The sequence below is a fragment of the Longispora fulva genome (genome assembly GCF_015751905.1).
GTDB lineage: Bacteria > Actinomycetota > Actinomycetes > Mycobacteriales > Micromonosporaceae > Longispora > Longispora fulva.
On record NZ_JADOUF010000001.1, the window covers coordinates 1,888,646 to 2,115,832 of the forward strand.

The following is a 227,187-nucleotide window of genomic DNA, read 5'->3' on the forward strand; positions in this document are numbered from 1 at the left end:
ACCCGCCGGCCGGCCCCGGGCCGTGGTCGGCTGGTGCTGGCCGGCGACGCGCTGTCCCTGATCAACCCGTTCACCGGCGAGGGCATCTACTACGCCGTCGTGTCGGGCACCCTGGCCGGGGCGGCGGCCGCCGGTGCGGTCTCGGCCACGGGCGGGGCGGACGTGGCGGACCGGTACCGCCGGGCCCTCACCCGCCGGCTCGGCGGCCATCTGCGGCACACGGCCGTCGCGGCCCGGCTCGGCCGCTGGCCCCGGCTGGCGGACGCGGCCGTGCGGGCCGCCAGGGACGACCAGCGGGTGTTCGACACGCTGCTCGCGGTGGGGCTGGCCGACGGCCGCCTGACCCCGGCGGCCCTGTGGCGGATCGCCCGCCGCCTCTGACCGACGGCTCGGCGCGGTGCGGCCCCGGGCGGGTGCCGACACGGTCCGGGCCGCCCGCCGGCCTCAGCCAGCCAACGGTGCGACCACCGCCCAGGTCCCAGCGATCCCGTTCGACCCCCACGGACCGCCCGCCGGCCTCAGCCAGCGAACGGTGCGACGACCGCCAGGGTCGCGGCGAGCGCTTCCAGCACCGCCTCGCGGTGCGCGACCCGCACCGGAGCCCCGTTCCGTTCGGCCCGCACCCCTCGGTCGACCAGCACGTACAACGCCCGCAGGGTGCGCATCGCGTTCGAGGCGTGGGCCGGCGGCGGGCCGGGCTTCCCCGCGCGGAAGTCGGCCGCGACCGGTTCCAGCCACGCCCCGGCCCCGTCGGCGGTGAGCTCCGGGTGGGTCAGCGTCACCGCGACGGCGTGCGCCAGCCGGTCGTCCTCCTGGTCGCGCCAGACCAGCGCCGCCGGCGCGATCAGGCGGCGGGCCGCCACGTCGAGCATCCGGGTCGGTTCGGTGCGGCCGTACACGCCGAGCAGGTCCGCGCCGTGCGCGACCGCGTGCAGCCAGCCGAGGTCGGGGTCGTGTCCGCGCAGGTCCTCCTCCGCCGGGTACCAGCGCTCGAACGCCGTCACCCACGCCGGGGCCGCGCCCCGCCGGTCGACGATCCAGGCCAGCACCAGGGGCGCGAAGGTCCTGGCCTGCACCTCCGGGTGGTCGAACCGGGCGGCCATCGCGTCGCCGAGTGCCGGGAGCTCCGCGTCGAGGACGCCCCGCCTGATCCAGGTGCCCAGCACCCGGTACGGCGCGCCGTCGCGGATCAGCGGGTCCGGATCGGCGAGCGCGGCGCTCAGCTCGGCGGTCAGTGCGGTGAGGTCCCGGTCCCCGGGGACGGCGTAGTCGGATTCGACGATCTTGTTCCAGTCGGTCACAGGGTCACGGTAGTGACGACCGCAAGTGGTTTACCCGACGAGATCGACCGGGGTGCCGACGAACGCCGCGTACCGGTAGACGGCGTCGCGGAGGGCCCGGTGCGCGGGGGCGGCCAGCGTGCGGCGCACCGTGGCCTCCACGGTCTTCCCCGCCGGCCGCCAGTACCCGACGAGCTGGCCGTCGAGCAGGATCGCGTGCGGCAGCGTCGGTGTGCCGTCCGCCTCGCCGCCGAGCACGTCGCGGCTCTCGCTGTAGGACATCACCACCTCGTCGTAGCACTGCACGAGGTCCACCCGCGGTGATGGCGGCGGCGTGCCCCGCGAGCCCGGTGCGTACCGGTAGATCCGCCCGTCGAGGGTTTCGTCGACCAGGGCCGACCCGACCATCTCCAGGCCGGCCCGGCACTCGGCGACGGTCAGGCTCGACCAGCGCGCGAAGTCCTTGACCGTCGCCGGGCCCCGGCTGGTGAAGTATCTCCGGGTCAGCTCGGCCAGTGCCGCGTCGCGGTCGACGGGCGGGCCGGGCGGCACCCGCTCGTCGAACAGCGCGTAGGTGTGCTGGCGGCCCCTGCGCGCGCCGCTGCAGATCACGGCGTCCAGCTCGGCGCGCATCAGGATGTACCCCATCCGCAGGCCGGCGGCGACGATCCCCTCCCCGGCCAGGAACGCGGCGAGTTCCTGGCGGGTCAGGTGGTTACCGCCGGCCAGCACGCCGGCCAGCAGCGCGTTCGTCCGCGCGAACACGGCGTCGTCGAGTTCGGTCCTGCGGTAGTAGTAGGCGTTGAGGGCGTGCACCCGGGGCGCGGTCAGGGCAAGGAGCCACCGCAGGTCCGCCGGAAGGGCGAAGTGCCAGGTCGGGCGGAGCAGATGGGTACGAAGGATCTCCCCTGCGTCGTACGCCGCGTCCATCGCCGCGGCCGTGACCCCCGTGCACCGTTGGGCCACCGACCAGCGCGCGACGGCGAACTCCTGGGCCTGCATCGCGGCCAGCCCGGCGACGACCTCGGCGGGGGTGGCCCGCGGGTCGCCCCAGAGCCGCTGGTTGTGCATCCGCCAGGCCGCGATCACGTGCACCGGACCTCCCAGATGTCCATGTCTCGTCCCACACCATTGACCCTACGGCCGCCACGGGCCGGTACCGGGAGAAACGGACGCGCACGTGTCCAACCGACGAATTCTGTCCGACCCGGCCGGATTCGGATAACACTTCCGCGCTGGCACCGATACACGAGAGTCCGAAGTAGACGCTCACGTATGGAGAGCCTTGTGACCGAAGACAACGCAGTACCCCGCAGAGGGTTCCTGGCCGGGGTCGGGGCCGGCGCCGCCGGCCTCGCCCTGTCCGGCCACGGCACCGCCTACGCCGCCCCGGCGTCCGGCGGCGCCCCCGACACCACGTTCAGCCGGATGTTCCCGTCCCTGCCGGCGTTCGGGGCCAACACGAACGCGATGCAGGCCGCGCTCCTCGACATCGGCAGGCGTGGAGGCCCGCTCGACGCCGCGGACGACCTGGCGGCCGGGCCGGTCGCGCTGATCACCGACCCCGCCAAGAGCCTGAACAACCCGGACAACCCCACGCACACGGCCGGGACGACGTTCCTCGGCCAGTTCCTCGACCACGACATGACCTTCGACGCCGCGTCCCGGCTCGGGGTCGCCACCGACCCGGCGACCAGCCCCAACGGCCGGGTGCCCCTGTTCGACCTCGACTCCGTGTACGGCGGCGGCCCCGTCACCACGCCGATGTTCTACGACCCGGCCGACCGGGCGAAGTTCCTCGTCGAGTCCGGCGGCCTGTTCGAGGACCTGCCCCGGGGCTCCGGCGGCGCGGCGATCATCGCGGAGCCCCGCAATGACGAGAACATGGTCATCTCGGGGCTGCACGCGGCGTTCCTGCTGTTCCACAACCGGGTCGTCGACTGGCTCCGCGACCGGCCCGAGCCGCCGGAGGAGGTGTTCGCCGCCGCGCGCCGGCTCGTCACCCGGCACTACCACTGGATCATCCTGAAGGAGTTCCTGCCCCAGATCGTGGGCCAGGCCGTCGTCGACCGGATCCTCACGGCCGGACGGCAGTTCTACAAGCCGAACCACGCGGGGATGCCGGTGGAGTTCCAGGGCGCGGCGTACCGGTTCGGGCACAGCATGGTCCGGCCGTCCTACCGGGCCAACCTCGCCGGCGACCAGGGGCAGCCGTTCTTCGGGTTCGTGTTCGACCCGGCCGGCGAGGGCCAGGCCGACCCGGTGGACCTGCGCGGCGGGACCCGGGCCGCGCGGCGGTTCATCGGCTGGCAGACGTTCTTCGACTTCAACGACGGCCAGGTCAAGCGGAACAAGCGGATCGACACCCGGATCTCCACCCCGCTGTTCACCCTGCCGCTCGGCATCATCCCCGGCCACACCTCGCCGACGTCCCTCGCCCAGCGCAACCTGCTGCGGCACCTGACCTGGTCCATGCCGTCCGGGCAGGCGATCGCCGCGTACATGGGCACGCCGGTCCTGGGTGACGCTGCCTTCCCGGAGCTGACGGCCTACAACCTGAAACTGCAGAAGAACACTCCCTTGTGGTACTACGTCCTCCGCGAGGCCCAGCTCCAGCAGGACGGCCTGCGCCTCGGCGCGGTCGGCGGCACGATCGTCGCCGAGGTGTTCCTCGGGCTCCTGGAGCTGGACCCGTCGTCGTGGCTGAACCAGCGGCCGGACTGGCGGCCCACGCTGCCCAGTCGGGTGGCCGGGGACTTCCGGATGGTGGACCTGCTGACCTTCGCCGGGGTCGACCCGGCCAGCCGGGGCCAGTAGCGCGGACCGGGGCGGTCGGCCCGCGGCCGCCCCTCCGCCGGACCCGCACCGCGTGTTAGCGTGAGTGGATCATGGACTGGGAGGTCGGATGGCCACGCCCCGCGTCACCCCGCAGCAGCGCCAGGCCCGCCTCGGACGCCGGCACCTGCTCGCCGCCCGCGCCGACACCCCCGAGGACGTCACGGCCGCGATCGTCGCCCTGCACGGCACCGACGCGGCCACCGTGCACCTGTCCGCGTGCGCCCGCCTCACCACCCCCGACCCGGCCCTCCTCGAGGACGCCCTGTACGAGCGGCGCAGCCTCGTCCGGATGACCGGCATGCGCCGCACCATGTTCGTCGTCGACGCCGGACTGGCCCCCGTCGTGCACGCCTCCACGACCGTGGCCCTCGCCGCCACCGAGCGCCGCCGCCTCCTCCAGACGCTGCACGAGGCGCGCGGCTGGGACGAGCAGTGGCTGGTCTCCGTCGAGAACGGGGTCCTGGCCTCCCTCGCGGCGCGCGGCCAGGCCACCGCCGCGGAACTCGCCGCCGACGAGCCCCGCCTACGGGAGAAGATCGTCGTCTCGCCCGGCAAGTCCTACGAGGCCACGGTCACGATCTCCAGCCGGATCCTGTACCACCTGGCGATGCGCGACAGAATCGTCCGGGGCCGCCCGACCGGCGCGTGGACCGCGAGCCAGTACCGGTGGCGGCTCGCCGGGCCGCTCCCCGAGCTGCCGGCCGCCGAGGCCCGCCGCGACCTGGTGCACCGCTGGCTGCGCGCGTTCGGGCCGGGCACGGAGGCGGACCTGAAGTGGTGGACCGGCTGGACGCTCGGCCATGTCCGCGCGGCGCTCGGCGCTGTCGGGGCCGTGCCGGTGACCCTGGACGAGGGCACCGGGTATGTGCTGCCCGACGACGTCGGACCCGACGCCGCACCCGCCCCGTGGGCCGCGCTGCTCCCCGCGCTGGACCCGACCCCGATGGGCTGGCAGCTCCGCGACTTCTACCTCGATCCGGACCACCGGCCGGCCCTGTTCGACCGGAGCGGCAACATCGGCCCGACCGTGTGGTGGAACGGCCGGATCGTCGGCGGTTGGGCGCAGCGCCCGGACGGCGAGCTGCGCTGGCGGCTGCTCGCCGACCCCGGGGCCGCGGCCCGGGCGGCGATCGAGGTGGAGGCCGCCCGGCTGAGCGGCTGGCTCGGCGACGTCCGGGTCACGCCGAGCTTCCGCACCCCGCTGGAACGCGAACTGTCCGCCTGACCGCCGCCAGCGGCGGGTCAGGCGAGGAACGAGGTCAGCGCCTCCGGGTCGTCCGGCAGGCCGTAGGACCGGACCAGGGTCGACACGTTGCCGAACGTGGCGTCCCCGATCCGCCACGGCCCGGCGTGCTCCGCCAGGATCCGCGCCAGGTGGCGCTGCCGGTCGTCGAGGTCGCCGGCCGGCGCGCCCTCGGGCAGCGGGCCGGCCGGGAACGCCAGCCGCAGCGCCTCGGCGAGCACCGGCAACGTCTCCGTCCCCGACACGTCCGGGATCCGGACGAGCAGCGCCTCGTACGCCACATCGGAGTGTTGCGGGCCGGCCTGGCACAGCGCCATCCCCGCGTACCCCGCGAGGTCGCCGTCCAGGAACGGGATCTCCTCCCGGGACCCTCCCCCGCCACGGGCCCAGGACAGCAACTCGGCCACGATGTCGGGCCCGGCGTCGTGGCCGAGCACGCACGCGCCGGCGACGGCCGCCGCCCAGCGGACCGCTGGCCGCTCGTCGGTCAGGAGGTCCGGGGCCGGCCCGCCGAGGAGCCCGATCGCGACCAGCGCGGTGGCGACGACGTCCTCGTTCTCCTCCGTGGCCGCGAGGGCCGCGAGCGCCGGCACGGAACCGGCGGCGTCCTCGGAGAACCACGCCAGCGTGTAGGCCGCCATCGTGCGCACCCCCTGCTCCGGCGCGCCCAGCAGGTCACGGAGCAGCGGCACGCCGGCCCGGACGGCGTCATACGCCTCGACCGCCACGTGGCCTTCGAGCTGGAGATCCTCCTCGGGGGTCAGCCGCTCCAGGTAGGTGTGGTCGCCGTCCTCGTCGTAGCCCGGGTCTCCCGGGTGCGGGGCCGCGGCCAGCAGCGCGGCGCCGCCGACCGCGTCGTCGCGGAACTGGGCGATCGGGATCGGGTCGGGCAGCCACGACTCGTCGTACCCCACGGTGATGGCGGCGAGCAGGCCCAGCAGCTCGGCGCGGTCGCGGGCCCCGGGCTCGGCGAGCACCTCGAGGAGGAACGGCACCGCGTACGCCGTCGCCTCGTAGCGGGTGCCCTGGTGGTAGATGTTGCCGTACAACTGGTCCAGGGCGGCGGCGCGGTCCTTCTCCTCGGGCGAGCGCAGGGCCCGGATCAGGGCGGGCACGTCGTCGGCGGGGCCGTAGGCGTGGCCCAGCCGGGCCCAGTTCACGGTGTCGAGTCCATCCAGCATCCGGCCATCCTGCCACCCGGGTACGACATCAGTGCGCGCTGCGCAGGTCCGCCCAGGCCCGGCCGGGCGCGGCCAGCAGCCACGCGTCGAGCAGCCCGTCGAGCGCGGCGGCCGGCCCGGCGAGCCAGACCAGCTGGGTGCCCGGCGCGACCACCCGTTCCTGGTCCACGGGGCCCTCGCTGCAACAGCGGCACAGCGCGCGGGTGTTGCTCGCCGGTTCCGCGCAGTACCCGCGGTCCTCGAACAGGTCGACGAGCGCGTCGAGGTCGGGTCCGTGCGGGGCGGTGACGGTCACGGTCCACGAGGGCAGGTCGGAGGTGCGCCACAGCAGGATCTCGTCGAACACCGGGAACGTCTGGTCGCCGACGACGCGTTCGCCGTTGGGGGCGCCGTCGTGCAGCACGATCTCGCCGAACCGGCGCTCGGAGCCGGTCGGGATGCTGACCACCCGGGCCCTGGTCGGGCAGATCCGCCGGGCCCAGACCACCTCGGAGCCGTCGGCCTCGTCGAGGCGCACGCAGGTCAGGCCGAAGTCCTCGACGATCTCGCCGTCGCCGGGGGCGAGGTCGACGCCGAAGCCCCGCCAGGCGTCGCGGGCCGTGGCCCACTCGCCGAGGACGGTGGCGGCGATGCCCAGGTTCCAGTACGCCGGCTCCTGCACCCCGCGCCGCACCAGCGCCGCCGCGCGCATCCCCATCGTGTAAGCCCGCGCCCAGTCCCGGCTGAACTTGTGCGCCAGGGCCGCGTCGAACAGCCACGCCGGGCGACCGGGGTGGTCGGGGAACTCGGCGGCGACTTCCTCCAACAGCTCTGCGGCGGTCTTCCAGTCCTGGGTCTCCCAGGCCGCGTACGCCTGCTCCAACCGCCCCACCGAGCCCACCCACTCCCCGTCGCAACAGACACAGGCGGCCCACCCTAGAGGATCAGGGTGGGCCGAAGCGACAGTGGACGTGGATGCGCTGTTCAGCACAGCGCGTCGGGAAAGTGGGGGTTCCGGGCCGGCCCGACCGGCCCGGAACCCCCGGTCTGTGGCTACCCGCAGGTGAACCGGGCCGCGGCCCAGTCGGCGTGGTCGCCGCCCTTGCCGTCGCCTCCGTCGGTCACCACGAGGTCGACGAGCCGGCCGCCGGTCACGTCGACGGAGACCGGCACCGGCGCGGAGACCCCGGTCATCAGAGGCGAGCGGTACTTCTCCACCCCGTCGACCCGCACGGCGAACACCACGGAGCCGTAGTCGGCGATCTCGTCGTCCACGCCGACGGTGGCCGTGAACCGGCCGCACCGCTTGTCGAGGTGGTAGGTGACGGTGGAGTCGGCGTGCGCGCCGAGGCCCTTCGGGTAGACGGTGCCGGCCAGGGTGATCGGCGCTCCGTCGCCGCCGTCGTCCTCGCCGTTGCTGTGGTCGCGTTCCACCGGGCCCCAGCCGTTGGACGACTCGACCCAGGTCAGGTCGCTCGCCCAGCTGTCACCGGTCGGGGCCGGCGGCAGCGGCACGGTGGTCACGGTCGCGGCGAACAGGTGCAGGGCCGGCGCGTCGGGCAGGGTGATCGCCTGCACCGTCTTCCCGGGGTCGACCCGGACCTGCTGGTAGAACACCCGGTAGGTCACCGTCGGATACTGGTGCGGCCCGGCCGCCGTGTTCTTCCCCTGGGTGGCCAGCGCGACGGACGCGCCGAATCCGCCCGGGTCCGCGCAGCACCAGTTCGGCACTCCGAGGTCGCGGGTCTCCGTGGAGCCGTCGGTGTAGCGGACGGTCACCGGCCCGTTGGCCTGGCCTGTGCCGGTGGCCAGGACCGCCAGGTGCGTGCCCTGCCCGGTCAACGAGATGGTCTGGCCCTTGGCTGTCACGTTGTCGGGCTGGCCGGCGGCCACGTTCGGCCACGTGAAGGACGTGCCCTTCGCCGTGACCGTGGCGCCCGGGGCCGCTCCGGCGGCGGCCAGGGACTGGGCGGAGAAGCTGGACCCGGAGCCGTCGATGTTGCCGGCCGTCGTCGCGCCGTCGTCGCTGGTGGCGACGTTGTTGCGGGCCGCTGCCAGGGACCCGTAGGGCACCTGGGTGGTGGCGTTGCCGGCGGCGGACTGCTGTCGGCCCCGTACCGTATAGGTGGCTTTTCCTGTGGTGGTCTTGTCGCCCGGTCCCTCGGCCGGGGTGACCCGGAAACGGACCTCGAACACCTTGCCGGGCAGCACCAGGTCGGACGTGGGCCGGCCCACCGGGGTCGCGGTCCAGCCGGCCGGCACCTGCAGGCTCAGCGCCACGTCCTTGACCGGCTGGCCGGTCAGGTTGCGGAACAGCACGCTCTCCTCGTGCACCTGGCCGGGCGGCGCGAAGCCGGGCGCGCCGACCTCGACCCGGCCGAGGCCGTCGGTCGGGAACAGGCCGCCCAGGGCGGTGCCGCCGACGAGCTCGACGGTCATGGAAGCCGTGACCGCGACAGACGCCGTCTTGACCCGCACGACGCCGGCGCGGTCGGCCGGGTCGTAGAACCATCCCACGGACGCGGCGTCGTAGGCGGCCCGGTCGGCCAGCTTCGGGAGGGCGTCGTGTTCCACCATCACCGCGGAAGGGGCGGACCCCGTGTGCAGGGTCAGCTCGTAGGGCCGGGCGGCGGGGCTGCCGGTGTAGGCGCCCACCGACGGGCCGATCCGCACGGACACGTTCCCCGCGCCGTCCTTCGGGGCGGTGACCGTGAACTCCTGCGACGCCGACGCCGTCGAGCGGGTCACGCCGTCGTCCTCGTGCAGGGTGAACGACGAGTTCCCGGCCGGGTACACGTCCAGTGTCAATCTGTCGGTCGGCGCGTGCTCGCGGTGGTTGTTGATGCCCTCGGTCCACATCGGCACGACCGCGCCGGCCTTGACGAACAGCGGCAGCTTGGCCAGCGGCGCCTGGTAGCTCTCGATGGTGGTCGGGCCCTGGTAGAGCCGGCCGGACCAGTAGTCGACCCAGGTGCCCTTCGGCAGGTAGATGCCGCTGCGGGACTCTCCGGTCGTGTAGACGGGCGCGACGAGGAAGTCCTCGCCGGCCAGGAACTCCTCGGCCGCCGCGCTCCCCCACGTCTTCGGGTCGTCGGGGTATTCCAGAACCAGGGACCGCGCGATCGGGGTACCGGTCCGGTGCGCCTCGGCCGCGTAGGTGTAGAAGTACGGCAGCAGCCGCTCGCGGAGCTTCAGGTAGTCCCGGTTGATGCTGGTGTAGGGCTCCCCGCGCGTCCACGGCTGCTTGTCGTACTCGGCCCAGCCCGACATGCTCATCAGGGCCGGGGTGAACGTCTTCCACTGCAGGTCGCGCACGTAGCTCTCGGCGGAACCGCCGAAGATGCCGTCCACGTCACCGGCCGCGTACGCCTGGCCCGACAGTCCGGAGCCGTGGATCGCCGGCACCTGCCAGCGGATCGCGTCGAGGGAACCGGCGTGGTCACCGGTCCACGTCACCGCGCAGCGCTGCGAGCCGGCCCAGCCCTCGACCATCCAGACGAAGCCGCGCGCGTCGGAGTGCCGTTCGATGCCGTCGTGGGCGTCCTCGCAGCCCGACAGCGCCTGCCGGTAGCCCTCGCCGACCCAGGCGACGTCGAGCTTGCGGACCCGGACGCCGGCCGTGCCGACCTCGTAGGGCTGATTGGTCAGGGCGCGCTCGGTCCACAGCCCCATGTCGATGTTCCGGTCCCGCAGGGCCGTGCCGACCGTGTCCAACGAGGTGTACTCGCACCCGTAGCCGTCGTTGACGAGCATCCAGCCGCGCGGCATGTCGTGGTCGACGAAGCCCTGGGCGACCCTGACCGCGTCGGGGGTGTGCAGCTTGTCGGGGTCGCGGGAGCCCTGGTAGGCCGGGTTGGACCGGTTGTAGCAGTCCGCGTCGCCGTACTCCAGGCCGTACACCGGGGGCATGAACGGCCGCCCGGTCAGCTCCGTGTACCGGTCCAGGGACGTCTTCAGGTCGCCCACGAAGAAGTACGCGTCGTAGCGGCGCTCCTCGTGCGTCGTCTTCACAGGGGCGGTGAACGCGTAGCTGCCGGGGGCGAAGGTGTTGCGGAAGACGCCGTAGCCGGCGGTGCTCATGTAGTACGGGACGGCGTTGGGGTTGCCGCCGTCCTCCCAGTTGTAGTCGGTGGACACCTGCACGGTCTGGTCGCGGTGCGAGAACCGGCCGTTCTGCATGCCGCCGCCGAAGAACTGCTCCTTGTCGCCCCGGCTCAGGCTCTGGGTGGCGCTGCCGGGCGTCCAGGACAGCGGCGCGGTCTCCTGCCACACCTTGGCGCCGTCGGCCTTGTAGAGCGTGAAGGTCAGCGGGTTCTTGCGCGCGACGAGCCGCGCCGAGGCGGTGCGCAGCTCGTAGGAGTCGCGGGTCTCCTTCCACGTGGTCGCCGGTACCGGATAATCGGTCTTCACCACCGTCTTCGCCCCCGCGCCGGTGTTGGCGGGGTCGGTGAACTCGCCGTCCGGGGCGAGCCAGAGCCGGAACACGTCGGCCTTCTGGAAGACGACCCGGACCTTAGCGGGACCGGAGGTGAACGTGTACGTCGCGCCGTCGGCCGTGAAGCCGGTGACCGCGCCGAGCTGGCCCGGGTCGGCCGCCACGGCGGGGGTTGCCGACAGTGCCGAGCTGGCGAGAACCAGCCCGACGACCGCCGTCCACAGGGGTTTCCTACGCATTGTCTTTCCGCCCGTCTCTGGAGGGATGAGGCAGTGCTACTTGGAACCGGTGAAAGCGATGCCCTGGATGAGGTGCTTCTGGGCGACAACGAAGATCACGATGACCGGAAGGGTGGCCATCAGGGACCCGGCCATCAGGACCGGGTACTCGGTGAGGTGCTCGCCCTGCAACGTCGCCAGCCCGGCCGACAGGGTCATCGACTCCGGCGACGTGTTGACGACCAGCGGCCACATCAGGTCGTTCCAGGACCACAGCACGGTGAGGATGCCCAGGGCGAGCAGCCCGGGGCGGGCCAGCGGCAGCATCACGTGCCAGAAGATCCGCAGCGGGTTCGCGCCGTCGATCCGGGCGGCCTCCTCGATGTCGTTGGGCAGCCCGAGGAAGAACTGCCGCAGCAGGAACGTCCCGAACGCGCTGAACATCCCGGGCACGATGAGCGCCGCGAGGGTGTTGAGCCACCCCAGTTCCGACACGATCTGGTACTGCGGGATCAGGAACAGCTGACTGGGCACCATCAGCACGGACAGGAACAGCACGAACAGGAAGCCCCGGCCAGGGAACTTGAGCCGTGCGAACGCGTAGCCGGCCAGGGCGCAGAAGATCAGCTGCGCGATGGTCCGGCCGGCGGTCATCAGCACCGTGTTGAGGAACTGCCGCCCGAACGGCAGCGAGTCGAAGACCCGGGTGTAGTTGGACCACTCCCACGACGGCACGAACGTCGGCGGGATCCGGGTGGACTCGCCGAACGACTGCACCGACGTGAGGAACTCCCAGAAGAACGGGGCCACCATCGCCGCCGCGCCGATCGCGAGCACCAGGTGCACCGGCCAGAGTCGGCTCCTACTCATAGTGCACCCACTTCTTCTGCAGCCGGAACTGCACCACGGTCAGGCTCAGGATCACGGCGAGCAGCACGACGGCGATGCAGGCCGCGTACCCGCGCTGGTTGTTGACGAACGCCGCCTCGTAGAACAGGTAGACGATGGTCCGGTTGTCGGTGAGGGCCGGATTGTTGCGGTCCATCATCATGTAGATCAGGTCGAACATCTGCAGCGAACCGATCACGGTCAGCACGGTCACGAAGAAGATGCTCGGACTGAGCAGCGGCAACGTGATCGAGAAGAACTGCCGGACCCTGCCCGCCCCGTCGATCGCCGCCGCCTCGTAGTAGTGCTGCGGGATGCACTGCAGGCCGGCGAGGAAGATGACGGCGTTGTAGCCGATCAGGGTCCACACGCCGACGACGGCCATCGCGTACAGCACGACCCGGCCGTCGGAGACCCAGTAGGGGCCGTCGACGCCGAACAGGGACAGCCCGTAGTTGAGCAGGCCGTAGTCCCCGTTGTAGATCCACCGCCAGAGCATCGCCACGGCCGCCGGCATGGTGACCACCGGCAGGAAGTAGAGCGTGCGGTAGACGCTGACGCCCCTCAGCTTGGGCGTGTTCAGCAGCACCGCGAGCACGATGGACAGCGGCACGCCGAGCAGCACGAGGCCGGAGTAGACGAACGTGTTCCTCAGCGCGTGCCCGACCGCCGGATCGTGGATCAGGGTCTGGTAGTTGGCCAGCCCGACCCAGGTGTGGCCGCCGAACGCGCCCCACTCGGTGAAGCTGAAGTACACGGTCTGCACGACCGGCCACAGGTAGAACACCGCCAGGCCGAGACCGGTCGGCGCGATCATCAGGTACGCCCAGGGCCAGTCGCCACGGGGACGGCGGCCCGGGGCCCGGGTGGCCGCGCGGGCCACCCGGGTCTCGGTGGTGGTCACTCTTTCGCCAGCGCCGCGTTCATGCCGGCGGCCAGCTCCTTGGACACGCCCGCCAGGTCACGGGAACCGTCCCACGCGGTCGGCAGCAGCTTGCGCTCCTGGTCGGCCCACGCCGCCGTGTTCTTCGAGATCGGGTAGGGCTTCGCGTAGGCGACCTCGTCGAGGAAGATCTTCAACTGGTACTGCGGCATCGAGCTCACCCAGGTCTGCTGGGTGCCCTCGAAGGCGGGGATCACGGTACCCGTCTCGGCCTGGATCTTGTGCGCCTGCTCGGAACCGAGGAAGGTCGCGAACTCCAGGGCCTCCTTCGGGTGCTTGCTCTTGGCGTACACCACGTTGCCGAGGCCGTGGATGACGACGGCGCGCTGGTCGCCCTTCGGCAGTACCGCGACGTCGATCTTGCCCTTGAGGGTGTCGTCCTTGGCGAAGCCGACGGCCTCCCACGAGCCGCCGTACATCATGGCGACCTTGCCCGAGGTGAACAGCTGGGTCGGCTCCGTGTCCGACATCTGCTGCACGGTCGGGGACACCTTCTGCTTGTTGATCAGGTCCACCCAGAACTGCAGGCCCTTGACCGTGGCAGCGTCGTCGTAGCCGGACTTCTTCTTGTCCGCCGACACGACGCTGCCGCCGGCCTGGAAGATCGTGTTGTAGTAGTTCTCCTGGCTGTAGGCCGGCGCCGCGATGCCGAACTGCCCCTTCGCCGGGTCGGTCAGCTTCTTCGCCGCCTCGGTCAGGGTGTCCCAGGTCCAACTGTCATCGGGGTACTTCACGCCCGCCGCGTCGAACAGCGCCTTGTTGTACCAGAGCCCGATGGTGTCGTAGTCCTTCGGCAGCGCGTACTGCTTGCCCTGCCAGTTGTAGGTGTCCACCAACGACTTCGGGTACTTGGACAGGTCCGCCTTCTTGTCCATCGGCGCGAGCACCCCGGAGGAGGCGTAGAGGCCGAAGCGGGGCGCGTTCATCCAGAACACGTCGGGGGCACTGCCACCGGTGACGGAGGTCTGCAACTTCGTCCAGTACTCCTTGGACGGCGTCAGCTCTACCTTCACCGTGACGGTCGGGTGCGCCTTGGTGAACTCCCCGGCGATCTTCTCCATCGCCGGGACCTGGTTCTTGTCCCACACCCCGTACGTCAGGGTGACGTCGCCGCCCTTGTCCGACGCCGACGAGCAGCCCGCCATCGCCAGCAAAGCGGCCGTGGCCAGGCCCGCCAGCACTCTTCTCCGCAACATTGTCCGTCCTTCCGCGGTGCGTGGCCCCCGATGAGGGAGGAGCCTAGCGCGCACTTATGCAAGAAGGAAGCATAATTCTTGCCGAACTTTGCAAGCGCCGTCAGACAGTGATCACCGTGACTCCCAGATCCTCGAACGCGCGCACCGCGTCGGCCGGCGCGTCGCGGTCCGTGATCAGCAGGTTCACCTCGCGGGTGTGACAGATCCGGGCGAACGACCGGCGCATCAACTTGGAGCTGTCGGTGACCACGACGACCTGCCGGGCCAACTCCGCCATCAGATGGTTGATGCTCGCCTCCCCGTCATGGTGCGCCGACGCCCCGAACGCCGGCTCGATCCCGTCCACGCCGAGGAACGCGATGTCGAAGGTCAGCTCGGAAATGATCCGGGTCGCCAGGGGCCCGATCAGCTCGTAGGACTGCGGCAGCGCCACGCCTCCGGTGGCGACCACCCGGACGTTCGGCCGCATGATCAGCTCGGAGGCGATGTTCAGCGCGTTGCTGACCACGGTCACGACCTGCCCGCCGCCCGGGTCGGCGAGGGCCGGACTGGTCGCGATGGCCCGCGCCACGGCCGTCGTGGTGGTACCACCGTTGAGGGCCACGACCATGTCCCGCTTGACCAGGGCGGCAGCCGCGGCCGCGATCCGCTCCTTCTCGGGCACGTGCCGGGCCGACTTGTACCGCATCGGCAGGTCGTAGGACACCTGGTTGGCCACGGCCCCGCCCCGGGTCCGGGTGACGAGCTGCTGGGCCGCGAGCTGGTCGAGGTCGCGGCGCACGGTCGCGGCGGACATCCCGAGCCGCTCGGCGGCCTCCTCGATCTCGACCTGGCCCTGGGTCGCCAGGATGTCCAGCAGGGCGCTCAGCCGTTCGTGACGGTTCACGGGGTCCTTTCGTGGTACGCGTTGTCGACAGACTCCACCATGAGTCCACACGAATCTACGCTCCACGCACCATTCTTGCAATAAGCTGCAAAGTCTGTCGGCAATATTGCAGTCTCACTGACGGATGGTTCCGGCTGACGAGACCTGGAGTGGAGCCGGGAAAAATTCTTCGAGCGGGGTGTCGAGAACCGGCGGGCGGCTCCGACCCACTCGGAAAGCGTCCGCTGGACGCGTCGGATCAAGGAGTCGTCATGCGTACCCTCAAGTACTTCGTCCACAGCTCCGTCGACGGCCACATCGAGGGTCCCAACGGCGAGTTCGACTGGCCGGAGCTCGGACCGGAGCTGTCGGCCTACTCGTTCGTGCTCGGCGACTCCGTCGACACCTTCCTCTACGGCCGCAAGGTCTGGGAGATGATGGCCGGCTTCTGGCCGCACGCCGAGTCGATGTCCGACGACCCGCACGACCTGCGGTTCGCGCCGATCTGGCGGCGGACCCCGAAGATCGTGTTCTCCCGGACCCTGGCCAGCGCCGAGCACGCCGCGCGGGTGATCGGCGGGGACCTCGCCGAGCAGGTCGGGGCGCTCAAGGCCGAGCCGGGTGGGGACCTGTTGCTGACCGGGGGCTCGGAACTGGCCGGGGCGCTGACGGCGTTGGGGCTGATCGACGAGTACCACGTGGTGGTGCACCCGGTGCTCCTCGGCGGCGGCAAGCCCCTGTTCGTGGAGCAGAAGGACCGCACGGCACTGGAGCTGGTGGAGTCCCGCCCGCTCGACGGCCGCACCGTGCTCCTCCGTTACCGCCGGGCCTGAGCCCGGGGAGGGCGGGTCCGCCGGCTGGTCCGACACGGGGCGGAACCAGCCGGCGGCCCGCCCCGTGTGCGGCGCCGGAACCCGGTGTCATCGGGTGGTCGGCGCGCGGAGGAGACTCCCAGCGTCAGGTGACCGAGACCGGGCGGGGGCCGACCACCGGCAGGCTGGCTCGCGCGCGGCGGGACCCGTCCTCAGGGGTACAGGCGCAGCTCCGTCACCACGGCCGTGACCAGCTCCGCCGGGGTCACGTCGAACGCCGGGTTGTACACCCGGGTCCCCGGCACCGTGGCCAGCTCCCCCGCCCAGTCGGTCACCTCGGCGGCGTCGCGCTGCTCGATCACGATCTGCGCGCCGGTCGGGGTGGCCGCGTCGATCGTCGACTCCGGCGCCACGACCAGGAACGGCACCCCGCTGCGGGCGGCGGCGCAGGCCAGGGCGTAGGTGCCGACCTTGTTGGCGACGTCGCCGTTGGCCGCGACCCGGTCGGCGCCCACGATCACGGCGTCGATCAGCCCGGCCCCGATCGCAGCCGGGCCGGCGGAGTCCACGCACAGCATGTGCGGGATGCCCTCGGCCGCCAGCTCCCACACGGTCAACCGGGCGCCCTGCCGCAGGGGGCGGGTCTCGGTGGCCAGCACCGACTCGACCCGGCCGGCCGCGGCGAGTTCGCGGACCGCGCCCAGGGCCGTGCCCCAGGCGACCGTGGCCAGCGCGCCGGCGTTGCAGTGCGTGAGTAGGCGCAGGGGCCGGTCGCCGTACCGCTCCGCGAGCAGGTCGGCGGTCCGCTTGCCGGCCGCCCGGTTGACCCGCTCGTCCTCGTCGACCATGACGAGGGCCTCGGCGAGCACCGCGTCGGGGCCCTCGGGGAGCCTGGCCAGGGCCCGGCGGACGCCCCAGTCCAGGTTCACTGCCGTGGGCCGGGCCGCGGCGAGCCGGGCGGCGTCGGCGCGCACGGCCGCCGCGTCGCCGGGGTGCGCAAACGCCGCCAGGGCGACACCGAGGCCGCCGGCCACGCCGATCGCCGGCGCGCCCCGGATCGCGAGGCGTTGCAGGGCCGCGATCAGGGCGTCGACGGTGTCGAGGCGGATCATGCGGTACTCGGCGGGCAGGGCGCACTGGTCGATGGCCACGATCGCGCCGTCGTTCCAGTCAAGGGTCCGGTCCATCCGTCCAGCCTAGGCGACGGCCCACGACACCGCCCCGGGTCAGGGTCCGGCACCCCGTAGCATCAGCGGCGAAGATCCACCGAGGCGAAGAGGGCACGATGCGCGACCGTTGGAACGACGCCGAGGCCCCCGCCGACCCCCTGGGCCAGTGCGTGTACGGCTCGCGGCTGCTCGGCGCCGAACCGGGCCTCGTCCTGCACGGCGGCGGCAACACCTCGGTGAAGACCACGACCACGGACCTCGACGGCTCCGAGGTCGAGGTGCTGCACGTCAAGGGCAGCGGCTGGAACCTGGCCACCATCGAACCGGCCGGATTCGCCCCACTGCGGATGGCGCGGCTCCGCGAGCTGCTGACCCTGCCGGCGCTGAGCGACCCGGACATGATGAACGCGCTGCGCTGCTCGTCCCTGGACGCCGGCGCGCCTGACCCGAGCGTCGAGTCGCTGCTGCACGCGCTGCTGCCGTACCCGGCGGTGCTGCACAGCCACGCCGACGCGCTGATCGCGTGGACGAACCAGCCGGACGGGGCGGCCCGGGTGCGCGAGCTGTTCGGGAAGGCCGTGGTGGTCGTGCCGTACGTGATGCCGGGGTTCGACCTGGCCCGGCGGTGCGCGGACACCGTCCTCGACGAGCTCACCGACGAGACCGTGGGCATCGTGCTACTCAACCACGGGCTGTTCACGTTCGGCGCGGACACCCGCGAGGCCTACCGGCGCCACGTGGACCTGATCAGCCGGATCGAGGCGGCGCTGCCCGTGCCCCCGGTGTCCGACTCCCCCGCGCCGGAGTTCCCGGCCCTGGAGCAGGCCCGGCTGCGGGCCGAGCTGTCCGGGCTGGTCGGCGCGCCGGTGATCCTCCGCCGGCACGAGGACCCGGCGGTGCGGGCGTTCGTCGAGCACCCGGAGCTGGCGGCGCTGGCCGGCCGGGGGCCGCTCACCCCCGACCACGTGATCCGGACCAAGCGGGTGCCGCTGGTGGGCCGCGACCTCGACGGCTACACCCGCGACTACCGGGCGTACTTCGCGGCGAACGCCGACCGGCGGGGCACGGAACTGACCATGCTCGACCCGGCGCCCCGGGTGCTCCTCGATCGCGCGTTCGGGCTGCTCACGGCTGGGCGGCGGGCGGCGGACGCGCAGATCGCCGCCGACATCTACCGGCACACCGTGGCCGTGATCGGCCAGGCCGAACAGCTCGACGGGTACCGGGCGCTGCCGGCCCCGGACATCTTCGACGTGGAGTACTGGGACCTGGAGCAGGCCAAGTTGCGCATGGCGGGCGCGCCGGCCGAGTTCACGGGCGAGGTCGCGCTGGTCACCGGGGCCGCGTCGGGCATCGGCCGGGCCTGTGCGGAGGCTCTGCTGGCCCGGGGTGCCGCCGTGCTGGCCGTGGACGTCGACCCGGGCGTGTCCGACCTGTTCGCCGGGTCCGACCGGCTCGGCGTCCTCGCCGACGTGACCGACGCCGACGCCCTGGCCGCGGCGGTCGCCGCCGGGGTCGACCGGTTCGGCGGGATCGACATGGTCGTCGCCTCGGCCGGGGTGTTCCCGGCCAGCCGGCCCCTGGCCGACTGGGACCAGGCGGAGTGGCGGCGCACGATGGCCGTCAACGCCGACGCGACCGCAGCACTGTTCGCGCTGGTCCATCCCTATCTGGCGCTCGCGCCCCGGGGCGGGCGGGTCGTGCTGGTCGCGTCGAAGAACGTGCCGGCGCCGGGGCCGGGTGCCGCGGCGTACTCGGCGTCGAAGGCCGCCGCGACCCAGCTCGCCCGGATCGCGGCCCTGGAGTGGGCAGCCGACGGGATCCGGGTCAACCTGGTGCACCCCGACGCGGTGTTCGACACCGGCCTGTGGAGCCCGGAGCTGCTGGCCCAGCGGGCGGCGCACTACGGGATGACCGTGCAGGCGTACCGGCGGCGCAACCTGCTGGGCACGGAACTGACCAGCGCCCGGGTCGGGGCGCTGGTCGCGACGATGTGTTCCGACGTCTTCTCCGGCACGACCGGGACGCAGGTGCCGATCGACGGCGGCAACGAGCGGGTGATCTGACGGGGCGGGGCGACCGGAGCCGCCCCGCCCCTCGTCACTAGCTGACGCCGCCGCCCGGCTCCAGGGCGAGGCCCAGGTACATCGCCGACGGGTACTTCGGGTTGAACGCGATCGCGTTGAGGCCGTGGTAACCGTTGTGCGTCTTGGTGAGCGACGCGGTGGTGCTGTCGTACCTGAACAGGTCGGTGCCGTAGTTCTGGTAGCTCGTGCCGTACACGAAGTACAGGACGTTGGCGTCCGACGCGCTCGGGTACAGCGGGGTGCCGTTGATCAGCGTGATCTGGCCCGGCACGTGGTGCACGATCGCCGGGTCGAAGGTGAGCCCGCCGTCGGTGGACCTGCGGATCTGCCGGCCCTCGTCACCGTCGGAGGTGGCCTGGCTGACGTCGATGCTCTGCACGTACACGACGTTGGAGTCGACCGGGGAGATCGCCACCGACATCGCGTTGACGCCGTACGCGCTGTTGGGGTGGGTGGTCTCGTCGTAGGCGACCTTGGTCCAGGTCACGCCGCCGTCGAAGGTGGTCTCCACGCCCTCGGACATGGTGCCGGCGACCGCGTGCAGCGGGTTCTTCTTGTCGAAGGCCATCTCGTAGACGTACACGCCCCAGGGCATGGTGCCGCCCGGGATCTTGACGCCGCTGGTGGCCCAGGTCGCGCCGCCGTCGGTGGACTCGAAGATCTGGCCGTCCTTGCGCGCGCCGTACACGTGCAGGCCGTTGTTCGGGTCGGTGCCGACGCCGACGAGGCCGGAGCCGCCCTCGATCGGCGGGTTGGCCACGGTCGGGTCGGTGTAGGACGTGACCGTGGTGCCGCTGACCTTGTAGAACGCGCCGTCGCCGCCCTGCGACCACAGGTAGGCCCGGCCGCCCTTGGCCGCCGTCGTCTTGTTCAGGTAGCCGTTGGGCAGCGTGGTCAGGGCCGTCCAGGTGCAGCCGGCGTTGGTGGACCGGTACAGGGTCCTGGTGGTGACGTGGGTGGTGTTGTTGAGGACCTCCTGCACGGACAGCAGGGTGTTCGCGGTGTCCAGGGCCACGAGCCCGTAGGTGTACGTCACCGGGGCGGGCGTCCCGGTCGTCGCGTGCAGGGTCGCGCCTTCGTCGGTGGTGTAGGTGAGGGCGCCGGGGCCGTTCACCGTGGCACACGTCGGGTTGATCGTCCAGGTGGTGGCCGCTGTGGCGGTCGCCCCCGTCATGGACAGGGTCGCCACGGTCGCGGTCAGCGCCGTGAACAGCCCGGTTGCGAGCTTGCGCATGATCTTCGTACTCCCAGGTGAGAGGGTGACTGAGAACCTCTCCATCCTTGATCAACTAGCGCCCGCGAAGATCCTTTAGGGACTGTGAGAGATCTCAAACATTTACCTGGACCTACAAGTAAACCGGATCCCTTCTTTCATGATCATCAATGGTCCGGGTCTCGGCGGCCCGGCGAAAGGGGCGGATCGGCGGCGCGCGGCCCAGCCCGCGTGTGATCCTGGTGCGGTGATCGTCGTGATGGCGCTGTCGTGGCTGCTCACAGCGGTACTGGCCGTGAGCGTGCTGGTGGTCGCCACCGCCCGGATCCCGGTCCGGCTGATCATCCTGAGCGCCCTGCTCGACCGGTACGGCCTGTACCTGATCCCCCTCGGCCTGCTGGCTCTGGTCCTCGCCGGGTGGGCGTACGCGGGCGGAGCCCGGATCACCGGCTCACTGGCCGCCCTGGTGGCCTGCGCGGCGGTGGTCGCCGGCGTGGTCCTGTTGGCTTCGGCGCTGCGGGCCGCCCGTCGCGCCGGGGCGCGGCTGTCGCTTCGGCGGTACGTCGCCGGCGGGCGTAACGAGGGCCGCCCCGTGCAGGAGCGCAGCGTCGAGTACCGCGAGGGCCTGCCGCTGGACGTGAAGCTGCCCGCTGGCCCGGCGGCCGGCCCGTACCCGGCCGTCATCTGGGTGCACGGCGGCGGCTGGAACGAGGGCGACCGCGGTGAGGCGCCCCTGTGGCACCGCTGGCTCAACGAGCGCGGCTACGCGGTCTTCGCGATCGAGTACCGACTGGCCCCGCCGCCCCGCTGGGACCAGGCTCCCGAGGACGTGCGCGCCGCGGTGGCCTGGGTCCGCGCGCACGCCGCCGAGTACGGGGTCGACCCCGGGCGGGTGATGCTCGCCGGCGGTTCGGCCGGCGGAAACCTGGCCCTGCTCGCCGCCTACACCACCCCCGACGTACGGGCCGTCGCCGCCTTCTACCCGCCGACCGACATCGCCGAGGCGTGGCGGGACACCGGGTTTCCGCCGGTGCGCGTCATGGCCGAGAACTACACCGGCGGCACACCCGTCGAGGTGCCCGACCGTTACCGGGCGGCGTCCCCCGTCACGCACGTGCGTCCCGGGCTGCCACCCACCCTGTTGATGCACGGCGATCGCGACCACGTCGCCCCGTACGCCGGCTCCCCGCGCCTCGCCCGCCTGCTCGGCGAGGCGGGAGTGCCACACCGCCTGGTCAGGCTGCCGTTCGCCGAGCACGTGTTCGACTTCTCCTGGGGCGCGTGGTCCACGCAGATCTGCCGGCACGTGTTCGCCGAGTTCCTGGACGAGCACTCTCCTCCCCACGCCGGTCCCGCCGGCCACTGATCAGGGCAGGTGCCGCCTGGCCTCTTGTCAGCCCGTGGTCAGGGTGACGTCGTCGAGGACGAAGCTGGTCTGCAGATCGTCGTCCTCGGTCCCGGTGAACGCCAGGGTCACGGTCGCGCCCGCCAGCGCCGACACGTCCACGGAGTGCCGGACGTAGCCGAACCGGGCGTCGAGGTCGCTGTGGCTGGCCACGGTCTGACCGCCCAGCGTGACCGTCAGGCGGTCATCGGCGGCGTGTCGCCACTCGAACGTGTCGACGTGCAGGAAGTACACCAACGTCGCCGTGCAGCCGGGCGCGATCCTGACCTGCTGGGACAGCTGTTCGGTACCGGCCTCGCCGGTCCCGTTCAGCCAGGCGACCCGGTGGCCGGCGTGCGGGCGTCGCAGGAGGAAGTGGCCGATCGCGTCGGTGTCCCCGGCCCAGGGCGCGGTGCCGTCCTCGAAGCCGGGGTTGCCGACGAGTTGCCGGGCGATGCAGCCACGGGTGGTCCAGGTGAACGTCGCCGCGCCCTGGTCTCCGCCGGGATCGGTGGCCGTCACGGTGACGGTCGAGGTGCCGGCCTCCGTCGGCGTGCCCGAGATCAGGCCGGTCGACGCGGCGATCGCCAGGCCGGCGGGCAGGCCGGTCGCGGCGTACGTGAGCGGGTCGCCCTGCGGATCCGACGCCTGAACCTGCAGGGACGTGGCCGTGCCGACCGGCGAATCCTGGTCGGCCGGCCGGGTCACGGTCGGGGTGGGTTCCGCCACGTACAGCAGCCGGTTGGGCGAGCCGGCGCCGACGTCGGTGAGCACGTCGCGGGTCGCGACGGCGACGAGCTGGTCGCGGGCCTGGGCCATGGTGAGCGCCGGGTTGTCGTGCAGGGCGAGCGCGACCTGGCCGGTGGCCAGCGGCGCGGCGAACGACGTGCCGTAGAAGTGCTCGACGGTGGCGGTGTCGCTGCCGGGCGCCGCACCGGTCACGTCGGCCCCGGGGGCGAACGCCGTCACGCACGGCCCGTAGCTCGACGCGTTGGCGATCGTGTTGCGCGCGTCGGTGCGGTCGGTGGCGGCCATGATGATCGCGCGCGGGTCCTTGGGCGAGTTCTGGCAGTCGCCCCTGTTGAAGTTGCCGGCGATCAGCACCAGGATCAGCCCGCCGTCGATCATGCCCTTGGCCGCGTCGTCCATCGCCTGGTCGCCGTTGCCGCCGCCGCTCTGGATGCTCAGGTTCACCACGGCCGGCCGCACGGCGTGCGCGGCGGTCCAGTCCATGCCGTCGACGATCTCGTCGGTGGAGGCGGAGTTGTCGCAGTGCAGGATGCGGACCGCGTGCAGGGTGGCCTTCTTCGCCACCCCGAAGGTCTTCCCGCCGACGTGGCTGGCGACGAACGTGCCGTGCCCGGCGCAGTCGTTCGTGCCGTTGCCGTCGTTGATCGCGGTGTACTCCCCCGTCGCCCGGCCCTCGAACTCCGCGTGGCTGGCCCGGATGCCGGAGTCCACCACGTACACGTCGGTGCCGGCCGCGTCGCCCGGGTAGGTGTAGCTCCCGTCGAGGGGCAGGTGGCGCTGGTCGACCCGGTCGAGGTGCCACGGGGGGTCAGGTTGAGCGCCCCGTTGGTAAGGCTGTTCCATCCGGTGCGTGCGGACCGACTGGACGTACGCGACCGTCGGGTCGGCCCGCAGCCGGGCGAGGGCGTCGGGCGGCAGGTCGGCGGAGAAGCCGCGCAGCGCGGACGTGTACCGCCGCAGGACCGTGCCGCCGGCCGCCCGGGTGGTGGCCAGCGGGCCGGCCAGCGCCTGTTGCGGGTCGGAGCGGGGGCCGCCCTTGTCGGGGCGGCGCAGGACGACGACGTAGCGGCCGGGGACCTCGCCGGACTCGGCCCGCAGGAGCGGCGCGATTCCGCCGGGGCGGGCCGTGTCCTCCGACGCGGTGGACGGCGGGGTGGTGTGGCCGGGTGCGGCTGAGGCCGGGGTCGCGGCGAGGCCGACGGACACGGCCAGGGCGGCGACGCCGGCGCGCAACAGGACAGTCATGTCTCCCCTATCAGGTCGATGCCTAGGAGACCGTATCTCATGGAATATTGGTAAATGCCCTAAATGGTGCTCGCGGCTCCTCGCGCCGGGTCGCCCACCCGTGACGCTCCGTCTCCTAGACTGCTGGGGACGCGCACCCGGCACCGAAGGGGTCACCGATGACCGATTCCGCCTACCGCGACGACCGCGCCCACGTCTTCCACTCCTGGTCGGCGCAACGCGCCCTCACTCCGACCGTGCTGGCCGGCGGCGAGGGCTCCTGGTTCTGGGACGGCGAGGGACGCCGCTATCTGGACTTCTCCTCGCAGCTGGTCAATCTGAACCTGGGCCACCAGCACCCCAGGGTGGTGGCCGCGATCCAGGAGCAGGCCGCGAAGCTGTGCACCGTCGCGCCGACGTTCGCCAACGACGCGCGCAGCGAGGCAGCCCGGCTGATCGCCGAGGTCGCGCCCGGGGACCTGTCGCACGTGTTCTTCACCAACGGCGGCACCGAGGCCGTCGAGCACGCGCTGCGGATGGCCCGGCTGACCACCGGCCGGCACAAGATCCTCTCGGCGTACCGGTCCTATCACGGGGCGACCGCCGGGGCGATCACGCTCACCGGGGATCCGCGCCGCTGGGGCAGCGAGCCGAGCATCCCGGGCGTGGTGAGGTTCTTCGGGCCGTACCCGTACCGGTCGGCGTTTCACGCCACCACCGTGCGGGAGGAGTGCGACCGGGCGCTGGAGCACCTCGAGCAGGTGTTCACCCTGGAGGGCCCGCACACGGTCGCCGCCGTGATCCTGGAGACCGTGGTCGGCACCAACGGCATCCTGGTGCCGCCGGACGGCTACCTGGCCGGCGTCCGCGACCTGTGCGACCGGTACGGGGCACTGCTGATCTGCGACGAGGTGATGAGCGGGTTCGGCAGGTGCGGCGAGTGGTTCGCGGCCGACCGGTGGGGCGTGGTCCCCGACCTGATCACGTTCGCCAAGGGCGTCAACTCCGGGTACGTGCCCCTCGGCGGCGTCGTCCTCGGCCCCCGCGTCTACGAGGCGTTCGCCGAGCGGCCCTACCCGGGCGGGCTCACCTACTCCGGGCATCCCCTGGCCTGTGCGGCGGCCGTGGCGACCATCGGGGCGATGCGCGACGAGGGCGTCCTGGAACGGGTCCGCGACCTGGGCTCCACGCTCATCGGGCCCCGGCTCGCGGAGATCGCCGCGCGGCACCCCAGCGTGGGCGACGTGCGCGGCCTCGGGTTCTTCTGGGCGATCGAGCTGGTCCGTGACCGCGACACCCGGGAGATGCTGGTGCCGTACAACGCCGCCGGGGCCGACGCCGCACCGATGGCGGAGCTGGTCGCGGCGTGCAAGGAGCGCGGGCTGTGGCCGTTCACGCACTTCAACCGGGTGCACGTGGTGCCGCCGTGCGTGACGTCGGAGGCGGATCTCGACACCGGGCTCGACATCCTCGACGAGGTGCTGACCCTGGCCGACCGGCACTACACCGGCAAGGAGGCGTAGCGCGGCCGGCCCGCAGCCGGTCAGCGGCAGGTCACCGACCCGGACAGCGAGTGGGTGGCGTGGTTGACGTCGACGACCGTGACCGTGGCGCCCACCCGGACGCCCTCGACGCAGTCGCCCCACACGTAGTCCCCGTCGGGATGGACCGAGGTGGCGCCGTTCACGGCCCAGGTGACCGACAGCGGGGCCCAGCGGTTGTTCTCGAACTCGCAGTCGTAGGTCTTCAGGGACGAGGTGCAGACCACCCGGGTGGGCAGGACCGCGGCGTCGGCCTGGCCGGCGAGGGCGAGCCCACCGGCGGCGAGGGCCAGGACCGTCGCGGCCCGAGCGATGTTCCACAGTGCACCGGACATGGACTGCCTCCGTTCACGCGCCGGGTCCACCACCTGGTCGGGGCCCGGTCGCGGCGCTGGACAGCCGGGCCCTGGCAGCCTAGGAGTCCACAGTGGCCGGAAACAGCCCGCCTGAACTGGCTACTGGTGCCGGCCCGCCGGGTCGCGTATAAGAGCGGGATGACCGGACGACAACGCGCTGAGGTGTTCATGGTGGTGGCCACCGGCTGCTACCGGCTGAGCCATGTCGTCGCAGGTCTGCTGCTGCTCGTCCAGGACGCGGTCGCCGGCCGGGCCACGCCCCGGGAGTACGTGATCTGCGCGGTCGGCGCGGTGTGGAGCGCGGCGCTGTTCGCGCACACCTGGCGGCGCGGCTGGTTCGCCACCGGCGCTGTGTGGACGGACGTGGCCCTGTGCGGACTGCTCGCGCCGGCCACCGCCGCGATCTGGCCGGCGGCGGTCAAGTTGCCGTGGGCGGTCCCGCTGGGCAACTCGGCCGCGGCGATCGTCGGGGTCCGCCTCCGGCCCGTACCGGCGGCACTCGTCGTGGCGGGGATCGCGGCCGTCGACTGTTTCGTGCTGTACCGCAGCGGGGTCGCCCCCGGCGGGGTGGCCGTGCACGCCAACTCCGTGATCTTCTCCGCCGTGCTGACCCGGGTCTTCTGGTGGTACCTGAGCCGCCAGGGCGAGCTCCTCGACGCCGCCACCCGCCGGGCCCTGGACGCCGAGGCGACCCGCAGCGCCGAGCGAGCCCGGTTCGCCGAGCGGGCGGCACAGTACCGCGCACTGCACGACACGGTGCTGTCCACGCTGACCGCGATCGCGCGGGGCGGGGTCGACGTCAACGCCGGCGCGGTGCGCGAACGCTGCGCCCGGGAGGCCGACTACCTGCGCCGCCTGCTGGTCCGGGGCGCGCAGGAGGACCCCGGCGGGCTCACCGAGCACCTGGAGCGAGTGATCCGGTCGGTGGAGTGCCTGGGTCTGCGGGTCGTCGCGCAGTACGGGGAGCTGCCAGGGGAGCTGCCCCCGGCCGTGGCCGCCGCGCTCGGCGAGGCCGCCGGGGAGGCGCTGAACAACGTGCTGCGGCACTCGGGTACCCCCGAGGCGTGGGTCAGCGCCAGCGGCGGCGCCGGCGGGGTCGTCGTGACGGTGACCGACCGGGGTCGGGGTTTCGCCGCCGACGCGACCCCCGGGCTGGGGCTGCGCGCCTCCGTGCACGACCGGGTCGCCGAGGTCGGCGGTGGGGTGCGGATCGACAGCGCGCCCGGGGACGGCACCTGGGTCGAACTGCGGTGGCCGGCGTGATCCGGGTGGCGGCCGTCGACGACGACCGGATGCTGCTGGAGGGGCTGCGGTCCTGGCTGGCCGACGTGCCCGGTCTGCGTCTGGTGGCGACGGTGGGCACCGTGGCGGAGTTGACGGCTCCGGCCGACGTGGTGCTGCTGGACCTGCGGCTGCGCGACGGCACCCTGCCGGCCGACAACATCCGCCGGCTGGTGGCCGACGGGAACCGGGTGCTGGTGATCAGCACGGTCCCGGACCGCGACCAGGTCATCGCCGCGATCCGGGCCGGTGCCGGCGGCTACCTGACGAAGGACAACGACCTGGCCACCCTCGTCGGGGCGCTGCACGCCGTGGCCGCCGGGGACACGGCGTACTCGCCGGAGCTCGCGCACGCCCTCGCCAACGACCCGGCCGGCCCGCCGCTGTCGGCACAGGAGCGGGCCGTGCTGGTCGCCTACGCGTCCGGCCTGACCCTGACGGCGGCGGCCCGCCGGGCCGGGGTGTCCCCGCACACGGCGAAGGCGTACCTGGACCGGGTCAAGGACAAGTACCGGCAGGCGGGCCGGCCCACCTGGACGAAGCTGGACCTGGCCAACCGGGCCCGCGAGGACGGGCTGCTCTAGTAGCTGCTGGCGTCCACCGGGCCGAAGATGGCGTGCGGATGCCCGAGTGCCGAGGTGTGCAGCTGGAGGAGGAACTTCGGCCCGGTCGGCGGGTGCACGTACACCGGGCTGATGCCGGTGCCGCCGCCGTCGATCTTCTCCAGGGTGAAGGTGTCCGGCCGGGTGTCGTGGGTGGTGATGTACGTCAGGGCGTCGCCCACTGACAGGGTGGCCATCCGGGGCTGGTTGCCGGCCTGCCACGCCTCGAGGAACGCCTTGGCGTACTCCCCGGCGTCAGTGGGCGTCCTGGTCGGGTCGAACGTGCCGCCGCGCAGGGCCTGCGGGTGGCCGAGCAGCTCGTTGCGCAACTGGAGGGTCAGTTCGTCGCCGTAGGTGTTGCGGAACACGCAGTAGGAGGAGCCGGCGGCCCCCTCGCAGCGCACGTGGCTGAAGTGCGTGTCGTAGCAGGCGCACAGGTCCATCGAGTGGAACAGCTCGCTGGTGTTGAGCTGGGCCAGGCGGGCGGTGTCGTGTCCGGTCCACGCGGCCAGCGCCGCCTCGGCGTACGCGCGCGCCTCGGTGGGGTATCCGGCGGGGGCTGCCGTGGCCGGTGGGGCCGCTGACCCGGTCGGCGCCGGGGCGGGGGCGGCGGTGACCGTCGTGGCGGCGGTCGGGGCGGGGGCCGGTGCGGGCGAAGGGGTGCACCCGGCCAGTGCGACCGACGCCAGGATCGCGAGCACGGTGAGTCGACGGCGCATGTTCCTACTCCTCGGTACAAGGGAGCCGAAGCTAGCACGCCGCCGCAATCGCCGCCGTGGATGTGTCGGAGAGCCGTCAGCTACGCCAGGGACGGGATGACCGTCTCCGCGTACGCGGCCAGGGTCTCCCCCTTCGCGTCGTGCTGCAGATACACCGCGAACTGGTCCACACCCAGGTCACGCAACTCTTTCAGCCGCCGGACGTGCTCAGAGGGCGGCCCGAGCACGCAGAACCGGTCGACGATCTCGTCGGGCACGAACGTGGTGTGGGTGTTGCCGGCCCGGCCGTGTTCGGCGTAGTCGTAGTCCTGCCGGCCCCGGATGTAGTCGGTGAGCGCCTTGGGGACGGCCCCGGTGTCGCCGTAGCGGGCCACGATGTCGGCCACGTGGTTGCCGACCATGCCGCCGAACCAGCGGGTCTGGTCGCGCTGGTGCGCCAGGTCGTCGCCGACGTAGGCGGGCGCTGCGACACAGATCTTCACGGCGTCCGGGTCGCGGCCGGCGCGCTCGGCGGCGGTGCGCACCGCGCCGATCATCCACGCGGCGATCTCGGGGTCGGCGAGTTGCAGGATGTACCCGTCGCCGACCTCGCCGGCCACCGCGAGGGCCTTGGGGCCGTAGGCGGCGACCCACACCTCCAGGCTGCCGCCGGTGTACCAGGGGAAGTGCAGGTCCTGGCCCCGGTAGCGGACGGTGCGGCCGTTGGCCAGGCCCCGGACGACCTCGACGCACTCCCGCAGCTCTTTCAGACTGGAGGGCTGCAGACCGAGGGTGCGCATCGCCGAGTCGCCCCGGCCCATGCCGCAGACGGTCCGGTTGCCGTACATCTCGTTGAGGGTCGCGAACAGCGACGCGGTGACCGTCCAGTCCCGGGTGCCGGGGCTGGTGACCATCGGGCCGACCATGACGCGTTCGGTGGTGGCGAGGATCTGGCTGTAGATGACGAACGGTTCCTGCCACAGCAGGTGCGAGTCGAAGGTCCACACGTGGCTGAACCCGGCCCGTTCGGCCCGCTGGGCCAGCGCGACGACGTCGCGGGCCGGCGGGTCGCACTGCAGGACGACGCCGATGTCCATCGTCACCTCACCTTCGGGAAGCCGAGGTCGACCGCGCTGGTCGCGGGGTCGGGCCACCGGGACGTGACGACCTTGGCCCGGGTGTAGAAGGCGATGCCCTCGGGGCCGTACATGTGCAGGTCGCCGAACAGGGAGGACTTCCAGCCGCCGAAGGAGTAGTAGGCGACGGGCACCGGGATGGGCACGTTGATCCCGACCATCCCGCACACCGCGTCGTACTGGAACTGCCGCGCCGCCCCGCCGTCGCGGGTGAACAACGCCGTCCCGTTGCCGTACGGGTTGGCGTTGACGAGCGCGAGGGCCTCCTCGTAGGTGTCGACCCGCACGACGGACAGCACGGGGCCGAAGATCTCGTCGGTGTAGAACACCGAGTCGGTGCCGACGTGGTCGACGAGGCACGGGCCGAGGAAGAACCCGGGCCCGTCGTGGGCGTCGCGGCCGTCGATGACGACCTGCCCGCCGGCGGCGTCGAGGTAGCCGGCGACCCGGTCGCGGTGCTCGCGGCTGATCAGGGGGCCCATCTCGGCGTCGGGGTCGCTGGCCGGGCCGACCCGGATCTGCCGGATCCGCTCGGCGATCGCGTCGACGAGGGTGTCGCCGACGGAACCGACGGCCACGACGACGGAGACGGCCATGCACCGCTCCCCCGCCGAGCCGAACCCGGCGGACACGGCCGCGTCGGCGGCGGCCGGCACGTCCGCGTCGGGCAGCACCACCATGTGGTTCTTCGCCCCGCCGAGCGCCTGGACGCGTTTGCCGGCCCGGGTGCCCGCCTCATAGACGTGCCGTGCGACGGGAGTGGAGCCGACGAAGCTCAGCGCGGCGATGTCGGGGTCGGCGATCAGCGCGTCGACCGCCTCCCTGTCGCCCTGCACGACGTTGAACGCGCCCGGCGGCAGCCCGGCCTGCATGAGCAGGTCGGCGAGCAGCAGCGACACCGACGGGTCCTTCTCGCTGGGCTTGAGGACGAACGTGTTGCCGCAGACCAGGGCGTTGCAGAACATCCACATCGGCACCATGGCCGGGAAGTTGAACGGGGTGACGCCGGCGACGACGCCGAGGGGCTGGCGGATGGAGTACACGTCGACGCCGGTGGCGGCCTGTTCACTGAACCCGCCCTTGAGCAGGTGCGGCGCGCCGGTGGCGAACTCGATGTTCTCCAGGCCGCGGGCGACCTCGCCGAGCGCGTCGGCGACGGTCTTGCCGTGCTCGGCCGACAGCAGGGACGCGATCTCCTTGCGTTGGGCGTCGACGAGCTCGCGGAACCGGAACATCACCTCCGCGCGCCGCGACAGCGACGCCGCCCGCCAGCCGGGCTGGGCCGCCAGGGCGCTCTCGACCGCCGCGCGGACCTCGGCGGGGGTGGCGGCGAGGACCTCCGCCTGCTGGGTCCCGGTCGCCGGGTCCCACACGGGCAGGCGCCGGGTCCCCGCGCCGGACACCGCCGCGTTGTCGATCCAGTGCTTGACCTGCTTCATCGCGGCTCCTCCTACATAAGGTACTGCGACAGGCCCCGCCGCAGGTAGCGACCGTGCCCCTTGCGCCCGTGGTACCCCGCGCCGTCGACGATCACGCTGCCCCGGGAGATGACGGTGTCGACCCGGCCGTCGATCCGGGTGCCCTCGTAGGCGGAGTGGTCCATGTTCATGTGGTGGGTCTCGACGCCGATCGTGGTGTGCCCGGCCGGGTCGTAGACGACGATGTCGGCGTCGGAACCGGGGGCCAGGACGCCCTTGCGCGGGTAGAGGCCGAACATCCGGGCCGGGGTGGTCGCCACCGTCTCGACCCAGCGCCGCAGGGACAGCTGTCCGTCGACGACGCCCTGGTAGATCAGGTCCATCCTGTGTTCGACGCCGCCGATCCCGTTGGGGATCTTGGAGAAGTCGCCGACGCCCAGTTCCTTCTGGTCCTTGAAGCAGAACGGGCAGTGGTCGGTGGACACCACGGCCAGGTCGTTGGTGCGCAGCCCGCGCCACAGGTCGCGGCCGTGCGGCTCGAACTTGCTGCGCAGCGGGGTCGAGCACACCCACTTGGCCCCTTCGAACCCGGGCGCGCCGAGCTGGTCCTCCAACGTCAGATACAGGTACTGCGGGCAGGTCTCCGCGAACACGTTGCGCCCGGCGTCGCGGGCGGCGGCGACCTGTTCGAGGGCCTCGCTGGCCGACAGGTGCACGATGTAGAGCGGGCAGTCCCTGGCGACCTCGGCGAGCCGGATGGCCCTGTGCACCGCCTCGGCCTCCAGGGCCGGGGGCCGGGTGAGGCCGTGGTAGATCGGGTCGGTCTCGCCCCGGGCCAGGGCCTGCTGGATCAGGACGTCGATGGCGATGCCGTTCTCTGCGTGCATCATGATCGTGGCGCCGTTGTCGCGGGCCCGCTGCATGGCGCGCAGGATCTGGCCGTCGTCGCTGTAGAACACGCCGGGGTAGGCCATGAACAGCTTGAAGCTGGTGATGCCCTCGGTCTCGACCAGTTGGTCCATGGCCGCCAGGGCCGCGTCGTCGACCCCGCCGAGGATCATGTGGAAGCCGTAGTCGATGTGGCATTCGCCGTCGGCCTTGGCGTGCCAGGCGGCGAGCCCGTCGGCGACCACCTCGCCGGTGCGCTGCACCGCGAAGTCGACGATCGTGGTGGTGCCCCCGAAGGCCGCGGCCCGGGTGCCGGTGTCGAACGTGTCGCTGGCGCTGGTGCCGCCGAACGGGAGCTGCATGTGGGTGTGCACGTCGACGCCGCCCGGGATGACGTACTTGCCGGTGGCGTCGATCTCGCGTCGGGCGGTGTCTTCGGGGGCGCGGCCGGGGGCGAACAGGGCCGCGATGGTCTCGCCCTCGACGAGGACGTCGGCGAACGTGGCCCCGGAGGGGCCGATGACCGTGCCGCCCTTGATCAGTAGGCCGGTCACGGCGTCACCAGCGGCCCGTAGGCGTCCGGGCGGCGGTCGCGGTAGAACTGCCAGCGGTCGCGCACCTCGGCCAGCAGGCCCATGTCCAGGTCGCGCACGATCAGCTCCGGGTCGTGGTCGTGCCCGACGTCGCCGACGAACTTGCCCTCGGGGTCCACGAAGTAGGAGGTGCCGTAGAAGTCGTTGTCGCCCAGGTCGCTCTCGACGCCGACCCGGTTGATCGCCCCGACGAAGAACTCGTTGGCCACGGCCGCCGCCGGCTGTTCGAGCTTCCACAGGTACGCCGACAGACCCCGGCTGGTCGCCGACGGGTTGAACACCAGCTGCGCGCCGGCCAGGCCCAGGGCGCGCCAGCCCTCGGGGAAGTGCCGGTCGTAGCAGATGTACACGCCGACCTTGCCGACGGCGGTGTCGAACACCGGGTACCCCAGATTGCCGGGTTTGAAGTAGAACTTCTCCCAGAAGCCCTTGACCTGGGGGATGTGGGTCTTGCGGAACTTGCCGAGGTAGCGGCCGTCGGCGTCGAGGACGGCCGCGGTGTTGTAGAGGACGCCGGGTTGTTCCTGCTCGTACACCGGGAGCACCATGACCATCCCGAGTTCGCGCGCGAGTGCCTGGAACCGCTCGACCGTCGGGCCGGGGACCGATTCGGCGTAGGAGTAGTAGGCGGCGTCCTGCACCTGGCAGAAGTACGGGCCGTAGAACAGTTCCTGGAAGCAGATGACCTTCGCGCCCCGCGCGGCGGCCTGCCGGGCGTACTCCTCGTGCGCCTTGATCATGGATTCCTTGTCGCCGGTCCACGTCGTCTGCACGAGTGCCGCGCGAATGATGTCCGCCATGCTCAGTCCCTCCGTCGTGCCGCGTGGGCGGTGTGGAGAACTCACCATCTGTATCAGGTTCGCGGCGCCCAGTCACGCATACCGGGCGCCGATTCCTGGAACGCGAAAACCCCGCCTTTCGGGTACCCGTGGCGGGGTCGCCCGAAGCTAGAATATTGTTGAACAATTCTGGGCTGGGGGTGACCATGGATCTGCCCGGCGACCTCCGGCTCCTCGACCGGTCGAGTACGGCCGACCGGGTGGCCCAGGTGCTGCGCGCCCGGATCGCGGCCGGCGAGCTGCCACCGGGCACCCGGCTGTCGGAGAGGGCGCTCACCGACGGGCTGGGCGTCTCCCGCAACACCCTGCGCGAGGCGTTCCGGCTGCTCGCCCACGAACACCTGCTGCGGTACGAGCTCCATCACGGCGTGCACGTCCGTCAGCTCTCGTCCGCCGACGTGACCGACATCTACCGGGTGCGGCGCGCGCTGGAGTGCGCCGGCGTCCGGGCCGCGGCCGGCTCGACCGGCGGGCAGGGCGAGGTTCTCGAGGCCGTCGGTGCCGGGGAGCTGGCCGCGGCGGCCGGGGACTGGGCCGCCGTGGGGACCGCCGACATCTCCTTCCACCGCGCCGTGGCCGGGCTGGCAGGCAGCGCGCGGATCGACCGGCACATGGACGTGGTGCTCGCCGAGCTGCGGTTGGCGTTCCTGGAGATGGCGGACCCGCGCGCGTTCCACGAGCCGTACCTGCGCCGCAACCGGGTCATCGCCGACCTGCTCACCGCCGGGGACCTCGCCGGGGCCGAGACCGAGCTGCTCGGCTACCTCGACGCCGCCGAACACCAGATCCTCAGCCGGATGTCCGGATGAGGATCCGATCCGTGGGCGCGCACGCACTGCTCCTGGAGGTGGACTCCACCGCGGCGGTGGCGGCCCTGCACACCGAGCTCGTCCGACGCCGCGCGGCCGGCCTGCTGGCGGGGGTGACCGAGATCGTGCCCGCGGCCCGTACCGTGCTGCTGGACGGGGTCAGCGCACCGGAGCCCCTGGCCCGCGACCTCGCCGGGCTCGTGGTGCCGCCGGTCGGCCCGGCCGAGGGGCCGCTGATCGAGGTGCCGGTCGTCTACGACGGGGCCGACATCGACGAGGTCACCGCGCTGTGGGGAGCACCGGTGGCGGCGGTGCACCCTTCGTTCGAGTACCGGGTCGCGTTCTGCGGGTTCTCCCCCGGATTCGGGTACCTGACCGGGCTGCCCGAGGGTCTGCACGTGCCCCGGCGGGCATCGCCCCGGACCGTCGTGCCGGCGGGAGCCGTGGCGGTCGGCGGCGAGTTCACCGGGGTGTACCCGCGCCCCTCGCCCGGAGGTTGGCAGCTGATCGGGCACACCTCGGCCGTGGCGTGGGACCCGGACCGGGAGCCGGCGGCACTGTTCACGCCCGGTACCCGCGTCCGATTCGTGGCGGTGTCCCCATGACCGGGACACGGATCCGGTGCCGTGCCGGTGCCCGGGTCGGGTTCCCGTGATCGCCGTGGTCCGGGCCGGGGCTCTGACCACCGTGCAGGACCTGGGCCGGCCGGGACTCGCACACCTCGGGGTGCCGCGCTCCGGGGCGCTGGACCTGCCGGCGCATCTCCTCGCCAACCGCCTCGTCGGGAACCCCGCGACGGCCGCGACCCTGGAAACCACCCTGACCGGTGTCGCGGTCCGGTGCGCGCGGGCCACACTCGTCGCCGTCACCGGAGCGCCGGCCGCCGTCCGGTGCGACGGCCGGCCCGTCGCGTGGGGCGCCGCGGTCCGGGTGCCCGCCGGGGCGGTACTCGACGTCGGCCCCGCCCGGCACGGCGTCCGCAGTTACGTCGCCTTCAGCGGCGGCGTCGACGTCGCCCCCGTGCTGGGGAGCCGCGCCACGGACCTGCTGTCCGGCCTCGGGCCGGCCAAGCTCGCCACCGGAGACACCCTCCCCCTCGGGCCGGCCGCAATCACAGCCGGGGCCGCACCGCCCCTCGGGCGGGCCGATTCCACGCCGGTCACCGTGGTCCCGACACTCGGCGCGTCCGACAGTCTCGTGTTGCGGGTCCGGCTGGGTCCCCGGGACGACTGGTTCCACGACGCGGCCGGGGCGCTGCGGCGGGGGGAGTACGTGGCCTCCACGGCCAGTAACCGGATCGCGCTGCGGACGCGGGGGGCGGCGCTGATGCGTACCGCTGAGGCCGCGGGGCGGGAGTTGCCCAGCGAGGGGATGGTGCTCGGCGCGGTACAGGTGCCGGCGGACGGGGCGCCGATCGTGTTCCTGGCGGACCATCCGACCACCGGCGGGTACCCGGTGATCGGGGTGGTCGTCGAGGAGGACCTGGCCGCAGCGGCCCAGGCCCGCCCCGGAACCCCGCTGCGCTTCGACCCGCTGACCACGTCCACCTGATCCGCGGGTCAGCCGGGGCGGCGCGGGCAAGGCCCGCCGTCGTCCGCACGACACCCGCCAGTGGCGTACTACACAGGAGGTGCCACCGATCACATGATCACCTGTCGCACCCCGCCCAGTGGCGGGAAACACACCTCCGGACGCAACCTGAGCCACCCCCTCCGCCGGACGGCTGACCTGCCCAGACCCCAAGTCTTGATCTTGTCGCCGAACGGTCCTACGCCCCGTCATTCGTAGTCTCCCGTAACAATCGGCTGCCACTGTCGAGGTATGAACGACGCCCCCGACCACTGGTGGAACCTGCTGTCCGGCCCCGATCAGGCACTGGTGCTGAAATACCGGCACCGGCCCCTCATCGAGCCCGTGATCGACAGGCTCGCCGCCGCGGGGCAGCTCGAGACAGGCGACCACCCGTACTGGATGCCCGAGGACCTGGCCGCCTTCCTCGACGAACAGGCCGCCCGCCAGATGGCGGCGTAACCCGCCGGGCCGGTCGTCACCGACCGACGGGCGGGCCGCCGGCTACAGCTCCAGGCGCCAGTCGTTGCAGCGCAGCGGGTTGCCCGGCGGATACTCGAAGTCGCACTCCCCCAGCAGCTCGAACCCGAGCCGGCGGCAGATCGCGTTCGACGGCGGATTGCCGACCGACGGGAACGCGTGCAGGTGCCGGTGGCGGCCGTCGGTCCGCGCCGCCTCGATGAGCGCCGGGTCGCCGCCGCGGCGATGCCCCGGCCCTGGAAGCCGGGCAGGACACTCCAGCCCGTCTCGTACACGTCCTGTCCGCGCCAGGTGCGGTCCCAGAAGCCGATGCTGCCCACAGCCACCTCCTCCGGGACGGCTACGATCCGGAACATCCGCGCGGTGCCGGTGGCGGCGACGTACCGCTCGTGCCGGGCCACGACCTGCTCGTCGGTCTCCGGGCCACCCAGGTGTTCGGTCATCTCGGGGGCGTTGATCCGACGTAACAGGTCGAGGTCACGCGCCGACCACGGCTCGATCCGGACCGGTGCGCTGTCGGTGACGTTATCCATGCCCCCACCCTGCACCAGGGGACCGACAGTTTCACTCGCCCACCCCGCGCGGAGCCACACGGAGCCGGATACGGACCACCCGGTGGGCGGGACGCGCGACGCCGCCCCGCCCACCGGCCCGCTCAGTACCCGCTCGGCGCGGTCACGGTGTGCGCGACGGACCCCGCACCGGAGTAAGTCAACGTCACGGTGATGGACGAACGCTGGCCGGACAGGCTCCGGGTCTTCCTCTCCCAGGAGCCGCTGCACGAGGAGAACACCGTCGACGAGCCGGTCGTCGACGCCTGGGCGCAGTGGCCGTCGCCGTCCACGGCGTCGTACAGCTCGAAGTCGACGACCTGCCAGTAGTCGCCGTCGGCGACGTTGCGGCTCCACGTGATGGCGCAGTTGCGGATCTTTCCCTTGCCGGTGCCGCTCACGGGCGTCTGCCACGCGGACGGGTTGCAGCCGGTCACGACGGACTGGTCGCCCGGCGAGGCCGCGGCGGGCAGCGGGGCGACCGCGACGGCCGCGGCGGTGGCGGCGAACGCGGCGGCGGCGAACAGGCGGGTCCTGGTCGGTGTGCGCATCAGATCTTCTCCTCAGTGGGAACGGTGACGACCCCGATTCCACCGGACCCCGGTTACCGTCCCCTTTCACTGTCCGATCCGGAGGTAAGGTCGGGCATGCCGATCCTGCTGCTGGGTGACGTCGCGGTCGAGACCGGCGGTCGACACCTGACCCCGGCGGCGCGGGCCACCCGGGCGATGCTCGCGGCACTGGCGCTCACGTCCGGCCGGCCGGTGTCCGCCGACCGGCTGTACGGGCTGGTGTGGGACTCGCGGCCCTCCGACGCGCCCCGGGGCGCCGTGCAGGTGACCGTGCACCGGCTGCGCCGCTGGCTCGCCGCCCACGGGCAGGGGGTCGCGCGGGTGGTGACCGGGCCGGGCGGGTACACCCTGGTCGCCGACGGGCCCACCGACCTGGACCGATTCCGGGAGCTGCGGGACCGGGCCGCCGCCGAGCCCGGACAGCGCCGGGTGCTGCTGGAGGCGGCGCTGGAGCTGTGGCGCGGTCCCGCGCTCGCCGACACGGGGCTGACCGCCGACGCCACAGCTCTCGACGCCGAACGGACGGCGACCACAGTGGCCTGCGCCGACGCCGCGCTGACCGACGGCGACCCGGGCCGGGCGCTGACCCTGGCGGTGCCCGTCGCCGAGGCCGACCCGCTGGCCGAGGAGGCGCACGCCGTGGTGGTGGCGGCGCTGGCCGCCACCGGTCAGCAGGGTGCCGCGCTGCGGGCCTTCGAACGGGTCCGGCGGTCACTCGCCCAGGAACTCGGTGCGGACCCCGGGCAGAAGCTGCGCGCCGCCCACGCCCGGGCACTGCGCCCGGACCCGGCGACGACCGACGGACAAGCACAACCAGGCGGCGACCCGGCAGCGCCCGGAGCCCGACCGGTGGTGCAACTGCCCGCCGACCCCGCCGACTTCACCGGACGGTCGAGGGAACTCTTGGCCCTGCGCCGTGTGCTGACGGGTACCGGCACCGCGCTGCCGGTCGCCGTGCTCGTCGGGCACGCCGGGGTCGGCAAGTCCGCCCTGGCGGTACGGGCGGCGCACGGGCTGGGGGGCCGGTACCCGGATGGCAGGTTGTTTCTCTCCGTGCGGGGGCTGGGGGCTGCCGAGGCGCTCGCCCGGCTACTGCGGGCGCTGGGCGTGCACGGTTCCGCGCTGCCGGCGGAGGTCACCGAACGCGCGGCGGTGTTCCGGGAACGCACCTCCGGGCGGCGACTGCTCGTGGTCCTCGACGACGCCGACTCCGCCGCGCAGGTCACGCCGATGCTCCCCGGCAGCGCGACCTGTGGCGTCCTGGTCACCAGCCGACAGCGGCTGACCGGCCTGCCCGGCGCGACGGTCACCACCCTGGACGTGCTGCGTCCGGCGGAGTCGGTGCGGCTGTTGTCGCGGATCATCGGCCACCCCGTCGACGACGACACCGACGCGCGCCGGGTGGCGGACCTGTGCGGGCACCTGCCGTTGGCGCTGCGGGTCGCCGGGGCGAAGCTGGCCGGGAGGCCCGGGCGGACCCTGGCGTGGCTCGCCGACCGGCTCGCCGACGAACGCCGCCGCCTCGACGAACTCGCGCACGACGACCTGGAGGTGCGGGCCAGCCTCGCACTCAGCTACCGGTCCCTCGGCCCGGGGCCGCGCCGGCTGCTGCGGCTCCTCGGGCTGCTGCAGGCGCCGACGTTCGCCGGCTGGGTCGCCGGCGCGGTGCTCGGCGCCCGTGCGCGCGAGGCCGAGGACCTGCTCGACGCGCTCACCGCCTGGCACCTGGTCGAGCCGGCCGGCCCGGACCGGTACCGTTTGCACGACCTGATCCGGCTGTACGCCGCGGAACGGGCCGCCGACGAGGACTCCCCTGCCGACCGGACCGGGGCCGTGACCCGGGCCTGCACCGGATGGCTCGCGCTGGCCCGCGCGGCGGAGTCCCGGCTGCAGGCCGGCCCCTGGCTGGTGCCCACCGACCACCCGGCCGAAGCCCCCGCCGTCGCGGACCGCGACCCGCTGGATTGGTTCGAAGGGGAACTCGACGGACTGTCCGCGGCCGTGCGGCAGGCCGCGGACCTGGGCGAGGCTGGCCTGGCCTGGTCACTGGCCTCGGCCGTGCAGGGCTTCTGTGACCAGCGCGGGCACCTCGACGCCTGGCACGACACGCATTCCGTGGCGCTGGCGGCCGCGACCGCCGCGAGCGACACGCGGGGCGTGGCGGTCACGGCGGTCGGCCTGTCCCGACTCGCGGTGCGCCGCGACGACTACCCGCTCGCCGAACGCCACCACTGGCAGGCCAGGAAGGCCTTCGAGGCCCTGGGCGACCGGCGGGGCGTGGCGCTCGCCGACCGCGGTGCCGCGGAGTTCCTCCGCTGGTCCGACGAACCGGCGGCGGCCGTCGAGCTCATCGAGGACACCATCGGGTACCTGCGGGCCGGCGACGACCACCTGGCCCTCCTCCACGCCCTCCTGATCCGGGGCATGCTGCACGCGGACGCGCGCGAACACGGGCCGGCCGAGGACCTGTTCACCGAGGGCCTGGCGCTGGCGACCGCGCACGGCTGCATCCGGTTCACAGCCCAGCACGGGCACTGGCTGGGCCGGGTGTGCGAGGCCACCGGCCGACCGGAACTGGCCGCCGCCCACCACGAGCGCGCCGAGGCCGGCTACCGAGCGGGCGGCGACGAGCTGCGGGCCACGTACGTGCGGCTGACCAGCGCCGGGGCCGCCCTGCGCCGGGCGGAGTACGGATCGGCGCTCGCCCTGCTCACCGGCTGCGTCGACACCTTCGGCCGGCTGGGCGAGACCCTGGGACTGGCCCAGGCGCTGACCGCGCTCGGGGCCGTGCACCTGGGCGCTGGTCGCCCCGATGCGGCGGTCGCCGCACTCACCGACGCCGGTGCCCGGTGGCTGACGCTGGCACCGGTGCACGCCGACGAGGCACAGGCGTGCGCGGACCTGCTGCGATCCGTCCCTGGCCAGGCGGCGCACACGTGACCGACTTCGGCCACCGTCCCGTGGCCGGCAGGTTCCACCCGGCGCGGAGGCCGAATGCGGAACTGACCAGGCGGAGACGGCGTGCGCCCCGCCACGTCGTCTCCGGCATCCTAGGTTGCTAGGTCCTGGTCATCGGGTCCAGCCGTGGTCGTACCGGCCGGCCAGCGTCTCGACGAAGTGGACGATGGCCGCCTCGTCCACGGTGTCGAGGGTCTGCAACCGGCACCAGGCGGTCAGGGCCACCCCGTGCCCGAGCCGCGGGTACGGGGCGGCCACCACGTCGCCCGGGTACCGCCGCGCGATGTCCTCCAGGAGCCGCACCTGCCCGGGCGGCGTGTCCGGCGCGTACTGCACCGCGACGTGCCCGTGTTCGAGCGAGTGCACCATCAGCTCGTCCGGTACCGACTCCCGGTACACACCCGACGCGGCCGGCCACGGCAGGTGCGGGCCCGACGTCGGGGGCAGTGAGTTGTAGGCGGCGTGGTCCGTGCCGAGATAGGCGATGTGCGGGCTGGGCAGCATCGGCACCTCCCGCCCCGGCAGGTCGGGCCGGTCGGCCGGCGCGGCGGCCACCGCCGAACCGACGAGCTGCGCCGTCCAGTTCCGCCTCGTCACGGCGACGCACGCCACGACCAGCGCCAGGACCAGGGCGAAGTACCCGATCCGGCCCCAAGGAACGCGAGACACGTCGGGTCCCTTCCCGAGGATGCGAGACATGACAGGTTCCTTCCCGGTCATCGGACGCCCCGGCGGGCGCGGCGGCGGTCCCGGACGGCGACGGCCGCCGGGGCGAGGAACTGCACAAGCATCACCAGCGCCGGGACCGCCGCCTCGGCGAAGGCGCGGGAACCCCACGGCGCCCCGGCGATCCCCCAGCCGATCCAGGCCCCGGAGATCGCCATCGCCGGCACCCAGTAGTTGACGAACAGCAGCGCGAGGAACGCGACCCCCGCCACCAGCAGGGGGCCGTACCAGGCGGCGACCCGGCGTTCGTGCGGCGGGGTGCCGGCGAGGGTGGCCGCCTGGGCCGGGGTGAGCCGGTAGAGGCGGGAGCGGACGTGCAGCTTCGCGGTGTCCAGCAGGTTGCGGCAGCCCAGGGCCGTGGAGATCAGCAGGTACCCGTCGGTGCGCACGCACACCAGCAGCTGCCAGCCGATCACAATGGTCTGCCGGAGCACGATCGCCGCCAGGAACCGGTCGAGCAGCGGCGCGATCCCCCACCGGGCTCCGGCGACCCGGACGGCGAGCGCCACGCCCAGGACCAGCGCGTCGAACGCGACCCCGGCGGCCAGCGGACCCAGCCGGCGGCGGCGCGGCAGGGACCACAACGCGGCCAGGTCCGTCTGCAACACGAAGAAGAACGCCCGCCGACCAGTACTGATCCGTGCGCCCACCCCCAGCGCCCGCGCCGCCAGCCAGTGCCACACCTCGTGCGCCATGGCCAGGCCCGTGGTGACCGGGAACAGCACGGCCATGCACACCAACGGGTCGGGGTAGAACAGCACGTCCTCCAGCGCCGGCCGGTACTGGCCGTCGACCAGCCACACCCCGGCGGACCAGCACAGGGCCGCCGCGTAGAGGGTCCACGCGACGGGTCCGAAGAGGATCCGGGCGTGCTCCGGGCGGATCCGGGCCAGCCAGCGCGACTCCCGGGCGGGTGCCGCCGGGCCGACCAGTACCCCGTCGAGGCTGCGGACCAGCCCGCACTCCAGCAGCGTCGCCACGAACTCGACGAGGTTGACGTCCTCCCCCGCCGCCGCGGACACGGGTACCGCCGCCTGCGCGATCGTCACGTCCGCCGACAGCGCGCGGATCGCGACGACGCCGATCTCGGGCAGCGACACGAACTGGCCGGTGGCGGGATCTCCGACGACGTACTCGTCGCCGTCGGGCACGATCGACAACTCCGGCAGCCCGACGCGGCTGTCGGCCCGGACCACGGGCCGGTCCGGGGGCGGCGCCGGAACCTGCGCCTGGGTCGAGGCCTCGGCAGGGGCCGATGCCGGGGGCGACGTCGGGGGCCGGGTCATCGGGGGGCCGCCGCGTTGCCGCAGGCCGGGCAGTCCTCCCGGCGGGTCCACTCGTCGAACACCGTCGTCTCCCCCGTGGCGAAGTCCACGGTCCACACCCGCCCCATCGACACCGGCGGGGCGAAGCCGGTGAGCACCCTCAGCGCCTCGACGCCGACCAGCCCGCCGACGACAGCGGCCATCGGGCCCATCGCCCGGTTGACCGGTGGCCGGACCCGGGCGTCGTCCAGGGGGCCGGCGTGCGCCTCCCAGCACTCCATGCAGCCGTCACGGCCGGGGGTGAAGCCGAAGTACACGCCCTTGGTGACGGTCATCCCGCCGGACAGGAACGGCACCCCGGCGGCCACGCACGCCCGGCTCACCCAGTGCCGCACCTGCCGGGGCCGGTCGATGCCGCACAGCACGAGGTCTGCGTCCTCCAGCAGCGGCGCGACGTCCTCGGGGCAGGTGACCAGGCGTTCGACGGTCCGGATGTCCAGGGTCGGGTTCACGGCCAGCGCCCGGGCCCCCGCCCGGTGCACCTTGGTCCGGCCCACGTCGGCCTCCGTGTACAGGAACTGGCGGGTCAGGTTGCGCAGTTCCACCCGGTCGACGTCCAGCAGGGTCAGGTGCCCGACGCCGGCCCCGGCCAGGCTGAGCAGCAGGGTCGAGCCCAGGCCGCCCACGCCGAGGAGGACGACGCGGGCGGCCCGCAGCCGGGCGTGCAGCGCGTACCGGCTCGTGGTCAGGGACGCGAACGTGCTCAGGAACGCGAGGTTGCTCGCGTAGCGTTCGTGGTCGTCGGCGGTCAGGGTGTGCGGGGCGTCGGCGTCCTCGAGCAGGCCGGCGTCGTCGAGGGCCGCGATCGCCGGGGCCGCGTCGATCGCCAGGCGCGCGCCGATCTCCTCGACGGTGCTGGTGCCGTCGAGCTGGCCGAGGAGCGCTGCCACGCCGCCGTCGGCGTCGTCCAGGTCGAACCACACGCCCAGTTCGCGGACAAGGCGGAGGGTGTCGCCCACCCGGTACTCGTCGACGGGTTTCAGGATCGGTCGCATCGCGGGCTCCTCGAGGGTCGGGGCGGCCGCCCGGCCTGGACCGGGCGGCCGGTGGATCAGCTGTCGCAGATCGCGGGATTGCGGCAACCGGAGCCGCAGCCGTCGACCGGGCACATGGTCGCGACCAGCGCCTCGACCTTCTTGACTGTGATCGTCATCTTGTTCACCCCCTCGCGTGTCGGTGCCGGCATCGTCACGCCGGCCGCTCAACATCCGCTCAAGGCCGCCGTTGCCGCACCGGGCGCCCGAGGTCGCCCGTGGTCACGGCGGCCCGAGGTCGCCTGGACGCGTTCCTGACGTTCAGTCGACGGACACCGACTCGTCGGCGGGCTGGTCGCGGTCCGCGCGGATCAGGACGCCGGTCTGCACCCCCAACCCCACGGCGGGTACCGCGATCGCCGCCACCGTCAGCAGCAGCAACGCGAGCGCCACGACCGGCGCGGCGACCCGCACGAGCCAGCCGCCCGGCCCGACGAACACCACGAGGAGTGCCGACGCCTCGCCCAGCACGAAGCAGACCGCGACCGCGACATACGCGAGGACCAGGTAGCCGGCCGAGCGGGTCCAGCTGCGGTGCAGGGCGGTGTGCCGGTCCCGGCGGGCGCCGACCGCGATCGTGCCGAGCGCGCCCCGGATCTCCAGGATCACCGCGATGAGCAATGCCGGCAGGACCTGGGCCGCGAGGGAGTAGAAGTTCTCGTTGCGCATGCGTCCACGGTGTCATCCCGGGGCGAAGGGGAGGAAACGACAAGCCGAGGCTCCCGGGATCTCCACACCGCGACCACGGACCGACCATCTCGGCCTGGTGGGATCGGTGGCATGACACGTGACACCCCCGCACAGGTGGCCTATCTCGACCAGGTGGCGGCGAGCGGACCCGGCCGGGAGTACAAGGGGCGGGTGGCGGCGGCGCTGGGCCTCGTACCCGGAATGGCGGTCGTGGATGTGGGGTGTGGGCCCGGGGCCGATCTGGGCGGGCTCGCCGCGGCGGTCGGTCCGGCGGGGTCGGTGCTCGGCGTGGACGCCGATCCGGCGATGGTGGCCGTGGCCCGGCACCGGTTCCCGGGTCCGGGGGTGCGGGTCCGGCTCGGGGACGCGCACGCGTTGCCGGTGCCCGACGCCGGTGTGGACCGGGCGGTGGTCGACCGGGTGTTGCAGCACGTGGCCGACCCGGCGGGGGTCGTGGCCGAACTGCGCCGGGTGCTGCGCCCGGGCGGGGTGGCGGTGCTGGCCGACAACGACTGGGACACCCTCGTCATCGACGACCCCGATGTGGACACCAGCCGCGCCTACGCCCGCTACGTCCGCCGGGAGGTGGTCCGCAACGCCACCGTCGGCCGGCAGGTGCCCCGGTTGTGCGCGGCGGCCGGGTTCGTGGTGCGCGACGTCGAGGCCGTCACGATCGTGTTCCGGGACGTGGCGGTGGCCGAGCGGATCCTGCGGATCACGGAGGTCACGTGGGGGGCGATCCGGGCCGGGGTGATGGACGAGCGGGCGGCGCTGGCCTGGTTGGGGCGGCTGACGGGGGGGCCGTTCCTGGCCAGCGCCACCGTGTTCGTCACCACGGCCGTGGTGCCGGGGTAGCGGGGCGGCCGGCCGGCGTGCGGGGGACGCCGGCCGGCCGCCCAGGAGGCCCGGGAAGCCGGCCCGGACGTCCGGGAGGCAGGCCCAGGGCGCCCGGGATGGGGGTCCGTCGCCATCGAGGACGGTCAGCGGATGTCCCCACCGGACAAAGATCGACTTCTGGGGGTCGGGCCGGTAGTTTCGGAGTTTGGATCCGGGAGCCGTCGCCGACCCGGTCGGCGGCGGCCCCGTCGTGTGGCGAGGAGGTCCACCATGGAGCCGCCGGACGACGACGCCGTCCCGCACGAGCTCGACGCGGAACTGGAGGCGGAGAGCTACTGGCACAAGTTCACCCAGGACCTGGTCGACACCCGGTTCCGGTCCGTGCTGTGGCGGCTGCCGGCGTTGGTCAGGATGGCGTTCGGGCTGGCCTGGTCGGCGAGCAGGCTGGACACGGCCGCAACCGTCGTGCTGCAGGTGACCGCCGGTCTGCTCACGGCCCTCGGCCTGCTCGCCACCAGGGGCGTGCTGGAGTCCCTGTTCGCCGCCGGCCCCACCCCCGACCGGGTGCGGGCCGCGATCCCCGCCCTGGCCTGGGTCACCCTCGCCACCGCCGGGCGCGCGGCGCTGACCACGGCGGCCGGCTGGGCGCAGGCCCGGCTCAGCCCGCGGGTCCGGGTCGCCGCCGAACTGGAACTGCTCAAGGTCACCAGCCGGGTCGAGTTGGCGGCGTTCGACGACGACGCGTACGCCGACGACATCGAGCGGGCCCGCAACCGGGGCACCCAGTCCAGCGTCGCGCTCGTCGACCACGGGATCGACCTGCTCACGGGCGTGGTCCGGTTCCTGGCTGTCGCCGGCACCCTGCTGGTGATCCACCCCCTGCTGCTGCCGGTGCTGATCGCCGCGGCGGTGCCCGAGTGCTGGGGCGCGGTGCACGCCGCCCGGGCCGCGTACCTCGCCCGGGCGCGCTGGGTGGCCCGGTCCCGGCGGAGCTGGACCCTCGGGCACCTGCTGGCCGACCGGCGGCACGCGCCGGAGGTCCGGGCGTTCAACCTGCGCGACTACCTGCTCAGCCGCTACCTGCGGTTGTTGCGGGGCACCCTGGCCACCGACCTGGACATCGCCCGCCAGCAGACCGCCGCCCGGGCCGTCGGCGGCGCCCTGTCCGGCGTCGGGAAGGCCGGGGTGTACGTGCTCCTCGGCGTCCTGCTGGTCGGCGGCGGCCTGCCCCTGGCCGCGGCCGGCACGGCCGTGTTCGCGCTGCAGGCCGGCGCCGGCGCGCTCACCCAGCTGATCTTCCACATCAACGGCCTCTACGAGGACGGCCTGTACGCCCGCGACTACGCCCAGGTCCGCGAGGCCACCGCCGGCCGGGCCGAGCGGTCCAGCACCCTGACCGCCCCGCCGCCGGCGGAGTTGCGCCTGGAGTCGGTGACGCTCACCTACCCCGGCGCCGACGGGCCGGCGCTGACCGACGTGTCGCTGGTGGTGCGTACCGGGGAGACGATCGCCCTGGTCGGCGCGAACGGCGGCGGCAAGTCCAGCATCTCCAAGCTGCTGGGCTGCACGTACGCGCCGAGCACCGGCCGGGTGCTGTGGGACGGGGTGGACATCGCCGGCTACGCGCCCGACCAGCTGCGCTCGCACATCTCCGTCGTGACCCAGGACTTCGCGCACTGGCCGTTCACGGCCCGCGAGGACATCCGGATCGGCGCGGAACACCGGCCGGCGACCAACGCCGGCATCGAGGCCGCCGCGCGGGCCGCCGAGGCGCACACGATGATCACCGAGCTGGCCCGGGGCTACGACACCCTGCTGGACAAGAACTTCAAGGGCGGCCAGGAACTGTCCCAGGGCCAGTGGCAGCGGCTGGCCGCCGCGCGCGGCTTCTACCGCGACGCCCCGGTGCTGATCTGCGACGAACCGTCGGCGGCACTGGACCCGCGCGCGGAGTTCGCGCTGTTCCAGCAGCTGCGGACCGGGGCCGCCGGGCGGATGACGGTACTGATCACGCACCGGCTGGCCAACGTGCGCCACGCCGACCGGATCTACGTCCTCGACCACGGCCGGGTCCTCGAGTCCGGCGACCACGAGGAGCTGATGGCGTTCGACGGGGTGTACGCGGAACTGTTCACCTTGCAGGCCGCCGGGTACCTCACGGAGGACCCGGCACACTAGGTCGTCCTGTGGCACCTTCATGCACCACGGCGGCCATGACTACCGAGGTGCATGAAGATCATGCCGGTGGAGGGCCACCGCGCGCCCCGTCCGGGCCGGCACCCCCGGGGCTCAGCCCGGCAGGGGCAGGCCCGTGCCGCCGCCCCGCCGGGACAGTCGGCGGAAGAACGCCAGGATCCCGGCCACGCCGAACGCCCACGAGGCGCTGTTGTCCTCCGGCGAGTCCTTCATGAACACCGGATGCCCAGGGGTACCGGCGCTCCGCAGCAGCATCTGCCGCGCCGCCACCCGGGCCGCCGCCCAGTGCTCCTCGCTGGACTCGCGTACCGCCACGTCGATCAGCAGGTTCCCGACCCCGGACATGCCGCAGCACTGGCTCGGCACGCTGACGTGCGGCAGGAACACCGTGGCCGCCCGGGCGATGTCGCGGGCCCCGGCGGTCAGGGCCGGATCGTCGAGGAGGCGGCCGGCGTGCAGCAGGGTCTGCCCGATCCCTGCCAGGCCCTGGCACCAGGAGGCGGCCAGCGGCGCGGAGTACGGCGTGCCGACCCGGTCGGCGAGGTCCCTGCCCCTCGCGAGGAGCAGTCGGGCGCGGTCGGCCGCGGCGTCGAGCAGCCGCTTGTCGCCCACGGCGTCGCCGACGAACAGCAGCACCTCGACGGTGCCGGCCAGCCCGTGCGCCCGGCCGGCGGAGGGCTCCACGGCGGCGCGGGGCGGCATCGGGCTGGGCGCGTCGGGTACCGGATGGGTCAGGACGTGTTCGGCGCACCGGACCGCGACCTCCCGGTGGGTCTCGCCGCCGAGCAGCAGGTGGCCGAGCCCGACCCCTGCGGCTCCGACGATCAGGTCCTCGCCCTCGGGCTTCCAGTCGGGGCCGGGGACGGCGGGCCCGGCGTACCCGTCGGCGGTGATGCCGTGCTCGGCCGCCCGGCGGAGGAACACGTCCACCCCGGTCCGGCCGACGAGCAGCCCCGGCGGCAGGTTGACCTTCTCCATCGCGCGGACCGTGAACGGCACGAGGTCGGCCAGCAGGTCGGCGACCCCGGGCCGGTCGAGGTGTTCGAGCAGTTCCAGGCCGATGCCGGCGCTGCCGGCGTAGACGCTCGCGTCGTGGGCGATGGACCGGCTCGTGGACGCGGTCAGCACCCGGCGGGTCTGGTCCAGCAGGTCGGCGAGGAGGTTGTCGACGATCTCGGCGACCAGGTCCTCTGTGGGTTCCGGCAGGGCCGGCAGCGTGGTCACGGACGGTGCCGGCCGGCGGTCGGCCGGTTCCGGCGACGTGGTCGCGGACGGGGCCGGCTGGCGACCGGCGAGCCGGTGGGCCGCGCGGGTCGCGGCCTCGGCGTCCCCGCTCAGCAGGTCGGCGACCGCACCGAGCACCCCGGTCGGTGCCGGTCCGGCCGTCGCGCGAATCACCTGCAGGGCGCGGATCCTGGCCAGGTCGTGATCGTCGCCGACGCTGATCGGGCTCAGGCCGTTGGCGGCGGTCAGCAGGGTCATACCCAACGCGTGCAGGTCGTCGTGCGGGAGGGGTGGTTCGTCGCGGCACTGCCGGGCCGGCGCGTAGCCGGGGGTGCCACCGGGGATGTGCAGGCCGTCGTAGGCGGCGAGGCCCAGGTCGATCAGCGTGACCCGCCCGGCGTCGATCACGACGTTCTTCGGGCTGAGGTCGCGGACGATCACGCCCCGGGCGTGCAGGTCGAGCACGATCCCGCTCAGTCGGGCCGCGAGGTCGGCGAGGTCGCGGCCGCCGGGGCCGTACCGGCCGTCGTGGGCGATGTCCTCGTCCAGGTTGTACGGACCGGCGTCGGCGGTCACCAGGAACTCGTCGTCGCCGTGCCGGAAGTGGTCGAGGAACCGCGACACCCCGTCGTACCCGGCCAGGCTCTCCAGGACCCGGCGCTCGTTGCGCAGCCGCATCCGCACGTCACCGGAGGCGTCGTGCTCGTCGACGAGAGCGCGGGCCTGCTTGACGATCACCCGGCCGCCGTCGCGCTCGTCGGTGGCCCGGTAGACGTTGCCGCGGCCGGACTCGAAGACGCCCTCCACGATCCGGTAGTGGTCGCCGACCAGCAGTGACGCGTCCTCCTCGTGGCCGGTCGCGCCGGTGAACGGGTCCACCACCCACGACGGCTGCCGGTACTGCAGGGTCGCCAGCGCGCCGAACTCCTCCCCCGCCGGCCCGTGGATCATCGTGATCAGACGGCCCTGGGCGTCGGTGGTCCAGGGGGCGACGAAGGGTCCGTACCGGTAGAACACGGGGGCGTCGGGGGTGACCCGCTGGTCGCTGAGCACCCGGGGTCCCTCCGTGCCCCGGAGCAGGTCGGCCAGGCGCAGCCCGAGCTCGCGGACCCGGCCCTGGTCCGGGTAGACGGTGAAGGCCTTGCCAACGGTGGCCGGCGAGCTGACCCCGTCGTTGAGTCCCTTGAGCACGGCGGCCGACCGGGCGAGCTTGAACACGCAGCCCTCGGCGAGCAGCACCGGCACGAGGCTGTCGACCAGCTCGGGGAACGTCGACACCCGGCAGGAGACGTGCAGTTTCCAGCCGTGGTCGGCCAGCGCGGCCCCGGCGGGGAAGACGGTCAGCCACGTCGCGTCGCCTCGGACGGTGACCGCCGGCCCGGAGTGCCCTGCGACCAGGCCGGCGACACGGCCCTCGATATCTGTGTCCACCATGTCCATGGCCCTTCGTGGTCGGTCCGGCACTCCGGGAACGCGGTGTTACTGGGTGACGGAGTGCGTCGCGATGTCGATCCGCGTGCTCTGCTTGCAGCAGCCGGCACACTTCATCCGGTCGGCGGCGTTGAAACCGTCGGCGAACGCGACGACGGGCTCCGCGACGTCCGTACCGGCGACGCGGGGCTCCAGTGCCATGAGAGTGTTCATCGGATTCTCCCTCCGGCCGGCGACGCCGACCAAGATCGAGTAGTGTTGATCATGTCTACCAGCGCCCTCCGGTAAAATCAATGCCTGCCGATAGCTTGACTTCAGCAAGTATCCATGAAGGACACTGCGAAACCCGATCACCCCGGACACCGGTGGGACGCCGGGGCGTCATCTCGGTCCGGTACCCATCAAGGCATGCGCCTGTTGCCCTGGTCCGTCGCCGTCCTCGTCACAGCCACCCTCGTCACGGTCCCCGCCGGCCCCGCCGCCGCAGCGCTCACCCGCGACCCGGTCACCGTCGTCTACACCCGCGACCACGCCCTGCACGTCCTCAACGGCGGCGCGACCGACGACGACCTCGCCGCCCGCACCGCGAAGCTCGCGTCCAGCGCGTGGGCGTTCTTCCGCGGCACGTCCCCGCTCTACTACCGCGACCTGGGCGAACTGGCCCCGTCGGCGTACGCGACCGGCGGCTCCGACGTGTGGATCACCGGCGACGCGCACCTGGAGAACACCGGGGCCGACCGCGGCGCCGACAACGTCGAGCAGTACCAGGTCACCGACACCGACGACGCCTGGCGCGGCTCGTGGACCTGGGAACTGCGCCGCGAGGCGGTGGCGATCGTGCTCGCCGGTCGCGCCAACGGCCGCAGCGCCACCGCGATCGCCGGGGACGTCGACACCCTGGTCGCCGAGTACGCGCAGTGGATCGACAAGTTCCACGGCACCGGCGACGAGCTCACCTGGCGGCTGACCGCCACGAACACCTCCGACCTCTCCGCCGCGCTCATCGCCGACTCCGCCGGCGACCACCGCTCGGACCTGCTTGCCCGGTGGACCACCGTCAGCGGCGGCACCCGCACGTTCGCCTCCGACCCGGAACTGCAGACGGTGCCGGCGGCGACCCGTACCAGTCTCATCAACGCCGTGGCCTCCTACCGCACCACGGCCGGCGAGCCGCTCAGCGCGGGCGAGGCCGTCGTGAAGGACGTGCGCCGCCGGCTTGGCGCCGGCACCGGCAGCCTCGGCCGGTTCCGCTGGTACGTCCTCATCGAGGGCGACACCACCTCCACCAGCGACGACCGCATCCTCGAACTCAAGCAGCAGGTCGACCCGGCGCCCAAGCAACTCGCCCCGACGGCGACCACCCTCACCGGCGGCCAGCGGCCGGCCCTGGCCCTGCGGTGGCTGGCCAACCAGTCCGACCCGCTCGCCGGCTGGGCCAGCGTCGGGACCGTGCCCGTGCTGGTCAAGGAGAAGTCCCCGTTCGCGGAGGACCTGGCGATTGCCGACCTGACCAGCTCGGCGAAGTGGGACGACACCGTCCGCGACATCGGCCGCCTGCTCGCGGCGGCGCACTCCCGCGCGGACCAGGACCTGACGGGTACCGGGCTGTCGTACTCCGCCGACGCGGCCATCGACAACGCGATCACGTCGGTGTCGGGGCTGCAGGCCGAGACCCGGGCGTTCGCCACTGGGTACGCCGATCAGGTGACGCTCGACTGGCAGTCGTACGTGGCGGCCCGAAACAGCGGCCGACCGCTCTACTGAGTACCCGTCCGGCGCGGTCTGTCCAGGCCGGCGTGGAAGCGCAGTTGCCGGACCCAGCTCGGATCGAGCGCGGTTGCGACCTGGCGGACGAGGGTGTCGAGCTCAGCGGCCAGGTCGGGGGCCGGCACGGCGTAGGTCGTGGCGGCCTCGCCGCTGAGGCAGGTGGCGATGTCGGCGCGCGCCAGGGCCCGCAGGTGATCGTCGGAGCCTGCGACGAGGCGGAGGCCCACGGCGAGGCGGCGCCAGACGTCGCCGGCCCGCAGCAGTCGGTACCCGGCGACGGTCTGATGGCGCGGTCCGCCCGGCACGAGGAGCGCGGTGATCGTGGACTCCTCCACCAGGGCGGTGTGATGGCGCAGCACGGCAGCGGCCTGGCGGCTGACGACGCCGGACACATCGTGGAGCATCGGGACCAGGTCAACGGGGTCGAGCGCGCCGAGCCGGCGGAGGGCACGGATCGCCTCCACCCGCCCTCGGGAGCTGGGATGGGCCAGCCACGGGATCAGCAGCGCGCCGTCGGCCGGGGTGCCCGTCTCGCCGAGTCCGGCGATCGCACCGGGTTTCGGCGGGTCTTCGGCGAGCATGGCCCGGTAGTGACCCGCCAGGTCGTGCGGGGTACCGCGAAGGGCCGCCTGGGCCGTGGCCCGGACGAGCGGGTGCCGGTCGCCCAGTGCGCTGACGGCCGCGTGTCGGTCCTCGCCGTGGACCGCGAGGTGGTGCAGTGCCTCGGCCCGCACGAGAGCCGTGCGGCTCGCGAGCAGTCCCCGCACGGCGGCCGGGTCCGGGCTGACGCCGATCGCCGCCCGGGCGCACAGCGTGCGGATCGGCAGGTCCTGGTCGCTCACGGCCGCGGCGATCAGCCGCTGCCGGTCGAGCAGACCGCGGGCCGTCGCCGCCCGGAACGCCGCGCGCCGGGTCCACCGGTCCCCCGCCGTCAGCAGCGGTTCGATGTCCGCGACCGGCAGGTGGCTCAGGTGGTGTTCGATCAGGCCGGGCAGCCAGGCTCCGTGGTGGCGGTTGCGGATGGCGAACCCGAGGACCGCCGCTGTGACCAGTGTGTCCGCGCCGGGTCGGGCGAGCCGGCTCCCGAGGATCCTCCGTGCCTGCTCGCGCACCTGCCTGGCCCAGTCGCCGGTCCGGATCGCCAGGACCGCCGTCGCCGCCGGATGCGGGTGGTCGGCGAGCCGGATGACGGCGGCCGCGCGGAGCCGGCCGTCGCGGTGGCAGCCGGCCATGGCCAGGTGCAGCAGGTCGGCGTCGGCGGCGATGACCTGGTCGGGCAGGGGCTGTTCCCATGGGGTGAGGTACGCCCAGCGCGCGCGTAGCGCCTCGTCGATGGCCAGCCACCACGACGCCCCACCGGCGGCGAACGCGTCGACCGCCGCGCGGCGCACCTCCGGGTCCGGGTCGTCGGCGGCGTCCCACAGGAAGTCGGCGGGCCCGGCCGGACGCGGCACGGGACCGACCTGCGGCAGAGGCGCCGGTTCAGGAGCGGGGCCGGAAGACCCGGCAGACTCGTCACCGTGCGGCCGGATTCCCAGCCTCCGGAACCATGACCGCCACACCATGACAGGCCCCCTGAGAGATCAATTTGAGGCCTCATTCTGTCGGCGGCGGCCGACGCCCGCCACCGTGATTCGGGGGCCAGGGCCGGGCCGGAGCGAATTTCCGGCGGAGTGTCGATCTGGGGGTGTGCCGTTCGTATAGGAGGTGAGGACCAACCGGAAGGGTGAGTGATATGAGTAGGGTCGTGGTTTTTGAGAGCATCACGCTCGACGGCGTGATTCAGGCCCCGGGCCGCCCCGACGAGGACCCCCGCGACGGATTCGCCCACAGCGGCTGGGCCACCCCCTACGCCGACGACGTCCTCGCCAAGGTCGCCGCCGAGGGCATGGCCACCACCCGCGCGCTGCTGTTCGGCCGCCGGACCTACGAGGACTTCGCCGGCTTCTGGCCGCACCAGACCGACAACCCGTTCGCACAGGTGCTCAACGACACCCCCAAGTACGTGGTGTCCACCACGCTCGCGGACCCGCTGGGCTGGCACACCGCCACTCTCGTCTCCGGGCTCGACGCCGTGGCCGGGCTCCGGGACCTACCGGGCGGGGACATCGTGGTGCTGGGCAGCGGGGAGCTGGTGCGGTCGATGGCCGCGCGCGGTCTGGTCGACGAGTACGTGCTGTTGCTGCATCCGGTGGTGCTCGGGTCCGGTCGTCGACTGTTCGCGGACGGGGCGGCCCCGACGGCGCTGCGGCTGGAGAACACCACCGTGACGGGTACCGGCGTCGTGGTCGCGACCTATCGTCCGGCTGCCTAGGGTGGAGACCATGAAGCGGTACCTGCTCAGCGTGTACCAGCCGGACGGCGACCCGCCGCCGCCAGCGGTCCTCGACACGATCATGGCCGATCTCGGCGTCCTGAACGGCGAGCTGCGCGCCGCGGGCGCCTGGGTGTTCTCCGTCGGCCTGCACCCGGCGGGCACGGCCACCGTGGTGCGCGACTCCGACGGGGACGCGCTGCTGACGGACGGCCCGTTCACCGAGGGCAAGGAGCATCTCGGCGGGTTCACGGTCATCGCGGCGCCCGACCTCGACGCCGCGCTCGGCTGGGCGGCGAGGATGGCCCGCGCCACGACGCTGCCGATCGAGGTCCGGCCGGTCCGGGACTGATGGGCGCGGGCGAGGTCGAGCGGGTGTTCCGCGCGGAGTACGGCCGCGCGGTGGCCGTCCTGACCCGCCTCCTCGGCGACATCGACCTCGCCGAGGAGGCCGTGCAGGACGCGTTCGCCGCGGCGGTGGCGCGCTGGCCGACCGCCGGAACGCCGCCGAGCCCGCAGGGCTGGATCATCACCACCGCCCGCAACGCCGCGATCGACCGGCTCCGGCGCGAGGCGTCCCGGGCGGATCGGCACGCCCGGGCCGCGGTGCTGCTGGCGGCCGACGAACCCGTCGAGGAGGGGCCCGTGCACGACGACCGGCTCCGGTTGATCTTCACCTGCTGCCATCCGGCGCTCGGCCCGGCCGTCCGGGTCGCGTTGACGTTGCGGCTGCTCGGCGGACTCAGCACGGCGGAGATCGCCCGCGCGTTCCTGGTGCCGGAGGCGACGATGGCCCAGCGGCTGGTGCGGGCCAAGGGGAAGATCCGGGACGCGCGGATCCCGTACCGGGTGCCGGCGGACGCCGATCTGCCCGACCGGCTCCGGGCGGTGCTCGCCGTCGTGTACCTCATCTTCAACGAGGGGTACACGGCCAGCTCCGGCGACCGGCTGGTCCGCGCGGAGCTGTGCGCCGAGGCGGTCCGGCTCGGCAGGCTGCTCGCCGACCTCATGCCCGACGAGCCGGAGGTGGCCGGGCTGCTGGCCCTCATGCTGCTGATCGAGGCGCGCCGGCCGGCCCGGACCACGGCGTCCGGGGACCTCGTCCGGCTCGCCGAGCAGGACCGGGGCCGGTGGGACCGCGGCCTGATCGGCGAGGGGCAGGAACTCGTGCGGCGGTGCCTGCGCCGCGGCCGGCCCGGCCCGTACCAGATCCAGGCCGCGATCAACGCCGTGCACAGTGACGCGCCGACCGCCGCGGACACCGACTGGGGGCAGATCGTGCGGCTCTACGACCAACTGCTGGCGGTCGCGCCGACCCCGGTGGTGGCCCTGCACCGGGCGGTCGCGGTGGCCGAGGTCGACGGGCCGCTGGCGGCGCTTGCCCTGGTCGACGCCCTCGACCTCGACCGGTACCACCTGCTGCACGCCGTCCGCGCCGACCTGCTCGGCCGACTCGGCCGCACCGGGGAGGCCGTGGCGGCGTACGACGCGGCGATCACCCGGACCGAGAACTCCGCCGAACGCGACCACCTCCGCCGCGCCCGCGACGCGCTGCCGACTATCTCGCCAGCAGGCCCGACGCCGCGAGGTACCCCATGATCCGGTCCAGGTAGGCGGTGTCCGCGACGGGGCAGGTCACCCCCAGGCGGCTGAGTTCGGCCCTGGTCCGCTCGGAGCGCACGACCGGCACCTGGTCACGCGGCGTCTCGGCGAGCAGGTACCTCCCCATCCGCCACAGCGCGAGCATGGTGAACGCCGAGGTCTCGGCCACTCGGTCCTGCAGGGTGGCGTGCCAGTCGGTCACGGGCTGCGAGCCCGGGGCGTATCCGCGTGCCCGGAGCCGGGCGAAGATCTCGGCCATCGACAGGTGCTCGGGCTGGGTGAGGTGGAACGTCCGCCCGACGGCGGCCGGCCGGGTCGACAGCGCGACGATGCCACGGGCGACGTAGTCGACCGGCGCGGTCGGCATCGCGGTGGCGCAGTCGGGGGCGACCCCGAGCACGGCGGACGCCCGGATCGCCCGGGTGATCAGGTCCGAGGCCGACGACTCGCCGGTCGCGTGGTCGCCGGTGATGAACGCCGGCCGGTAGATGACGGCCGGCACGCCGCTGGCCCGGACGATCTCCTCCCCGTCGAACTTGGTGCGGGTGTAGCCGACCTCGCCGGGCATGCCCGGCTCCAACACGGTGTCCTCGTCGACCTCCGGGTGTCCGACGTGCGGGGCGTCGATGAACACGCCGGCGGAGGAGATGTGGTGCAGGGTCACCTCCGCGCGCGCGGCCAGTTCGGTGACCGCCCGGGTGCCCTCGACATTGCACGACGCGAGCCGCTCGTAGTCGGCCGCCAGGTTGACCGTCGCGCCACAGTGGTAGATCGCGCCCGCGGTGCGGGCCAGCCGCTCGTGCGTGGCGTCGTCGAGCCCTAGCCGGGGTGCCCGCAGGTCCGCCCGGACGGTGGCGACCCGGGCGAGGTCGGCGCGCGGGATGCCCCGGTGGGCCAGGTAGGCGGCCAGGCGGCGGCGCGCGCCCTCGTCGGTCCGGCCCCGGACGAGGCAGTGGACGGTGGCGTCAGTCTGGGCGAGCAGCTCGGCGCACAGGTAGCCGCCCAGAAAACCGGTCGCCCCGGTTAGTAGGACAATCTTGGACATATCCCTTATTGTACGGGCATGACCACTGACTTCCAGAACACCAAACTCGACAAAGCCTTCGGGCACCTCGACGTCGACGGCAACGGCGTCGTCGAGCACGCCGACGTCCTCGCCCTCGGCAGCCGACTGTTCGCCGGCTTCGGCGAGGCCCCGACCAGCGCGAAGGGCCAGGACGTCCTCAACGGACTGGAGACCTTCTGGCAGTCCCTCCTGTCGGCGACCGATCTCGACGGCGACCGGCAGATCAGCCCGCACGAGTGGCGGACCGGCATGGCCGACGCGTTCATCCACGACCGGGCCGGCTTCGACGCCGGACTGCGGCCCGCGGCCGAGGCCGTGATGCGACTCGCCGACACCGACGGCGACGGCACGCTGGGGCTCGACGAGTTCCACACCCTGCAGCGCGCTTTCGGCACGCCGTCCGAGCAGGTCGCGGAGAGCTTCGCCCGGATGGACACCGACGGCGACGGCGCGTTGAGCGTGGACGAGCTCGTCGCGGCCACCCGGCAGTACTACACGGGCGCCGACGAGAACGCCCACGGGAACTGGTTCTTCGGCCGGCCCTGACCACGGGCATCTCACGGAGCCGACCGGCTCCGACCACGGGACCTCGCGGGCCGACCGGCCTGACCGCGGGGACCTCGCGGAGCCGACTGGGCCGGGTCGCCCGGTCGGCTTCCGGACTTCGGGGCGGGGCGGCGGAGGATTGACTGCTACAGCTGGAGGCGGACAGCTCCGCACACTCCAGTGAGGATCCCCGATGACCGGGTCCAGCGCGCTCCGCACTCTCGTGACCGCCCTCGCAGCGACCCTCACCGTCGCGCTCCACCCCGTCGCGGCCGTCGCCGATCCGGCGCCCCGCGTCCTGTCGGGCACCCTGACGGTGCGGACCGGGGAACCCGTCCCTGACGCGTCGCTGTCCCTGTCCGACGGGCACGGTTCCTCGGCCACGGTCCACACCGGCCCCGACGGCGCGTACTCGCTGTCGGTCACCGACACCGGCGCGCCGTTCACCCTGACCGGCGGTGGTGGCGCGACCGCGCCGGGCTTGTCCACCGGCTGGAACTTCCACACCGCCGGCTTCGCGCTGCCCGCCGACCGGACGGCCCGGCTGGTGCTGCCGACGGCGACGCTGACCGTGCGGGTGCGGGGAGGTTCCGGCCACGCTCCCCTGCCGGGGGCCCGGCTGACGATGCCGGAGGTGTACGGGCCGGCCGACCTGGGCGACATGAACGCCGTCTATCTGACCCCCGGCCGGGCCGACGGCGTCACCGGCGCGGACGGTGACGCCTCGTTCCCCGAGTTCAGGGGCGGGTTCGCCGACCACCGGTGGCTGGCGTACGTCCAGCCCCCGGCGGGCTCCGGCCTGTACCAGACCGCAATCGAGATCGGCGCGATGGACGCCGACGTGGTGTACCGCGACGTGTGGCTGCCCGACCCGGTGCACCTGACCGGCACGATTCGCGCCGCGGACGGCGCGCCGGTGCCGGGCGTGACACTGCGCAGCTGCGATCCGCTGGAGGTCGCCTGCCCGACGGGCACGTCCGGCCCCGACGGGCGGTACTCGCTGCCGGTCCTCCCGCCGCCGTACCAGTTCCAGTTGGACATCGGGGGCGGGGTCGGCATGCCGCCGTGGTCGACGATCAGCGGCGTCCACGAGCAGGCCGCCGACGCCGGCATGGACATCACCTTGCCGCCGACGGTGACCACCACGGTGGTGGTCCGCGACGCGGCCGGCGCGGCGCTGCCCGGAGCCGGGGTGTACCCGCCGCGCACCTACCGGAGCATGCCCGTGCCCGGTTTCGGCGACCTGACCGTGGCGACCGGCCACGCCCTGGTCAGCACCTCCGCCGCAGGGAGCGCGGCGTTCCCGCTGTTCGCCGGGGCCTCGGCCCAGGGCGTGCCCGGACAGGTGTGGCTGCCCGGGAACCACAGCCCGCAGCCCGACGTGTCCTTCGCCTTCCCCGACACCCAGTCGCCGAGCGATCCGGGCGACGTGGACTTCCAGGCCAGCCGGCCGCTCACCGTGATCGTCGGGGCCGGACCGGCGGCGACCCGGCCGCCGGTGCTGGTCCTGCCCACCGCAGTCGAGGTGGAGGCGGACAGCCCGCTGGGCACCTACCAGGTCGGGTACCCCGGTACGGCGATGGACGCAGCGGACGGCGCGCGGCCGGTGACGTGCGACGCGCCGGGCACCTTCCCGATCGGGGTGACCGCCGTGACCTGCCGCTCCACCGACACGGCCGGGAACACGGTCACCGGCTCGTTCCCGGTCACGGTGCGCGACACCCTGCTGCCGGTGCTGACCGTGCCGGCGGACGTGACGGTGGCGGCCACCCAGCGCACCGGCGCGCGGTTCAGCTACCAGGCGACCGCCAGGGACCACCACGGAAACCCCCTTTCCGTGTACTGCGAGACCGCCTCGGGCACCCTCTTCGCCCTGGGCTCCACCCCGGTGTACTGCGAGGCCGGCGACTCCGAGGGCCACGTGACCTGGCGGACGTTCACGGTGACCGTCGCGTTCGCCTGGTCGGGCGTGACCCAGCCGGTCAACCCGGACGGCAGTTCCGTGTTCGTTCTCGGCACCACGGTGCCCGTCCGGTTCCGGCTGACCGGGGACAGCGCACCGGTGACCAACGCGTTCGTGAAGATCTACCTGGTCCGGCTCGGCGCCGCGATCACGGGCACCGACGACGAACTGGTGTACACCGACACCCCGGACTCCGGCAAGACGTTCCGGTACAACCCGGCGACCGGCGGATACGAGTTCAACCTCAACCGGGCCACCACGATGTCGCGGACCGGCACGTACGAACTCACCGTGGACTTCGGCGACGGACAGCCGCAGGCCGGGGTGCGGTTCTCGCTGCGGTAGCCGGCTACTCGACCCGGTCGACCGCCGGGTCGGGCCGCTCGCCGAGGAACTCGATCCAGGCCCGCTTGGCGCACTGGTAGTGGCTGGCGGCCTCGGTCAGGTCGAGGAAGCCGTCCACGGTGCTGGCGAAGCGTTCCCGCAGCGTCGGGTCGGCGATCTCCCCCTCGGGGCCGAAGGCGGTGTGCGCCTGCGCGAGGCTGAACATGTCCGGGTACAGCCGGGCCCCGAGGTGTTCGAGGGGCACCCGCAGCGCCCACAGCCCCCGGTTGCCGCCGGACATCGACGGCGACGCGGACATCAGCATCCCGTGCCGCTCGGCGAACGGCTGCGGATGGAACCGCGACGTCCAGTCGATCAGGTTCTTCAGCACCCCGGACATGGACGCGTTGTACTCCGGGGCCGCGACGACGAAGCCCTGCGCCAGGGTGAGCCGGTCGCGGAAGCGCACCGCCCCGGCGGGGATGCCGTCGGCCTTCTCGACGTCGGTGTCGTACAGCGGGGTGTCGAACTCGCGGAAGTCGACGAGTTCGACGGAGGCGCCGGACGCCTCGGCCGTGCGGGCCGCGAGGGTCGCCAGTCGGGTGTTCAGCGAGCCCCGGCGCAGGGACGCCCCGAACACCAGCACGTGCACGGCCCGGTTCGACTCGGTTGGTCTCATCCACCCAAGCTAGCGAGAACTCCCGGGGTTCGCGGTGGATTGCCCAGAGCCGCCGGTCAGGGCCCCGCGCCCGCGCGGGATGATCAATTCGCTTGCGCGGCAGGTCATCATGGCGGGATGACCTGGACTGCACCCGACATCGAGCGGGTACCCCGAACGGACATGGCCGGCGGCGAACGCGAGATGCTGGACGACTGGTTGCGGCAGCGCCGCGCCCTCCTGCTGCGCAAGTGCGCGGGCCTCACGGCCGAACAGCTCAAGACCGCGGCCGTCGAGCCGTCGAACCTGACCCTGCTCGGGCTGGTCCGGCACATGGCGGAGGTGGAGCGTTGGTGGTTCCGGGAGAAGTACCTGCACGAGGAGCTGCCGGAGTTGTACCTCACCGAGGAGTATCCCGACGGGGACTTCGACCTGGTCGCCGACGCGGACGCGGAGGCCGACCACGCCACGTTCCTGGAGGTGACGGCCGCGTGCGACGCGGCGGTGGCCGGCTGCGACCTGGACGTCGCTGTCGATGACGCCAAGGCGCCGACCGGCAAACTCAACCTCCGTTGGGTGTACATCCACCTCCTCGAGGAGTACGCGCAGCACACCGGGCACGCCGACCTGATCCGGGAGCGGATAGACGGGGCGACCGGCTCGTAGCCACACCTGTTCCCCACCGCCCGTGCGACCCGGCGTCGCACGGGCTTCTTCGATCCGATTGCTAGCACCGCTAGACATGAGAGCACAGGCAAGGCTAGTGTCGTTCCTGGATCTAGCATTGCTACGAAACGAAGGGAGGGGCCGTGAAGCCCCTTGCCACCGGCCTTGCCGTCCTCGGCGGCCTGTTCATCGTCTACGTCGGCCTCGGCTTCCTGCTGGACCCGCAGGGGTCAGCCGCCGGTTTCGGCCTGCCGACCTGGCCCCGGCACGACGGCGCGGCCTTCCTCGCCGTCAAGGGCGTGCGCGACATCGCGTGCGGGCTGACCATCTTCGCGCTCCTGCTGACCGGACACCGCCGGGCGCTGGGCTGGGCGCTGCTGGCCGTCACCTTCGTGCCCGCCGGGGACATGGTGATCGTGCTCAGCTCGGGCGGTTCCCGGGCGGCGGCGTTCGCGATCCACGGCCTGACCGCCGTCCTCGTCCTGCTCAACGCCGTCCTGCTCCTGCGCGAGCGCCCGTCCGCCGCGACGACCCCGCCCCCAGTCGCCGCCGCGGCCGAATAGCACCCGCCCACCCCTCGAAGGAGCTCCACATGTTCGTCCTCAGCCACGTGTTCGCCGCCGTCGCGGTCCTGACCGCCGGGATCATCTACGGCACCGACGTCCTCGGGGCGCTCGTCGGGCGTCCGACCTGGGCGAAGGTCGACGACCGCGCCCTGGTCGCGGTGAACGGCCACATGCACCACTACGGCGACCGCCGGTTCCCGATCCCCGGCGCCCTCAGCGTCGTCGCCACGGTGCTCGCCGCCGGCGCGTCCGCCCTCAGTGGCCGGTGGCCGGCCACGGCGGCGGCGCTGGTCGCCACCGTGGCCCTGGTCGTGTGGCTGGTGATCTACAAGGTGGTCAACGCCCCGATCAACAAGGAACTCACCGCGGCGGCCCTCGAGGGCCGGGTGCCGGCGAACGCGCGGGCGTTGCAGACCCGGTGGGACAGCGTGATCACGGCCAGGGCCCTGTTGCAGGGGGTCGCGGTCGGCGCGCTGTGCGCCGTCCTCGCCCTGCCGTAGCGGTCGGCCCGGCGGCCATCCGCAGCGGGCCACACCGCGTCGGCCACCACCCGTCGCTCGGTCAGCGACCGGTCGTCAGTGGAACTGCCGGGATCCGGGTCGTCAGCGGGCGTGCCAGCTGGCCAGGAGTTCGGCCTCGCGTTCCGCCGACATCGCCTTCGCCGTCGCCGCCCCGCCGGCCAGCACGTCGCGGGCGGTCACCGCGACAGGGCGTACCCGCAGACCGGCCCGCAGGGACGCGGCCGGGTCGGCGGTGCTGGTCAGGTCCTCGGCGGGGTCGCCCTGCGACCACAGCGGGAGCGCCGCGGAGGTCACGCCGGCCTCGATCAGGAAGGCGTCGTCGACCCAGGTGAAGGTCGCGTCCGCGGCGCCGACGCCTGTGCGCACCTCCTCGAGCAGGTCCCGGAAGGTACCGGTCGCCGACGCGCCGACCAGGTGGTACGTCCCGCCCCGACCGTCGGCCACCGCGGCCAGGGTGAAGGCGGCGATGTCGCGGGCGTCGATCACCTGCATCGGCGCGTCGGGGTCGCCGGGCGCGAGGACCTCGCCGCCGCGGGCCACGCGGTGCGCCCAGTAGTCCAGTGTGCCGTGGTGGTCCCAGGGCCCGATCACGTAGGTGGGCCGGACGACCAGCGTGGACGGGCCGAACCTGTCGAATGCCACCCGCTCGCACAGCACCTTCAGGCCACCGTAGGCGGCGTCGGTCAGCTCGGTCGGGGCCGGGCCGTCGAACTCGTGCACCCGGCCGTCCTCGGTGAATCCGGGCGCCTCGGGGTCGTACACCGAGCTGGTCGAGATCAGCACGAACTGGCCGCCGCGGTCGCCGAGCGCGTCGGCGAGGGCGGTGACCTGGCCCGGGAGGTAGGCGCACACGTCGATCGTCGCGTCCCACTCCCCCTCGGCGAGGGCGGCGGTGAGCGCTTCCGGGTCGTCGCGGTCGGCCAGCAGGTGCCGGGCCTGCGATTCGAACAGGTCCGCGCCGGTGCGGCCCCGGTGCAGCAGGGTCAGCTCGTGGCCGGCCGCGAGGGCCGCGGTGGCGAGATGACGGCCGACGAACTTGGTACCACCGATCATCAGGATGCGCATCGCGCGATCGTATGTCGCGCCCCGGCCCGACCGTCAAGATCAATCTTTTCGCCCGAGCCAGCCGGTCGTCTCCTGCTCGGTCATGGGCTTGCTGAACAGGTAGCCCTGGCCGTGGGTGCACCCCATCGCGATGAGGATGTCGCGTTCGGCCGGGGTCTCGACGCCCTCGGCGACCACGGTCAGGCCCAGGGTCTCGGCGATCCCCACGATGCCGTCCACCAGGGCGCGTTGCGACGGGGACCGGTCGAGGCCGGTGATGAACGACCGGTCGATCTTCACCAGGTCCAGGGCCGTCTGCCGCAGGTAGCTCAGGGACGAGTACCCGGTGCCGAAGTCGTCGATGGCCACCCGCGCGCCGGCGGCCCGCAGCCGGGCCAGGTCGGTCCAGACCTGCTCGTTCTCGTCGAGGAGCAGGCTCTCGGTGATCTCCACGACCACCCGGTCCGGCGGCAGGCCGGCGGCGTGCATCTCGCGGAGGATCCCCGACACCATGCCCAGGCTGCGGAACTGGCGGACGGAGACGTTGATCCCGACGTAGGGTGCCGGGCCCGCGTCGCCGACCGGCCAGGACGCCGCGGCGGTGAGGGCGTGGCGCATCACCTGGATGCCGATCGGCACGATGAGTCCGGTCTCCTCGGCGACCGTGATGAACTCGGCGGGCGGCAGGGTGCCGCGCAGTGGGTGTTCCCAGCGGGCGAGCGCCTCCAGGCCGACCACCCGCGCGTCGACCAGGCGCACGATCGGCTGGTAGCGGACCGTGAACTCCCCGGCGGAGATCGCGCGGTCGAGGTCGGTGCGCAGGTTCATCCGCTCCACCATGGTGCTGTGCAGCTCGGGGTGGAAGCTGCGCCAGTGGCCCTTGCCGGCGTCCTTGGCCGCGTAGAGGGCGAGGTCGGCGTTGGACATCAGCTCGTCGGCGTCGGCGGCGAAGTCGGCGCTGGCGACCCCGACGCTGGCGTCGGCGCGGACGAGCTGTCCTCCGAGGCGGACCGGGACCGCCATCGCCGTGACCACCCGGCTGGCCACGTTCTCCACGGCCGTGCGGTCGGCGGCGTCCTCGATGAGGATCGCGAACTCGTCGCCGCCGAGCCGGGCGGCCAGGTCGTCGGGGCGCAGGACCTCCCGCAGCCGGGCGGCCACCTTGACCAGCAGTTCGTCGCCGACCGGGTGGCCGAGGGTGTCGTTGACCATCTTGAAGTCGTCGAGGTCGATGAGGATGACCCCCGCCTGGGTGCCGGTCAGGTGCGCCCGCAGCACGGCCTGGGTCACGCGCTCGGCGAACAGCGCCCGGTTGGCGAGGCCCGTGAGCGGGTCGTGGAACGCCCGGTGGGTCAGTTCCCGTTCGAGCTGGCGGCGTTCGGTGACGTCGTGCAGGGTGAGGACGAGCCCGCCGACCGTGGCGTCCCCGCTGAGGTCCCGGGCGGAGGCCTCGACCTCCACCGGGGCCGGGTCGCCGACCAGGGTCCACGACGCCTGGTGCTCGGCGGCCGTGGCGGACGGGTCACCGAGCCAGGCCAGCACGTCGGCCCGGTCCTCCTCCGCGAGGCGGTCGGGGAAGCTGGTCCCGAGGAACGCCGGGTCGCCGAACATCTCCGCGGCCGACGGGCTGCCGTAGCGGATGGTGCCGTCGCGGTTGAGGATCAGGATCACGTCCGAGGCGTTGTGCACGAGGGTGCGGAAGTACGCCTCGCTGTCGCGCCGGTGCACCTCGCCGGTCAGCTCGATCCGGGACAGCGCCATCGCAGCCTGCAGGGCCAGGACCTCCAGCGACGGCCGCAGTTCGGTCAGCGCGATCCGGTCGGCGTCGGCGGCGGCCACGTGCAGGGTGCCCTCGGCGGGTTCGCTGAGGCCGGTGGGCGCGAGTCGGCACCGCAGGACCAGCGGGAACCCCCGGAAGGCGCGCGCCAGGTCCGGCGGCAGCGCTGCGGGCTGGCACAGCGCCGCGTGTTCGGGCCACGCGCACCGGGCGTGGGCCGGTCCGCCCTGTCGCGGGCAGGTGGCGCAGTACTCCGGACCCGGCCCGGCGTCGCCGAGTTGGAGGAGCACCTTGTGCGGGGTCTGGGCCGGCAACAGGTCCGCCACAGCCCCCTCGACGACCCGGGCCACCTCGGCCCTGCTGGTGGCCGCGACGAACCGGACGCCGGCCGCCCGCACGCCGCGTTCGCGACCGAGGACCCGCAGGTTCTGGCGCATGGCGTCGATCAGCCGGGCCAGTACGAGGGCGGTGATGACGACCAGGGCGGTGGCGATCGGGATCCCGTTGTCCACCGGGCCGCGCACGGCTTCGGCGACCAGCAGTGCGGGCGGGATCAGGGCGCACACCGCGAGCAGGACGAGCCGTTGGACCGTCAGTTCGCTGGATCTGGCCAGGCCCGGTTCGGTCAGCCGGGTCATGCCCGGCCGCAGCGCCGCGAGGCCCCAGCTGGTCAGGAACACGAACCACACGGCGTCCACCGGGTGGCCGGGCACCCAGGCGCCCAGCTTCGTGGTGCTCTGGTAGACGACGTTGGCGGCGAAGAACGCGAGCCCGCCGGCGCCGAGCAGCAGAATGGTGGCCGTCCACCGGGCGCCGACGACCAGGCGCACCATGATGGAGAGCAGGAGCAGGTCGCCGAGCGGGTAGGCCACGGCGGCGATCTGTTGGATGGCGCCCAGGTAGCGGACGTTCGGGCTGCCGAGCCGGGGCGCGATCAGCAGGGTCCAGGAGATGGTGCCGGCGGCGGCGATCAGGGTCAGTCCGTCCAGGACGCTGGCCCGGCCGGTTCCCGCCGACCAGCGGGCGAATCCGGACAGGGCGGTGGCGAAGCTCACCAGTACCGAGAGATAGAAGATGTCGACGAGGAGGGACGTGGTTCCGAGCGACCGCCAGGGCCGGCCGAACAGCGGGGTGACGATGTCGGCCGCGACGAACAGGGCCATGCCGGCGGCGAGCAGCCACCACAGCCCGGGGTGCCTCGGCCGGTTGCGCCGGACGCCGACCAGGACGGCCGTGGCCGCACTGAAGCCGATCAGCACCCACAGCGGCCTGCGGACCGGTTCCGCCAGGTAGTAGGTGGCGGTCAGCAGGGTCACCCAGGCGACGAACACGCTCGACACGGCACGCGACGACACGGCATTCCTCCGACGTCGATGATACGCCCGGTTTGACCTGAATCAGGCGAATCCACGGATCGCGGGCCCCGCGAAGTTGATCTAGACTTCCCGGCGTGGAACTCCAGAATCTGGCCGACGAGGTGTGGGACGGCATCCTGGCCCGCGACCCGTGGGCCGCCGAGCGCGCCGGACGCGAGGTCACCGTCCTCCCCGACGGCGGGCCCGAGGCGGTGCACCGCCAGGCCGGGGCGGCCGCCGTGCTGCTCGACCGGCTCGACCGGCTCGCGGTGCCGGACGCCGACCGGCTGACCGCCGGCTACCTCCGCGACCATCTCGAGCACGAGGTGGCCGAGACGGAGCGGTTCTGGTACCGGTTCCCGGTCACCCCGTACAACGCGATGGTCCTCGGCGACCAGCGCGCCACCATGACCGGCGTCGACCTCGGCGCCCCCGACGGGCCCGAGCGGCTCCGGTCGCTGCTCGACTCGCACATCGGCGCGGTCGAGCAGATCCGGGCCACCCTCGCCGAGCAGCGCGCCCGGGGCGTGCACCTGCCGGGGTCGGCCGTCGGGGCCGCGCTGGAGTCGATGCGCGGCCACGCCACGGCCGCCGCGGCCCTCCCCGGGCCGGCCCCGGCGCTGGCCCGGCTCGGCGCGGCCTTCGACGCCCTGATCGCCGACATGACCGCCCACGCCGCCGCCGGCCCGGCCGAGGGCGGGATGCACCACTATCCGGGCGGGGCGGAGTGCTACGCCGGCCTGATCCGGCTGCACACCGGCCTGGACCTCACCGCAGAACACATTCACCGGATCGGCCTGTCCGAGGTCGACCGCCTGACGTCGCGGATCCGCGACGAACTGGGCATCGTCGACGAGGCGGCGCACCGGGCGAGGCTCAACGCCGACCCGGCGACGTTCGCCGCGGACCCGGCGGAGCTGGAGCGCCGGTTGCGGAGCCACCTGGACCGGGTGACGCCGATGCTGGCCGGACAGTTCGCGAGGCTGCCCGCCGCGCCGTTCCGGCTCACCCGGCTCGACCCGTCGCTGGAGGCCGGCCTGACCTGGGGGTACTACGACGTGCCCGGCGCCGACGGCTGCGGGTACTACCACTACAACGGCTCCGACCTGCCGAACCGGCCACTGGTGCAGGCCGCCAGCCTGATCCTGCACGAGGGGCTGCCCGGGCACCACCTGCAGATCGGCCGGCAGTTGGAGAACGACCGGCTGCACCCGGTGCGCCGCGAGTTCTCCACCCAGCGCACGTTCTCGATCGCCGGGTACTGCGAGGGCTGGGCCGAGTACGCCGCCGGCCTCGGCTACGAGTGGGGCCTCTACGAGGACCCGGTCGACCGGTACGGGCGGCTGTGCGCCGAGCGGTTCCACGCGGCGCGCCTGGTCGTCGACACCGGGCTGAACGCGCTGGGCTGGACGTTCGAGCGGGCCGGGAACTTCCTGCGCGGGACGGGCTTCCTCTCCGAGGTGGAGATCCGCACGGAACTGGTCCGGTACGCGGTGGACGATCCCGGGCAGGCCCTCGCCTACCACCTGGGGCACTGGTACCTGCGGGAGCTGCGCGGGACCGGCGACGCCCTGACGTTCCACGAGGCGGTGCTGGACGAGGGGCCGCTCCCACTGTGGCTGCTCGGCGAGCACCTCGCGCGGCAGGTGCCCTAAGGGGAGCCCGAACCGGGGTCAGCCCACGGGCCCCGGCCGCAACGACCGGCCAGGGCCCGTGGACCGGTGGCTACCCGGTCGCCGGTTCGAAGACGACCCGGGACCGCAGTTGCCGGAACCCGGTCCGTTCCAGCTCCGCCAGCACCGCCACCTTGTGGGCGTCCACGTCGGCGACCACCTCCCGGGCACCGTCGGCCGTCATGACCCGGACCGCCTCGGCGATCAGTTCACTGCGGACGGCCTCGTCGAGCACGCCCAGGTACGCCATCAGCGGGTAGCAGGCGACCCCGGCGGTGCCGACCAGGCCGACCGGCTCCCCGGCGTCCAGCGCGATCCGCCAGTCCCCGACCGGGCTCTTCAGCCAGGCCAGCGGGTCGGCGGCCAGGTCGACGCCGGCGACCGCGAGGGCCATCTCCGCGCCGGTGAGCACGTCCGGCTCGGCGACCCGGGCCACCAGGGCGTTGATCTCGGCGACGTCGACCGGCGCGCGGAAGGTGTACCGCCCGGACGACGCCGGCAGCGGGGTACCCGACCAGGTGGTTCTCAGCCGCTCACCCCGCTCGACCAGGCCGGCGAGCCGGGCCGCCGCCATCGGCGCCCGCATCACGGCGAGCACGTCCGGCTGGCGCCGCCAGTGCGCGGGCACGGCGGCGTAGTAGGACATCCGACCGCCGAGTGTCTCGTGGGCGGCGCGCAACAGCTCGGCCCCCACCTCCGGCTCGGCGTCGAGGTCGAACCGTTCCAGCCAGGGCGCGCCGATGGCGCCGGGCGGCAGGACCCAGGCCGCGCGGCCCACCACCCGGCCGGCCCGCAGGGCGACCCAGGTGCGTTCCGGGGTGTAGCCGCCGCCTGCGAGCCCGTCGGCGTAGCCGACCTTGCGCACCTGGGGCAGCGGGTCGGGCATGGAATCGAAGATGTTTTCCTCGCCCGCGACGAGCGGGCGGAAGACCAGATCGGTCATAGCGAACCTCCGGGCAGAGAGCGCCCCTGGTCAGATCCGCACGGACGCCGGAGCGCGGAAGGGGCGCAGAACATCGGACATTGTTCTGACCTCCCTTCCGGATCGTTGGCGTGCCGGGAAAACCTACTCGATGCCCGCGGTGGCCGCAAACCGGGGGTGTCAGGCGTCCAGCCACCGCCGGTAGGCGTCGAAGGTGAACTCCCGCCCCAGGAGGTCGCGGACCAGGTCGGCGGCCGGCGCGCTCGCCCCGGGCGCCAGCACCGCGGCGCGGTACCGGGCCGCCCGGGCTGGGTCCAGCAGGTTCGCGGGGTCGAACGCCGTCATCAGGTCCTTCGCGATGACCAGGCTCCACATGTACGTGTAGACGAACGCCGAGTAGCCGTCGAGGTGGCCGAACGACAGGTGCATCGTCGGGTCCTCGACATAGCGGTAGGGCAGGTGCCGCTCCGCGGAGGCCCGCTCGACGGCCACGGCGTCGACGTCGGGGCCGCCGTGCAGTTCGAGGCTGAGTGCCGCGTAGAACATCTGCTGGCGCACGTCCAGGCCCTTGCCGAACTCCTCGGCGGCCCGCATCCTGGCGACGGTCTCCGCGTCGATCGGCGCGCCGGTGTCCTGGTGGGTGGCGAACGTCGCCAGGGTGGCCGGGTCGCGCACCCACTCCTCGAGCAGCTGCGACGGGGCCTCGATGAAGTCGCGTTCGATGGCCATCCCCGAGTTGACCGACCATCGGACCTGGCCGCAGAACACGTGGTGCAGCAGGTGGCCGAACTCGTGGAAGAACGTGACCACGTCGGAGGGCTGCATCAGCGCCGGCTCGGCCGCGGGCCGCGGGAAGTTGCAGAGCAGAACACATTCGGGGGTACGCACGCCCCGCTTGCCGGTGACGATCCGGTACATCGCGGCGTGGCTGAACTTGTCGGCGCGCGGGAACATGTCCAGCCGGATCCGGCCGAGGAGCGCGCCGTCCTCGTACACGTCGAAGGTCTCGACGTCGGGGTGCCAGACCGGCACGTCCGGGCGGGCCCGGAACTCGATGCCGAACATCCGGCCGGCCACCGCCATCAGACCGGCCTTGACCCGCTCGTACTCGAAGAAGGGCCGCACCGTCCGGGAGTCGAACGCGAACCGCTCGGAGCGCACCCTGTCGGTGAGGTACCCGATGTCCCAGGGGCGGATCTCCCCGGCCGCCGGGTCGTCGACCCGTTTGCGTTCCAGCAGGGTCGCCACGTCGCGGTCCGCCCGGTCGGCGGCCATGGCGGACACGTCGGCGACGAACCCGGCGGCGGCCAGCTCCGAGCCGATCATCTTGTTCGCCGTGACGTAGTCGGCCCAGGTACCGAAGCCCAGGAGTGTGGCCAGCTCGTGCCGGCCGGCGAGCAGGTCGTCGAGCACGGCGACGTTGGCCGGGTGGCCGCGCCGCCGGTTGAGCCGCCACAGCGACTCGCGGGCGGCGCTGTCGGTGGCGTAGGTCAGGAAGGGCACCAGGTCCGGGTAGTTCGTCGTGACCGTGACCCGGCCGTCGGGGCCCGGCGGGTGGGCGGCGACATAGTCGGCGGGCAGGCCGGCCAGCGCCGCCGGGTCGAGGGCGGCCTCGCGGGTGTCGGCGGCGATGTTGCGGCCGAACGCCTGACCCAGTCCGACGAGGCGGCCGTGCAGCTCCCGGATCCGTTCCCGGGTCTCCTCGTCGCGGTCGACGCCGAGGAGCCGCATGTCGCGCAGTGCCCGGGTGACCAGGTGCCGGGTCGGGTCGTCCACGCCGGACAGGTCCAGGGCGGCCAGGGCCGCGTACACGGCCGGGTCCAGGGTGAACGCCGTGCCGGCCTGCACGATCAGCTGCTCGGTGGCCTCGGCGGCGGCCCGCAGCTCCGGGTCGGGGTGCGCCTGGCGGATGAGCGTCGAGACGTGCTGGGCGTTGTCGAGGGCGGCGCGGGCCTCGTCGTAGAGTTCCACGGCCTCGACGGCGGGCAGCCCGCCGGCCCGGGCGACGAACGCGGCCATGCCGGTACGGGCGGTGTCGATCGCCTGGGCCGCGGCGGTCCTCAGCTGGTCGGGGGTGCCGGTGAGCAAGGTGGTGGCGGCCGGAGTGTGAGACATGCCGGGCAGCCTACCGACGGGGGTCCACACCGCGCTGTCATTCCGCCGCCGGCCGACGCCGCCGGGCGCTGCCGCAGGACCGGCCCGATAGGATGATCATCTTCACAGAGTCCGTGGAATGACAGAGGAGCGACCGTGCGCATCGTGGTCATTGAGTTCATGAGCCTGGACGGCGTCGTACAGGCGCCCGGCGGCGCCGAGGAGGACACCGACGGCGGCTTCACCCAGGGCGGCTGGTCGCACCCGTTCTTCGACGCGGAGATCGGCGGCGCCTTCAATGACACCCTGACGGGGGCCGATGCGCTGCTGTTCGGGCGCCGCACCTGGCAGACGATGGCCGCCGCGTGGCCCGAGCGCGCCGGCGACCCGTTCGCCGACCGGATGAACTCCATCCACAAGTACGTCGTGTCCGCCACCCTGGGCGAGGACGACCTGACGTGGGACAACACCACGCGGATCGCCGGCGACGGGTTCGCTGCCGGAATCCGGGAGCTGCGCGGGACCGAGGGCGGCGACCTGGTCGTCATGGGGAGTCCCACACTGGTGCGGGGCCTGCTCGGCGAGGGCCTGGTCGACGAACTGCGGCTCGTGATCATGCCGGTGCTGGTCGGCGGCGGAAAGACGATCTTCCCGGCCGACGGCGGGCTGCGCACGCTGGAGCTGGTGTCCACGGTCACCAGCGGCACCGGGGTCAACGTGTGCACGTACCGACCGGTCGCCCAGGGGTAGCCCCCCATGTCCGGCGGCCGGGCGTGCCGGTCGCCGGTCGCCGGTTCAACCTGCCGCTGGCGGCGCGGAACCGGGCCGGGTCAGGCCTTCTTCACCACGTTCGACTTGAGCTGCATCGCACCGATCCCGTCGACCTTGCAGTCGATGTCGTGGTCGCCCACCCCGGCCACGAGCCGGATGTTGCGCACCTTCGTGCCCGCCTTGATCCCGGTCGGGCTGCCCTTGACCTTGAGGTTCTTGACCACCACGACCGTGTCGCCGTCGGCCAGCGCATTGCCGACCGAGTCGCGGATCACCCCGTCCTCGACGGGGGGCTCCGGGGTCCACTCGTGCGCGCACTCCGGGCAGACCAGCAGCGCGCCGCTCTCGTAGGTGTACTCGCTGGAACACTCGGGGCACGGCGGCAGGGTCTCGTCCATTGGATCACTGTATGGGTGCGTCCGGTGACCGCGCGCACCGGCTACGGCTCCCGTTTCGGCGCTCGGGGGTGGCCGACTCCGGTCGGCCACCCCCGCCCCGGCGCGTCAGGCGATCGGAACCCCGCCGTCGCCCTGGATGATCTGGTCCGGCTTGCCGTCCTGGTCGGCGTCCACGATGGTCACGTCGACCGTGCCGTCGCCGTCGGTGTCGAACTGGAACAGGTCGGCCTTGCCGTCCCCGTCCGTGTCGACCATCCAGATGTCCGGCCGGCCGTCGTCGTTGGTGTCGGACACGATCAGGTCGATGCGCTGGTCGCCCCGGGTGTTCGCGGTCTCGCTCATGCTTCCTCCTCGGTGAAGTACGAGGTCAACCTAGACCACCGGCGCGAACCCCACGCGCGGCGTGCCGACGTGGGACGCGGAACACTGGTCGCACCCTGGTGGGAAAGGAGTGGACCGGACGACGCCCGGGCTTGTAGTTTGCGGTGGACCGTGCGAACACCTGAGGAGGTGAGACCCATGAACGTAGTTTCGATGTGGGTGCTCCCTCCCGCCGTCACGGTCGGGCGATCGACGTAGGCGTCGCCGGGAGCGCCTCGCCCACCAGGCCCTCCCGAAAGGCACGACCTGTGCACTCTCCGCAGTTCACCGCCGAGCCGTCGTCGAACGACAGCGTCGAGCGACACGTCGCCGCGGGCGACGGCCCCGGACTCCCCGCCGACCGCGCGGCACCCATGTTCGACGTGATCATCGCCGGATGCGGGCCGACCGGTGCGATGCTGGCCGCCGAACTACGACTGCACGATGTGCGGGTACTCGTCCTGGAGCGGGAAACCGAGCCCGTGTCGTTCGTCCGCGTGGTCAGCCTGCACATCCGCAGTCTCGAGGTGATGGCGATGCGCGGGCTGCTGGACCGCCTCGTCGCACACGGACGACAGCGTCCGGTCGGCGGCATCTTCGCCGGCATCGCCACACCCGCGCCCGAGGGCCTGGACTCCGCGCACGCCTATCTGCTGGGCATCCCGCAGCCCGTCGTCGAACGTCTGCTCGCAGAACACGCCGTCGAACTGGGCGCGCAGGTCCGGCGCGGTCGCGCGGTGACCGGTTTCGCGCAGGACGACGAGGGTGTGACCGTCGAGCTGGCCGACGGGGAGCAGCTGCGTACCCGCTATCTCGTCGGCTGTGACGGCGCGCGCAGCGCGGTGCGCAAACAGCTCGGCGTCGCCTTCCCCGGCGAGCCCTCGCGAACCGAGACGCTGATGGGCGAGATGGAGGTCGGGGCGCCCCGGGAGGAGATCGCCGCCAGGATGGCCGAGGTCGTCGAGTCCACCCGGCGGTTCTGGCTCCGGCCCGCCGGCGTCGGGGTCTACAGCGTCGTGGTCCCCGCGGCGGGAGTCAGCGACCGCGCCGAGCCGCCCACCCTGGAGGATTTCCGGCACCAGTTGCGCGCGGTCGCCGGCACCGATTTCGGCGTGCACTCCCCGCGCTGGATGTCCCGCTTCGGGGACGCCACCCGGCTGGCCGAGCGTTACCGGGTCGGGCGGGTGCTCCTGGCCGGCGACGCGGCGCACATCCATCCGCCCGCCGGAGGTCAGGGCCTCAACCTGGGCGTGCAGGACGCGTTCAACCTCGGCTGGAAACTGGCCGCGCAGATCCGCGGCTGGGCGCTGGACACGCTGCTGGACACCTACCAGGCCGAACGTCACCCGGTCGCCGAGGACGTGTTGGACAACACCCGCGCCCAGATGGAACTGATGTCCGGCGAACCGGGCCCTCGGGCCGTGCGCAGGCTGCTCGCGGAACTGATGGACCTCGACCAGGTGAACCGCCGTCTGATCGAGAAGATCACCGCGATCGACATCCGCTATGACCTCGGCGAGGGCCCCGACCTGCTCGGCCGCCGCCTACCCGACATCGACCTGGCGCAGGGCCGCCTCTACGACCTGCTGCGTCGCGGCCGCGGTCTGCTGCTGGACCGCACCGGACGCCTGACCGTCGGCGGCTGGTCGGACCGGGTCGACCACCTCGCGGACCCCGGCGCGGCACTCGACGTCGCGTGCGTCCTGCTGCGCCCCGACGGCCACGTCGCCTGGATCGGCGACGATCAGCGGGACCTCGACGACCACCTCTCCCGCTGGTTCGGCGCGCCCGCCAGCTGACCTCACCCGTGCGGTGGTCCCGCCGCCACCCCGGAGCGGGTGGCGGCGGCGATCACAGCTGGACGCGGTACAGGATGAAGCCCCGGTTCTCCGCGACCTGGTCGTAGAGCCGGCGGGCGGTCGCGTTGGACTCCTGCGTGGACCAGTACACCCGGTCGCAGCCCCGGGCGCGCGCCCAGTCGGTCACGGCCCCGATCAGCGCCCGGGCGACCCCGCGCCCGCGGGCCTCGGCCGCGGTGAACAGGTCCTGCAGGTAGCACACGTCGTCGCCGGTGGTGTTGGCGTGCACCAGGAAGTGCGTGATCCCCACGAGCCGACCGTCGACCTTGGCCCCGAGTGCGTGCATCCTGGTGTCGGCCTGGAACTCCGCCCACGCCCGGTCGAAGCGCTCCGCCGGCAGGGTGCGGCCGTAGAAGGCGTTGTAGCCGCCGAAGAGGACCTCCCAGTCGGGACGGTCCGCCGGCTCGAGCCTCGCGATGTCGATCATGCCGACAGCCTATGCGACCGCCCACGGCCGGCCCCGGCCCGAGTCGTGACCGGTGCGCCCTGCGGGCGGGCCGCTCTGGGCGACCGCGGAGGGCTAGTGGCGGCGGGTGCTGGCCACGATGTTCGAGCGGACCGGCTCCGCACCGGCGATCCAGTCCGCGGTGGTCACCACGGCGGCGAACCCGGCGTGCAGGGCCACGAGCATCGCCCGGTGCAGTTCCTCCGCCGACACCTTGCCGGCCTCGTTGGCCAGGTCCAGGGTGCCGGTCGCGTCCGAGAGCAGCTCGACGGCCAGGCCGCGGTGGAACGCCTCGCGGGCCGTGGACTCGTCGCAGTGCTGCGTCATGTACCCGGCGATCGTCACCGTGTCCACGCCGTGCGCGACGAGCCAGTCGGCCAGGTCCGTACCCGTGAACGCCGAAGGCCAGGTCTTGTCGATCAGATGGTCGTACGGCCGGGCGGCCACCACGTCGACGAGTTCCCAGCCGGGGCTGCCGGTCGCGAAGATCGGCGCGCCGGCCTCCTCGGAGTGCCGGACGACCACGACCGGGACGCCAGCCGCGGTCGCGGCGTCCATCGCGGCGGCGATGTTGGGCAGGGACTCGGCCAGGGGCGGGTACGCGATGGGCAGCGCGCCGGTCACGTACTCGTTCTGGACGTCGATGATCAGGAGTGCCTTTGTCATGCGTCCAGCCTGCCCTCCCCGGCCGGGGGGCGGTGAGGGCCGTGCCGGCCCGCGACCGCAAGAATCCGGCCTCGGCCGGCCCGCCGCGACCGCGCGACGGGGTCAGGGCTGGCGGTAGTCGCGGGGCGGCACCCCGAACTCCGCCCGGAAATGCGGCCGCAGCGCCGTGGCCGAGGCGAACCCGCACCGCCGCGCGACCTCCTCCACCCCCAGGTCGGTGGTCTCCAGGAGGCGCTGGGCGCGCAGTACCCGCTGGTGCAGCAGCCACCGGGCCGGGGTCGTGCCGGTCACCTCCCGGAACCGCCGGTCGAACGCGCGCCGGGACATCGTGGCCCGCCGGGCCAGCTCGTCGACCGGGATGTCGTGGTCGAGGCGGTGCAGCGCCCAGTCCATGGCCAGGCCGACCGGGTCGCCGCGCAGCGGGGCCGGCACCGGCTCCTCGATGTACTGGGCCCGCTCCCCCGCCCGGTGCGGCGGCACGACCATCCGGCGGGCGATCCGGCCGGCCAGCTCCGCGCCCGACCGGTGCCGGATCAGGTGCAGGCACAGGTCGATCCCCGCGGCGCTGCCGGCGGAGGTGGCGATGTCGCCCTCGTCGACGTAGAGCTGGTCGGTGTCGACGAGAATCTTCGGGTACCGGGCCGCGAGCTCGGCGGCGTACCCCCAGTGCGTCACCGCCCGCCGGCCGTCGAGCAGCCCCGCCGCCGCCAGCACGAACGCGCCCACGCACAGCCCGACGACCGTCGCGCCCCGGGCGTGCGCCGCCCGCACCGCCTCGAGCACCGCCCCGGGCGGCGGCTCGAACGACGTCCGGTACGACGGGACGATCACCAGGTCGGCGTCGGCGAGCGCGTCGAGCCCGTACGGCGCCTCGACCACCAGCCCGCCGGTACTGGTCAGCCGGCCGGGTTCGCCGGCGACCATCCGCAGCTCGAATCCGGGCTCGCTGAACACGGAGGCGGGCACCGAGGTCTCGAACAGCCCGGCCCCGTCGAACACCAGCACCCCGACGATCATGGGCCCCACCTTAGGCGTCGTCCGGTCGCGGGCGTCGGGGGCACCTTGTCCGTACCGGTTAGATTCGCCGCTATGGATGAGAATCTGCAGGATCTCCCCCGTCCCCGGCGCGGCCGCCCACCGTCAGGGATGATCGTGCTCCTGGTCGTCGGCGCGCTGGTCGTCGTGGCGCTCCTGGTCACCGTTGTCGTCCTGGTGGCCAGGCCCGGTTCCGACGCGCCCTCCGCTACCGGTCACATCGCCCGGCCGGTCAGCCTGCTCCAGGTCACCGACGAGTACCCGGCGCCCTGCCGCACCGGGGACGTGCCGGCACCCCGGCCGGCCACGGACCGCTGCCTGACCCTGGGACCGGGCATGACGATCACCGAGGTCGCCCGGATCGAGGTGGCGTCGGGCGGCTCCGGCGACAGCGTGATCCGGATCAACCTGCGCCCCGACGACGGGCGGACGTTCACGGACCTCACCACCCGGGTGTCGCGGGAGTCCGATCCGCGCAACCGCCTCGCGATCGTGGTGGACGGCACGGTGGTGTCCGCGCCGACGGTGATGACACCGATCGTCGGCCCGGCGCTGGAGATCTCCGGCATGTTCACCCGGCAGGAGGCCCGCCGCCTGTTCGACGGCATCAGGGGCTGACCGGGCGGCACGGGCCGCGGCCTGCGGGCTCAGGACGTCAGCGGCGGCGGGCCACGGTCAGCGCCACCACGAACTGGCCCCCGCCGGGGTCGACGCTCGCGTCCACGGGCAGCCCGGGGGCCAGCCGGGAGAAGCGGTCCACGAGCCAGTCGGCCACCTGCTTCGCGTCGGCGCGGTCCACGCACCGGACCACGACCTCCCGGCCGCCCTTGCGGTCGAGCCGCTCGGCGACCGTGAGCAACGGCGCCGGGTCCATCAGGACGAGGTCCGCCGGCCAGGGGATCACGGGGGTGACCGCGCCCTTCTTCGTGTTGCAGCCCCGATGGGCCAGGCGTTCGGCGCCGGCGAAGTCGCGGGCGGCCTTCTTGCCGGACCGGGAACCCACCGACCTGCTGTCGACGCTGGCACCGCGCGGATCGTTCACCGAGATGTCCCGGTCGACGGGTTCGTCGCACACCCAGCAGCGCCAGCCGTCCTGGTCTGCCACGTCTTCGAGCTGGCTCATGCCGGACCGCCGATCGTCGGAAGGATTGTGGGCACCACAGGCTAGCGTTCCGCCACCGGGACGTCGCCCGCGACCTTGGTCCGCCGCGCGGCCCGGCTCAGGGCCATGGTCCGCGGCGCGGCCCTGATCAGGGCCGGGTAGGCCGCGCGGAGCCGGCGTCGGATCCGGCCGCGGCGTCGGGCCCGGATCGCCACGGGCACCCCGACCTGGGGATTAGGGTGGACGGGACCTGCATCGTGCGCACACGAGGAGCACCGTCATGGCTGCCACCGACAGGAGCCCCGGCCCGGGCGAATACGCCGAGGTCAACGGCATCAACCTGTACTTCGAGCGGCACGGGGCCGGGCGGCCGCTGATCCTGCTGCACGGCGGGCTGATGTCGGGCGAGACGTTCGGGCCGGTGCTGCCCGCGCTGGCCGAGCACCACCAGGTCATCGCCGTCGACCTGCAGGGGCACGGTCGCACCGCGGACATCGACCGGTCGCTCGACGTGCGGCTCATGGCCGACGACATCGGCGCCCTCATCGACCATCTCAGGCTGGACCGGCCGGACGTGGTGGGCTACTCACTCGGTGGCGGGGTGGCGCTGCACACCGCGGCGAAGTACCCGTCGAAGGTGGGTCGGCTCGTCACTGCCGCGGCGAACATCCGGCCCGACGCGGTCTATCCGGAGATCCGCGAGCAGCAGAAGCAGGTGAACGCGGCCGCGGCCGAGTTCATGAAGAGCACTCCGATGTACGAGTTGTACGCGCGGGTCGCGCCCCGCCCCGGGGACTTCCCCCGGCTGCTGGACAAGATCGGCGAGGCGATGGCGCGGGACTTCGACTTCACCGAGGACGTGCGCGGTCTGCGGGTGCCGACGCTCGTGGTCGCCGCCGACGCCGACATGGCACCGCCCAGCCACTACGTCGAGATCTTCGCCCTGCTCGGGGGCGGTCTCCGCGACGGCGGGTGGACGGGCGAGGGACGGCCGGAGGGTGGCCACGCGCTCGCGATCCTGCCGGGCCTGACGCACTACGACCTCGGGGACTCGCCGCTGTTCGCCACGGCCGTGCTGGCGTTCCTCGATCGGTAGCCGCGCTGAGGACACCGCGCGGCCGGAGGCCTCCCTGCACTCGGGCGGGCGGGACGCCTCACAGGCCCATGGCGATGGGCTCCGCCGGCGGGCCGTCAGCGAGCAGGGCCGCGAGGGCGTCCGGGAGCGCGCGCGGGGAGAAGACCCCGGGGCCCCGGTACCCGTCGAGTTCGGCTCTGGTCCACCACCGGAACTCCGTGACGTTCTCCGCGGCCAGTTCCGCCTCGGTCATCGAGCCCCTGGGCTCGAACTGGCCGGTGTGGACCAGGAAGTAGTCGTTGATCACGCCGTCGTATCCGGTGGCGTGGCCGGCGGCGACGACCTCCTGGTGCCAGACGTGCGGCGGGTCCGCGTCGAGGGCCAGGCCGATCTCCTCAACGAGTTCGCGCCGGAGGGCGTCGAGGGCTGACTCGCCCGGCTCCACGCCGCCGCCCGGGGTGGCCCACACCTCGACCGGCGCGTCGGGCTTGTCGAAGGTGAACCGGCACAGCAGGATCCGGCCGGAGTCGTCGAGGACGAGGGCGCGCGCGGCGGGGCGGAGTCGGGGCATGCCGTGGAGCGTAGCTACTCCGTCAGGCCCGCCAGGCGCAGGAGCAGCGCCTTCACCTCCGTCGCCGCGATCCGTTCGCGCGCCTCCGACGGGTCGGAGCACAGCAGCACCGGGGACTCCGCGGCGCTCGTCGGCAGCCGGCCGTGCGAGCCGCCGACCGCCTCGGCCCCGGCGTCGAGACCGACCACACTCATCAGGTACCGCATGCCGAGCTTCTTCCTCGCCAGCGCCACCCCGGCGCGCAGCTTCGCCGCCCCCGGCCCGGCCGGGTCGAACAGCAGTTCCGCCGGGTCGTAGCCGGGCTTGCGGTGGATCTCGACGAGTCTGGCGAAGTCCGGGGCGGCGGCCGGGTCGGTCCAGTAGTAGTAGGTGAACCAGGCGTCGGGTTCGGCGATCAGGACGAGTTCCCCGGAGCGTTCGTGGTCGAGGCCGTGGCGGGCCTTGCCGTCGGCGTCGAGCACCTCGGCGACGCCGGGGATCTCCGCGCACAGCTCGGCGACCTCCTTCACGTCGGCGGGGTCGGCGACGTACACGTGCGCGATCTGGTGGTCGGCGACGGCGAACGCCGGGGACGTCCACGGGTCCAGGTACTCCATCCCCGCCTGGGTGTGCACATTGAGCAGGCCGGCCTCGCGGAGCACCCGGTTGACGTGCACGGGCCGGCGGGCGGGCGTGATGCCGTACTCGGACAGGGCGACCACGGTGGCGCCCCGCGCGGCGGCGGCGTCGAGGAGCGGGCCGAGCACGCCGTCGAGTTGCGTCGCCGCGCGCACGGCCTCGGGGCCGGCGGGGCCGAAGCGTTGCAGGTCGTAGTCGAGGTGGGGCACGTAGACGAGGGTGAGGTCGGGGTCGCGGGTGTCCATCACGTACTCGGCGGCCCGGCAGATCCACGCCGACGACGCCATGCCGGCGCCCGGGCCCCAGAAGGAGAAAAGCGGGAAGACCCCGCAGTGCCGTTCCAGCTCGTCGTGCAGGTCTGGGGGGAACGTGTAGCAGTCGGGTTCCTTGCGGCCGTCGGCGCGGTAGACGGGCCGGGGGGTGACGGTCCAGTCGACGTCAGCGCCCATCGCGTACCACCAGCAGATGTTGGCGACGGTGTAGTCCGGGTACGCCCGGCGGGCCGCCTCCCAGATCTTGTCCCCGCCGACGAGTCGGTTGTGCTGGCGCCACAGCAGGACCTCGCCGAGGTCGCGGAAGTACCAGCCGTTGCCGACGATGCCGTGCTCGCTCGGCGGGGCGCCGGTGAGCAGGGTGGCCTGCACCGGGCAGGTCACTGCGGGCAGCACCGGGTCGAGGCGGGCCGTGAAGCCCTGATGGGTCGCCGCGCGCAGCCGGGGCATGTGGTCCAGCAGCGGCGGGGTCAGGCCGACGACGTCGATGACGACGAGGGGCGTCGGGCGGCTCACCGGGTCACCGCCACGGTGCCGGTACGGTCCGACGCGGCAGGCTCCGCGCCCGGATCAGGGCTGGCCGGAGCGGAACCCTCCGGGGTGAGGCCCAGGTCGAGGAGTTCGCGGTGCGCGAAGGCCACCTCGGCGGCGATGCCGGCCACCAGCGCAGCGTCGTCGCGGGGCCTGCGGTCGGCGGGCAGGACGTTCCAGGTGTACGTCTCCACCTCCAGGTGGTCGCACAGCGCTACCGGCCCCCCGACCAGGGCGGCCAGTCCGGCCCGCAGCACAGGTGTGGTGCCCGACAGTGGCGGCTCGGGGGCGGCGTGGATCGGCACGTGGAAGTGCACCCGCCACGGGCCGTCGGGGTCGGCGGCCAGTGCCTCGGGCAGGTCGTCGTAGGCGGCACCGGCGCGGGTGCGGGTCTGGTGCAGGAAGCGTGGCTCGGCGTACCCGGAGAGGATGTCCGCCGCGCCGCGCGGGTCTGTGACCTCCAGCGCGGCGGAGACCTGGGTCTTGACGACCGGGACGCCGGCGGCGGCGAGGCTGGCGACGGCCCTGGCCGGGTCCTCCCAGGCGCAGGCGAGGTGCGCGAGGTCCAGGCAGAGTCCGATCCGGTCGGGGTCGACGCCGGACAGGGCGGCGATCGCCTGGGGGGTGGTCTCCACGACGCAGCCGGGTTCCGGCTCGACGGCGACCCGGATGGCGCGGTGCTGCCGGGCGAGGCCCCGGGCGAGGTCGTCGAGCAGGCGCGCGGCCCCGTCGGCCTCGGCGGTCCCCCACGGGGTGCGCCAGCCGAACGGGAGGGTGGAGATCGAGCCCCGGGCCGCGTCGTCGGGCAGCAGGTCGGCGAGGATCAGGGCCAGGTCGAGGGTGTAGTCGAGGCGGCGGCGGTCAGTCCAGTCGGGCCGGTAGACGGCGTGTTTGACGACCGGGGCGTGGAACGTCTGGTACGGGAAGCCGTTGAAGGTGACGACCTCCAGGCCCCGGGCGTCGAGTTCGCGGCGCAGGAGAACGCGGAGGGCTCGATCCGCCGCGAGGGCGGCGGCGACCGGGGCGGCGAGCCACAGGCCCAGGCCGAGCACGTCGGCGTCGAGGGTCGCGCGGACCGGTGCGGCGAAGGTGTCGAGCTGGGCGAGAATGCCGGCCAAATCCTCGGCCGGATGGACGTTGGTGCAGTAGGCAAGGTGGACGACGGTGCCGTCGGGGTGGTTCAGCCGCATCAGGCACCGCCGCGCAGGATCGAGTTGCCCTCGAACGTGGGTTCCGTGCCGGCGGCGTCGAGTCGCAGCCTGCCGGACTGGCCGTAGAACTCGACGGGGTTGCGCCACAGCACCCGGTCGACGTCGTCGTCGGTGAACCCGGCGGCCAGCATCGCCTCGCCCGTGCGGAGCGTGAGCAGCGGATCGGAGCGGCCCCAGTCGGCCGCGGAGTTGATCAGGACCCGGTCCAGGCCGTGTTCGCGGAGGATGACGACCATCCGGTCCGGGGACATCTTCGTGTCGGGGTAGATGGAGAACCCCGTCCAGCAGCCGGCGTCGGCGACGGGCCGCACGGTCAGCTCGTTGAGGTGGTCGACGACGACCAGCCCCGGGTCGATGCCGGACTCCTTGACGACGTCGAGTGTGCGGGTCGTGCCGCGGGCCTTGTCGCGGTGCGGGGTGTGCACCAGGGCGGGGAGTTCGTGTTCGACCGCGAGGGCGAGTTGGGCGGCGAACACCTCGTCCTCGGCCGGGGTCATGGAGTCGTAGCCGATCTCGCCGACGGCGACGACCCGGTCCTTGGCCAGGTAGCGCGGCAGGATGTCGAGGACCTCCCGGCAGCGCGGGTCGTTGGCCTCCTTCGGGTTCAGCGCGATCGTGCAGTGGTGCGCGATCCCGAACTGGGCGGCCCGGAACGGCTCCCAGCCGATCAGGCCGTCGAAGTAGTCGGTGAACGAGCCCACCGACGTGCGCGGCTGCCCGAGCCAGAACGACGGCTCGACCAGGGCCTTCACCCCGGCGGCGGCCATGCGTTCGTAGTCGTCGGTGGTGCGCGACGTCATGTGGATGTGCGGGTCGAAGATACGCAACCTACCGGCTCCTCAGGATGTGCAGCAGTGCGAGGGCGTCGTCGGGGACGGACCGGCCGGCGGCGGCGCGCTCGTCGGCGAGCCCGCCGAGCATCTCGGCCAGTTCGGCGTCGGCGCGTTCCGTCAGGTCGTGCACCACCGACAGGGGCACGCCCATGAACACGCACTTGAGGACGCCGTGCCGCCAGGCCGCGGCCTCCAGGTGCGCCGCGTACGGGCCCAGGGCCGCGCCCACCAGGCGGGTGTCGTTGGTGCGCAGGGCGTCACCGAGCAGGTCGGCGCACCGGTCGCCGACCAGCAGTGCCGGCAACGCGAGGAGGACGGCGCGTTTCTCGTCGGCGTCGCCGTAGCGGTAGAGGGCTCTGACCTCGCCCACCACCGCGCGGGGCGGCAGGGCGGTGAGCAGCAGGGCCCGGGCCGCGTCGTCGGTGCGCCAGCCCTCGGTGAGCGGGTCGCGGCCGACGTGCCGGCCGACCGCCGGGAACAGGGTCGCGATGGACGCCGGCTCGACGGCGACCCGGTCGAGGGCCGCGTCGAGCCACGGGCTGGCCGGTGGCGCGGGGATCACACCAGGATCCCTTCGGCGGCGCGGAGGAAGTCCAGGGACCGGGCCGCGACCTGCGGGGCCGCGTGCGAGTGCCGGGGCAGCTCGACGGCGACCAGGCCGGCGTAGCCGACCTCGGACAGTGCCGCGAGGACCGGCGGGAAGTCGATCTCCCCGGCGCCGAACTCCAGGTGCTCGTGCACGCCTGCGCGCATGTCGTCGATCTGCACGTTGACCAGGTACGGACCGACCGCCCGGACGCAGTCGGCGACCGGTACGGGTTCGTTGCACCGGCAGTGCCCGATGTCGAGGGTCAGCCCGAAGGCCGCGGGCCGGCCCAGGTCGGCGCGCAGCGCATGCCACTGGGCGAGGTTCTCCACGAGCATGCCCGGCTCGGGTTCGAAGCCGAGGACGACCCCGGTGGCGTCGGCGTGCGCGACGATCTCGGCGCAGCCGGCGACGAGCCGGTCCCAGGCGTCCGCCGGTCCCAGGCCGTCGGGGCGGACGCCGGCCCAGAAGGACACGGCCTCCGCACCTAGATCCGCGCCGATGTCCACGGCCCGGCGGAGGAAGTCGACCCGCCGGCGGCGGTCGGCGTCGAGGAGGGTCGGCGCGTGCTTGCGGCGCGGGTCGAGCAGGTAGCGCGCCCCGGTCTCCACCACGACGCCGAGGCCGTGGCGGCCGAGTGCCGTGGCGACGGCCGCCGTGCGTTCGAACACCTTGGGCTGATACGGGTCCAGGTGCGCGTGGTCCAACGTCAGCGCCACCCCGGTGTAGCCGAGGTCGGCGATGACGGCGAGCGCGTCGTCGAGGCGGTGGTTGGCGAAGCCGTTCGTGCCGTACCCGAAGCGCAGGCTCATGTCGGGGACACCTTCCGGGCGAGGGCGCGGGCGAGCGGGGCGGCGGCCGCCAGGACCGCGCCGGTGACCGGGGCGCCGGCCGAGGCGGTCAGCGCGCCCTGCAACGCCGGGAGCGCCGTGATGCCCGCCCCGACGGAGGCGCGCACGTTGGCGGCGGACGGGTCGTCGAACGCCCTGCGTTGCGCGCCGCCGTAGCGGGCCGCGTACCAGCCGCCGAGGAGGGCTGACAGGCGGCGTTGCCGGCCCAGGACCGGCGCGGCGGCGATCGCGGCCGTGGCGACGAGGGTGCGGGCCGGCAGGTCCCGGTCAGCGCCGTGCACCTCGCGGCGGGACAGCGCGGTCACGGTGTAGGTGTGCGAGGCGACCACGAGCGCCGGCCACAGCGCGCGGGACACCTTGCCGGTGCTCGCGCCGAGCAGGACGTCCAGGCCCCGGCACAGGGCCATGCCGGCCGGTCCGGCGTCGGTGTTCTTCCAGGCCACGTCATACGCCCAGATGGCGCCGACCAGCGGCACGGCCACGGCCAGGGCCCGTCGGCCGCCGGTCAGCGCGGCGACGGCCAGGCCGGCGGCGGTGAGGCCGCCGGCCACCCCGAGCGCGGCGGCGGGGGTGATCCGGCCGGACGGGATGGGCCGTTCGGGGCGTTCGACGGCGTCGAGGTCGCGGTCGGCCCAGTCGTTGGCGGCCATCCCCGCCCAGTACAGGCAGACGGAGGCCGTGGCGAGGCCGGCGGTGCGCCCGCCCAGGGTGCCGGCGGCGGCGGCCCCGGCCACGGCGTCGCCCGGCACTGACAGCGCTGCGGGGGCCCGGACGAGTTCGACGAGGTCACGCAGTCGCATCGGACAGCCCCCTGACGAATTCGACGAGGAGCGTCCACTGCTCGGCGAGGCCGTGCGGGACGTCGCCGATCGGGTCCTTGAAGAAGAACGCCAGCTCCGGCACCGGCCCGACGACGCCGGCGGCGTGCGCGGCGGCGGTCAGCCGGGCCAGGTCCAGGACGAGGGGGGCCGCGAGCGCCGAGTCGCAGCCGTGCCAGGTGAACTCCATCCGCATCGCCGTGCCGAGGAACCCCTGGAAGGTGACCAGGTCCCAGGCGGTCTTGAAGTCGCCCAGTTCGGGCACGTGGTCGATGCGGGTGTGGCCTTCGGGCTGGTAGCCGAGGGTCTCGCCGAGGACGCGGTGCTTGCTGGCGGTCTTGGCGGCGTTGGCGGCCGGGTCGGCCAGGGTCGCGCCGTCTCCCCCGCCGAGCAGGTTGATCCCCGACCAGGAGGTCACCCGCAGGTGCCGCAGCGCGAACATCGGGGCGAGCACGGACTTGAGCAGCGTCTCGCCCGTCTTGCCGTCGCTGCCGGCGTGGGGCAGCCGGGCCTCGGCGGCCAGTTCGGCCAGCGCGGGCAGGCGCGCGCCGGTGGAGGGGGTGAAGTCCACGAAGGGGCAGCCGGCCGACAGTGCCGCGTACGCGTACAGCGCGCTGGCCGGCAGCACCGCCCCGGGCAGGTCGAGGGCGGCGCGGAGCGCGGCGAGGTCGGCGTGCGCGGGGTGGGGGGTCGCGACGGGCTCGGTGGAGGACACGTTGACGACCACGATCCGGGCCAGGTCGTGCCGGTCGCGGAAGGCGCGCAGGTCGGACACGATCCGCGCGGCGGTGTCTGCCTGGACGCGGCCGTCCGGGGAGCCTTCGCAGGGGACGCCACCGCCGGGGGCCGGCAGGACCTCGACCTCGATCATGTCCAGTTCCGCGGCGACCGCCTCGACCAGGGCCCCGGGCAGGACGCCGGAGGCGGCCAGGTCGCGGGCCTTCTTCACGAGGCCGACGGTGGACATGTCGTGGCCGCCGAAGACGAGGTCGCCCAGGGTCGGCACGGCGGCCGACCGCAACTCGGGCAGCTCCGTGACGCAGCCCAGCGGGGCGGCGAGGGAGGCGCGCACCGCCAGCGCGCCGACCATGCTGGTGACCGCGACCGAGCCCCGCGCGCCGATCAGCCAAACTCCCGTACGCAACGGGCCTCCCCGGGGTGGAACGCGAACAGTGATCACGCCGAGCCTATGTCCACTCCGGGAGAAGTTTCTACGGTTCGGCAGATCCGGATCGCCACCTGGCACAATCGCTTCATGTAAATAGCCGAATGGCCAAAAGCACTCATCCCCTTGGATGTGATCCCCGACACCTTCCCGCGTTTAGTGTGTGTCCTTTAAGGACGCCTAGCGTTGGAGGAACTCGCGTGCGACGAACACAGCGACGTGTCCGGTTGACCGCCTTGGCGGTGCTCCTCACCACCGCCGTGCTCCCCACCGGCCCGGCGGCCGCGGCTGGTTCCGCGACGGAGATCGCTGTCGTCGCCGTCGGACTCAACGCGCCGCGCGGCCTGGCCGTCGGGCTCGGAGACGTCGTGTACGTGACCAACAGGACGATGTCCGCCGGGGGCGCCGGACAACTGCTCAAGCTGACCCTGCACCAGTAGCACCCACCGGGCGAGCGGCCACCCGGCCGTCAGCCCAGACCGGGAGGTCCGACGATGAGCGGTTCCGCGGACGCTGGCATCCTCGTCACCTGGCGGCAGTCCCCGCTGGCGGCGAAGGCCCTGCTGGTCGGCATCCTGGTCAACCGGCTGGGAGCGTTCGTCCAGATCTTCCTGGTGCTGTTCCTGACGTTCCGGGGCTTCACCACGGTGCAGGCCGGCGTCGCCCTCGGGGTGTACTCCGTCGGCTCCGTCGCCGGCTCCCTCGTCGGCGGCGAACTGTCCGACCGGCTCGGCCCGCGCCGCACGATCCTGGTCAGCATGGCCGGTACCGCCGGCATGGTCCTGGCCGTGCTCTACCTGCACAGCTACCCGGCGATGCTCGCGGCCGTGGCCCTGGTCGGCGCGATGACCGCCACCTACCGGCCGGCCGCCAAGAGCCTGCTGTCGGAGCTCACCCCGGCGCACCGCCAGGTGATGATCTTCGCGATGTACCGGCTGGCCTACAACCTCAGCACCACCGCGGCCCCGCTGATCGGCGCGGCCCTCGTCGCGGTCAGCTACGACCTGCTGTTCTGGGCCGAGGCCGTCGCGTGCCTGGCGTTCGCCGTGATCGCCGGGATCGCGCTCCCCCGGCGCGGGGCGACGGCCACCGGCGCCCCGGCGACAGCCGCCGAGGGGAGCTACCTCGTCGTGCTCCGCGACGGCCGGTACGTGCTGTTCCTTCTCGCGCTGCTCACCAACGCCGCCGTGTACACCCAGTACCTCAGCGCGCTGCCGGTGGCGATGCGGTCGCAGGGGCTGAGCACCGCGTGGTTCAGCGCCATGCTCGCCCTCAACGGCTTCATCGTGATCACCTGCGAGCTGCTGGTCACCAAGGTCGTGCAGACCTGGCCGATGCGGATCACGGTGGCGGTCGGGTTCGTGCTGCTCGGCGGCGGCCTGGCCTGCTACACGCTGCCGATCGGGGCCGCGGCGTTCGTGCTCGGCACCCTGGTCTGGTCCCTCGCGGAGGTCGTCGCCGGGCCGACCATGTTCGCGTACTCGGCCGTGGCCAGCCCCGAACGGCACCGGGGCCGCTACATCGGCGCGGCCTCCGCCGTCTTCGGGGTCGGCTCGGCCATCGGCCCGGTCGTCGGACTCGCCCTGTGGGAGCGGGTGCACGCCGGCGTGTGGTGGTGGTACGCGGCGGCCACCCTCGGCGGGATCGCGGCCGGCTGGTTCGGGATGCGCGCCCCGGGCCCGACGGATCCGCCCGACCCGGCGCACGGCACGCCCGCCGACGCCCCGCTCGACGAGAGGACCCAGACGCCATGACCCGCAACGCGATCACCGGGCACTACCTCGCGGAGGTCGCCCGCAGGGGCGTCGGCCCGGCCGAGCTCACCGACGCCACCCAGCGGCACCTCGACCTGGAGGCGACCAGCTACCGGGGCAGGACCCTGCCCCGCCCGGCGTTCCTGGACAGGGCCGAGGTCGCCCGCCTCGACGAGGACCTGCGCAACCTCCAGGACGCGCTCTACGCGCTCCCCCACCGGCTGTTCGGCGGCGACATCGGCGCGTTCGCCCGCGCCGCCGGCATGAACCCCGACCAGGTCACCGCGGTGTTGCGCGGCCGGGGGCCGGCCCCGACCCGGATGGGGCGCGCCGACATCTACCACGACGGCGAGCACTTCCGGCTGATGGAGCTGAACCTGGGCAGCGCCCTGGGCGGGCTGGACAACGCGATGGTCAACCCGACGTTCCTCACCCACCCGTTCTTCGCGGAGTTCGTCGCCGAGCACGGCCTGGCGTACGTCGACACCATCGAGGAGCTGGTGCGCACGCTGCTGGTCGAGAGCGACGTGCCGGCCGGGCAGCGGCCCCTCGTGGCCGCCGTGGACTGGCCGGCGAGCTTCGACGGCCTGGAGGAGCGGCTGAAGGCGAGCGCCGCGGTGATGGCTCCGTTCGGGGTGGACGTGGTGCCGTGCCACCTGGGCATGCTGGAGTTCCACGACGGCCGGGTCTGGTTGCGCGGCCGCCCGGTGGACGTGGTCTACCGGCTGTTCCTGATCGAGGACCTGCTCGACCCGGCCGGTCCCGGGCTCGTCGAACCGGTGCTGCGGGCCGTGGAGCGCGGCGAGGTGCGGATCTTCGCCCCGATGGACGCAGAGTTGTACGGCAACAAGGCCGCCCTTGCCATGGTCGCCGACGAGGCCAACCGGCACCACTTCAGCCCAGCCCAGCGGGCCAGCCTCGACCGGCTGCTGCCGTGGACCCAGGTCGTCCGGGACGGCGACGTGACGGTCGACGGCGCCCGGGTGGACCTGCGCGGGTACGCCGTCGCGGAGCGGGAGAACCTGATCCTCAAGCCGACGCTGCTGCACGGCGGGCTGGGCGTCGTGCCCGGTTGGGAGACCGACGCCGGGGAGTGGCTGGCGCACCTCGACGGGGCGATGACCGGCCACCACGTGCTCCAGCGTCGGATCCGGGGCGTGCCGGAGCTGTTCCCGACCGCCGACGGCCTGGAGCGGCGGTTGCTCAACTGGGGCGTGTTCACCTCCAGCCAGGGCTACGCCGGGGCGTTCGTGCGCGGCACCACGGATCTGGAGGACGGCATCGTCAACGTCGCGGCCGGGGCGACCCTGGGGTGCACGTTCCACGAGGCCTGAGCCGGGGCGGGGCCCCTCATGAGGGGTGTGGGCCCCGCTCCACCTCCATCCGGCGTTCGAGGTCCTTGATCCGGTGGTAGTCGGCGTCGAGGGCCGCGCGGTCGGCGGAGGCCAGCACGACCCAGCCGACCATGCTGGACAGGCCGGCGGGGGCGGGCAGCAGGTCGCCGCCGCCGAAGTAGAAGTGGTGCAGCGCGTGGGTCGACAGGCCGGTGACGCCGTCGAACAGGTCGCCGTTGCGCCACGTGCCGGCGTGCGGCGCGGAGATCACCACGCTGCACACGTGCCGTACGAGGTCGTAGGTGGGGCTAAACGCGCCGCGCACCCGGTGGTCGACGGTGCGCAGGATGTGGTTGGTGCCCGTCGCCATCCTCGAGATCATCTGGTGGCCGCCGCCGGCGGGCCGGGCGCCGACCTCCAGCAGCCGGGGGCCGTCGGCGGTGAGGATCACCTCCGTGTGGCAGCAACCGTTGCGGATCCCGACCGCGTCGAGCACCCGCTTCGTGTACGGCCACACGGCCGCCACGTCCGCGTCCCCGGGCGCCAGGAAGTCCACGAGGTCGTAGACCCCGATCCGGTCCCCGCGCCGCACCTTGGTGTAGCGGCACACGTCGACGAGGCCGTGCGCGCCGTCGACGGAGTAGCTGTCGACGAGGAACTCCGGCCCCTCGGCGTACTCCTGGACGAGCACGGCGTCGTTGCGCAGCCCGAACTCGTTGGTGTGCCCGTAGATCTGGTCGAAGAAGCCCCGCCAGTCCGCGCCGGCGTCGACGAAGTGCACGTTGTCGGTGGCGGCGCTCTTGGGCGGTTTGACGACGAGTCGGACCCGGTCCAGGCCGGTGGCCTTCAGCCACCGGTCGATCTCCGCCGGGTCGGCGCTGCACAGTTGGCGCAGGTGCGGCAGGCCGGCGGCGTCGGCGGCCGTGGCCATCGCCCATTTGTCGCGGCGGGCGGCGGCCAGCTCCGGGACGTGACCGGTGCCGGGCAGCACGCGTTCGACGAGCGCGTCGGCGAGTTCGACCCCGGTCTCGGAGCCGGCGATCAGGCACAGGGGGTCATACCCCCGCAGGGTCCCGGCCAGGGCGGCGAGGTCGCCGTCGAACACGTGGACGGCTGCGAAGTTCTCCGGGTGCCAGGAGTCCGCGTACAGCGGAATGGGTTCGGGGGTGCTGAGCACCGCGACCGTGGCCACGCCGGCGTCGGCGAACGCCGCCGGATACTCCTGGCCCGTCCCCAGCGGGTCGACCACCACCGCGCACCTGTCCACGGCTACCTCACTCTCACGGTCAGGGCGGCCTCGGCCGCGTCCAGGGCCGCCGCGCACCCGGCGACGGTGCCGGACACGGCGGTGGCCAGCGCGATGCGGCCCCACAGGGTGCCGGCCGGCGGCGGGGACACCACGTCGCCGGGCCCGGCGAGGGCCGTGATCCGGTCGACGTCGGCGGGCAGGGCCGTGGTGTCGATGTCGATGCCGTCGATGGTCGTGTCGTCCTTGTCCGGGTACCGGAACCGCACCGCCCCGACGAGCCGCCGGTCGGCCGTCACCTCCGGCGGCAGGCCGCAGGCGACGGCCGCGGCGGCCAGCCCGGGGTCGATCCCGGTGGCCCGCAGCCCCAGGTACGGGATCAGGTCCCCGCCGAGCCGGCCGTTGACCTCGATCACCTTCGGGCCGGTCGGGGTGAGGCGCAGCTCGGTGTGCGTCATGGCGTCGGTGACGCCGAGCGCGGCGTGCGTGTCGGCGACGATCCGCAGGATCCCCGGATCGGTCAGCAGCGGGTCGCCGGCGTCGACGAGGTGCCCGACCTCCTCGAAGTAGGGCGGGTAGCCGATGTCCTTGCGGGCCAGGAACAGCGGCGACACGTGCCCGCCGTGCACCGCGGCGTCGACGCTCACCTCGGCCCCGGTCGCGTACTCCTCGACCAGCACCGTCTCGTACGTCCAGGCTCCGGGCACCGTGGTGTCGCGGGCGAACCCGAACCGGTCGGCGAGGTCGTGCGGGGTGCGCGCGAGGACGACGCCGAGGCTGGCCGCGAGGGCCCGGGGCTTGAGGACCACCGGGTAGCCGATCGCCTCGGCGGCCTCCAGCGCCTCCTTCAGCCCGTGGACCAGCACGGACGCGGGCTGGGGCACGCCGGCCGCCCGCAGCGCCACCCGGGTGAGGTGTTTGTCGCGGCACCGCATCGCGACGTCGGGGTCGCCGCCGGGCAGGCCCAGGGCATGGGCGACCTTCGCGGTCTGCAACACCCGGGCCTCGTCCCAGCTGAGCACGCCGCGCACCGGTCCGGCGACCGCCCGCGCGGCGGCGACCATCTCCGCGGCGTCGACCGTCTCGCCGGGGCTGTCCAGGACGGTCCAGCCGGCGATGTGCGCGCGCTCCCACGTGGGTTCCTCGCCGAGGAGCAGGTGCACCCGGTACCGGGAGCCGATCGAGGCCAGCAGGTACTCGCGGTACTCGCGGCCCCCGGTGCCGATCACCAACAGGGTCATGTGCCGAACTCCTCGATCTCGGAGACGCCCGACGAGCCGTCCGTGCGGCTCCACGCCTCGGTGAGCCGGATCCGGCCGTCGTCGAGCAGGGTGGGGGTGCCGACGAAGGTGCCGGACACGGTGTCGCCGGCTGCGGTGACGTAGCAGTAGGCGGCGTCGAGGACCCCGTCCGGGCCGCACGTGGCGACGACCCGGCCGGCCCGGACGGCGGTGCCGGAGAACTCGGCCCACACCAGGTCGCCGTCCTGGTGGTAGTGCCCGACGGAGCTGCCGGGCACCGCGTCCACCGGCCGGAACCTGCGGTTGTCGTACACGCCGCTCAGCCCCAGTCGACCGGGCAGAGTTCGTCGGCGACCGCGAAGACCTCCCGCTTGAACATCGAGTTCAGCACGATCGCCGCCCGCACCGGCAGCAGCGTCAGGTTCGCGTCGGTGAGGCCCATGCTCAGCCGGGCCCGGTTCAGGGCGTAGATCTGGTGGCCGTTCATGCCCTTCCACCGCACGGAGAAGTCCGACTCGACGATCACCTCGCCGTCCTCGCCCCAGTCGACCCGCTCGCGCAGGTCGTCGTCGAACGGGATCGGCGTGTTCTCCCGGCCGGTGGCGATCACGACGTACCGGACCCGGTGTTCCTCCTCGTGTTCGGCCGTGCGGCAGCGCAGGACGACGTCGGCCCCCTCCAGCACCGCCGACGTGACGTCCCTGCCCGGCATCAGCGTCACCGGGTACCTGCCGAGGTCCAGCAGGCCGTCGTAGTTGGCCTGATAGAGCGCGCGCATCGCCCCCGGGGTGAGCGCGTCCCCGGTCGGGTCGAGCCGTTTGATCACACTGCGCCGGGTCTCCGGGGACAGTTTCTGCAGGGACTCGATGTGCGCCGGCCGGTACACGTCGTTGGCGCACGGCGAGTCGTCGATGGTCTCCATCCACAGCCGCCTGCCGAACCACAGGATCCTGGTGAACCCCTGGCCGACCAGCCGCATCACGGCCTCGATCCCGGTCTGGCCGCCGCCGACCACCGCGACCGGCGCGTCCCGGTCGGCGCGCATCGCGTCGAGCCGGCCGGTGAGGTCGTCGGCGATGAAGCCCCGCTCGTGCGGCAGCCCCGCGAACCCGTCGGGGATCACCGGCCGGCTGCCGAGGCCGAGCACCAGGTGCTCGGCGTGCGCGAGTTCGCGGCCGTCGGAGTGCAGGGTGAAGCCCTGCTTGCCGAGGGAGATGCTGTCGACGGTCACGCCGTAGTGGATGTTCGGGATCCGCCGGGCAGCCCAGGTCAGGTACCGGACGTACTCCATCCGGGGCATCACGTCGAACTGCGCGTTGAGCAGCGCGAACATCCGGCCGGTCGTGACCAGGTAGTTGAGGAACGTCAGCTCGTGGCGCGGGTCGACCATCGACACCAGGTCCTTGAGCCAGGAGGTCTGCATCCGCACCCCGGAGTGCAGCAGCGTGTTGTGCCAGCCCGGTCCCGGTTGCCGGTCGAACAGCGCGATCGACTCGGCGGTGGCCGACCCGAACAGGGCCGCCAGGCTGAGGTTCGCCGGCCCGGCGCCGACGCCCACCGTGTGGAAGCGCGGCACTTGGGTCTGGTGTGTTTCGTCGTGGATCATCGTTGACCTCACCTGCGTTCGACGGGAGTGGGTTCGGCGGCCCGGCCCAGTTCGACGAGCCGGGCCGCCGCGCGCCGGCTGGCAGCCAACGCGGTCTTCGCGGAGCCGCCCGCTCCGCCGGAGAACGTGAACACCCCGCGATCCGGCGGACCCACCGGGCGCAGGGCCAGGCCCGGTGTGTCGCAGTAGCCGTCGGCCGAGCCGACCCGCAGTCGGGCCGGGCCGATCCGCAGGCCGGGGAACCGGTCCCCCGCCAGGCGCCGGGCCCGGTCGGCCAGCGCCGGTGTGGTCGGCGGCCGGTCGGGGTCGACGTCCCACAGGTCGGTGGGCAGGCCCAGGAGCAGCCCGTACGCGCCGTCCGGACGGCCGTACAGGCCGGTGGTCGCGTCCACGAACTGACCGGGTCGCCGGCCCTCGACCGGGTGCACGGCGTACTGGATCGACTTGGTGCGGTAGCCGTCCGCCGGCAGGCCGCTGGCGCGCAGCAGGGCCCCGGTCCAGGCCCCGGCGGCGACCACGGTCAGGTCGGCGTCGGCCGGCATATGGTCCAATGTGGACTCCGAACACCGCGCGCCGCTGTCGGCCAGGACCTCCTCGCGCAGCCGGCCGGGGGCGATCTGCCCCGCCCGGTGCTCCACGACCGCCACCGCTGCCGGGTCCAGCCCGGCCCAGCCCAGCGCCGCGGCGTCGAGCACCCGGGCGGACCCGGGCAGCGCGTACTCGATCTCGGCGACCGCGTCGTCCAACCCTGCCCGGTCCGCGACGAGGTAGGTCGCGCGGGTCGGCCGAAAGTCCGCCCACCGGCGCAGGGTCTCGCTGCCGAGGAGTTCGACGAGGCTGTCGAGGGCGAGGGACCGCTGTCCCGGGTCGGTCTCGTAGGCCCGGACAGCGCCGCCCGACGCGGCGGTCGCGTCGGTGCGGCCGGCGGGCCCGGTCAGCACCTCCAGTCGCCAGCCGGGGGCCAGCCGGGCGAGCCGCCAGGCCAGCAGCGCGCCGGCCAGGCCGCCTCCGATGATCCGCACCCGCACGTCCGCCTACCCTTCGCCCCGGGGCAGTGCGCCCCGGCCGGTCAGCGCGGCCATCGCGACCGAGTCCACGCCGACGCCGGCCCCCAACGCGCCGAGCAGCGCCCGCACGGCCAGGGCGGCGTCGAAGCCGTTGAGGTGCAGAGCCCGCTCGGCCCGTTCCACCTCGGCGGCGGCCAGTGCGGCGGGCAGCGCACCGTCCGCGCCCGGGGGCGTCGCGCCCGAACCGGCGGTGGACAGCAGCGGGCGGACCCACGCGCAGAACGCCCGGTACGCCTCGTGGGTGAAGTCGGTCTCGTAGCGGTCGGGCCGGTCCCAGGACAGGAACAGCCGGACCAGCTCCGGGTCCTCCGCCGCCAGGAACTCCTCCGCCCACAGCGCGTGATTGCGGCTGGTGGAGAACTTCTTGCCCTCCAGCAGGTACAGCTCGTTGACCACCGCCCCGCAGGCCTTGGCGGTGGGCACGCCGGCGGCGGCCAGGATCGCCGGGTACAGGATGGCGAAGTAGAAGGTGTTGTCCATGCCGTTGAAGTGCCAGACGCCCTCCACCTCCTCCCAGGCCCCGACCCACTCGGCCAGGCCGGCGGCCTCTGGGCGCAGCGCGTGCGCCGGGCCGTAGAGGTAGGAGAACCCGAGCTCGGAGGGGAAGTCGACCCGGAGCCCCTCGAGGGGGCCGTCGCACTCGATCCCCCAGTTCGTCGGGTACGCCAGCGGAATGTCGGGCAGCGGCGCATGCCGGTACTGCTCCAGCACGGTGCGCATCCGCATCGGCCACTCCGCGCGCAGCCACTCGGTGGTCAGCCGGTCGCGGTAGTCCTCCAGGGGCAGCACCGGGATGGTGGCGACGAACGGCCGGGGCGCTCCCCCGCAGCGCGCGCAGCTCGGATCGAGCAGGGTCTGCGCGGAGGTGAACCCGCCGCAGCCCTCACAGGAGGTGCCGTTCGCGCCGGTCGCGCACACCGGGCAGGTGCCCACGACGTAGGAGTGGTGCAGGGTGCGCTCGCAGTCGGTGCACCGCAGCAGGGTGTACTCGCGCATCGGCACCGTGCCGTTCTCGACCAGTTCGCGGAGGATCCGGGCGATCGCGCGCCGATAGTGGGGGGCCTGTGGGTCGAGGAAGGCGTCATAGCCGATCCGGGCGCCGTCGAAGGCCGCCATGATCTGCCCCCGGTACCGGGTGACCATCTCCTCGACGTCGACCCCCTGGAGTTCGGCCTTGGTGAGCACGTAGTTCGGGTGCACGTCGACGCCGGCGAGGGTCAGCACCCGCTCGCCCCGGGCCCTGGCCGCCCGCGAGGCGATGTCCGCGGCCAGGTACGGCCCGGACAGGTGCCCGATGTGCAGCGGCCCGTTGACCGTGGGCTGCGGGATGACGATGACCGTCACGCCAACGCCGGTCACAGCGCCTGCTCCCGGGTCGCGAGGGGCATCCAGTAGGCGCTGAACACGACCAGCGCGACGTCCGTCGACCGGTTGTGGATCACGTGCCCCTCCCCGCTGTCGAGGAGGAAGGCTGACCCGACCGCGACGTCGGCGACCTGGTCGGCGGTCTCCACGGTCGCGACGCCGGAGACCACGATGGACAGCTCCAGCTCGGGGTGGCCGTCGCGGGGCCCGCTGCCGCCCGGCGGGATCGTGTACCACATGGCCTGGAAGGGCATCCTGCCGTCGAGCCCGTACTGCTCCCACCGGGCGACGTCGACGACCCCGATCGCCGAGGACTCGGCGGAGTCGCTGCTGAACTGACGCATAACTACCTTCCCATCTCGCGGACGCGGATACGGAGAGTGAGTTGACGTGAAGGGGGCAGCGCGAATTTCCAAGGTGACGCGGCAGGAGGATATAACGCATGACTGCGCCCTGTCACGCGTTGATCTTCATCAATGATCAAACGTAAAAGTCCTCCGGAGAGATGGTGGCGGAACGGTCCGGTATCGACTGATTGACATTGACCTTGATCAACGCCATTGAAGCTTCTTCACTAATGATCACCGCTACATTGGACAGTGCTTCTCGTTTTGGCCGATTTGGTCCGGGCGGTCCCTCCGGCCATCAACAAAAGCCGGAATGCAGGGTTGCTTGTGGACAGTCGCCGACTTATTGTTCACTCAGCCCGGGGGCCGCGATCAACGTGATCTTTGGAGGGCATGGTGAACAAGGGAGTTCCGTCGCGCGACGCTGCCGCGATTCCGCTGTGGGACGGGGCGTACGACGCGACCCGGCTCGGCGGCCAGGCCAACCTGTGGGGCGACCCGCCGGTCCCGCACGCCGAGAAGGCCGCCCGGCTGTTCGCCCGCCACGGCGCCTCCGTCGTGCTCGACCTGCCCTGCGGCGACGGCCGCAACCTGCCGCCCCTGGCCGCCGGAGCCCCGGTCCTGCTGGCCGGCGACACCTCGGCGAACGCGATGGCCATCGCCGAACGGGTCGCCGCCGGGGCCGGCGTCCGCGACCGGGTGGTGTTCGTGCGCACCGACGCCTTCGACACCGGGCTGCTGCCCGACTCCGTGGACGGGATCTTCTCCTGGGACCTGCTCGGACACCTCACCGACCCCGGCGCCGCCCTGCGCGAGTTCCACCGGGTGCTGCGCCCCGGCGGCGCCATTGTCGCGAACATGTGGACCATGAACGACTGCCAGGTGAGTGACCCGAACATTCGCGAGGTGGCACCCAAGGAGTACATCGACCATTTCGATTTCTACTGCCGGTTCTACGACCGTTCCGACCTCGACGAGCTGCTCGAATCCGTCGGCATGATCACCGAATCCGTCGAGACGGCGAGTTGGTGGGAGCCACCGCACGCCGGCTATCGGGAATACGAACACGAGCACGAGAGTCTGATCTTCACGATCCGGAAAGCCGTCGCCTGAGAATTCACCGGAAGCGTTTCCCGGAAGAAGGGTTCTCATGACGCAACGCGCTCTCCACGAGCTTCGTTCGACAAAGGTGTCAGCGGAATTCGGGATCGGTAAGGGTTACGCGCCCGCGCATCACGGGGAACTACTCCAGGGCATGTTCCGCGACGCTTCCGGCGGACTCCGGCGCGCGCTCGTCACCCTGCCGCAGACCACCCGCGGCACCCGGGCGGTGTTCCGGCCAAGCCAGAACCACTGGGGGGTGGTCGGCTCCCCCGGGCTGACCAAGGTGCGCCGGGCCGCGGTCCTCGCGCTGCGCGAGTTCGCCGGTCGACCGGGCGCCGCCAAGGGCGGGCACATCGAGATCGTCAGCGACGTACCCGTCGGCATCGGCATGGGCTCCTCCACCAGCGACGTCACGGCGGCCATCCGGGCCGTCGCCGACTACCACGGGGTCACCCTGTCCCGGGAGGAGCTGGGCCGGCTCGCCGTGCTCGCCGAGTGCGCCTCGGACCCCGTCATGATCGACGACCGGGTGGTGCTGTTCGCGCACCGCGACGGCGTCGTGCTCGAGACCCTCGGGCACCGGCTGCCGCCGCTGCTCGTGGTCGGCTGCGACACCCGGCCCGGGGACAGTGTGGACACCGACCGGTTCCCGCCCGCCGAGTACGGCGACCGCGAGATCGGCTTCTTCGGGGTACTGCTCGCGGCACTGCGCCGCGCCCTGGCCACCGAGGACGTGGCTCTGCTCGGCCGGGTCGCCACCGCCAGCGCGCGGATCAACCAGCGGTTCCTCCCCAAGGACAACCTGGAAGCCCTCCTCGAGCTGTGTCTGGCCCACGGCGGCGCAGGAATCCAGATAGCCCACAGTGGGACGGTCGCCGGACTGATCTTCGACGCCCGCTCGCCCGACGCGCCCGACGCCGCGGTGCGGTGCTCGGCCCGGATCGAGGCCATGGGCCTGGTCCTCACGACCGTGATCGGTGCCCCGCCGGGCGGCACCGCCGAGGAGAGGACGGCCTGTTGAGCATCCGCACCGGGTACGAGGAGGCCACCGAGGCCTACCAGCTGCCCCGGCTCGTCCGGCTCGGCCCCAACCTGTACGGGGCGTGCTTCACGCTGATGAAGATGATCCCGGCCCGCTACATCCTCCGTCGGGCGCTCGCCGAGGGCCGGCTGCCCGCCGACGCGACGATCGTGGAGACCACGTCCGGCACATTCGGCCTGGCGCTGGCCATGCAGGCCGTGCACCTGGACCGGCGGTTGATCCTGGTCAGCGACCCGGTGGTCGACGAGCGGCTCTACCGCCGGCTCACCGACCTCGGTGCCGTCGTCGAACGGGTACCTGCCGCGGCGGGCGCCGCCCCGGGCGGCTACCAGGCGGCGCGCCTCGACCGGTTGCACGAGATCCGCGCCGGGCTCCCGGGGAGCTTCTGGCCCGAGCAGTACTCCAACCCGGACAACCCGCGGTCCTACGCCGCGGTGTCCGAGCTGGTCCTGGAGTCCCTCGGCCAGGTCGACTGCCTCGTCGGCCCGGTCGGCTCCGGCGGCTCGATGACCGGCACCGCCACGTACCTGCGCTCCGTCGTCCCGGAGTGCCGCGCGATCGCCGTCGACACCCACCACAGCATCCTGTTCGGGCACCCCGACGGCCACCGCGAGCTGCGCGGGCTCGGGATGGGCCTGATGCCGGCCAACCTCGACCACACCGTGTTCGACGACGTGCACTGGACCTCGGCCGGGGCCGCCTACCAGGCCACCCGGCGGCTGCACCGCCGGCACGGGCTGTTCATGGGGCCGACGAGCGGGGCGGCGTACCTGGTGGCGGACTGGTGGGCCCGTCGGAACCCGCGGGCGCTGACCGTCGTGATGTTCCCCGACGAGGGCTACCGCTACCAGGACACGGTCTACGACGACGCCTGGCTCGCCGCCGCCGGCCACACCGCCGGGCCCCCGACCGACCCGGAGCCCCTCGACGACCCGACCCGCGCCGACGGCGTCTGGACGAGCTACGCCTGGGGCCGGCGCACCCACGCGGAGGTCATGTCCGGGGTCCCGGCGTGACCGCCCCGACGCCACCCAGCACCGGTCGCAACCTGGGCCAGTTGCGCCCCCGCACCCGGCACGTCGTCTACGGCGACCTCTCCCCCGCCGACATCGCCGCCGAGATGCCCCCGATGATCCGGGTCGACCAGGCACACGTCGCGATGCTCGCCGCCCGGGGTCTGGTCCCGCCCGGCGCCGCGGGCGCGCTGCTGCGCTGCATGGCCGACCTGACCGCCGCCGGCTACGCCCCACTCCTGACCCGCCCGGCGCCCCGCGGCCTGTTCCTGATGTACGAGGGCTACCTGATCGAGCACCTCGGCCCGGACGTCGGCGGGGTACTGCACACCGGACGGTCCCGCAACGACCTGAAGGCCACGATCACGAGCCTGGCGCTGCGGGACTGGGTGCTCGACGTCGGCGAGCAGGCCGTCCGCCTCGAAGGGGTCCTGCTGAACCGGGCCAGGGCGCACCGGGCGGTCGTGATGCCGGTGTACACCCACTTCCAGGCCGCGATGCCCGTGACCTACGGGCACTACCTGCTCGGGGTCGCCCTCGCCGTCGGCCGCGAACTCGACGCGCTGTTCGCCGCCGCCGAGGGGTTGCGGACCTGCCCGCTGGGCGCCGGGGCCGTCGCCGGCACCGACCTGCCGATCGACCCCGCGCACACCGCCCGGCTGCTCGGCTTCTCCGCCGCCGCCCCGCACGCCCTGGACGCGGTGGCCAGCCGGGACGTGCCGCTGCGCCTCCTCGGAGCCGCCGCCGGGCTGGCCGTGGTGCTCAGCAGGCTCGCGACGGACCTGCAGCTGTGGAGTACCCAGGAATTCGGGTTCGTGGGTTTTCCCGACCGGCTCGTCGGGGGCAGCTCGGCCATGCCGCAGAAACGCAACGCGTTCCTCCTCGAACACGTGAAGGCTAAGCCCGGCCAGGCGATCGGCGCGTGGGCCGCGGCGGCGGCGACCATGGCCACGACGCCGTTCACCAACTCCATCGAGGTCGGCACCGAAGCCGTGGCCAGCGTATGGCACGGGCTACGGGCCGTCGAACAGTCGGTGCTGCTCAGCCAGGTCCTCGTCAGCGGGGCCCGGCCCGACGAGGCCCGGACCCGTTCCCGGGCGGAGGCCGGCTTCACGACGGCCACGTCGGTGGCCAACCGGCTCGTGCGGGCCGGGGTGCCGTTCCGGACCGCGCACCACCGGGTCGGCGACGCCGTCCGCCGGGCCGTCGACGCCGGCTCCACCGACCTGGCGGCGTACGGCCCACCCGGCTGGCTCGACGGCACCGGCCTGACCGGGCTGGACCTCGCCGACCTGGTCGCCGAGCACGCGCACGGCGGCGGCCCCGGCGACTTCACCGGACCGCACGCGACCGCGACCCTGGCCTGGAAGGCACACCGGCAGTGGCTGTGCGACCGGCGGGGCACCGCCCGCGCCGCCGAGGCGGAACTGGCCGCCGAGGTCCACCGACTGACCATGGAGGCCCCGTGACCGACTGGTTCGTGCTGGTGGAGAGCAACACGACGGGCACGGGCCGGCTGTTCGCCCACGCGGCCCGCGACCTGGGGACGCGCCCGGTCCTGCTCGCCCGCGACCCCGCCCGGTACCCCTACGTCGCCGCCGACGGGCTCGATCACCGGGTGGTGGACACCGCCGACCCGGCGGCCGTGCGCGCCGCCTGCCTGGCCCTCGGCGGCCGGATCATCGGCGTGACCAGCAGTTCGGAGTACTTCGTCGCGACCGCCGCCGAGGTGGCCCGCGACCTCGACCTGCCGCACCCGGACCCCGACGCCGTCCGGGACTGCCGCGACAAGCCCACCCAGCGCCGGACGCTGCGCGACAAGGGCGTCCCCGGCCCGCTGTTCGGCGACGCGCGCACCTCGGACGAGGCGGTGTCCGTGGCGGGTGCGATCGGCTGTCCCGTGGTGGTCAAGCCGGCCGCCGGCTCCGGCTCGATCGGGGTACGGCTGTGCGCCGACCCCGACGAGGTGCACGCCGCCGCCGAGGCCGTCCTCGGCGCCCTGCCCGGGCTGCCGCCCCAGGGGGCCGTGCTCGTGGAGGAGTATCTCGACGGGCCCGAGTACTCCGTGGAGACCCTCGACGAGCACGTCGTCGGCGTGACCCGCAAACACCTCGGCCCCCACCCGTACTTCGTCGAGACCGGCCACGACTTCCCAGCCCCCGTCGGCCAGCCGCTCACCACGTCCCTCGCCGACGCAGCGATCGCCGCGCTGCGCGCCCTGGGCCTGGGCTGGGGACCGGCGCACGTGGAGCTGCGGCACACCCGGCGTGGCCCGTGCGTCGTCGAGGTCAACCCCCGACTGGCCGGCGGCATGATCCCGCGCGTGGTCCAGGAGTCCTGCGGGGTCGACATGATCGCGCAGGTGGTCGCCCGGGTCGCCGGTCGCCGCCCCGACCCGGCCCCCTCCCGCGCCCGGCCCGCCTCGATCCGGTTCCTGGTCGCCGCGCGCGCGGGCACGCTCACCGGGATCGGGGGCGTCGACGCCGCCCGAGCCGTGCCCGGCGTGGTCGAGGTGGGGGTGCTCCGCGAACCCGGCGACCTGGTGCTGCGGCACTCCTTCCAGGACCGGCTCGGCTACGTGATCGCCACCGGGCCCGCCGCGGCGCTGGCGGCGGACGCGGGGCTGCGCGCCCTCGATCCCCGGATCACGCCGTGACCGCCGCGGTGACGGTCGCCGTCATCGGCCTCGGCTCGCGCGGCCTCGGAGTCCTCGAACGGATCGTCACCCTCGCCGATCCGGAGGCGGGCCCGGTGCGGGTCGAGGTGATCGATCCCCTGTGTACCGGCGCCGGCGTGCACGACGTCACCCAACCCGACTACCTGCTCCTCAACACCACCTGCGCCCAGGTGTCGCTGTTCCCGGACGCGTGCACGGTCGGCGACACCGCGCCGGCCCCCGGCCCGAACCTGTGGGAGTGGGTGACGGCGCGCGGTCTGCGGCTCGCCGACGACGGGTACACGGTCGGGGCGCACGGGCGGGCAATCCGGCCGACGGACTTCCTGCCCCGGCGGCTGCTGGGCGAGTACCTGTCGTGGTTCCTGACCGAGATCCTGCGTCGGGTCCCCGGGCACGTGACGGTCACCCCGCATCGGGCGACCGCCGTCGACCTGCGCTCCGAGACCGACGGCACCCTGGCCGTGGTGCTGTCGGACGGTTCGGCCGTGCGGGTGCGGCACGCGTTCGTCACCACCGGGTACACCGGCGACGAGGTCGCGGAGTCCGACCGGGCGGTGACCGAGCCGTATCCGCTGCCGGGCCGGCTCGCGGGGATCGGGGCCGGGGACAGTGTCGCGGTCGGCGGGTTCGGGCTGTCGGCGTTCGACGTGGTGTCTGGACTGACCGTGGGGCGCGGTGGGCGCTACACCGGCGACGGCGACTCCCTGACCTACGTCCCGAGCGGCGAGGAGCCCTTCCTCTTCATGTACTCGCGGTCCGGTGTCCCTTGCCGGGCCCGGCCCCGGGTCGTGGAGTTCGGCCCGGTGCGTGCGCCCCGCGTGTTCACTGCGGCGGCGGTCGACGCGGTCCGGGCCCGGCGCGGCGTTCTCGACTTCGACCGGGACGTGCTGCCGCTGATCCTCACGGAGATGCGGGTCGCCTACCGGCGGCGTGAGGCGGACCTGGCCGGCAGGGAACCACCGGCCGCCCTCCTCGGCGTGCCCGACACCGGACGCGGCGGCCCCGGCGCGGGCCTCCGTGCGCCCGACGCGGATGTCGGCTCGCCCGGCGCGGTGGTCCGCACCATCGACGCTCTGCTTGCGGTGCTCGACGACCTCGACGCCCGGCACGGCCCGTTCGACCCGCGCGCCCTGCTCGACGGCACCGAGGGCATGCTCCTCGACGACGCCGTCGCCTACCAGAAGTGGCTCACGGAGACCGTCCGCCGCGATCTCGCCGAAGGGGTGCTGGGCTTCGCCGGCAGCCCGGTGAAGGCTGCGCTCGACGTCCTGCGCCTCGGCCGGGACACCTTCCGGCACGCCGTGGACTTCGGTGGCCTCACCGCCGAATCCCTCGACACGTTCACCCGGCACACGGTGCCCGCCGTCAACCGGGCGGTCGTCGGCCCGCAGTACGAACGGCACACGGAACTCCTCGCCCTGATCGCGGCCGGGATCGCCGCCGTCCCATTCGGGCCCGCCCCTTCGGTGACCAGGTCGACCGATGGCTGGACGATCGCGTCGACCCGCCTCGCGGTGCCGCACGCGCGAACGGTGGACTGGCTGGTCTCCGCGCACGTCCGGCCGCCCGGGGTCGAGTCCACCACCAGTCCCCTGCTGCGGTCACTGCGGGAGAAGGGCTGGATCCGCCGGCACCGGCCGGCCAGCCGCGAGGTGCGCGGCATCGACCTCGACCGCGACATGCACCCGGTCGACGCGACGGGCCGGGTCGACCGGCGGCTGTGGTTCCTCGGGCCGCTGTGCGAGGGGGTGACGTTCTACAACAACCTCGTGCCGTCACCGGGCATGTGGTCGCGCCCGGTGGCCGACGCCCACCGCTGCGTCTCGCAGATGTACGCCCGCTCCGCCATGCGGGCCAGTCGGGACCGGAAAAACTCAGAGTGACGAACTCCGGGTCCATGGCTTTCTTTGGCCTCTATCACCGCGATGTCACAACCGGATCGCCTTTCCCGATGAATTGCGGACGCGTCCAGCCGCATTCTTCCGAACTCATCCAATGTCACGCCGCGGCACGGTTCACGCGAGCGCTGAGAGATGAATTGTCCTTAGTGCGAGCTCGGATACGCTGGGGTGTAGTATGGCCGGTCATCGGTTGATCTCCGCTGACCCACGACGCCGACCTGGGACTTCACGCCGGAAGGCCCGAGTTTCGCGCACCCGTCCGGCCAGTTCCCCCACCCGTCAGATGCGGTACGGGTCCCGTTAACAGATCAAGACCGTCAATATGAGGTCGCCTCCAATTCTTACCGTCCAGCCATTGCCGCCCGGGAGATTCACTGCCAGAGTTCTACTGTGGACAGCACAATCGAGTTCCAGGTTCTCGGTCCGGTGCGGGCGCACGTCGACGGCCATCCGTTGGAGCTCGGCGACAGTAAACAGCGCCTCGTGCTGGCCGTTCTCCTCCTGGAACCCAATCGACTCGTCCCACTCGAACGACTGGTGGATCTGCTATGGCCGCAGAGCCCGCCGACCAGCTCCCGCCGCATCGTGCAGGCCCACCTGAGCCGGCTGCGCACGACGCTGTCGCACGCCAGGCACAACGGGACGTCCCGGCCGGCCGAGGCCGCCGTGGTCCGGCACGGCCCCGGGTACATGCTCACCTGCGATCCCGAGCGCATCGACGAGCACCGGTTCTGGGTGCTGCTGGAGCGGGCCAGGCGGAGCACCGACGCGCAGGAGAAGGTGCGGCTGCTGCGCGAGGCGCTGGATCTGTGGCGCGGTCCGGCGCTGGCGGACGTCGCGACCGAGAACGTCCACGACGAGCTGTGCCGAGGCCTGGACGAGGCGCGGCTGTCCGCCTTCGAGGAGCGGTTCGTCGCCGAGTTGCAGCTCGGCCACGACGGCAGGCTGATCGCCGAGCTCATCGACATGGCGGCCCGGCACCCGTTCCGGCAGCGGTTCACGGAGCTGTTGATGTTCGCGCTGTACCGCGACGGGCAGGCCGTGGAGGCCCTGGCCGTCTACGCCCGGACCAGGCAGCGGCTCGACTCCGAGCTGGGCCTGGAGCCGTCGATCGAGCTGCGCCACCTACATCTGGCGATTCTGCGCGGGGATCCCCTCCTCCAGCATCGTCTGACCGTGCCCCCGCGGGCGGAGCCCGCCCCGGAGTGACCTAGAGGGCGGACAGTGCGGCACCGAGGGCCTCGCCGGGCGGCGGGAGCTGGGCGAGGCGGTGCCGCAGCGTGTCCTGGCGGTCGCGGAGGACACCGCGGCTCGTCGCGTCGTCCAGCAGGGCGCCGAGGGACTCCTGTACCCGGCGGCGTTCGAACATGCCGGCGGTGTGGAAGCAGTCCACGTAGGGGTTGTCGGTCAGTACCGGTGCGAGGAACTCGTACCAGCCCCACGGGAAGACCCGGAACGGGTAGGCGACGGACAGGGCCGGCGCGGCGTCGGCCAGCCACGCGGGGGCCGATCCGTCGCGGATCAGGCGTCCGACGTCGAGGGTCTTGGGGTTCTGCAGCACCAGGGACGGCACGCCGGAGTACACCGCCTGGGTCAGGGTCACCGACACCACGTTCCCGGTGAGGAACAGGTCGGCGCCGGCCAGCCGGGCGTGGAACTCCGGCGGGGACAACCGTTCCACGTGCCGGTAGTCGATGGACTCCGCGATCGGGAACGCCCAGCGGCGCGGCCCCACGTGCACCACCCGCACGGGTCGGCCCAGAGCCGCCAGATGGCTGTGGATGATCCGCGGCATCGCCGTCATCAGTTCCGACATCGGCGGGGACCGCACGACGTTGACGTCCTCCCAGCGGGAGTTCACCAGGAGGACCGTCGGCGGCTTGTCCGGCCGGGCCCGGCGCAGGGGCATCGGCGACCAGTCCCGGCACGCCATCGGGGTCACCAGGACCCCGGGTTCGCCGGGCGCCGGGCGGTTCAGCGGGCTGTTGCGGATCAGCAGGTCGCACTTCGTCAACAGCCGGGGGAACCGGGCCCGGTGGCCGGAGTAGAAGTCGACCATGTAGTCGGCCGCCGGATAGTCGTACTGGTCGAAACTCGCCAGCGGGGTGGCGTAGCGGTGCCGGAGCACGCTCATGCTCAGCCCCGACCATCCCGTCGAGTAGTCCAGGGTGAACGCGTCGGCGGCGACGAGCAGGTCGGGGCGGAAGTCCGCCACCAGCTGGTCGGTCAGCTCCAGGTTGTTTTCGGGGACATCCCCGAGGGGGTACGCGGTGAGCCCGAGTTCGCGCACGTACGTCGCGGCCGACGGCGCGGTGACGAACCCGACCTCGTACTCCCCCGCCGGCAGTTGCCGGGCGAAGTCCGCGGCGATGCTGATGTCCCCGTTGGACAGGTGGCCGAGCCCGAAGAAGAGGATCCGCTTCACGCCCCGGCCCCCACCCTGGCCACGGCGGGCTGGTCGCCGTAGAGCCCCCGCAACAGCTCGCCCACCTCCGGACCCACGCCGGCGGCGTGCAGGGTGACCAGCGGCTCGCACAGGATCGCGCCCAGCGCCGGCAGTCCGACGGGCACCGGTGCGCACGCGCGCAGCGCGGACAGGTCCGGCAGGCGGCCGGACAGCTGGTCGACGACCACCGCCAGGGCGTGACAGCTCGCGAAGTAGGGCTGGCTGGCCACGCCCGCCTGGTGTTCGCGGAGCAGGTCGAGGTCGCCGGCCGCGTGGGTCAGTTCGCTGGAGACCTGGACGGTGAAGGCGCCGTAGCTGCTCGGGATCAGGGCCCGCAGCCGGGCCCGCCCGTAACGGGCGAGCCAGTGCCGCGGTTCCCGGTCGAGTACCTGGCCGAACGCGTCGATCACCTCGGTGAACTCGGCATGGGCCTCGAAGCCGACCTGGATGCTCGGCAGCGTCGCCATCCGGGCCAGCGCGTGGGCGAAGGCGGCCTCCGGGTCGTCGGGGCTGGCCAGGCGGGCCTCGCCGAGCCGGTCAAGCACCTTGTCCGCCCGGCCCAGCTTCGCCGCCACGCTCACCAGGCCGTAGAGCTCGTCGTCGGCCCGCGTGATCAGACGCATCGGCTAGACCGCCGTGATCGGCAGGACCGGGTGGAACTCGTCCCAGCCGATCATCTCGGCGTACTCCTTGTACACCCCACCGCAGGTGTCGTTGTGCGCGCAGCCGCCGCAGCGCTCGTCCTTGACCCGGGTGTTGGCGTCCATGTAACCCTCGTAGTCGTCGAACAGCCAGGTGCGGTACAGCATCTTGAACTGGTTCTCACGCCAGTTGATCATGTACTTGTCGTAGCCGGGGATCGCGCAGAACGGGAAGCCCTCCAGCGTGATGACCTGGTCGCGGGCCACCGCCCGGTCGACGGCCTCGAACACGTACGGCTGGATCTCGTCGTAGCGCGGCGTCACCTCCCAGAAGTTCCGGAACGCGGTGCCGGCGGTGTGCAGCGCCGAGATGTTGACGTGGTCGGCGCCCAGGTCCATGCACAGCGTCGCGATGTCGGGGATCTCGGTGAAGTTGTCCTTGCACACCACCGAGTTCGTCCGGATCTTCGCGCCGGTCTCCTTGATGTTGCGCAGCCCCCGGACCGCCTGGTCGAACGAGCCCAGCGACTTGCTGATCCGGTCCTGGGTGAGCGAGGTCGCGCCGTGCATCGACACGATGAACAGGGCGACACCCTTGTCCACCAGCTCCTGGGTGTACTTCATGTGGGCCATCTTGCGGCCGTTGGTCTGCAGGTACACCGTCGGGTACCCGAGGTCGCGGATCTCGTCGAGGATCTCCATCAGGTCCTTGCGGATCGTGGCCTCGCCGCCGTGGATATTGACCGCCTCGTAGCCCTTGTCCGCGTTCTCCTTCAGGAACCGGGAGACCCGCTTGCGGGAGATCGAGTCCTCCTTCACGAACGGCGAGTCGACGATGCAGAACGAGCATTTGCTGTTGCAGATGTCGGTCAGGTGCACGCTCAGGGCTTTCATGTTCTTCCCTCCAGTCGATCGATCAGCTTGAGCAGCGTGATGAGGTCGGCCCGCACCGCGCCGATGTACCCGCTGAGCGCCTTGCGCCGCGGCTCGTCCTGCACACCGAGTCGGGTGGCCTCGTCCACGGCGATCTGCCCGAACGCGAGCAGTCCCTCCAGGTGGCGGCGGTGCTCCGCCAGGGCCACTCCGACCCGTCCCGCCGCTCCCTCCTCGCCGTCGGCCATGGCCTGCAGACCGGTGCGCAGCGCGCGCACCTGCCGGTAGACGCCGGCCGAGTCCGCCCCGACGGTGCTGCGGAACCCCATGACCGCCAGTTGGGCGGCGCCCTGGGGCAGCTTCTCCAACGAGGCGGTCTGCCAGCGGACGTACTCCGACACTCGTTCGGCCATCCGCACGGCCTCGGCCAGCGCGACCGGGTCGGCGTGCCCGGCCGTGCCCGCCGCGGCGTCGCCCGGGCCCGCCTGCGCCTCGATGCTCATCCGCACGCGGCGGCGCTTGGGCACCGGGACCTGCGCGCCGTCGGCGCCGGTCACCGTCGCCACGATCATCTCGGTCATCTCGGCGTGCAGCAGGTCCCCGGTCTCGACGTCGACGTGCGTCACCACCCAGTAGGAGGAGCGCCCGCGTTGGGCCACCGGGCCGGTCGTGACGGTCAGCTCGCAGTCCAGGCACTCCGCGGCGTGCACGGCCACCGGGCGGCCACCGATCTGGCCGTACCCCAGGTGCCGGGCCGTGAACGTGGCGTTGCGGAACACCCCGACCGCGCCCGGGTCGGAGAACTTCAGCTCCGCCCACGTGCCGGAGATCCCGTGCAGCTCGCCCGTGCCGCCGACCCGGCTCAGCGCCCGGTTCTTCATCAGATGGGTACACATCATCTCGAACGTGATCACGTCCCAGCTCAGGACGAGGAGCATGTCGACCGCCGGCGCCTTGGGCAGCGCCGGATAGCTGACGTCCACGTTCGCCGCGGCCGGGCCCCGCTGGGCCGGACGGCCGGCGACGTCGGTGTGCAGCAGCACCGAGTCGAACCCCTGGCCCCGGGCGAACGTCCACTCCCGAGGGGCCGTGGCCTCGGCGGGCGTGCCGGTCCGCGAGGACACCCGCTGCCACTCGTAGCGGACCGGGACCACGGTGGGGGTCGCGCTGCCGCGCACCGACCGGTGCACCTCCGCGGTCACCTCCTGCCACTTGTACGGTTTTCCGCGCGGGGTCAGGAAGTCGCTGCGCATGGTCATGTGGTAGCGGCGCGGCTCGTCCGGGTCGACCCGGCGGCGGGCCGGCAGCAGGGGCTCGGGTGCCGTCATCGCGCCACCGCCGCCCGCAACGCCTCCAGTGGCGGCGGCAGGTCGGCCAGGCTCTCGTGGAAGTCGGCCTGCCGCTGGCGTTGCCCGGCGCTGTCGTCGAGCAGGGCCGACATCCGCTGCAGGACGTCGTCGCGGTCGAAGATCTCGCCCGTGGCGAAGCAGCCCTGGTAGGGGCTGGTCGTCAGCAGCGGATCCAGCAGGTCGTACCAGCCCAGCGGCGCCACCCGGAACGGGTGCGCCGACTGCAACCGCGGCGCGGCCGTGGCCAGCCACTCGGGGGCGGCCTGTTCCTCGACCGTCGTCCGGTTCTGCAACACCAGTGCCGGCACCCCGGCCAGCACCGCGCGGCCCAGCGTCGCCGACAGCACGTTGGTGGTGACGAACAGGTCCGCGGCCGACAGCCGGGCGTGGAACATCGGGTAGGGCAGCCGGGTGAAGTGCCGGTACTCGATGTGTTCGGCGATCGGCATCTGCCACGCCTCGGGGCCCACGTGCACGACGTGCAGCGGGCGGCCCAGTGCGGCCAGGTGACTGTGCAGGATGCCCGGCAGGGCTTCGATCAGCTGCGCCACCCGCGCCGACTCCCGCGGGTTGCGGTACTCCCATTCGGAGTTGGCGATGAAGACGACCGGCTTGCGTTCGGCCCCGGTAGCCGGCACCTCGATGTCCACTGGCCGCAGCCCCCCTTCCTTGAGTCCGCCCCGGTGCAGTCCCGCGTACACGACCGTCGGCCGCCCCGCCTCGGCGTGTTCCCCAGTGGGCGCGTGCGGCGGGCAGGGCCGGATCACGAGGTCGACGCCGTCGAGCAGGCGGGGCATCTGCACCCGGTCCCCGCCGTACAGGTCGGCCGTGTAGTCGGTCGCCTGCCAGCCGACCCGGTCGATGCTCCCGACCGGGCAGTCGTAGCGCTCCCGCAGCCCGTCGAGTGTCAGCCCGGACCAGTCGCTGGACTGGTCGACGGCGAACGCGTCGGCCGCGATCAGGCAGTCCGGGCGGAAGCCGCGGACCACCCGGTCGAGGATGGCCTGGTTCTCCGCCGGGGTGGAGCCGTTCAACGGCAGGGTCGGCATCCCCAGGTCGTGCAGCTGTGGCATCGCCTCGGCGGCGGCCACGAACCCGACCTGGAGCCGCTTGCGGGGGATCTGCCGCGCGAGGTCGGCGGCGACGGCGGCGTCCCCCTTCGACAGCTGACTGGGGGCGAGGAACAGCAGTCTCATAACGCGGCCACCTGTCGCAGGATCGTGTCGACGCCGCCCAACTTGCGCAGCGCGGTGAGGTAGGTATGGCGGGACTCGGCCAGCCGGTCGCGTTCGGGACCGGCGGACAGCAGGGGGACGACCGTGGCGAGCGCGGCCTCCTCGTCGAACATCTCGACCTGGGAGACCATGTCGGCGAACGGGTTGCCGTCCAGCAGCGACGTGAGGAAATGGAACCAGCCGACCGGGAACATCCGGTACGGGTACAGCTCGGCGGTGTCGTCCACCACCCGCCGGGCGTACCCGGAAAGCGCCGGCGGGTCCGGCGTCTCCCAGCGCGCCTGGCCGTCGTGCTTGTGCAACGAGTTCATCAGGACGACCGACGGGATGCCGCCCAGCGCGAGGCGGTGCAGGCTGACCGACACGATGTTGTTGCCCAGGTGCACGTCGACGGCCTGGGTCAGTCGGCGGAACCGTTCCGGCTCGACCGGGCCGAGATGGTGGAAGCCCTCGGGGGAGGTGTCGGTGAACACCAGCCGCGGGCCGACCGCGACGACGTCGGCGTGCTCGAGCACCCGGGTCAGCAGCCGTTCCAGCATGGCGTGGCAGGCCTCGACGAACGGCGTCACCCGGGGGTAGGCGCCGTGCAGCCGTTGCCAGGAGGCGCCGGCCACCAGCACCACCGGGCGGTCCCCGCGCAGGCCGAGTTCGCCGCGCACGGCGTCGCGCTCGGTGGCGGGCGTGTCCTCGACGCTGTCGAGCAGCGAGTAGGGGTGCACGTCCGGGCCGGCGGTCTCGTCCAGGGGGTTGTTCAGCGGGCACGGCCGGAGCCGGAACGTCAGTCCGTCGAGGGTGATGTCGCCCTCGTACTTCGCCGTGAACCCGTAGGTGTCCAGCCACGCGCCGGGCCGACCCCAGGCGAAGTCGTCGAACGTGCCGAGCGGGCACTCGAAGATGTCCAGGTCGGCCCGGCGCAGGCCGTAGTGCCGGTCGCAGAAGTCGAAGTTCAGGAAGTCGGCGAGCACCACCATCGCCGGTGCGTGCAGGTGCTGGATCTCGTGCAGCAGAATCCGATTGATCTTGCCGGACCCGGGCACCAGCACCTGGTGTTCCAGGCCCTCGTGCGCGATCAGCTTCCGGTGGCTGGGCGGGATGAGGAACAGCGGCCGAAACTCGGTGCCGGCCATCCCGCGGGCGAACTCGATGGCGATCGCCAACTCGCCGTACGCCCAGAAGCTGGTGACGATGAACAGCACGGTCCGGCGCATCTGTCTCACGCCCCGGGGAACAGGTCGGCCATGATCCGGGCGACCTTGTCGTGGTCGGGCAGCCCCGGCTGGGCCAGGTACCAGAGGAACGGCTCGCGGAGCAGCCCGCCCAGAGCCCGGAACCCGATCGGGCCGCCCGGCCGGGCAGCCGCGGCGGCGACCAGTTCGCCGATCCGGCCGAGGTCGCGGTCGTCTGACTCCCACAGCAGCCGGGCGGCCAGCAGGTACGTGGCGGCGAACCACGGCTGCCAGTCGGCCTCGGCCTGCCGGGCGATCAGCTCGTCGGCGTCCTTGGCCGCGCGGCCCCGCTCCTCGACGACGAAGCGCGGGTACTCGGCGTGCTCCGGCGGCATCATCATGGTGCGCATCCGGATCCGCAGGTAGCGGCCCAGCCAGTGCTCGGGGACCCCGTAGAGCAGGTCGCCGAGCGACTCGATGATCTCGCTGTAGTTCGCGACCGCCTGCTGCTCGTCGAGGCCGGAGCTGGTCAGCTCGACCTGCATCAGGGCGACCATGGCCAGCGCGTACGGGTACCCGGCCAGTGGGTCGCCCCAGTCCTGCCCGTAGCGCTCGCTGAGCTTGGCGACGATCTTGTGGGCGCGACCGAGCCGGGCGGCGGCCATCACGGTGCTGAACAGCTCGTCGTCGGCGCGGGTGACGGGCAGCATGTCAGACCGCCGTCGTGGACGCGGTGACGGGCAGCTCGGTCACCGGGTGGAACTCGTCCCAGCCGATCCGCTCGGCGTACTCCTTGTACACCCCGCCGCAGACGTCGTTGAACACGCAGCCGCCGCACCGGTCGTCCTTGACCCGGGTGAAGTCGTCCATGTGATCCTCGTAGTCCTCCATGACGAAGGTGCGGTATAGGACCTTGAACTTGTTGTCCTCCCAGTCCACGAGGTACTTCTCGTAGCCGGGCACGGCGCAGTACGGGAAGCCCTCCATCAGGAGCCGGGCGTCGCGGCGGACGGCCCGCGCGCACGCCTCCAGCACGTACGGCTGGATCTCGTCGTAGCGCGGCGTGACCTCCCAGAAGTTGCGCAGCGCCGTGCCGTCGGTGTGCAGCGCCGAGATGTTGACCATGTCGGCGCCCAGGTCCAGGCACAGGTCCACGATCTCGGGCAGCTCGGCGAAGTTGTCCTTGCAGACCACCGAGTTGGTCCGGACCGTGGCGCCCAGCTCGACCACGTTCCGGATGCCCTGCACCGCCTGGTCGAAGGAGCCCTTGGCGAGACTGATCCCGTCCTGGGTCTCCGCGGTGGCACCGTGCATCGACACCACGAACAGGCTGACGCCCTTCTCCACCACCGTCCGGGCGTAGTCCATCCGGGCGAGCTTGCGCGCGTTGGTCTGCAGGAACACCGTCGGGTAGCCCAGGTCGCGGATCTCGTCGAGGATGTCCAGGAAGTCCTTGCGGATGGTGGCCTCGCCGCCGTGCAGGTTCACCGCCTCGTAGTCCTGGCCCGCGTTCTCGTTCAGGAACCGCGACACGCGCCGGCGCATGATCGAGTCCTGCTTGATGTGCGGCGAGTCGACGATGCAGAAGGTGCACTTGCTGTTGCACACGTCGGTGAGGTGGATACTGAGTGCCTTCATGGTGTGGCGACCTCGCTATCCTTCTAGATCGTCCGCGTCGTAGATTTCGTAGCCCTGCTGCACCATGGCCGCGTCCTCCGGCGTGTACACCGCCGAGTCCACCGCGAAGTACTCCTCCAGGTTCTCCGGCGTGAGTTTCGCCAGGTCCTCCTCGTCGAGGCTGCGTACGAGCAGCAGCTGCACCTCGCTGAGCTCGTACCCGTCGAGTGCCGTGTCCGGGTCGTCGAGCAGTTGCCGGCCGAACGCTGGGTCGGTGATCGCCCGCTCCAGCACGTCCTTGATCTGGTTCTGCCCGGTCTCGCTCGGGCTGCTTTCGGCGGTGGTCATCTATCGCTCCTTAGGAGACGGACATGGTCTCGTTGCTCATCCGGGCCGGGGCCGGCCCAGGACGGTTCTGGCGCATGCTCAGCACGTGCCAGGCGTCCTGGAAGTCGTTGCTCTGGATGCCGTTCAACTTGGCGATCTTCGGGCCGATGTCGTCGTACAGCTGCTCGGCGGTGCGCCCGTCGATCTCGTCGAACTCGTACACCCGGAAGTTCTGCGGCTTGTAGGACATGTCGAGATCCTTGACGAGCCAGCGGTAGTTGGCGTCGAGCAGGCGCTGGCTGGCGTCGGGGAACTTGCGCAGCTTCATCCCGTACGCCTCCGGCTTGGCCCCCATCAGGGACTTGGGCGCGACGAAGTACCGGTTGACGTTGAAGTAGTTGATGTACTCGGCGTTGCGCTCCAGGAAGGCCGTGGTCTCGGCGAAGTTCGCCTCGTCCTCGTGCGGCATGCCGGTGATGATCTCCAGGTCCGCCCAGATGCCGATCTCCTTGCACCAGCGCAGCACCCGCTCGGCCTCGTTGAGCTTCACCCGCTTGTCGATGATCTTCAGCATCTTGGTGCTGGCGGTCTCCAGGCCGAACGTCAGCTTGCGGCACCCGGACTCCGCGAGCATCTCCAGCCGCTCGTAGGTGAGGCTGTTGAACCGCGCGCAGTCCGACCAGTTCAGGTTGACCCCATTCAGGACCACCCGGCTGGAGAACTCCTCGACGAACCCGTTCACCAGGTTGAAGTAGTTGTTGAACAGGTACAGGTACGGGGTGTCGTACTTCTCCGTCAGCCCCACCATGTCGCTGATGATGTCGTCGACGGTGGCGTGCACCAGCTTGTTGCGGTCCAGGCTCTCGGTGCAGAACGCGCAGTTGTACGGGCAGTTGTAGTTGAAGACGTACGGCATGACGAGCTTGCCGACGGCCCCGTTGCCCACGTTCTGGGCGTTGGCGTCGTTGGCCATCCAGCTGAGGTAGGCGGGGAACTGGTAGAGCTGCATCCGGTTCCACTGCTCGTCGGTGGCCTGCTTGCGCGGGCTCGCCTCGGGCCGCGAGCGGACGAAGTTGTGGTAGTCGTCGAGCTTCAGCCCGTCGAAGTCCGGCGCGATGATCCGGTGCACGGCGTCGGGCGAGCGCAGCACCGAGTTGCCCATCAGCCGGGCGACGCCGGGCCGCACCACCGGCAGCAGCTGGCGCCGGTTGGCCAGCAGCCCCTCGATGATGTCGACGAACACGTCCTCGCCGGGACCGGTCACCGCGGTGAACTGCGAGATGCAGGTCGACCACCAGCCGTGGAAGGCGTCCTTGAACTGCATCAGGTAGTCCAGGTTGTTGCCGCCCAGCACCACCGGCTTGCCGTAGTGCCGCTTGATGTGCGCGGCCAGCACGAGCGCCGAGTTCATCTCCAGGAACGAGAAGTCTCCGCCGGCGGAGACGCCGACCACGTCGGCGGCGGCGATGTCCTTGCCCTCCAGCATCCGGCCGGCGAAGGTGTCCAGGAACTCGTTCTCGCCGCCGTTGGCGTAGTCGAGGAACGTCCGCTCATCGTAGAACGGCCGGAGGTCGGCCTTCGTGAACTCCTCGGCCCGCCACATCCGCAACAGGTCGGAGTTGAGGTCGTTGAGGTCCACCTCGTACCCGGCCTGACGCAGGCTGGCGGTGACGATCCCGGTACCGAACGGTGGCAGGTTCATCCGGGTGAACATCGGTTGTTCGCCGGGCGCGACGATGATGAGCACCCGGCCCGGGCTGCGCTCGTTGGCGGTCATAGTGATCAACCTTTCCGGACAGCGTCGAGTGCGTGTGTCGAACTGATCAGAGCGGCGGCGGTCGGCAGCGGTGCCAACGCCCGCGACTCCGCGGCGAATTCGGCCGCCGCGGCGCGGTAGCCCGGTTCCTCCAGCACCGCACGGACCGCCGCGCGCAGGTCCGCGGCGGTCACCCGGTCGGCGGGCAACGTGATGCCGAGGCCGAGTTCCGCGCAGCGGTCGGCGATGTGGTGCTGGTCGTTGGCGATCGGCACCAGCACCAGCGGCAGGCCGCGGACCAGGGCCCGCGATACGGTCCCCCAGCCGGCGTGGGTGACGACCGCCGCGGCCTGGTCGAAGAGCGGGTCGTGCGGCGTCGGTCCGAGGAACCGGACGTTGGCGGGGGCCTCGACTACACCGGCGGGGTGCGTGACGAGGCCGGTGACCTCCAGGCCGCCGAGGGCCTCGGCGACCGCAGCCAGGTACCGGTCCTGCGAGTAGGCCGCGCCGGCCAGCGTGGGCGCCGCGGCGGTGCTGGCGCTCACCACCACCGTCGGATTCTCCACCGGGGTACGCGGTCGGGGCGCGCTCGCCGTCGGCGCCAGCGGGCCGACGAGCCTCACCGGCGCGGGCAGCTCCGCGACACCGGCGAACCGGGGCGTGGTGGGGATCAGGTGCAGCCACGGCGAGAGGCGGCCGAGCAGGTTGTGCCCGTCGTCGGGCAGCCCGAGCGCTTTCAGGGTGGTCTGCGGCGCGAACGCGTCGACGGCGTGGGCGGGGATGAAGTGCCGGTAGGCGTCGGGCTCCGGCACCGGGCTGCAGCACAGTGACACCCACGGCAGCCCGAGCAGCTCCGCGGCGAGGCCGCCTCCGGGCATCATCACGTCGGCGACTATCAGGTCCGCGCGGTGCTCCCGGGCATGGTCGGCGATGTCGCGGGTCATGTCCTCGACGTCGCCGAGGAACAGGTGTCGGAACAGGGTCCCGCCGTCGGCGGAGAACACCAGCGCGGCCGGCAGGGGGCCGCCCAGCCGCCACCGGCCGGTCGGCGACCCGGCGAAGACGGCGACGTCGTGCCCCTGGGCGCGCAGCTGGGCCCCGAGCGCCGCCATCGGCTCGGTGTGGCCCGGCGGGTGGAATGGGACGAGCAGGATCCTGGTCATGACCGCCACGCGTCCTCGGTCTCCAGCCGCTCCCGGACCCGCAGGACACCTTCGGGGGTACCGATGTCGAAGAACTCGCCGTCCGTGAAGGGCAACGCGCGCACCGTCAGCCCTGCGGCCACGGCGGCGACGAACACGTCGGTGAGCACCAGCTCGCCCTGACCGGGGCGCGCGGATCCGACGACGTCGTGCAGCAGCCGGGTGAAGGCCGGCGACCAGACCGCGATGCCCCACGTGTTCTCGGCCGGCGGGTGTTCCGGTTTGTCCACGATCGCCAGCACCCGGTGGGTGCCGGGTTCGATGACGACCGGGGCCAGGGCCCGCGGGTTCTCCGTCGGGAACACCCCGAGGCTCAGGTCGGCGCGGTGCCGGTCGTGGAACTCCAGCAGCCGCGCGTAGCAGTCGTCCGGGGTGAAGACGGTGTCCGCCATGCCCATGCACACTGTGCCGTCGGCGACGAACGGGTACGCCAGGTCCAGCGCGTGCGGCAGGCCCAGCGGCTCCTCCTGGCACACGTAGCCGAGGTCGAGGCCGAGGTGGCGTCCCGAGCCGAGGTAACGCAGGAGTTCGGTCTTCTCCGGCGACAGGACGAGCACCGCGCTGTCGACCCCGGCCCGACCCATGGCGCCGAGCACGTGTTCCACGGCGGCCTTCGGCAGCGGTCTGCCGTCGACCGTGCGGTAGCCGACCTGGATGAGTTCCTTCGGCGCCCGGTAGGGGCGCAGTCGCGAGCCCGTGCCGGCGGCGGGTACGACGCCGAACCGCCTGCTGGTCATGCGCATCTCCCCTGGTGGTCGTCACGCGGCGAAGCGCCTGCTAACCCGGCGTTGACGGCAACGTATTGATGGGTTGCTGTGTTTTTGCTGCGGTGGCGTTGCGGTGCCGATCGAAGCTGCTGACATCGCCGTATCGACATGTCTAGGCTTCCTCTCGCCGGTCCAGGCGTAGTGGAGGGCGAGCCAGATGGCGGAAGTGGTACTGCGCTGCGACGGGTTGCGCAAAAGATTCGGTGACCTGGTCGCTGTGGACGACCTGAGCTTCACCATCACCGAGGGCGAGACGTACGGCCTGCTCGGCCCCAACGGGGCGGGGAAGACCACGAGCATCTCGATGATGGTGGGGGTACTCGCCCGCGACGCCGGCGCGGTGACGATCGACGGCGAACCCGTCGACGTGCACCGCACGGCCGTCAAGCGCCTGATCGGCTACGTGCCGCAGCAGATGGCGCTGTACCCCGACCTGACCGCCGCGGAGAACCTGCGCTTCTTCGGCCGGCTCTACGGGCTGTCCGGCGCCGCGCTGCGCCAACGGGTCGCGGAGGTGCTCGACGTCGTCGGCCTCGCCGACCGCGCGAAGGAACGGGTCTTCAAGTTCTCCGGCGGCATGGCGCGCCGGCTGCACATCGGCGCCGGCCTGCTCCACCGGCCCCGGCTCCTCGTTCTCGACGAGCCGACCGCCGGCGTCGACCCGCAGAGCCGCAACGCGATCCTGGACAGTGTCCAGCAGCTCGCCGGCACAGGGGTCGCCGTCCTCTACACCACGCACTACATCGAGGAAGCCGAGCGGCTGTGCGACCGGGTCGGCATCATCGACGGCGGCCGGCTGCGGGCCGAGGGCACCCGCCGCGAGCTGATCACCATGGTGGGCGGCCACGACGAGGTCCGCCTCGGGGTCGACGGCGACCTCGCCGCCATCACCAAGGCCCTGGCCATGCTGCCCGGGGTGTCGCACGTGGACGCGAAGGACTCGGGGATCCAACTGCTGGCCATCGAGGCCGGGTCGCTGCTGCCCGACATCCTCGGCGCCGCCGGCCGCGCCGGGGCCGTCATCCGGTCCGTCGAGGTCACCGAACCCAACCTGGAGGCCGTCTTCCTCCACCTCACCGGGAAGGCGTTGCGAGACTGATGCGGGCAGCGTTCATCATCGCCGGCAAGGACCTGCGCCAGCACCTGCGCAACACCACGATGCTGCTGTTCGCCCTCGTGCTGCCGTTGGGGCTGGCGTTCCTGTTCGGCAGCGTGCTCAACGACGCCGGCAGCGGGTTCCACGCCCGGTTCGTCGTGGCCGACGAGGACCACGGGCCGTCGGCCACCGCGTTCATCGACGGCACCCTCGTCGCGGTCGCAAAGGCCTCCACCGTCGACATCCAGCACGTCGACACCGCCACGGAGGCCGCCCGACGCGTCGGCAGCGGCAAGGTCGACGCCGCGTTCGTGATCCCGGCCGGATTCTCCGCCGACACCGCCGCCGGGCGCACAGCCACCCTGCGCGTGATCGGCGGGGCCGGCTCGGAGATCGCCTCCTACATGGCGCGCGAGGTCGCCCAGGCGTACGCCGCCGACGTGCGCAGCGGACAGCTCGCCGTGGCGGTGACCCGGGCGGGCGGCGTCGAGGTCGGCGACCCGCAACAGCTCGCCGGCCGGACGCAGGCCACCCAGCCGGAGCTGACGCTGCGCACGGAGGTCACGGCCTACCGCAAGGAACTGGGCACCAGCACCTACTACGCCGCGGGCTCCGCGGTGTTCTTCCTGTTCTTCGTGGCCATGCTCAGCATCAACGGCATCCTGCTCGAACGCGGCAACGCCACCATGACCCGGCTCGTGGTCGCACCGGTGCCGCGGCCGGCGATCCTGACCGGCAAGCTGCTCAGCGGCGTCATCATAGGCCTGATCGCGATGACGGTCCTGGTGGCCACCTCCACGCTGCTGCTCGGCGCCGACTGGGGCGACCCACTCGGGGTCGCCCTGCTGATCGTGTCGCTGGTGCTGGCGTCGACCGGCCTGATGGCGCTGATCGCCTCGGTCGCGCACTCCAGCGAGCACGGCACCAACTGGATGTCCGGCGTGACGGTGCTGCTGGGCATCTTCGGCGGCTCGTTCACACCGAAGGCGCACCTCGGGCCGCTGGCCTGGCTCGGCTACCTGACCCCGCACCGCTGGTTCCTCACCGGCCTGTCCGACCTCGCCGGCGACGGCCTGCGGGGCGCCGTCGTGCCGGTGCTCGTCCTCCTCGGCGTGGCCGCCGCGACCTTCGGGCTGACCCTGCTGCGCGTCGGAAAGGTGCTGAGCGCGTGATGACGGTGCTGACGATCGCCGGGGTGCAGCTCCGACGCCTGTTCCGCTACAAGTTCAACATCTTCTGGGTGGTCATCGCGCCGCTGCTGTTCGTCTTCATGCTCGGGATCATGCTCAATGGCGGCCACACCCCGAAGCTGGGCCTGGTCGTCACCGGCGACGGGCCGATGACCCAGCGGCTGACCGCCGCGCTGCGCACCGACGGGCGGTTCTCCGTCGAGCAACGCGACAGCACCGAGCAGCTGCGCTCCGACGTGGAACACGGCATCCTGCACGCCGGCCTCGTGATCCCCACCGGCCTCGACGACCAGCTGCGCTCCGGCAGCCCGGCCCAGGTGACCTTCGTGGCCCGCCCCAACGACCCGTTCGCCAGCGACCTGGCGGTGTGGGCGCAGTCCGTGGTCAACCAGCAGTCGGCGCTGGCCCGTGCCGCCCGGGTCGCCACCGCCGAGGGTGCCGCGACGTTCCCGCAGAACCTGGACCGCGCGATGACCATCGACGTCGCCGGCGTCACCGTGGCCACCAGCACCGCGGGGAAGGCCACGTTCCCGACCGGGCTCAACCCGTTCGCGTTGATGGCCCCGTCCATGCTGTTGATGTACATCTTCCTCACCTCACTCACCGCGGCGCTCCGCATGATCGAGGCCCGCCGGTTGGGCATCACCCGCCGGATGTACGCCACGCCCACCCCGGTCCGCGCCATCGTCGCCGGGGAGGCGCTGGGCCGGTTCGCGATCGCGCTCATCCAGGGCCTGATCGTGATGGTCGGATCCTCGCTGCTGTTCGGCGTCGACTGGGGCAGCCCGGTGGGCGCGGTGGCCCTGGTGGTGCTGTTCAGCATGGTGGGCAGCGGGGTGGCGATGCTGATCGGGGCGACACTGCGCGGCGAGAACCAGGCCCTCGCGGTCTCCCTCGCCCTCGGCCTCGGACTCGCCGCACTCGGCGGCACCATGGTGCCCCTCGAGGTGCTCAGCCCCACCCGGCAGCTGATCGCCCGGTTCACCCCGCACGCCTGGGCGTACGAGGGCTTCGCCGAGATCGTCCGCCGCGGCGGTGGCATCGCCGACATCCTCCCCCAACTCGGGGCACTCGCCGGATTCGCCGTGGTGCTGTTCACGCTCGGCGCGTGGCAGCTGCGACGAAGTATTGTGAGGTGACGATGTGAACCCCTTGTTTCCCGCGGCCACCGAGGCGCAGGACCACTTCCGCAAGCACGGCTGGGCCTTCTGCCTCATCGGCGGCATCACGGTCATGCGCTGGAGCGGACACCGCGTCACCAAGGACATCGACGTGGCCCTCTCCGCACCGTACGGCGGGGAGATGGCCGTCATCGAGGCCATCTACGCGCGATTCCCGCCCCGCTACGACGACTCGCGCGAGCTGTCGTTCCGCAACCGGGTTGTACAGTTCGACGCCACCAACGGGATCGGCATCGACATCGCACTCGGCAAGTCCCGCCGGCTGCTGCGCGTCGTGGCGCGCGCGTCCGAGTGGGAGGTCGAGGGTCACCGGCTGCTGACGTGCAGCGCCGAGGACCTCGTCATCAACAAGGCGCTCGCAGGCCGGGACAAGGACTGGGACGACGTCGAGGCGGTGATCGCCGCCCAGGGTGCCGCGCTGGACGCCGATCTGGTGATGCGGGAGTTCACGCCGGTGGTGCGGCAGGGCCACCACCTGACCGATCCGCTCGGGCAGTTGCAACGTGGCGACCATCTGGAGTCGGTGGCGCGGCTGGAGAGTCTCCTCGGCCTCACAGGAACCGTCGACCGCTGAGCGGCACGGGCCGCGCCGGCTCTCCGAGTCTTGTCCACGGGTCGATCGAGTCGGCATCCCCGGTCACGCCTCGGGGGTGCGTTCACCGGACCGTCAGCGTCCGGGCGACCCGGTGGACCGCAGGCCCCGGGACAGTGCCGCGCCCCCGCTGGCGAGCACGGCCCCGGCGATGCTGAAGAAGCACGTGAGGAAGGCCGCGGCCTGGAGCAGGCCGAGGTTGATGTAGGTCCGCATCGACGACGCGTCGCTGTGCGCGAATCCGTCGATCTTCGCCTGCTGCCGGCTGACCGTGTCCAGGAAGACGTTGTCGACGAAGGCGAACGTGCCGATCGTCAGCAGCCCGATCAGGGCGCCGGCGATCACGCCGGCCAACACCGGGCCGCGCCACGTCTCGGCCCGCCGCTGGGCGAGGAAGCCGACCAGGGCCAGGAGCAGGAACACCGACACGTACGCGGTCAGGACCGCCGGCCCGTCGTCGTCCGTCACCGACGGGTGCACGACGTTGGACCAGACGATCTCGACGGACAGCGCAGCCCACGCCAGCAGGCCGATCAGGATGCCGGGGCGACGGGCCGCCCGGTCGGAAGCATGCATCGGGTACTCCCCGGTCAGGCGGGCGTCCAGCGCCCCGCGCACGATGTCCACACATAGCAGCAGCCGGCCCACGGGGCCGGTCGCGGGCAGGTCCTCCAGCAGCAGGGCGAGGTCGGCGCCGTACCGCTCGCGCCACCACCTCGGGTACAGCCCGATCAGCCGGCTCACGCGAACGCCTCCAGCCGGCGCAGGCCCGAGCGGGACACCTCGGCGGTGTGCTCCAGGTATCCGCGCAGCGCGGCGGCCCCGGCGGCGGTCAGCCGGTACGGCCGGCGGCGGTCGCGCATCGGCAGGGTGACGACGAGCCCGCGCTGGTCGAGTCGGCTGAGCGCGCCGTAGAGCGTGCCCGGGCCGAGCCGGACGCCGGCGAGGTCCTCGATGTCCTTGATCAGGGCGTAGCCGTGCTTGTCGCCGCCGGCCAGGCTCGTGAGGATCAGCACGCCGGGATCGGCGAACCGGCCCAGTCCCTCGAGTCCCATCCCCGCCGCCCTCCGCCGCGCGTTATATCGTCCGACGTAATAGTAGGGGCGGCGCGACTGGGACGTCAACGGCCAAGACACCGGATCGCAGCCCCGTACGCGCCCTGACCCTCGGTTGCGGTACCCGGTTGCATTGAGTCGATTCATACGATTCGTCGTGGGCGTTGTGCGAGGCTTAGGGCGATGTTCGCGGCATGCGCACGACCCGGGACGTGGGACTGATGGCGCGCGAGGCGCGGGCCTTCTGGGTCCGGTCACCCGGCGTGGGCGAGATCCGTCCGGTGACATTGCCCCGGCCCGGTCCCGATGAGGTCCTGGTGCGCACCTCGTACTCGTGTGTGAGCCGGGGATCGGAGACCCTGGTGTTCCGGGGCGAGGTGCCGCAGGGTTCCCGGGAGGTGATGCGCGCGCCGTTCCAGGACGGAGTCTTCCCCTGCCCGGTGAAGTACGGCTACCTCAATGTCGGTGTCGTCGAGGCCGGCCCGCCGGCACTGCTCGGGCGGACCGTGTTCTGCCTGTACCCGCATCAGACGGCCTATGTGGTGCCGGCGGCGGCCGTGGTCGTCGTGCCCGACGATGTCCCCCCGGCGCGGGCCGTGCTCGCCGGGACCGTGGAGACGGCGGTGAACGCCGTGTGGGACGCCGTTCCGCTGTTGGGCGACCGGATCACCGTGGTGGGCGCGGGGATGGTCGGCTGTTGCGTGGCCCGTGTGCTGGCCCTGTTCCCCGGCGTCGCGGTGGAACTGGTCGACGTCGACCCGGAACGCGCCACGGTCGCCGCGGCGCTCGGTGTCGGGTTCGCGCCGCCGGCCGCGGCCGCCCGGGGTCGCGATCTCGTCGTGCACGCCAGCGCTACGTCGGCGGGGCTGGCCCTGTCCCTGGACCTGCTGGCGACGGAGGGCGTGGTCACGGAACTGAGCTGGTACGGCGACCGCGAGGTGCACCTGCCCCTCGGCGGACCGTTCCACTCCGGCCGGCTGACACTGCGGGGCAGTCAGGTCGGCACCCTGTCCCCGCTGCGACGCGCCGGCCGCACCTTCGCCGACCGGCTGGGGCTCGCACTGGACCTGCTGCGCGACCCGGCGTTCGACGCGCTGTTCACCGACGAGTCCCCGTTCGAGGAGCTACCCGGACTGCTGGCCGCGCTGGCCGCGGGCAGCCGCCCCGCACTGGCGCACCGCATCGTCTACGGCAGGGAGTGAACCGTGTTCAGCGTGACCGTGCGGGACCACATGATGATCGCGCACAGTTTCCGGGGCGCCGTCTTCGGACCGGCGCGCCACCTGCACGGCGCGACGTACATCGTCGACGCGACGTTCCGGCGGGCGGAACTCGACGCCGACGGCCTGGTGCTGGACATCGGCCGGGCGGCCGCGGAACTCAAGGCCGTGTGCGGGCTGTTCCACCTGCGCAACCTCGACGAGGAGCCGGAGTTCGCCGGCGTGAACACCTCGACGGAGGTACTCGCGAAGGCGATCGCCGACCGCCTCGCCGACCGGGCGGTGGCTGGCGCCCTGGGCGACGGCGCCCGCCAGCTCCTCGGCATCACCGTGACCCTGCACGAGTCGCACGTGGCCTGGGCCAGCTACGAACGCCAACTGTGACCGGTCCGGCCGTCGAGGGGTTCGCTCTGATCGTGGTGGCGGAGCTGGGCGCGGACGTTCGAGGGCGCGCCGGCGAAGGTCAGGTCCCTGCAGACGACACGGGCCGCGTGCCGGGCGGAGACGAGCACCTCGATGATCTCGTCGTCGAGGATGTGGGCGTCGGTCAGGTCCACGACGACGCGCCGGTCGCCGGAGCCCGCCACGGCCTGCAGGATCGCCCGCATCAACGGTGCGCCGTCCTCGGCGGTGACATCGCCGAAGACGCTCAGCCGGGTCACGTCGCCCAGGACCGGCCGTGCCACGCAGGTCATCGTCACCGCCCACCCACCTTCCCTCGTCAACCATGGTCAGTGATTGTTCGGAAACGGTCAACGAAACGTTACCGGCGAGACCAGCGCGATCCGGGGCGGTGCCGGGCGCCGGCCTGCCAACCTGTCGCTGACCAGGCGTTGAGCGGTTGGGGGGACCATCGGTGCGGATCGTCCAGCCGTCCCCGTCGCCCGCGCCCCGGGGAGGGAAATCAGTTCGGAGGACACCATGGCCAACGCTCGGACCACCCACGAACCGGTAGCCTTCATCCGCACCGGCGACACGCGGAACGTGCTGTCCCTTCTCGGGTACCAGCACATCCCGGCGAGCCACGTCCTGCACGAGCGGGACGTGTTCGGCGAGGCCGGACGGCTCCTGGCCGAGGAGGGTTTCCTGGTCGTCGGGACCTGGGAGCCGAACCTGACCGGTTGGGAGGTACGGATCACGCACGTCGAGGCGACCCTGCCGGCCGCCGGGTCCCCGGCGCCGAGGGCCCGGCGGAAGCCCGGCTCCGTCCCGTCCGTCCGCATGTCCCGCCGCGTCGGGAGCTAGCCGCCGAGGTACTCCGGCCCGGACTCCCGCCGCCGGCGGCGGGAGTCCCCCACCAGCGCCCCCAGTTCGCCGAGGAGGTAGACCACCACGAACAGCCCGGTGGCGGCCAGCCATCCGATCGGCGCGCGGTTCAGCTCCTCCGGCGGCCACCGGCTCGGGGTAAGGCGCAGCCCCGGATCGACGGTCAGAGTGATCCGCTCGCCGACCGGGGTGTCGCAGCCGTCGATCCGCTGCGGGACCGTGCGCCCGTCGGCCAGCCGGACCACGCACTGGCGGACCCGGATGGTCCTCGGTCCGGTGGACTCGTCGCCGGCGCCGTGGTTGAGGTACCAGTCGTCGACCACGGTCCCCTCGGTCCGGATCCCGGCCTCCCGCAGCACCTCGTCGTGCAGTGCCGGTGGGGCGAGGAGGAACGTCGGGACTAGCAGGAGGCCGGTCGCCACCATCCGCCCGGTCCCCGGGATCATCGCGCCGAACGTCTTGCCCAGGAAGACGAAGCCGCCGATGCCGACGACGATGCCCAGGATCTTCGAGACGTACAGGAACAGGCCGGCCTCGAACGCCGCGAACGCAAGGGCCCCCGACAACACCGAGAGCCGGGCCAGTAGCCACATCGACGTCACTCCCCCCGTCGGCACCGTTCACACCGGCCGCAATCTATACGCCGCCGGCAAGTGTCAGCGGCGGGTTCGATTCAGACCGGCGCCCGGCGACTGATGCCGCTCGGGCGCGACCGGATGCCCGACGAGGCCGTGTTCGTGCCCGCAGCCGGGCGCCACCGCCGAGGACGACGGACCGCCTGGCTGCGCACCCTCGGAGCCGTCGCCGAGCGTTAGGTGCCGTCGGGTGTGGCGTCCGACCTCCGGGACGCCGCACCCGGGTCAGTCGGTCCCCTCGTACGCCCGGCGGATGACGGCGAGGTCGAGCTTCTTCATCGGGAGGAACGCCTGGGTCACCCGGTCGATCTGCTCCCGGGTGCCGTCGCGCATCATGGCGTCGAGGTCCTTCGCCCGGACCTGCCACGACACGCCGAACCGGTCCTTGAGCCACCCGCACTGCTCGGCCTCCGGCACCGCGGACAACTTCTCCCAGTAGCCGTCCAGCTCCGCCTGGTCCTCGCAGCCGACCATGAAGGAGACGGCCTCGTTGAACGTGAAGTCATGGTCGTGTCCGCCGTCCATCGCGGCCAACCACCGGTCCAGGATCCTGAAGTCGGCGAACATCACCTTGCCTTCCCTGTCGGACTCCGCGCCCTGCGGGTAGCGCGCGAGGGTGCCCGGCTCGGAGTCGGCGAACACCGACCGGTAGAAGTCGATCGCCTCAGCCGCGTGGCCGTCGCGGTCGCCGACGAACATCAACGACGGCAGGATCGGCGGGCGCGGGTCGCCGTCCGGGCCCGTGAGCATCAGCTGCCAGGACAGGCCGTAGCAGTCCTGGATCCAGCCGTAGCGATCACTGAACGGGTACTTGTCCAGCGCCATCAGGACCGTGCCGCCCTCGGACAACCGGTCCCACGCGACGTCGATCCGCTCCCGAGCCTCGGTCTCGCTCACGTGGGGCGGGCCGAAGTTGACCATGAAGGACACCGACGGGTTGAACCGGAACACCGGCCCCGCGCTGATGGCCATGAAGTCCTGCCCCCACAGCCGGAACGAGACGACGTCGCAGTCACCGGACGGCGTGTCGTGCAGGGTAGTCACGTTGGTGACCTGGGAGTCGGGAAATACGGAGCAGTAGAACTCCGAGGCCTCTCTGGCCTCCGTGTCGTACCACAGATGTGGCGTGATCCTCTGCATGTCCATATCCCTGCCTACCACACGACGTGGTGATACGTCCGCGCACGTGCGTCTTTGCGCCGGGTAGGCGAACAGCCGGTGACTGGAAAGACAACTTTCAGTTGCACTTCCCGGGCCACCTGCTCCATGCTGTTCGGCAAAGGTCTATATCGAGCACCATTGAGCATCGCGTCGGACCGGGCGATCCCCTCCTCCGTGGACGGTGCTGTGCGGTCGCCCTTCGGCCCGTGGCCGTTCGGCCACATGTGCCCTCTCCCAAGGAGCCCCCTCATGCACGACAGAACTCTCTTCGGACCGCCGGTCCACCCGTCGCGGGGAAGCGGCGTCCCCGGTGCGCGCACCCGGTCCCTCCCGGCCGCCGGGGAGGTGGGCTGACGATGGATCGACGTGGATTTCTGCGCTCGGCCGCCGGAGTCACGGCCGCCGGCACGGCGTTCGCGCTGCTGCCCGACAGTCTGCGGCGCGCGATGGCGATGGCGGCCCCGACCGGCGGCCTGGAGATCATCGAGCACGTGGTGATCCTGACCCAGGAGAACCGGTCCTTCGACCACTACTACGGCTCGATGCGAGGGGTACGCGGATTCGCCGACCCCACCGCGGTCACGCTGCCCACCGGCCGGTCGGTGTTCCACCAGCCGGACGGCACGGGCTACGTGCTGCCGTACCCGGTGAACGACCAGTTCATGCAGGGCACCGACCACGGCTGGGCCACCGGTCACCAGGCGTGGAACCAGGGCCGCCACGACGCGTGGGTCGCGCGGAAGGGCAAGCGCACCATGACGACGCACCGCCGCGAGGCGTTGCCCTTCTACTACGCCCTCGCGGACGCGTTCACGATCTGCGACGCCTACCACTGCTCGGAGATGGGCCCCACGAACCCCAACCGCACCTTCCTGTGGACGGGCAAGGTGGGCTACGAGCCCGGCAGCACGACCGTCCGCGCGACCGGCAACGCCCCCTACGGCAACGCCGGCCACACCGGCTACACGTGGACGACGTACCCGGAACGGTTGCAGGCGGCCGGCAAGAGCTGGCGGGTGTACCAGGAGTGGGACAACTACACCGACAACCCGATCGAGTTCTTCAAGACCTTCGTCGACATCGCCGCCAAGGCGCTCGCCCAGACCACGTACACCAAGGTCGAGGCCTTCTACGGCGCGCTGCTCGCGGCGACCCCGTCGGTGCAGACCACGATGCTGGCGAACCTCGCCGCGGGCGTGGCCACCCTCAGCGCCGCCGAGCGCGTTCTCTACGACCGGGGGTTGCGGCGCGAACGGCCCGACCAGGTGCTGGCGGCGTTCGGCGCGGACGTCGCGGCCAACCAGCTGCCGGCCGTGTCGTGGATCGTCGCGCCGGAGACCCGGTGCGAGCACCCCGACTGGGGCCCCAACAGCGGCGCGGAGTTCACCAAGCAGCTCCTGGACAAACTGGCGTCGAACCCCACCGTGTGGAACAAGACCGTCGTGTTCCTCAACTACGACGAGAACGACGGCTTCTTCGACCACATCCCGCCGCCGGTGCCGCCCCTGGTCGGCGACGGCAGCGACGGCGTGACCTCGGTGCCGGTCGGGGACGAGATCGCCGACGACGACAACGAGCCGATCGGCCTGGGCAGCAGGGTGCCCATGATCGTGGTGTCGCCCTGGAGCAGGGGCGGCAACGTGTGCTCGCAGGTCTTCGACCACACCTCCGTCCTGCAGTTCCTGGAGAAGTGGACCCAGGTCGCCGAGCCGAACATCTCCGCGTGGCGGCGGGCCGTGTGCGGGGACCTCACTGCGACCCTGGATCTGACCACGGCCACGGTGGCGTACCCGTCCCTGCCCACCCCCGTGCCGACCTCCGGCCCGGCGCACACCGATCCCGCGCCGCCGCCGGCCCAGTCGCTGCCCGCGCAGGAGTCCGGCACCCGACCGGCCCGGCCGCTGCCCTACAGCCTGTTCGTCTCGGCGACGGTCCAGGCGGGCAGCCTCAAGCTCGACTTCTCCAGCACCGGCGGCGTCGGCGCGCACTTCTACGTCTACGCCAACGCGTACCGCACCGACGGCCCGTGGCGCTACACGGTCGGGGCCGGCGACGTGCTGTCGGACACGTGGGCGGCCGGCTCGCCGGCCGGGGCGTACGACTACACCGCGTACGGGCCGAACGGTTTCCTGCGCCGGTTCGCCGGCAACCGGGTCACGGCCACCACCACCGGGAACGCCAATCCGGAGGTGACGCTGCGGTACGCGCCCGCCGAGGGGAAGATCTATCTGAAGATGGTCAACTCCGGCACCAAGGCCTGCACCATCACGGTCAGGGCCAACCGGTACCTCACGACCGGCCCGTGGACCTATCCCCTGGCCGCCGGCGCCACCGACGAGAGGTCCTGGACCACGACGGCGTCGAGCAACTGGTATGACCTGACCGCCACCGCCGACACCGCCGACGGTTTCACCCGCCGCTTCGCCGGGCACATGGAGAACGGCCAGGCCTCCACCAGCGACCCGACCCTCGGCGGCGCCGGCAGCGGCACCCCCGGCCCGCTGCCCGCGACGGTGGCCGGCTTCGACAGCCAGGAGACCAGCGGCGAGGACGGCAGAGCCTCCAACGCCGTCGACGGCAACCCCGCCACCATCTGGCACACCGCGTGGTCCAGCGGTGACGCCGCCCTGCCCCACGAGATCCGCCTCGACCTCGGGGCCAACCACACCGTCTCCGGCCTGAACTACCTCCCCCGCCAGGACGGCGGAACCCACGGCCGGATCGGCAGCTACAAGGTCTACCTCAGCACCGACGGCACCACCTGGGGCACCGCCGTCACCAGCGGGACGTTCCCCAACTCCGCCACCCTCAAGAGCGTCACGTTCACACCCGCCACGGCCCGCTACGTCAGACTCCAGGCCCTCACCGAAGCCGGCGGCGGTCCCTGGACCTCCGCGGCGGAGATCACCGTCCTCGGGACATGACGTCCGCCGGGTAGCGGCGAGTCCGCCGCTACCCGGTGCCGACGTGTCACGGGCGGGCCTGGTCCGTCAGAGGGCGCGGGTCAGCCGACGGTGATGGTGCTCTGCCGGGAGCTCAGAATGCACTTTCTCCGGAGCGATGTGACGTCGTGAATCCGACTCGCTTTGCTGCCGCAGTTCGGTGCTGGCCCATCGTCACGGCCCGCCTCAACGACTACTGTTCGGGTCACTCCGGACCCGTCGCCGACCGATAGGTGCATCACCGGCCGGACGCCCGTGAGAAGGGGTTCCCCGTGTCGCAGCTTGCTCTCGCCCGCTCCATTTCCCTGGCCGCCGTGTCGGCACTTGTGCTCAGTGCGTGCGGCTCGCAGTCGAACGGCCCGGACGACCAGCCGGTGAGGCCCGGCCCGGTCGTGGTCGACGGTGCCGTCAACCTTCCGACGCTACAGCGGCTGATCGACTTCGAACGGGCGCGCTCGAAGGAGCAGCAGGAACTCGAACTTGCCAGGCTCGACAACGTCCTTGAGCGGTCGCTGTGGGCCGAGTCGGGCCTGGAGTCGGCGCTCGGCGGGGCTGCGGCCGCCGATGCCGCGTTCGCCGCGCACGGCAAGGCACTGACCAGCAAGGCGCGGGCGATCGGCGACCAGAAGTTCGTGATGAAGCCCGTGGCATACGTCGTGAACGCTCCGGAACCGAACATCGGTGAGGGCCTGTTCGGTGGCATTCTCGTCGTCACGCTCGGCTCCGACGCCGTCGTGTCCGCCTCCAACGATGCCAAGGACGGCGAGCACGGTTCGGCAGACTGGGGCACAGATGTCAAGGTCTCGGGCTCACGCGAGCATGTCGACCTGGCGGTGGACACCACTCACGAGTCGGGCGGCGTTACCACCAAGCTGGTCGTGAAGGTCGGGGTCAGCCCGTGCCCAGACCCGAGCGGCCGATTCGAGGCAAGCGCCAAGGTCGACATCTCGGCAACGAAGACCGGTGGCAGCACCGGCCAGCGGGGCACTCTGGATATCACGATCACCGGCCAGGTCAACGACGACGCCAAGCTGGAGTCCAGCGACGCCGACTACCGCATGCAGTGGGCCGACTTCGCCGACAGCAAGGGCAGCTTCGTGGATATCTCGGGCGCGATGGGCGGCACAAAGGCACGGTCGGCGACCCTCGACCGCAGCGGCGGCAAGCCGAACAGTTCCCTGCAGGAAGGCGCGGTCGCGCTCGCTTCGGTCTACACGATGCTCATCAAGAACGAGGTCGCCGCCGCAGCCGAGAAGGGCTGGCAGTCGGGCCGTTGCGTGATCCTCAAGCCGACCGCCTCGTCGGGGCCGAAGGGCTTGAAGCCCAGCGCGTCCTCCACGATCAACGCCGCGCCTCGTAGCCGGATCGACGGCGGGCCCGTCGGCGGAACCGTCAAGGCGACCCTCAGCGCAGGCGGTGCCGGGGTCAAACCCAGCGGCAGCAAGGTCAAGGCCGATGCGACCTTCAGCTACTCGGCCCCCGGTGCCCCCAACAAGAGCGGGACGGTGTCCCTCGAAGCGAGGTCGAAGCGCGGTGTCGCCAAGGCGAGCATCGACTTCGACACGAAGGAAGGTTCATACGTCGCCAGCGGCGGCAACCCTGTCACGGTGTCCGGCCCCGTCGCCGACCTCAACGCGCCGTTCACCCTGCCAGGACAGGGCCCCGGCTTCACGGTGCTCTACTCGTACACCCCCACCAGCAGCACCGGTGGCACCTACACCTATTCCGGCTCGGGACCCGACGTGACGATGAACGGGAATGGCACCTACCAGATCACGGGCAGCGACCCCGTGCTCACCCTGACTCAGAATGGCAACGGCTGCACAAAAGTCGTCGCGGGCGGGAGAGAGGCCGGCGACTGCAGAAAGACCACCAACGTGATCACCCTGACCAGAGCGGGTTCTGACTAGCTGCGGAGGCCTGGTCCCCAATTCGCAGCAAAGGTTTCGCTTTCCGGTGTAACGGACGTGCGAGGTGGGGGGATATAGGAGGAGTACACCGTCAGGATCCAGGAGAGGCCGCCCCTTGACCACCAGCGACTGGATCGCCGTCCCCCACGACGTTCACCCGTGGGCGAGACGGTCTCTGGGTACGACCAGCCGTCCGAAGCCTGAGGTGATCGCGCGTCCCTGGCGGCTGCGGCTCATCGCCCGAGCCATCGCCACCGTCATGCTCTGGGCCGTCCTGATCGTGGCGGCCACCACGGCCGTGTGGGCGGGCGACGGCCTGTCGTTCGAACAGGTCGCGATGCCGGTCGCCGGTGCCGGGGTCGCGGTCGTGATCGCTTACGTCGGCGGACGCCCGCGCGTGGAGGTCGACGACGCGGGCGTGCGCGTGGTCAACCTCGTCGGTCACACGACGGTGCCCTGGTCCCACGTCGCCGGGGTGCGCCACGGGACCGGGGCCCGGTACGCGACGTTGGAGACCGTCGCCGGGGACGTGCTGAGCGTGCACGCGATCCGGTCGGTGGACGGCCAGTACGCGGTCGAGGCCGTCGCGCGGCTCCGGAAGCTCAGCGCCGACGGGGTCAACCGGCCCTGACGGCCGCCGCCCGGCGCGCGTCGTAGCGGACGAAGGTCGGCTGGAGCACGCCCAGCGCCAGCACCACCAGCACGCACGCCACCCCGCCCCCGATGGCGGCCACGGTCTCGCCGCCCCACCGCGCCACCGCGCCCAGCAGCAACCCGCCGAGCTGCGGTCCGCCGGCCACCACCACGAGGAACACCCCCTGGAGCCGGCCGCGCAGGGCGTCGGGCGTCACCACCTGGAGGATGGTGGTGCGAAAGACCGCGCTGACCGCGTCCGCCGCGCCGGCGAGCGCGAGGAACCCGGCCGCCGACCACAGCGCCCAGCTGGCCTGGCCGTGCGGCCCGGGTCCGGGCGACACGGCCAGCATCAGGCCGAAGCCGGCCACGGCCAGCCCCCAGCCGACGACCGAGACCAGGACCGCCAGCCCCTGCCGGCGCACCCGGTGCAGCGGCCCCGACAGCACCCCGGCCACGATCGAGCCGACGGCGATCGCGGCGGCCAGCACCCCCACGGTCGCGGCGCCGCCCCCGATCAGGGTCACCCCGACGGCCGGGAACAGCACCTTGGGCATCGCCAGCACCATGGCCGCCAGGTCCACCTGGAACGTCATCCGCACGTCCGGCTGGGTACGCAGGAAGCGCAGGCCCTCCAGCACCGACCTCAGCCCGGCGCGGGGCGGCCTGCCCTCCGGCGGCAGCGGTGGCAGGGAGACCACCGACGCGAACGCGAAGAGCAGCAGCACGGCCTCGACGCTGTACGCGCCGCCGTACCCCCACCAGCTGACCAGCAGGCCGGCGAGCAGCGGGCCGACGGTCAGGCTGACGTTCCACGCCAGGCTGTTGAGCGCGTTGGCGGCGGACAGCAGGTCGGCGGGCAGCAGTCGGGGCACGGCCGAGCCGCGGGCCGGCTGGTTGACGGCGAAGAGTCCGTGCTGCACCGCGACGAGCGCGTACATCAGCCAGACGTTGCCGATCCCCAGCCACGCCTGGGCGGCGAACGCGCACGCGACCAGGAACAGCCCGCTGGAGGTGGTCATCATCACCCGGCGGCGGTCGTGGGCGTCGACGATCGAGCCGCCGTACAGCCCGAGGGCGATCAGCGGGACCAGGGCGAACAGCCCGACCAGGCCGACGTTGAACGTCGACCCGGTCAGGTCGTAGACCTGCAGTCCGACGGCCACGGTGGTCAGTGCCGTGCCGACGCCGGAGAGCACCGAGCCGAACCACATCCGGCGGTACGGGGCGCTCACCCGCAGCGGGGTAAGGTCCGCGAAGAGGTTGCGCACCTGACCCATACTGCCTCACCGCCCGGTGCCGGTCACTCTCGCGGCAGGCCGGCGTCGTGGGCGAACAGGGCGATCTGGGTGCGGTTGTCCACGCCCAGCTTGGTGAACACGTGCGTGAGGTGCGCCTTGACGGTCGCCACGCCCATGCCGAGGTCGGCGGCGATGTCGGCGTTGGACAGGCCCCGGGCCACGGCCTGTACGACCTCGCGTTCCCGGGGGCTGAGGGTGGCCAGCGCCTCGCGGGCCCGCTCGCGGGCGGCGTCGTCGGCGACCACGCGCGCCATGAGCCTGCGGGTGATCCGGGGCGAGAGGATCGGCTCGCCGGCCGCGACCTTCAGGATGGCGTCGACGATCCGTTCCGGCGGGGTGTCCTTGAGGAGGAAGCCGCTGGCTCCGGCGCGCAGGGCCCGCAGGACGTGCTCGTCGGTGTCGAACGTGGTCAGGGCGATCACCTCGGGCGGGCTGTGGCGGGCGCGTACCCGTCGGGTGGCGGTGATCCCGTCCACCCGGGGCATCCGCAGGTCCATCAGGACCACGTCGGGGGCGTGCGCGTCGAGCACGCCCGGCACCTCCGCGCCGTCGGCGGCTGTCGCGACGACCGCGATGCCGCTGGCGCCGTCGAGCATCATGGTCAGCGCGGCGCGGACGAGCGGGTCGTCGTCGACGATGACCACCTTGATCCGGCCGGTCACGGGCGCGGCCAGGGCAGTTCGGCCCGGAGCAGGAACTGTCCGTCGCGTACCCGGTGATCCAGCCGGCCACCGGTGAGCGCGACCCGCTCGGCGAGGCCGGTCAGGCCACTGCCCGGGGCGCTGTGCCGGGCCTCCGCCAGCGGGTTGCGCACCTCGATGACCAGTCCGGTGCCCCGCGCGCCGTCGAGTGTGACGGTGACCGGTTGCCCGGGCGCGTGGCGGCGGGCGTTGGTGAGCGCCTCCTGCACCACCCGGTACGCGGTCCGCCCGACCGCCGCCGGCAGGTCACCGGCCGGGTCGACCCGGTCGTCGAGACGCACCGTGACGCCGGCCGCGCGTGACTCCCCCACCAGGTCCGGTATGTCGACGAGCCCGGGGACGGGCCGGTCGGTGTCGGCGTCGTCGTCGGCGCGCAGCAGGGTCACCACCTCGCGGAGTTCGTCGAGCGCCTGGTGCACGGCTTCGCGGACCACCCCGGCCGCGGCGGCGAGGCGTTCGGGCGGCGCGTCGGGACGGTACTCCAGCGCGCCGGCGTACGCGGCGACCAGCGACAGGCGGTGGGCGAGCACGTCGTGCATCTCCCGGGCGATCCTGGTCCGCTCGGCGACCCGCGCCTCGGCGACCCGTCGCCCCTGCTCTGCCTCCGCCCGCAGTGCCCGGTCCCGCAGCGACGCCAGGAGTTCGGCCCGGGCGCGGGCGAGTGCGCCCCAGCCGATCAGCGCGCCGTAGGCCAGGGTCATCAGCAGCAGCCACCAGCCGTAGGACAGTCCCGGGGTGGGCCGCCACCAGCCCTGCCCGGCGTGGCCGAGGACCCCGGCCGCCGCGACGGCGACCGCGACCGGGAGGCGGCGCCACCGGCCGGCGTAGAGGGCGGCGAAGGTGGCCGGCGCCGTAGCCACGGGCGACAGCAGCACCAGTCCGGCCAGCGCGATCCCCGCGCTCAGCGGACGGCGGAGCACGACCGGCACGAGGGCGACCGACAGCACGGCGACGACGGCGTCCACGGCCATGGGCAGGTGCCGGGGCAGGCCCCAGTAGGCGAGTGCCACCACCGCGCCCAGCGCCGCCGTCGACAGGCCCGTCGGGACGGGGCCCGGGTGCGGCGGCGGGCGGTCGGCGTCGGTCACGTCCGACAGGCTAGGCGCACGGTGCCCGCCGTGACCACCGACCAAAGTCGTAGCGCGGCGTGCCGGGCGGCCGATGTGCCGGTCCCTGCGCTCGCCGGACGCTGTCGGCATGACCGACACACGTTTTCCCCAGAGCCGCCGCGACGTTCTCTGCCGGCGCACCACCCGATTGGGCGTCGTCCTCGGCGCGACCGTCTCCGCCCTGATCTCCTGGACGTCCCTGCACCGGCTCGCCGGCATCGACCTGGCCGTCGGTCGGGGCGACGCCGTCCGACATGTCGGCGCGGGGTCGGTCGTGCTCGCCACGCTGGTCGCGGGGCTCGCCGCGTGGGCGGCACTCGCGGTGCTGGAACGCACCACCGGCCACGCCCGTCGCGTCTGGACAGTCCTCGCCCTCGCCGTGCTCGTCGTGTCGCTCCTCGGCCCGCTCGGCGGGGCCACCGGGTCCGCGCAGGTCGGGCTGGCGGCGCTGCACCTGACCGTGGGCGCGATCCTGATCCTGGCACTGCCCCGCACGCACCGGCAGTGCTGGAGGTGATGCCGGTCACAGCGTGTCACATCCGTTGGGGCCACCTCGTCCTCGAAGCGCATCAGCACCCAGGGAAGAGGAAGATCTCATGTTCGCCGCCTACGTCACGGTCACCGTCCTCGCCGCCCTCTTCACCGGCGGCGCCGCCGTCACCTACCTGATCGGCCACGACTACCCCAAGGCCCAGTTGGACATGAAGCGCCTGCCGCGGTCGTGGGGGCCGGTGCTGGGCACGCTGCTGGCGGCGGGCTCGGTGGGGCTGCTGGCCGGGTTCGCCGTTCCGCTGCTGGGCACGCTCGCCGCCGGTGGCCTGGTGCTGTACTTCGTCGGCGCGTTCGCCGCCCATCTGCGGGTCGGCTCGCGCCAGCTCGTCGGACCGGCCGTGTTCCTCGTCGTCGTGGTGGCCGCCCTGGCCCTGAACCTGGGCTACCACGGCCCCTGGTGACCCGCGGGGTGTCGTCGTCGGGACGACGACACCCCCGAGACCGCGGTCAGTTGACCGGTGCGCCGAACCATCTGGGCAGGTGGTCGAGCAGATCCCGCTGGTCCTCCCCGACCCACGCGACGTGCCCGTCCGGCCGCAGGAGCGCGGCCGGCACGTCCAACTCCTCGCTGGCGTCGACGACGTGGTCGACCCGGTCCGCCCAGCCCGCCACCGAGAGCCGGCCGGTCTGGTCGAGCAGCAGTCCACGGCCGGCGTGGGTCAGCTCGTAGAGGCTGCCCCGCTTCAGTGGGATGTCCCGGAGCCGCCGGCCGAGCGGCGCGGGCCCCTCGCCGAGGTCGTAGCGGACCCCGATCGCGGTGATCTTCTCGATCAGGTACCGGTTGACCTCCTCGAAGTCCATCAGTTCCGTCAACAGTCGGCGCACCGCCTGGGCGCCCGGCGTGGTGGACATCAGCTCGGCCTGGGCGCGGGTGTTGTCCAGCACGTCGGCGGCCACCCGGTGCCGTTCGAGGTGATAGCTGTCCAGCAGGCTCTCCGGCGCCCAGCCCGCGACTTCGGCGGCCAGCTTCCACCCCAGGTTGAACGCGTCCTGGATGCCGAGGTTGAGGCCCTGCCCGCCCAGCGGCGGGTGGACGTGCGCCGCGTCGCCGGCCAGCAGCACCCGGCCGACCCGGTAGCGCTCGGCCAGCCGGGTCGCGTCGCCGAACCGGGACAACCAGCGCGGCGAGTGCACGCCGAAGTCGGTGCCAGCGAACACCCGCAGCCGCTCCTGGAACTCCGCCAGGGTCGGCGGTACGGAACGGTCCTCGGCCACGCCCGCCGCGGGCACGACGACGCGGTAGAGCCCCTCCCCTGACGGCCCGAGCCCGAACCACTTCTGGGTCTTGCGGATCTCGGCCACCACCGCCGCGATCTCCTCCGGCGGCGTGGTCACCTCCATCTCGCCGAGCAGCGTCTCGGTCCTGGCGGGTTCGCCGGGGAAGTCGACGCCGAGCAGTTTGCGCACGGTGCTGCGACCGCCGTCGCAGCCGACGAGGTAGCGCGAGCGCATCTGGGTGCCGTCGGCCAGTTCCACGGTCACCCCGTCATCGTCCTGGCTCAGCCCGACCACCTCGCAGCCGCGCCGGACCTCGGCGCCCAGCTCGGCGGCGTGCTCGGCCAGCAGACGCTCGGTCGCTGGCTGCGGGATGCCGAGGATGTAGCCGTGCGCGGTGTCCATCCGCTCCGGCCACGGCTTGTCGATGGCGGCGAAGTAGCCACCGAGCTGGTACCGCCGGCCGGTCGCCAGGAACCGCTCCAGCAGGCCGCGCTGGGCCAGCACCTCGATGCTGCGGACGTGCAGGCCGAGTGACCGGACCTGTCCGGTCGGCTCGGCATCCCTTTCCAGCACGAGCACGCGCACGCCGTGCAGTCGCAGTTCCCCGGCCAGCATCATGCCGGTCGGTCCGCCGCCGGCGACGATGACGTCCATCATGAGATCCCCCTTCAACGAGGCCGCGTCTCGGCCCCCCGCTCCGTGCGGCCCGGTGGCGCACGCTCCCGCGCCTCCGGGCCGGGTGCCCACCCGTCCGCAGATCCCAGCGTGACGGAAGCGTCGATACTTCGCGTAACACTGTTTTCCACAGAATCTGGGGCCGGTGGAGAGTCTGCGGCACGACCCGGGTCTTGCGGCAAGCCCCCCGGTGGGATATATGTTGATAGAGGCAAGGAGTGATCGAACTCCTTGCCTTTCGTCGTTCTCGTCCGCCGTGGACGGAGATCAGCGGGATGCGCGCCCGGCATCGGCTGTCGCGACGGTCCGCTGTCCGAGCGCGGTGTCGACCGCGACCCCGGTGCGGTAGAGCTCGATGAGCAGCGGCCGCAACGCCTGTCCGGCCGGGGTGAGCTGGTAGCGGGTCCGGACCGGGAAGCCGCGGAGCCGCTCGTGGGTCAGCAGACCGCGGTGCTCCAGCACGCGCAGCCGCTCGGCGAGCACCTTGGCGCTGATGTCCGGCAGCCGCTCGCACAGGTCGCTGTAGGAGTGCGGCCCGTGCATCAGCTCCCGCAGGACGAGGGTGGTCCACCGGCCGGCGACCGCGGCGAGCGCGATCTCGACCGGGCAGTCGGGTTCGGGGCGGGCGGCGCGCCCGCGCTCGTCGGGCACCAGCTCGCCGTCCCAGTCGCCGCGGCCGTCGGGCACCGGGGCGTGGGTTTCCGTTTGGTGAGCTACTTCGCCGCCGGGTTGACTGCCGGCATGAACATCGCATCGCACGTCGAAGGCCACCATCAGACCACTATCGCGCTGACCACGGACGCGGAGCAACATCCGGCAGTGTTCGCCACATCCTTCAACACCGGCAGCCCGGAGGCGCTGGCGCGGGTGTACGAGGGCGACTGCGCCGTCTTCGTCCCCAGCCCCGGGGTCAGCCTCACAGGGGACGACCGGTCCCGGGCCCTGGCCGGATTCCTCGGCCTGGGTCTGCCGATCTCCGTCCGGACCCGGCACACCTACGTCGTGGACGATATCGCGCTGCTGATCGTCGACTGGGTGATCGACGGCCCGGGACCGGACGGCGAGCACACGCACATCGAGGGCACCGCGACGGACGTCGCCCGTCGGGGCGCCGACGGCCTGTGGCGCTACATCATCGACAACCCGTTCGGCACGGCCGTCGCGAACGTCTGACCGCGCCGCGCGGGCGGTTGATCTTCCTCCGGCGTCGGTGGCAGGATCACTCGGTATGTCAGGTGCTAGCAGTACTCAGCTGAAGACCGTGGTGTTCGACGCACAGGACCATCGGGGGTTGGCCCGGTTCTACGTCGCCCTGACCGGCGGCGAGGAGCGGTACGCCGACGACGAGTGGGTCACGACCTTCACCGGCGACGGTTGGCGGCTCGGGTTCCAGGCCGCCCCCGACCATGTGGCACCGCGGTGGCCCGATCAGGCACATCCGCAGCAGATGCACATGGACTTCCAGGTGGCCGACCTGGCCGCGGCCACGGCCAGGGCCGAGGAGCTCGGCGCGCGCACGATCGAGACCGGTGCCAGCCGCACCGTGCTGGCCGACCCGGCCGGGCACCCGTTCTGCCTGTGCGCCAGCGAGCAGGCCGAGCCGATCAGGACGTTCGCGGTCAACATCGACTGCCCCGACGGTGCGCCGCTGTCGGAGTTCTACGCCGCCCTGCTCGGTTACCAGGTCAAGTACCAGCAGGACAAGATGGCGTGGGTCGGCACGGCGGAGCCGGCCCCGATGGGCGAGATCCTCTTCCAGCCGGTGGCCGACTACCGCCCGCCGCGGTGGCCGGACCCGGCGCACCCGCAGCAGATGCACCTGGACTTCACGGTCACCGACGTCGACGCGGCGGAGAGTCGGGCGCTGGAGCTGGGTGCGACCCGGCTGCCGGGCGAGGGCGACAACTGGCGCGTGTACGCCGACCCCGACGGTCACCCGTTCTGCCTCGTCTGGACGGTCTGACCCCCGTGGGGGGAGGGCGGCACCGCGCGGTGCCGCCCTCCCTTCGCGCGGTCAGCTACAGGTGAGGGTGCCCGCGCGCAGGGCGTGTCCACCGTCGTTGGAGTCATCGGACCAGATCACGGGCCTGCGCCCGTTGACGCACGCCGCCGGGGAGATGGCGAAGCCCTCGTTGTTGTAGTCGGGCATCCCGGTGGGGCGGTCGTACACGGCGGTGGAGGCGAACCTGCCCTGGGCGTTGACCTCCAGGGTCGCGGTACGGCCGTGGCAGGTGTCGTCGCACGCCGCCCACAGCCGCCCGGTGGCGGGGTCGAACTCCAGGTCCATGACGCTGGCGAAGCCGCTGGTGATCGTGGCGACGCGCGTGTAGGTCCCGGCGGCCTGGAGGGCGTAGGCGTAGATCGCGCCGTTGGTCTCCACCCCGACGAAGAACAGTCCGCTGCCGTGTCCGGGGTAGGAGCCCGGCTGGTAGGCGGCACCGGTGTGCTCGTCGAGGAAGCCGTGCGCGGTCAGGAAGGCGTCGGGCACGAAGGAGATGCCCTCGGGCCCGCTGTTCGGCGCCATCGACGGCAGGTCGGCGGTGAGGTTCCACTCGGCCGTCGCGTTCAGGGTGCTGGCGCTCGACGCGGTGTCGTACTTGAGGACCTTCGCCAGGCTGGTGCCGCTGTTGTTGTTGTCGCGTTCGGTGGCCACGAACGTGCCGTCGGGGGTGACGACGACACCCTCGGCGTCGGGGTCGCCGCCGCCGTTGGCGTAGCGCAGGGCCTTGCCCGAGCCCCAGCCGCCGGCCGGGTCGGGCCGCCAGGTCGCGCCGTTCGGGACGAGCCGGTAGATCATGCTGGGCCCGTTGCGCACCGCCCACAGTACCCCGGCGTCCTGGAAGGACAGACCGCTGAGATTGGTGCCGAACACGTTGGACCCGTCGGCGACGGTGACCGCGGCGTCACCCGGCCAGGTCGTGGTGGGGCCGCCGCAGGAGTTCGCCGCGCCCTTGGTGGCCGGGGACGTGCTGGTGAAGGCGCCCGTCCCGTCGGCGCACCGGCCGTAGGTGACGGCCGCGTGCGCCGTCCAGGTGTAGGAGTCCACCAGGACGCTGCCGCCGGGCTGATACAGCCGTGCGGAGTCGGAGCTGCCCAGGCCGAAGGACGTCTCGACGTCGAGGGCCAGGAACGCGCCCGCCGCCAGGGTCGTACCCGAAGAGATCGTGAACGTGTGGGCGTTGTCGTTGTCCTTGACCACCCAGCCGGACAGGTCGACCGCGGCGGTGCCGGTGTTGACAAGCTCCACCCAGTCCCCCGGGCTCCCGCCGCTGGACTCGACCTCGTTGATCCGCACCGTCGTCGTCGCCTGCGCCCGTGCGGCCACCGGCGTCCCCGACAGGCCCACGACGGCGACGGACAGGGCGACAACAACAGCGAAACCCAGTTTTCGTGTACGCATCTAGCCGGTCCTCTTCTCGCAGGGGTCACAGGCAGGGTGGCGCGCCCTGGACAGCTTCCGGCACACCGACGACCACCACGTGAACACGCAGCGAACGCTCCACACAACGCGCAGTCCGCCTGGCAGAACTCTTCACCGACCCGCGGACTCCGGGTCGACCCGTTGTCCCCGGGAGCCGCTGGGCGGATACTGCTGCGTTATGACCGCATCGCGTGGTGACACCGTCCACCCGTGTCCGGCCGAGGTGGTGGCCGTCCGCCATGGACAGAGTGCCGCGAACGTGGCGTTCGCCGAGGCCGAGGCGACCGGCCGCGACGTGGACCTCGCCGGTCGGGACGCCGATGTCGAGCTGTCGCCGGCCGGCCGCGCGCAGTCCGCGGCGTTGGGCGGCTGGTTGGCCGCCCTGCCACCGGCCCGGTTCCCGCACGTCACCTACTGCTCGCCCTACCTCCGCGCCCGCCAGACCTGGGACCTGGCCGCCGAACACGCCGCCGCGGCGGGCCGCCCGGCCTGCCCGACCCGCGTCGACGAGCGTCTGCGCGATCGCGAGATGGGACACCTGGAACTGCTCACCCCCGCCACGATCGCCCGTCGCTTCCCCGAGGAGGCGCGGCGGCGCGAGCGACTGGGCGACTTCTACCACCGGCCGCCGGGCGGCGAGTCCCTCGCCGACGTCGCGGCACGCCTGCGGACGTTCCTCGCCGACCTCGACCGTGTCGAGCCCGGCAGGCGCGTGCTCCTCATCACCCACGACGCTGTCGTGCTCATGCTCCGGTATGTCACCGAACAACTCGACGAAGCAGAACTCACGGAGCTGATGCTGGCCGGGAGCGTGCGCAACGCGGCCGTCAACCGGTGGGAGGCGACGACCGGCCGGCTGCGCCTCGCGGAGTTCAACGCCACGGGCCACCTGCCGTGAGCGGTTGGCCACCTTGACCGCGATCTAGTTAGCCGCCATACTACATTCGTGGCAGAGGACGAGCGCACCGTGGACACCCCGACGCTGGAGCAGGCGGCGCGCCAGATCCGCCGGTACGGTCTCGACGTCGACCCCCAGGCTGTCCTGGTGGCGGTGCGACTGATGGCGGCCGGTGCCCGGCTGGGGCAGGCGTCGGAGGTGCACTTCGCGCGGTTCGACCTGTCCACGGGCCGCTACCGGCTGCTCGCCGATCTCGAGGACCACGGCGGGGAGAAGTCGCCGTCGGACCTGGCGGCCAGCCTGGGCGTGTCGAGGGCGACGGTGACGGGCCTGCTCGACCGGCTCGAACGCGACGGCCTGGTGCTGCGCAGGTCCTCGGCCGAGGACGGGCGCTCGGCCGTCGTCGTGCTCACCGCCCGGGGTGCGCAGAAGCTTCGCGACCTGGCGGGCGAGCACTTCGGGCGCCTGCAGGCGATGGTCGGCGATCTCAGTACGCAGGAGCGCACCGTCTTCCTCGACCTGCTCGGCCGCGTCACGCGGGGCATCGCCGCGCTCACCGAGGACTAACACCGGCTTTCCCATCCCTTCCCACAACTGTACCCATATAGTTAGCCAGCTAATTATCAGGAGTCCACTGTGAGCACCACCGTGCACGCGCCGTCCCCCACCCGACCGAGGCCGCGGCAGTTCGTGCTGTGGCGGGAGGTCCTCGTCGCGTACGTGTCCCCGGCGGTGACGGCCGGCGCTGGCGGCCTGATCAGCGGGCAGCCCGGTCTGCTGCTGGCGGCGTTCACGTCGATCGCCGGCACCTCCGCGGTCGTCGCCGCCGCGCTCGGTCTCTGGCTGCAACGCCGGGGAGTCCGGCGGGCGTGGACGACCACGGCACCCCGCCCGGTACTCATCGTGTGGTTCGTGGTCGTCACCGCCGCGGTCACGGGCCTGCTCGCGTGGCTGGCCCTGGGCTGGCTACCCGACCGGCTCGGACCCTTCGGCGGGCCACTGCCCACCCGGATCCAGTGGGATCTGCCGCTGTCGGGCGCGGTGGCCGCCACCATCATCTGCTGGCGGTGGCGCGGGGCACGACGTCGCATCGAGCGCGCCGACCGACCGGCCGCGGACCCGATGTCCGGCGCCTGACCGGCCACCACGTTCACCGCCACCCGCCGGACCGACCGGCGTCGGCGGCACCAACCCCCGCGGCCACATAGCCGCACCAACCCGAAAGGCACACCATGATCGTCATCCTGGGAGCGTCCGGAGCCACCGGCAGCGCGCTCCTCGACAGACTCGGCACGCTCGGCGTCCCCTCGCGGGCGTTGAGCCGCGATCCCGAGAGTCTGCGGGCCCGCCTCGACGGCCTGGGCGGCGGCCCGGTCGAGATCCACGCGGCCGACGCCGCCGACCCCGACTCGCTGCGGGTCGCCTTCAAGGGCGCCGATCAGCTGTTCCTGACCATGTCCAACAGCCCGGCACAGGTGATGTTGGAGACCCAGGTCATCGACATCGCCGCCGAAGCCGGCATCGGGCACATCGTGAAGCTGTCCGCCCCCGCCGTCGGCCCGCGGTCCCCGGTCCTGTTCTCCCGCTGGCACCACGCCATCGAGGAACACCTCCGCTCCTCCGGCGTCACCCACACGGTGCTGCGGCCCTACGCGTTCCTGCAGAAGCTGCCCCACCTCGCGCCGACGATCACCGCCCAGGACGTCATCCTCGGCGCGATGGGCGAGGCGGGCTGCACGTACATCGACTGCCGCGACATCGCCGACGTGGCTGCCGCGGCCCTCACCCGCCCGGAACTCGCCGGCGGGGAGTACACGCTGACCGGCGACCGGACCTTCACCTACCCGCAGCTCGCCGACGTGTTCAGCTCCCTGCTCGGTCGGACGATCCGCTACGTGGACCTGCCGCCCGACGCCATGCGCCGCAACCTCACCGAACACGCCCACATGCCCGACTGGCTCGCCGGCCACATCGTCGAGATCCAGCAACTCGCCGTCACCCATCCGGAGACGCCCACCGACACCGTCGAACGCGTCCTCGGCCGGCCACCCCGGTCCCTGGGCGCCTATCTGCGCGAGAACCTGCACCAGTTCCGGTAGACACCACCGCGCGTCGGGGCTGGTTCGTGCGGAGCCAGCCCCTCGCTCACATCCCCACGACTCCGGCCCCGCTCCGCGCGACCCGCTTGCCGTCGGGGCTGTACGCGACCGACCAGCACGCGTCCAACATGGTGAACACCGGCCTGGGCCGGGCCTTCCCGGTGGCGACGTCGAAGGTGCGCAGGGTGGACCGCTCGTAGCCGCCGGTGATGCCCCGGGTCGCGTTCACGGGCGACGTGGCCGCGCCGAGCAGTTCCTCCTCGAGCCCGAACAGCAGGGTCCCGCCGTCCGGGCTCCTGTCGCCGATCCGGCGGTCATCCGGCCGAGTCGATGTCGACATCGGGATCGGGTCCGATGAGGTCCGGGTCGCACAGGAAGTTGTACAAGTCCGGGTGGTGCTCTGCGAGCACTTCGGGTCCGAGAACGATCGTGGCGGCAGCCAGAGCCGCCGGGTCGAGTCCCGCCACGTCCAGCTTCGCGTACCGTTCCCGGGCCCGGCGCAAGAGCCGCATGCCGAACGGCGTTCTACTGAACGGGTAGGACACATACCCGCCAGGCCCCCTGGCCGTGCTGTACATGAGGAGGGCCGCCGCCGCGAGGATCAGCAGCGCCGGACCGGCCCCGTCGAGGACGAGTATTGCGCCGGCGAGGGGAAGCGCACCCCAGGCCACCTGCACCGGGCTGCGGGACCGCCGAGAGGGATCCGGACTGTCCGGATATAGCAGGGACCCGTCTTGCAGATCCCCGATGAATCCGTTTATCGCCGAGTTGACCAGTGCCCGGTGGTGCCGACGACGGGGGTTCAGGTCCTCACGGTGGATCCCGGATCCGGTCGAGGCGTCGGCATGGATCGCCCTGGCGACCGTCCCAGAACCGGCGGGTAGCGGCCCTGTCGCGCGGACCAGACCTGAGACGGAGGCGGCTCCGCTCAGGTGCAGCCAGGTCAGGGCAGCTCTGGTGGCACCGTTCGACCCGTCCTGCAAGATGCCGAGCACCTCAGGGTGCGGGTCGGAATCCGGGAGAGGTCGGGACTCGAGCTCCGCCATGTACTCGGCGATCCTCGCCCGCTCCGGCGGAGCCATCCGCCGTCCGGTCCGCCATTCCGCGTACCAGGCCAGGGCGCAGCACACCAGATACCCGCCCAGGCCGACGACCCAGGACCAGTGCTCGAAACCCCAGCCCAGCCGCATGCCCGCCAGTCTGTCCCACCGGCACAACCGACCACAAGGGACCTGACGGATGCGGGTACGGGCCGAATCTGGTCGGTGATCTCGTCGACGCACGGGGTGGCCGATCCATGACAGGTCCGGGTCCGCTACGGCGTGTGCAGGCGGTAGAACAGCTCGACGGCCGCGTCGGCCCGGGCCTCGATCGCCGCGCGGGACCAGGTCGTGGCGGTCAGGAGTCCGATGATCTGGGCGTCGCGGACGGCGAGTCCGTAGAGGATCGTGAACGCGTCGGCGGGGTCGGGGCAGCGCAGTTCGCCCTCGTGGTGGGCGCGGGCCAGCAGCGCCTCGAACAGCGGTCCGGTGGTGTGCCGGCCGTGGGCGAGGAGGAGCTCGGCGAGTTCGGGGGCCGCGGGGATGCCGGCGATCGCCGTCCGGTTCAGGGCGAGGGACCGCGACCCGGTGAGCAGTGTCAGCAGCCCCGTGACGGCGAGCAGCAGGACGGGGCGCACCGGTGCGCCGTCGGGTGCGTCCAGCGCGGCGCGGACCCGTTCGTTGGTGGCGGCGGCCTCGCGGAGAACGATGGCCTCCAGGAGTCCGTGCCGGTCGCCGAACTGGTGGTAGATCGTCTCCTTCGACGCCCTGGCGCGTTCGGCGATCTTGCGGGTGGACAGTGCCGCGAATCCCTCGGCCTCCAGGATCTCCACTGCGGCGTCCAGGATCGCGGCCCGCCGCGCCTCCCCGCGGGCGGACGAGGGTTGGCGGGTGAAATTTGGCAACGGACTCATCTACGAACCGTACCGTACGGTACTGGAATGGCTCACACGCCCCCCACGCTCCGGGCTCAAATGGTCGCCACCGGTCTCGCCACGGTGCTCCTCGGTCTGGTCTCCGGCTTCTTCTACGCCTACGCCTGCTCCGTCATGGTCGGCCTCACCCACGCCGACGACGTCACGTTCATCGCCGCCATGCAGGCCGTCAACGCCCACGTCCGCAATCTGGGCTTCGCGCCGAGCTTCTTCGGCGCGCTCGCGATCACCGCCCTGGCCGCAGCCCTGGGATGGCGGCGGTGGCGCGGGCGCGCCACCGCCCTGCTAGCGGCGGCCTTCCTCATCTACGCCGTCGGCGGATTCCTGCTCACCCTCGTGGTCAATGTCCCGCTGAACGACCAGCTGGCCACCGCCGGCGATCCACACTTGCTGGCCGACCCGGCGGCCGTCCGCGCCGCCTACGAGGGGCCGTGGACCACGTGGAACCTCGTCCGCACGATCGCCTCCACCGTGGCGCTGGCCCTGTCCTGCGCTGCGCTGCACCACCTCGGCCGCCAGAAAGCCGCAAAGGACAACAAGCCATAGTCCACGCTGGACATCACTATTGACCTGGTATTTCTCACCATCCGCACCGCGATATGGGTATCCGACCGAACGCCACCGACGCGCCCCGGGCCGACCGCGCAGTGACCCCACCGCCCGTGACCGCGGTTGACGCTGTCGTCCGCCGGGTACCCGAAGGAAGGCCACCCGCGAAACACATCCTCCGCGCAGCGGTTCTGGAGTCCGGCACCACGGCCTTCGAGAGGCCGTGGCCGCGGCTCCGGACGGCCACATCGAGGACCCGCCCCCGTGCTCCGCGTCGTCCCGCCACGACCGGGCGCGCCGGGAACCGTCGGCTCGGCGCGCCGCGCTCACCGGCACTGACAGCATGATTGCGATATGCATCGACCCTGGTAGATTTGACGCTGTCGTGGACAGGGCGTGGCCTGGCCGGCACCCTGCACGCGTCCGTCGTGACAGGGGGAATCATGCGTTCGACCCGCGCAGACCGGCCCACTCCGCAGACCGAGGCCGAGCGGCCGCCCGCGGCCCGCCGCCCCGCCTCCCACTGGCACCTCCTCCAGCGCCTGGCCGGCAACACCGCCGTGACCGGTCTGCTCGACGGCGGCCCGTCGCCGCACCTGACCGCCGCGCCCACGCCGCCGGACCCGCGGCACCCGACGCCCCGACCCGCGACACAGGCTCCGCCGACCCCGCTGCCGCCGCCGCCACGGCCGGAGCGGTCACCCGTCGCCGCACCGACCCGACCCCCGCGTCCGCCGGCGCCGGACGTCGACAGTGCACCGCTGCTCGAGGATGCCCGGCAGGCCGCCGGCGCGGCGGGTGAGCGCGAAGCCCAGGCCCGTGCCGACTTCCAGACCGCAGCCGCCGACGCCCGGTCGGCCGTCACAGCGCTGCCGGCGCCAGCCGAGCCACCACAGGCGCGCAACGCCGCGGCGCGGGCACTCGTCCAGGCCGTTCTCGCCGCCGGCACGGCCGGCACCGCCCGGCTGGGCGCCGCCTCCGGAGCTGCGATCGCCGCGATCGGTGAAACCACCCAGGCCGAGGCCGGCCAGATCGGCCAGGCGGCGCGGCAGCAGGTCGAGCGCGTGGACGAGCACACCCGGCAGGCCCACGACCAGGTGACCGCCGGCGGACGCGCCCAGGCCGCAGCACTCCGGGCAGGCCAGGCGGCGGCGGGCGGCCGGCTCGGGAAATGGCGGCAGGGCGAGAAGGACCGGGTCAGCACGGCGGTCGCCACCCACGCCGGCGACATCCGGGCCGCCGGGGCCGAGAGTCGCGCACAGATCGCCGCCGGCGCCGAGGCTGCCGTCACGTCGGCGACCGCCGCCCTGTCCTCCGGGGCCGACCGGGCGGGACAGCTCGGCGGTGCCGGCGGCTCCGAGCCGGTCGACAAGGGCAAGGCCCAGGTGGCCGACCGGGCGTCCGGGGACGCGCGTGACCAGCTACGTCGGGCGTCCGGCGAGGCGACCGCGGGGCTGCGCGGCCGGGCGGCGGAGAGTGACCGCGAGGTCAGCCGGGGCACGGACCGGATGGCCGCCCAGGTCGAGGCCGAACTGCCCGGCGCCACGTCGACGATCGACGGTGCCGCCACCGACACCTCCACAGAGGTGGGCCGGACCACCACGGAGGCCACCGCCTCGGTCGCCGAGCACGTCACCCGGGCATCCGGGCAGATCAGCCGGGCGGGCTCGGCCGCGGCCACCGCCGCCAGTACCCGGGCGACCCTGGACCGGGCCCAACTGCTCGACGCCGGCGCGCAGGCCGCGACGGCGCTGCGGACCCGGGTCGCCGAGGCCGCCGCCGCCGCTCACGACCAGATCACCGAGATCGCCGGGCAGGCCGCGGCGATCCCGCTCGACGAGCGGGCCGCCGCCGCCGCGACGGGCGAGGTCCAGACGGTGATCGGCGCGGAGTTCGACACCGCCGCGACCGGCCTCGCCCGGGTGTCCGACGCCGTCGGCGGGGAGCTCGCCGGCGCGGCCGGACAGTCCCGGGCCGCACTGGCCGAGGCTCCGGCGCGTGCCGCCGGCGTGCTGTCCCGGGCCGCCGCGATGACCGTCGGCGACCTCGCGGACGGCACGGCGCGGGTCACCAGCGGCGTCGAGGCCATGGTGTCCGGGACGACCACCGGCGGGACGGCGGCGGTGACAGCGGCGGGTCAGCGGCTCACCGACGCGGCGGGCGAGGCACGCACCGGTCTGACGGCGGCGGCCGGCACCGCCCGCCAAGATCTCGCCGCGCCCGCCGAGCAGACCCGGGTCAACACCGAGGAGGCCCTGGCCGGCGTCGGCGAACGGATCAGCCGCGGCCAGCAGCAGGTGGCCGATCGGGGCTCGGCGGTGCAGCGGACCGCGCAGCGCGTCGTGCAGCGCTCGATCCTCGGCTCCATCGGCGACTGGTTCGCCCGGCAGTGGGACGACATCAAGGAGATGCTCGGCAACTGGGGCTTCTGGGCCGGACTGCTGGTCACCCTGGTGCTCTTCCCGTTCATCGGTCCGGCGGCGCTCGTCGTCGGCGGCGCTGTGGGCGGCGCGGTCAGCGGAATCCAGCAGAACGTCAAGAGCGGCCGCGACTGGTACGACTGGCGCAACATCACCCGAGGCGCGCTGATCGGGGCGGCGGCTGGCGCGGCGTTCGCCCTCGGTGGCGTCGCGCTGGCGGCGTTCGGGCTGGAGGGCGCCGCGCTCGTCGCCGGTGAGATGGTGCTCGCGGGCGGGATCGGCGCGATCATCAACGTGGTCAACGGCGAGCCGTGGGACAAGGGCCTGCTCGGCAACATCATGCTCGTCGGGCTGTTCCGGGGCATGGGCAAGCTGTTCCCCGGTCTGTTCGGTGGTGGTCGTGTGCCCGTCGAGGAGGGCGCGCCGGGTGGCGGCCGGCCCCCCGTCGAGGAGGGCGACCCGGTGCCCGTGCCGGACGAGCTGCCCGAAGGCTGCTTCGTGCCCGGCACCCTGGTGCTCACTCCCGACGGGCCGGTGCCGATCGAGCGGCTAGTCCCCGGCGACAAGGTCATCGGCGCGGAGCCGGGCGGCGAGCCCGGGCCGCGGCTCGTCGCCGCCGTCATGGCGCACACCGTGCCCTGGGTCCTCGACCTGAGCGTTGCCGGACAGGTGATCGGTTGCAGTCCCGAGCACCCGTTCTGGGTGGAGGGCGTCGGGTGGACCCCTGCAGGCCGCCTGACCGCGGACTGCGTGCTGATCACCGCGGGCGGCCAGGCGGTGCCACTGGCCAAGGTGGCTCCTCGACCGCGCGGTTCCTGGCGGGTGCACAACCTCACTGTCGCCGGCAGCCACACCTACTTCGTGACCGAGGCCGCCGTACTGGTGCACAACAAGGCGCGCCGGGCCAGACCCCCGTCGGCGGACCTGCAGGCCGCCAAGGCCGGCGAGGTCGCCGAACTCGAGAGCCTCAAAACCCGGGCCCGCCAGGCCCGCCAGGGGGCCGAGGAGCTGCCGGAGGACACGCCCAACCGGGACGCCGCCGTCCGCGAGCTGCGCGATATCGAGCACGAACTCAGGGAACTGCAGGTGGATGCCGACGGCGCGCAGAGCACCGAGTCTCTCGGCGAGACCACCGCCGCCCGGGGGCAGATCGAGGGCAGGGTGGCCGAGTTGGAAGGCCAGCTGCCGCGCCGGCCGCAGCCAGTCGAGCAGCCCCCGCCCGGCCGGCAGGCCGCCGAGACCTACCCGACCGTGGAGGCCGCGATCGGCCAGGTCGAGGGGCGGGCCCAGGTGGTGCAGACCGTGGAGACCGCCAATCCCGATCTGCGGGCCCAGGGCTTCACGAAGACGGTGTACGTCGTGGACTCCAACGGCACCCAGTGGACGGTGCACCACAACCCGCGTACCGGTCGCTTCTTCGGCGCGCACCACTCGTCCTCGAACTGACCTCCGGCGACGCACCTCGGCGCGACCGCCGGGCAGCCAGGGACCGCGGCTCAGATCGCCCGGGCCCAGCCGCCGTTGCGCACCACGAACAGGGCGAGGGTGTCCGGGCGCATCCCGCCGTGGTTGGACGACGTGAACGAGTAGTTGCCGGCGATGCCGTAGTAGGTGGTGTGTTCGAGCATGTCCCGGATCCTGTCGCGCTCGGTCCCGCCGGCGGAGGCGATCGCCTCGGTGACGAGGTAGAGCGCGTCGTACGCGTTCGGCGCGAGGCCGGAGAAGTAGTCGTACTTCTCCACGTACTTCTTGCGGAACTGGTGCTGCGCGATCGCGGTCTGGCTGTTGGCGATCGCGTAGGGGTCCAGGACGGCGGGGTGCACCATGTACATCCCCTCGGCGTCCGCCCGGTTCTGGCCGGCGAGGAGGTTGTCCGCCCCGGCCGTGGGGTCGAGGAACACCTTCCCGGTGAAGCCCGAGGCCCGCACGGCGGCGATCGCGCGCCCCGCGCCGGGCATCAGCGCGCCGATGACAACCGTGTCGGGGTTGGCCGCGAGCACCGCCGCCCACCGGTCGGCGACGTCGGTGCCGTCCTCGGCGAACCGCTCGGTGCGCACGATGCGCATCCCCTCGGCGGCGCGGGCCGTGATCGCCGGCGTCAGTGCCCTGGTGACGAGGTCGCCGTAGGCGCTGGACGCGGTCAGGACCCCGACCCGGCGGGCGCCTAGCCGGCGGGCGTTGTCGACGACGGCCTCGGCGACGTCGCCGGCGTTGGGGGCGACCTTGAAGGTGTACCGGCGTTCGGCCAGCGGCGTCACGAGCGCGTCGCTCGCGCCCAGGGACACCGTGGGCACCCGCAGCGCCTCGGTGGCACCGATGATCCCGAGGGAGACCGGGGTGGTGCCCGCGCCGATGATCGCGGCCGCGTGGTCGTCGTCGGCGAGGTTCCTGGCCTCCTGCGCGGCCCTGGTCGGGTCGCTGCCGTTGTCCCGCACGGCGAGCCGGATCCGCATGTGTTTCGCGCCGACCTTGACGCCGGTCTCGTTGATCCGGTCGGCCGTGATCTGGAGCGCGCGCAGGTTCACGGTGCCGATCTCCGCCGCCGGTCCGGTCAGCTCCAGGTCCACGCCGACGACGATCTCGCCGTCGAAGGTGTCCGGTGAGTCCTGCCGGGTGGTCGTGCATCCCGCCAGTAGGGCGAGCGCACTCAGCGCGGTGATCGCCGGGCCACTTCTGCGTAAGATCATCGACGCATGATCACTGGACCATTACGGACTGTCAATGGTTGACGGATCCTGTAACCGTCATGTGATCTGAACGGGTTGTGGACAGTTGTGCCAGGTGGAGCGGCGATTGCGCTCGAAAGCCGCTATGTCGACGTGGCCACCCACCGCTGGTGCAGGGTGGCGAACAGGCCGCCCGCCCGGAGCAGATCCTCGGGCGGGCCGACCTCCGCGATCCGGCCACCGGAGACCACGGCGACCTGGTCCGCGTCGAGCACGCTGGACAGCCGGTGTGCGACGAGGACCGTGGTGCGGCCGTGCCGGAGCCGGTGCAGCGCGTCGCGGACCCGGGACTCGCTGTCGAGGTCGAGGTGGCGGGTCGCCTCGTCCAGGACCAGGGCGGCCGGGTCCGCCAGGAAGGCCCGCGCCACGGCTGCCGGCTGCCGTTCGCCGGCGGCGAGCCGTACTCCGCGCTCGCCGACCGGCTGGTCGAGGTGCCCGCCGAGCCGCTCCCCGGCGCCGATCGCCCGGACCGCCGCCTCGACCCGCGCGGGGCTCGCGTCCGGGTCGCCGAACCGCAGGTTGTCGGCCAGGGTGCCGGCGAAGCGGAACCCCTCCTGGGGTACGAGACTGACGGCCCGGCGCAGGTCCCGCGCGCGCAGGTCCCTCAGGTCGACGCCGTCGAGGCTCAGGTGTCCGGCGAGCGGATCGTGGAACCGCAGCAGCAGCCTGGCGATGGTGGACTTGCCGGCACCGGTGACGCCGACGAGTGCCAGGGTGCCCCCGGCCGGGACGCGTACGCGCGGCTGCTCACCGGCTGACGGGGCGCCTGTCTGTCCTCACAGCAGCGGCGCCGGTACCGCGGCGGTCAGTCCCCCGTCGATCACCAGGTCGTGACCGTTGACGTAGGACGCCTCGTCGGAGGCGAGGAACGCGAACGCCGCGGCCACCTCCTCGGCGCGTCCGATCCGGCCGGCCACGACCGTGGCGGCGGCAGCGGCCCGCACCTGCGGCGTCGACTCGGCCCGCAACGCCGGGGTGTCGATGAAGCCCGGGCTCACCGAGTTGACCCGGATGCGACGGGGAGCCAGTTCCGCCGCGAGGGTACGGGCCAGATTGTGCACCGCGGCCTTGGAGGCGGAGTACAGCGCCGCGCCGGGCACCCCGCGGTGCAGCGCGAACGACGCGTTGATCACGATCGCGCCCCCGTCGACCATCAGCGGCAGCGCCTGCTGGATGGTGAAGAACGCCGCCTTGACGTTGGCGTCCATCACCCGGTGGAACTCCGGCTCGGTGACCTCGGCGAGGGGCTGGAACGCGCCGATCCCCGCGTTGGCGAACAGGACGTCCAGCCGGCCGTACCGGCCCGCGACGGCGGCGGTCAACCGTCGCAGGTCGGCGAGGTCCGTCGCGTCGCCGGGCACGCCGAGCACGTCGCCGCCGAGCTCGGCCACCGCCGCGTCGAGCCGGGCCGGGTCCCTGCCGGTGACGACCACCCGGGCGCCCTCGGCGAGCAGTCGGCGCGCGCCGGCCAGGCCCATGCCGCTGCTGCCGCCCGTGATCAGCGCGACCTTGTTCTCGTACCTGTTGTGCGTCATGACTCCAGGGTGTCGACCCTCGCCTGCGGCATACAGTGCGTGGTTAACGTGGGTGCGACACCACCAGGTTGAGGTGTTCGGGGGTTGTACAGCACCAGCTGCCAGTCGAGATGGTGCGCGACGGTCAGCGTGGTGGCGTCGAAGTGCAGCTCGCCCAGGTCGGGGTGCAGCAGTGCGTGCACGGCCGGGCCGGGCACCCCCACGTCGTGCCGCCGCCACAGCTCGGCGAACTCGGGCGCGACCTCGCTCAGATCGTCCACCACCCGTTGGCAGCCGGGCGCGTGCACGGCGTCGGCGCGGTACGCCGCCACCACGGCGGGGGCGGCGGCCGACCAGGGGGCGGGCATCGCGCGGTACCACGGATGTGCGAAGAAGGTGACCAGGCAGTTGCGGGGCGTGCCGTCGAAGCCGAACACGTCCCGGGCGGTGTCGTTGTACGCCAGCACGTTCCAACACCGGTCCCGCAGGACCGCCGGCCGGGGCGCCCAGGCGTCGAGCAGGGCCAGCACCTCGGGGGTGATCACAGTCCCGGGGTCGCCGCTGACCGGTGGCGGGTTGAGCCCGGCGACCAGGTAGAGGTGGGCCCGCTCCGGCTGGTCCAGCCGCAGCGCCCGGGCGACCGCGTCGAGCACCTCCGCCGACACCGTGATGTCGCGGCCCTGCTCCAGCCAGGTGTACCAGGACACCCCGACCCCGGCCAGCAGCGCGACCTCCTCGCGGCGCAGTCCGGGGGTACGCCGCCGCCCGGCGGTCACCAGCCCCACGTCCGCCGGGGTGAGCCGGGCCCGCCGGGACCGGAGAAAGTCACGAAGCTGCTCGCGGCGGCACGCCGCTTCGATGATCATGAGCAAGCCTAGCAACGGCGCGCCCGCAGGCTCGTCCACGTCGTCGCCGGCTGGCCGGTCTGGCGCCCCGCTATCGGCGGGGACGGTTGATCTTCATGTCGTCCACGCTGGTGGCGGTGCCGCGCAGTGCGTTGTGCCGCACGCCCCGGTCGGCGAGTGCCGCCGAGGCCCGGTCACTGGCGGTCACGACCGCGTCGTCGTCGGCGGCGTCGACAGGTTGGCGGACCACGCAGCGGAACGAGAAGGCGCGCAGCGACCGGTCGTAGGCCAGCGTGCCGGCGTCGGTGAACGCGGCGTTGAGCAGGTCGTGCTCGTCGGCGACGGCGAGCAGCGCCGCGCGTTGGGCGTCGTCGAGGTCGACGAAGACGCCCCGGACGATGACGCGGTAGGTGCGGTCACTCACGGTTCTCACCTTTCTGGGTACCAGTGGGGCGGGCGGCCTTCGAGACCGGCGGCTACTGTCTCCCCGTTCGGAACTGTCCCCCGCAATCTAACACTGTTAGATTGCGACCTGACCGCGCGCACGGCCGGGAACGGCGTGCGAACGGCCCACCCGGAGAGAGGGAGTCTCGAGATGCGGGTAACCCGGATCGCCACCGTGGACGACGCGGCGGCCGTCGCGGATCTACTGGTCACGCATCGTGACTCCCTTGCGCCGTGGGAGCCGCTGCGCGAGGACGACTGGTTCACGGTCGACAGCCAGCGCTCCCTCCTGGAGACGTCCCTGCGGGGCTACGACCAGGGGACCACCGTGCCGCTGGTCATCGTCGACGGCACCGAGATCATCGGCCGGCTCACCCTCAACGGTGTGACCCGCGGCGCCCTGCAGTCGGCCGCGGTCGGGTACTGGGTGAGCCCGACGCGTCAGGGCCGCGGGTTCGCCACCAGGGCGGTCGCCGACGCCGTCGCACTGGCCTTCGGCGAACTCCACCTGCATCGCCTGCAGGCGGAGACGATGCTGCACAACACAGGGTCACAGCAGGTGTTGCTGCGCAACGGTTTCCGGCCGTACGGCGTGGCACCGGAATACCTGAACATCGCCGGCCGGTGGCAGGACCACGTGCTGTTTCACCTGCTCAACCCCTCGTGGTAGGGGGTCACAGGTGTACAACATCAGGGGTAGGCCTGGCTGTCCGAGGGAGTCCGCGATGAGCACGTCAGCGTTTGATCCGGTCGCGTTCAAGTCCACGACGCGGCAGCAGTGGGAGACGGTGGCCGAGGCGTGGGATCGGTGGAACCCCGCCCTGGACGCCTGGCTCGGCCCGGTGACCGACCGGATGCTGGAGCTGTGCGGGGTCGCCCCGGGAGCCGACGTCCTGGACGTCGCGGCCGGCGCTGGCGGTCAGACCATGGCGGCGGCGCAGCGGGTCGGCCCGCTCGGTCACGTCCTGGCCACGGACATCTCCCCGGCCATCCTGGCGTACGCGCGGCAGCGGGCGCGCTCGGCCGGCCTGGACAACGTGACCGTGTCCGAGGCCGACGGCGAGGACCTCGGTGTGCCGGCGGGGCGATTCGACGCCGCGATCTGCCGGTTGGGGCTGATGTACTTCCCCGACCAGCGGCGGGCACTGGCCGGCATGCTGGCCGCGCTGCGCCCCGGCGGGCGGATCGGGGCGATCGTGTACGGCCCGGCGGACCGCAACGGCTTCTTCTCCGTACCCGTCGAGATCATCCGCCGACACACCCAGCTTCCCCCGCCGGCACCGGGGCAACCGGGCCCCTTCAGCCTCGGCGCTCCCGACGTGCTCGCCGCCGCGCTCGCCCGGGCCGGGTTCCGCGACATCGTGATCGAGGCGGTAGACGCGCCGCTGCGCATGGCTTCGGCGGCCGACTGCCTGCGCTTCGCACAGGAGTCCTTCGGCGCGCTGCACCAAATGCTCGCCCACCTCGACGACCACGCACGGGCTGCCGCCTGGGCCGAGGTCGCCACCGCCCTGGCCGGGTTCGAGGACGCCGACGGGTTCACCGGGCCCTGCCAGATCCTCGTCGCCGCCGCCACGAGGTAGCACCCGCGCCCCGCCTCCGCCCGCGTGACGTCACCCCCGGGCCGCTCCGTGCGCGCGGACGACCGCACGGATGCCGACCAGGGTCAGCCACATCAGCGCGATGTAGACCGGCAGCCCGTAGGCCACCTGGAGGAGGATGTCGAGCGCCGGCGGAATGTGCTCGCTGGGGCCGAGCGGTCGGCCGTCGCCCCAGACCCGGGTGACCTGGGCGGCGAGCCACGTGCCGCGGCCGACGAGGTGGTCGTGCAGCACGGGGCCCGGCCCGGTCGCCAGGGCGAACGCCGCCCCGCCGAACACCGCGAACCGGCGGGGGCTGAACACTCCCGGGCGGACGATGGCGTGGCGACCCGCGAAGGGCAGGAGGACGACGAGTACCGGGGTGAGGGCGACGAGTCCGGCGGTGGAGTCGACGAGCCAGTGCAGGACGGGGCTGATCGCCGGGCCTCCCTCGCCGAGGAGCACGGAGTGGTACCAGAACATGGCCGCCCCGCCGACGTAGATGTGCGCGAACACTGTGACGGCGAGGGACAGCCACGCCAGCCGGGTGCGGTAGAAGCCCGTGACGAAGCGGGCCAGCGCCCGGGGGTGCCAGCCGGGCCAGGGCACCGGGGCGGGCGGGTGGGACGGGTCGTACACGGCTCTGGCGTCGATCTTCGATGTGGGGAACATCGTCCTCCCCGATCCTTCGAGTGGTCTCGAAAGTATGGGGAGCATCCCTTATGGACCGGTGGTGGTCGCATTGCGATCACCTTGTGGTTCGCTTGCGTTACTCACAGGTAACGGACCTTGCGTTATATCGACGACCGTCCACATAATGGGCCTACTTGCCCCCCTCGAAGGGGAGGTGCGGATGCGTTTCGACATCCTGGGGTCGTTGACGGTGCACAGCCCCGAAGGCTACGTTCCGGTCGCGGGCACGAAGCGTCGCGCCGTCCTGATCGCCCTGCTCGTCAACGCCAATCAGGTTGTGCCCACCACCCGGCTGATCGACTGGCTGTGGCTGACAGACCCGCCGCCGTCCGCCGCGCTCGTGATCCAGGCGCACGTCTCAGTGCTCCGCCGGCAACTCGAACCGGACCGGCCCCCGGGGCTCGCGCCGACCCTGCTGCTGACCCGGGGCGGCGGCTACCTGTGCCGGGTCCGCGTCGACCAGCTCGATCTCCTGCGGTTCCAGGAGCTGCTGCACCTCGGGGCGCGGTCGCTGCACCGCGACCGCGTCGAGGACGCGGCCCGGCTGTTGCGCGAGGCGTTGAACCTGTGGCGGGGCGAGCCACTGGAGGAGGTCCAGCACATGCCACCGGCGCAGGGCGAGATCGCCCGGCTGCAGGAACTCCGGCTGACGGCCACGGTGCTGCGGATGGAGGCGGGGCTGCGGATGCGGCAGTACGGCGAGATCATCCCCCAGTTGAGCAACCTCATCGTGCTGCACCCGTACCACGAGCGCTTCTACGCCCAGCTCATGATCGCGCTGGCCAGCAGCGGCCGGCGCGCCGAGGCGCTGTCGGTGTACCGCCGCGCGCACCGCATCCTGGGCGAGGAGTTGGCTGTCCGCCCGGGGCCGGAGCTGCGTCGCATCGAGGCCGAGATTCTCGCGGACCGGGTCCACAACTGGCGCACCGACTTCTGAACCTCCTCTGGAACCGGCAGCGCCCGCGGCAGCCTCACATCGGGTTCGCGTCGGCCATCGCCGCCAGGAAACTGTAGGCCGCCATCGCCAGCGTCATGTGCCGGTACCACGCGTGGTACTGCCGGACCTCGTAGTCCTCGAGCCCTACCTGGTCCGTGCCCGCCCGGAGCCGCGCGTGCACGCGGTCGCGGATCTCGGCGACCCTGACGAGGTCCGTCGTCCTCGTGCCCGCAGGGCAGAACCCCAGGTAGTGGGACACGTCCTCCCGGTGCGCCAGGGGGCGTCGGGCCAGCATCCAGCGTTCCCAGCCGGCGTGCCGGGACGGGTGCCTGGCCAGTACGGTCCATTCGCGATCCGGATCCGGGACGGCCGTCCACCGGCGCACCGCTCCCTCGCGGGGCCGGGGCAGCGCGAGCACGTACGGCACTCTGCGGGATTCCAGCCACCGCCGGAACCGGGGGTCGCGGACTTGCTCCTCGTCGCCGGACACCCAGGAGAACGGTACGTCCGATGTCAGGGCCCGCCCCACCATCGCCTGGGCCAGCTGGGTGCGGGTCGCGTACGTCCGGCCCGTCGGCACCGCGGCCGCGGTCCTGCGGTCAGGGTCGTCCACCCAGGACCGGGGCAGGAAGAGTTCCCGGTCCAGGACCGTGGTTCCCCGCGACGAGGCGTAGGTGAGGAAGACGCCGATCTGACAATTCTCCGTCCTGCCGGTCGCCGGACTGTGCTGACGCTGCACCCCGACGGACCTGGTGCCCTTCTTCGTGAAGCTGACCTCGCGGAGGACGAGGACCGCGTCGGCCGCGCCCAGGTGCTCGACCGCGTAGCCGCGGAGGTCGTCGCGGACGGCATCGGCGTCCCATCTGCTTGAGTTGAGCAGTTTGTGCATCCCGTCCGGGCTCGCGTGTCCGGCTGCCGACGCCAGACCCGAGCCGGTCTTGCGGGCCACCGGGGCGAGCAGGCCCCTGACGTACTCCCCCGCCCTGCGCCGGGGCTCCACCCTGCCGAAACGTCCCGCGAACCGGGCCAGCAGGTCCTCCAGCTCGACCCACCAGGAATCCTTGACCGCAGCGTTCTCAGGCATGATCATCGAGTGCTCCCCCGTTCAGCGGCGACCGGCTGGCGCCCCTGTCGATCACGGTAGGATTCTGGCCTTGCGCTGACCTTTCATGCTCCAGACGAGACCCGAGCGGGAGGGATGTCATGACGGAGTTCGCGATCCTCGGTCCTCTCGTGGTCCGCGAGGACGGCCGCGAGCTCGCGATAGCCGGGCCGAGGCAGCGCACGCTGCTGGCCGCGCTGCTGCTGCGGGCGCCGGGGCACGTCAGTACCGATGAACTGTGCGATCTGATCTGGGCGGACGGGCAGCCCGCCGACGCGCCGGCCGCGCTGCACGTCCTGGTCAACCGGCTCCGGCAGCGGCTCGGCAAAGACCGGATTCTCACCCGCAATCCGGGCTATATCCTGCAGATCGACGCCGGGGAACTCGACGCGGCCGTGTTCCGCGGCCAGCTCGACGCCGCACGCGCCGCCATCGACGCCGGGCAGTGGGAGCGGGCCGGTGACCTGGCCGGCGATGCCCTGCGGCTGTGGCGGGCCGAGCCCCTCGCCGACGTCCCGTCCGACGATTTGTGCCGCGACGAACGCCACCGGCTGCACGCGCTGCGGCTCGAGGCGCTCGAGGTGCGCGTCCAGGCGGACCTCCAGCGGGGGCGGCATGACGGGCTCGTCGTCGAACTGCAGGACCTGACCCGCGAACATCCGCTCCGGGAGCGATTCCACGCCCAGCTGATCCTCGCGCTGTACCGCACCGGTCGCCAGTCCGAGGCGCTCGCCGGCTACCTCGAGGCCCGCCGGATCCTGATCACCGAGGGCGGGGTGGAACCGGGCTCGGAGCTGCGTGACCTGCACCAGCGGATCCTGGCCAACGATCCCGCCCTGGAGCTGACCGAGACGCCGGCCAGGCTCGCGGGACCGCCCGTGCCGACCCAGCTCCCCGCCGACGTGGCCGACTTCACCGGGCGGGCCGGGCAGGCCGCGGAGCTGGGCCGGCTGCTGACCACCGCGGGCAGCCAGGTGGTGCTGACCGCGCTGGCCGGTGCCGGCGGAATCGGCAAGACGACCCTGGCGGTCCATGTCGGCCACCTGTTCCGGGACCAGTTCGGCGACGGTCAGCTCTACGTGAACCTGCGCGCGGGCGGCGTGACGCCGCTGGCCCCCGGAGAGGTGCTGGCCCGGTTCCTCCGCGGCCTCGGCGTCGCCCCGACGGCCATCCCCACGGAGGAGGACGAACGCGGGGCCCTCTACCGCAGCATGCTCGCCGACCGCAGGGTGCTGGTGGTGCTGGACGACGCCGTGGACGCGGGGCAGGTCCGCCCGCTGCTGCCCGGTACCGGGGACAGCGCCGTGCTGATCACCAGCCGGGGCCGGCTCGCGGGCCTGGACGGCGTACACCGGATGACGCTCGAGGTGCTCGACGACGCGGAGGCGCTGGCGCTGTTCGAGCGGATCCTCGGCCCGGACCAGGCGCGGGTCGATCTGGAGGCCTCGGCCGAGGTGGTGCGGATGTGCGCCGGTCTGCCGCTGGCGATCCGGTTGGCCGCCGGGCGCCTGGTCGCCGAGCTGGACTGGACCGTGCGGACCCTCGCCGACCGGCTAGCCGACCAGAGCCGACGGCTCGACGAGTTGGCGGTCGAGGACCGGGCGGTGCGCGGTTCGCTGGCGGTGGGCCACCGGAGGCTGTCCGCCGAGTCGGCCCGGGTGTTCCGGCTGCTGGGGCTGTGGCACGGCCCCGATCTGGACCGCCGCGCCGCCGGGGCGCTGGTCGGCCGGGACCCGGAGACCGCCGAGGGTCTGCTGCGCGCCCTGTCCGGGGTGTATCTGCTCGACAACCCGGAACCTGACCGGTACGCGTTCCACGACCTGGTCCGGATCTACGCCAGTGAGCGGGCGGCCGCCGAGGAGAGCCCTGCCGGCCGCCGGGACGCCGTACGGCGGCTGCTCACGTGGTACCTGCACGGTGCGGCGGCGGCCAGCGGGCAACTGAGCCCCGTCCCGCTGCGCCTGGAGCTTCCGGAGCTGGACCCGGGTCTGTCGCCGGCCTCGTTCACCGACCGCAAGTCCGCCCTGGCGTGGTTCGAGACGGAGCGGGTCAATCTGATCGCCGCCGCCGATCAGGCCCGCGCGGAGGGCTTCGATGAGCTGGCGTGGATGTTGCCGGCGGCCGTGCGGGCCTTCCTCCATCTGCGCGGGCACTGGACGGACTACGTGCATCTCTTCCGGGCCGGGCTGGACGCCGCCCGGCGACTCGGCGACCTCCGCGGCGAGGGCCGCATGTTGAACGGGCTGGGCATCGTCTACCACGCGCTGTTCCGGGTGGAGGAGGCACTGGACTGCTACCAGCGGGCCGTCGACATCCGCCGGGCGGACAACGACCGCCAGGGCGAGGCGATGGCGCTGGCCAATCTGGGCAACACCCTGTCCACGCTCGGCCGGTACGACGAGGCGATCCCCGTCCTGAACCGGGGCCTGGCTCTGGCGCGCGAGGTCGGCGACCACACCGCGGAGGGCAACGCCCTGAACAATCTCGGGGTGGCGTACGGCCACATCGACCAGACCGAGGCCGCCGCCGACAGCTACCTGAGCGCCATCGAGGCGTACCGGTCGTCCGGTCACCGGGAACGGCAAGGCGCGACGATGAACGCCCTGGGCGTGGTGCGAAGGACGCAGGGCGACCGTGCCGAGGCCCTCCGTCTCATGCACGAGGCGCTCGCGATCCACCAGGAGCTCGGCGCCCGGCACCAGGAGGCGAGCGCGCTGCTCAGCATCGGCGACACGCTGTGCCAGGACGGCCAGACCCCGGAGGGGCGCAGCCACTGGTTCCGGGCGATGGACATCCTCGACGAGATCGGCGATCCGCGCGCCGACGCGCTCCGCGCCCACCTGGCGAGCCTCACCCCCGATGTCCGGAGCACTCCGAACCTGTGGGCGGCGCTGCGATAGGACAGCGGAGGCCCGCCCCACGTCGCGGGGCGGGCCACTCCTGCCGGATCGCTATCCGAGGGTGACCACCCCCGCCATCCACGCCTTGGCCGCCGTCCCCGACGCGTTGTACGCCCCGGTCGCGCTGACCGCCTTGTACGCCGTGGCGAGCTGGTCGCTGGAGACGAACAGCGTCGGCAACGCCGTGAACCCGCCGGCCCAGGTGGCGTTGGCCCCGCCCTGCACCCCAGCCACCCCGAATACCAGCTCCGTGGCCGCCGTGGTCGTGGGCGAGTTTCCGGAGTTGAAGGTCGTGGCGGTGCCGGTCGCCGACGCGTGCTGGTCGACGGCCGTCACCCCGGAGAACTCGTCAACGGCCACTTCCTGTTCCCCGGTCGCCGGGAACGTCACCGTGACCGTGTCAGTCGAGGACAGCGCCGTCACGTTCACCGAGGACAGCACGACGGTGGTGTCGCCGCCGGTGTCGGCCTGGATGAGCACCACGGAGTACACGTTGCCCTTGGTGTCGGTGGCGCTGACCGTACCGGACTTGGTGTTGGTCAGCATCGCCGAGATCAGGAGCGTGTCGCCGACCTTCACCCCGGAACTTCCTGGGTGCAGGGCCACGGAGGTGACCGAGGCCGCCCCGGTGGCCGAGGCGACCCTGCCGACGTAGGCCGGTGCGGCGCTGGTGGCGCCGACCGTCACCGGTGCGGTCGCCGTGGACGTGGCCGAGGCCGTGTCCGTGACGGTGACCTTGACGGTGTAGGTGCCCGCCGCGGCGTACAGGTGGGTCGCCGTCGCGCCCGCCTGCGGCCCGACGGTGGTCCCGTCGCCGAAGTCGAACGTGTACGTCGAGATCGCGTTCGCCCCGGCTGTAGAGCCCGAGGCGTCGGCCTTCGCCGTCAGCGCCGCTGTCTGGCTGGTGGCCAGCGCGGCGGTGAGGTTCGGCTGGATGATGGTGACCGGCGCGGTAGCCGCCGACTTCACTCCGGCGGCATCGGTGACGGTCACCCGGACCACGTACGTGCCGCCCGCGGTGTAAGTGTGGGTGGTCGACCTGCCTGCCTGCGGGCCGATCACCCTGCCGTCACCGAAGTCGAACGTGTAGCTGGAGATGGCAGCCCCGCCGGGCACCGACCCCGACGCGTCGGCGGTGACCGCCAGCGGCGCGTTGCCCGACGTCTTGTCAAGGCTCAGCGCGGCGAGCGCGCCGAGACCGGTCGTCGGCACCAGCGTGAGGGTGTCGATCCCGGCGTTGTACCGGTTGCCGGTGGACGACCCGCTGGTGCCGGTGACCTTGAATGTGAACGCGTGGTTGCCCGCGGTCAGGTTGACCGAGCCGAAGAGGTGCTTCACGGTGTCCACGCCGTTGTGGTAGCCGTCGAACACGTTCGGCAAGGCCTTGTCGTCGACCAGTGCCGTGACCTTGCCGTAGTCGACGGCCCTGGTCATGGTCGGGGTCAGCTGGTAGGTGCCGGCGTTGGCCACGTAGTAGTTGAGCGTCACCGAGGAGTTCACCGCGGTGTTCGGCAGCATCAGCTGAGCGTTGTTGGACCAGCTGACCCCGCAGCAGCCCGTCTGCACCGTGGGCGTGGCCCCCGACGCGGTGTACCAGATGGATTCGGCGTCATCCGTCTGGGTCTGGTTGGATCCGCTGGGTAGGGCGAAGCGCTGCGGGGTGCCGTCCCAGCACTGCCACAGGACGAACTGGGTGCCGTTGACCGTGCTGTACCCGGCGTCGTCCACGCACAGCCCCGAGGCGGGGTGGTAGAGCGAGTACCTGCCGGGGGTCGACGGGGACGGGACGGTGCGCCAGACCTGCGACGCGTCGCCGGCGCAGGGGTAGAGGCCGATCTTCCCGCCGAGCAGCAGCGAGGTGCCTGGGCTCAGGCACATGTTCGGCGTGGTGCCCGGCGTCTGCGGCATGATCCGGATCGTGCCGTCGGGAGCGAAGTACCACTGCTGGGCGTAGGTGCCGTTGCAGTCGTACACGTCGACCGTGGCTCCGGTCGCGAGGCTGCCGTTCAGGTCGTCGACGCAGAGTTGCCGGGACGGGTTGTTGCCGTCGGTCTGGTCGACCACGAGCTGCCCGCCGACGCCGGGGGCCACGGGGGCGCCCTGGACTGTGGCCACCGCCGTGCTGGCCGCCCAGCGCAACGGGGTCGCGCTGTCCTGCGTCTGGGTGGCCAGCCCGTTGCCGCTCGGGTTGCCGATCGGGCTGAAGACGACCCCCATCTGGTCGGTGAGGTCCATCGTCCACACGTCGGGCTTGCCGTCGGCGTTCAGGTCGCCGGCGGAGTTGATCCACTTGTACTTGCCGAACTCGCCGAACTGGCCGAGCTGGACCTTGTGCGCGAGGTCGCCGAGGCCGGCGCCCGGGGTGGACGGCGTGGACGTGTTCGGGAACTGCCACAGCGTGCCGTCGGCGTCGCGGGCCCACAGGTCCGGCATGCCGCCCGAACCGCCGGGGTGGCTGTCTGCGTTGCCCGGGCTGAGCAGTCTCGTGGTCTCCCAGTGCCACGTGGAGGTGGACGTGGACAGCAGCACCGGGTTGGCCAGCCGGCCGACGCCGACCGGGCTGAACATCCAGACCTTGGACGGGCCGCCGGCCGGGTCGGTCTCGACGGTGATCAGATTCGTCTTGCACGCCATCGTCGGCGTGGCGATGTCACAGCCGCCCAGCACTGGCCCGACCGCCGCGACCTGTACGACGTTGTTCCAGGTCGACTGGTCGTAGCCGGCGCAGAAGCCGTTGCCGGCCGATGGGTTGCACGAAGGCCGGGTGATCTCGGCCTGCGCGCCCTGCACGAAGCCGTCGGGGGTGGTCGGCGGCTTGTACCCGGGCTGGGTGCTCGCCGACAGGGTCTGTGCGTTGTAGTAGTAGTACAGGTGCCCGGTGGCGTTGGTGTCCTTGTCCCAGGCGAACAGGTCGTCGGTCGGCTGGACCCGGATCGCGCCCCGGTGGGTGTAGAGCGCACTGGCCCAGGAGGTCCCGTTCGGGGCCGCGGCGGCCGGCGCGGCCCGGACCGCGTTGTTGGCCCCGGGGGCCGGGTCCAGGTTGGTCGGGTAGGTGACCAGGTTCCCGCCGGCGTCGACGGCCATCACGTCCGGCACGCCGTCGCCTGTGACGTCGCCGTAGGAGACCGGTTGGAACTTCTGGGAGAGGAAGAAGTCGTACCGGGAGTACGGGGAGACATTGCCCGCCGCGTCGACGGCGGACACGTAGATGTGGTTGTTGCCCCAGCGGGTCGCGTCCGCCGGGATGGGGATGTCGGTCGAGGCGGTCAGACCCGGTGTGACGGACCGTGAGTCGCAGGCGTCGGGCTTGGACGTGCTCGGGCAGTTCCCGTGCCCCTCGTTGGCGGAGTCGGTGTTGATCGCGTAGTCGAACCGGACGATCGGGGTGCCGGTGGCCGTGGAGGCCGCGGTGATCGTGCCGGTGGTGCCGACCTCCGGGTACGACGGCAGGTGCTGCCCCGCCGCCGGGAACGTGATCGAGCTGAACGTCGCCTGCTGCGGCGCGGACGTCGACGCGATGAAGTAGCACGCCTGGCTGGTCGGGTAGTACGCGTTGCCGGTGTTGCCGTACTTGTTGTTCATGAAGTCGTTGAACGCGTTGTAGAGTTCGCGCCCGTACGGGTTCAGGAACTGCCCGTTGTGGTCGAGCGTTCCGTCGACGTCATCCATCGCCTGCGCGAACAGCTGGTACTTGTGCCCGTCCTGCAGTTGGAGGGTCGTGCCGGCCGGGTAGCCGTTCGGGTCGGCCGTGGAGACAGCCTTCGACAGCGTGCCGTTCGCGATCGGCGAGCCGGCGTTGCTGCCCACCATGGAGGTGGTCTGGGTGCCGTGGGAGTGGTCGGTGAGGTCGTTCATCGCCCAGGAGTACTGCACCCAGCGCCCCGGGTCGGGTTCGCCCATCTGCACCGAGATCGGCACCGAGGCGGTCTGCATCGGCAGGTAGCCTGGGTGGTTCTCGTCCTGGCCGCACGGTTCGCTCTGGACCACGTGGTTGCCGGTGATCGTCAGCCCCATCTTCGGCCGTTCCGTGAACGACGGCTCGGCGTAGTAGGTGATCGAGACGTTCGTGTTGCCGCCGTCGCCGTTCTGCACGTTGAAGGATCCGTAGTTGCCGCTGCTCGGGCCCTCGTTCGAGGCGCGCAGGCCCAGGGTGTAGGTGGAACCACCCCGGTTGTAGACGTCGCGGACCTGACCGGTGATGTTGATGGTGGACCAGTCGGGGTTGCTCGCGCAGCTGGCGCTGTACCCGATCGGGTTGCTCCAGCTAGCCCCGTCGGTGCCGACGCCGCCGGACGGCCACAGGTTCGTGTTGGTGCCGCCGTTCTGGTTGCCCCAGTTGGAGCTGTCGTTGAACGGGTCGGCCCGCCAGACGGCCGTGTTCACGCAGTTGCCGGCGGCGGTGGGCTGGCGCTTGAGGTTGAGGTTGGCGCCGACCACGAACAGGGCCTCGTTGCCGGGGGTGCCCGGCCGGGGCAGCTGGGTGGCGTCGAAGCTGAGCAGCGAACGGATGAGGGTTCCGCCGCTGTTGCCGACCCGGACCGCCCGGGTGTCGTAGCCGCCGTAGGGGGCCGGGTAGCCGTGGTGGACGGTGGTGCCGTTCGACCAGAGTTCGATCCAGTCCTGCGCGGCACCGTTCCACGGCGGGTCGACGATGACCGGCCACACGGTGGACGCGGAGGTGAGCATGCCCTGGTCCGGGGCCACCTCGACCCGCTGGCCGGTGACCCGCGCCGGCATGGTCGCCACGTGGCCGGCGGTGCTCGGCGCCCGGACGAGGCCCTTGGCGGCCGCTGTGCCCGCGGAGTCCCACATCGTCGGGGGCGCCCCGCCGAAGACCTTGCGCCCGGTCGCGTCCTTGGCCGCGACCCCGCCGTTCTCGGCGGACAGGGTGAGGCCGGTGCCGGTGACGCCCAGGCCCAGGCTGTGCACGGCAGGGTTCGCCGCAGCCTTCGCGTCGTGGATGACGAACAGGTTCCGCAGGCCGGTGGGTTGGGCCTCCAACTCCAGGTCGACGCCCGGGTAGACGTTCGGGTAGGTGGCCACCGAGCCGCGCACGGTGGGCTTGGGCAGGGCGGTGGGCCAGGTGAAGGTCAGCACGTGCCCGGCGCCGTCGTCCTGGGTCGCGGCCGGGCCGGTGCCGCCGCCGGAGAACACCATCGTGACGGCCGCGGCTTTCGGGCGCACGCTGCCGTCCTTGGCCGTGGTCAGAGTGGTGTCGATCGGAACCCACGCGTCGCCGTGACGGGCGCGCTGCGGCTCCAGGTCCTGGCGCGCGGTGTAGGACCCGTCGGGATTGGCGACCAGCGTGGTGTAGGCGGTCGTCGCCGCGTCCACCGGCACGGCCGCGTGCTTCTTCCGCGCGGCGGCGGTGGCCGCCGTCATGGCCTTGCTCAGGGCGCTCTGTTCCACGGCCCTCGCTGGGCTCGTGCCGAACGGCCAGGTCCCGGTCGTCGGGTGCTCGAGCGCGGAGGTCGCCGGCGAGCCGTGCTCGGACCGCTGGTTGACCGGGGCTGCCGGGCCGGCATTCGGTGGCGCACCCGGTGCCGCGACCGCGGTGGCTGCCGGGGACAGTGTCCCGCCGATCAGCCCGAGAGACAGGACCGTCGCCGTCGTGGCGCGGGCCAGTATTCCGCCTCTCACATGTTCCTCCTATGGACGCGAAATCGAAGCCCGAGATTAGCCATCGGAGTTGTTCGCGCCCAAGGAACGCGTCCACTATGGCTTTTCGTGACCTACATTTTCGCGAAGTACCAGCTCAGCGACTTTTCCCGCCGCGGAAGATAACGAAAAGCGGTAGTGTGGCGAATTCTTGTCGATACGTCGCGGCCTCATTCATGCTCGCTCTTCCCGTCACAAGGAGGCAGGGCGTGAGCTCCAGACGTCATTCACCCATACTGGTCGCGGCGATAGTCGCGGCCTCGTTGCTCGTGGCACCGCCGGTGGCCGAGGCGGCCTCGAAGAAGGCGGGCGGGCGACCCCATCCGGGGACCGTGTGGCGGCCCCGCGAGTTGCGGGCCCCCGACTCGACCAGCCCCCTCGGTGCCGCCGGGCCTGCGACTCCGGGGCGCACCGCTCCGGTCCGCTCGGAGACTCCGGCCGTGACCGTCTGGCCGGCGGCGTCGACCGTCGACATCGATCTGGGGCCCAGGGCCGCCGCCGCCCTGTCCCGTCCGCCCGAGGACGATCCCGTCGGCCCGGTACGGGTCAGCGCCAAGGCCGGGGTCGCGAGGGTCCGGGTCGCCGTCGCCGAACACGGCACGGCGGCGGCCGCCGGCGTCTCCGGCGTCGTGGTGTCCGTCAGCCGGGCCGACGGCGGCACCGGTACGGCGCCCGTGGACGTGGCCGTGGACTACCGGTCGTTCGAGACCGCGTTCGGTGGCAACTTCGCCGACCGGATGACCCTGGTCGCGCTGCCCGGCTGCGCGCTGACCACCCCGGCGGTGCCGGCGTGCCAGGTGCGCACGCCCGTCGCGTTCACCAACGACCGCGCCCAGCACCGGCTCGTCGCGGCCGTCAACCTGCCCGCCGCACCGTCGACGTCGCTGGCGGCCCCGCCGGCCACGGTGCTGGCGGTGACCGGCGGCTCGACCGGGGTGAACGGTTCTTACGCCGCGACCCCGCTCAAGACCAGCGACACCTGGTCGGCCGGCGGCAACTCCGGCTCGTTCAACTACTCCTACCCGCTGACCGTGCCGCGGGCGCTGGGCGGCACCGCCCCGCCTATCGCGGTGGGCTACGACTCGGCCTCCGTCGACGGCCGTACCACGGTGTCCAACTCCCAGCCGTCCGCCGTCGGCGAGGGCTGGGAACTGTCGGGCGCCGGCGCGTTCATCGAGACCAGCTACCAGCCGTGCTCCCGGGTCGACCCGACCGCGTGGGCGGCGTCCGGCGACATGTGCGTCGGCACGCCGAACGCGACGATCAGCGGCGGCGCGCACGCCGGCCAGTTGGTCCGCGACGACGCCGACACCTCGAAGTGGCGGCTGGCCCACGACGACGGCTCCCGGGTGCAGCTGCTCTACGGCACCGCGGGCGGCTCGAACAACACGAACGACCAGGCGTACTGGAAGGTCACCGGCACCGACGGCACCGCCTACTTCTACGGCGCGAACCGGCTGCCCGCCGCCTACGGTGGCACCGGAGCGGACGCCCCGACCTACTCGACCTGGACGGAGCCGGTCTTCGGCACGGGCTCGGGCACCACGTGCCATGACCCGACCGGTTCGGTGCCCGCCCAGGACTGCCGGCGGGCCTGGCGGTGGAACCTGGACTTCGTGATCGACCCGCACGGCAACCTCACCCGGTACGACTACAGCCGCGAGGAGGACTTCTACCAGCACAACGGCGCGGTCACCGAGTTCACCCGGTCGGGGTTCATCACGGGCGTGGACTACGGCTGGCAGACCTGCGACCTCGTCGGTTCGGGCTGCACCGGCCGTGCCGCCTCGGCCAAGCCTGCGGACGTGATCGCGTTCGACTACGCGTCACGCTGCCTCGCGGGCACCTCGGGCTGCCCCACCGCCGCGGTCACGGTCAGCGGCGGCATCGCCACCACAGGTATCACCAAGGCGAACGCCGCCGCATTCCCTGACACCCCCTTCGACCAGCACTGCGACGCCGGGTCGACCTCGTGCGCGACCTACTCGCCGACGTTCTACGCCACCGTGCGTCTCACCGGGATCCGCACGGCGGTCAACAGCGGTGGCACGCCGAAGACGGCCCAGCCCGCCGGCACCCCGACCGGGTACCTCGCGGCGGACTCCTACCGGTTCCCGCAGGCGTTCCCGCCGCCGCAGGACTACTCGACCGGCGTGTCCGGCAACCACGCGCAGCTCCGGCTCGAGGAGATCGACCACACCGGCTACCTGACCAACAGCGACGGCACGACGGTCGCCACCGACGCCCCGCCCGTGCACCTGGGTTACACCGGGGGGCTGCCGAACCGGGCCGCCGCGTCGTCGCTGTACGCGCAGGCCCAGTTCTTCCGCTTCCGGCTCACCGAGATCACCGATGAGCTGGGCGCGGACACCGTGGTCGGCTACGGACAGCCGAACAATCTGTCCTGCGGCACCACCGCCCCGCCGGCGACGATCGCGAACGCCACCCTGTGCTTCCCGCAGTACTTCTCCTACCAGGGCACCCAGACCCTGGACTGGTTCAACAGGTACGTGGTGACCGGCGTGTCCGTCGTCGACACCACCCGGCCCAGCGGATACGTCTACTCCGCCGACCGGACCACCGGCTACACCTATCTGGGCGCGCCGGCCTGGCACACGAACGACTCCGAGCAGGCCGACCCGAGGTACCGGACCGTGGACCAGTTCCGCGGCTTCCACCAGGTGCGGACGGTGTCCGGGGTGGAGGCCGCTGGGCACAACGCCAAGACCCTGGTCACCTACTTCCAGGGCATGGACCAGGATCCGACGGTCGCCGTGAACGTCACCGACACGCACGGCGGCAGCTACCGCGACGACAACGCGCTGGCCGGCCGGGCGTATGAGACCCAGACCTTCGCGGCCGACGACTCCGCGACACCGGTCACGGACGTGATCACGGTGCCCGTCGACCCGACCACGGTCGTCACCGCCGCGCACACCCGGGCCAGTGGCCTGCCGGCCCAGCGGGCGCACTTCGACCAGACGGCGAAGAGGATCACCTACCAGCAGGTGTCCACCTCGGGCACCCCGCGCCGCTCGGAGGTGGACTACAGCTACGACAACTCCCTGCCGACGTTCACCGGCGGCGGTGGGGTCGGAGGCAATGGGCGGCTGCTGCTCACCGACGACAAGGGCGAGACGGACGCGACGGGTACCCCGCTGGGCAAGGTCGCCGAGCTGTGCACGTTCACCGGGTACGCGATCAACTCCACCAGCGCCGAGGCCGCCCAGCAGACCGCCTACCCGTACCAGTCGATCACCTCGACCGTGCCGGCCGGGCAGTCCTGCACCACCACGTCGGAGACCGCCACGACCACCGTGTCGCAGACCCAGACCCTCTACGACGGCCTGCCGCAGGGCTCCGTCACGGTCGGCGACGCCACCACCCACCGGGCGGCTCCCGCGTTCAACGCCGCCTGGGTCACCCAGTCCACGGCCGGCGGCCACGACGGCTACGGCCGGGCGGGCTGGACCGCCGACGCCGACGCCAACACGACCTCGGTCGCGCTGACCCCGGCCAGCGGCCTGCTCCCGAGCCAGGTTCAGGTCACCAACCCGAAGGGCTGGAAGTCCACCACGGCCGTGGACCGGGGCCGGGGCGTCACCCTGTCCGCCATCGACGTCAACGGCCGGCGGATCGACAGCGTCTACGACGGGCTCGGCCGGACCACGAAGGCCTGGGCCGCCGACCACCCGATGGCGACCAACCCGAACACCCCGAACGCCACGTTCGACTACGGCCTCTACGGGGCAGCGCCGGGCGCCCGGGGCACGCTGAAGAACCCGTACACCGTGACCCGGTCGTTGCGGAACAACGGGAGCTACACGGTGTCGTACAGCATCCTGGACGGTTTCGGCGAGGGCGTCGAGACACAGTCCACGCCGCTGGACGACACCTCCGGGCTCGTCTCGACGCAGGTCGAGTACGACTCGCTCGGGCGGGCGTACCGCACCGCCGCGGCGCACTACGACAACGGCACCAGCCCGTCCGGCACGTTCGTCGCCTACGGTGACGCGCTGCCCTCGCAGACGTACAGCACGTTCGACGGGTTGTCGCGCCCGCTGACGACGACCCAGTACAGCCTGGCGGCAGTGCTGCCGGGCATGGTCACCACCCACGCCTACCCGGGCGTGGACCGCACCGACGTGACCAACCCGACCGGAGGCGGGGCGTCGTCGGCGTTCACCGACGTGCGGGGCCAGAGCACGGCGCTGTGGACCTACCGCGGTGGCGTGCCGACCGGCAACGCCGCCGACGCGGACGTGACCGGCTACGGTTTCGCGTACACCGCCACGGGAACGACGTCCACCGTCACCGACGCCACCGGCCACAACACGTGGACCACGAGCACCGGCGACCTGCTCGGCCGCACCGTGACCAGGACCGACCCGGACACAGGCACCACCACCTCTACCTCGGACAACGCGGGCCTACTGCTGCAGACCACCGACGGCCGGGGCAGGACCGTGTCCTACAACTACGACAGCCTGGGCCGGCGGACCGCCTCCTACAACGCGCCCTGGTCGGCCAGCCCGGCCGCGTCGACGCAGCTCGCGTCGTGGGCGTTCGACACCGCCCCCGGCTCCGACGGCCACACGACGCTCGGCCTGCCGGTGTCCTCGACCCGGGTCGTCGGCTCGGCCACGTACGTCTCCGCGGTCACCGGCTACGACGCCGGCGGTCGCTCCCTCGGCTCGTCGGTGACGATCCCGGGCGCGGAAGGGGCGCTCGCCGGCACGTACACCTCGAAGAACTACTACACGGCGACCATCGGGCTCCTCGACCGGACCGACCTGCCGGCGGCCGGCGGACTACCGGCCGAGACCGTGTACAACTCCTACAACAACAACGGTCTGCTGCGCGGGACCGGCGGCAACGCCGACTACGTCTCCGAAACCGTCTACGACCCGTACGGCCGGGTCAGGTCCCGCACGCTGGGCGACTACCCCTACCAGGTGGTGCAGCAGAACGCCTACGACGCGGCGACGGGGCGGGTCACCAACACGTTCGTCGACGCGACCGCAGGGCGCAACAGCGCGAACACCTCGCAGCTCAACACCTACTCGGTGGACTACACGTCCTACGCCTACAACGCCGCCGGCCTGCTGACGTCGGTGGCGACCCTGCAGAACTACACCGTCTCCGGCTCCTACAACCCGGGACCCTCGGTCCGCGACGTCCAGTGCTACACCTACGACTACGCCGCCCGGCTGACGAACGCCTGGTCGGACAGCGGCGACCAGACCCCGTCGGCGACGACGAACCTGAACTCGCCGACGACGCGACCCGGCGGGCTCGGGTCGTGCGCGTCCTCCACAACGAACAACCCGCCCACCGGTGGGATCGGCGGACCGGCGCCCTACTGGCAGTCCTACACGTTCGACGCCACCGGATCGTTGACGGGTAACCGGTCGACGATCGTGGAGCACGACGTCACGGGCAACACGACCAAGGACGTCACCCGCACGTCCGGCTACGCGGCCGGCGGCCCGCACCTGCTCAGCGGGGTCACCAGCACCGGTGGAAAGACCGACACCTTCGGGTACGACGCCGCCGGCAACACCACCAGCCGCACCATCACCTCGGGGGCGTCGCAGAACGCGAACCAGACGCTCACGTGGGACGTGGAGGGGCGCCTGGCCTCGGTCGCGGACACGGTGAGCGGAAAGACCGCCTCCTTCGTGTACGACGCCTCGGGACAGACGCTGATCCGCCGGGACCTCACGACGGGGAGCGGCACCGGAACGGTGACCCTGTACCTGGGCAACACGGAACTCCGCATGACCGGGAGCACCGTCTCGGGGACCCGCTACTACTCCTACCCGTCGGCACCCACCATCGTCGCGGACAAGTCCGGGGCGTTGTCCTACGAACTGACCAACTCGCAGGCGACCGGTGGGACCACGATGAACGCCGCCAACGGGCAGATCACGGCCCGGCGGTACCTGAAGCCGTTCGGTGACATCCGGGGCACCCCGCCGTCGACATGGGTGGACGACCACACGTTCCTCGACAAGCCCACCGACACGGCGACGGGCCTGACCACGGTCGGCGCCCGCACCTACGACGCCGGGTCCGGACGCTTCCTGTCGGCGGATCCCATCTTCCAGCCGGAGAACCCGCAAGCCATGGGCGGATACGCCTATGCCGGCAACGACCCGGCCAGCGCGAGCGATCCCACCGGTCTGCAATCCAAGGAGGAGAAGGAGGCCAACTACACCGCACCGGGCGAAATACCCGCGCCCAGCTGCGAGAAGCCCTGCCAGCCGGGCACCGGCGCCAAGGGCGGCTCGAGCGAGGAGAAGAAGGGGTCGGACCAGGCCAAGGAACGCGCGAGCGCGGCCGCTCAAGCTGCTGCGGCCCGCGGCTTCCAGGCGTTGTTGGCCCTGGCCCGGGCTGCCGTGGCCGCGCTCCTGGCAGCGATTCTGGTGAACGCCCTCCACGAGAAGGCGGAGGACATCAGACACCCCGACCATCTGGACCTGAGCAAGATACCCGACCAGCCCATGTGCTTCGCAGGCTGGAACGACGACTGCCAGAACGCGTCCGACTGGTATGAGATGACCGACTACAACGGCGACGTGGGAATGCCCTACGACGTGGGTCCGAACGACGTCATCCCCGGCGTTCCCTACACGGCCAAGTTCGGCGTCCAGCAAGGGACGATCGTGTCCGTGGCCAAGGAGAACGGCTGGTCGCTGGGCGGGAAGGTCAATCTGAGGAAGGTCGGAGAGGTCAACGGCAGCTACAGCAGCAAGGCAGTGCAGACCACCATCTCGTCGGACCTGGCGGTCTCCGAGTTGAGTATCGGCCCGTTCAATCCGAAGGTGCACATGCGCATCCGGGCCATTCCCGTCCTGGCCGTCCGCAAGGTGTACAACGGCACCTGTTCATTCTGGGGCCAATGCTCGGGCGGACCGAACGTGGAGTACAAGCTGAAGTTGGTCAAGGTCATGATCGACGGACCGGACGGACTCACCCCCGTGCAGGGGGCTGTCAGTCCCGACCGTCCGTGGGCGCACCCGTGACCCGCGTCCGGAACTAGCAGAGTCGGGCCGGGTGCCGTCAGCGGCGCCCGGCCTGCCCTTCGAAAGGTCTCGATGAGAACGTTCCTCCGCGCCACGCTGGCGTTGACGGTCGCCGCCGGCACGGTCGCCCTCGCGGCCGCTCCCGGGCGCGCCGTCACCACCACCAAGACCCAGATCCAGTACATCCTCAGCCCGCATCCCGACGACGTCTTCGAGGCCTGGTCCCTGATCCAGGACTCCACCGGCAACTATCCGGTGTTCGTCACCCTCACCAAGGGCGAGTCCACCGGCCACTGCACCGGCTCGAAGACCCTCAACGGCGTCGCCTACGACCTCACCGTCCCCGACCAGTGCAAGGCCGCCCGGATGGCCAGCCTCAACGACTGGCTCGACGACCAGTCCGACAACGACGGCTCCCTCGACGACTACCTGAGCACCATGACCCACTACCGGGTGACCGTCCCGGCCGGCGGCACCGACGCCACCGGCGCCCCCGCCGTGGCCGGCATGACCGGGTGCAAGCCGGCGTGGACCAGCGGCGGCTGCGCCGGAGGCAACCCGAACGCGAACACCCCCGTCCCGGACAACCTGAACTCCGCGGACGGCCCGAACGTCGCGCGCGTCGTGGACTGGTGGGTGGGCGCGACGTCGGCCCGGGTCGAGTTCGACCTCGGCGACGGCAACCTGACCGACATGGAGGTGCTGTGGGCGGTCAACCACGTCCGCAGCAATCGGGCGGCGTTTCTGCCGCTGAGCAACGAGTACGGCGTGATCGCGGCCGGGTACTCGAACCTGACGCACCAGTACACCGCGTGTTACGAGTATGACCACCACGATCACCGGGCGGTGCAGGAGGCCGTCTACCACAATGATCTGATCCCGCTGTCGGGCTACCACCCGCAGTGGGGGGTCACGTGCGGCAGCCAGACGACGGGCACCGGGGTGGACCCCGAGGCGCTGCCCGTCAACGGCGGCAGGGCCAACCGGATCTCCGACCTGCACTACTCGCAGAACATGACGCCGGGATCGGGGTACTTCCAGAGCCGGTTCGGCTGGCTGTCCGACCCTGGCCCCGACTGGGCGAGCGGGCCGGACCCGGCGGGCAACGTGCTGTTCTCCCAGTGGAACTACTTCTGGAAGCGGTACGCCTGACTCCGGACGGCGGGGTCCGTCGATCATGGCCCGTCACCGGGTGCGAAGATTCACACCCGGTGACGAAGGAGACGGAAAGAACATGCACCTCGGGTGGAGAAGTCTGGTCCCGGCGGATGTTGAGGAGCACGCCGCGGCGTGCGTGGCGTTCTACGCCGCGCGGGGCGAGCGGCGGGGGCCGTCGTCATTCGAGGAGGTCCGGGAGGCGCGTGCCCGGCAGGTCGCCGGACCGCCGTCCGGATCAGTCACCGTCGAGCAGGTCGACGGTGCCTGCCCCGTGCGGATCCACGTGCCTCGGCACGGGAAGCCGCGGGGCGTGTACCTCGACATCCCCGGCGGGGGCTTCTACCTGAGCGCGGCGGCGGGCGGGGACGCGCGCAACCTCGGCCTCGCCGAGTCGTTGGGGGTCGCCGTGGTCAGTGTCGACTACCGACTCGCACCGGAGAACCCGTGGCCGGCCGCGCCCGAGGACTGCGAGGCCGCCGCGCGCTGGCTCATCGACCGGGCCGAGTCCCGGTTCGGCACCACCCGTCTGGCGATCGGCGGCAGTTCGGCCGGAGCCACCCTCGCCATGACGACACTGCTGCGCCTCCGGGACACAGGTCACGCGGATCGCTTCGCCGGCGTCGCTCTGCAGTTCGGCACCTATGACCTCAGTGGCCAGACCGCGGCGGGCCGACGGATCGCCGACGAGTACTTCCTGCGGGCCTACCTCGATCACGTGGTCGACCGCACGGTGCCCGACATCTCCCCTGTCTTCGGCGACCTGCGTGACCTTCCACCGGCATTACTGATCGTCGGGGCCGCCGACATCCTGCTCGAGGACAACATGGTCATGGCGGCCCGGCTGTCGGCGGCGGGAGGCGAGGTCGATCTGCGGGTCTACCCGGAGTCGCCACACGGCTTCACCCACCACCCGACGGGTATGGCCGCAGCCGCACTGCGTCATCGGGAGTCCTGGCTCGCCGAGCGCTTCGTGGCGCACGCCGCGTCCCGGTAGAGCGCCCGACGACCCCGCGCGGGTGATTATCCGGGAACCGCTGGACAGCGGCGGGACGGGCGTCAAGCATGGGGGGTCCACCGTTTCCCAGGAGGCCGCCGATGGCACCGACCCGGGCCCCTGGCCGGGACAGCCGGCACCTGGCGAGGGTGCTGCGCACCGGCTCGTTCGCCGAGGCGCTGGACGCCGCGATCACGGCGCGCGGCCTGACCCTGGACCGGCTGTGCCACCACCTGGCGGACCGCGGCGTGCACGTCAGCCGGACCACGCTGAGCTACTGGCGGCGCAACCGCAGCCGCCCGGAACGGCAGGCGTCGTTGCGGGCGGTGCGGGCGTTGGAGGACCTGCTCGGGTTGCCGTCCTCGTCGCTGGTGGCGTTGCTCGGCCCGCCCCGGCCCCGGGGCCGCTGGCTGAACGAGTTGCCGGACAGCTGCGACCGGGCCTACCTGTGGCCCAGCGCGGCCCCCGGGATGGCGCAGTTGGACGCCGAGCCGGAGGGCCGGTTCGAGGCGTTGTCGATCCATGACCTGGTGACGGTGGCCCCGGACCGGTCCGAGCTCAGGATGCGCAGCCGGGCGGTGCTGCGGGCGCTGCGGGGCCCGGTGGACCGGTGTCTGGCGTTCTACCAGGCCGAGGATCCGGCGCACGCGGTTCCGGCGCTGGTGGACCTGCGGTTCTGCGCGCGCGGCCGGCAGCGCTATGACCCTGACAGCAAGCTGTTCGTGGCGGAGTTGCTCCTGGACCGGACGGTGGCGGCCGGGGAGGACACGGTGATCGAGTACGAGCTCGGTTTCGGGCCGGGGGTGCCGATGGACTACTTCCACCACCGGTTCCACCGCAGGGTGCGCGAGTACGTGTTGCAGGTCCAGTTCACCGGCGAGGTTCCGGGTGCCTGTCACAGCTACCGAAAGTTCGCGGTGGACGCGCCGGAGCGGGGCTCGCGGCCGGTGCCGATCGGCGCCTCGGACACCGCGCTGCTGGTGGAGTCGGATGTCGAGCCGGGGGTGTGCGGCCTGCGCTGGCGGTGGTAGGTCGATTTTCCGGTTCACGGCCCCGCCCCCGGACGGTCGCACCGCGCACTGTGAACGGACAGGCCTCTGACCAGGGTGGAAAGCGCTATTCCGTGTACGTGCCGGGGTCGCGCCGCCGCAGCCGTTCACAGAATTGACCGACCTGAATTCTTGGTGATGTGTGATATTGCACTCAGCGGGCAGGGCCGCGCATCATGGGGCGTCCACCCCTCAGTCGGACGGCGGGACATTCACCGCCGTCAGGAAAGGCACCCCTCATGTCTTCCACAACACTCCGGCGAGCCGCCGTCACGGCCCTCGCCGCCGCACTGTGCGCGACGCTCGGTCCCCTGTCCCCCGCCGCCGCCGAGACCCCGGGCGGTTGCGCGCCCGCCGCGGCCGACGCCCGGTCGGAGGCGCCGCCCAGCTGCGTGTCCGTCGACGTCACCCTCGACCGGCTCCCCGCCGTGGGCGAGTCGGCCACCGTCCAGGTCAGACTCCGCTCCCAGGTGGCGATCGACCGGGCGACGCTGTCCGTCCAACTGCCGGCCACGCTGCGGCTGACCCCCGCCAGGTCCGGTCTGTCCACGCCCCGCGCGGTCGGCCTGTCCCAGGTGGCCGAACGCGCCCTCGCCCTGACCACCGGCGCGCGGACCGTCACCTTCGGCGTCACCGCGCTGGCCGCCGGCCCCGCGCAGATCGAGGCCGATGTGGTCGACGCGGCATCCAACGTCCCCGGCCGGTCCGGGAGGGGCGTGGTGCTGCTCACGGTCGGGGACCGCCCCGGCGGCTCCTTCTCCGGCATCGCCACCCACGACTCCCCCGCCGTCACCCACGGATCGCCCGCCCCGGTCGCGCCGGGAGCGGTCGCTGCCGCCCCCGGCCAGATCTGCGCCAAGGGCGGCTTCACCGTCGCCGACAAGACCGGCGCCTGGCTGCCCGGGCGCAACATCCCGGTCGCGGTGCTCGGCAAGGCCACCTCCACCTCAGCCACCCAGACGTTCGCCACCGGCATGACCACGGCCACCGACGGCACGTACACCGTGTGCTTCGCCGCCACCACCACGGTGTATCAGCTGTGGGTGCAGTTCACCGCCACCTCCAGCCTGTGGCGGGTGACCAACAACGCCGGCACCGGCACGTACACGGTCACCACGGCGGCGAAGTCCACCGTGCCGTCCGGCACCGACCAGGCGTTCGGCACCACCTCGCCGACCGCCACCTACATGCGCGGCTGGCACGCGTTCGACACCCTGAACCTGCTGTGGTTCGCCCGCGCCTCCAGCACCAACTGCTGGACCGCCCGGGAGAGCGCCAACTGCACCCGGATCACCCTGCACTGGCAGCCGGGCAGCACCGACGGCACGTACTTCGACAACTCCCGCCCCGTCGGGCAGCGGTACGTGGCGCTCGCCGACGCCGACCCCGACTCCGAACACCTGGTGCTGCACGAGTCCGGGCACGCGTTCATGGACCTGCTCTACGCCGGCTGGTGGCCGGCCAGCGACTGCCCCAGCCCGCACTACCTGCACAAGCGGTCCGGCACGATGTGCGCCTGGACCGAGGGCTTCGCCAACGCCATCGCCGGCTACATCAAGGGCGACGGCCGCTTCTACTGGCCCACCGGCCAGTGGGTCGACATGATGAACACCGCCTGGTTCGACTCCTCCCAGCCGGCCAGCGGCACCAATCCGGAGAACGGCGACCAGGTGGAGCTGCGGGTCGCCGGTGCCATGATCGACCTGTGGCGCACCGTGGACGGCGGGCCGGGCGGGACGTTCGACAACATGCGGCAGTACGCGTCGAGCGGGTTCAACGAATGGTTCACCGCCGACCGGCCGCAGTCCGGACTGAGCACGTCGGCCAGCACCCGGGACCTGGTGTACACGCACACCATCGACTACCGCACCGGCAACCCGGGCACCGGGATCGCCAACGGCGGGTTCGAGAGCGGCACCGCCAACTGGACGATCACCGGTGGCGTCGTCGGCAACTGGACCAGCTACCCGGCCCAGGCCGGTTCCTGGTACGCCTGGATGGGCGGCAACGGTGTGGCCAACACCGACACGCTCAGCCAGCAGGTCGCCGTCCCGAGCGGCGCCTCCGCCACCCTGAACTACTACCTGCGGATCGCCACCGCCGAGACCGAGAACGTCGTGTACGACACGTTCAAGGTGCAGGTCGTCGACGGCGGCACGACCACGACGCTCGCGACGTACTCCAACGTCAACGCCGGCACTGGCTATGTGGCCCGGTCCGTCAACCTCGACAACTACCGCGGGAGGACGGTCACCCTGAAGTTCGTCAGCGTGGAGGACGCCAGTCTGCAGACCGACTTCCTCCTCGACAGCCTCACCCTCGCCACCACCTGATCCGGTAGGGGCGGGCCACACGTGGTCCGCCCCGCTCGACCCGGCGGCGTCAGGACTTCGCGATGTCCGTCCCCGGCATCTGAGGCTCCACGACGATCCGTAGATAGCTCGCGGTCCGCCAGATCCGCCGTCGGCTCGCCTGGAGCAGTCGTTGGCAGGGCCAGGTCACCAGGTACACCAGACTGAACACGACGAGCCGGCGCAGCGGGTCGCCCCCAGGCCGACCCCAGTCGTGATCAGCGCCGCGCTGGCAGCGACCGTGAAGCCGAGGACCTGGAAGTTCTGCCCCCAGTCCTGTTCGGACTGGTAGATGTGCCCGGCTCTGGTGGTCACACGCCGCTGGGATGCCTCTCCAGCTCTCTGGTCAGGGTGTGGACCGGGGTGGTGTGGTTGAACCAGCAGAACGCGTCGTACCACTCCCCGAGCCTGCCAGCCACATAGTCGGGAGCGCCCGGGTCGCAGATCACGCCGATTCTCCGGTGGTCGTGCACGTCGGTGAGCCATCGCGGCTGGTCGACCTGGGGAAACACGAACAACGCCCGCTCGGGGGCCGCGCGGTGCAGCAGGTCCTCGACGGACCCGGCGCGGGCCGGCGGGACGGTCATCACCTGGGCCACTGCCCCCCAGCTGGGCGCGGCGAGAACCTCGCCCCGGTGGCTGCCGAAGCCGACGAGCACGACGGCGTCGGCCCCGTGCCGCCGCCGGGCGAGCCGCCCGAGGCTGACCAGGTCCGCGTCGGTGGCCAGGGAGTCGCCGACGTGGGAGTTGTGCGCCCACACCACGGCTCTGGAGCCGGGCCCGTAGTGGTCGAGGAGCCGGTCGAGGGTGTCGGCCATGTGGGTCTCGCGGAGCTCCCAGGAGCGCTCGCCGGCGAGCAGCGTCCGGTAGTAGCGTTCCGCGCCGGGCACGATGTCGGCGTTCTGCCAGGCGGCGAACTCCGTCCGGCCCCGCTCGGCGGCGTGTTCGACGGCGTGCCGGCGCAGGTAGGCCAGTAGGGAGACGACCTCGGGTTCGCAGGCGTCGGGGACGACGCGGCCGGCGTACCCCTCCGGGGTTCGCAAGGCCGCCAACGCCGCCGGGACCGCCGTCGGGTCGTGGCGGCCCAGGTGGTCGACGATCGCGCGCAGGGACTCCCACAGGCTGTAGACGTCCAGCCCGTGGAATCCGACCCGGTGCTCCCCGTTCCACCAGCGCAGCCACTCGCAGAAGTCGAGGACCTCCTCGTTGGCCCACATCCAGGTCGGCCACCGCTCGAACGCGCCCAGCACCGCGCGCGGATCCTGGCCGTTGCCGCGCACGCTGGCGTCGACCCGGTCGCAGTCGGGCCAGTCGCCCTCGACCGCGACGAAGGAGAACCCGTGCTCGGCCACCAGCCGGCGGGTGATCTCCGCGCGCCAGTGGTGGTGGTCGTGGGTCCCGTGGCTGGCCGCGCCCAGCATCACCACCCGCGCGCCGCCGACCCGGAGCATCAGCGCATCCAGCGAGCCTCTGTTGGTCAGTGTCTGGGCGTGAGCGCCGATGTCAGACATCGCGGCCTCCGATCTCCCGAACGCTCCGACGGGCCGCGTCCCACCCGCCGTCTACCATGCCGTTGACCAGGAGGTCACAAGATGACGGACCGGGGCTCCCGCGCTCGCAGTACCGCCTCGGAGATATCCTGCACGACCCTCGCGGGGTCTTCCTCCTTGGCGACCTTCGCCTGCAGTTCACGAGCGTGCCCAGCCGGCAGTATCGCCGGTGACGCGCCCGCGGTGAGATTGTTGACCAGGGTGACTCCGGTGTAGCCCACCAGAAGTGCCCAGCCAGCGAAACCCAGCCCGAGAATCCAGTTCTTGACGGGACCGCCCAGCTCCAGGGTCCGCGCGGCGAAAACGAGGACCGCGAGCTGTCCGGCGGTCGCGCTGATGGTGACAAACGCCGACAGCATCAGCCCGATCGCGGTCGGTTGCAGAGGCGCGTCGCCGGTCTTGCCGGGCGTTGGCGGCACTCTCCTGCGGAGCGTGTTCAACAGGATGGGAGCCGCGCCGACCGCGCCCACGGCGATCGCGCTCGCGACGATGATCACCGAGAAGGTCGACGGCGGCTTCGCGCCGAGGATCGCCTCCAGCACCCCGGTGGTGCCGAAGATGCCGGTGAACAGCGCCGTGATCACGGTCGTGTTGGTGGCCCAGGATTCCTTGAAGTCCCACTTCGCGTTCGCAAGGCCAGGCATCGGGCGCAGCGGGTTACCGTGCCAGAACACATAGCCGAGAAGTACTCCGGCCGCGCCCACACCCAGACCGATCCAGAAGTTGTTGAGCAGTTCCCATGGGGGCTTGGCGGTGGAGGCCACGGTTCCGGGCTGCGGCACCGTGACGGTCGTCTTGTGACCGCCGATCTGCAAGGACAGCTCGACGCCGGCCAGCTTGCAGTCCTTCCCGTCCATCCGGATCTTGAGTGTGCGCTCCGTGCGGGGCGGCACTGTGTACGTCGCCGCCGGCAGGGTGCACTTGTCCGCCTTCTCGGGGACCACTGGCAGTTCCTGGTCCGTGAGGTTCTCGATGGTGACGGACACGACCTGGGTGTCCCCGTCGGAGGTCACCGCCGTCCGCTCCGGGACGACCACATAGTCGGACGGTGCCGCCGCGGCGGGACTGCCGCCGAGCAGTACGACGGCCAGGGCGGCGACGGCGGGAACGGTACGCATGACGGCCTCCTGTACCAGCGTGACCCGCGACCGTCGTCCCTGTCCGGACTATGCGGAAACGGATCCGGTCCGGCACCTCGACGACGGCTCAGTTCGGGGCCCTGTATGGGAGACTTGCCCCGTGACTGGTGAAATGTCCAAGGCTCGTTCCTCGCGGCTCGGTCGGCTCGTGCTGATGTCCCTGGCCGGACTGCTGACAGTCGTGCTGGGGTTGTTCGCCCTCGTGATCGCGTTCGCGGGCATCCCGTACCCGGTGAGTCTGTTGACCGGCGTCCTGGACCGCCAGGGTCTGTACCTGATCCCCCTCGGCCTCGTCGCGCTGGGCGTCGCGGCGTGGACCTTTCGCGGTGGAGCGCGGCGGACAGCCATCGTGGCCGGAGCGGTCGCGGTCGTGGCGACCGTCGCAGCGTGCTTCCCCCTGGTCGCCTCGTGGCGGGCCGCCGACCGCTACGGGGCGTCGTTGTCCGTGGCCTCCTACGTGCGCGGGGGCGACAACACGGGCACACCCGTGGAGGCGCTCAGCGTCGAGTACACCCCGGGATTGAAACTCGACGTCAAACTGCCGGCACGACCGACGTCGGGGACGCGTCCGGCGGTGGTGTGGGTGCACGGCGGCGGATGGAACCTCGGCGACCGGGGCGAGGCCCCACTGTGGCACCGGTGGCTGAACGACCGAGGGTACGCGGTGTTCGCCATCGACTACCGGCTCGCGCCGCCCGCGCGCTGGGACCAGGCTCCCGGTGACGTGCGGTGCGCGGTCGGCTGGGTGAAGGCGAACGCCGGGCGGTACCAGGTGGACCCGGCCCGGGTGATGCTCGCCGGCGGTTCGGCCGGCGGGAACCTGGCCCTGATGGGCGCCTACGCCGACGACCGGGTCAAGCCCAGTTGCGACGTCGGCGACACGTCGGTTCTCGCCGTCGCCGCGTTCTACCCGCCCTCCGACGTGGCCGCCCTGTGGCGCGACAGCGGGTTGCCGAGCGTGCGGGGCTGGGCGGAGAACTACGCGGGCGGCACCCCGCAGCAGCAGCCCGAGCACTACCGGCTGGCCTCGCCGGTCACCTACGTCCGCGCCGGACTGCCTCCCACGCTGCTGATGCACGGCGAACGCGACCACGTGGTGCCGTACCAGCAGTCACCGGAACTGGCCGCGAAACTCGCGGCGGCCGGCGTGCCGCACGAGCTGGTGAGCGTTCCGTACGCCGAGCACATCTTCGACTTCGCATGGGGAAGCTGGGGTACCCAGATCTGCCGGCACACCCTCGAGGTCTTTCTCGCCCGGTACTTTCCCGCCTGAGACGGATGTCAGAGGTCGGGGATACGATCTTGGCCATGAGAGCCTCTGGAACCTTCAGTGTCACGGCGTTCGTCCCGACCGAACTGGTGCCGCAACCGTCGGTGTCGACCGGAGTCGCGGTGGGTGTCGCCACGATCGAGAAACTCTTCGAGGGTGAGGTCGTCGGTCGGGCCTCGACGCTGTTCACGTCAGCGTTCGACCCCGCCGCCGGTGTCGGGACATATGTGGCCATGGAGTCCTTCGAGGGCGCGCTGCACGGCAGGAACGGCGCGTTCAACTTCGCGCACTCGGCGACGACGTCCGGCAGCGACCGCACCGCCGAGTTCTTCACGATCGTGCCGTCCAGCGGCACCGGTGAACTGGCCGGGATCACCGGTGGCGGCGGCATGGCGGTCGACGCCGACGGCACGCACCGGATCTGGTTCGACTACGAGATCGCCTGAGGGGCCGGGCCACCAGCGCGCGAGGGCACTTCGGGGGTGGCGACGGCCCACCGGCGTGGATAGCGTGTGGCCATGATCAGACTTGCGGGTCGGGTGCCGGCGTCGGCGATGGTGGTGTTGGCCGCGGCGCTCATCGGTGACGCGGTGGCGTCGATCGTCGTGTCGGGGGACGCCACCCTGCGGTCGCTGATGCGCCGGGGAAGCTATGGCGACCCGTACTCGGGCACGTCCTCCCATGAGCGTTCGATGTACTGGATCGCGGGTGTCCTGCTCGTCTTCGCCGCCTGCTACCTCGCGCTCGGCTGGCTCGGACTCACCGGACGCTCCGGGCCCCTGGTGACAGCGGCGGCCATCGCCCTGACCGGGGTGCTGGCCCTGTGGTCGCTGCTGGGCGAGACCGCGCCGTGGTCGAGGTTGGGCAGGTGGACCGATTCTCCGGCCGGGCCCGGTCAGTACGACTGGTCGACGATCTCGCCGGCCGTCCCGGGCTGGTATCCGGGCACGAGTCACGTACTGGCCGCCGTGGAGGTGTGCGCGATGGTCGGCGCCATGCTCGTGCTGGGCGGGCACCGCCCGGCGGGGCGGCTCTGAGGCGCCCCGCCGGTGAGGAGCCCATCGGTGAACGCCGCAGCCCCAGACACCCTCGGAGCTGCGGCGGATCCACTCAGGACGGCCGGCGGCGGCGGACCCACCAGAAGCAGAACCCGGCGAGGCCCAGGGCCAGGGCCGCGAACAGGGCCGTCTCCGACCACTGGAACGCCCAGTACCGGCTGTCGGGCTGGTAGGTCACCCGCTGCCGGTACCCGGCCTGACGGATGCCCTCGAAGCACTGCCGGGGAATCCCGCGGTCCTCGGCGCTGGGCAGGCCGGTCGGCGCGCACGCCGCGGCGACCGCTGCGGGCAGGTGGGCGACCACGGCACCGGCCGCGTCGACGGTCTCGTTCTCCAGGGTCCACGCCCCGGCACCGGGCGCCCGGACCGTCACGGACATCTGGTCGTCGCCGCCGATCATCAGGCCGTCGAGGTTGGCCGGCGTGATCTCGACCGTGGTGACGACCGGCGGCATCAGGTGCGGCCGGACCAGGGTCGGCACGGCCACCTGGACCGCGGCGAACACCACGAGCGTGACCGCGATCGCCGGCAGGGTGCGCCGGACCAGCAGGCCGACCGTGACGCCGAGCGCGAAGGCGAGCAGCGCGTAGCCGAGCGGGGCGACGCCCCTGGCGACGAACAGCGCTGGCGACAGCCGGGGCATCCCGGCGGAGGCGGCCTTGTCCAGCGGGACGGACCACCAGGTGACCGCGACGCTGGTCACGCCGGCCGCGGCCACCGCCGCCAGCCCGATCAGGCCGAGCTTGACGCCGAGCCACCGGGTCCGGGTGACGCTCTGGTTCCAGGCCAGCCGATGGGTACCGGCCTCGAACTCCCGGGTGACCAGCGGCGCGCCCCAGAACAGCCCGACGATCACGGGCAGCACCGCCACCACGACACCCAGTCCGATGTAGAGGGCGAAGTGGCTGTTGAGGAAGTGTTCGGCGAACGCGTCGCAGCCGCCGCGCGCGGTGCAGGACGCCAGGCCGGCGCTGTAGTCGTGGGCCAGGCCGGGCCCGGTCACGGCGAGGATCACCGCCAGCAGTATCAGGGCGGCGAACACCACGGTGGCCTGGGTGCGGAACTGCCGCCAGGTGAGCCAGATCATGCGTGTACCTCCATCGTGGGCTGACTCATGTAGGCCAGGACGATGTCCTCCAGGCTGACCTGGCTGACCGTCCATTCGGGATCGCGGACCGGGGTGTCGGCGCGGACCAGCAGGGTGGTCTGCCGGTCGGTGTGGCTGGCCGAGACGACGCGCACGCCGGCCGGCGGGGCGTCCCGGCGGGCGCCGCTGAGCAGGTGGTGGGTAGCCAACAGCTCCTCGACCTCGCCGGCCACCCGGACCCGGGACTCGACGAGCATGACGAGGTAGTCGCAGACTCGTTCCAGGTCGGAGACCAGGTGCGAGGACATCAGCACGCTGAACTCGTGCTCGGCGACGGCCTCCATCAGACTCTGCAGGAACTCCCGCCGCGCCAGGGGGTCGAGTGCGGCCACCGGCTCGTCGAGGATCAGCAGCTCGGGCCGTTTGGCGATGCCCAGGGTCAGGGCGAGCTGAGCGCGCTGGCCGCCGGAGAGCTGGCCAGCCTTCTGGGCCGGGTCCAGGCCCAGTTGGCGGATCCTGCCGAGGGCGACCGCCTGGTCCCAGCCGGGGTTGAGCCGGGCTCCGAGCGTGAGGTGCTCGGCGACGGTCAGCGCGGCGTAGGTCGGGGTCTCCTGGGCGACGAAGCCGACCTTGGCGAGCTGCTCCGGCCGGGCCGCCGGGCGGCTGCCGAGGACCTCGATGCCGCCGGAGGTGGGGGCCATCTGGCCGACGGCCAGGTTGAGCAGGGTGGTCTTGCCGGCTCCGTTGGGCCCGACCAGCCCGACGACGTGTCCGGCCGGGATGTCCAGGGTGCACTCGGACAGGGCCCAGCGGGAGCCGTATTTCATGCCCAGCTGGTCGGTCCGGATCACAGAGGTCACTCTTTTTCCTCTTTCATAGGGGTACGGAACGTCGCCGCGAACAGGGCCTCGATGCTCTCGTCGTCCAGCCCGGCCCGGCGGGCCCTGTCCAGCCAGCCGCGCAGCTCCTCGCGCAGCGGACCGTGCGCGGCGAGCGAGTCGCCGGTCAGCGTGGCGGTGATGAAGGTCCCGACGCCGGGCCGGGCGGACGCCAGCCCGTCGTGTTCGAGTTCGCGGTAGGCCTTGAGCACGGTGTTGGGGTTGATCGCCAACCGGGCCACCACCTCTTTGACCGTCGGCAGCTGGTCACCTTCGCGCAGCACGCCCAGTAGCAGCGCTTGGCGCACCTGCTGGACCAGCTGCATGTACGGCGAGACCCCGGACCGGCCGTCCAGATGGAACTCGATCACCGGAACTCCATTCCACTAGTTACCTAGCACAATAGACTCCTACGACACGCGATTGTCAAGCGCCGCACTCGGCACTCGTCGTAGCGGCCACCCGCTGACCTGACAGCGGCGGCGGAGGAAATCCGTTCGTCGAAACCGCGTCCGACGTGGCAGGGTCGCAACGATCATTTCTTGCCGGACGACAAGGTGGGCCGATGCCGGTGCTGCGCCAGATCCACGCCGACTTCGACGCCACCACGATCGTGGTGTACCAGGCGTACCCGGCGGCGATCGCGGACGCGGCGCTGGCCGCCGGGCGGTTCGTGGCGCCGTTCTCGTTCACCCGCATGACCTGGATCAAGCCGTCGCTGCTGTGGCTGATGCACCGCAGCAACTGGGCCCGCAAGCCCGGCCAGGAACGCATCCTGGCCGTCCGCGTCACCCGCGCCGGGTGGGAGCAGGCGCTCGCGCGGGCGGTCCTCACCGCGCCCGTGCCGGCGATCCACGGCAGCGCCGCCGCCTGGAACACGGCGTTCGACAGCGCTGACGTGCACGTGCAGTGGGATCCGGAGCGATCGCTGCGGGGAGCGGCGCTCAACCACTACAGCATCCAGGTCGGCGTCGGCCGCGCGTTGATCCGCGCCTACGCCGAGGACTGGGTCGTCGGCCTGACCGACCTCACGCCCACCGTCCGCAAGATCGACGCTCTTATCCGGGCCGGCCAGGCCGCCAAGGCCCAACGGCTGCTTCCCCCGGAGCGCCCCTACCCGCTCGACGCCGCGGTCGCCCGCCGCATCCAGGCCGACCGGGCGTAGGAGGGGACCAGCCAAGAGCGGTCCGTGGCGCGCGGCTCAGTTCCATCGCACCTGGGCGCTCGGGAGCGTGACGGGAGGATCGTCGGACAGCCCGGCCAGCTCCAGGAGAAGGCGGTCGTGCCCTGCCACCGTGCCGATGGCCGGGCGTTGGTCGGGGTGGTTGCGGTAGTACCAGAGGGTGTCGGCCAGGAACGCGGCGTGGGTGGCCAGCCGTCGGGCGCCGAGCTCGAACGGGGGCAGGCCGACAGCGTGGACGACGACGTCCGGCTCGGCGGGCCCGTACCCGATGAGGGTGATCCGGTCCCACGGGACCAAGACGCTGCCGACCTCGCGCCGCGACCGCACCCCGGCCGGGCTCAGTTCGACCCGCGGCCGTGGGACCCACGCCACGATGAGCGCGGCCACCACAGGCGGCGCGTACAGAGCCATTTCGGTGAAGCCGCGACCACGCAGGAGAGGTTGCGCGGCGAAGCAGGCCACGAAGCTGACCACGAACCCGCCGGCGACCGCGCGCCGGACCAGATGGGCGGGGGCCGTGAACCGGCCGCGCCCCACCACCAGCGCGCGGGTCGCCGGCGCGACCGGCGCCCAGTCGAACCACCGGTTCGCCAGGCCGAATCCGGCCAACACGACGACCGCGGGAAAGTAGCTGATCATGAACTGGTCGTCGGCGGGGGCCACCGACCAGGCCGCCAGATACAGCCCCACCGTGCACAGCGGTAGCCCCAGGAACACCGCGAGGCTGTGCAGGGTCGGGCGGAATCCAGCTGTGACCATGGACGCCATGGTAGGGACCCACGAAGTTCCACGCTGCCCCGACGACCGAGGGCCACCGCCTGGCCCCGGGGTCGGCTGGGGCCGTGATTCCGCGCCCCGGGTCAGGCCACGGTGACCGGCAGGGTGGCCGGACCGCGGACCACCGTGGTGTTGCGTCGCCGGACCCGGCCGGCCAGCCGCAGCCCGGGCAGCCGCTCGGCCAGCGCCCGGATCGCCGCGACGGCCTCCAGCCTGGCCAGCGGCTGGCCGACGCAGTAGTGGACGCCGGCCGAGAACGCCAGGTGTTCGCGCTCGGGCACACGGTGGATGTCGAACACGGCCGGCCGGTCGTACACCTCGGGGTCGCGGCCGGCCGCGCCGATCAGCGCGAACACCATCTGGCCCGGCCGGACCGGCCGGCCGGCGAGTTCGAGGTGCTCGTAGGCGGTGCGGCTGGTCACCTGCACCGGCGGGTCCCAGCGCAGGGTCTCCTCCACCGCCTTCGGGGCCAGGGTCCGCGGGTCCGCACACAGGTCCGCCCACTGGTCGGGGTGCGACAGCAGGGCGAGCACGGTGTTGCCGATCAGGTTGACCGTCGTCTCGAACCCGGCGACGAGGAGCAGAATGCACAGTGGAGCCAGCTCGTGCGGGGCGATCTGGTCGCCTTCGGCGGCGAGTACCCGGCTCACGATGTCCGGGCCCGGCGAGCGGCGGCGCAGCGCGAACAGCCCGTCGAGCAGCACCCGCAGCTCGGCGTCGGCGGTGGCCAGCCGGCCGGCCTGGCGCAGGGAGTGGATGCCGTCCAGCGCGCCGCCGATCACGGCGCCGTACCGGGTGAAGGTGGCGGTGTCAGCGTCGGGAATGCCGAGCAGTTCGGTGATCACGGCGATCGGCAGGGGCGCGGCGAATCCGGCCGTCAGGTCGAAGCGGGTGCCCGCCCGGTCCAGCAGCGTGTCGATCGTCCGGTCGATCATGGGCTGGTAGCCGGCCATCGCGCGGGGGCTGAACGCCGGCTGGGCCAGCCGCCGCAGGCGGGTGTGGTCGGGCGGGTCCATGCCCAGCATCGACAGGTCCAGCATCTCGTTGCCGGCGGCACGCACACTCAGCCGGCGTTCGCGCAGGGCGGCGTCGCACAGCGGATGGCTGGTCACGAGCCAGTTGCCGAGCCGGCTCAACCGCATCCCGCCGCCCTCACGCATCCGGTCGTAGATCCGGTACGGGTCGCGCCGGCCCTGCCGTAGCCGCAGCAGCGCCATGTCGTCGCGGCGCACGTGGCCGTGGAACCGGGTGGCCAGGCGCTGCCGTTGCAGAGAGAGTCCGAACCGGACGACGTCGGTCAGGGTGGTCACGAGCGGGCTCCGATCCCGTGCAGGAGGGTGGCGAGCACCCGGTCGGTGGCATCGCGGGGCGCGAGGTGTCCGGTCCGGACGGACTCGGCGGCGACGTAGACCAGGGAGTAGAACGTCTGCTGGATCCACCAGTCGGGCAGGTCGGCGGCGAGCACGCCCCGGTCGCGGGCGGCGAGCAGCACCGCGTGGCCCCGCGCTTCGGCGGCCTCCCACCGGGTGCCGATCTCGCAGGAGTGGTCGAACGCCGGAGTACGCCACAGGAACGCCAGCTGCGGGCCGATCGGCACCATCGCGTCGGTGAGGGCCCGCAGCCCGCCGTCGGCGCTGTCGGTGTCGACGGCCGCGACAGCCTGCTCCCACAGGTCGATGGCCCGGTGTCCGACCGCAGTGAGCAGCGCGTCCCGGGTGGAGTAGTGCTTGTGCAGCGTGGTGCGGCTGATGCCGATCGCCTCGGCGACGTCGGCCAGGGCGGCGGCCGGGTCCGCGACGAGCACCGCGGCCGCGACGTCCAATAGCGACAGTCGAGACCGGATCTGAACAGTCATGTTCAGGAATGTACAACGGCGACGGCAGATCGGCCAGAGTGATGTCCGTCAGCGGCAGTCGGTGTGTGGCGCTTCGTCGCGAGGGTGGGCACGGACGGCCGGGTGGTCGCCGAGCAGGCCGGACGCGAGGCCCAGGTTGTTCAGGGTCGCGGCCTCGGCGGCCCGGTCTCCGGTCCGGCGGCGCAGGTCGAGCGCCCGCCGGTAGGCAAAGGCGTGATTCTGGCGGAGGTCGCCGTTAACGTCGCTGGCACGGTTCCGGCGCGCAGTGGAACCTGTGGTCATGACTGAGACGAACCCGCCGATCACGTTCGGCGTGCTGGTGTACGACGACGTCGAGGTCCTCGACCTGGGCGGCCCGTTCGAGGTGTTCAGCACCGCCGGGCGCCTGGCGCGGACCTCCGACGGCGGACCGGCGACGACGGTGATCACCCTGGCGCCCCGGCCCGGGACGGTGACGGCCCGCGGCGGCCTCCGCCTGGTGCCCGACCACACCGTCGCCGAGGATCCCCCGTTCGACATCCTCGTCGTGCCGGGCGGCGTGACGACGGCGGTGGAGTCCGACCACGCTCTGTCGGCCTGGCTGCGGCGCCGACACGCGACCGCGCGGTTGACCTTCGGCATCTGCACAGGTGCGTTCCTCCTGGCGCAGGCCGGACTCCTGGACGGCCGCGCGGCGACCACGCACTGGGAGGACGAGGACGAACTCGCGGGGCGGTGGCCGGCCGTCGACGTCCGGCGGGACGTCCGCTGGGTCGACGACGGCGACATCGTCACCTCGGCCGGCATCAGCGCGGGCATCGACGCCAGCCTGTACGTGCTGGGCCGGCTCACGTCCGTGGACCTGGCCACCCGGACCGCACGCCAGATGGAGTACACCTGGCTACCGACGCCAGGATGACCGCCGTGCGGCCACCTGCCAGGACGGCCAGCGCCCCCGGATGAGAGGGTGGCACCGGGGCATCCTCTGATCTCGGGAAGGACCGGCATGGCACATCACGTCGTGTGTGTCACCTTCGACGGGATCGCGCCGTTCGAGCTCGGCATCGTGGCGGAGGTGTTCGCGCTCCCGCGTCCGGAACTCGATGTCGACTGGTGGTACACCTTCACACTGTGCGCCGCCGTTCCGGGTCCGTTGCGCGCCACGGGTGGCTTCGACGTCCTCGTGCGTGAGGGCCTGGGTGCGGTGGGACGGGCCGACACCGTCATCGTGCCGAGCGTCCCGGACGTGCACGGTGACATTCCGCCCGAGGTCGTGCACGTGCTCCAGGCGGCACACGGGCGCGGAGCCCGCGTCATGTCCATCTGCACCGGAGCCTTCGCCCTCGCCGCGGCCGGCTTGCTGGACGGCCGGGAAGCCACGACGCACTGGCGGCACGCCGCACTTCTCCAGCAGCGCTACCCGGCGGTGCGCGTCAACCCGGGCGTCCTGTACGTCGACGACGCCGACGTCCTCACCTCCGCCGGCACGGCTGCCGGCATCGACCTGTGCCTGCACGTCATCCGCGGTGACCACGGGGCCGAGATCGCCGGCCGGGTCGCGCGCCGGATGGTCGTGGCCGCGCACCGGGAGGGCGGCCAGGCGCAGTTCGCCGAGCATCCCGTGGCCAGCGCCCCGCCGGACGATCCGGTTGCGACCGCGATGAGCTACGCGGCCGACCATCTCGACCAGCGGCTCAGCCTGCACCGATTGGCGGAGATCACGCACCTGTCGGTGCGCCAGTTCGAACGCCGATTCACCCGTGCGGTCGGCGCGAGCCCAGGCCGGTGGGTCACCGAGCAGCGCATCCGGGCCAGCCAGCGGCTCCTCGAACGGCCCGACATTCCCATCGACGCGGTGGCCCAACGGGTCGGTCTCACTCCGGCCGGCTTCCGGTTCCACTTCCGGGCCGTGGTCGGCGTGAGCCCGTCGGACTACCGCCGTCAGTTCCACTCCTGACCGGAAGGCCAAGCTTTTCCTTCGAACAGGTCATGATTCATGGTAGTAATGGCGTAATTCTGCCCTGATGTTTCGGTGCCCGTGACCCGGCGGGGGTGCGTCGCGATGAGTCCGACAGGTCGACGATGGTGGGCTGCCGTGGCCGCGGTCGCGTTGGCGACCCTCCTCCCCGGCTGCACCAGGGACAAGGCCCAACCGAACCGCGCGACCCGCGGCGCCCAGGGCGACGCCGTCGTCGCGATGGCCCGTGACCACATGGCGAAGGACCACCTGCGGTCCGTCCTCTTGCGGGTGACGGTCGACGGAAAGGACGTGGCCACCGAGGCGCTGGGCGAGTCGCTCACCGGCGTGCCGGCCACCACGGCGATGCGGTTCCGCAACGGCGCGGTCGCCTTCGCCTACATCAGCACGCTGCTCCTGACGTTCGTCGACGAGAAGAAGGTCGGCCTCGACGATCCGGTCGAGCGCTGGCTGCCGACGCTGCCGGAGGCCGGCAAGGTCACGCTGAGGATGCTGGCGAACCACACCTCCGGGTACCCGGACTACGAGACCGACCCCGCGTTCCAGACCGCCTTCTACGCCGACCCGTTCCAGTCCTGGAACTATGACCAGCGGCTACGGATCGCGTTCAGCCGCCCCCTGGTGTCCCCACCGGGCACCAACTGGAGTTACGCGCACACCAACTTCATGGTTCTCGGCGAGATCCTCGCGAAGGTCGGCGGCAAGTCCCTGGACGTGCTGCTGCGCGAGAAGGTGTTGCAGCCGATGGGGCTGACCCACACCACCGCGGCCGGCACCGGCGCGATCCCGGAGCCGGCGTTGCACGCGTTCAGCTCGGAACGCCGCCAGGTGCTGGGCGTCGCGGCCAAGACGCCCTTCTACGAGGAGACGACGTCCTGGAACGCCGACTGGGGCACCCCGACCGGGGCCAGCGAGACGTCCACCATCGAGGACCTGGACCGCACGGCGATCGCGGTGGGCACCGGCAGGCTGCTGTCGCCGTCGAGCTACCACGCGATGACCGACGAACACCTGCTGGGCTTCGGCCAGAAGCTGGACACCTGCGTGCCCTCGTGCTTCACCCAGGTGGTCGGGTACAACTACGGCCTGGGCGTGGTGCGCTCGGGCAACTGGCTGCTGCAGAACCCGCTGCTGGGCGGGTACGCCGCGACCACGGCCTACCTGCCCGCCGGCAAGGTCGCGATCTCGGTGGCCGTGACTTTCGGGCCCGGGGCGTTCGACTGCGAGGGCCACTACGCGAACGCCAGCGACCGGCTGTTCCGCGAGATCGGGGCCTCGTTGGCGCCGAACGACAGCCCTCCCCCGGCACCGCCGCCCGCCACGCCCTGTTGACCTGGACCGGCTGTCGTACCCTGTGGCGTCGTAGACCGGAACTTCGAGGGGACGAGTGTGGACGTGACAGACGAGATCACGGCGGCGCTCGCCGCACTGCGGCAGGCGGAATCCGACGGAGTCGTGGAGATCTCCGCGGCACCACCCGCCTCAGGCGGGGCGATCCGGGCCCGCGAAACGGGGCTCGAACCGCATTTCGGCACGGTGACCTGGTCGGCGCCGCCGAGCTACCGCGCCTTCCTCACGCTCCACAACGGTCTGCGGTGCGTCCGGACCGTCGACGACGTCGACCACGAGTTCGACATCGCCAAGGAGGACGAGCTCGTGGAACTCAACGAGGATCTGGTCCACCTGCCCGAACACGTCACCCGCGGCGACGGCCGGGCGCTGTCCACCAACCACCTCGTCGGCTTCGCCGGAGCCGGGTACGAGGCGGTCTGGTGCTTCGACGTCACCCGGCCCGACGAGGCCGGGGAGTACCCCGTGTACTACCACCACCAGGACGACGAGGAAGGACGTACCCGCTACGTCGACAGCGGCGAGTGGGAGTTTCCCGAGTCGGCCGCGCCGGATTTCCCGTCGTTCGGGGCGTGGTTCACCGCGATGGTTGGGGCGTTCACCGCCGCGGAGCCGCCGGAGTGGTTCGAGGAACTGGGCTCGCCCGGGCCGCTGTTCGCCCACGCCGAGGACGCCACGGCCTGATCGCGGCCGGGCCGGTCCCGGCGACGGGAATCCGCCGCCGGGACCGGTGAGTGCCCTCAGCCTGGCGTCACCGGCGTGACCACCGCACCGCCGCGCCCTGGTACACGACCAGGTTGCCGTCGTCCTGCACCGTCAGCCGGGCTCCCGGCGAGCCGCTGGTGGCGGTCGTGAACAGCACCCCGCCCGCCGCGTTGTACAGCACGAAGTTGCCGTCCGGCTGCATCGCCGCCCGGTGGCCCGAACCGACCGTGTTCCAGGACCGCAGTACCCCGCCGTTCGGGGCGTACAGCACCAGGTTGCCGTCGGACTGCAATGTCAGGCGGGTGCCGTTCGGCGACGTGATCGCCCCGCCCCGGTACAGGGTCTCGCCGGACGCCAGGTCCTGGTCGGTACCGGTGGCCAGGCCCAGGTCCTTCCACGGGTAGCTGTCCTTGCCCGGGGTGTCGGACGTGCCGGGGGCCACGCCCTGGGTCCACCACTGGGCCAGCCAGTTGTGCCCGTTGAAGCTGACCGTGCGGTCGGCGGGACTCTGCGCGGTGGAGTAGACCGCGGTCGGGTCCCAGCGTTTGGCCGCGGCCTGCCGGGGGCTGGCGTTGAGGTACCACCGCTGGTTGCTGTTCCCCGTCTCGCAGGCGGCCACCACCGGTTGGGCTCTGTCGCCCTGGTGGGTCAGGCAGTGCGTGCCCTGCTGGTTGTGCAGGTACACCGTGCCGCCGTCGCCGGCCGCCACCCACCAGCGCTGGCTCGCCGCGCCGGACACCGGTGCGGTGCGGACCTTCCAGGTGGTCGGGTCCATCTCCAGCGCGGCCCGGTCGGCGTTGCCCTTGAGCAGCAGCCAGCCGTTCTCGCCGCTGGCCACCGTCCAGTCCCAGACATGGCCGTCGTCGGCCACCGGCCAGGTCTCGGCGGTACCGGCGTCCGCCCCGGTCAGCAGCGGGCCGGAGCCGGCCGCCGACTGGATCCGGTAGCTGCCGCCCACCGCCAGCGGCACACTCGGCGCGCCGGGGGCCAGCGGCCCGGAGGCCGGCGGGTCGGGCAGCGGGAGCACGCACGCACCGCTCGGCGCGGCCGGGTTGGCGGTGCGCGCCCGTTGGTCGCTGGTCAGGGCGTACTGTTGCCCGCCGACCGCCAGTCGGAAGTTCGCCGGACCGGTGATCGGCAGGTAGTACTTGATCGGGATGTCCTTCGACGCCCCGGCGGCCAGTTCCTCGCAGCCGCCGAGCCGGATCGTGACCCGGTGGAAGTCGCCGCGCAACCCGCCGACGTTGGATCCGGTGTGCCCGGGGGTCACCGCTTTGATCCGTTGCCAGTTCCCGTCCTTGACCAGGGCCGGGGCCGAGGTGGGCATGTCGAAGCTGAGCTCGGCGTCGCCGCGCAGCGGTACCCCGCTGGTGTTGGTCACCCGCAGCGTCGGTTGCATCGGCCACATCTGGGTCACGTCGGTCGGGAAACCGACCAACTCGGCCCGCACGTCGACCACCTGGCTGGTGTCCGCGGCGGTCGAGCCGGCCGACCTGCTGTTGCCGTAGGGGCCTGAGCCGCGCAGTGTGGAGTCGAGCAGGGTGGTCAGGGTGTACCCCATCCCGCACTCGCCCTGGTCGGGGCAGGCGTAGTCGCCGGCCAGCTCCCAGATCATCACCCCGCCGAGTCCCTTGTCCCGGACGTAGCCGGCCTTGGCCGCGACAGCCTGCTCGTCCTCGGTGCTGAGGAACGTGCCGGTGTCCGCGTTCCACAGCCAGGAGGACTTGACGGTGTCATCCCAGTGCCGGGTGTAACCGCCGACGGGCGCGCCCGCCAGGCCGAAGTCGTCCAGGTAGGACGGTGTGACCCCGCGTTCGAGGTTCTTCGCGTGCCACATCGGGTTGGAGCCCGCCCCGACCTCCCGGCCCTGGCCGTCGGTGTCGTGCCACAGGTTGGCCACTCCGGTCGCGCCCCGCCCGCAGAGGCCGGAATCCGTGGTACCGGCCGGGCAGCCAGCCTGGTCCGGCAGCGCGGCCGTGCCCCACAGCCCGGCACCCACCCCGCCGGTCACCCCGGACCAGCCCCTGGTGTAGTACGGCAGGCCCAGGTTGATCCGGCCGGACTGGAGCGCGCCCCGGTAGTAGTGGTACGACCAGTCGGCGTTGAAGTAGCCCTCCTGGGCGTACTCGGGGTTGCGGGCCGCGTCGTACACCCCGGCCGCGGCCAGCTCGCCGTCCCGGCCGTCGTCGTACAGCGGCGCGTTCGGGCCCACGTACTGGTTCCAGCTGCCGTGCATGTCGTAGGACATGTCGTTGACGAAGTCCAGGTACTGCAGCGGCGCATAGTTGCCCATCCCGCGCACCATGTACCCGGAGCCAGACCCGGCGGCGGTGAGCAGGTAGTAGTGCTGGTCGGTCGCGGCGGCCCGGTCGAGCCGTTCGCGCACCGTGCGCATCAGGGCCAGGTGCCCGGCGTTCAGGCCGGCCCGGCGGGACTCGGCCAGGCCCCGGTCGACCGGGTTGCCGGCCAGCGGCAGCGCCGTCGGGTACTCGTGGTCAATGTCCAGCCCGTCGAAGCCGTACCGCCGAAGGAAGTCGACCACCGAGTCGGCGAACGCGTCGATCCGGGCCTGGTTGACGCTGCCGTCCGCGTTCACGGTCAGCTCGTAGAAGCCGGCGGAGTCGGCCCAGCCGCCCACCGAGATCAGGGTCTTCACCCGGGGGTGCTGGCGCTTGTACCGGGTCAGCAGGTTGAAGTGCCCCCGGTACGGCAGCGACTCGTCCATCTCCGCCCCCGGCACGCCCGGCCAGGTCATCCCGGTCGCCGGGTTGTCCGGACCGTCCAGACCGACCGAGATCCGACCGGCCCCGTCCACCGAGGCGAAGGCGTAGTTGACGTGGCTGAGCTTGCTCCACGGGATGTTGCCAGGTAGGTACTGGTCCGGGCCGAACCGCCCGGTCCGCCAGCCGCTGAAGTAGCCGACCACTCGGCGGGGCTGGCCCGCGCGTAGCTTCTCCCGGCCGGACTCGTCATACACCCGGCAGTACGGGGTGGCGACGTTCGCGGTCGGGGTCATCCCCTCGGGCCGGCAGGCCGGATGGTTCGAGCCGCCGGGGTCGACCGGCATCGGGTCCGGGTCGGCGTCCTGGCCGCCGAGCGGGACGGTCACGGTCCGCCCGCCGCGCGGCCCGCGGGGTATCTTCGCCAGCGCGTACGAGGTGAGCAGCCCGATGTTGACCAGGTGGCGGGCCCACGTGTGGGTCGTCTCCCGGCCCTCTGGGTCGTGCTCGGCCTGCCAGATCGGTGCGGCGCGGTCCGGATTAACGGCCGCCATCGTAGTCAGTTCCCGGGTCACCTGGTCCCATTGGGTGATCCGGTTGCCCTCGTTCCCGACCGTCCAGGTCCCGGTCTGAGCCACAGCGCGCCGCATCACCGTCTGGACGTGTCGGGACCTGGCGGTCTCCGCCAGGGCCACTGCCAGGACCTCGATAGGCGCCTGGAGGGTGCCGTTGCGGTTCTGGCCCGTGTGACGTGCGGGATCTCTGGTGTCCGGCTCCTGGTTGTAGATCGTCAGGATGGCGGTCGCGACGGTTTCCGGGCTGATCGCCTTGGTTTCCAGACTGGTGTAGTTCGGCCGGAACAGCAGTGGCGCTCTGCGGTCCGCTTGCCGGAACTCTGCGGGCAGGCCGTTGACCGGGGCCCCGGTCAACGGGACCTCGTAGCCCTGGGGCCGGCCGTTCACGGCGACCCGGTTGTAGGTGACGTAGAAGATGTCCTGGTTCGCCGTGCGATCGGGGTTGCGAACGAACAGGCCGTACATGTACAGGTCGTCCGGGGCGAACACCGCCTGCACCGCGTTGCGGTCGAGCCCGGCGAGGTGGCCGATCGGGATCGCGTGGTAGGTGGTGTCCTCCAGCCGCAGCGGTGCTCCCGGCTGGTGGTCCAGGACCGCGGCCCCACCGTAGGTCGAGCGGATTTTCTGGATGACCGCGTTGAGGCGGCCAATGAAGATCAACCGGTCGCGGTCCCGTAACGCGGCGGCCGGTGGGGCGCCCAGCGTGATCGTGGTCGCCAGGACCAGGCCGAGCACGAGGAGGGTACGTCGCCACGTCACGGCAGGTACTCCATCGTCGCGCGCGGCTTCCAACCCTTGTCCGAGAAGTACACGATGGTGTATTTCTGGCCCGGGGTGAACGTGGTCTTCAGGGTGCGGGCGCAGTAGCCCTTGCATCCGGACGTGACGTACTCCCAGTACTGCGGCCTGGCCTTGGCGGTTCCGTCGGCGTCGGTCTCGAAGGTGCCCTTGTACACGCCGATCCAGTCGGACTTCTCGTAACCGTCGCGGTCCTCGGGGCCCAGGTAGGACACCGCGACCCCGTCATTGATGTAGTCGTAGCTGCCGATGCACGTGGAGATCCCGAGGAACACCGAGCAGTTCCGGTACGTGTTCGACGGCACCACGTCAACGATCAGGAACTCCTGGTCGACCGACGGCGCGTTGCCGTGCGGGACCCGGGTGGGCGAGTCGTCGAAGGGGGGCCGGTCGTCGGGTTTGACCTGCACCCACCCCGGGTCGGTCTCCTCGGCCACCCGGACCACCCTGGTCGGCGAACCGACCGGGGTCGAGCCGACCAGCAGCGCGGCGGCCAGCGCCGCGCCGGTCATGATCCACAGGATTCTTTGCAGCGAAGTTCTCATGCCCGCACCCTGGGCCCGACGCATCAACATCCGGTTGACGTCCTGTCAACGCCCAGCCGTTGATCGAACGTGGATCGTCTGTTGACGCGCCCCTGGTGTCGTACCTCCTGACAACGCACCGACACCGTCAGGAGCACATCGACATGTCCCACCCCACCGCCCGCCGCGCGGTCCTCGCCCTCGCGGCCGCCACGGTCACCGCCGCCGGCCTGACCGCCCTGTCCGCCGCGCCGGCCCAGGCCGACGTCACCGAGCAGATGATCACGATCCAGGACCACCAGAACCACCACTCGCTGGCCACCGCCAACGACGAGGGCTCCCGGATCGTGGCGCGGGGCTACCAGGACGACAGCACCCGGTACTGGATCTCCAACAAGCCCGGCGGCCGGGTCGACTTCACCCGCAACGTCAACGGCACCGAGCGGGTGGTCGAGATGGACACCCGTGACGGCCGCACGACCCAGTTCATCCACTGGTGGGCCGGCGACAACCAGCAGTGGACGCTGGAGAACGCCTCGGAGGGCGGCACCTACCTCCACGACGCGCTGGACAACCGGTGCCTGACGTACCACGGGCTGGACCGCGAGGTCACGGTCGAGAACTGTGACGGCAGCATGTCCCAGCGGTTCGACCTGTCCGGCGGCGGCTCCACCACCCCACCGCCCGCCACCGGGGACGAGGCCCGTTTCGTGCAGCTGCTCAACGACCTGCGCGCCAGCCGCGGCAAGGCCCCGGTCCGGGTGAACGCGAAACTGACCCGGGCGGCGAACTGCAACGCTGTGCGGATGTCCCAGCAACACGTCTCGGGGCACTTCTGTGACATGGGCACCGAGGCCCGCAACGCCGGCTACGCCTTCCGGGCGCTCGGCGAGATCGCGTTCTACGGCCCGACCAATGTGGACGACGCGTTCCGGGGCTGGGTGAACTCGCCCCACCACTACGACATCATGGTGGGCGACTACACCGAGGTCGGCCTGTCGCGGGTCGGCGGCAACTCGTGGAACGCCGACTTCGGCACCCCGCAGTAGCCGGCGGATCCGGCACGGCCGGGCCGCCCCGGGGGGTGGCGGCCCGGCACGATTCGACCGGCCCGACCTGAACGTCCTCGACCGGTCAGGACCGGGTCGGACCGACCGCGGACCGCAGCGCCCTGGGCTCGGCGGCGTCCGGTGAGCCGAGCGCCGTGAGCACCTCCTCGGCCTCCCGCCACGCCGCGCCGGCCCCGGCAGGGTCCCCGGTGCCGGCCAGGCCCCGGCCGAGGGCGGTCAGCGCCAGACCGAGGGAGTAGTCGTGGGCCAGCTCGCGGGCCCCGCCGACTGCCTGCCGGGCCGAGTCCACCGCCCCGGCCGGGTCCCCGGCGTCCACCTGGGACCCGGCGAGCCGGGCCAGGGTCAGCGCGACCCACAGCGGCTGCCGCATGTCCCGGAACACCATCAGGCACTCCTGGTGGCTGGCCACCGCGTCGGTGTACCGGCCGAGGTCGCGCTGCACGATGCCCTGCTGGTACAGGGCGTGCGCGCGTTCGCCGGCGCTGCCTACCTGGCCGAGGAACCGAACAGCGTCGCCGACCGCGAGCAGCGCCTCCTCGCCCCGGCCCAGGCGGACGAGGTCCCGGGACATATTCGCCAGCAACTGCGCCTCGCGGGTACTGCCCGCCGCGTGCTCCCGCAGCAACGCCAGCGCCTGCTCGCCGAACGCGACCGCCTCGGCTGTCCTGCCGGCCTGACTGGTCAGTGACGCCAGGTTCATCAGGCTGTCCAGCTCGGTGTAGGTGTCCGCGCAGTCCCTGGCGCAGACCAGCGCGGCGGTCAGCTCCAGCTCGGCCTCGGCAAACCGGTGCCGGAAGTACATCCGGTTGCCGATGATCTGCCGGGCCCGGCCCTCGACCACCGGTAGGCCGGCGCGTCGCCCGGCGTCGCGCAACCGTTCGGCGGCCTGGGTGAACTGCCGCCAGTGCGCCGCGGAGTCCAGCACCGCGCGCATGCTCAGCAGCAGCTCCGTCGCGGTGGTCAGGACGGCCTCGTCGCCGGAGGCCGCCTGCCGGACGACCGCGAACAGCGCGTCGGCCTCCGCGTCGGTCCACCGATGCCCCTCGGCGCCCGAGTCGAACCCGAGCCCACCCTCCCCGACCGGCGGCGCGGACTGCTGGACCCGGCCCGGCGGCACCGACGCGCCGATCACGTTGTGCAATGTCGCGTGGTAGAAGGCCACCAGCCGGGCGAGCGCGTCCGGCTCGCCGGCCAGCCGGCGGGCGAAGGCCCGGACCAGGTCGTGGAAGTGGTACCGGCCGGCCGAGGTCACCTGGAGCAGGTGCAGGTCGACCAGCGACTCGCACATCCCCTCGGCGGCGTACCGGTCGGCGTCGAGCACCGCCGCCGCAGCCGGGGTGGACAGGCTCGGCGCGTCCGGCACCGCGAGGAGCCGCACCGCGCGGGCCTGGCCCGGTGCGAGCTGCCGGTAGCCAAGCTGGAACACCGACTCCACGGCAAGGTCGCCGACCCGCAGCTCGTCCAGGCGGTGCCGCTCGTTCGACAGCCGTTCCACCATCGACGCCACGGTCCACGCCGGACGGGCCGCGAGCCGGGCCCCGACGATCCGGACCGCCAGCGGCAGGTAGCCGCACGCCCCGACCAGGTCGTGCGCGGCGGCCCGTTCGGCGGCCACCCGGTCGGCCCCGGCGACCCGGGCCAGCAGGGTACGGGCCTCGTCCGGGTCGAGGACGTCCAGGTCTGCCACGTGCGCACCGGCCAGGTCGGTGAGCCGGCGTCGGCTGGTGACCAGGACGGCGCACCCGGCGGTACCGGGCAGTAGCGGCCGGACGTGGGCGGCGTCGCGGGCATCGTCGAGCAGCACGAGGACCCGCCGGCCGGCGAGGGCGGTGCGGTACGCGGCGGCCCGGGCCTCGAGCCCCTCGGGCACCGGCGCGCCGAGCGCGGCGAGGAACCCGCCGAGCACCTGTTCCTGGTCGGCCGGATCGGAGCCGCCGCGCAGGTCCGCGTACAGCTGGCCGTCGCCGAACCCGGCCCGGACCGCGTGCGCCACGTGCACCGCGAGCGCCGACTTGCCCACTCCGGCCATCCCGGCGACCGCCGCGACCGGTACGGACGGCCCGGTGGCGGTGAGCGCACCGCGCAGTGCGGCGACGTGCCCGGACCGGCCGGTGAAGTCGGGCACGTCGGCGGGCAACTGTGCCGGCCCGGTCGCCGGAACCGATGGTGTAGGCGCCAGCTCCGGGTCGGCGGCGAGGATCCGCCGGTGCAGGGCGGCCAACTCGGGCATCGGGTCGACGCCGAGCTCCTCGGCGAGCTGGCCGCGCAGGTTGTCGAAGACGGCGAGTGCCTCGGCCTGCCGACCGGACCGGTACAGGGCGAGCATGGCCAGGCCGTGGAAGCGTTCCCGCAGCGGATGCTCGGCGAGCAGCACGGTCAGCTCGGCGGTCGCCTCGGCGTGCCGGCCCAGCGCCAGGTCCAGGTCCAGCCGGGCCTCCAGCACGGTCAGCCGACGCTCGGTGAGCCGGGCGCGCTGCGCGTCGGCGTACGGGCCGGGTACGTCGACCAGCGCCCCGCCCCGCCACAGGTCGAGGGCTGCGGCGTACAGGTCCCGGGCCGCCCGGGGCTCGCGGGATTCTTCGGCGCGGCGCACCAGGTCCTCGAAGTCGGCCACGTCGACGTCGCCGTGCACGGCGTATCCGTCGCCGACCGACACGAGCACCTGGGACTGGCGGGCGCCCCGGTCGGGTTCCAGCGCCTGGCGGAGCCGGAACACCTGGGTCCGCACGGCGGCGACCGCGTTGGCCGGCGGGTCCTCGCCCCAGACCGCGTCGATCAGCGCCGCCAGTGGCACCGGCCGGCCGGCGCGCAGCAGCAGCGCGGCGAGCACCGCGCGACGTTGCCGTGGACCGAGGTCCACCGGTCGGTCGTCCCGCCAGGCCCGGATCTCGCCCAGAACGGCGAACCGCACGCGCACACCTCCCCCTTGTGGCTTGCGGAGGAGAGTGTAACTGTACGTGGAGTTTTCTATTCCGGCCGCCACCGTCCGTAGCCGTTTATCCGCAGTTGATCCGGACGGGTCAGGGTTCCGGCATGACGGACGAACTGCGCTTCGAGCTGCTCGGACCGGTCCGCGCCTGGCGGGGGGCCATCGAGCTGGCCGTGGGTGGCCCGCAGCAACGCGCCGTGCTGGCCGTCCTGCTGCTCCGCCGTGGCCGCCTGGCCACGGTGGAGGAACTGGTCGACGCGGTGTGGGAGACCGACCCACCGTCCCGGGCCGTCGGCGTGCTGCGCACGTACGTGTCGCGGTTGCGGACCGTGCTCGGCCCGGACACGTTTCGCCCGACGGCCGGCGGCTACCTCCTCGACGTCCCGGCCGGCCGGATCGACGCGGAACTGTTCGCCGACCGGCTCGCCACCGCCCGGCGCTCCGCCGACCCGGCGACCGCCGCCGAGTTGGCGCACCGGGCGCTGGCGCTGTGGCAGGGCGAGCCGCTGGCCGGCGTGCCGGGACCGTACGCCGCCGCCCAGCGCGACCGGCTGGCGGAGGAGCGGCTGGCGGCGGTGGAGTACCGGATCGAGGCGGAACTGCTGCTCGGCCGGCACGCCCGACTGGTCGGCGAGTTGGCTGAGCTGACCGCCCGGCACCCGTTGCGCGAGGGGCTGCGGGCCAGCCAGATGCTCGCCCTCTACCGCAGCGGCCGGCAGGGCGAGGCGCTGCGCGCCTACGCCGACACCCAGGACCTGCTGGTCGAGGAGCTGGGCGCGGACCCCGGACCAGCGTTGCGCGAGGTGCACCGGCAGATCCTCACCGGCACGGTACCCACGCCGCGCGGCCCCGAAGCGGCGGCACCGGCCCAGCTGCCCGCCGACGTGCCCGACTTCACCGGCCGGGCGGCCGAGACCCAGCAGGCGGGCCGGGTACTGGCGGCCGCCGGGTCCGGGCCGATGCGCCTGGTCACGGTGTCCGGGCCCGGCGGCGCGGGCAAGACCACCTTCGCGTTGCACCTGGCGCACCGGACCCGGGCCGAGTTTCCCGACGGCCAGCTCTACGTCGACCTGCGCGGGGTCGGGCACCCGGCTCGCGAGACGCAAGCGGTACTGGCCGGGTTCCTGGCCGCGCTCGGCGTACCGGTCGACCGGTTGCCCGACGACCCGGCCGAGCGGGCCGCTCTCTACCGGTCCACGGTGGCCGACCGGCGGATCCTGATCGTGCTGGACAACGCCCGCGACGCGGCCCAGGTCCGGCCGCTGCTGCCGGGCACCGCCGGCTGCGCGGTCCTGGTGACAGGCCGGGCCCGGCTCGTCGAGCTGCACGCCAGCCACGCGGTGCACCTGGAGGCCCTGTCCGACCGCGACGCCCTCGACCTGCTCGGCCGGATCGTCGGCCGGGACCGCACCGCGGCCGAACCCGGGGCCGCCGCCGACCTGGTCCGGCTCTGCGACCGGCTGCCGCTGGCGGTCCGGATCGTCGGCGCCCGGCTCGCCGCCCGGCCCGGGTGGCCGATCGCGACCGTCGCCGCCCGGCTCGCCGACGAGCGGCACCGCTTGGACGAGCTGCGCGCCGGCGACCTGGCGGTGGAGGCGACAATCCTGCTCGGCTATGCCCCGCTGGAGCCGGACGTGGCCCGGGCGGTGCGGCTGCTGGCCCTGCCGGACGCCGGTTCGCTGTCGGTCCGTGCGGCGGCGGTGCTGCTCGGCGTGCCCGAACCGGCGGCGGGGGCCACACTGGAGCGGCTGGTGGACCTGAGCCTGCTGTGTTCCGGGGCTCCGGGCCGCTACCACTATCACGACCTGGTCCGGGTGGTCGCGCGCAAACTGGCCGCCGACGCCGAACCGGCCGACGTGCGGTCCGGTGCGCTGCTGGCGCTCCTCGACGACCAGCTTGCCGCGGTGAAGAACCTGCTCCGTGTCTCGGTACCCGGCAGCGGCCCGCTGGTCGAACAGCTCGCCCCGACCCGGTCCCGCGGCCCGGTGCTCGCCGACCGGGCCGCGGCCCGGGCCTGGCTCGCCGCCGAGCACTCCGTGCTGCTGGCGACCGTCAGCCAGGTCGCCGCCTGGCCCGAGCCGCCGGTCGGCCCCGCCGCCGACGTGCTGTTCGGGCTACGCGACACGCTGGACTGGGACCACCGCTGGGCGGAGGCCACCCACGCGGTGCGGGCCGTCGCGGCGGCGGCCGCCCGGGTCGGCGACGCGCGGGCCGAGGGGCGTGCCCTGGGCCTGACCTGCACCCTGCTCCAGGCCCGGGGCCTGCCGGCCGACGCGGAGGCCGAGCTGCCGAAGGCCCGGCGGCGCGCGCTCGCGGCCGGCGACCCGCTGAACGTGGCCCACATCGGCCGGCTAGCCGGCAGCCTGGCGATGTCCATGGGCCGACCGCAACAGGCCGCGGCGCTGTGGGCCGAGGCCATGGCGGCGTTCGAGGAGGCCTGCGACCGGGGGTGCGTCGCGACGGTGCTCGCCAACAGGGCCGCCGCGCTCGCCGGTCTGGGCCGGTTCGACGACGCTCTCGACGCGGGAGAGCGGGCCCGGGCGGTGCACCGGGAACTCGGCTCCGCCGAGGGCGAGGGGCACGCCCTGCACAACCTGGGCTGGATCGCCCGCCGGGCCGGCCGGCCCGACCACGCCGTCGAGTACCACCGGGCCAGCCTGGCAATCTTCCGCGCGGAGAGATACCAGGGCCGGGGCATGGGCTGGATGCTGCTGCGGCTCGGTGAGGCCGAACTCGACGCCGGCCGGCCGGTGGACGCGACGGCCTCGGCCACCGAGTCCGTCGCGCTGCTGCGGACACTCGGCGACCGGGTCGGGCTGGGCCAGGCCCTGGGGGTACTGGGCCGGGCCCTGGCCGCCACCGGTGACCGGGCGGCGGCCGTGAACTGCTGGCGGGAGGGCCATACGGCTCTGGCCCTGGCCGGCAGCCCGCTCGCGGCCGACCTCGCCGAACTCGCCCGGCCGGCCGCCGGGGTCGACGCAGGGCCGGCCGCTCCCCTACCTGACCGGTCCCCCGGTGGCGGGCCACCGCGCGGTCCCGCCGAGCTGGCCGCCGCGCGTTGATCTGCCGTTTATCGGACGGTGCGAGGCTGCGCGGGTCGCATCGAGCCGAGCATGAGGGAGCAGCAGATGAGCACACCGGAACCCGGGCACGTCGAGGACGTCGACCCCGTCGAGGAGCAGGCCGGGCATCCCGAGGTACGTCCCCCGGGGCCGCGGGACGAGCCGGAGCCGCTCGGCCTGGACGACCACTGGTGACCGGACGGCCGCTGCCTCGACCGCCCAGCGGGTGCCGCCGTCTCGGTTAGAGCGCGGCCGCCTGGCTGACGGGGGTGTGCGATCCTCGGGACCGCCGCCCCAACCACTGGCCGGCGGCCGCGAGTGGCCACAGGCGGGTGGCGAGGTTGCGGGCCGTGATTCCCCGTGCGGTGGCGGGTACGAGCATGGTGGCGGCCTGGCCGGCGTTGCCCTGTTTGGGTTCGACGAGTGCCCGGTGCTCGGATTCGTACCGGCGGAAGGCCGCACGGTGGTCATCGGGGTGGGCCGCCAGGGCACCGGCGAGTGTCGCCGCGCCCGCCATGGCCAGGCTGGAGCCGTCTCCGAAGAGGGACACGCAGGACGCGGCGTCGCCCAGGAGCGCGACACGGCCGTGTGACCACCGGGGTAGGCGTACCTGGCTGACGGCGTCGAAGTAGAGGTCGGGGGCGGCACGCACCTGTTCGAGCAGTTCGGGCACCCGCCAGGCATCACCGGCGAACGCTTCGATCAGTAGGCGTTTGTGCTGTCCGGTGTCGCGGTGGTGGAAACCGGCGATGGCCGGGCCGCGGAACATGAAGGCGGCGAGCGGCCGGTCGCGTCCCGGGTGGACGGAGACAGCCCGACCGGGCGTGTTGTACATCAGTACGTCGTGGACGTGCTCGACCGGGTCGTCGAGCGTCACCGTGGCGACGTACAGGCCCATGTGGTGGACGTAGTCGGATTCCGGCCCGAAGGCCAGCAGCCGGGTGGCCGAGTGCAGTCCGTCCGCGCCGATCACGAGATCGAAGCTGCGCGGCGCGGACCTGTCGAAGGTCACGTGCACGGCTCCGGTGTCCTGGGTCATCGCGACGATGGAGTCGGAGAACACGAACTCGGCGTCGTCGCGGCCGGCCTGGTGCAGGATGGCCGCGAGGTCACCGCGCGGCAGCTCGACCTCACGGCTGCCCGCCGCCCGCCGCAGGGCGTTCATGTTGATCCTCCCGACGCGCCGGCCCCGTCCGTCGACGAAGTCCAGGTTCGCCACCCGGGTACCGGCCTCGCGCAGCCGCGCCATGACCCCCATCCCCTCAGCCACCTGCACCGCCGGTCCGCGAACGTCCACCGGGCTGCCGCTGGAGCGGAGGCCGTCGGCGCGTTCCACGACCGTGGGATGGAATCCGTGCCTGGCCAGCCAGTACGCGAGGGTGGGTCCGGCGATGCCGGCTCCGGAGATCAGAACGGTGCGTTGGTTCATGGGGTACTCCGCTTCACGGGGTCTCACGTTCAGACACTCCGACATTATTGCACTCAGTGCATTTCTGCAATGAGTGCCGATCAGCGCTCAACGCAGTAAGCTGTCGGCATGACGCACCCGACCCTGCGCGACCGCAAGAAGGAACGGACCCGCCAGGCGCTCATCGACGCGGCCACGGACCTGTTCGAAAGCCGCGGCTACGACGAGACGACCGTGGCCGACATCTCCGCGGCGGCCGACATCGGCACGCGCACGTTCTTCAGCTACTTCGCCACCAAGGAGGAGCTGCTGTTCCCGCGAAGCGACGCCCGGATCCAGGCGGCGGTCGACACGATCGCCGACCGACAGCCCGGCGACCGTCCCGCCGACCTGCTCCTCCGCGCGCTGCACGCGGTCGGCGACGCCGACAATGACATGGTCAGCCGGCTCGCGACCCTGCGGACGCGGCTCGTGCGGACCATCCCGGCAGTCCAGGGGCACGCGCTGCGCATGCAGCTCGACGCGCAACGCCAGATCGCGCGGCACCTGCACGCCGCGTACCCCGACGAACTCACCCCGGTTGCCGCAGCGGCCCTCGTCGGCGCGTTCGTCGGCGCCATCACCGGTGCGCTGCAGGTCCTCCTGGACGACGCCGGCGACGAACAACCCGACCCCGACGACCTCCGCGACCAACTGCGCGCGGCCACCGAGTCCGCCCTCCGCCCCTGGCTGAGGGAGCAGCCACTTCCCGAAAGCCGGCCTACCAGCCGGCCCCGGGGCCGCGCTTCCTGATCACCGGCCCGACGCGGTCGCCTGAGGGGTGGGTGGCCCGTGCTCGCGCGAAAAAGCATACTTTCACTTCGGAGGAACATCATGCCTACTCGCCGCACGATTCTGACCGCCGTCGCCGCAACCGCAACCGGCGTACTGGTCACCGGTGGAACCTCCGCCCACGCCGGTCCCTCCAACGCGGCTGTGAGGAGCCGACTCCAGCACTTGGAGCGCATTCACGGCGCCCGGATCGGCGCCTTCGGGCACAATCTGACGACCGGTGCGACAGTGGCACACCGCGCTGACGAGGTGTTCCCGATGTGCTCGGTGTTCAAGACCCTCGCCGTCGCGGCGGTGCTGTGTACCCTCGGATCCGGCGACCAGGCCCTCTCCCGCCGCGTCACCTACACCCAGGCGGACATCGACACAGCGGGGTACTCGCCCATCACCGCCGCCCCGGACACCCTGGCAGCCGGCATGACGATCGGCGAGCTGTGCGGGGCGGCCCTCAGCCACAGCGACAACACCGCCGCCAATCTCCTGCTGGCCGAGGTCGGCGGACCGGCGGCGGTCACCGGGCTGTGTCGCGCCCTCGGTGACGCGGTGACCCGGCTGGACCGCCGCGAACCCGACCTCAACTCCGCCGAACCGTGGCGACGGGAGGACACCACCAGCCCCCGCGCCATCGCCGCGACCTACCGGCGGCTGGTCCTGGGCGACGCGCTCGATCTCGCGGGCCGGACCCGGCTGAGCACCTGGCTGCGCCGGAACACCACCAACCGCGAAACCTTCCGCGCCGGGCTGCCCGCCGACTGGATCCTCGCCGACAAGACCGGCTCCGGCGGCTACGGCACCCGCAACGACGTGGGCATCGTCTGGACATCGACGGGTACGCCGATCGCGCTCGCCGTGTTCACCACCCACGCCGACGCCGATGCGCAGCCAGACAACGCTCTCGTGGCCGCCACCGCCGCGCACCTGGCGGCCACGCTCGCGTAGAGGACGGGCCGGCCGGAAACCGGTGGTTCCAGGACGTGGCCTGCGCCTATGCTCGCCCCATGTCGTGGACGGTGCCACAGCTCGCCAAGGCGGTCGAGGCCGCCGCGGCCGACGTGGGGTTCTCCGGGGTGGTCCGGGTCGACCGGGACGGCGAACTCGACTATGAAGCCGCGTTCGGGCTCGCCCACCGCGGACACGAGGTGCCCAACACGGTAGACACCCGTTTCGCCGTGGCCAGCGGCGCCAAAGGCTTCACCGCGCTGGCCGTGGTGCGCCTTATCGAACAGGGCCGACTCGCGCCGGACACCACAGCCCGTTCCGTGCTCGGCACCGACCTGCCTCTCATCGCCGCAGATGTCACCGTGGAGCACCTGCTCGCACACCGCTCCGGGATCGGCGACTACCTCGACGAGGACACCCTCGACGACATCGCCGACTACGTGCTGAAGGTTCCGGTGCACCGGCTGGCCGAGACCGAGGAGTTCCTCGCCGAGCTGGACGGCCATCCGACCAAGTTCCCCGCCGGAACCGGCTTCGCCTACTGCAACAGCGGCTACGTCCTGCTGGCCCTGATCGCCGAGCGGGTCACCGGCACCGGCTACCACCAGCTCGTCGACGAACTGGTCTGCCGACCCGCCGGTCTGGCCGACACGGCGTTCCTCCGCTGCGACCAGCTACCCGCCCGCACCGCCACCGGCTACCTGATCCGAGACGGGCAATGGCGCAGCAACGTCCTGCACCTCCCCGTGCGCGGCAACGGCGACGGCGGCATCCACACCACCGCCGCCGACATGAGCACATTCTGGCGGGCCTTCCTCGCCGGCCGGATCGTCGGCCAGGACTGGGTGGCCGAGATGACCCGACCGCACAGCTCCGTCCCGACCGAAAAGGCCCGGTACGGGCTGGGATTCTGGCTCGACGAGACGGGCCCGCAGGTGAGGCTGGCCGGCTACGACGCCGGAGTCTCCTTCACCAGCACACACGATCCGAGTACCGACCTGACCTGGTCGGTACTCGGCAACACCGACGACGGAGCCTGGCCGGTGGCACGCGCCATCCGTTCCCTACTGGTCGCGGGCCCCGGTGACGATCCGGGCGAGCTCCCGTTATGAGCGGGTGCCGAGTCCCAACGCTCGCCCGCGAAGGCGCGAACCCACAACGGATGGCATCGAGACCCGGCTCGGCTCGAACCGGACAACACCGCCGGCCATCGGGCGCCAGCGGCGTGGTCCCCCACCCGGGACTCGAACCCGGAACCGTCGCCTTAGAAGGGCGCCGCTCTCGTCCATTGAGCTAGCGGGGGGATGTGGTACTCCGCGCAGGGATCGACCCCTGCGCCGTGCCGAGTCCCACCGCCAGGAGTCGAGCCTGGATCTCCGCCATATCAGGGCGGCGCCGTTACCCTTGGGCCACGGTGGGGAATGGAGGGGACGGGATTCGAACCCGCGGACGACCCTTCGGCCGTCTCGCCCTTAGCAGGAGCGCGCCTTCGACCAACTCGGCCACCCCTCCGCGCCCCAGACCGGATTCGAACCGGCGACTCCCCGCTCGACAGGCGGGTGCTCTGAACCAGGCTGAGCTACCAGGGCAATTCTCGTGCTGTGGACCGACGGAGTGTCGAACTCCGCCCGCGCTTCTTGCAAGGAAGCGCTGTACACCGGTACCCGGCCCATGTGTTCGTGCGTGCCGGCTCCCGATCAAGGATTCGAACCTCGACTACCCGGGTCAGAGCCGGGCGTCCTACCGTTAGACGAATCGGGAAGGGAACGGCTGGCGGGCGTGATGGGCCCGCCAGCCGTTCAGCGCGCGATGAGCGCCCCTTCGTCGCCTCCGGCGTCACGAGCGGGGCCATCCGCGCCTCGACCGGAGTACGGTCGGTCCTGGTGGAGCTGCCGCCGGGAGTCGAACCCGGGTCTCCGCGCTGGCAACGCGGCGCACTTCCGTTGTGCTACAGCGGCGTGGAGCCTTCGGCGGGAGTCGAACCCGCGCGGGCCGTCATACCAAGACGGCCTCCACCCCGGTGGCGAAGGCGTAGTACCCCGGGCGGGAGTCGAACCCGCAGATTCCCGTTTTGAGCGGGACGCCTCTGCCGATTGGGCCACCGGGGCGTGGCACTCCTGTGGACCAGCAGGGAATTGAACCCTGAGCCTCCCGCAAGCCAAGCGGGTGCGCTTCCGTTGCGCCACTGGCCCGTTGTCTGGGACCACGGAGTCGAACCGCGTGTCTCCCGGTTCCAAACCGGGCGGATTAACCGTCTTCCTCGTCCCAGAGGTGATGCCCGGCCCGCCGCTCCGCGTCAGGTTCCCGGGACTCTCCGGTACCCGAATTGGGCGCCGGTTTTCATGCCATCCGTTGTGGAGTTCTCAAGTGACAATCGCTCGAATTCGTTATTCGGGCAGGGTCGCACGGGCGGTAGGAATTGAACCCACAACCGCCGGGTTTGGAATCCGGTGCTCTATCCGTTGAGCTACACCCGCAAGTTTCGTGCGCCTCGGAGGTACGAAAAAACCGCCCCCCGGGACCGGGTGGGCGGCTGGTGCGCTGTCCGCGCTAGCCGGGCCACCTGCCCAGAATGTGCTGCTCACTGCCCCGATCCTCGGGTCGCCCGGCCGCAGGCATCGAGACGTTGCCGAGCGCGGCGAACCGCTTCGGGCTAGTCATCGTGTGCCACAACATCGGGTGCTCCTCGCTCGAGGTGTTCTTGCCTACGTGAAGACAGTACGGTGGCGCTTCCAGGAGGTGCAAGCCAATTGAACGAAGAACATTCGACTGTTCCTCCATAAGGGAAATGACCTGCCCCTGGAACGAATAGTGGTGAGCCGCAATGTCCGCTCCGACATCCGCGCCGACGGTGCGTGCGGCCCGAGACGGATGACGCCGGGTTCCCCAACGCGGATGCCCGTCCCCGCCCTCCTCACCCAAGACATCGGATGAGGCGAGTGGTCAATGTGCCACTCTGAGTGATATAGACCATTAACATCCGGTTGATTTTCGCCGATTTCCTTGTGATGCTTGTTCAGTCATCGGATCTCTTAACGGAGGAGTCATGGGACCCAGAAACTCCCCACAGGCCCAGAGCGCCCAGAGGCTCGCAACCAGGAGACTCTCATGGGAGGTTTGATCGGGTTCGGCGGCACCGGCGACGCCACGGCGACCCCGTTGACCACTCCCCGGGACCCCGGGCTGGATCCGGACGCGCTGAAGAGCAACGATCCCTGGCGCGGCAGCTCGCCGTTCACTCTGGCCTCAGCGCCACCCATCTGGAGTCACGCGTCGTCAGCTCCCGGTGACGTCGTTGCGACGACAGCGAGTTGACGTTCGCGGCCGCCTCGGCGGTCCCGGGCAACGCACCTCGGTCGAGCCCGTCAGAGCCGGCGTGTGAGCTGGTAGATATTCGCGACGTACGCCGCGGCCATCCCCACCGATCGATACAGGTGGTACGCCCCGGTCGGATTGGAGGTGTCCACCCCGAGTCCCACGGCCGTCCGGCCCCGCGCCGCGTGCCGTCCGGTGGCAGTCGGTTGTACCCCCAGGAGGTCCGCGAACGGATCGCCGCAGCGCACGCGACCGCCGAGATCGACTTCCGATCCGAGTGAGGACGGACCAGCCCAGCCACTGTGGACGGCGGGTTATGCTGCGGCATGATCGAGACCGTGATGCTGACCGTCCGTGGCGAGGCCGAGCTGGAGTCCGAGCCGGACCTGGCCACCGTCACGCTGACCGTCGTCGCCCATGACCGGGACCGGCCGGACACCACGGCCCGGCTGGACGCCGCCGTCGCCGCGATCGGTGCGGTGCTCGACAGGTACCCGGAAACGGTTGAGGCCCGGGAGACCGGGTCCGTCAGCGTGCTGCCGGAGCGGGAGAAGAAGCGGTCCGGGTTCTCCGCCTCCGCCCGGGTCATCCTGTCGGTCGTGGACTTCACGGTGCTCGGCCAGTTGGTGCTGCACGCCACAGAGCAGGAAGGCGTCGCCGTGGGCGACGTGCGCTGGACCCTGCGACCGGACAGTCCGGTGTACGCGCAAGCCCGCCGGGCGGCGCTCGCCGACGCGGCAGCCAGGGCGAAGGACTACGCCGAGGTGCTCAGCGCCCGGATCGTCCGGCTGGTCGAGGTCTCCGACGAGGGGCTTCTGACCGGTCTGGCGTGGCAGGGCTCCCGGGTCGAGGGGGTGGCTTACGGCGTGTCCGGATCGCGGAGCTTCGCCGGGGTCGGGTACGGCCGCGACGTCGAGTCGGGGCTGGAGCCACGGCGGCAGCGGGTCCGCGCCGTGGTGGAGGCCCGGTACGCGTTGGAACAGCCCTGAACACTATGGCCACAGCTCGAGCCAAATTTGGCGTTTCTCCATCATGGGTCTCGGTAATGATTACCATTCACATACAAATCATTACTTAGGGTGATGCTGGTCTGCGTCACGGGAGACTCGCACGCCCTCGTACGAGAGGCAGCTCCCATGGATTCGCACGTGCATCGACGTCCCCTGCTCACAGGTCTGGTGGCGCTCGTGGCCACGATAGGCACCCTGGCGTTCTCTGCCACCGCGGCCACCGCGCAGGAGGGCCGCGTCAAGGCGTGGGGCAACAACGCCAACCTGCAACTGGGCGACACCAGCGGCACGGCCTCCCGCCTGACCCCGGCCACCGTGGCGGGGCTCACCGGCGGGGACGTTTCCGCCGTCGCCGCCGGCTTCTACCACTCGCTGGCGCTGCTCACCAACGGCACCGTCGAGGCCTGGGGGCGCAACGCCGAGGGCCAGCTCGGCAACGGCGCGTCGGCCGCCTACTCCGTGCCCGGCACGGTGCAGTACCTCACGGACGTGGTCGCGGTGGCCGCCGGGGTGCAGCACAGCCTCGCCCTGCTGTCCGACGGCACCGTACGGTCGTGGGGCTACAACGGGTTCGGCCAGCTCGGCGACAACACCACGGCCAACCGGTACAACCCGGTGACCGTCGCGGGGCTCACCAATGTCGTGGCCATCGCCGCCGGCAACCACCACAGCCTGGCGCTGCTCGCCGACGGTACCGTCAAAGCCTGGGGTTACAACGCCAACGGGCAGCTCGGCGACGGCAGCGTCACCAACCGGTCCACGCCCGTGACCGTCACCGGCCTCACCAACATCCGGGGCATCGCCGGCGGCGGCAGCCACAGCCTCGCCCGGCTCGGGGACGGCACCGTGCGGTCCTGGGGCTACAACGGCAACGGCGAACTCGGCGACAACACCACCACCCAGCGCCTCACGCCGGTCCCGGTCGACGGCGTCACCAATGTCCGTGACATCGTCGCCGGGTCCAACCACAGTCTCGCCCTGCTGGGCGACGGCACGGTCAAGACGTGGGGCTACAACGCCTACGGCCAGCTCGGCGACGGCACCACGACCAACCGTCCCACCGCCATCTTCCTCGACACCGCCGCCAACGTCCGCTCGATCGCGGCGGGCAGCCACCACAGTCTGATTCTGACCCGCGACGGTCGGGTGCGCAGCGTCGGGTACAACGCCTCGGGCCAGCTCGGCGACGGCTCCACGACCAACCGGTCCGTGGTCACCGGTCCCCTGACGGTGCTCAGCAGCGTCTCGTTCATCGCCGCCGGCGGAGAGTTCAGCGTCGCCGGCTGAGCCCACCGCTACCCCGGCGTCGGGGTGACATCCGCGTGAGGTGCGCGGTTGTCGCCCCGACGCGTCAGCGGTAGGCGCGCCTCTGCCGGATCCTGGCGACAGCGACACGTCCCACCACGGCGACCGGACTCGGACCGGCTTGGGCTCAGGTCCGCACGAAGCACTGATCGGTGTGCGCGAGTCGTTCCGTGGGGCCGGCCGCGCGGAGGGCGACGTCGAGCACCCGGTCGATGTCGGCGGCGTACGCGTGGCTGAACCAGGCCATGTTCGCCTCCACCACCGCCCAGTGCGGCGCGCGTTCTCCTTCCGCGGCCAGCAGTCCGACGTCCACGACGACCGCGCTCGGCAGGGTGTCGCCGTGACGGTCCAGGAGCATGCCCGCGAAGTCCTCGACGTCCGCGCGTCGCGAGCTGTGCGACAGCGGAACGGGGTCCAGCTGCCCGAAGGTCAGGTACCGACTCGCGGTGTGCACCCGGCCGTCGAGCACGAACAGCCGGTACTCCACGACGAACCTGACCACTTCGCTGACCAGCACGACGGTGTCAGGATCCCCGGCGGGCAGGTGGGAGCCGTCCGGATAGACCCTGGCGGACAGGCCCTTCTCCCTGGGCTCCTTCACGAACGCCGGACCGACCAGCCGCCGGGCCTCGCCCAGGGTCGCGGTGCGGACCCGCCTCCCTCGAACGGCATCCGGGAGGTCGGCCAGCCACGAGTCCACCGGCTCCATCGGCGCGACCCCGATCTCCTCGGCCACCGCGGCTGCCAACCGGGGACCGGCGTAGAGATGCGCGGAGCCGGTGCCCCGCAGCTCATCGGGGACGGATCGTCCGGCGAGCCGGGACACGGTCATGCCCCGCGCCGCGGCGGCGTCGGCGAGCAACTCGCCGGTGCTGTTGGCTACGGCGGGGAGGACGAACAGGTCGGCGTTCACACGTCGATCATCCTCGCGGAGGCCAGGGGTTTTCCTCAGCCTGTGGTCGCGGACTTGATGAGCGGTACGTCCCGGGACAATTCCCGGAACCCGAGGCCGAGGTACAGCCGCTGTGTCCCGGCGTGCTCCGGCGTGCCGGTGCAGACGACCGTCGCGTGGGTGGCCCCGGCCGCCCGGGCCAGACGCATCCCGTGCAGCATCATCGCCCTTGCCAGCCCGCGCCGCCGGTAGTCCGGGTGCGTTCCGACCGGCTCGAACTCGACCGACTTGTTCACCTCGTCGAACCACATGATCGTCGAGCACGCCATGGTTCCGTCCGGTGCCTGCACCAGGATGTGCAGGTCGCCGCGATAGGCGGCCGTCTGTCGGACAGCCTCGTAGCTCTCGACCGTGTAGGAGGAGGGCGCCCAGGCGTCCACGTGGGCCCGGACGGCAGCCTGCGGCCCGGCCTCGTCGGCGGTGCGGAACCGGAATCCGTCCGGCAGCACCGGCTGGTCCACGTCGGTGAGGTCGCGCTCGTTGAGCTGGGTCCAGTCGCCGTCGTCGCCGAGCGCCTCCGTGTCGGCCTCATAGCCGTGCGCCGCCCACCGCGTCAGGGCGAACTCCTCGGCGTCCGTCAGGCAGACCGTGCGTTCGAGGCCGGCGGCCACACCGTCGTACCAGTCGATCACCTCGTCGATCAGTTCGGTGCGGTCAGGGTGGACCTGATAGGTCAGATTCGCGCCGGTGACCTGCCGCACCGATCCGTCACTACGCCGCACCTGGCGCGGGAGGAAGGCCCACGCCCACGCCACCAGTTCGTCACCGGAGAACCACAGGCGACGCGGCCAGGTCGCGCCGTAGAGAGTGCTCCCCTGGCCCCAGATCCAGGCCAGCTCCCCGTAGGAAGCACCTGCGCCGACCAGGTCCGGGCGGGTGGCGGTGACGCGCTGCGCCAGAACCTGCATCAGCGGTACGTCCGCGGCGGTCATGAGCTCGAAGTCGGTCATGGTGCGTCACTGTGTCAGGACCCGGCACCGCCGTCGAACCGTTTTCCGAACCGCCGGTCGCGGCTCGCCGGGTGCCCGCCGCGAGCACGACACCCTGCGGCTCGCCTCGTCGCTGGCATGCTGCCCGATCTCGATACCGCCGTCGAGCCTTTCCGGTCGTTCGCCGCCACGCTCACCGGAGTCGGCTGCCGTCAGCGCAGCAGGTCCAGTTCGGGTCCCCACGAGTCGAGCACATCGCCGTAGCCCTTGGCGCGGACCACCTTCTCCAGATCGCCGTACAGCGCCGAGGGCTGCTCCGTCAGGCCGGCGATCACGCGGTCGGCGGTCCAAGGTGCGGGCAAGGGGTAGGTCTCCAGCTCCCAGCGCAGGTACTTGTTGTACGGGCGCACGCGGCCGTAGAGGGCGAAGAGTGTCCAGCCGAACCAGGACGCCGCTTCGATCTCCTCGAGCCGCGCCAGGTCGGGCCGGCCGTCGCGGCGGCTCTTGGCGGCGCGGTAGATGAAGTTGACATAGCCGTCGAGCTCTTCACGCACCCAGGCGTCGGTCTCCGCCGGCGTCAACGTCGCCTGGGCCGTCACCTGCTCGGCGACCCGGCCGTCGAGGCGGTCCAGGAGCACCCGGGCGCCCCGGTAGGCGTAGCGGCCCCACCGGTCGGACACGTCGGCCAGGTCCGCCAGCGACGTCGGGATGGTGTCGAGTTCCGGGGTGCGGGTGGTGTTGGTCCAGGCGCCGCCGTACTCGGCGACGACCACGATCACGTCGGTGTCGGAGTGCCCGGTCGCCATGCCGTCCCGCGCCCGGGAGCCGGTCAGGACGATGCCGAGGACGTCCGGGTCGGCCTCGGCGCGGGCCAGGAGCTCGGCGTAGGGGTCGCTCACCCGCTCAGTATCGATCGCTCCGCAATCAAATTTCGGCACACGGGAGGCGAACCCTATGGATCACACGAGGCTCCGTTGTGGCTAGCCGAGGCGTAGGACGGTCTCCTCGATCTCGGCGTCGCGCGCCGACGCGTAGGAGATCTCGGTGCCGATGGCCACGAACCCGGCCTTGTGCAGCACCCTCAGCGATCCCCCGTTGTCGCTGGCCGCGCGGGCGTACACAGGTCGGGCCACGACCAGGTCGAGGAGCAGCGCCAGGGCTCGGGTGGCGATTCCCCGCCCCCAGACCGAACGGTCGATCCAGTACGTCAGCTCCAGGTCGCCGTCCATGACGAAGCTGGCGATGCTGCCGACGAGGTCCCCGTCGCGGGTCACCGCACGCATGGTGACGTCGGGAGAGTTCCTCACCTTGGCCATGTGCACGTCGAACGCCTGACGGTCGTCAGGATCCTTGGCCGTGAACGCGGCCATCTGGACCGACTCACTGTCGCGCATCAGGTCGAACAACACATCCAGATCGGCGTCGACGACCAGCCTCAGCGCCACTTCTTCCGCCACGGGTCGTCTCCTCACACTGTCCCGCCCTGCCAACGCCGAGAACGTACCAGCGCCATCCGACACTTCCGCCCGCCATGAAACGCGCACGGAATCCAGGTCTACTTCGCCGACGTCGCCCGGGCCGCGGAGGCGGGCGGCAACGCGAGTCCGAGCGCAGGGCCCAGGGCCACGTTGCTAAAGTGCATGCTCGATAACTGGGGGTAATAGTGCGGATTCGTTTCACCGCCGACGGACCGGAACCGCTGTCGGTGACGTTCGAGCCGTCGGGGATGGAGTACGAGATCGCCTCCGGTGCGTACGTCGACGTCGAGTGGCCCGCCGGGGACAGTACGGTCAACGGACTCAGCGCCGAGGTCGAACATTCCTCGTACGGCCTGCGGATCGTCAACCACAGTGACGCGATCGCCAGAGCTTGGGACTCGCACGGCGAGGAGCTCATGATCCTGGGCTGACGGCCGACGACGCGCCGGGCACCACCCCGCCAGGGTGGCGTCCGGCGCGCTCGCGTGACAGCCCCGAAGGGCTACTGGCCGCCGCCGGGCGTGCAGGTGATGATCCGGTAGGTCGAGTACCGGGTGTGGGTGCCCCAGTCGAAAGGCTCACCGCAGGAGCCGTAGGACCAGCCTCCGACGACGGTGGTCTTCGCCGCCGTGGAGTAGTAGGTGAAGGTGACGCTCTGGTTCGGGCCGGCCGGCGGGATTGCGTTGGCCGGCGCCGGGGTGACGGCGAGGACGAGGGCCGAGGCGGCGCCCGCGATCAGCAGGCGGCGGGAGAGGCGGGTCATCGCGCGACCGTAGCATTCACGCTAGTCGATGTCCAAGGGTTGCCGGGATAGGCCTGCATGCCCGGGCTACCGATGTCCCACGAGCGCATGGCGGGGGCGAGCGTGGGATCAGTAGCCCGGATGGCCGCCGGCCGCCAGCCGGGCCACGGCTTCGGCCGGCGTGTCGTCGTAGCCGGGTCTAGCCAACAGGACGGATTGAAAGTAGTACCCCTGGGTCTCCTCGGGGTTGCCATCCGCGGCGAAGGGCCTCCACAGCGCGACGTACACCTCGCGCGCGGCGTAGCCGTCCTCGTCCGCGGCGAGTTCCACACGGCCCTCAAACTGCCGTACGACCTCCCGGGCCGGCAGACCGAACACGTCAACGCCCAGGAATCGCACCACATCGGCGTTCGAGCGCGGTCGCCAGACCTCGATCGCGTTGACCCGATCCCGGGTCGGCCCGACCCCGAACCCCACACTGAAACCCAGCTCGCTGGGACGGGTCGCGGTCAGCCCGACCCGCTGATCCAGCGTCGCCATCGACACCAGTGCGACTCGGGCCTCCTCGACGGTCATGCCCCATCGGATCGGGCCGACGCCGCACTGTGGGTCAAGTACGAACTCCATCCGACGATCATGACATCCGACCGACGCCGCCGCTCCGCGCCACCGAGTTCGTGCACCACATCACCCAACCGCATGCCGCTCGCCGGTCAGGCGGTGCGGCCGTCCACGGTGGCTATACACGCGAGGTATACCCTCAGTGTAGAGTGGGCGGCATGACCGTTCCGTTGACACTGCTGGGGCTGCTCGAACGCGAGCCCAGCCACGGCTACGACCTCAAACGCCACTACGACACGTTCTTCGGCAGGGGCCGCCCCCTGCCGTTCGGCCAGGTCTACGCGACCCTCGGCCGGCTCGCCCGCGACGGCAAGGTGGTGGTGGGCGAGGTCGAGCCGGGCGACGGGCCCGACCGCAAGCGCTACGTCATCACCGAGCTGGGCGCGACGGAGGTGAACGCCTGGCTGACCGAACCGGTCGAGGCCGAACCGCACCTGCAGACCGTGCTGTTCGCCAAGGTGGTGCTGGCGCTGATGCTGGGCCGCCCGGCGGAGGAGTACCTCGACGCCCAGCGCGCCGCCCACATGCGGCGGATGCGGGAGCTGACCGAGATCCGGCGCGCCGGGGACCTGGCCGACTCGCTGCTGGCCGACCATGGCCTGTTTCACCTCGAGGCCGACCTGCGGTGGATCGATCTGACGGCCGCGCGGCTCGACAAACTGGCCGCGGAGGTGCGGTCATGACGGACGCGATCGCGGTCGAGGCGCGCGACGTGGTGCTGTCGTTCGGGCAGACACCGGCGCTGCGGGGCGCGAGCCTGTCGGTGACCCGGGGCGAGATCCTCGCCATCATGGGTCCCAGCGGCTCGGGCAAGTCCACTTTGCTGCACTGTCTGGCCGGGATCCTGGTCCCGGCGTCCGGCGAGATCCACGTCGACGGTCGGCGGATCGACACCCTGAGCGAGACCGCCCGCAGCGCGCTGCGCCGGGACCGGTTCGGGTTCGTGTTCCAGTTCGGCCAGCTGGTGCCCGAGCTGACCGCCGAGGAGAACATCGCGCTGCCGTTGCTGCTCGGCGGCGCCCGCCGGACCGCCGCGCTCGCCGAGGCCCGGACCTGGTTCGAGCCGCTGGGGCTCGACGGTCTGGAACGGCGCAGGTCCGGGGAACTGTCGGGCGGTCAGGCCCAGCGGATCGCGCTGGCCCGCGGCCTGGTCGCCGGCCCCGAGATCCTGTTCGCCGACGAGCCGACCGGATCGTTGGACTCGCTCACCGGTGAACAGATCATGGAACTGCTGGTCACGGCCGCCCGGGAACGGGGCACCACCGTCATCGTCGTCACCCACGAGGCCCGGGTGGCCGCCTACGCAGACCGGGAGATCATCGTGCGCGACGGCCGCGTGACCTCGCTGGTACCGGAAAGGATCGGATCGTGATCAGGCTCGGTCTGCGGCTCGCGGTCGCCAGTGGCCGGGAGGCCGCCGTCCGGCTGACCATCGTCGCCGCCGCCGTGGCGCTCGGGGTCGGCCTGCTGCTGGCGACCGTGGCGAGCGTGCACGCGGTCAACGCCCAGAACGCGCGGTACGCGTGGCTGAACACCGGCACCCCGTCCACGCGGGCCGCCGTCGCGGGCGTGGACCCGGCCTGGTGGCTGCTGCGGGAGGACTACTTCCACCGACGGTCCATCGGCCGCGTCGACGTGGCCGCCACCGGCCCGTCGGCGCCGGTGCCGCCCGGCGTCGCGCACCTGCCCGGACCCGGCGAGTTCTACGCCTCCCCCGCGCTCAGCACGCTGCTGCGCACCACCCCGGCCGCAGAACTCGGCGACCGGTTCCCCGGGCACGAGATCGGCACCATCGGCCCGGAGGCTCTGCCCGCGCCGGACTCGCTGGTCATCATCGTCGGGCACTCCCCCGACGAACTCGCGCGCGTGCACGGCTCCCGGCAGGTCAGCGCCATCGCGTCCACCGACCCGGGCCGGTGCGCGGACTGCGGCGTCGGCACCAAATCCGACGGGATCAAGCTCATCCTGGCCGTGGTCGCCGCCGGCCTGCTGTTCCCGCTGTTGATGTTCATCGGTACCGCGACCCGGTTGTCGGCGGCCCGCCGCGAGCAGCGGTTCGCCGCGATGCGCCTGGTCGGGGCGACACCACGGCAGATCTCGGTGATCGCCGCGGTGGAGTCGACGGTGGCCGCCGTCGCCGGCATGGCCGTCGGCTTCGGACTGTATCTGTCGCTGCGTCCGTCGCTGGCGACGTTCACCTTCACCGGGGTACCGTTCTTCCCCGCCGACCTGTCGATCACGCCCCTCGACGCCGCTCTCGTCGCGCTGGGCGTTCCCCTCGCGGCCGCGGTGGTCGCCGGGCTCGCGCTGCGGCGGGTACGGATCTCCCCGCTCGGCGTCAGCCGACGCGTCACCCCGCGCCCGCCGCGCGCCTGGCGGCTGATCCCGCTCGTCATGGGGCTGGCCGAACTCGCGTACTTCATCGGCCGGCGTCCGATCACCACCGACGGCCAGGTGCGGGCGTACCTGACCGGGTTCCTGCTGGTGATGGTGGGACTGGTGCTGGCCGGCCCGTGGCTGACGATGGTGGGCGCCCGGCTGGTGGTGCGCTCGGCCCGCCGCCCGGCGTCGCTCATCGCCGGCCGGCGGCTCACCGACAATCCCAGGGCCGGATTCCGGGCCGTCAGTGGCCTGATGCTGGCGCTGTTCGTCACCAGTGTGGCCACCGGGGTGATCACCTCGATCGTCGCCGACCGCGGCGCGCCCCGGACCGGCTCGGTGGCCAGCACGTCGCTGGCGAAGATGTTCTGGCCGCAGGACCGGACCGAGGGCACACCTGCGCCCACCGTCGAGGCGGTGCCGGCCGGGCTGCGCACGATTCCCGGGGTCCAGCAGGTCCTGCTGGTGTACGCCAACCCCCTCGACCACCCCGACATCCGGACCGACCCCACGACGGTCGGCCGGCCGTCGGAGCCTGGCGTGACCAGTTGCGTCGAGTTGGCCCGCAGCCCGGCGTACGGCGCCTGCCCGGCCGGCGCGGGAGTGGCCGAGGTGTCAGCGGACCTGATCGGGTACCGCAGGATGACCACGCAGTCGGACGCCCCGTGGCGGTGGGAGGCCTCGCCCATCCCCGCCGACGGCCTTGCCCGGCTCCCCCTGTTGTCGGTCGTCGTGAACACCGACGGGTCGACGGCGGCGTTGGAGGCCGTCCGCACCACTCTCGAGGTCGCCTATCCGCAGGGCTACTCGCCCGGCACGATCAGCGAGTTCGAGGCGGACTTCTCCCGGAAACTCGTCCAGTGGCAGCAGTTGGCGGACGTGGTGATCCTGGCCAGCCTGCCGATCGCCGGGTGCAGCCTGGCGGTCAGCGTGATCGGCGGCCTCAGCGAACGCAAGCGTCCGTTCAGCATGCTGCGGCTGACCGGGGTCCCACTGGGGGTGCTGCGGCGGGTGGTCGCACTGGAGAGCACCGTGCCGCTGCTGGCGGTGTCGGTGTTGGCGACCGGTACCGGATTCTGGGCCGCCCATCTGTTCCTGTCCGCGCAGATGCAGCTGTCGCTCCGGCCGCCGCCGGGCGCGTACTACCTGCTGGTCGTCGCCGGCCTCGTGGTCTCCCTCGGGATCATCGGCTCGACCCTGCCGCTGCTGGCTCGCGTCACCGGACCGGAAACGGCCCGCAACGAATGATCGGACGCCGTGGGACACCAGTCCCAGTCCCAGAGCACCTGAGAAACCGGAGCACTGTGCCAGGTCAGCGGGCTACGGCGCTCACAAGGCATAAGGACCCGATCACAAGACCGCCGACGATCAGGAAGATCCCGGTCACCTTGGTGAAGCTGGGGTGTTTGGCATAGAAATGCGAGGACGACCACCAGGGAAACAGGTCACCACGCTCACCCTCCGGTGTGGCGGCAGACTTCCGCGCCAAGATCAACATTCGGACGCCGCCGATTCCCCACAACACGAGGAAACCGATCCCGAACACCGCCGGTGCCACTTTGATCACCACGCACACCACCCACTGATCGGGCGGAATAGGCTCTTCCGCTAACCCGTGTACGAGTATCGCTCACCCACCGCCCAGCCATCGGAGCGACGACCCGGTGCCTTGCCTGTCGTGCTGCTGGCGGCGGGTGGCGTGATCTTCAACCTGTGCGGGCCCGGCAGCCGTGCACTACCATGCGCCTGGTGCATAGGGCGGAACACCTGGGGTCCTCGCCGCGCCGGCGGTGCGTGGCACCCCGCTCCTGCGTTCTGACGGCGCCGGTCGCGGATTTCGCACCCGGGCGGGATGTGCGGCGCCGCGGCCGGGAGTGTGGTCCAGCCGGGTGCCAGACTGGATGTCGCGAGGCGGCTCGCGTGCTCGGAAGGGGGCCGGGTTGGGCCTGGTGATCGAGAGCCGACCGTCGGAGCTGCCGCACATCGAGCGGGTGTGGCGTAGCCGCAGCGGACATGCGAGCCAGATGACGTCGGTCGCCACGTCGCACTGGGAGCTGGTGTTCTGGGAGCAGCACGGTCGGGTACAGGCGGCCGTGCTGGGACCAGAGGGCACGGCGAGCATGGCCCCGGTCCCCGCCGACGCCGAGTTCTTCGGGATCAGCTTCGCACTGGGTACGTCGATGCCGCACATCCCGCTCAGCCCGCTGGTGGGCGGCGCCGCGGCCATCCCCGACGTGACACGGCGTTCGGTGTGGCTGAAGGGGTCCGCCTGGCATGTTCCCGACTACGACAACGCCGAGGGCTTCGTGCGGCGGATGGTGCGCGGGGGCATCGTGGACCTCGATCCGGTCGTGCCCGCCGTGCTCGCCGGCGCCTGCCCCGATGTCTCCGATCGCACCCTGCAGCGGCGCTTCGTCGCCGCGACCGGTCTGACCCAGGGCGCCATCCGGCAGATCCACCGCGCCCGCCAGGCGGCCGTGCTGGTCCAGGAGGGGGTGTCCGCCCAGGACGTCGTGCACCGCCTCGGGTACTTCGACCAGCCGCACCTGGCGCGGTCCCTGAAGCGGTACATCGGGCGGACCGCCACCCAACTGAGTACGCCGCACGCCTCGCATCCGCTGTCGCTTCTGTACAAGACCTGACCTGGGCGCATGTCTAGTGTTCATGACGTAGCCGATGGGGTCGGCGCGCACCGGCGGAGCGTCGTTCCGACCGGTACGCGAGGACCCCGGACCGATCATGGAGGTAGTCATGCGCAAGGTTGTTTCGGGTCTGTTCGTCTCGGTCGACGGTGTCGCCCAGGCACCCAACGAGTGGCAGTTCGCGTTCGACGAGGAGATGGGCGCCGCGCTCAACGACACCCTGGAAACGGCCGACACGATCCTGATGGGCAGGGTGACGTTCACCGAGTGGGCCGCCTACTGGCCCACGGTGACGAGCGGTGACGACGCCGGCTTCGCCACGTGGATCAACGATTCGCCCAAGTACGTCTTCTCCTCGACGCTGGACAGCGTCGAGGACTGGGAGAACAGCACCCTGATCAAGACTGATCTGGTCACCGCCGTCAACGAACTCAAGGCCGGCGAGGGCAAGAACATCACCGTCGCGGGCAGCCCGACGCTGGTGCGCTCGCTGCTGGAACTGGACCTGCTGGACGAGCTGGTGCTGCTGATCCACCCGGTGATCGCCGGCGAGGGCCGCAAGAAGCTGTTCTCCGACGACGCGGCGCTGAAGAAGCTGCGGTTGGTGAGCGCGCAGCCGACCAGCAGCGGGGTCATCATCGCGACCTACCGCCCGGTTCACTGATTCGGCGGCAGTCGGTTGCCTGCCGACGTCGATCCGGCGCCGGCGTCGGGGTGCTAGGCCGGGTGCGGGCGGAGTTTCGCTGCTGTCGCTCACCGCGCACCCCAGGTCAGCCGACAACTCGGCAGCCGCCGTCGAACTGACCGGACTCAGCGCCACGTCAGAGCTGTCGGACGGTGATCGCCGGATCCGGGTCGGTGGTGGTGGTCCACGATCCCTAGTCGGCCAGTACAGGCATGCGGCCGGTTGCCCCACCGTCATTAGAGCGGCCCCGGGTTCGGGGCTCCTGGCCTCCAGCCCGGATCTGGGGGGTGCCCCTATGGTTTGGTCAAGTGGTCTGGGCGGGTGGGTTCGTGCCGACGTATTTGTAGATCCAGCCGGCTGGGGTGTCTGTGGCGAGTACCGCCTCGTAGGTATGCCAGCCAGTCCGGTCTGCGGGTGGGTCTGGAAGGCCACGGCGTGCGCGTAGGCGTGCCGGTGGAGTTCCGTGTTCTCCGAGGTCGACGATGCGGGTGCGACCGTCGAACGGGCCTCCGATGATATTGATTCCGACGGTGTTGTTGATGACGTCACCGGCGAGCCGGCGTTGGATGAGCGTCATGTGCTCAGGTTCGTCAGTCGCCATGACGAGAGCTGACCATGCGAAGGGTCGGGTGACAAGCTGTCGGTGTCAGGTCGCTGGGGCTGGCCGGGATTCTTCCTGTCCGACCTTCGCGGGTGCCAGGTGAGCTGCCGCGATCAATTCAGGCTCGCATGTCGGACTGCTTCGCTACGCCAGCGAGAGCATCCTCTTGGTGGAGTGTCGGCGCATCGACCTCTGTTTCGGCATCGCTGTTGAACGCGCGGGCGTCGGCCAGTACGTCTGCGGGGACGTGCCGCTCGAGGAATCGTCGGGCCAGCCGCGTCGACGGGTGGATGCAGATGGTGGCCAGCACGATGATGCCGGCGATCACCAGCCAGCCGGCAACGCCCCAGCTCAGCGCGAGGAACGTGTACACCGCCGGCGCCCAGACCTTGCCGAGGGTCATGGTGAGCTCCGCCGAGCCCTGGTAGGCGCCGCGCTGACGCGGATCCATCAGTTCGGCCTCGAAGGACCAGCTCGCCGCCGAGAGGTAGAGCTCGGCGCCGGTCACGGTGACGTGGCCCAGCCAGACCAGCGCGATCGTCACCCAGCCGACGGTCTCGTGGGTCGCGAGCGTGATCAGGCAGGAGATCACGAAGAAGGCCGAAGAGATCCGGATCGCCCGGAGCGCGGTCGGCACGTCCTTCACGCCCTTGGAGGCGGCCATCGGCAGGACGATGCACATCACCGTGTTGGTCGCGAACAGGAACGCCAGCAGCACGCGCGGTGCGTCCGTCTGCTGCACCAGCCAGAGCGGGATGACCAGGTTGAGCAGGACCTGGTTCGTCCAACCGACGCCGATGAAGAACGTGGTGAGCAGCCAGCCGGGGTTGCGCAGCGGACCCGGCCCGGGGACGCGCACCCGGCGCTCCTCCGGTGTGCGCTCGTCGTGCGACGCCGGTGGCAGCCGGGTGACCGCGGCCGCGTTGACCAGGAAGACTGCGGCGGTGAACCAGGGCAGCACGTGCAGCACGTCGTTGGAGTGGAACGCGAGCGCGATGCCACCCATCACGGACCCGAGGGTGAAGCCAAGGTTGAGCGCGGAGTACATGTAGGCGCGTGACTTCACCCGCTCGTGCGCTGGCAGCACGTCGATGGTGTATGCCCCGTGCGCGGCGCCGCCGAGCGCGCCGATCACCTCCATGCACACGGCCATGGCGACGTAGCCCTTGAAGTCGGTGATGAAGGGCCACAGTGCGAACATCGCTGCCTGCCCGCCGGCACTCACCGCCCACATCTTCTTCGGCCCGAACCGGTCGACCAGCTTGCCCATCGGCACGGCGGCCAGGAACGCCGCGATACCGGCGAACGTCAGGCCGAGACCGACCTGCGCGGCGGACAGCCCGACGATCTTGGTGAAGAACACCGCCGACCCTGTCATGAACGTGCCCTCGCCGAGCGCGAAGAGCAGCGACTGCAGGGAGAGGCGGCCGGCGAGGGGCGACGGCGGGCGAACACGGCTGAGCAGTGCGGAGAGCATCACGGGGCGATTCTCTCCGGGCCGTGCGACGGTTGTCGCCCCAATTAA

Annotated in this window: 203 protein-coding genes, 11 tRNA genes and 2 pseudogenes (1 of these 216 running past the window's edge); 92 read left to right on the top strand and 124 right to left on the bottom strand. The window is 72.2% G+C overall.

Annotation, left to right across the window (positions count from 1 at the left end):
- On the top strand, positions 1–381 hold the 3' portion of the coding sequence (locus IW245_RS08335) for a geranylgeranyl reductase family protein (RefSeq protein ID WP_197002605.1). The gene continues 747 nt to the left of window position 1, outside the view; the window shows 381 of its 1,128 coding nt (coding positions 748–1,128); its start codon lies beyond the left edge, outside the window; it ends in the stop codon at positions 379–381.
- A gap of 137 nt (positions 382–518) precedes the next feature.
- Here IW245_RS08335 and IW245_RS08340 read toward each other — a convergent pair whose 3' ends face one another.
- A complete protein-coding gene (locus IW245_RS08340) occupies positions 519–1,301 on the bottom strand; it encodes a DUF2785 domain-containing protein (RefSeq protein ID WP_197002606.1) in 783 nt (260 codons plus the stop codon).
- Between the two features lie 30 nt (positions 1,302–1,331).
- On the bottom strand, positions 1,332–2,375 hold the full coding sequence (locus tag IW245_RS08345; RefSeq protein WP_197002607.1) for a winged helix DNA-binding domain-containing protein: 1,044 nt from the start codon (positions 2,373–2,375) through the stop codon (positions 1,332–1,334).
- Positions 2,376–2,567: 192 nt separating this feature from the next.
- Between IW245_RS08345 and IW245_RS40415 the strand changes: the two genes are divergently transcribed.
- Entirely contained in the window at positions 2,568–4,097 is a 1,530-nt protein-coding gene (locus IW245_RS40415) for a peroxidase family protein (protein WP_197002608.1), read from the top strand.
- Positions 4,098–4,185: 88 nt separating this feature from the next.
- Positions 4,186–5,343 (top strand): winged helix DNA-binding domain-containing protein, encoded by a 1,158-nt coding sequence (locus tag IW245_RS08355; RefSeq protein WP_197002609.1) that lies wholly within the window; start codon positions 4,186–4,188, stop codon positions 5,341–5,343.
- A gap of 17 nt (positions 5,344–5,360) precedes the next feature.
- Here IW245_RS08355 and IW245_RS08360 read toward each other — a convergent pair whose 3' ends face one another.
- The 7 genes from IW245_RS08360 to IW245_RS08390 form a co-directional block, all read right to left on the bottom strand.
- Positions 5,361–6,542, bottom strand: a complete 1,182-nt coding sequence (locus IW245_RS08360; protein WP_197002610.1) for a HEAT repeat domain-containing protein — start codon at positions 6,540–6,542, stop codon at positions 5,361–5,363.
- A gap of 28 nt (positions 6,543–6,570) precedes the next feature.
- Positions 6,571–7,413, bottom strand: a complete 843-nt coding sequence (locus IW245_RS08365) for a tetratricopeptide repeat protein (protein WP_197002611.1) — start codon at positions 7,411–7,413, stop codon at positions 6,571–6,573.
- 161 nt (positions 7,414–7,574) lie between these two features.
- Positions 7,575–11,195 carry an NPCBM/NEW2 domain-containing protein gene (locus IW245_RS08370; RefSeq protein ID WP_197002612.1) on the bottom strand — a complete coding sequence of 1,207 codons (3,621 nt, stop codon included), beginning with the start codon at positions 11,193–11,195 and terminating at the stop codon, positions 7,575–7,577.
- Positions 11,196–11,231: 36 nt separating this feature from the next.
- Positions 11,232–12,044, bottom strand: coding sequence for a carbohydrate ABC transporter permease (locus IW245_RS08375; RefSeq protein WP_197002613.1), 813 nt, complete (start codon positions 12,042–12,044; stop codon positions 11,232–11,234).
- Positions 12,037–12,966 (bottom strand): carbohydrate ABC transporter permease, encoded by a 930-nt coding sequence (locus IW245_RS08380; RefSeq protein ID WP_233472453.1) that lies wholly within the window; start codon positions 12,964–12,966, stop codon positions 12,037–12,039. The genes IW245_RS08375 and IW245_RS08380 overlap by 8 nt, the downstream gene beginning before the upstream one ends.
- Positions 12,963–14,201: an ABC transporter substrate-binding protein gene (locus IW245_RS08385; RefSeq protein ID WP_197002614.1), complete on the bottom strand. Its 1,239-nt coding sequence runs from the start codon at positions 14,199–14,201 to the stop codon at positions 12,963–12,965. Before IW245_RS08385 ends, IW245_RS08380 begins: the two co-directional genes overlap by 4 nt.
- Before the next feature lie 100 nt (positions 14,202–14,301).
- Positions 14,302–15,087, bottom strand: coding sequence for a DeoR/GlpR family DNA-binding transcription regulator (locus IW245_RS08390; protein WP_197002615.1), 786 nt, complete (start codon positions 15,085–15,087; stop codon positions 14,302–14,304).
- Between the two features lie 251 nt (positions 15,088–15,338).
- Here IW245_RS08390 and IW245_RS08395 point away from each other — a divergent pair, with 251 nt between their 5' ends.
- Positions 15,339–15,899, top strand: a complete 561-nt coding sequence (locus IW245_RS08395; RefSeq protein WP_197002616.1) for a dihydrofolate reductase family protein — start codon at positions 15,339–15,341, stop codon at positions 15,897–15,899.
- 191 nt (positions 15,900–16,090) lie between these two features.
- On the opposite strand, the gene mtnA is transcribed toward IW245_RS08395, so the two are convergent.
- Positions 16,091–17,065, bottom strand: a complete 975-nt coding sequence (gene mtnA, locus IW245_RS08400; protein WP_197002617.1) for an S-methyl-5-thioribose-1-phosphate isomerase — start codon at positions 17,063–17,065, stop codon at positions 16,091–16,093.
- Positions 17,066–17,163: 98 nt separating this feature from the next.
- Between mtnA and IW245_RS08405 the strand changes: the two genes are divergently transcribed.
- The gene (locus tag IW245_RS08405; RefSeq protein WP_197002618.1) at positions 17,164–19,113 is read left to right on the top strand and encodes a bifunctional aldolase/short-chain dehydrogenase; all 1,950 of its coding nucleotides are present in this window, start codon (positions 17,164–17,166) and stop codon (positions 19,111–19,113) included.
- Positions 19,114–19,150: 37 nt separating this feature from the next.
- Here IW245_RS08405 and IW245_RS08410 read toward each other — a convergent pair whose 3' ends face one another.
- Positions 19,151–20,368 carry a beta propeller repeat protein gene (locus IW245_RS08410; protein WP_197002619.1) on the bottom strand — a complete coding sequence of 406 codons (1,218 nt, stop codon included), beginning with the start codon at positions 20,366–20,368 and terminating at the stop codon, positions 19,151–19,153.
- Positions 20,369–20,594: 226 nt separating this feature from the next.
- Here IW245_RS08410 and IW245_RS08415 point away from each other — a divergent pair, with 226 nt between their 5' ends.
- Positions 20,595–21,713 carry an alpha/beta hydrolase gene (locus tag IW245_RS08415; protein WP_233472451.1) on the top strand — a complete coding sequence of 373 codons (1,119 nt, stop codon included), beginning with the start codon at positions 20,595–20,597 and terminating at the stop codon, positions 21,711–21,713.
- A gap of 27 nt (positions 21,714–21,740) precedes the next feature.
- Here IW245_RS08415 and IW245_RS08420 read toward each other — a convergent pair whose 3' ends face one another.
- On the bottom strand, positions 21,741–23,726 hold the full coding sequence (locus IW245_RS08420) for a S8 family serine peptidase (protein WP_197002620.1): 1,986 nt from the start codon (positions 23,724–23,726) through the stop codon (positions 21,741–21,743).
- Between the two features lie 158 nt (positions 23,727–23,884).
- Here IW245_RS08420 and IW245_RS08425 point away from each other — a divergent pair, with 158 nt between their 5' ends.
- On the top strand, positions 23,885–25,228 hold the full coding sequence (locus tag IW245_RS08425; RefSeq protein ID WP_197002621.1) for an aspartate aminotransferase family protein: 1,344 nt from the start codon (positions 23,885–23,887) through the stop codon (positions 25,226–25,228).
- Positions 25,229–25,248: 20 nt separating this feature from the next.
- Here IW245_RS08425 and IW245_RS08430 read toward each other — a convergent pair whose 3' ends face one another.
- A complete protein-coding gene (locus IW245_RS08430) occupies positions 25,249–25,581 on the bottom strand; it encodes a hypothetical protein (protein WP_197002622.1) in 333 nt (110 codons plus the stop codon).
- Between the two features lie 159 nt (positions 25,582–25,740).
- On the opposite strand from IW245_RS08430, the gene IW245_RS08435 reads away from it, so the two are divergent.
- Entirely contained in the window at positions 25,741–26,865 is a 1,125-nt protein-coding gene (locus IW245_RS08435) for a sensor histidine kinase (RefSeq protein ID WP_197002623.1), read from the top strand.
- Entirely contained in the window at positions 26,862–27,467 is a 606-nt protein-coding gene (locus IW245_RS08440; RefSeq protein WP_197002624.1) for a response regulator transcription factor, read from the top strand. The genes IW245_RS08435 and IW245_RS08440 overlap by 4 nt, the downstream gene beginning before the upstream one ends.
- On the opposite strand, the gene IW245_RS08445 is transcribed toward IW245_RS08440, so the two are convergent.
- From IW245_RS08445 to IW245_RS08465, 5 genes are all read right to left on the bottom strand, one after another.
- Positions 27,464–28,204, bottom strand: coding sequence for a hypothetical protein (locus IW245_RS08445; protein WP_197002625.1), 741 nt, complete (start codon positions 28,202–28,204; stop codon positions 27,464–27,466). The genes IW245_RS08440 and IW245_RS08445 overlap by 4 nt on opposite strands.
- Positions 28,205–28,284: 80 nt before the next feature.
- Entirely contained in the window at positions 28,285–29,280 is a 996-nt protein-coding gene (locus IW245_RS08450) for a TIGR03842 family LLM class F420-dependent oxidoreductase (RefSeq protein WP_197002626.1), read from the bottom strand.
- 2 nt (positions 29,281–29,282) lie between these two features.
- Positions 29,283–30,758 (bottom strand): CoA-acylating methylmalonate-semialdehyde dehydrogenase, encoded by a 1,476-nt coding sequence (locus IW245_RS08455; protein ID WP_197002627.1) that lies wholly within the window; start codon positions 30,756–30,758, stop codon positions 29,283–29,285.
- Between the two features lie 11 nt (positions 30,759–30,769).
- Positions 30,770–32,179: a dihydropyrimidinase gene (hydA, locus tag IW245_RS08460; RefSeq protein WP_197002628.1), complete on the bottom strand. Its 1,410-nt coding sequence runs from the start codon at positions 32,177–32,179 to the stop codon at positions 30,770–30,772.
- Positions 32,176–33,018 (bottom strand): nitrilase-related carbon-nitrogen hydrolase, encoded by an 843-nt coding sequence (locus IW245_RS08465; protein WP_197002629.1) that lies wholly within the window; start codon positions 33,016–33,018, stop codon positions 32,176–32,178. The genes hydA and IW245_RS08465 overlap by 4 nt, the downstream gene beginning before the upstream one ends.
- Before the next feature lie 185 nt (positions 33,019–33,203).
- On the opposite strand from IW245_RS08465, the gene IW245_RS08470 reads away from it, so the two are divergent.
- The 4 genes from IW245_RS08470 (at position 33,204) to IW245_RS08485 (ending at position 35,897) form a co-directional block, all read left to right on the top strand.
- Positions 33,204–33,866 carry a GntR family transcriptional regulator gene (locus IW245_RS08470; RefSeq protein ID WP_197008401.1) on the top strand — a complete coding sequence of 221 codons (663 nt, stop codon included), beginning with the start codon at positions 33,204–33,206 and terminating at the stop codon, positions 33,864–33,866.
- Positions 33,863–34,471 (top strand): 5-oxoprolinase subunit B family protein, encoded by a 609-nt coding sequence (locus IW245_RS08475; RefSeq protein WP_197002630.1) that lies wholly within the window; start codon positions 33,863–33,865, stop codon positions 34,469–34,471. The genes IW245_RS08470 and IW245_RS08475 overlap by 4 nt, the downstream gene beginning before the upstream one ends.
- 46 nt (positions 34,472–34,517) lie before the next feature.
- Complete coding sequence (locus tag IW245_RS08480; RefSeq protein WP_307788871.1) at positions 34,518–35,417, top strand: 5-oxoprolinase subunit C family protein; 900 nt, start codon at positions 34,518–34,520, stop codon at positions 35,415–35,417.
- Between the two features lie 270 nt (positions 35,418–35,687).
- Entirely contained in the window at positions 35,688–35,897 is a 210-nt protein-coding gene (locus IW245_RS08485; RefSeq protein WP_197002632.1) for a hypothetical protein, read from the top strand.
- A gap of 281 nt (positions 35,898–36,178) precedes the next feature.
- Here IW245_RS08485 and IW245_RS40420 read toward each other — a convergent pair.
- Both IW245_RS40420 and IW245_RS08495 read right to left on the bottom strand, forming a co-directional pair.
- A pseudogene (locus tag IW245_RS40420) lies at positions 36,179–36,448 on the bottom strand (GNAT family N-acetyltransferase); the annotation flags it as partial.
- A 122-nt stretch (positions 36,449–36,570) separates the two neighbouring features.
- Complete coding sequence (locus tag IW245_RS08495; protein ID WP_197002633.1) at positions 36,571–37,017, bottom strand: hypothetical protein; 447 nt, start codon at positions 37,015–37,017, stop codon at positions 36,571–36,573.
- Between the two features lie 96 nt (positions 37,018–37,113).
- Between IW245_RS08495 and IW245_RS08500 the strand changes: the two genes are divergently transcribed.
- Entirely contained in the window at positions 37,114–39,978 is a 2,865-nt protein-coding gene (locus IW245_RS08500; protein WP_197002634.1) for an AfsR/SARP family transcriptional regulator, read from the top strand.
- Between the two features lie 129 nt (positions 39,979–40,107).
- Here the strand turns inward: IW245_RS08500 and IW245_RS08505 are convergent, their stop codons facing one another.
- From IW245_RS08505 to IW245_RS08520, 4 genes are all read right to left on the bottom strand, one after another.
- Entirely contained in the window at positions 40,108–40,665 is a 558-nt protein-coding gene (locus IW245_RS08505; RefSeq protein WP_197002635.1) for a thioredoxin-like domain-containing protein, read from the bottom strand.
- Between the two features lie 47 nt (positions 40,666–40,712).
- Positions 40,713–42,059, bottom strand: coding sequence for a hypothetical protein (locus IW245_RS08510; RefSeq protein ID WP_197002636.1), 1,347 nt, complete (start codon positions 42,057–42,059; stop codon positions 40,713–40,715).
- Positions 42,005–43,042 carry a HesA/MoeB/ThiF family protein gene (locus IW245_RS08515; RefSeq protein WP_197002637.1) on the bottom strand — a complete coding sequence of 346 codons (1,038 nt, stop codon included), beginning with the start codon at positions 43,040–43,042 and terminating at the stop codon, positions 42,005–42,007. Before IW245_RS08515 ends, IW245_RS08510 begins: the two co-directional genes overlap by 55 nt.
- A 300-nt stretch (positions 43,043–43,342) precedes the next feature.
- Positions 43,343–43,750 carry a hypothetical protein gene (locus IW245_RS08520; RefSeq protein WP_197002638.1) on the bottom strand — a complete coding sequence of 136 codons (408 nt, stop codon included), beginning with the start codon at positions 43,748–43,750 and terminating at the stop codon, positions 43,343–43,345.
- 111 nt (positions 43,751–43,861) lie between these two features.
- On the opposite strand from IW245_RS08520, the gene IW245_RS08525 reads away from it, so the two are divergent.
- Entirely contained in the window at positions 43,862–44,626 is a 765-nt protein-coding gene (locus IW245_RS08525; RefSeq protein ID WP_197002639.1) for a methyltransferase domain-containing protein, read from the top strand.
- Positions 44,627–44,878: 252 nt separating this feature from the next.
- Positions 44,879–46,786: an ABC transporter ATP-binding protein gene (locus tag IW245_RS08530; RefSeq protein ID WP_197002640.1), complete on the top strand. Its 1,908-nt coding sequence runs from the start codon at positions 44,879–44,881 to the stop codon at positions 46,784–46,786.
- Positions 46,787–46,897: 111 nt separating this feature from the next.
- Here the strand turns inward: IW245_RS08530 and IW245_RS08535 are convergent, their stop codons facing one another.
- Positions 46,898–49,462, bottom strand: coding sequence for a class III lanthionine synthetase LanKC N-terminal domain-containing protein (locus IW245_RS08535; RefSeq protein ID WP_197002641.1), 2,565 nt, complete (start codon positions 49,460–49,462; stop codon positions 46,898–46,900).
- A 45-nt stretch (positions 49,463–49,507) separates the two neighbouring features.
- A complete protein-coding gene (locus tag IW245_RS08540) occupies positions 49,508–49,672 on the bottom strand; it encodes a hypothetical protein (protein ID WP_197002642.1) in 165 nt (54 codons plus the stop codon).
- Positions 49,673–49,867: 195 nt separating this feature from the next.
- Here IW245_RS08540 and IW245_RS08545 point away from each other — a divergent pair, with 195 nt between their 5' ends.
- Complete coding sequence (locus IW245_RS08545; RefSeq protein WP_197002643.1) at positions 49,868–51,223, top strand: DUF2252 domain-containing protein; 1,356 nt, start codon at positions 49,868–49,870, stop codon at positions 51,221–51,223.
- Here IW245_RS08545 and IW245_RS08550 read toward each other — a convergent pair.
- Entirely contained in the window at positions 51,217–52,680 is a 1,464-nt protein-coding gene (locus IW245_RS08550) for a hypothetical protein (protein ID WP_233472446.1), read from the bottom strand. The genes IW245_RS08545 and IW245_RS08550 overlap by 7 nt on opposite strands.
- A 281-nt stretch (positions 52,681–52,961) precedes the next feature.
- On the opposite strand from IW245_RS08550, the gene IW245_RS08555 reads away from it, so the two are divergent.
- Genes IW245_RS08555 through IW245_RS08565 form a run of 3 tightly spaced genes read left to right on the top strand, consistent with a single transcriptional unit; the run spans position 52,962 to position 55,139 of the window.
- The gene (locus IW245_RS08555) at positions 52,962–53,540 is read left to right on the top strand and encodes a dihydrofolate reductase family protein (protein ID WP_197002644.1); all 579 of its coding nucleotides are present in this window, start codon (positions 52,962–52,964) and stop codon (positions 53,538–53,540) included.
- Positions 53,541–53,550: 10 nt separating this feature from the next.
- The gene (locus IW245_RS08560) at positions 53,551–53,892 is read left to right on the top strand and encodes a YciI family protein (RefSeq protein ID WP_197002645.1); all 342 of its coding nucleotides are present in this window, start codon (positions 53,551–53,553) and stop codon (positions 53,890–53,892) included.
- Positions 53,892–55,139 (top strand): RNA polymerase sigma factor, encoded by a 1,248-nt coding sequence (locus tag IW245_RS08565; protein WP_197002646.1) that lies wholly within the window; start codon positions 53,892–53,894, stop codon positions 55,137–55,139. Before IW245_RS08560 ends, IW245_RS08565 begins: the two co-directional genes overlap by 1 nt.
- Here IW245_RS08565 and IW245_RS08570 read toward each other — a convergent pair.
- A complete protein-coding gene (locus IW245_RS08570; RefSeq protein ID WP_197002647.1) occupies positions 55,099–56,187 on the bottom strand; it encodes an SDR family oxidoreductase in 1,089 nt (362 codons plus the stop codon). The two genes, IW245_RS08565 and IW245_RS08570, sit on opposite strands and share 41 nt — an antisense overlap.
- An 18-nt stretch (positions 56,188–56,205) precedes the next feature.
- Between IW245_RS08570 and IW245_RS08575 the strand changes: the two genes are divergently transcribed.
- A complete protein-coding gene (locus tag IW245_RS08575; protein WP_197002648.1) occupies positions 56,206–56,754 on the top strand; it encodes an EF-hand domain-containing protein in 549 nt (182 codons plus the stop codon).
- A 193-nt stretch (positions 56,755–56,947) separates the two neighbouring features.
- Entirely contained in the window at positions 56,948–59,062 is a 2,115-nt protein-coding gene (locus tag IW245_RS08580) for a PxKF domain-containing protein (protein WP_197002649.1), read from the top strand.
- A gap of 4 nt (positions 59,063–59,066) precedes the next feature.
- On the opposite strand, the gene IW245_RS08585 is transcribed toward IW245_RS08580, so the two are convergent.
- Positions 59,067–59,720 carry an NADPH-dependent FMN reductase gene (locus IW245_RS08585; protein WP_231398711.1) on the bottom strand — a complete coding sequence of 218 codons (654 nt, stop codon included), beginning with the start codon at positions 59,718–59,720 and terminating at the stop codon, positions 59,067–59,069.
- A gap of 117 nt (positions 59,721–59,837) precedes the next feature.
- Between IW245_RS08585 and IW245_RS08590 the strand changes: the two genes are divergently transcribed.
- The 3 genes from IW245_RS08590 to IW245_RS08600 all read left to right on the top strand — a co-directional run bounded on the left by IW245_RS08590 (position 59,838) and on the right by IW245_RS08600 (position 61,431).
- Positions 59,838–60,365, top strand: coding sequence for a DinB family protein (locus tag IW245_RS08590; RefSeq protein WP_197002650.1), 528 nt, complete (start codon positions 59,838–59,840; stop codon positions 60,363–60,365).
- Positions 60,366–60,508: 143 nt separating this feature from the next.
- Complete coding sequence (locus tag IW245_RS08595; protein ID WP_197002651.1) at positions 60,509–60,928, top strand: DUF4267 domain-containing protein; 420 nt, start codon at positions 60,509–60,511, stop codon at positions 60,926–60,928.
- A gap of 29 nt (positions 60,929–60,957) precedes the next feature.
- Positions 60,958–61,431 (top strand): anthrone oxygenase family protein, encoded by a 474-nt coding sequence (locus tag IW245_RS08600; RefSeq protein ID WP_197002652.1) that lies wholly within the window; start codon positions 60,958–60,960, stop codon positions 61,429–61,431.
- A 102-nt stretch (positions 61,432–61,533) separates the two neighbouring features.
- On the opposite strand, the gene IW245_RS08605 is transcribed toward IW245_RS08600, so the two are convergent.
- Both IW245_RS08605 and IW245_RS42115 read right to left on the bottom strand, forming a co-directional pair.
- Positions 61,534–62,517, bottom strand: a complete 984-nt coding sequence (locus tag IW245_RS08605; RefSeq protein WP_197002653.1) for an NAD-dependent epimerase/dehydratase family protein — start codon at positions 62,515–62,517, stop codon at positions 61,534–61,536.
- A 39-nt stretch (positions 62,518–62,556) separates the two neighbouring features.
- Positions 62,557–65,628 (bottom strand): putative bifunctional diguanylate cyclase/phosphodiesterase, encoded by a 3,072-nt coding sequence (locus IW245_RS42115; protein WP_197002654.1) that lies wholly within the window; start codon positions 65,626–65,628, stop codon positions 62,557–62,559.
- Between the two features lie 95 nt (positions 65,629–65,723).
- Here IW245_RS42115 and IW245_RS08615 point away from each other — a divergent pair, with 95 nt between their 5' ends.
- Positions 65,724–67,283, top strand: a complete 1,560-nt coding sequence (locus tag IW245_RS08615) for a DUF885 domain-containing protein (protein WP_197002655.1) — start codon at positions 65,724–65,726, stop codon at positions 67,281–67,283.
- A gap of 70 nt (positions 67,284–67,353) precedes the next feature.
- Here the strand turns inward: IW245_RS08615 and IW245_RS08620 are convergent, their stop codons facing one another.
- Both IW245_RS08620 and IW245_RS08625 read right to left on the bottom strand, forming a co-directional pair.
- On the bottom strand, positions 67,354–68,244 hold the full coding sequence (locus tag IW245_RS08620; RefSeq protein ID WP_197002656.1) for an acetyltransferase: 891 nt from the start codon (positions 68,242–68,244) through the stop codon (positions 67,354–67,356).
- A 159-nt stretch (positions 68,245–68,403) separates the two neighbouring features.
- Positions 68,404–70,338, bottom strand: a complete 1,935-nt coding sequence (locus tag IW245_RS08625) for a M3 family metallopeptidase (RefSeq protein ID WP_231398712.1) — start codon at positions 70,336–70,338, stop codon at positions 68,404–68,406.
- A 135-nt stretch (positions 70,339–70,473) separates the two neighbouring features.
- On the opposite strand from IW245_RS08625, the gene IW245_RS08630 reads away from it, so the two are divergent.
- Positions 70,474–71,067: a dihydrofolate reductase family protein gene (locus IW245_RS08630; RefSeq protein WP_197002657.1), complete on the top strand. Its 594-nt coding sequence runs from the start codon at positions 70,474–70,476 to the stop codon at positions 71,065–71,067.
- An 80-nt stretch (positions 71,068–71,147) separates the two neighbouring features.
- On the opposite strand, the gene IW245_RS08635 is transcribed toward IW245_RS08630, so the two are convergent.
- Positions 71,148–71,486, bottom strand: coding sequence for a zinc ribbon domain-containing protein YjdM (locus tag IW245_RS08635; RefSeq protein WP_197002658.1), 339 nt, complete (start codon positions 71,484–71,486; stop codon positions 71,148–71,150).
- A gap of 105 nt (positions 71,487–71,591) precedes the next feature.
- Positions 71,592–71,828 carry a hypothetical protein gene (locus IW245_RS08640; protein WP_197002659.1) on the bottom strand — a complete coding sequence of 79 codons (237 nt, stop codon included), beginning with the start codon at positions 71,826–71,828 and terminating at the stop codon, positions 71,592–71,594.
- A 392-nt stretch (positions 71,829–72,220) separates the two neighbouring features.
- Between IW245_RS08640 and rox (IW245_RS08645) the strand changes: the two genes are divergently transcribed.
- On the top strand, positions 72,221–73,645 hold the full coding sequence (gene rox / locus IW245_RS08645; protein WP_197008405.1) for a rifampin monooxygenase: 1,425 nt from the start codon (positions 72,221–72,223) through the stop codon (positions 73,643–73,645).
- 52 nt (positions 73,646–73,697) lie between these two features.
- Here rox (IW245_RS08645) and IW245_RS08650 read toward each other — a convergent pair whose 3' ends face one another.
- The 3 genes from IW245_RS08650 to IW245_RS08660 all read right to left on the bottom strand — a co-directional run bounded on the left by IW245_RS08650 (position 73,698) and on the right by IW245_RS08660 (position 75,833).
- The gene (locus tag IW245_RS08650) at positions 73,698–74,132 is read right to left on the bottom strand and encodes a GNAT family N-acetyltransferase (protein ID WP_197002660.1); all 435 of its coding nucleotides are present in this window, start codon (positions 74,130–74,132) and stop codon (positions 73,698–73,700) included.
- A gap of 93 nt (positions 74,133–74,225) precedes the next feature.
- Positions 74,226–74,816: a cysteine hydrolase family protein gene (locus tag IW245_RS08655; RefSeq protein WP_197002661.1), complete on the bottom strand. Its 591-nt coding sequence runs from the start codon at positions 74,814–74,816 to the stop codon at positions 74,226–74,228.
- A 102-nt stretch (positions 74,817–74,918) separates the two neighbouring features.
- On the bottom strand, positions 74,919–75,833 hold the full coding sequence (locus tag IW245_RS08660; RefSeq protein ID WP_197002662.1) for a GlxA family transcriptional regulator: 915 nt from the start codon (positions 75,831–75,833) through the stop codon (positions 74,919–74,921).
- Between the two features lie 72 nt (positions 75,834–75,905).
- On the opposite strand from IW245_RS08660, the gene IW245_RS08665 reads away from it, so the two are divergent.
- On the top strand, positions 75,906–76,469 hold the full coding sequence (locus IW245_RS08665) for a SecDF P1 head subdomain-containing protein (protein ID WP_197002663.1): 564 nt from the start codon (positions 75,906–75,908) through the stop codon (positions 76,467–76,469).
- 37 nt (positions 76,470–76,506) lie between these two features.
- Here IW245_RS08665 and IW245_RS08670 read toward each other — a convergent pair whose 3' ends face one another.
- Together IW245_RS08670 and IW245_RS08675 are read right to left on the bottom strand one after the other, a co-directional pair.
- Positions 76,507–76,974 (bottom strand): hypothetical protein, encoded by a 468-nt coding sequence (locus tag IW245_RS08670; RefSeq protein ID WP_197002664.1) that lies wholly within the window; start codon positions 76,972–76,974, stop codon positions 76,507–76,509.
- Between the two features lie 41 nt (positions 76,975–77,015).
- Positions 77,016–77,168 (bottom strand): hypothetical protein, encoded by a 153-nt coding sequence (locus IW245_RS08675; RefSeq protein WP_197002665.1) that lies wholly within the window; start codon positions 77,166–77,168, stop codon positions 77,016–77,018.
- Between the two features lie 65 nt (positions 77,169–77,233).
- On the opposite strand from IW245_RS08675, the gene IW245_RS08680 reads away from it, so the two are divergent.
- A complete protein-coding gene (locus tag IW245_RS08680) occupies positions 77,234–78,049 on the top strand; it encodes an alpha/beta fold hydrolase (RefSeq protein ID WP_197002666.1) in 816 nt (271 codons plus the stop codon).
- A 58-nt stretch (positions 78,050–78,107) separates the two neighbouring features.
- Here IW245_RS08680 and IW245_RS08685 read toward each other — a convergent pair whose 3' ends face one another.
- The 8 genes from IW245_RS08685 to IW245_RS08720 are packed head-to-tail and all read right to left on the bottom strand — an operon-like array spanning position 78,108 to position 85,463.
- Positions 78,108–78,599 (bottom strand): NUDIX hydrolase, encoded by a 492-nt coding sequence (locus IW245_RS08685; protein ID WP_197002667.1) that lies wholly within the window; start codon positions 78,597–78,599, stop codon positions 78,108–78,110.
- 14 nt (positions 78,600–78,613) lie between these two features.
- A complete protein-coding gene (locus IW245_RS08690; protein WP_197002668.1) occupies positions 78,614–80,005 on the bottom strand; it encodes an alkaline phosphatase family protein in 1,392 nt (463 codons plus the stop codon).
- A complete protein-coding gene (gene eboE, locus IW245_RS08695; protein WP_197002669.1) occupies positions 80,002–81,210 on the bottom strand; it encodes a metabolite traffic protein EboE in 1,209 nt (402 codons plus the stop codon). The genes IW245_RS08690 and eboE overlap by 4 nt, the downstream gene beginning before the upstream one ends.
- Positions 81,210–82,058 (bottom strand): TatD family hydrolase, encoded by an 849-nt coding sequence (locus IW245_RS08700; protein WP_197002670.1) that lies wholly within the window; start codon positions 82,056–82,058, stop codon positions 81,210–81,212. Before IW245_RS08700 ends, eboE begins: the two co-directional genes overlap by 1 nt.
- Before the next feature lies 1 nt (position 82,059).
- The gene (locus tag IW245_RS08705; RefSeq protein ID WP_197002671.1) at positions 82,060–82,626 is read right to left on the bottom strand and encodes an EboA domain-containing protein; all 567 of its coding nucleotides are present in this window, start codon (positions 82,624–82,626) and stop codon (positions 82,060–82,062) included.
- A complete protein-coding gene (locus tag IW245_RS08710) occupies positions 82,623–83,462 on the bottom strand; it encodes a sugar phosphate isomerase/epimerase family protein (protein WP_197002672.1) in 840 nt (279 codons plus the stop codon). Before IW245_RS08710 ends, IW245_RS08705 begins: the two co-directional genes overlap by 4 nt.
- Positions 83,459–84,301, bottom strand: coding sequence for an SCO3242 family prenyltransferase (locus IW245_RS08715; protein WP_197002673.1), 843 nt, complete (start codon positions 84,299–84,301; stop codon positions 83,459–83,461). Before IW245_RS08715 ends, IW245_RS08710 begins: the two co-directional genes overlap by 4 nt.
- A complete protein-coding gene (locus IW245_RS08720) occupies positions 84,288–85,463 on the bottom strand; it encodes an inositol-3-phosphate synthase (RefSeq protein ID WP_197002674.1) in 1,176 nt (391 codons plus the stop codon). The genes IW245_RS08715 and IW245_RS08720 overlap by 14 nt, the downstream gene beginning before the upstream one ends.
- Before the next feature lie 248 nt (positions 85,464–85,711).
- Between IW245_RS08720 and IW245_RS08725 the strand changes: the two genes are divergently transcribed.
- The 3 genes from IW245_RS08725 to IW245_RS08735 are packed head-to-tail and all read left to right on the top strand — an operon-like array spanning position 85,712 to position 88,572.
- A complete protein-coding gene (locus IW245_RS08725; RefSeq protein ID WP_197002675.1) occupies positions 85,712–85,924 on the top strand; it encodes a hypothetical protein in 213 nt (70 codons plus the stop codon).
- Between the two features lie 54 nt (positions 85,925–85,978).
- Positions 85,979–87,238 (top strand): MFS transporter, encoded by a 1,260-nt coding sequence (locus IW245_RS08730; RefSeq protein WP_197002676.1) that lies wholly within the window; start codon positions 85,979–85,981, stop codon positions 87,236–87,238.
- On the top strand, positions 87,235–88,572 hold the full coding sequence (locus IW245_RS08735) for a hypothetical protein (protein ID WP_197002677.1): 1,338 nt from the start codon (positions 87,235–87,237) through the stop codon (positions 88,570–88,572). Before IW245_RS08730 ends, IW245_RS08735 begins: the two co-directional genes overlap by 4 nt.
- Before the next feature lie 16 nt (positions 88,573–88,588).
- On the opposite strand, the gene IW245_RS08740 is transcribed toward IW245_RS08735, so the two are convergent.
- The 7 genes from IW245_RS08740 to IW245_RS08770 are packed head-to-tail and all read right to left on the bottom strand — an operon-like array spanning position 88,589 to position 95,441.
- A complete protein-coding gene (locus IW245_RS08740; protein WP_197002678.1) occupies positions 88,589–89,839 on the bottom strand; it encodes an ATP-grasp domain-containing protein in 1,251 nt (416 codons plus the stop codon).
- 2 nt (positions 89,840–89,841) lie between these two features.
- Positions 89,842–91,059: an ATP-grasp domain-containing protein gene (locus tag IW245_RS08745; protein WP_197002679.1), complete on the bottom strand. Its 1,218-nt coding sequence runs from the start codon at positions 91,057–91,059 to the stop codon at positions 89,842–89,844.
- Positions 91,056–91,373, bottom strand: a complete 318-nt coding sequence (locus IW245_RS08750; RefSeq protein WP_233472444.1) for an avidin-fold protein — start codon at positions 91,371–91,373, stop codon at positions 91,056–91,058. Before IW245_RS08750 ends, IW245_RS08745 begins: the two co-directional genes overlap by 4 nt.
- Positions 91,374–91,378: 5 nt before the next feature.
- Complete coding sequence (locus IW245_RS08755) at positions 91,379–92,665, bottom strand: SidA/IucD/PvdA family monooxygenase (RefSeq protein ID WP_197002680.1); 1,287 nt, start codon at positions 92,663–92,665, stop codon at positions 91,379–91,381.
- A gap of 8 nt (positions 92,666–92,673) precedes the next feature.
- Entirely contained in the window at positions 92,674–93,687 is a 1,014-nt protein-coding gene (locus IW245_RS08760) for an FAD-dependent oxidoreductase (RefSeq protein ID WP_233472443.1), read from the bottom strand.
- A gap of 12 nt (positions 93,688–93,699) precedes the next feature.
- Positions 93,700–95,091 carry a class I tRNA ligase family protein gene (locus tag IW245_RS08765; protein WP_197002682.1) on the bottom strand — a complete coding sequence of 464 codons (1,392 nt, stop codon included), beginning with the start codon at positions 95,089–95,091 and terminating at the stop codon, positions 93,700–93,702.
- A complete protein-coding gene (locus IW245_RS08770) occupies positions 95,088–95,441 on the bottom strand; it encodes a cupin domain-containing protein (RefSeq protein WP_197002683.1) in 354 nt (117 codons plus the stop codon). The genes IW245_RS08765 and IW245_RS08770 overlap by 4 nt, the downstream gene beginning before the upstream one ends.
- A gap of 399 nt (positions 95,442–95,840) precedes the next feature.
- Between IW245_RS08770 and IW245_RS08775 the strand changes: the two genes are divergently transcribed.
- From IW245_RS08775 to IW245_RS08805, 7 genes are all read left to right on the top strand, one after another.
- Positions 95,841–96,557 carry a class I SAM-dependent methyltransferase gene (locus IW245_RS08775; protein ID WP_197002684.1) on the top strand — a complete coding sequence of 239 codons (717 nt, stop codon included), beginning with the start codon at positions 95,841–95,843 and terminating at the stop codon, positions 96,555–96,557.
- A 37-nt stretch (positions 96,558–96,594) separates the two neighbouring features.
- Complete coding sequence (locus tag IW245_RS08780; protein WP_197002685.1) at positions 96,595–97,569, top strand: GHMP family kinase ATP-binding protein; 975 nt, start codon at positions 96,595–96,597, stop codon at positions 97,567–97,569.
- Positions 97,566–98,606, top strand: coding sequence for a cysteine synthase family protein (locus IW245_RS08785; protein WP_231398716.1), 1,041 nt, complete (start codon positions 97,566–97,568; stop codon positions 98,604–98,606). The genes IW245_RS08780 and IW245_RS08785 overlap by 4 nt, the downstream gene beginning before the upstream one ends.
- A complete protein-coding gene (gene argH, locus IW245_RS08790; protein WP_197002686.1) occupies positions 98,603–100,072 on the top strand; it encodes an argininosuccinate lyase in 1,470 nt (489 codons plus the stop codon). Before IW245_RS08785 ends, argH begins: the two co-directional genes overlap by 4 nt.
- Positions 100,069–101,259 (top strand): ATP-grasp domain-containing protein, encoded by a 1,191-nt coding sequence (locus tag IW245_RS08795; protein ID WP_197002687.1) that lies wholly within the window; start codon positions 100,069–100,071, stop codon positions 101,257–101,259. Before argH ends, IW245_RS08795 begins: the two co-directional genes overlap by 4 nt.
- Positions 101,256–103,163: an FAD/NAD(P)-binding protein gene (locus IW245_RS08800; protein ID WP_197002688.1), complete on the top strand. Its 1,908-nt coding sequence runs from the start codon at positions 101,256–101,258 to the stop codon at positions 103,161–103,163. Before IW245_RS08795 ends, IW245_RS08800 begins: the two co-directional genes overlap by 4 nt.
- Before the next feature lie 408 nt (positions 103,164–103,571).
- A complete protein-coding gene (locus tag IW245_RS08805; protein ID WP_197002689.1) occupies positions 103,572–104,390 on the top strand; it encodes an AfsR/SARP family transcriptional regulator in 819 nt (272 codons plus the stop codon).
- A gap of 1 nt (position 104,391) precedes the next feature.
- Here the strand turns inward: IW245_RS08805 and IW245_RS08810 are convergent, their stop codons facing one another.
- Genes IW245_RS08810 through IW245_RS08865 form a run of 12 tightly spaced genes read right to left on the bottom strand, consistent with a single transcriptional unit; the run spans position 104,392 to position 116,530 of the window.
- Entirely contained in the window at positions 104,392–105,606 is a 1,215-nt protein-coding gene (locus tag IW245_RS08810; protein ID WP_197002690.1) for a DUF6365 family protein, read from the bottom strand.
- Positions 105,603–106,250, bottom strand: coding sequence for a hypothetical protein (locus tag IW245_RS08815; protein WP_197002691.1), 648 nt, complete (start codon positions 106,248–106,250; stop codon positions 105,603–105,605). Before IW245_RS08815 ends, IW245_RS08810 begins: the two co-directional genes overlap by 4 nt.
- A gap of 3 nt (positions 106,251–106,253) precedes the next feature.
- A complete protein-coding gene (locus IW245_RS08820; protein ID WP_197002692.1) occupies positions 106,254–107,162 on the bottom strand; it encodes a radical SAM protein in 909 nt (302 codons plus the stop codon).
- On the bottom strand, positions 107,159–108,469 hold the full coding sequence (locus tag IW245_RS08825; protein ID WP_197002693.1) for a hypothetical protein: 1,311 nt from the start codon (positions 108,467–108,469) through the stop codon (positions 107,159–107,161). Before IW245_RS08825 ends, IW245_RS08820 begins: the two co-directional genes overlap by 4 nt.
- The gene (locus IW245_RS08830) at positions 108,466–109,686 is read right to left on the bottom strand and encodes a DUF6365 family protein (RefSeq protein WP_197002694.1); all 1,221 of its coding nucleotides are present in this window, start codon (positions 109,684–109,686) and stop codon (positions 108,466–108,468) included. Before IW245_RS08830 ends, IW245_RS08825 begins: the two co-directional genes overlap by 4 nt.
- The gene (locus IW245_RS08835) at positions 109,683–110,933 is read right to left on the bottom strand and encodes a DUF6365 family protein (protein WP_197002695.1); all 1,251 of its coding nucleotides are present in this window, start codon (positions 110,931–110,933) and stop codon (positions 109,683–109,685) included. The genes IW245_RS08830 and IW245_RS08835 overlap by 4 nt, the downstream gene beginning before the upstream one ends.
- Positions 110,934–110,938: 5 nt before the next feature.
- Positions 110,939–111,601, bottom strand: a complete 663-nt coding sequence (locus IW245_RS08840; protein ID WP_197002696.1) for a hypothetical protein — start codon at positions 111,599–111,601, stop codon at positions 110,939–110,941.
- Position 111,602: 1 nt separating this feature from the next.
- A complete protein-coding gene (locus tag IW245_RS08845) occupies positions 111,603–112,529 on the bottom strand; it encodes a radical SAM protein (RefSeq protein ID WP_197002697.1) in 927 nt (308 codons plus the stop codon).
- Between the two features lie 15 nt (positions 112,530–112,544).
- Entirely contained in the window at positions 112,545–112,856 is a 312-nt protein-coding gene (locus IW245_RS08850) for an Os1348 family NHLP clan protein (RefSeq protein ID WP_197002698.1), read from the bottom strand.
- 10 nt (positions 112,857–112,866) lie between these two features.
- Positions 112,867–114,612, bottom strand: a complete 1,746-nt coding sequence (locus IW245_RS08855; RefSeq protein WP_197002699.1) for a B12-binding domain-containing radical SAM protein — start codon at positions 114,610–114,612, stop codon at positions 112,867–112,869.
- 5 nt (positions 114,613–114,617) lie between these two features.
- Positions 114,618–115,754 carry a glycosyltransferase gene (locus IW245_RS08860; RefSeq protein WP_197002700.1) on the bottom strand — a complete coding sequence of 379 codons (1,137 nt, stop codon included), beginning with the start codon at positions 115,752–115,754 and terminating at the stop codon, positions 114,618–114,620.
- Entirely contained in the window at positions 115,751–116,530 is a 780-nt protein-coding gene (locus tag IW245_RS08865) for a sugar phosphate nucleotidyltransferase (RefSeq protein ID WP_197002701.1), read from the bottom strand. The genes IW245_RS08860 and IW245_RS08865 overlap by 4 nt, the downstream gene beginning before the upstream one ends.
- Before the next feature lie 187 nt (positions 116,531–116,717).
- Between IW245_RS08865 and IW245_RS08870 the strand changes: the two genes are divergently transcribed.
- From IW245_RS08870 to IW245_RS08885, 4 genes are read left to right on the top strand one after another with little or no spacing between them, the layout of a single operon-like run.
- Positions 116,718–117,659: an ABC transporter ATP-binding protein gene (locus IW245_RS08870; RefSeq protein WP_197002702.1), complete on the top strand. Its 942-nt coding sequence runs from the start codon at positions 116,718–116,720 to the stop codon at positions 117,657–117,659.
- Positions 117,659–118,828 carry an ABC transporter permease gene (locus tag IW245_RS08875; RefSeq protein WP_197002703.1) on the top strand — a complete coding sequence of 390 codons (1,170 nt, stop codon included), beginning with the start codon at positions 117,659–117,661 and terminating at the stop codon, positions 118,826–118,828. The genes IW245_RS08870 and IW245_RS08875 overlap by 1 nt, the downstream gene beginning before the upstream one ends.
- Entirely contained in the window at positions 118,828–119,985 is a 1,158-nt protein-coding gene (locus tag IW245_RS08880) for an ABC transporter permease (protein ID WP_197002704.1), read from the top strand. The genes IW245_RS08875 and IW245_RS08880 overlap by 1 nt, the downstream gene beginning before the upstream one ends.
- Before the next feature lie 4 nt (positions 119,986–119,989).
- Positions 119,990–120,601: a hypothetical protein gene (locus tag IW245_RS08885; protein ID WP_197002705.1), complete on the top strand. Its 612-nt coding sequence runs from the start codon at positions 119,990–119,992 to the stop codon at positions 120,599–120,601.
- Positions 120,602–120,694: 93 nt separating this feature from the next.
- Here IW245_RS08885 and IW245_RS08890 read toward each other — a convergent pair whose 3' ends face one another.
- Both IW245_RS08890 and IW245_RS08895 read right to left on the bottom strand, forming a co-directional pair.
- Positions 120,695–121,363: a hypothetical protein gene (locus IW245_RS08890; protein ID WP_197002706.1), complete on the bottom strand. Its 669-nt coding sequence runs from the start codon at positions 121,361–121,363 to the stop codon at positions 120,695–120,697.
- Positions 121,360–121,674, bottom strand: coding sequence for a PadR family transcriptional regulator (locus IW245_RS08895; RefSeq protein ID WP_197002707.1), 315 nt, complete (start codon positions 121,672–121,674; stop codon positions 121,360–121,362). The genes IW245_RS08890 and IW245_RS08895 overlap by 4 nt, the downstream gene beginning before the upstream one ends.
- 221 nt (positions 121,675–121,895) lie before the next feature.
- On the opposite strand from IW245_RS08895, the gene IW245_RS08900 reads away from it, so the two are divergent.
- Together IW245_RS08900 and IW245_RS08905 are read left to right on the top strand one after the other, a co-directional pair.
- A complete protein-coding gene (locus IW245_RS08900; protein ID WP_197008408.1) occupies positions 121,896–122,876 on the top strand; it encodes a zinc-dependent alcohol dehydrogenase in 981 nt (326 codons plus the stop codon).
- Between the two features lie 3 nt (positions 122,877–122,879).
- Positions 122,880–123,278 carry a 6-pyruvoyl trahydropterin synthase family protein gene (locus IW245_RS08905; protein ID WP_197002708.1) on the top strand — a complete coding sequence of 133 codons (399 nt, stop codon included), beginning with the start codon at positions 122,880–122,882 and terminating at the stop codon, positions 123,276–123,278.
- Here the strand turns inward: IW245_RS08905 and IW245_RS08910 are convergent.
- Positions 123,260–123,580, bottom strand: a complete 321-nt coding sequence (locus tag IW245_RS08910; protein WP_197002709.1) for an STAS domain-containing protein — start codon at positions 123,578–123,580, stop codon at positions 123,260–123,262. The two genes, IW245_RS08905 and IW245_RS08910, sit on opposite strands and share 19 nt — an antisense overlap.
- A 235-nt stretch (positions 123,581–123,815) precedes the next feature.
- On the opposite strand from IW245_RS08910, the gene IW245_RS08915 reads away from it, so the two are divergent.
- The gene (locus IW245_RS08915) at positions 123,816–124,139 is read left to right on the top strand and encodes a hypothetical protein (protein WP_197002710.1); all 324 of its coding nucleotides are present in this window, start codon (positions 123,816–123,818) and stop codon (positions 124,137–124,139) included.
- Here the strand turns inward: IW245_RS08915 and IW245_RS08920 are convergent.
- On the bottom strand, positions 124,136–124,753 hold the full coding sequence (locus tag IW245_RS08920; protein WP_197002711.1) for a hypothetical protein: 618 nt from the start codon (positions 124,751–124,753) through the stop codon (positions 124,136–124,138). The two genes, IW245_RS08915 and IW245_RS08920, sit on opposite strands and share 4 nt — an antisense overlap.
- A gap of 267 nt (positions 124,754–125,020) precedes the next feature.
- Positions 125,021–125,935, bottom strand: coding sequence for a VOC family protein (locus IW245_RS08925; RefSeq protein ID WP_231398717.1), 915 nt, complete (start codon positions 125,933–125,935; stop codon positions 125,021–125,023).
- A 377-nt stretch (positions 125,936–126,312) separates the two neighbouring features.
- Here IW245_RS08925 and IW245_RS08930 point away from each other — a divergent pair, with 377 nt between their 5' ends.
- The 3 genes from IW245_RS08930 (at position 126,313) to IW245_RS08940 (ending at position 131,439) form a co-directional block, all read left to right on the top strand.
- Positions 126,313–128,880: a phosphocholine-specific phospholipase C gene (locus tag IW245_RS08930; protein ID WP_197002713.1), complete on the top strand. Its 2,568-nt coding sequence runs from the start codon at positions 126,313–126,315 to the stop codon at positions 128,878–128,880.
- Positions 128,881–129,170: 290 nt separating this feature from the next.
- Positions 129,171–130,808 (top strand): hypothetical protein, encoded by a 1,638-nt coding sequence (locus tag IW245_RS08935; protein WP_197002714.1) that lies wholly within the window; start codon positions 129,171–129,173, stop codon positions 130,806–130,808.
- A 205-nt stretch (positions 130,809–131,013) separates the two neighbouring features.
- Positions 131,014–131,439 carry a PH domain-containing protein gene (locus tag IW245_RS08940; RefSeq protein WP_197002715.1) on the top strand — a complete coding sequence of 142 codons (426 nt, stop codon included), beginning with the start codon at positions 131,014–131,016 and terminating at the stop codon, positions 131,437–131,439.
- Here the strand turns inward: IW245_RS08940 and IW245_RS08945 are convergent.
- Genes IW245_RS08945 through IW245_RS08955 form a run of 3 tightly spaced genes read right to left on the bottom strand, consistent with a single transcriptional unit; the run spans position 131,426 to position 134,531 of the window.
- On the bottom strand, positions 131,426–132,712 hold the full coding sequence (locus IW245_RS08945; protein ID WP_197002716.1) for an MFS transporter: 1,287 nt from the start codon (positions 132,710–132,712) through the stop codon (positions 131,426–131,428). The genes IW245_RS08940 and IW245_RS08945 overlap by 14 nt on opposite strands.
- Positions 132,713–132,744: 32 nt before the next feature.
- Complete coding sequence (locus IW245_RS08950; protein WP_197008409.1) at positions 132,745–133,416, bottom strand: response regulator transcription factor; 672 nt, start codon at positions 133,414–133,416, stop codon at positions 132,745–132,747.
- A complete protein-coding gene (locus IW245_RS08955) occupies positions 133,401–134,531 on the bottom strand; it encodes a sensor histidine kinase (RefSeq protein WP_233472440.1) in 1,131 nt (376 codons plus the stop codon). Before IW245_RS08955 ends, IW245_RS08950 begins: the two co-directional genes overlap by 16 nt.
- A gap of 109 nt (positions 134,532–134,640) precedes the next feature.
- Between IW245_RS08955 and IW245_RS40430 the strand changes: the two genes are divergently transcribed.
- Positions 134,641–135,069 (top strand): DUF6069 family protein, encoded by a 429-nt coding sequence (locus tag IW245_RS40430; protein WP_231398718.1) that lies wholly within the window; start codon positions 134,641–134,643, stop codon positions 135,067–135,069.
- Positions 135,070–135,148: 79 nt separating this feature from the next.
- A complete protein-coding gene (locus IW245_RS08965; RefSeq protein WP_197002717.1) occupies positions 135,149–135,505 on the top strand; it encodes a DoxX family protein in 357 nt (118 codons plus the stop codon).
- Between the two features lie 46 nt (positions 135,506–135,551).
- Here IW245_RS08965 and rox (IW245_RS08970) read toward each other — a convergent pair whose 3' ends face one another.
- Positions 135,552–136,979 (bottom strand): rifampin monooxygenase, encoded by a 1,428-nt coding sequence (gene rox / locus IW245_RS08970; RefSeq protein ID WP_197002718.1) that lies wholly within the window; start codon positions 136,977–136,979, stop codon positions 135,552–135,554.
- A 285-nt stretch (positions 136,980–137,264) separates the two neighbouring features.
- Positions 137,265–137,648: a winged helix-turn-helix transcriptional regulator gene (locus tag IW245_RS08975; protein ID WP_307788953.1), complete on the bottom strand. Its 384-nt coding sequence runs from the start codon at positions 137,646–137,648 to the stop codon at positions 137,265–137,267.
- Between the two features lie 90 nt (positions 137,649–137,738).
- Between IW245_RS08975 and IW245_RS08980 the strand changes: the two genes are divergently transcribed.
- Together IW245_RS08980 and IW245_RS08985 are read left to right on the top strand one after the other, a co-directional pair.
- Positions 137,739–138,170, top strand: a complete 432-nt coding sequence (locus IW245_RS08980; protein WP_197002720.1) for a YybH family protein — start codon at positions 137,739–137,741, stop codon at positions 138,168–138,170.
- Positions 138,171–138,258: 88 nt separating this feature from the next.
- Complete coding sequence (locus IW245_RS08985; protein WP_307788872.1) at positions 138,259–138,960, top strand: VOC family protein; 702 nt, start codon at positions 138,259–138,261, stop codon at positions 138,958–138,960.
- Between the two features lie 51 nt (positions 138,961–139,011).
- Here the strand turns inward: IW245_RS08985 and IW245_RS08990 are convergent, their stop codons facing one another.
- Positions 139,012–140,397: a lamin tail domain-containing protein gene (locus IW245_RS08990; RefSeq protein WP_197002722.1), complete on the bottom strand. Its 1,386-nt coding sequence runs from the start codon at positions 140,395–140,397 to the stop codon at positions 139,012–139,014.
- A gap of 199 nt (positions 140,398–140,596) precedes the next feature.
- Here IW245_RS08990 and IW245_RS08995 point away from each other — a divergent pair, with 199 nt between their 5' ends.
- The 4 genes from IW245_RS08995 (at position 140,597) to IW245_RS09010 (ending at position 143,415) form a co-directional block, all read left to right on the top strand.
- Entirely contained in the window at positions 140,597–141,316 is a 720-nt protein-coding gene (locus IW245_RS08995) for a histidine phosphatase family protein (protein WP_197002723.1), read from the top strand.
- 48 nt (positions 141,317–141,364) lie between these two features.
- Complete coding sequence (locus IW245_RS09000) at positions 141,365–141,883, top strand: MarR family winged helix-turn-helix transcriptional regulator (protein WP_197002724.1); 519 nt, start codon at positions 141,365–141,367, stop codon at positions 141,881–141,883.
- A 69-nt stretch (positions 141,884–141,952) separates the two neighbouring features.
- A complete protein-coding gene (locus IW245_RS09005; RefSeq protein WP_197002725.1) occupies positions 141,953–142,453 on the top strand; it encodes a hypothetical protein in 501 nt (166 codons plus the stop codon).
- Between the two features lie 95 nt (positions 142,454–142,548).
- The gene (locus tag IW245_RS09010) at positions 142,549–143,415 is read left to right on the top strand and encodes an NmrA family NAD(P)-binding protein (RefSeq protein ID WP_197002726.1); all 867 of its coding nucleotides are present in this window, start codon (positions 142,549–142,551) and stop codon (positions 143,413–143,415) included.
- Between the two features lie 46 nt (positions 143,416–143,461).
- Here IW245_RS09010 and IW245_RS09015 read toward each other — a convergent pair whose 3' ends face one another.
- The 3 genes from IW245_RS09015 to IW245_RS09025 form a co-directional block, all read right to left on the bottom strand.
- Entirely contained in the window at positions 143,462–143,755 is a 294-nt protein-coding gene (locus IW245_RS09015) for a WD40 repeat domain-containing protein (protein ID WP_197002727.1), read from the bottom strand.
- Complete coding sequence (locus IW245_RS09020) at positions 143,730–144,605, bottom strand: TIGR04222 domain-containing membrane protein (protein WP_197002728.1); 876 nt, start codon at positions 144,603–144,605, stop codon at positions 143,730–143,732. Before IW245_RS09020 ends, IW245_RS09015 begins: the two co-directional genes overlap by 26 nt.
- Positions 144,606–144,730: 125 nt before the next feature.
- Positions 144,731–145,369: a TetR/AcrR family transcriptional regulator gene (locus tag IW245_RS09025; RefSeq protein ID WP_197002729.1), complete on the bottom strand. Its 639-nt coding sequence runs from the start codon at positions 145,367–145,369 to the stop codon at positions 144,731–144,733.
- A gap of 27 nt (positions 145,370–145,396) precedes the next feature.
- Here IW245_RS09025 and IW245_RS09030 point away from each other — a divergent pair, with 27 nt between their 5' ends.
- Together IW245_RS09030 and IW245_RS09035 are read left to right on the top strand one after the other, a co-directional pair.
- Positions 145,397–145,936, top strand: coding sequence for an anthrone oxygenase family protein (locus tag IW245_RS09030; protein ID WP_197002730.1), 540 nt, complete (start codon positions 145,397–145,399; stop codon positions 145,934–145,936).
- Positions 145,937–146,382: 446 nt separating this feature from the next.
- Positions 146,383–149,805 carry a polymorphic toxin-type HINT domain-containing protein gene (locus IW245_RS09035; RefSeq protein WP_197002731.1) on the top strand — a complete coding sequence of 1,141 codons (3,423 nt, stop codon included), beginning with the start codon at positions 146,383–146,385 and terminating at the stop codon, positions 149,803–149,805.
- 50 nt (positions 149,806–149,855) lie between these two features.
- Here IW245_RS09035 and IW245_RS09040 read toward each other — a convergent pair whose 3' ends face one another.
- From IW245_RS09040 to IW245_RS09060, 6 genes and pseudogenes are all read right to left on the bottom strand, one after another.
- On the bottom strand, positions 149,856–151,046 hold the full coding sequence (locus tag IW245_RS09040) for an ABC transporter substrate-binding protein (protein ID WP_197002732.1): 1,191 nt from the start codon (positions 151,044–151,046) through the stop codon (positions 149,856–149,858).
- A gap of 122 nt (positions 151,047–151,168) precedes the next feature.
- Positions 151,169–151,453, bottom strand: coding sequence for a hypothetical protein (locus tag IW245_RS40435; protein WP_231398719.1), 285 nt, complete (start codon positions 151,451–151,453; stop codon positions 151,169–151,171).
- Between the two features lie 6 nt (positions 151,454–151,459).
- Positions 151,460–151,798, bottom strand: a pseudogene (locus IW245_RS42610) (ATP-binding cassette domain-containing protein); the annotation flags it as partial.
- A 63-nt stretch (positions 151,799–151,861) separates the two neighbouring features.
- Complete coding sequence (locus IW245_RS09050; protein WP_197002733.1) at positions 151,862–152,620, bottom strand: glucose 1-dehydrogenase; 759 nt, start codon at positions 152,618–152,620, stop codon at positions 151,862–151,864.
- Positions 152,617–153,465, bottom strand: a complete 849-nt coding sequence (locus tag IW245_RS09055) for a helix-turn-helix transcriptional regulator (RefSeq protein WP_197002734.1) — start codon at positions 153,463–153,465, stop codon at positions 152,617–152,619. Before IW245_RS09055 ends, IW245_RS09050 begins: the two co-directional genes overlap by 4 nt.
- Before the next feature lie 70 nt (positions 153,466–153,535).
- Positions 153,536–153,868 (bottom strand): DUF6204 family protein, encoded by a 333-nt coding sequence (locus IW245_RS09060; protein WP_197002735.1) that lies wholly within the window; start codon positions 153,866–153,868, stop codon positions 153,536–153,538.
- Positions 153,869–154,039: 171 nt separating this feature from the next.
- On the opposite strand from IW245_RS09060, the gene IW245_RS09065 reads away from it, so the two are divergent.
- Together IW245_RS09065 and IW245_RS09070 are read left to right on the top strand one after the other, a co-directional pair.
- A complete protein-coding gene (locus IW245_RS09065) occupies positions 154,040–154,558 on the top strand; it encodes a GNAT family N-acetyltransferase (RefSeq protein ID WP_197002736.1) in 519 nt (172 codons plus the stop codon).
- Between the two features lie 55 nt (positions 154,559–154,613).
- Positions 154,614–155,471: a class I SAM-dependent methyltransferase gene (locus IW245_RS09070; RefSeq protein WP_197002737.1), complete on the top strand. Its 858-nt coding sequence runs from the start codon at positions 154,614–154,616 to the stop codon at positions 155,469–155,471.
- A gap of 30 nt (positions 155,472–155,501) precedes the next feature.
- Here the strand turns inward: IW245_RS09070 and IW245_RS09075 are convergent, their stop codons facing one another.
- Positions 155,502–156,140: a hypothetical protein gene (locus IW245_RS09075; protein ID WP_197002738.1), complete on the bottom strand. Its 639-nt coding sequence runs from the start codon at positions 156,138–156,140 to the stop codon at positions 155,502–155,504.
- Positions 156,141–156,321: 181 nt separating this feature from the next.
- Here IW245_RS09075 and IW245_RS09080 point away from each other — a divergent pair, with 181 nt between their 5' ends.
- On the top strand, positions 156,322–157,098 hold the full coding sequence (locus tag IW245_RS09080) for an AfsR/SARP family transcriptional regulator (protein ID WP_197002739.1): 777 nt from the start codon (positions 156,322–156,324) through the stop codon (positions 157,096–157,098).
- Between the two features lie 34 nt (positions 157,099–157,132).
- On the opposite strand, the gene IW245_RS09085 is transcribed toward IW245_RS09080, so the two are convergent.
- A complete protein-coding gene (locus tag IW245_RS09085) occupies positions 157,133–158,188 on the bottom strand; it encodes an IS701 family transposase (protein ID WP_197002740.1) in 1,056 nt (351 codons plus the stop codon).
- 113 nt (positions 158,189–158,301) lie between these two features.
- On the opposite strand from IW245_RS09085, the gene IW245_RS09090 reads away from it, so the two are divergent.
- Positions 158,302–161,100 carry an AfsR/SARP family transcriptional regulator gene (locus tag IW245_RS09090; RefSeq protein ID WP_197002741.1) on the top strand — a complete coding sequence of 933 codons (2,799 nt, stop codon included), beginning with the start codon at positions 158,302–158,304 and terminating at the stop codon, positions 161,098–161,100.
- 51 nt (positions 161,101–161,151) lie between these two features.
- Here the strand turns inward: IW245_RS09090 and IW245_RS42120 are convergent, their stop codons facing one another.
- Positions 161,152–166,740 carry a PKD domain-containing protein gene (locus IW245_RS42120; RefSeq protein WP_197002742.1) on the bottom strand — a complete coding sequence of 1,863 codons (5,589 nt, stop codon included), beginning with the start codon at positions 166,738–166,740 and terminating at the stop codon, positions 161,152–161,154.
- 227 nt (positions 166,741–166,967) lie between these two features.
- On the opposite strand from IW245_RS42120, the gene IW245_RS09100 reads away from it, so the two are divergent.
- From IW245_RS09100 to IW245_RS09120, 5 genes are all read left to right on the top strand, one after another.
- The gene (locus IW245_RS09100) at positions 166,968–173,786 is read left to right on the top strand and encodes an RHS repeat domain-containing protein (protein ID WP_197002743.1); all 6,819 of its coding nucleotides are present in this window, start codon (positions 166,968–166,970) and stop codon (positions 173,784–173,786) included.
- A gap of 72 nt (positions 173,787–173,858) precedes the next feature.
- Positions 173,859–174,938, top strand: coding sequence for a hypothetical protein (locus tag IW245_RS09105; protein ID WP_197002744.1), 1,080 nt, complete (start codon positions 173,859–173,861; stop codon positions 174,936–174,938).
- Positions 174,939–175,020: 82 nt separating this feature from the next.
- Positions 175,021–175,938, top strand: coding sequence for an alpha/beta hydrolase (locus IW245_RS09110; RefSeq protein ID WP_197002745.1), 918 nt, complete (start codon positions 175,021–175,023; stop codon positions 175,936–175,938).
- Positions 175,939–176,039: 101 nt separating this feature from the next.
- Positions 176,040–176,969 (top strand): helix-turn-helix domain-containing protein, encoded by a 930-nt coding sequence (locus tag IW245_RS09115; RefSeq protein ID WP_197002746.1) that lies wholly within the window; start codon positions 176,040–176,042, stop codon positions 176,967–176,969.
- 257 nt (positions 176,970–177,226) lie between these two features.
- Positions 177,227–179,320, top strand: a complete 2,094-nt coding sequence (locus IW245_RS09120; protein ID WP_197002747.1) for a hypothetical protein — start codon at positions 177,227–177,229, stop codon at positions 179,318–179,320.
- A 165-nt stretch (positions 179,321–179,485) separates the two neighbouring features.
- Here IW245_RS09120 and IW245_RS09125 read toward each other — a convergent pair whose 3' ends face one another.
- From IW245_RS09125 to IW245_RS09135, 3 genes are all read right to left on the bottom strand, one after another.
- Positions 179,486–179,653 (bottom strand): hypothetical protein, encoded by a 168-nt coding sequence (locus IW245_RS09125; RefSeq protein WP_197002748.1) that lies wholly within the window; start codon positions 179,651–179,653, stop codon positions 179,486–179,488.
- Positions 179,650–180,849 (bottom strand): erythromycin esterase family protein, encoded by a 1,200-nt coding sequence (locus IW245_RS09130; RefSeq protein WP_372445119.1) that lies wholly within the window; start codon positions 180,847–180,849, stop codon positions 179,650–179,652. The genes IW245_RS09125 and IW245_RS09130 overlap by 4 nt, the downstream gene beginning before the upstream one ends.
- 74 nt (positions 180,850–180,923) lie before the next feature.
- Entirely contained in the window at positions 180,924–182,006 is a 1,083-nt protein-coding gene (locus tag IW245_RS09135) for a hypothetical protein (protein ID WP_197002749.1), read from the bottom strand.
- Between the two features lie 121 nt (positions 182,007–182,127).
- Between IW245_RS09135 and IW245_RS09140 the strand changes: the two genes are divergently transcribed.
- The 3 genes from IW245_RS09140 (at position 182,128) to IW245_RS09150 (ending at position 184,334) form a co-directional block, all read left to right on the top strand.
- Positions 182,128–183,300: an alpha/beta hydrolase gene (locus IW245_RS09140; protein ID WP_233472430.1), complete on the top strand. Its 1,173-nt coding sequence runs from the start codon at positions 182,128–182,130 to the stop codon at positions 183,298–183,300.
- A 35-nt stretch (positions 183,301–183,335) separates the two neighbouring features.
- Positions 183,336–183,743 (top strand): DUF3224 domain-containing protein, encoded by a 408-nt coding sequence (locus IW245_RS09145; RefSeq protein WP_197002750.1) that lies wholly within the window; start codon positions 183,336–183,338, stop codon positions 183,741–183,743.
- A gap of 72 nt (positions 183,744–183,815) precedes the next feature.
- Positions 183,816–184,334: a hypothetical protein gene (locus IW245_RS09150; RefSeq protein WP_197002751.1), complete on the top strand. Its 519-nt coding sequence runs from the start codon at positions 183,816–183,818 to the stop codon at positions 184,332–184,334.
- A 73-nt stretch (positions 184,335–184,407) separates the two neighbouring features.
- Here IW245_RS09150 and IW245_RS09155 read toward each other — a convergent pair whose 3' ends face one another.
- Genes IW245_RS09155 through IW245_RS09165 form a run of 3 tightly spaced genes read right to left on the bottom strand, consistent with a single transcriptional unit; the run spans position 184,408 to position 186,691 of the window.
- Positions 184,408–185,442, bottom strand: a complete 1,035-nt coding sequence (locus IW245_RS09155) for an ABC-2 membrane transporter-related protein (protein WP_197002752.1) — start codon at positions 185,440–185,442, stop codon at positions 184,408–184,410.
- On the bottom strand, positions 185,439–186,302 hold the full coding sequence (locus IW245_RS09160) for an ABC transporter ATP-binding protein (RefSeq protein WP_197002753.1): 864 nt from the start codon (positions 186,300–186,302) through the stop codon (positions 185,439–185,441). The genes IW245_RS09155 and IW245_RS09160 overlap by 4 nt, the downstream gene beginning before the upstream one ends.
- Positions 186,299–186,691 carry a GntR family transcriptional regulator gene (locus IW245_RS09165; protein WP_197002754.1) on the bottom strand — a complete coding sequence of 131 codons (393 nt, stop codon included), beginning with the start codon at positions 186,689–186,691 and terminating at the stop codon, positions 186,299–186,301. Before IW245_RS09165 ends, IW245_RS09160 begins: the two co-directional genes overlap by 4 nt.
- A gap of 194 nt (positions 186,692–186,885) precedes the next feature.
- Between IW245_RS09165 and IW245_RS09170 the strand changes: the two genes are divergently transcribed.
- Positions 186,886–187,485, top strand: coding sequence for a DUF4291 domain-containing protein (locus tag IW245_RS09170; RefSeq protein ID WP_197002755.1), 600 nt, complete (start codon positions 186,886–186,888; stop codon positions 187,483–187,485).
- Between the two features lie 36 nt (positions 187,486–187,521).
- On the opposite strand, the gene IW245_RS09175 is transcribed toward IW245_RS09170, so the two are convergent.
- The 4 genes from IW245_RS09175 to IW245_RS09190 form a co-directional block, all read right to left on the bottom strand.
- Positions 187,522–188,262: a hypothetical protein gene (locus tag IW245_RS09175; protein ID WP_197002756.1), complete on the bottom strand. Its 741-nt coding sequence runs from the start codon at positions 188,260–188,262 to the stop codon at positions 187,522–187,524.
- 101 nt (positions 188,263–188,363) lie between these two features.
- Positions 188,364–189,590, bottom strand: coding sequence for a cytochrome P450 (locus tag IW245_RS09180; protein WP_233472429.1), 1,227 nt, complete (start codon positions 189,588–189,590; stop codon positions 188,364–188,366).
- Entirely contained in the window at positions 189,587–190,135 is a 549-nt protein-coding gene (locus IW245_RS09185; RefSeq protein WP_197002757.1) for a TetR family transcriptional regulator, read from the bottom strand. Before IW245_RS09185 ends, IW245_RS09180 begins: the two co-directional genes overlap by 4 nt.
- Positions 190,136–190,183: 48 nt before the next feature.
- On the bottom strand, positions 190,184–190,417 hold the full coding sequence (locus tag IW245_RS09190; protein WP_197002758.1) for a hypothetical protein: 234 nt from the start codon (positions 190,415–190,417) through the stop codon (positions 190,184–190,186).
- On the opposite strand from IW245_RS09190, the gene IW245_RS09195 reads away from it, so the two are divergent.
- The 4 genes from IW245_RS09195 (at position 190,416) to IW245_RS09210 (ending at position 194,126) form a co-directional block, all read left to right on the top strand.
- Positions 190,416–191,033 (top strand): DJ-1/PfpI family protein, encoded by a 618-nt coding sequence (locus IW245_RS09195; RefSeq protein ID WP_197002759.1) that lies wholly within the window; start codon positions 190,416–190,418, stop codon positions 191,031–191,033. The two genes, IW245_RS09190 and IW245_RS09195, sit on opposite strands and share 2 nt — an antisense overlap.
- Positions 191,034–191,120: 87 nt before the next feature.
- A complete protein-coding gene (locus IW245_RS09200; protein WP_197002760.1) occupies positions 191,121–192,071 on the top strand; it encodes a helix-turn-helix domain-containing protein in 951 nt (316 codons plus the stop codon).
- Positions 192,072–192,176: 105 nt separating this feature from the next.
- The gene (locus IW245_RS09205) at positions 192,177–193,424 is read left to right on the top strand and encodes a serine hydrolase domain-containing protein (RefSeq protein ID WP_197002761.1); all 1,248 of its coding nucleotides are present in this window, start codon (positions 192,177–192,179) and stop codon (positions 193,422–193,424) included.
- A 63-nt stretch (positions 193,425–193,487) separates the two neighbouring features.
- Entirely contained in the window at positions 193,488–194,126 is a 639-nt protein-coding gene (locus IW245_RS09210) for an SMI1/KNR4 family protein (protein WP_197002762.1), read from the top strand.
- 67 nt (positions 194,127–194,193) lie between these two features.
- Here the strand turns inward: IW245_RS09210 and IW245_RS09215 are convergent, their stop codons facing one another.
- Both IW245_RS09215 and IW245_RS09220 read right to left on the bottom strand, forming a co-directional pair.
- Entirely contained in the window at positions 194,194–198,201 is a 4,008-nt protein-coding gene (locus IW245_RS09215) for a glycosyl hydrolase family 18 protein (protein ID WP_197002763.1), read from the bottom strand.
- Positions 198,198–198,785 (bottom strand): hypothetical protein, encoded by a 588-nt coding sequence (locus IW245_RS09220; RefSeq protein WP_197002764.1) that lies wholly within the window; start codon positions 198,783–198,785, stop codon positions 198,198–198,200. The genes IW245_RS09215 and IW245_RS09220 overlap by 4 nt, the downstream gene beginning before the upstream one ends.
- Before the next feature lie 143 nt (positions 198,786–198,928).
- On the opposite strand from IW245_RS09220, the gene IW245_RS09225 reads away from it, so the two are divergent.
- Positions 198,929–199,813 carry a CAP domain-containing protein gene (locus IW245_RS09225; RefSeq protein ID WP_197002765.1) on the top strand — a complete coding sequence of 295 codons (885 nt, stop codon included), beginning with the start codon at positions 198,929–198,931 and terminating at the stop codon, positions 199,811–199,813.
- A gap of 85 nt (positions 199,814–199,898) precedes the next feature.
- On the opposite strand, the gene IW245_RS09230 is transcribed toward IW245_RS09225, so the two are convergent.
- Positions 199,899–202,745, bottom strand: a complete 2,847-nt coding sequence (locus IW245_RS09230; protein WP_197002766.1) for an AfsR/SARP family transcriptional regulator — start codon at positions 202,743–202,745, stop codon at positions 199,899–199,901.
- Between the two features lie 122 nt (positions 202,746–202,867).
- Between IW245_RS09230 and IW245_RS09235 the strand changes: the two genes are divergently transcribed.
- Positions 202,868–205,825, top strand: coding sequence for an AfsR/SARP family transcriptional regulator (locus tag IW245_RS09235; protein WP_197002767.1), 2,958 nt, complete (start codon positions 202,868–202,870; stop codon positions 205,823–205,825).
- Positions 205,826–205,891: 66 nt separating this feature from the next.
- Positions 205,892–206,020 carry a hypothetical protein gene (locus tag IW245_RS41540; protein ID WP_267919866.1) on the top strand — a complete coding sequence of 43 codons (129 nt, stop codon included), beginning with the start codon at positions 205,892–205,894 and terminating at the stop codon, positions 206,018–206,020.
- Between the two features lie 46 nt (positions 206,021–206,066).
- Here IW245_RS41540 and IW245_RS09240 read toward each other — a convergent pair whose 3' ends face one another.
- Entirely contained in the window at positions 206,067–207,254 is a 1,188-nt protein-coding gene (locus IW245_RS09240; protein WP_197002768.1) for an FAD-dependent monooxygenase, read from the bottom strand.
- Between the two features lie 108 nt (positions 207,255–207,362).
- Here IW245_RS09240 and IW245_RS09245 point away from each other — a divergent pair, with 108 nt between their 5' ends.
- The 3 genes from IW245_RS09245 (at position 207,363) to IW245_RS09255 (ending at position 210,115) form a co-directional block, all read left to right on the top strand.
- Positions 207,363–208,025 (top strand): TetR/AcrR family transcriptional regulator, encoded by a 663-nt coding sequence (locus tag IW245_RS09245; RefSeq protein ID WP_197002769.1) that lies wholly within the window; start codon positions 207,363–207,365, stop codon positions 208,023–208,025.
- Between the two features lie 81 nt (positions 208,026–208,106).
- Positions 208,107–209,003, top strand: a complete 897-nt coding sequence (bla, locus tag IW245_RS09250) for a class A beta-lactamase (RefSeq protein ID WP_231398721.1) — start codon at positions 208,107–208,109, stop codon at positions 209,001–209,003.
- 59 nt (positions 209,004–209,062) lie between these two features.
- Positions 209,063–210,115 carry a serine hydrolase domain-containing protein gene (locus IW245_RS09255; RefSeq protein ID WP_231398722.1) on the top strand — a complete coding sequence of 351 codons (1,053 nt, stop codon included), beginning with the start codon at positions 209,063–209,065 and terminating at the stop codon, positions 210,113–210,115.
- A gap of 114 nt (positions 210,116–210,229) precedes the next feature.
- Here IW245_RS09255 and IW245_RS09260 read toward each other — a convergent pair.
- The 11 genes from IW245_RS09260 to IW245_RS09310 all read right to left on the bottom strand — a co-directional run bounded on the left by IW245_RS09260 (position 210,230) and on the right by IW245_RS09310 (position 211,480).
- Positions 210,230–210,306, bottom strand: a tRNA-Arg gene (locus IW245_RS09260).
- 44 nt (positions 210,307–210,350) lie between these two features.
- Positions 210,351–210,422: transfer RNA gene (locus IW245_RS09265), tRNA-Ile, on the bottom strand.
- A 3-nt stretch (positions 210,423–210,425) separates the two neighbouring features.
- A tRNA-Ser gene (locus tag IW245_RS09270) sits at positions 210,426–210,515 on the bottom strand.
- Position 210,516: 1 nt separating this feature from the next.
- A tRNA-Asp gene (locus IW245_RS09275) sits at positions 210,517–210,592 on the bottom strand.
- Positions 210,593–210,693: 101 nt separating this feature from the next.
- Positions 210,694–210,764: transfer RNA gene (locus tag IW245_RS09280), tRNA-Gln, on the bottom strand.
- Positions 210,765–210,887: 123 nt separating this feature from the next.
- Positions 210,888–210,961 (bottom strand) — tRNA-Gly (locus tag IW245_RS09285).
- Position 210,962: 1 nt separating this feature from the next.
- Positions 210,963–211,034: transfer RNA gene (locus tag IW245_RS09290), tRNA-Thr, on the bottom strand.
- Between the two features lie 4 nt (positions 211,035–211,038).
- Positions 211,039–211,111 (bottom strand) — tRNA-Leu (locus IW245_RS09295).
- Positions 211,112–211,123: 12 nt separating this feature from the next.
- Positions 211,124–211,195, bottom strand: a tRNA-Ala gene (locus tag IW245_RS09300).
- 4 nt (positions 211,196–211,199) lie between these two features.
- Positions 211,200–211,272 (bottom strand) — tRNA-Pro (locus tag IW245_RS09305).
- Between the two features lie 135 nt (positions 211,273–211,407).
- Positions 211,408–211,480, bottom strand: a tRNA-Trp gene (locus IW245_RS09310).
- A 1,164-nt stretch (positions 211,481–212,644) separates the two neighbouring features.
- Between IW245_RS09310 and IW245_RS09315 the strand changes: the two genes are divergently transcribed.
- Complete coding sequence (locus IW245_RS09315) at positions 212,645–213,307, top strand: SIMPL domain-containing protein (RefSeq protein WP_197002771.1); 663 nt, start codon at positions 212,645–212,647, stop codon at positions 213,305–213,307.
- A gap of 159 nt (positions 213,308–213,466) precedes the next feature.
- A complete protein-coding gene (locus IW245_RS09320) occupies positions 213,467–214,615 on the top strand; it encodes an RCC1 domain-containing protein (RefSeq protein ID WP_197002772.1) in 1,149 nt (382 codons plus the stop codon).
- A gap of 145 nt (positions 214,616–214,760) precedes the next feature.
- Here the strand turns inward: IW245_RS09320 and IW245_RS09325 are convergent, their stop codons facing one another.
- From IW245_RS09325 to IW245_RS09340, 4 genes are all read right to left on the bottom strand, one after another.
- A complete protein-coding gene (locus IW245_RS09325) occupies positions 214,761–215,546 on the bottom strand; it encodes an ATP-grasp domain-containing protein (protein ID WP_233472427.1) in 786 nt (261 codons plus the stop codon).
- A gap of 35 nt (positions 215,547–215,581) precedes the next feature.
- On the bottom strand, positions 215,582–216,535 hold the full coding sequence (locus tag IW245_RS40450) for a GNAT family N-acetyltransferase (protein ID WP_231398725.1): 954 nt from the start codon (positions 216,533–216,535) through the stop codon (positions 215,582–215,584).
- 191 nt (positions 216,536–216,726) lie between these two features.
- Complete coding sequence (locus tag IW245_RS09335) at positions 216,727–217,413, bottom strand: hypothetical protein (protein WP_197002773.1); 687 nt, start codon at positions 217,411–217,413, stop codon at positions 216,727–216,729.
- Between the two features lie 81 nt (positions 217,414–217,494).
- Positions 217,495–217,971, bottom strand: coding sequence for a GNAT family N-acetyltransferase (locus IW245_RS09340; RefSeq protein ID WP_197002774.1), 477 nt, complete (start codon positions 217,969–217,971; stop codon positions 217,495–217,497).
- A gap of 206 nt (positions 217,972–218,177) precedes the next feature.
- On the opposite strand from IW245_RS09340, the gene IW245_RS09345 reads away from it, so the two are divergent.
- Positions 218,178–218,423 (top strand): hypothetical protein, encoded by a 246-nt coding sequence (locus tag IW245_RS09345; protein WP_197002775.1) that lies wholly within the window; start codon positions 218,178–218,180, stop codon positions 218,421–218,423.
- 71 nt (positions 218,424–218,494) lie between these two features.
- Here the strand turns inward: IW245_RS09345 and IW245_RS09350 are convergent, their stop codons facing one another.
- Both IW245_RS09350 and IW245_RS09355 read right to left on the bottom strand, forming a co-directional pair.
- Positions 218,495–218,755 (bottom strand): DUF6289 family protein, encoded by a 261-nt coding sequence (locus IW245_RS09350; RefSeq protein ID WP_197002776.1) that lies wholly within the window; start codon positions 218,753–218,755, stop codon positions 218,495–218,497.
- Between the two features lie 108 nt (positions 218,756–218,863).
- Complete coding sequence (locus tag IW245_RS09355; protein ID WP_197002777.1) at positions 218,864–219,361, bottom strand: hypothetical protein; 498 nt, start codon at positions 219,359–219,361, stop codon at positions 218,864–218,866.
- A 152-nt stretch (positions 219,362–219,513) separates the two neighbouring features.
- Here IW245_RS09355 and IW245_RS09360 point away from each other — a divergent pair, with 152 nt between their 5' ends.
- The 3 genes from IW245_RS09360 to IW245_RS09370 are packed head-to-tail and all read left to right on the top strand — an operon-like array spanning position 219,514 to position 222,982.
- A complete protein-coding gene (locus IW245_RS09360; protein ID WP_197002778.1) occupies positions 219,514–220,038 on the top strand; it encodes a PadR family transcriptional regulator in 525 nt (174 codons plus the stop codon).
- Positions 220,035–220,727, top strand: a complete 693-nt coding sequence (locus IW245_RS09365; protein WP_197002779.1) for an ABC transporter ATP-binding protein — start codon at positions 220,035–220,037, stop codon at positions 220,725–220,727. The genes IW245_RS09360 and IW245_RS09365 overlap by 4 nt, the downstream gene beginning before the upstream one ends.
- The gene (locus tag IW245_RS09370; protein ID WP_197002780.1) at positions 220,724–222,982 is read left to right on the top strand and encodes an FtsX-like permease family protein; all 2,259 of its coding nucleotides are present in this window, start codon (positions 220,724–220,726) and stop codon (positions 222,980–222,982) included. The genes IW245_RS09365 and IW245_RS09370 overlap by 4 nt, the downstream gene beginning before the upstream one ends.
- Before the next feature lie 64 nt (positions 222,983–223,046).
- On the opposite strand, the gene IW245_RS09375 is transcribed toward IW245_RS09370, so the two are convergent.
- Positions 223,047–223,304 carry a hypothetical protein gene (locus tag IW245_RS09375; protein WP_197002781.1) on the bottom strand — a complete coding sequence of 86 codons (258 nt, stop codon included), beginning with the start codon at positions 223,302–223,304 and terminating at the stop codon, positions 223,047–223,049.
- Positions 223,305–223,683: 379 nt separating this feature from the next.
- Between IW245_RS09375 and IW245_RS09380 the strand changes: the two genes are divergently transcribed.
- Complete coding sequence (locus IW245_RS09380) at positions 223,684–224,376, top strand: helix-turn-helix transcriptional regulator (protein ID WP_307788873.1); 693 nt, start codon at positions 223,684–223,686, stop codon at positions 224,374–224,376.
- A 109-nt stretch (positions 224,377–224,485) separates the two neighbouring features.
- Positions 224,486–225,040: a dihydrofolate reductase family protein gene (locus IW245_RS09385; RefSeq protein WP_197002782.1), complete on the top strand. Its 555-nt coding sequence runs from the start codon at positions 224,486–224,488 to the stop codon at positions 225,038–225,040.
- A 325-nt stretch (positions 225,041–225,365) separates the two neighbouring features.
- Here the strand turns inward: IW245_RS09385 and IW245_RS42850 are convergent, their stop codons facing one another.
- The gene (locus IW245_RS42850) at positions 225,366–225,584 is read right to left on the bottom strand and encodes a DUF8847 domain-containing protein (RefSeq protein ID WP_504739615.1); all 219 of its coding nucleotides are present in this window, start codon (positions 225,582–225,584) and stop codon (positions 225,366–225,368) included.
- Between IW245_RS42850 and IW245_RS09390 the strand changes: the two genes are divergently transcribed.
- Positions 225,525–225,674 (top strand): hypothetical protein, encoded by a 150-nt coding sequence (locus IW245_RS09390; RefSeq protein WP_197002783.1) that lies wholly within the window; start codon positions 225,525–225,527, stop codon positions 225,672–225,674. The genes IW245_RS42850 and IW245_RS09390 overlap by 60 nt on opposite strands.
- Before the next feature lie 106 nt (positions 225,675–225,780).
- On the opposite strand, the gene IW245_RS09395 is transcribed toward IW245_RS09390, so the two are convergent.
- Complete coding sequence (locus IW245_RS09395; protein ID WP_231399500.1) at positions 225,781–227,139, bottom strand: MFS transporter; 1,359 nt, start codon at positions 227,137–227,139, stop codon at positions 225,781–225,783.
- Between the last annotated feature and the right edge of the window lie 48 nt (positions 227,140–227,187).

Bases quoted from the DNA above. Each gene is read 5' to 3' on its own strand.
- IW245_RS08875 (WP_197002703.1), top strand. From the start codon at position 117,659: ATGCGGGCAGCGTTCATCATCGCCGGCAAGGACCTGCGCCAGCACCTG.
- IW245_RS08820 (WP_197002692.1), bottom strand. From the start codon at position 107,162: ATGAAAGCCCTGAGCGTGCACCTGACCGACATCTGCAACAGCAAATGC.
- IW245_RS08515 (WP_197002637.1), bottom strand. From the start codon at position 43,042: ATGCGACCGATCCTGAAACCCGTCGACGAGTACCGGGTGGGCGACACC.
- IW245_RS08405 (WP_197002618.1), top strand. From the start codon at position 17,164: ATGCGCGACCGTTGGAACGACGCCGAGGCCCCCGCCGACCCCCTGGGC.
- IW245_RS09220 (WP_197002764.1), bottom strand. From the start codon at position 198,785: ATGAGAACTTCGCTGCAAAGAATCCTGTGGATCATGACCGGCGCGGCG.
- IW245_RS08925 (WP_231398717.1), bottom strand. From the start codon at position 125,935: ATGCAGAGGATCACGCCACATCTGTGGTACGACACGGAGGCCAGAGAG.
- eboE (WP_197002669.1), bottom strand. From the start codon at position 81,210: ATGCGGCTGAACCACCCCGACGGCACCGTCGTCCACCTTGCCTACTGC.
- IW245_RS08520 (WP_197002638.1), bottom strand. From the start codon at position 43,750: ATGCGCAACGAGAACTTCTACTCCCTCGCGGCCCAGGTCCTGCCGGCA.
- IW245_RS08360 (WP_197002610.1), bottom strand. From the start codon at position 6,542: ATGCTGGATGGACTCGACACCGTGAACTGGGCCCGGCTGGGCCACGCC.
- IW245_RS08445 (WP_197002625.1), bottom strand. From the start codon at position 28,204: ATGCGCCGTCGACTCACCGTGCTCGCGATCCTGGCGTCGGTCGCACTG.
- IW245_RS08830 (WP_197002694.1), bottom strand. From the start codon at position 109,686: ATGAGACTGCTGTTCCTCGCCCCCAGTCAGCTGTCGAAGGGGGACGCC.
- IW245_RS09355 (WP_197002777.1), bottom strand. From the start codon at position 219,361: ATGGAGTTCGTACTTGACCCACAGTGCGGCGTCGGCCCGATCCGATGG.
- IW245_RS09360 (WP_197002778.1), top strand. From the start codon at position 219,514: ATGACCGTTCCGTTGACACTGCTGGGGCTGCTCGAACGCGAGCCCAGC.
- IW245_RS08680 (WP_197002666.1), top strand. From the start codon at position 77,234: ATGGCTGCCACCGACAGGAGCCCCGGCCCGGGCGAATACGCCGAGGTC.
- IW245_RS08965 (WP_197002717.1), top strand. From the start codon at position 135,149: ATGTTCGCCGCCTACGTCACGGTCACCGTCCTCGCCGCCCTCTTCACC.
- IW245_RS09065 (WP_197002736.1), top strand. From the start codon at position 154,040: ATGCGGGTAACCCGGATCGCCACCGTGGACGACGCGGCGGCCGTCGCG.
- IW245_RS09120 (WP_197002747.1), top strand. From the start codon at position 177,227: ATGTCTTCCACAACACTCCGGCGAGCCGCCGTCACGGCCCTCGCCGCC.
- IW245_RS08525 (WP_197002639.1), top strand. From the start codon at position 43,862: ATGACACGTGACACCCCCGCACAGGTGGCCTATCTCGACCAGGTGGCG.
- IW245_RS09025 (WP_197002729.1), bottom strand. From the start codon at position 145,369: ATGAGTCCGTTGCCAAATTTCACCCGCCAACCCTCGTCCGCCCGCGGG.
- IW245_RS08580 (WP_197002649.1), top strand. From the start codon at position 56,948: ATGACCGGGTCCAGCGCGCTCCGCACTCTCGTGACCGCCCTCGCAGCG.
- IW245_RS09075 (WP_197002738.1), bottom strand. From the start codon at position 156,140: ATGTTCCCCACATCGAAGATCGACGCCAGAGCCGTGTACGACCCGTCC.
- bla (WP_231398721.1), top strand. From the start codon at position 208,107: ATGCCTACTCGCCGCACGATTCTGACCGCCGTCGCCGCAACCGCAACC.
- IW245_RS08465 (WP_197002629.1), bottom strand. From the start codon at position 33,018: ATGGCGGACATCATTCGCGCGGCACTCGTGCAGACGACGTGGACCGGC.
- IW245_RS09010 (WP_197002726.1), top strand. From the start codon at position 142,549: ATGATCGTCATCCTGGGAGCGTCCGGAGCCACCGGCAGCGCGCTCCTC.
- IW245_RS09110 (WP_197002745.1), top strand. From the start codon at position 175,021: ATGCACCTCGGGTGGAGAAGTCTGGTCCCGGCGGATGTTGAGGAGCAC.
- IW245_RS08865 (WP_197002701.1), bottom strand. From the start codon at position 116,530: ATGACCAGCAGGCGGTTCGGCGTCGTACCCGCCGCCGGCACGGGCTCG.
- IW245_RS08455 (WP_197002627.1), bottom strand. From the start codon at position 30,758: ATGAAGCAGGTCAAGCACTGGATCGACAACGCGGCGGTGTCCGGCGCG.
- IW245_RS08660 (WP_197002662.1), bottom strand. From the start codon at position 75,833: ATGATCGTCGGGGTGCTGGTGTTCGACGGGGCCGGGCTGTTCGAGACC.
- IW245_RS09035 (WP_197002731.1), top strand. From the start codon at position 146,383: ATGCGTTCGACCCGCGCAGACCGGCCCACTCCGCAGACCGAGGCCGAG.
- IW245_RS08375 (WP_197002613.1), bottom strand. From the start codon at position 12,044: ATGAGTAGGAGCCGACTCTGGCCGGTGCACCTGGTGCTCGCGATCGGC.
- IW245_RS08685 (WP_197002667.1), bottom strand. From the start codon at position 78,599: ATGCCCCGACTCCGCCCCGCCGCGCGCGCCCTCGTCCTCGACGACTCC.
- IW245_RS08560 (WP_197002645.1), top strand. From the start codon at position 53,551: ATGAAGCGGTACCTGCTCAGCGTGTACCAGCCGGACGGCGACCCGCCG.
- IW245_RS09365 (WP_197002779.1), top strand. From the start codon at position 220,035: ATGACGGACGCGATCGCGGTCGAGGCGCGCGACGTGGTGCTGTCGTTC.
- IW245_RS08915 (WP_197002710.1), top strand. From the start codon at position 123,816: ATGGCCAACGCTCGGACCACCCACGAACCGGTAGCCTTCATCCGCACC.
- IW245_RS09135 (WP_197002749.1), bottom strand. From the start codon at position 182,006: ATGCGTACCGTTCCCGCCGTCGCCGCCCTGGCCGTCGTACTGCTCGGC.
- IW245_RS08450 (WP_197002626.1), bottom strand. From the start codon at position 29,280: ATGGACATCGGCGTCGTCCTGCAGTGCGACCCGCCGGCCCGCGACGTC.
- IW245_RS09195 (WP_197002759.1), top strand. From the start codon at position 190,416: ATGACTGAGACGAACCCGCCGATCACGTTCGGCGTGCTGGTGTACGAC.
- IW245_RS09115 (WP_197002746.1), top strand. From the start codon at position 176,040: ATGGCACCGACCCGGGCCCCTGGCCGGGACAGCCGGCACCTGGCGAGG.
- IW245_RS08500 (WP_197002634.1), top strand. From the start codon at position 37,114: ATGCCGATCCTGCTGCTGGGTGACGTCGCGGTCGAGACCGGCGGTCGA.
- IW245_RS08825 (WP_197002693.1), bottom strand. From the start codon at position 108,469: ATGACGGCACCCGAGCCCCTGCTGCCGGCCCGCCGCCGGGTCGACCCG.
- IW245_RS08870 (WP_197002702.1), top strand. From the start codon at position 116,718: ATGGCGGAAGTGGTACTGCGCTGCGACGGGTTGCGCAAAAGATTCGGT.
- IW245_RS08530 (WP_197002640.1), top strand. From the start codon at position 44,879: ATGGAGCCGCCGGACGACGACGCCGTCCCGCACGAGCTCGACGCGGAA.
- IW245_RS09020 (WP_197002728.1), bottom strand. From the start codon at position 144,605: ATGCGGCTGGGCTGGGGTTTCGAGCACTGGTCCTGGGTCGTCGGCCTG.
- IW245_RS08590 (WP_197002650.1), top strand. From the start codon at position 59,838: ATGACCTGGACTGCACCCGACATCGAGCGGGTACCCCGAACGGACATG.
- IW245_RS08845 (WP_197002697.1), bottom strand. From the start codon at position 112,529: ATGAAGGCACTCAGTATCCACCTCACCGACGTGTGCAACAGCAAGTGC.
- IW245_RS09170 (WP_197002755.1), top strand. From the start codon at position 186,886: ATGCCGGTGCTGCGCCAGATCCACGCCGACTTCGACGCCACCACGATC.
- IW245_RS09015 (WP_197002727.1), bottom strand. From the start codon at position 143,755: ATGTCGACATCGACTCGGCCGGATGACCGCCGGATCGGCGACAGGAGC.
- IW245_RS08850 (WP_197002698.1), bottom strand. From the start codon at position 112,856: ATGACCACCGCCGAAAGCAGCCCGAGCGAGACCGGGCAGAACCAGATC.
- IW245_RS08755 (WP_197002680.1), bottom strand. From the start codon at position 92,665: ATGATCCACGACGAAACACACCAGACCCAAGTGCCGCGCTTCCACACG.
- IW245_RS08495 (WP_197002633.1), bottom strand. From the start codon at position 37,017: ATGCGCACACCGACCAGGACCCGCCTGTTCGCCGCCGCCGCGTTCGCC.
- IW245_RS08710 (WP_197002672.1), bottom strand. From the start codon at position 83,462: ATGAGCCTGCGCTTCGGGTACGGCACGAACGGCTTCGCCAACCACCGC.
- IW245_RS08575 (WP_197002648.1), top strand. From the start codon at position 56,206: ATGACCACTGACTTCCAGAACACCAAACTCGACAAAGCCTTCGGGCAC.
- IW245_RS08620 (WP_197002656.1), bottom strand. From the start codon at position 68,244: ATGACCGATCTGGTCTTCCGCCCGCTCGTCGCGGGCGAGGAAAACATC.
- IW245_RS09050 (WP_197002733.1), bottom strand. From the start codon at position 152,620: ATGACGCACAACAGGTACGAGAACAAGGTCGCGCTGATCACGGGCGGC.
- IW245_RS09130 (WP_372445119.1), bottom strand. From the start codon at position 180,849: ATGTCTGACATCGGCGCTCACGCCCAGACACTGACCAACAGAGGCTCG.
- IW245_RS09185 (WP_197002757.1), bottom strand. From the start codon at position 190,135: ATGACTGTTCAGATCCGGTCTCGACTGTCGCTATTGGACGTCGCGGCC.
- IW245_RS08535 (WP_197002641.1), bottom strand. From the start codon at position 49,462: ATGGTGGACACAGATATCGAGGGCCGTGTCGCCGGCCTGGTCGCAGGG.
- IW245_RS08625 (WP_231398712.1), bottom strand. From the start codon at position 70,338: ATGTCTCACACTCCGGCCGCCACCACCTTGCTCACCGGCACCCCCGAC.
- IW245_RS08780 (WP_197002685.1), top strand. From the start codon at position 96,595: ATGACGCAACGCGCTCTCCACGAGCTTCGTTCGACAAAGGTGTCAGCG.
- IW245_RS09080 (WP_197002739.1), top strand. From the start codon at position 156,322: ATGCGTTTCGACATCCTGGGGTCGTTGACGGTGCACAGCCCCGAAGGC.
- IW245_RS08730 (WP_197002676.1), top strand. From the start codon at position 85,979: ATGAGCGGTTCCGCGGACGCTGGCATCCTCGTCACCTGGCGGCAGTCC.
- IW245_RS09070 (WP_197002737.1), top strand. From the start codon at position 154,614: ATGAGCACGTCAGCGTTTGATCCGGTCGCGTTCAAGTCCACGACGCGG.
- IW245_RS09085 (WP_197002740.1), bottom strand. From the start codon at position 158,188: ATGATCATGCCTGAGAACGCTGCGGTCAAGGATTCCTGGTGGGTCGAG.
- IW245_RS09225 (WP_197002765.1), top strand. From the start codon at position 198,929: ATGTCCCACCCCACCGCCCGCCGCGCGGTCCTCGCCCTCGCGGCCGCC.
- IW245_RS08670 (WP_197002664.1), bottom strand. From the start codon at position 76,974: ATGAGCCAGCTCGAAGACGTGGCAGACCAGGACGGCTGGCGCTGCTGG.
- IW245_RS08860 (WP_197002700.1), bottom strand. From the start codon at position 115,754: ATGACCAGGATCCTGCTCGTCCCATTCCACCCGCCGGGCCACACCGAG.
- IW245_RS09155 (WP_197002752.1), bottom strand. From the start codon at position 185,442: ATGATCTGGCTCACCTGGCGGCAGTTCCGCACCCAGGCCACCGTGGTG.
- IW245_RS40430 (WP_231398718.1), top strand. From the start codon at position 134,641: ATGACCGACACACGTTTTCCCCAGAGCCGCCGCGACGTTCTCTGCCGG.
- IW245_RS08855 (WP_197002699.1), bottom strand. From the start codon at position 114,612: ATGACCGCCAACGAGCGCAGCCCGGGCCGGGTGCTCATCATCGTCGCG.
- IW245_RS08880 (WP_197002704.1), top strand. From the start codon at position 118,828: ATGACGGTGCTGACGATCGCCGGGGTGCAGCTCCGACGCCTGTTCCGC.
- IW245_RS09315 (WP_197002771.1), top strand. From the start codon at position 212,645: ATGATCGAGACCGTGATGCTGACCGTCCGTGGCGAGGCCGAGCTGGAG.
- IW245_RS08555 (WP_197002644.1), top strand. From the start codon at position 52,962: ATGAGTAGGGTCGTGGTTTTTGAGAGCATCACGCTCGACGGCGTGATT.
- rox (WP_197008405.1), top strand. From the start codon at position 72,221: ATGTTCGACGTGATCATCGCCGGATGCGGGCCGACCGGTGCGATGCTG.
- IW245_RS08990 (WP_197002722.1), bottom strand. From the start codon at position 140,397: ATGCGTACACGAAAACTGGGTTTCGCTGTTGTTGTCGCCCTGTCCGTC.
- IW245_RS09150 (WP_197002751.1), top strand. From the start codon at position 183,816: ATGATCAGACTTGCGGGTCGGGTGCCGGCGTCGGCGATGGTGGTGTTG.
- IW245_RS08585 (WP_231398711.1), bottom strand. From the start codon at position 59,720: ATGAGACCAACCGAGTCGAACCGGGCCGTGCACGTGCTGGTGTTCGGG.
- IW245_RS08835 (WP_197002695.1), bottom strand. From the start codon at position 110,933: ATGCGCCGGACCGTGCTGTTCATCGTCACCAGCTTCTGGGCGTACGGC.
- IW245_RS09105 (WP_197002744.1), top strand. From the start codon at position 173,859: ATGAGAACGTTCCTCCGCGCCACGCTGGCGTTGACGGTCGCCGCCGGC.
- IW245_RS08395 (WP_197002616.1), top strand. From the start codon at position 15,339: ATGCGTACCCTCAAGTACTTCGTCCACAGCTCCGTCGACGGCCACATC.
- rox (WP_197002718.1), bottom strand. From the start codon at position 136,979: ATGATGGACGTCATCGTCGCCGGCGGCGGACCGACCGGCATGATGCTG.
- IW245_RS08370 (WP_197002612.1), bottom strand. From the start codon at position 11,195: ATGCGTAGGAAACCCCTGTGGACGGCGGTCGTCGGGCTGGTTCTCGCC.
- IW245_RS09395 (WP_231399500.1), bottom strand. From the start codon at position 227,139: ATGCTCTCCGCACTGCTCAGCCGTGTTCGCCCGCCGTCGCCCCTCGCC.
- IW245_RS09030 (WP_197002730.1), top strand. From the start codon at position 145,397: ATGGCTCACACGCCCCCCACGCTCCGGGCTCAAATGGTCGCCACCGGT.
- IW245_RS41540 (WP_267919866.1), top strand. From the start codon at position 205,892: ATGAGCACACCGGAACCCGGGCACGTCGAGGACGTCGACCCCGTCGAG.
- IW245_RS08980 (WP_197002720.1), top strand. From the start codon at position 137,739: ATGAACATCGCATCGCACGTCGAAGGCCACCATCAGACCACTATCGCG.
- IW245_RS08895 (WP_197002707.1), bottom strand. From the start codon at position 121,674: ATGGGACTCGAGGGACTGGGCCGGTTCGCCGATCCCGGCGTGCTGATC.
- IW245_RS08430 (WP_197002622.1), bottom strand. From the start codon at position 25,581: ATGTCCGGTGCACTGTGGAACATCGCTCGGGCCGCGACGGTCCTGGCC.
- IW245_RS09090 (WP_197002741.1), top strand. From the start codon at position 158,302: ATGACGGAGTTCGCGATCCTCGGTCCTCTCGTGGTCCGCGAGGACGGC.
- IW245_RS08485 (WP_197002632.1), top strand. From the start codon at position 35,688: ATGAACGACGCCCCCGACCACTGGTGGAACCTGCTGTCCGGCCCCGAT.
- IW245_RS08435 (WP_197002623.1), top strand. From the start codon at position 25,741: ATGACCGGACGACAACGCGCTGAGGTGTTCATGGTGGTGGCCACCGGC.
- IW245_RS09055 (WP_197002734.1), bottom strand. From the start codon at position 153,465: ATGATCATCGAAGCGGCGTGCCGCCGCGAGCAGCTTCGTGACTTTCTC.
- IW245_RS08420 (WP_197002620.1), bottom strand. From the start codon at position 23,726: ATGACTGTCCTGTTGCGCGCCGGCGTCGCCGCCCTGGCCGTGTCCGTC.
- IW245_RS08635 (WP_197002658.1), bottom strand. From the start codon at position 71,486: ATGGACGAGACCCTGCCGCCGTGCCCCGAGTGTTCCAGCGAGTACACC.
- IW245_RS09205 (WP_197002761.1), top strand. From the start codon at position 192,177: ATGAGTCCGACAGGTCGACGATGGTGGGCTGCCGTGGCCGCGGTCGCG.
- IW245_RS08470 (WP_197008401.1), top strand. From the start codon at position 33,204: ATGGATCTGCCCGGCGACCTCCGGCTCCTCGACCGGTCGAGTACGGCC.
- IW245_RS08425 (WP_197002621.1), top strand. From the start codon at position 23,885: ATGACCGATTCCGCCTACCGCGACGACCGCGCCCACGTCTTCCACTCC.
- IW245_RS08600 (WP_197002652.1), top strand. From the start codon at position 60,958: ATGTTCGTCCTCAGCCACGTGTTCGCCGCCGTCGCGGTCCTGACCGCC.
- IW245_RS40450 (WP_231398725.1), bottom strand. From the start codon at position 216,535: ATGACCGACTTCGAGCTCATGACCGCCGCGGACGTACCGCTGATGCAG.
- IW245_RS08920 (WP_197002711.1), bottom strand. From the start codon at position 124,753: ATGTGGCTACTGGCCCGGCTCTCGGTGTTGTCGGGGGCCCTTGCGTTC.
- IW245_RS08995 (WP_197002723.1), top strand. From the start codon at position 140,597: ATGACCGCATCGCGTGGTGACACCGTCCACCCGTGTCCGGCCGAGGTG.
- IW245_RS08655 (WP_197002661.1), bottom strand. From the start codon at position 74,816: ATGACAAAGGCACTCCTGATCATCGACGTCCAGAACGAGTACGTGACC.
- IW245_RS09385 (WP_197002782.1), top strand. From the start codon at position 224,486: ATGCGCAAGGTTGTTTCGGGTCTGTTCGTCTCGGTCGACGGTGTCGCC.
- IW245_RS08665 (WP_197002663.1), top strand. From the start codon at position 75,906: ATGGATGAGAATCTGCAGGATCTCCCCCGTCCCCGGCGCGGCCGCCCA.
- IW245_RS08840 (WP_197002696.1), bottom strand. From the start codon at position 111,601: ATGCTGCCCGTCACCCGCGCCGACGACGAGCTGTTCAGCACCGTGATG.
- IW245_RS09175 (WP_197002756.1), bottom strand. From the start codon at position 188,262: ATGGTCACAGCTGGATTCCGCCCGACCCTGCACAGCCTCGCGGTGTTC.
- IW245_RS08735 (WP_197002677.1), top strand. From the start codon at position 87,235: ATGACCCGCAACGCGATCACCGGGCACTACCTCGCGGAGGTCGCCCGC.
- IW245_RS08605 (WP_197002653.1), bottom strand. From the start codon at position 62,517: ATGCGCATCCTGATGATCGGTGGTACCAAGTTCGTCGGCCGTCATCTC.
- IW245_RS08475 (WP_197002630.1), top strand. From the start codon at position 33,863: ATGAGGATCCGATCCGTGGGCGCGCACGCACTGCTCCTGGAGGTGGAC.
- IW245_RS08570 (WP_197002647.1), bottom strand. From the start codon at position 56,187: ATGTCCAAGATTGTCCTACTAACCGGGGCGACCGGTTTTCTGGGCGGC.
- IW245_RS08650 (WP_197002660.1), bottom strand. From the start codon at position 74,132: ATGATCGACATCGCGAGGCTCGAGCCGGCGGACCGTCCCGACTGGGAG.
- IW245_RS09040 (WP_197002732.1), bottom strand. From the start codon at position 151,046: ATGATCTTACGCAGAAGTGGCCCGGCGATCACCGCGCTGAGTGCGCTC.
- IW245_RS08540 (WP_197002642.1), bottom strand. From the start codon at position 49,672: ATGAACACTCTCATGGCACTGGAGCCCCGCGTCGCCGGTACGGACGTC.
- IW245_RS09200 (WP_197002760.1), top strand. From the start codon at position 191,121: ATGGCACATCACGTCGTGTGTGTCACCTTCGACGGGATCGCGCCGTTC.
- mtnA (WP_197002617.1), bottom strand. From the start codon at position 17,065: ATGGACCGGACCCTTGACTGGAACGACGGCGCGATCGTGGCCATCGAC.
- IW245_RS09245 (WP_197002769.1), top strand. From the start codon at position 207,363: ATGACGCACCCGACCCTGCGCGACCGCAAGAAGGAACGGACCCGCCAG.
- IW245_RS08385 (WP_197002614.1), bottom strand. From the start codon at position 14,201: ATGTTGCGGAGAAGAGTGCTGGCGGGCCTGGCCACGGCCGCTTTGCTG.
- IW245_RS08900 (WP_197008408.1), top strand. From the start codon at position 121,896: ATGGCGCGCGAGGCGCGGGCCTTCTGGGTCCGGTCACCCGGCGTGGGC.
- IW245_RS09190 (WP_197002758.1), bottom strand. From the start codon at position 190,417: ATGACCACAGGTTCCACTGCGCGCCGGAACCGTGCCAGCGACGTTAAC.
- IW245_RS09255 (WP_231398722.1), top strand. From the start codon at position 209,063: ATGTCGTGGACGGTGCCACAGCTCGCCAAGGCGGTCGAGGCCGCCGCG.
- IW245_RS09240 (WP_197002768.1), bottom strand. From the start codon at position 207,254: ATGAACCAACGCACCGTTCTGATCTCCGGAGCCGGCATCGCCGGACCC.
- IW245_RS08715 (WP_197002673.1), bottom strand. From the start codon at position 84,301: ATGCGACTGCGTGACCTCGTCGAACTCGTCCGGGCCCCCGCAGCGCTG.
- IW245_RS08815 (WP_197002691.1), bottom strand. From the start codon at position 106,250: ATGCGTCTGATCACGCGGGCCGACGACGAGCTCTACGGCCTGGTGAGC.
- IW245_RS08545 (WP_197002643.1), top strand. From the start codon at position 49,868: ATGCGCCTGTTGCCCTGGTCCGTCGCCGTCCTCGTCACAGCCACCCTC.
- IW245_RS09145 (WP_197002750.1), top strand. From the start codon at position 183,336: ATGAGAGCCTCTGGAACCTTCAGTGTCACGGCGTTCGTCCCGACCGAA.
- IW245_RS08410 (WP_197002619.1), bottom strand. From the start codon at position 20,368: ATGCGCAAGCTCGCAACCGGGCTGTTCACGGCGCTGACCGCGACCGTG.
- IW245_RS08640 (WP_197002659.1), bottom strand. From the start codon at position 71,828: ATGAGCGAGACCGCGAACACCCGGGGCGACCAGCGCATCGACCTGATC.
- IW245_RS08565 (WP_197002646.1), top strand. From the start codon at position 53,892: ATGGGCGCGGGCGAGGTCGAGCGGGTGTTCCGCGCGGAGTACGGCCGC.
- IW245_RS09235 (WP_197002767.1), top strand. From the start codon at position 202,868: ATGACGGACGAACTGCGCTTCGAGCTGCTCGGACCGGTCCGCGCCTGG.
- IW245_RS08355 (WP_197002609.1), top strand. From the start codon at position 4,186: ATGGCCACGCCCCGCGTCACCCCGCAGCAGCGCCAGGCCCGCCTCGGA.
- IW245_RS08745 (WP_197002679.1), bottom strand. From the start codon at position 91,059: ATGACCCTGTTGGTGATCGGCACCGGGGGCCGCGAGTACCGCGAGTAC.
- IW245_RS09350 (WP_197002776.1), bottom strand. From the start codon at position 218,755: ATGACCCGCCTCTCCCGCCGCCTGCTGATCGCGGGCGCCGCCTCGGCC.
- IW245_RS08770 (WP_197002683.1), bottom strand. From the start codon at position 95,441: ATGCGTCAGTTCAGCAGCGACTCCGCCGAGTCCTCGGCGATCGGGGTC.
- IW245_RS08930 (WP_197002713.1), top strand. From the start codon at position 126,313: ATGGATCGACGTGGATTTCTGCGCTCGGCCGCCGGAGTCACGGCCGCC.